Annotated in this window: 152 protein-coding genes, 1 tRNA gene, 1 rRNA gene, 1 other RNA gene and 2 other annotated features; of the genes, 97 read left to right on the top strand and 58 right to left on the bottom strand. The window is 45.1% G+C overall.

All coding sequences use genetic code 11. From position 1 onward, the window contains the following. Positions 1 to 78: 78 nt before the first annotated feature. The 5 genes from R7Z50_RS16990 to rpsU all read right to left on the bottom strand — a co-directional run bounded on the left by R7Z50_RS16990 (position 79) and on the right by rpsU (position 4,874). A tRNA-Ile gene (locus tag R7Z50_RS16990) sits at positions 79 to 154 on the bottom strand. Positions 155 to 309: 155 nt separating this feature from the next. Next, complete coding sequence (gene rpoD, locus R7Z50_RS16985; protein WP_005395986.1) at positions 310 to 2,172, bottom strand: RNA polymerase sigma factor RpoD; 1,863 nt, start codon at positions 2,170 to 2,172, stop codon at positions 310 to 312. Positions 2,173 to 2,271: 99 nt separating this feature from the next. After that, positions 2,272 to 4,038 (bottom strand): DNA primase, encoded by a 1,767-nt coding sequence (dnaG, locus tag R7Z50_RS16980; protein WP_005379719.1) that lies wholly within the window; start codon positions 4,036 to 4,038, stop codon positions 2,272 to 2,274. Between the two features lie 149 nt (positions 4,039 to 4,187). Next, complete coding sequence (locus tag R7Z50_RS16975) at positions 4,188 to 4,631, bottom strand: GatB/YqeY domain-containing protein (protein WP_005379720.1); 444 nt, start codon at positions 4,629 to 4,631, stop codon at positions 4,188 to 4,190. 27 nt (positions 4,632 to 4,658) lie between these two features. Beyond that, positions 4,659 to 4,874, bottom strand: a complete 216-nt coding sequence (gene rpsU, locus R7Z50_RS16970; RefSeq protein WP_001145625.1) for a 30S ribosomal protein S21 — start codon at positions 4,872 to 4,874, stop codon at positions 4,659 to 4,661. Positions 4,875 to 5,104: 230 nt separating this feature from the next. Between rpsU and tsaD the strand changes: the two genes are divergently transcribed. Together tsaD and R7Z50_RS16960 are read left to right on the top strand one after the other, a co-directional pair. Further along, positions 5,105 to 6,121: a tRNA (adenosine(37)-N6)-threonylcarbamoyltransferase complex transferase subunit TsaD gene (tsaD, locus tag R7Z50_RS16965; protein ID WP_005379854.1), complete on the top strand. Its 1,017-nt coding sequence runs from the start codon at positions 5,105 to 5,107 to the stop codon at positions 6,119 to 6,121. A 176-nt stretch (positions 6,122 to 6,297) separates the two neighbouring features. Continuing rightward, entirely contained in the window at positions 6,298 to 7,113 is an 816-nt protein-coding gene (locus tag R7Z50_RS16960; RefSeq protein WP_318149166.1) for an alpha/beta fold hydrolase, read from the top strand. A gap of 34 nt (positions 7,114 to 7,147) precedes the next feature. On the opposite strand, the gene plsY is transcribed toward R7Z50_RS16960, so the two are convergent. Continuing rightward, complete coding sequence (gene plsY, locus R7Z50_RS16955) at positions 7,148 to 7,759, bottom strand: glycerol-3-phosphate 1-O-acyltransferase PlsY (RefSeq protein ID WP_005379857.1); 612 nt, start codon at positions 7,757 to 7,759, stop codon at positions 7,148 to 7,150. A 250-nt stretch (positions 7,760 to 8,009) separates the two neighbouring features. On the opposite strand from plsY, the gene folB reads away from it, so the two are divergent. From folB to R7Z50_RS16940, 3 genes are read left to right on the top strand one after another with little or no spacing between them, the layout of a single operon-like run. Next, positions 8,010 to 8,369: a bifunctional dihydroneopterin aldolase/7,8-dihydroneopterin epimerase gene (gene folB / locus R7Z50_RS16950; RefSeq protein ID WP_005387458.1), complete on the top strand. Its 360-nt coding sequence runs from the start codon at positions 8,010 to 8,012 to the stop codon at positions 8,367 to 8,369. Further along, entirely contained in the window at positions 8,366 to 8,848 is a 483-nt protein-coding gene (folK, locus tag R7Z50_RS16945) for a 2-amino-4-hydroxy-6-hydroxymethyldihydropteridine diphosphokinase (RefSeq protein WP_005387457.1), read from the top strand. The genes folB and folK overlap by 4 nt, the downstream gene beginning before the upstream one ends. A 14-nt stretch (positions 8,849 to 8,862) precedes the next feature. After that, on the top strand, positions 8,863 to 9,666 hold the full coding sequence (locus R7Z50_RS16940) for an undecaprenyl-diphosphate phosphatase (protein WP_053304328.1): 804 nt from the start codon (positions 8,863 to 8,865) through the stop codon (positions 9,664 to 9,666). A gap of 52 nt (positions 9,667 to 9,718) precedes the next feature. Here the strand turns inward: R7Z50_RS16940 and R7Z50_RS16935 are convergent, their stop codons facing one another. Continuing rightward, positions 9,719 to 10,939 carry a multifunctional CCA addition/repair protein gene (locus R7Z50_RS16935; protein WP_318149165.1) on the bottom strand — a complete coding sequence of 407 codons (1,221 nt, stop codon included), beginning with the start codon at positions 10,937 to 10,939 and terminating at the stop codon, positions 9,719 to 9,721. Between the two features lie 138 nt (positions 10,940 to 11,077). Here R7Z50_RS16935 and R7Z50_RS16930 point away from each other — a divergent pair, with 138 nt between their 5' ends. From R7Z50_RS16930 to ggt, 3 genes are all read left to right on the top strand, one after another. Continuing rightward, entirely contained in the window at positions 11,078 to 12,694 is a 1,617-nt protein-coding gene (locus R7Z50_RS16930; protein WP_213903643.1) for an ExeA family protein, read from the top strand. Then, the gene (locus R7Z50_RS16925; RefSeq protein ID WP_005379904.1) at positions 12,694 to 13,380 is read left to right on the top strand and encodes a general secretion pathway protein GspB; all 687 of its coding nucleotides are present in this window, start codon (positions 12,694 to 12,696) and stop codon (positions 13,378 to 13,380) included. The genes R7Z50_RS16930 and R7Z50_RS16925 overlap by 1 nt, the downstream gene beginning before the upstream one ends. A gap of 273 nt (positions 13,381 to 13,653) precedes the next feature. Beyond that, entirely contained in the window at positions 13,654 to 15,384 is a 1,731-nt protein-coding gene (gene ggt, locus R7Z50_RS16920; protein ID WP_318149164.1) for a gamma-glutamyltransferase, read from the top strand. An 88-nt stretch (positions 15,385 to 15,472) separates the two neighbouring features. On the opposite strand, the gene R7Z50_RS16915 is transcribed toward ggt, so the two are convergent. The 3 genes from R7Z50_RS16915 to R7Z50_RS16905 form a co-directional block, all read right to left on the bottom strand. Then, on the bottom strand, positions 15,473 to 16,084 hold the full coding sequence (locus R7Z50_RS16915) for a TIGR04211 family SH3 domain-containing protein (protein ID WP_005379900.1): 612 nt from the start codon (positions 16,082 to 16,084) through the stop codon (positions 15,473 to 15,475). A 178-nt stretch (positions 16,085 to 16,262) separates the two neighbouring features. After that, positions 16,263 to 17,522 carry an inorganic phosphate transporter gene (locus tag R7Z50_RS16910; protein ID WP_005379898.1) on the bottom strand — a complete coding sequence of 420 codons (1,260 nt, stop codon included), beginning with the start codon at positions 17,520 to 17,522 and terminating at the stop codon, positions 16,263 to 16,265. Positions 17,523 to 17,653: 131 nt separating this feature from the next. Then, entirely contained in the window at positions 17,654 to 18,334 is a 681-nt protein-coding gene (locus tag R7Z50_RS16905; protein ID WP_005379896.1) for a TIGR00153 family protein, read from the bottom strand. Between the two features lie 212 nt (positions 18,335 to 18,546). Here R7Z50_RS16905 and R7Z50_RS16900 point away from each other — a divergent pair, with 212 nt between their 5' ends. Beyond that, entirely contained in the window at positions 18,547 to 20,079 is a 1,533-nt protein-coding gene (locus R7Z50_RS16900) for an inorganic triphosphatase (RefSeq protein WP_005379894.1), read from the top strand. A 41-nt stretch (positions 20,080 to 20,120) separates the two neighbouring features. Here the strand turns inward: R7Z50_RS16900 and R7Z50_RS16895 are convergent, their stop codons facing one another. Further along, entirely contained in the window at positions 20,121 to 20,894 is a 774-nt protein-coding gene (locus R7Z50_RS16895; protein ID WP_005387432.1) for a potassium channel family protein, read from the bottom strand. Between the two features lie 105 nt (positions 20,895 to 20,999). On the opposite strand from R7Z50_RS16895, the gene R7Z50_RS16890 reads away from it, so the two are divergent. From R7Z50_RS16890 to hldE, 3 genes are all read left to right on the top strand, one after another. Then, positions 21,000 to 22,256, top strand: coding sequence for a methyl-accepting chemotaxis protein (locus tag R7Z50_RS16890; protein ID WP_005379890.1), 1,257 nt, complete (start codon positions 21,000 to 21,002; stop codon positions 22,254 to 22,256). Positions 22,257 to 22,369: 113 nt separating this feature from the next. Next, positions 22,370 to 25,213, top strand: a complete 2,844-nt coding sequence (glnE, locus tag R7Z50_RS16885) for a bifunctional [glutamate--ammonia ligase]-adenylyl-L-tyrosine phosphorylase/[glutamate--ammonia-ligase] adenylyltransferase (RefSeq protein WP_064368976.1) — start codon at positions 22,370 to 22,372, stop codon at positions 25,211 to 25,213. Positions 25,214 to 25,280: 67 nt separating this feature from the next. Then, positions 25,281 to 26,711 carry a bifunctional D-glycero-beta-D-manno-heptose-7-phosphate kinase/D-glycero-beta-D-manno-heptose 1-phosphate adenylyltransferase HldE gene (gene hldE, locus R7Z50_RS16880; protein ID WP_017633601.1) on the top strand — a complete coding sequence of 477 codons (1,431 nt, stop codon included), beginning with the start codon at positions 25,281 to 25,283 and terminating at the stop codon, positions 26,709 to 26,711. A gap of 177 nt (positions 26,712 to 26,888) precedes the next feature. On the opposite strand, the gene tolC is transcribed toward hldE, so the two are convergent. Next, positions 26,889 to 28,217 carry an outer membrane channel protein TolC gene (gene tolC, locus R7Z50_RS16875; RefSeq protein WP_005379884.1) on the bottom strand — a complete coding sequence of 443 codons (1,329 nt, stop codon included), beginning with the start codon at positions 28,215 to 28,217 and terminating at the stop codon, positions 26,889 to 26,891. Positions 28,218 to 28,446: 229 nt separating this feature from the next. On the opposite strand from tolC, the gene nudF reads away from it, so the two are divergent. From nudF to parC, 6 genes are all read left to right on the top strand, one after another. Next, positions 28,447 to 29,097 carry an ADP-ribose diphosphatase gene (gene nudF, locus R7Z50_RS16870; RefSeq protein WP_017633602.1) on the top strand — a complete coding sequence of 217 codons (651 nt, stop codon included), beginning with the start codon at positions 28,447 to 28,449 and terminating at the stop codon, positions 29,095 to 29,097. After that, positions 29,097 to 29,540, top strand: a complete 444-nt coding sequence (locus R7Z50_RS16865; RefSeq protein ID WP_017633603.1) for a DUF1249 family protein — start codon at positions 29,097 to 29,099, stop codon at positions 29,538 to 29,540. The genes nudF and R7Z50_RS16865 overlap by 1 nt, the downstream gene beginning before the upstream one ends. A gap of 61 nt (positions 29,541 to 29,601) precedes the next feature. Then, entirely contained in the window at positions 29,602 to 30,408 is an 807-nt protein-coding gene (gene cpdA, locus R7Z50_RS16860) for a 3',5'-cyclic-AMP phosphodiesterase (RefSeq protein WP_005379877.1), read from the top strand. 47 nt (positions 30,409 to 30,455) lie between these two features. Beyond that, positions 30,456 to 31,040, top strand: coding sequence for an esterase YqiA (yqiA, locus tag R7Z50_RS16855; RefSeq protein WP_017820245.1), 585 nt, complete (start codon positions 30,456 to 30,458; stop codon positions 31,038 to 31,040). A 249-nt stretch (positions 31,041 to 31,289) separates the two neighbouring features. Next, positions 31,290 to 33,170, top strand: coding sequence for a DNA topoisomerase IV subunit B (parE, locus tag R7Z50_RS16850; RefSeq protein ID WP_005379872.1), 1,881 nt, complete (start codon positions 31,290 to 31,292; stop codon positions 33,168 to 33,170). Positions 33,171 to 33,173: 3 nt separating this feature from the next. Further along, on the top strand, positions 33,174 to 35,459 hold the full coding sequence (gene parC, locus R7Z50_RS16845; RefSeq protein ID WP_005379870.1) for a DNA topoisomerase IV subunit A: 2,286 nt from the start codon (positions 33,174 to 33,176) through the stop codon (positions 35,457 to 35,459). Between the two features lie 37 nt (positions 35,460 to 35,496). Here the strand turns inward: parC and degS are convergent, their stop codons facing one another. The 3 genes from degS to zapG all read right to left on the bottom strand — a co-directional run bounded on the left by degS (position 35,497) and on the right by zapG (position 38,763). Beyond that, positions 35,497 to 36,561, bottom strand: coding sequence for an outer membrane-stress sensor serine endopeptidase DegS (degS, locus tag R7Z50_RS16840; protein ID WP_017633606.1), 1,065 nt, complete (start codon positions 36,559 to 36,561; stop codon positions 35,497 to 35,499). Positions 36,562 to 36,751: 190 nt separating this feature from the next. After that, complete coding sequence (locus R7Z50_RS16835; protein ID WP_025768400.1) at positions 36,752 to 38,119, bottom strand: Do family serine endopeptidase; 1,368 nt, start codon at positions 38,117 to 38,119, stop codon at positions 36,752 to 36,754. A gap of 200 nt (positions 38,120 to 38,319) precedes the next feature. After that, the gene (gene zapG, locus R7Z50_RS16830) at positions 38,320 to 38,763 is read right to left on the bottom strand and encodes a Z-ring associated protein ZapG (protein WP_005379861.1); all 444 of its coding nucleotides are present in this window, start codon (positions 38,761 to 38,763) and stop codon (positions 38,320 to 38,322) included. Positions 38,764 to 38,958: 195 nt separating this feature from the next. On the opposite strand from zapG, the gene zapE reads away from it, so the two are divergent. From zapE to sspB, 8 genes are all read left to right on the top strand, one after another. Beyond that, positions 38,959 to 40,062, top strand: coding sequence for a cell division protein ZapE (gene zapE / locus R7Z50_RS16825; protein WP_005387411.1), 1,104 nt, complete (start codon positions 38,959 to 38,961; stop codon positions 40,060 to 40,062). A gap of 251 nt (positions 40,063 to 40,313) precedes the next feature. Further along, positions 40,314 to 40,742, top strand: a complete 429-nt coding sequence (rplM, locus tag R7Z50_RS16820; RefSeq protein WP_005372872.1) for a 50S ribosomal protein L13 — start codon at positions 40,314 to 40,316, stop codon at positions 40,740 to 40,742. A 15-nt stretch (positions 40,743 to 40,757) separates the two neighbouring features. Beyond that, positions 40,758 to 41,150, top strand: a complete 393-nt coding sequence (gene rpsI, locus R7Z50_RS16815; protein WP_005372876.1) for a 30S ribosomal protein S9 — start codon at positions 40,758 to 40,760, stop codon at positions 41,148 to 41,150. Between the two features lie 694 nt (positions 41,151 to 41,844). Beyond that, the gene (petA, locus tag R7Z50_RS16810; RefSeq protein ID WP_005372877.1) at positions 41,845 to 42,435 is read left to right on the top strand and encodes a ubiquinol-cytochrome c reductase iron-sulfur subunit; all 591 of its coding nucleotides are present in this window, start codon (positions 41,845 to 41,847) and stop codon (positions 42,433 to 42,435) included. Next, a complete protein-coding gene (locus R7Z50_RS16805) occupies positions 42,435 to 43,700 on the top strand; it encodes a cytochrome b (RefSeq protein ID WP_005372880.1) in 1,266 nt (421 codons plus the stop codon). The genes petA and R7Z50_RS16805 overlap by 1 nt, the downstream gene beginning before the upstream one ends. After that, positions 43,697 to 44,434, top strand: coding sequence for a cytochrome c1 (locus R7Z50_RS16800; protein WP_005372881.1), 738 nt, complete (start codon positions 43,697 to 43,699; stop codon positions 44,432 to 44,434). Before R7Z50_RS16805 ends, R7Z50_RS16800 begins: the two co-directional genes overlap by 4 nt. A 96-nt stretch (positions 44,435 to 44,530) precedes the next feature. Then, a complete protein-coding gene (gene sspA / locus R7Z50_RS16795; protein ID WP_005372897.1) occupies positions 44,531 to 45,166 on the top strand; it encodes a stringent starvation protein SspA in 636 nt (211 codons plus the stop codon). A gap of 17 nt (positions 45,167 to 45,183) precedes the next feature. After that, positions 45,184 to 45,669: a ClpXP protease specificity-enhancing factor gene (gene sspB, locus R7Z50_RS16790; protein ID WP_005387408.1), complete on the top strand. Its 486-nt coding sequence runs from the start codon at positions 45,184 to 45,186 to the stop codon at positions 45,667 to 45,669. Between the two features lie 71 nt (positions 45,670 to 45,740). On the opposite strand, the gene R7Z50_RS16785 is transcribed toward sspB, so the two are convergent. Genes R7Z50_RS16785 through R7Z50_RS16770 form a run of 4 tightly spaced genes read right to left on the bottom strand, consistent with a single transcriptional unit; the run spans position 45,741 to position 49,191 of the window. Beyond that, entirely contained in the window at positions 45,741 to 46,409 is a 669-nt protein-coding gene (locus R7Z50_RS16785; RefSeq protein ID WP_025768401.1) for a BON domain-containing protein, read from the bottom strand. A 21-nt stretch (positions 46,410 to 46,430) separates the two neighbouring features. Beyond that, positions 46,431 to 47,021 carry a phosphoheptose isomerase gene (locus R7Z50_RS16780; RefSeq protein WP_005372901.1) on the bottom strand — a complete coding sequence of 197 codons (591 nt, stop codon included), beginning with the start codon at positions 47,019 to 47,021 and terminating at the stop codon, positions 46,431 to 46,433. A gap of 3 nt (positions 47,022 to 47,024) precedes the next feature. Further along, on the bottom strand, positions 47,025 to 47,393 hold the full coding sequence (locus tag R7Z50_RS16775) for a YraN family protein (RefSeq protein WP_005372903.1): 369 nt from the start codon (positions 47,391 to 47,393) through the stop codon (positions 47,025 to 47,027). Beyond that, on the bottom strand, positions 47,380 to 49,191 hold the full coding sequence (locus R7Z50_RS16770) for a penicillin-binding protein activator (RefSeq protein WP_005372905.1): 1,812 nt from the start codon (positions 49,189 to 49,191) through the stop codon (positions 47,380 to 47,382). The genes R7Z50_RS16775 and R7Z50_RS16770 overlap by 14 nt, the downstream gene beginning before the upstream one ends. A 68-nt stretch (positions 49,192 to 49,259) precedes the next feature. Between R7Z50_RS16770 and rsmI the strand changes: the two genes are divergently transcribed. From rsmI to lpxC, 16 genes are all read left to right on the top strand, one after another. Then, positions 49,260 to 50,123 carry a 16S rRNA (cytidine(1402)-2'-O)-methyltransferase gene (gene rsmI / locus R7Z50_RS16765; protein WP_065274174.1) on the top strand — a complete coding sequence of 288 codons (864 nt, stop codon included), beginning with the start codon at positions 49,260 to 49,262 and terminating at the stop codon, positions 50,121 to 50,123. Positions 50,124 to 50,290: 167 nt separating this feature from the next. Continuing rightward, positions 50,291 to 50,721: RNase P RNA component class A (gene rnpB / locus R7Z50_RS16760), an RNA gene on the top strand. Positions 50,722 to 50,896: 175 nt separating this feature from the next. Then, positions 50,897 to 51,847: a 16S rRNA (cytosine(1402)-N(4))-methyltransferase RsmH gene (rsmH, locus tag R7Z50_RS16755; RefSeq protein ID WP_017633610.1), complete on the top strand. Its 951-nt coding sequence runs from the start codon at positions 50,897 to 50,899 to the stop codon at positions 51,845 to 51,847. A gap of 5 nt (positions 51,848 to 51,852) precedes the next feature. After that, a complete protein-coding gene (gene ftsL, locus R7Z50_RS16750) occupies positions 51,853 to 52,170 on the top strand; it encodes a cell division protein FtsL (RefSeq protein WP_005372920.1) in 318 nt (105 codons plus the stop codon). Next, positions 52,167 to 53,960, top strand: a complete 1,794-nt coding sequence (locus R7Z50_RS16745) for a penicillin-binding transpeptidase domain-containing protein (RefSeq protein ID WP_086046525.1) — start codon at positions 52,167 to 52,169, stop codon at positions 53,958 to 53,960. The genes ftsL and R7Z50_RS16745 overlap by 4 nt, the downstream gene beginning before the upstream one ends. 62 nt (positions 53,961 to 54,022) lie before the next feature. Next, on the top strand, positions 54,023 to 55,504 hold the full coding sequence (gene murE / locus R7Z50_RS16740) for a UDP-N-acetylmuramoyl-L-alanyl-D-glutamate--2,6-diaminopimelate ligase (protein ID WP_054578500.1): 1,482 nt from the start codon (positions 54,023 to 54,025) through the stop codon (positions 55,502 to 55,504). Beyond that, entirely contained in the window at positions 55,501 to 56,865 is a 1,365-nt protein-coding gene (locus R7Z50_RS16735; protein ID WP_054574276.1) for a UDP-N-acetylmuramoyl-tripeptide--D-alanyl-D-alanine ligase, read from the top strand. The genes murE and R7Z50_RS16735 overlap by 4 nt, the downstream gene beginning before the upstream one ends. Further along, positions 56,865 to 57,947 carry a phospho-N-acetylmuramoyl-pentapeptide-transferase gene (gene mraY / locus R7Z50_RS16730; protein ID WP_005372931.1) on the top strand — a complete coding sequence of 361 codons (1,083 nt, stop codon included), beginning with the start codon at positions 56,865 to 56,867 and terminating at the stop codon, positions 57,945 to 57,947. Before R7Z50_RS16735 ends, mraY begins: the two co-directional genes overlap by 1 nt. Positions 57,948 to 57,986: 39 nt before the next feature. Continuing rightward, on the top strand, positions 57,987 to 59,300 hold the full coding sequence (gene murD / locus R7Z50_RS16725) for a UDP-N-acetylmuramoyl-L-alanine--D-glutamate ligase (protein WP_186584466.1): 1,314 nt from the start codon (positions 57,987 to 57,989) through the stop codon (positions 59,298 to 59,300). Positions 59,301 to 59,318: 18 nt separating this feature from the next. After that, positions 59,319 to 60,515 (top strand): cell division protein FtsW, encoded by a 1,197-nt coding sequence (gene ftsW / locus R7Z50_RS16720; protein ID WP_005372933.1) that lies wholly within the window; start codon positions 59,319 to 59,321, stop codon positions 60,513 to 60,515. After that, positions 60,502 to 61,569 carry an undecaprenyldiphospho-muramoylpentapeptide beta-N-acetylglucosaminyltransferase gene (gene murG, locus R7Z50_RS16715; protein WP_031781122.1) on the top strand — a complete coding sequence of 356 codons (1,068 nt, stop codon included), beginning with the start codon at positions 60,502 to 60,504 and terminating at the stop codon, positions 61,567 to 61,569. Before ftsW ends, murG begins: the two co-directional genes overlap by 14 nt. Before the next feature lie 23 nt (positions 61,570 to 61,592). Further along, positions 61,593 to 63,050, top strand: coding sequence for a UDP-N-acetylmuramate--L-alanine ligase (gene murC, locus R7Z50_RS16710; protein ID WP_005387395.1), 1,458 nt, complete (start codon positions 61,593 to 61,595; stop codon positions 63,048 to 63,050). Between the two features lie 192 nt (positions 63,051 to 63,242). Then, positions 63,243 to 64,025 carry a cell division protein FtsQ/DivIB gene (locus R7Z50_RS16705; RefSeq protein ID WP_318149163.1) on the top strand — a complete coding sequence of 261 codons (783 nt, stop codon included), beginning with the start codon at positions 63,243 to 63,245 and terminating at the stop codon, positions 64,023 to 64,025. Continuing rightward, positions 64,018 to 65,280, top strand: a complete 1,263-nt coding sequence (gene ftsA / locus R7Z50_RS16700) for a cell division protein FtsA (RefSeq protein ID WP_005372946.1) — start codon at positions 64,018 to 64,020, stop codon at positions 65,278 to 65,280. Before R7Z50_RS16705 ends, ftsA begins: the two co-directional genes overlap by 8 nt. Positions 65,281 to 65,310: 30 nt before the next feature. Next, entirely contained in the window at positions 65,311 to 66,549 is a 1,239-nt protein-coding gene (gene ftsZ, locus R7Z50_RS16695) for a cell division protein FtsZ (protein ID WP_017633617.1), read from the top strand. A 101-nt stretch (positions 66,550 to 66,650) separates the two neighbouring features. Beyond that, a complete protein-coding gene (gene lpxC, locus R7Z50_RS16690) occupies positions 66,651 to 67,568 on the top strand; it encodes a UDP-3-O-acyl-N-acetylglucosamine deacetylase (RefSeq protein ID WP_005381871.1) in 918 nt (305 codons plus the stop codon). A gap of 113 nt (positions 67,569 to 67,681) precedes the next feature. Here lpxC and R7Z50_RS16685 read toward each other — a convergent pair whose 3' ends face one another. Further along, the gene (locus tag R7Z50_RS16685; protein WP_005381869.1) at positions 67,682 to 68,140 is read right to left on the bottom strand and encodes a DUF721 domain-containing protein; all 459 of its coding nucleotides are present in this window, start codon (positions 68,138 to 68,140) and stop codon (positions 67,682 to 67,684) included. Between the two features lie 407 nt (positions 68,141 to 68,547). On the opposite strand from R7Z50_RS16685, the gene secA reads away from it, so the two are divergent. From secA to carB, 5 genes are all read left to right on the top strand, one after another. Beyond that, positions 68,548 to 71,277: a preprotein translocase subunit SecA gene (gene secA / locus R7Z50_RS16680; protein WP_318149162.1), complete on the top strand. Its 2,730-nt coding sequence runs from the start codon at positions 68,548 to 68,550 to the stop codon at positions 71,275 to 71,277. A 155-nt stretch (positions 71,278 to 71,432) separates the two neighbouring features. Continuing rightward, a complete protein-coding gene (gene mutT, locus R7Z50_RS16675) occupies positions 71,433 to 71,831 on the top strand; it encodes an 8-oxo-dGTP diphosphatase MutT (protein ID WP_005387387.1) in 399 nt (132 codons plus the stop codon). A gap of 110 nt (positions 71,832 to 71,941) precedes the next feature. Further along, entirely contained in the window at positions 71,942 to 72,751 is an 810-nt protein-coding gene (dapB, locus tag R7Z50_RS16670) for a 4-hydroxy-tetrahydrodipicolinate reductase (protein WP_065274178.1), read from the top strand. Between the two features lie 481 nt (positions 72,752 to 73,232). Next, entirely contained in the window at positions 73,233 to 74,372 is a 1,140-nt protein-coding gene (gene carA, locus R7Z50_RS16665; RefSeq protein ID WP_017821483.1) for a glutamine-hydrolyzing carbamoyl-phosphate synthase small subunit, read from the top strand. Positions 74,373 to 74,388: 16 nt separating this feature from the next. Then, complete coding sequence (gene carB, locus R7Z50_RS16660; protein WP_005381854.1) at positions 74,389 to 77,622, top strand: carbamoyl-phosphate synthase large subunit; 3,234 nt, start codon at positions 74,389 to 74,391, stop codon at positions 77,620 to 77,622. 323 nt (positions 77,623 to 77,945) lie between these two features. Here the strand turns inward: carB and R7Z50_RS16655 are convergent, their stop codons facing one another. Together R7Z50_RS16655 and R7Z50_RS16650 are read right to left on the bottom strand one after the other, a co-directional pair. Further along, positions 77,946 to 78,371 carry a hypothetical protein gene (locus R7Z50_RS16655; protein WP_017633621.1) on the bottom strand — a complete coding sequence of 142 codons (426 nt, stop codon included), beginning with the start codon at positions 78,369 to 78,371 and terminating at the stop codon, positions 77,946 to 77,948. Continuing rightward, a complete protein-coding gene (locus R7Z50_RS16650; RefSeq protein ID WP_065274179.1) occupies positions 78,368 to 79,237 on the bottom strand; it encodes a hypothetical protein in 870 nt (289 codons plus the stop codon). Before R7Z50_RS16650 ends, R7Z50_RS16655 begins: the two co-directional genes overlap by 4 nt. Before the next feature lie 304 nt (positions 79,238 to 79,541). On the opposite strand from R7Z50_RS16650, the gene R7Z50_RS16645 reads away from it, so the two are divergent. Beyond that, complete coding sequence (locus tag R7Z50_RS16645; RefSeq protein WP_017821480.1) at positions 79,542 to 80,321, top strand: TSUP family transporter; 780 nt, start codon at positions 79,542 to 79,544, stop codon at positions 80,319 to 80,321. On the opposite strand, the gene R7Z50_RS16640 is transcribed toward R7Z50_RS16645, so the two are convergent. The 10 genes from R7Z50_RS16640 to gltB (R7Z50_RS16595) form a co-directional block, all read right to left on the bottom strand. Next, positions 80,263 to 81,117 carry a LysR family transcriptional regulator gene (locus R7Z50_RS16640; RefSeq protein WP_318149161.1) on the bottom strand — a complete coding sequence of 285 codons (855 nt, stop codon included), beginning with the start codon at positions 81,115 to 81,117 and terminating at the stop codon, positions 80,263 to 80,265. The genes R7Z50_RS16645 and R7Z50_RS16640 overlap by 59 nt on opposite strands. A gap of 128 nt (positions 81,118 to 81,245) precedes the next feature. Then, positions 81,246 to 81,866 (bottom strand): TRIC cation channel family protein, encoded by a 621-nt coding sequence (locus R7Z50_RS16635; RefSeq protein ID WP_005387377.1) that lies wholly within the window; start codon positions 81,864 to 81,866, stop codon positions 81,246 to 81,248. 69 nt (positions 81,867 to 81,935) lie between these two features. Then, positions 81,936 to 82,757, bottom strand: coding sequence for a vitamin B12 ABC transporter substrate-binding protein BtuF (gene btuF, locus R7Z50_RS16630; RefSeq protein ID WP_025768416.1), 822 nt, complete (start codon positions 82,755 to 82,757; stop codon positions 81,936 to 81,938). Next, a complete protein-coding gene (locus R7Z50_RS16625; protein ID WP_064353626.1) occupies positions 82,757 to 83,710 on the bottom strand; it encodes a cobalamin biosynthesis family protein in 954 nt (317 codons plus the stop codon). The genes btuF and R7Z50_RS16625 overlap by 1 nt, the downstream gene beginning before the upstream one ends. 11 nt (positions 83,711 to 83,721) lie before the next feature. Beyond that, the gene (gene mtnN / locus R7Z50_RS16620) at positions 83,722 to 84,417 is read right to left on the bottom strand and encodes a 5'-methylthioadenosine/S-adenosylhomocysteine nucleosidase (RefSeq protein ID WP_005381837.1); all 696 of its coding nucleotides are present in this window, start codon (positions 84,415 to 84,417) and stop codon (positions 83,722 to 83,724) included. Positions 84,418 to 84,480: 63 nt separating this feature from the next. Beyond that, positions 84,481 to 84,909: a DUF1499 domain-containing protein gene (locus R7Z50_RS16615; protein ID WP_025768418.1), complete on the bottom strand. Its 429-nt coding sequence runs from the start codon at positions 84,907 to 84,909 to the stop codon at positions 84,481 to 84,483. 91 nt (positions 84,910 to 85,000) lie between these two features. Further along, positions 85,001 to 86,413, bottom strand: a complete 1,413-nt coding sequence (locus R7Z50_RS16610) for an FAD-dependent oxidoreductase (protein WP_005381833.1) — start codon at positions 86,411 to 86,413, stop codon at positions 85,001 to 85,003. Positions 86,414 to 86,433: 20 nt separating this feature from the next. Next, positions 86,434 to 90,897, bottom strand: coding sequence for a glutamate synthase large subunit (gltB, locus tag R7Z50_RS16605; protein WP_213904801.1), 4,464 nt, complete (start codon positions 90,895 to 90,897; stop codon positions 86,434 to 86,436). Between the two features lie 448 nt (positions 90,898 to 91,345). Next, positions 91,346 to 92,815 (bottom strand): glutamate synthase subunit beta, encoded by a 1,470-nt coding sequence (locus R7Z50_RS16600; RefSeq protein ID WP_318149160.1) that lies wholly within the window; start codon positions 92,813 to 92,815, stop codon positions 91,346 to 91,348. Continuing rightward, positions 92,815 to 97,365, bottom strand: coding sequence for a glutamate synthase large subunit (gene gltB, locus R7Z50_RS16595; RefSeq protein ID WP_158159561.1), 4,551 nt, complete (start codon positions 97,363 to 97,365; stop codon positions 92,815 to 92,817). Before gltB (R7Z50_RS16595) ends, R7Z50_RS16600 begins: the two co-directional genes overlap by 1 nt. A gap of 551 nt (positions 97,366 to 97,916) precedes the next feature. On the opposite strand from gltB (R7Z50_RS16595), the gene R7Z50_RS16590 reads away from it, so the two are divergent. The 4 genes from R7Z50_RS16590 to R7Z50_RS16575 all read left to right on the top strand — a co-directional run bounded on the left by R7Z50_RS16590 (position 97,917) and on the right by R7Z50_RS16575 (position 103,700). Next, the gene (locus tag R7Z50_RS16590) at positions 97,917 to 98,876 is read left to right on the top strand and encodes a TIGR01212 family radical SAM protein (RefSeq protein ID WP_062730740.1); all 960 of its coding nucleotides are present in this window, start codon (positions 97,917 to 97,919) and stop codon (positions 98,874 to 98,876) included. 35 nt (positions 98,877 to 98,911) lie between these two features. Next, a complete protein-coding gene (locus R7Z50_RS16585) occupies positions 98,912 to 100,657 on the top strand; it encodes a diguanylate cyclase domain-containing protein (RefSeq protein ID WP_318149159.1) in 1,746 nt (581 codons plus the stop codon). Between the two features lie 237 nt (positions 100,658 to 100,894). Next, positions 100,895 to 103,249 carry an aerobic respiration two-component sensor histidine kinase ArcB gene (arcB, locus tag R7Z50_RS16580; protein WP_213906556.1) on the top strand — a complete coding sequence of 785 codons (2,355 nt, stop codon included), beginning with the start codon at positions 100,895 to 100,897 and terminating at the stop codon, positions 103,247 to 103,249. 1 nt (position 103,250) lies between these two features. Continuing rightward, positions 103,251 to 103,700: a hypothetical protein gene (locus R7Z50_RS16575; protein ID WP_005381825.1), complete on the top strand. Its 450-nt coding sequence runs from the start codon at positions 103,251 to 103,253 to the stop codon at positions 103,698 to 103,700. An 85-nt stretch (positions 103,701 to 103,785) separates the two neighbouring features. Here R7Z50_RS16575 and arcA read toward each other — a convergent pair whose 3' ends face one another. Further along, a complete protein-coding gene (arcA, locus tag R7Z50_RS16570) occupies positions 103,786 to 104,502 on the bottom strand; it encodes a two-component system response regulator ArcA (protein WP_005381824.1) in 717 nt (238 codons plus the stop codon). A 361-nt stretch (positions 104,503 to 104,863) separates the two neighbouring features. On the opposite strand from arcA, the gene R7Z50_RS16565 reads away from it, so the two are divergent. Beyond that, positions 104,864 to 105,271 carry a DUF3293 domain-containing protein gene (locus tag R7Z50_RS16565; RefSeq protein ID WP_065274186.1) on the top strand — a complete coding sequence of 136 codons (408 nt, stop codon included), beginning with the start codon at positions 104,864 to 104,866 and terminating at the stop codon, positions 105,269 to 105,271. A gap of 64 nt (positions 105,272 to 105,335) precedes the next feature. Beyond that, the gene (locus R7Z50_RS16560) at positions 105,336 to 105,818 is read left to right on the top strand and encodes a putative 4-hydroxy-4-methyl-2-oxoglutarate aldolase (protein ID WP_005381822.1); all 483 of its coding nucleotides are present in this window, start codon (positions 105,336 to 105,338) and stop codon (positions 105,816 to 105,818) included. Here the strand turns inward: R7Z50_RS16560 and R7Z50_RS16555 are convergent. After that, on the bottom strand, positions 105,815 to 106,285 hold the full coding sequence (locus R7Z50_RS16555) for a ribonuclease regulator (RefSeq protein WP_065274187.1): 471 nt from the start codon (positions 106,283 to 106,285) through the stop codon (positions 105,815 to 105,817). The genes R7Z50_RS16560 and R7Z50_RS16555 overlap by 4 nt on opposite strands. 423 nt (positions 106,286 to 106,708) lie before the next feature. Here R7Z50_RS16555 and thrL point away from each other — a divergent pair, with 423 nt between their 5' ends. The 5 genes from thrL (at position 106,709) to R7Z50_RS16530 (ending at position 112,407) form a co-directional block, all read left to right on the top strand. Next, positions 106,709 to 106,786 carry a thr operon leader peptide gene (thrL, locus tag R7Z50_RS16550; protein WP_074192076.1) on the top strand — a complete coding sequence of 26 codons (78 nt, stop codon included), beginning with the start codon at positions 106,709 to 106,711 and terminating at the stop codon, positions 106,784 to 106,786. Further along, positions 106,722 to 106,841: a sequence feature (Thr leader region), on the top strand. Its footprint overlaps the gene before it by 65 nt. 53 nt (positions 106,842 to 106,894) lie before the next feature. Next, positions 106,895 to 109,354, top strand: a complete 2,460-nt coding sequence (thrA, locus tag R7Z50_RS16545; RefSeq protein WP_065274188.1) for a bifunctional aspartate kinase/homoserine dehydrogenase I — start codon at positions 106,895 to 106,897, stop codon at positions 109,352 to 109,354. A gap of 20 nt (positions 109,355 to 109,374) precedes the next feature. Next, positions 109,375 to 110,331, top strand: coding sequence for a homoserine kinase (thrB, locus tag R7Z50_RS16540; protein ID WP_017635074.1), 957 nt, complete (start codon positions 109,375 to 109,377; stop codon positions 110,329 to 110,331). Then, on the top strand, positions 110,328 to 111,608 hold the full coding sequence (thrC, locus tag R7Z50_RS16535) for a threonine synthase (protein ID WP_033906104.1): 1,281 nt from the start codon (positions 110,328 to 110,330) through the stop codon (positions 111,606 to 111,608). The genes thrB and thrC overlap by 4 nt, the downstream gene beginning before the upstream one ends. 139 nt (positions 111,609 to 111,747) lie before the next feature. Further along, positions 111,748 to 112,407 (top strand): NADPH-dependent FMN reductase, encoded by a 660-nt coding sequence (locus tag R7Z50_RS16530; protein WP_065274189.1) that lies wholly within the window; start codon positions 111,748 to 111,750, stop codon positions 112,405 to 112,407. A 111-nt stretch (positions 112,408 to 112,518) separates the two neighbouring features. On the opposite strand, the gene grcA is transcribed toward R7Z50_RS16530, so the two are convergent. Next, positions 112,519 to 112,896: an autonomous glycyl radical cofactor GrcA gene (gene grcA, locus R7Z50_RS16525; RefSeq protein WP_005381814.1), complete on the bottom strand. Its 378-nt coding sequence runs from the start codon at positions 112,894 to 112,896 to the stop codon at positions 112,519 to 112,521. Between the two features lie 326 nt (positions 112,897 to 113,222). On the opposite strand from grcA, the gene nfo reads away from it, so the two are divergent. From nfo to R7Z50_RS16510, 3 genes are all read left to right on the top strand, one after another. After that, positions 113,223 to 114,107 carry a deoxyribonuclease IV gene (gene nfo / locus R7Z50_RS16520; protein WP_005382844.1) on the top strand — a complete coding sequence of 295 codons (885 nt, stop codon included), beginning with the start codon at positions 113,223 to 113,225 and terminating at the stop codon, positions 114,105 to 114,107. A 289-nt stretch (positions 114,108 to 114,396) separates the two neighbouring features. Then, complete coding sequence (gene ung / locus R7Z50_RS16515) at positions 114,397 to 115,077, top strand: uracil-DNA glycosylase (RefSeq protein ID WP_005382846.1); 681 nt, start codon at positions 114,397 to 114,399, stop codon at positions 115,075 to 115,077. A 113-nt stretch (positions 115,078 to 115,190) separates the two neighbouring features. Continuing rightward, positions 115,191 to 115,742, top strand: coding sequence for a hemerythrin domain-containing protein (locus tag R7Z50_RS16510; protein WP_005381807.1), 552 nt, complete (start codon positions 115,191 to 115,193; stop codon positions 115,740 to 115,742). Positions 115,743 to 115,978: 236 nt separating this feature from the next. On the opposite strand, the gene R7Z50_RS16505 is transcribed toward R7Z50_RS16510, so the two are convergent. After that, positions 115,979 to 116,164 carry a DUF3545 family protein gene (locus R7Z50_RS16505; protein WP_005381805.1) on the bottom strand — a complete coding sequence of 62 codons (186 nt, stop codon included), beginning with the start codon at positions 116,162 to 116,164 and terminating at the stop codon, positions 115,979 to 115,981. 721 nt (positions 116,165 to 116,885) lie between these two features. On the opposite strand from R7Z50_RS16505, the gene R7Z50_RS16500 reads away from it, so the two are divergent. Further along, on the top strand, positions 116,886 to 118,319 hold the full coding sequence (locus R7Z50_RS16500; RefSeq protein ID WP_005381800.1) for an alanine/glycine:cation symporter family protein: 1,434 nt from the start codon (positions 116,886 to 116,888) through the stop codon (positions 118,317 to 118,319). Positions 118,320 to 118,429: 110 nt separating this feature from the next. Then, complete coding sequence (gene yaaA / locus R7Z50_RS16495) at positions 118,430 to 119,206, top strand: peroxide stress protein YaaA (RefSeq protein WP_062730737.1); 777 nt, start codon at positions 118,430 to 118,432, stop codon at positions 119,204 to 119,206. A 109-nt stretch (positions 119,207 to 119,315) separates the two neighbouring features. Here the strand turns inward: yaaA and srmB are convergent, their stop codons facing one another. After that, positions 119,316 to 120,539, bottom strand: a complete 1,224-nt coding sequence (srmB, locus tag R7Z50_RS16490) for an ATP-dependent RNA helicase SrmB (protein WP_005381797.1) — start codon at positions 120,537 to 120,539, stop codon at positions 119,316 to 119,318. A gap of 107 nt (positions 120,540 to 120,646) precedes the next feature. Further along, a complete protein-coding gene (locus tag R7Z50_RS16485) occupies positions 120,647 to 121,366 on the bottom strand; it encodes a tRNA1(Val) (adenine(37)-N6)-methyltransferase (protein WP_206970473.1) in 720 nt (239 codons plus the stop codon). Positions 121,367 to 121,696: 330 nt separating this feature from the next. Here R7Z50_RS16485 and brnQ point away from each other — a divergent pair, with 330 nt between their 5' ends. Next, entirely contained in the window at positions 121,697 to 123,007 is a 1,311-nt protein-coding gene (gene brnQ / locus R7Z50_RS16480) for a branched-chain amino acid transport system II carrier protein (RefSeq protein ID WP_005381792.1), read from the top strand. Between the two features lie 85 nt (positions 123,008 to 123,092). Here the strand turns inward: brnQ and fldB are convergent, their stop codons facing one another. Continuing rightward, on the bottom strand, positions 123,093 to 123,611 hold the full coding sequence (fldB, locus tag R7Z50_RS16475) for a flavodoxin FldB (protein WP_005381790.1): 519 nt from the start codon (positions 123,609 to 123,611) through the stop codon (positions 123,093 to 123,095). 157 nt (positions 123,612 to 123,768) lie between these two features. Between fldB and xerD the strand changes: the two genes are divergently transcribed. From xerD to R7Z50_RS16440, 7 genes are all read left to right on the top strand, one after another. Continuing rightward, positions 123,769 to 124,686 carry a site-specific tyrosine recombinase XerD gene (gene xerD / locus R7Z50_RS16470; protein ID WP_005381788.1) on the top strand — a complete coding sequence of 306 codons (918 nt, stop codon included), beginning with the start codon at positions 123,769 to 123,771 and terminating at the stop codon, positions 124,684 to 124,686. Between the two features lie 59 nt (positions 124,687 to 124,745). Further along, positions 124,746 to 125,534, top strand: coding sequence for a bifunctional protein-disulfide isomerase/oxidoreductase DsbC (dsbC, locus tag R7Z50_RS16465; RefSeq protein WP_017635069.1), 789 nt, complete (start codon positions 124,746 to 124,748; stop codon positions 125,532 to 125,534). A gap of 43 nt (positions 125,535 to 125,577) precedes the next feature. Further along, positions 125,578 to 127,317, top strand: coding sequence for a single-stranded-DNA-specific exonuclease RecJ (gene recJ, locus R7Z50_RS16460; RefSeq protein ID WP_017635068.1), 1,740 nt, complete (start codon positions 125,578 to 125,580; stop codon positions 127,315 to 127,317). Between the two features lie 173 nt (positions 127,318 to 127,490). Further along, positions 127,491 to 128,589, top strand: a protein-coding gene (prfB, locus tag R7Z50_RS16455) for a peptide chain release factor 2 (protein WP_100068604.1) whose coding sequence is annotated in 2 segments (ribosomal slippage) — positions 127,491 to 127,565 and positions 127,567 to 128,589 — 1,098 coding nt in all. Because the reading frame shifts where the segments join, the coding sequence is not laid out codon by codon here. A gap of 34 nt (positions 128,590 to 128,623) precedes the next feature. Further along, positions 128,624 to 130,141 carry a lysine--tRNA ligase gene (gene lysS, locus R7Z50_RS16450; protein WP_005382861.1) on the top strand — a complete coding sequence of 506 codons (1,518 nt, stop codon included), beginning with the start codon at positions 128,624 to 128,626 and terminating at the stop codon, positions 130,139 to 130,141. Positions 130,142 to 130,385: 244 nt separating this feature from the next. Beyond that, positions 130,386 to 131,720, top strand: coding sequence for a cyclic-di-GMP-binding transcriptional regulator VpsR (gene vpsR, locus R7Z50_RS16445; RefSeq protein WP_318149158.1), 1,335 nt, complete (start codon positions 130,386 to 130,388; stop codon positions 131,718 to 131,720). Positions 131,721 to 132,248: 528 nt separating this feature from the next. Then, a complete protein-coding gene (locus tag R7Z50_RS16440) occupies positions 132,249 to 132,500 on the top strand; it encodes a DUF1127 domain-containing protein (protein ID WP_065274191.1) in 252 nt (83 codons plus the stop codon). A gap of 134 nt (positions 132,501 to 132,634) precedes the next feature. Here the strand turns inward: R7Z50_RS16440 and R7Z50_RS16435 are convergent, their stop codons facing one another. Beyond that, a complete protein-coding gene (locus R7Z50_RS16435) occupies positions 132,635 to 133,669 on the bottom strand; it encodes an NADP(H)-dependent aldo-keto reductase (protein ID WP_318149157.1) in 1,035 nt (344 codons plus the stop codon). A gap of 154 nt (positions 133,670 to 133,823) precedes the next feature. Between R7Z50_RS16435 and R7Z50_RS16430 the strand changes: the two genes are divergently transcribed. Continuing rightward, positions 133,824 to 134,135 (top strand): DUF6482 family protein, encoded by a 312-nt coding sequence (locus tag R7Z50_RS16430; RefSeq protein ID WP_005381772.1) that lies wholly within the window; start codon positions 133,824 to 133,826, stop codon positions 134,133 to 134,135. A 15-nt stretch (positions 134,136 to 134,150) separates the two neighbouring features. On the opposite strand, the gene mutH is transcribed toward R7Z50_RS16430, so the two are convergent. Beyond that, the gene (mutH, locus tag R7Z50_RS16425) at positions 134,151 to 134,831 is read right to left on the bottom strand and encodes a DNA mismatch repair endonuclease MutH (RefSeq protein WP_017821501.1); all 681 of its coding nucleotides are present in this window, start codon (positions 134,829 to 134,831) and stop codon (positions 134,151 to 134,153) included. 619 nt (positions 134,832 to 135,450) lie between these two features. On the opposite strand from mutH, the gene rppH reads away from it, so the two are divergent. The 5 genes from rppH to R7Z50_RS16400 all read left to right on the top strand — a co-directional run bounded on the left by rppH (position 135,451) and on the right by R7Z50_RS16400 (position 140,789). Continuing rightward, positions 135,451 to 135,972, top strand: a complete 522-nt coding sequence (gene rppH, locus R7Z50_RS16420) for an RNA pyrophosphohydrolase (RefSeq protein WP_005381953.1) — start codon at positions 135,451 to 135,453, stop codon at positions 135,970 to 135,972. 2 nt (positions 135,973 to 135,974) lie between these two features. After that, the gene (gene ptsP, locus R7Z50_RS16415) at positions 135,975 to 138,221 is read left to right on the top strand and encodes a phosphoenolpyruvate--protein phosphotransferase (protein WP_005385966.1); all 2,247 of its coding nucleotides are present in this window, start codon (positions 135,975 to 135,977) and stop codon (positions 138,219 to 138,221) included. 6 nt (positions 138,222 to 138,227) lie between these two features. After that, positions 138,228 to 139,019, top strand: coding sequence for a sulfite exporter TauE/SafE family protein (locus R7Z50_RS16410; RefSeq protein WP_005385965.1), 792 nt, complete (start codon positions 138,228 to 138,230; stop codon positions 139,017 to 139,019). Between the two features lie 87 nt (positions 139,020 to 139,106). Continuing rightward, positions 139,107 to 139,928, top strand: a complete 822-nt coding sequence (gene lgt / locus R7Z50_RS16405; RefSeq protein ID WP_005381948.1) for a prolipoprotein diacylglyceryl transferase — start codon at positions 139,107 to 139,109, stop codon at positions 139,926 to 139,928. A gap of 9 nt (positions 139,929 to 139,937) precedes the next feature. After that, on the top strand, positions 139,938 to 140,789 hold the full coding sequence (locus tag R7Z50_RS16400; RefSeq protein ID WP_005381947.1) for a thymidylate synthase: 852 nt from the start codon (positions 139,938 to 139,940) through the stop codon (positions 140,787 to 140,789). Positions 140,790 to 140,859: 70 nt separating this feature from the next. Here R7Z50_RS16400 and R7Z50_RS16395 read toward each other — a convergent pair whose 3' ends face one another. Together R7Z50_RS16395 and R7Z50_RS16390 are read right to left on the bottom strand one after the other, a co-directional pair. Further along, on the bottom strand, positions 140,860 to 142,002 hold the full coding sequence (locus tag R7Z50_RS16395; protein ID WP_053306894.1) for a flavohemoglobin expression-modulating QEGLA motif protein: 1,143 nt from the start codon (positions 142,000 to 142,002) through the stop codon (positions 140,860 to 140,862). A 147-nt stretch (positions 142,003 to 142,149) separates the two neighbouring features. Next, positions 142,150 to 143,295, bottom strand: coding sequence for a Na/Pi symporter (locus R7Z50_RS16390; RefSeq protein ID WP_025768431.1), 1,146 nt, complete (start codon positions 143,293 to 143,295; stop codon positions 142,150 to 142,152). 385 nt (positions 143,296 to 143,680) lie between these two features. Here R7Z50_RS16390 and nhaR point away from each other — a divergent pair, with 385 nt between their 5' ends. Continuing rightward, entirely contained in the window at positions 143,681 to 144,571 is an 891-nt protein-coding gene (gene nhaR, locus R7Z50_RS16385; protein WP_005385959.1) for a transcriptional activator NhaR, read from the top strand. A gap of 288 nt (positions 144,572 to 144,859) precedes the next feature. Then, the gene (locus tag R7Z50_RS16380; RefSeq protein ID WP_005381940.1) at positions 144,860 to 145,168 is read left to right on the top strand and encodes an ArsR/SmtB family transcription factor; all 309 of its coding nucleotides are present in this window, start codon (positions 144,860 to 144,862) and stop codon (positions 145,166 to 145,168) included. Between the two features lie 304 nt (positions 145,169 to 145,472). On the opposite strand, the gene rpsT is transcribed toward R7Z50_RS16380, so the two are convergent. Beyond that, positions 145,473 to 145,733, bottom strand: coding sequence for a 30S ribosomal protein S20 (gene rpsT, locus R7Z50_RS16375; protein WP_005381938.1), 261 nt, complete (start codon positions 145,731 to 145,733; stop codon positions 145,473 to 145,475). Between the two features lie 305 nt (positions 145,734 to 146,038). Between rpsT and murJ the strand changes: the two genes are divergently transcribed. From murJ to ispH, 6 genes are all read left to right on the top strand, one after another. Beyond that, the gene (gene murJ / locus R7Z50_RS16370; RefSeq protein WP_005381936.1) at positions 146,039 to 147,601 is read left to right on the top strand and encodes a murein biosynthesis integral membrane protein MurJ; all 1,563 of its coding nucleotides are present in this window, start codon (positions 146,039 to 146,041) and stop codon (positions 147,599 to 147,601) included. Positions 147,602 to 147,670: 69 nt separating this feature from the next. Then, positions 147,671 to 148,606 carry a bifunctional riboflavin kinase/FAD synthetase gene (gene ribF, locus R7Z50_RS16365; RefSeq protein WP_318149156.1) on the top strand — a complete coding sequence of 312 codons (936 nt, stop codon included), beginning with the start codon at positions 147,671 to 147,673 and terminating at the stop codon, positions 148,604 to 148,606. 64 nt (positions 148,607 to 148,670) lie between these two features. Further along, positions 148,671 to 151,499 carry an isoleucine--tRNA ligase gene (ileS, locus tag R7Z50_RS16360; protein ID WP_017821497.1) on the top strand — a complete coding sequence of 943 codons (2,829 nt, stop codon included), beginning with the start codon at positions 148,671 to 148,673 and terminating at the stop codon, positions 151,497 to 151,499. A 73-nt stretch (positions 151,500 to 151,572) separates the two neighbouring features. Further along, positions 151,573 to 152,079 carry a signal peptidase II gene (gene lspA / locus R7Z50_RS16355; RefSeq protein WP_005385948.1) on the top strand — a complete coding sequence of 169 codons (507 nt, stop codon included), beginning with the start codon at positions 151,573 to 151,575 and terminating at the stop codon, positions 152,077 to 152,079. A 144-nt stretch (positions 152,080 to 152,223) separates the two neighbouring features. Further along, positions 152,224 to 152,655 (top strand): FKBP-type peptidyl-prolyl cis-trans isomerase, encoded by a 432-nt coding sequence (gene fkpB / locus R7Z50_RS16350; protein ID WP_005381922.1) that lies wholly within the window; start codon positions 152,224 to 152,226, stop codon positions 152,653 to 152,655. Positions 152,656 to 152,679: 24 nt separating this feature from the next. Beyond that, positions 152,680 to 153,645 (top strand): 4-hydroxy-3-methylbut-2-enyl diphosphate reductase, encoded by a 966-nt coding sequence (gene ispH, locus R7Z50_RS16345; protein ID WP_005381920.1) that lies wholly within the window; start codon positions 152,680 to 152,682, stop codon positions 153,643 to 153,645. 46 nt (positions 153,646 to 153,691) lie between these two features. On the opposite strand, the gene R7Z50_RS16340 is transcribed toward ispH, so the two are convergent. The 4 genes from R7Z50_RS16340 to R7Z50_RS16325 form a co-directional block, all read right to left on the bottom strand. After that, on the bottom strand, positions 153,692 to 154,165 hold the full coding sequence (locus R7Z50_RS16340; protein ID WP_017636163.1) for a low molecular weight phosphatase family protein: 474 nt from the start codon (positions 154,163 to 154,165) through the stop codon (positions 153,692 to 153,694). Between the two features lie 71 nt (positions 154,166 to 154,236). Beyond that, entirely contained in the window at positions 154,237 to 154,965 is a 729-nt protein-coding gene (btsR, locus tag R7Z50_RS16335) for a two-component system response regulator BtsR (RefSeq protein WP_005381917.1), read from the bottom strand. A 31-nt stretch (positions 154,966 to 154,996) separates the two neighbouring features. Continuing rightward, positions 154,997 to 156,667: a sensor histidine kinase gene (locus tag R7Z50_RS16330; RefSeq protein ID WP_005381915.1), complete on the bottom strand. Its 1,671-nt coding sequence runs from the start codon at positions 156,665 to 156,667 to the stop codon at positions 154,997 to 154,999. A 193-nt stretch (positions 156,668 to 156,860) separates the two neighbouring features. Beyond that, positions 156,861 to 158,345 carry a carbon starvation protein A gene (locus tag R7Z50_RS16325; RefSeq protein WP_005381914.1) on the bottom strand — a complete coding sequence of 495 codons (1,485 nt, stop codon included), beginning with the start codon at positions 158,343 to 158,345 and terminating at the stop codon, positions 156,861 to 156,863. A 280-nt stretch (positions 158,346 to 158,625) separates the two neighbouring features. Between R7Z50_RS16325 and R7Z50_RS16320 the strand changes: the two genes are divergently transcribed. Both R7Z50_RS16320 and R7Z50_RS16315 read left to right on the top strand, forming a co-directional pair. Beyond that, positions 158,626 to 158,967 (top strand): DUF2799 domain-containing protein, encoded by a 342-nt coding sequence (locus R7Z50_RS16320; protein WP_005381912.1) that lies wholly within the window; start codon positions 158,626 to 158,628, stop codon positions 158,965 to 158,967. Positions 158,968 to 159,081: 114 nt separating this feature from the next. Beyond that, positions 159,082 to 159,354, top strand: a complete 273-nt coding sequence (locus tag R7Z50_RS16315; protein ID WP_053306896.1) for a hypothetical protein — start codon at positions 159,082 to 159,084, stop codon at positions 159,352 to 159,354. A gap of 51 nt (positions 159,355 to 159,405) precedes the next feature. Here the strand turns inward: R7Z50_RS16315 and murQ are convergent, their stop codons facing one another. Continuing rightward, positions 159,406 to 160,335 (bottom strand): N-acetylmuramic acid 6-phosphate etherase, encoded by a 930-nt coding sequence (gene murQ, locus R7Z50_RS16310; RefSeq protein ID WP_318149155.1) that lies wholly within the window; start codon positions 160,333 to 160,335, stop codon positions 159,406 to 159,408. 36 nt (positions 160,336 to 160,371) lie between these two features. After that, positions 160,372 to 161,484 (bottom strand): anhydro-N-acetylmuramic acid kinase, encoded by a 1,113-nt coding sequence (locus tag R7Z50_RS16305; RefSeq protein WP_033906112.1) that lies wholly within the window; start codon positions 161,482 to 161,484, stop codon positions 160,372 to 160,374. A gap of 99 nt (positions 161,485 to 161,583) precedes the next feature. Here R7Z50_RS16305 and nagZ point away from each other — a divergent pair, with 99 nt between their 5' ends. The 3 genes from nagZ to tyrA all read left to right on the top strand — a co-directional run bounded on the left by nagZ (position 161,584) and on the right by tyrA (position 165,000). Beyond that, on the top strand, positions 161,584 to 162,567 hold the full coding sequence (gene nagZ, locus R7Z50_RS16300; RefSeq protein ID WP_005381905.1) for a beta-N-acetylhexosaminidase: 984 nt from the start codon (positions 161,584 to 161,586) through the stop codon (positions 162,565 to 162,567). A 207-nt stretch (positions 162,568 to 162,774) separates the two neighbouring features. Continuing rightward, entirely contained in the window at positions 162,775 to 163,851 is a 1,077-nt protein-coding gene (locus R7Z50_RS16295) for a 3-deoxy-7-phosphoheptulonate synthase (protein WP_005381904.1), read from the top strand. 21 nt (positions 163,852 to 163,872) lie between these two features. Beyond that, positions 163,873 to 165,000, top strand: coding sequence for a bifunctional chorismate mutase/prephenate dehydrogenase (tyrA, locus tag R7Z50_RS16290; RefSeq protein ID WP_005381901.1), 1,128 nt, complete (start codon positions 163,873 to 163,875; stop codon positions 164,998 to 165,000). A gap of 77 nt (positions 165,001 to 165,077) precedes the next feature. Here the strand turns inward: tyrA and R7Z50_RS16285 are convergent, their stop codons facing one another. From R7Z50_RS16285 to ettA, 3 genes are all read right to left on the bottom strand, one after another. Continuing rightward, a complete protein-coding gene (locus R7Z50_RS16285) occupies positions 165,078 to 166,079 on the bottom strand; it encodes a M23 family metallopeptidase (RefSeq protein ID WP_005381900.1) in 1,002 nt (333 codons plus the stop codon). Positions 166,080 to 166,118: 39 nt separating this feature from the next. Then, on the bottom strand, positions 166,119 to 166,478 hold the full coding sequence (locus R7Z50_RS16280; protein ID WP_065274196.1) for a PilZ domain-containing protein: 360 nt from the start codon (positions 166,476 to 166,478) through the stop codon (positions 166,119 to 166,121). Positions 166,479 to 166,708: 230 nt separating this feature from the next. Continuing rightward, complete coding sequence (gene ettA, locus R7Z50_RS16275; protein ID WP_005381894.1) at positions 166,709 to 168,376, bottom strand: energy-dependent translational throttle protein EttA; 1,668 nt, start codon at positions 168,374 to 168,376, stop codon at positions 166,709 to 166,711. 364 nt (positions 168,377 to 168,740) lie between these two features. Between ettA and R7Z50_RS16270 the strand changes: the two genes are divergently transcribed. Together R7Z50_RS16270 and trpR are read left to right on the top strand one after the other, a co-directional pair. Continuing rightward, on the top strand, positions 168,741 to 170,687 hold the full coding sequence (locus tag R7Z50_RS16270; protein WP_372434380.1) for a transglycosylase SLT domain-containing protein: 1,947 nt from the start codon (positions 168,741 to 168,743) through the stop codon (positions 170,685 to 170,687). A gap of 13 nt (positions 170,688 to 170,700) precedes the next feature. After that, the gene (gene trpR / locus R7Z50_RS16265) at positions 170,701 to 171,009 is read left to right on the top strand and encodes a trp operon repressor (protein ID WP_005381892.1); all 309 of its coding nucleotides are present in this window, start codon (positions 170,701 to 170,703) and stop codon (positions 171,007 to 171,009) included. 110 nt (positions 171,010 to 171,119) lie between these two features. Here trpR and yjjX read toward each other — a convergent pair whose 3' ends face one another. The 5 genes from yjjX to R7Z50_RS16240 form a co-directional block, all read right to left on the bottom strand. After that, on the bottom strand, positions 171,120 to 171,653 hold the full coding sequence (gene yjjX, locus R7Z50_RS16260; RefSeq protein ID WP_318149154.1) for an inosine/xanthosine triphosphatase: 534 nt from the start codon (positions 171,651 to 171,653) through the stop codon (positions 171,120 to 171,122). Positions 171,654 to 171,677: 24 nt separating this feature from the next. Then, complete coding sequence (gene pheA / locus R7Z50_RS16255; RefSeq protein ID WP_017636154.1) at positions 171,678 to 172,856, bottom strand: prephenate dehydratase; 1,179 nt, start codon at positions 172,854 to 172,856, stop codon at positions 171,678 to 171,680. Between the two features lie 12 nt (positions 172,857 to 172,868). Next, positions 172,869 to 172,990 (bottom strand) — a sequence feature (Phe leader region). A 108-nt stretch (positions 172,991 to 173,098) separates the two neighbouring features. Then, a complete protein-coding gene (gene hpf, locus R7Z50_RS16250) occupies positions 173,099 to 173,425 on the bottom strand; it encodes a ribosome hibernation-promoting factor, HPF/YfiA family (protein WP_005381889.1) in 327 nt (108 codons plus the stop codon). A gap of 325 nt (positions 173,426 to 173,750) precedes the next feature. Continuing rightward, positions 173,751 to 175,232 carry a lytic transglycosylase F gene (locus R7Z50_RS16245; RefSeq protein WP_309473959.1) on the bottom strand — a complete coding sequence of 494 codons (1,482 nt, stop codon included), beginning with the start codon at positions 175,230 to 175,232 and terminating at the stop codon, positions 173,751 to 173,753. Positions 175,233 to 175,380: 148 nt separating this feature from the next. Next, positions 175,381 to 176,109 carry an outer membrane protein assembly factor BamD gene (locus R7Z50_RS16240; protein WP_318149153.1) on the bottom strand — a complete coding sequence of 243 codons (729 nt, stop codon included), beginning with the start codon at positions 176,107 to 176,109 and terminating at the stop codon, positions 175,381 to 175,383. A 136-nt stretch (positions 176,110 to 176,245) separates the two neighbouring features. Here R7Z50_RS16240 and rluD point away from each other — a divergent pair, with 136 nt between their 5' ends. From rluD to R7Z50_RS16220, 4 genes are all read left to right on the top strand, one after another. Next, a complete protein-coding gene (rluD, locus tag R7Z50_RS16235) occupies positions 176,246 to 177,223 on the top strand; it encodes a 23S rRNA pseudouridine(1911/1915/1917) synthase RluD (protein ID WP_005381875.1) in 978 nt (325 codons plus the stop codon). A gap of 1 nt (position 177,224) precedes the next feature. Continuing rightward, complete coding sequence (gene pgeF, locus R7Z50_RS16230; RefSeq protein WP_318149152.1) at positions 177,225 to 177,953, top strand: peptidoglycan editing factor PgeF; 729 nt, start codon at positions 177,225 to 177,227, stop codon at positions 177,951 to 177,953. Between the two features lie 144 nt (positions 177,954 to 178,097). Continuing rightward, positions 178,098 to 180,671, top strand: a complete 2,574-nt coding sequence (gene clpB / locus R7Z50_RS16225; protein ID WP_005381873.1) for an ATP-dependent chaperone ClpB — start codon at positions 178,098 to 178,100, stop codon at positions 180,669 to 180,671. 522 nt (positions 180,672 to 181,193) lie between these two features. Further along, positions 181,194 to 181,268 (top strand): 16S ribosomal RNA (locus tag R7Z50_RS16220); the annotation flags it as partial.

Raw genomic sequence — 181,268 nt, 5'->3', positions numbered from 1 at the left:
AAGTAATCGCGGACCGGATATGGAAAGGACTAGAACGAAAAAAGGCTTACGGATTTCTCCATAAGCCTTATCGGAATATGGTGGCCCCTCGCAGACTTGAACTGCGGACCAATCGATTATGAGTCGACTGCTCTAACCACTGAGCTAAGGGGCCTTGATAGGACAACGATTATAGGGGAAGCGTTGCAAGGTGTCTAGATACCAATTAGGGCAATTGCGCTTAGTTTTTATCCACTTAGAACAGTAGATAATAAAAAAGGTGACCTAAAGTCACCTTTTTTGATTTCTAAAAGCTTATATGCGCTGCGATTATTCGTCTAGGAAGCTGCGCAGAGTCTCTGAGCGGCTTGGGTGACGAAGTTTACGTAGTGCTTTTGCTTCGATCTGACGGATACGTTCACGAGTAACGTCGAACTGCTTACCAACTTCTTCTAGAGTATGGTCAGTGTTCATGTCGATACCAAAGCGCATACGAAGTACTTTCGCTTCACGTGGCGTTAGACCTGCAAGCACGTCTTTTGTTGCCACTTTAAGGCTAGTTGCTGTTGCAGAATCTAGCGGAAGTTCTAGCGTTGTATCTTCGATAAAATCACCTAGATGCGAATCTTCGTCGTCACCGATTGGTGTCTCCATTGAGATAGGCTCTTTAGCGATTTTTAGAACTTTACGAATCTTGTCTTCTGGCATTTGCATGCGCTCTGCCAGTTCTTCCGGTAGTGGCTCGCGACCCATCTCTTGCAACATTTGACGAGAAATACGGTTTAGCTTGTTGATCGTTTCGATCATGTGTACCGGGATACGAATCGTACGTGCTTGGTCCGCGATTGAACGAGTGATTGCCTGACGGATCCACCACGTTGCGTAAGTCGAGAACTTGTAACCACGACGATATTCGAACTTATCTACCGCTTTCATCAGACCGATGTTACCTTCTTGGATCAGATCCAAGAACTGTAGGCCACGGTTGGTGTATTTCTTCGCGATAGAAATTACAAGACGCAAGTTCGCTTCAACCATCTCTTTCTTCGCACGGCGAGCTTTTGCTTCACCGATAGACATACGACGGCTGATGTCTTTAATGTTCTGTACGTTTAGAGAAGTCTCTTCTTCAATCATTTTTAGCTTAGCGATTGAACGACGGATTTCTTCTTCGTTGCGTTTGATCTTTTCAGCGTATGGCTTGTCTGAAGCAAGAACTTCATCCAGCCAAGCTTCACTTGATTCATTACCAGTGAACAGCGCGATGAATGATTTCTTCGGCATTTTGCCGTATTCAACCACTGACTTCATGATCAGACGCTCTTGTGTACGAACGCGATCCATAGCAGTACGCAGTTCATTCACTAGGTGATCAAACTGTTTAGGCGTTAGACGAAACTCGCGGAATACGTCTAGCATCATTTCATTAGCAACGGTTGCTTTCGGGCTGTTATAGCCGTACTCGTTGATTGCTAATTGAAGATTTTGATAGGTGCTGCGTAGTTGGTTGAATTTCTCTAGCGCTAATTCTGGATCGATACCTACATCTTCTTCAGAATCATCTGAATCGTCATCGCTATCTTCGTCGTCATCAACGTCTTCATCGTCTTCTTCTTCTAACTGAGATTCAGTCAGTTCAGAACCGATGTGTGTTGCCGTTGGTGCAGCGGTGTCGTCAGCATCTGGATCTACAAAACCTGAAATTAGGTCTGTAAGACGTAGTTCTTCAGCTTGAACTTTGTCAAATTGCTCAAGAATGTACGGAATTGTGCCTGGGTATTCAGCAACAGACGATTGAACTTGGTTAATACCTTCTTCAATACGTTTTGCGATGTCGATTTCGCCTTCGCGAGTTAGAAGTTCGACAGTACCCATCTCACGCATGTACATACGTACTGGGTCTGTTGTACGACCAATCTCACTCTCTACGCTAGAAAGTGCAGCGGCTGCAGCTTCGGCTGCATCTTCATCGGTAATATTTGTGTCATCGTTCAGTGCTAAATCATCAGCATCAGGAGCAGTTTCTACTACCTTAATGCCCATGTCGTTGATCATCTGAATGATGTCTTCTACCTGTTCTGAATCTACGATTTCAGCAGGTAGGTGGTCATTTACTTCGGCGTAGGTCAGATAGCCTTGTTCCTTGCCTTTAATAACAAGTGACTTTAGCTGTGACTGCGGATTGTGATCCATAGACGGTATCCAACTTCGTAATCTGGTGAAGGAATCAGTATGCGAAATGCAAACCACTTACTATAACAAATTAAATCGTTGCTGACTAATTAAACAGGGTTACGCTTTTAAATCTAGCATAAGTGCTAGCAGCTCCCTTTTCTCTTCGGCTGATAAACCGACACTTCTTGCTTTGGCCTGCAGGTTTTCAATTTGTTTTTCTACGCACTGGGCAATAATTTTATCCAGTGAGTCTAAAAAGATTTCTTCTTGGTTGTCCTCATCGAGTGGAATGTCCCAACTCGCGAGACGAGACAGAAGGGTCTCATTTTGGCTGTTTCGCCAATGCTCTAATAATTGGCCTGTGTTGATATGGGGATGCGCTTGGCATTTATCAAGTACATCAACAAATAAACTTAGACCAGGAATGGGCAAATCTCTAACGCTAGTTAGATCTGGCACCATACTTACGTATTGTGGGTTTTGAATCAGTAACGCGATCACTTCTCGCATCGGCGTTCGCTTGATTTCTTTATGAGGTTGAGGCCTTTTATCCTCTTTACCTTGTTTTGAAATTAGCTGCTGTAGTTGGCGTTCATCAACCAAACCCAAACGGCGGCCAAGCAATTCTCTCAAGTATAGTCTTAAAGTGCCGCCAGGGACTTTATCAATGAGAGGAACCGCAAGAGTACTCAGTTTTGCCATGCCTTCTTTCGTGCTCATATCGACCTGCTGAGTCAATGAGCTGAACATGAATTCAGACAAGGGCATCGCATTAGACACTTGCTGCTCAAATGCTTGTTTTCCGTTTTGTCGGATATAAGAGTCGGGATCTTCTCCGTCCGGCAAAAACATGAATTTTAACTGGCGACCATCCGTTAGGTAAGGCAATGCATTTTCCATGGCACGCCACGCGGCTTCACGGCCTGCGCGGTCACCGTCATAACAACACACGACGGTGCTTGTTTGCCTGAATAACACCTGCAAGTGATCGCCCGTTGTCGAGGTTCCCAATGAGGCAACGGAATAATCTACGCCATATTGAGCAAGCGCGACAACATCCATATAGCCTTCAACCACTAAAATTTGTGGTGGCTCACGATACGCTTGTAGTACTTCATATAGGCCATACAACTCTTTACCTTTATGAAATATCGGGGTTTCGGGTGAGTTGAGATATTTTGGTGTCCCATCACCTAATACTCGACCACCAAAGCCTATTACTCGGCCGCGTCTATCTCGAATAGGAAACATCACTCGACCACGGAATCGGTCGTAGCGGTTGCCTTTATCGTTTTCAATCAACATGCCGCCAGTGACGAGCATGTCTTGGTTTTCTTTATTCTGACCAAAGTTCTTACGAACTAAATCCCATTCATCAGCCACATAGCCGATGCCAAACTTCTGGACGATTTCACCAGACAGGCCGCGATCTTTTAGATACTCAATCGCCACCTTACTTGCTGGCTGTTTGAGTTGGTTACGATAAAATTGAGCAATGCTGCCCATTAAGTCGTATAGGTTACGTTTTTCACTGCTGCTTGCTTGTGGGCCTGATTGAAACGAACCATTACCGCCGCTACGTTGTTCGCGAGGAACATCTAAACCCAAGTATGAAGCGAGTTCTTCAATGGCTTCGACGAATTCTAGTCGGTCGAACTCCATCAAAAAATCGATGGCATTTCCATGCGCGCCACAACCAAAACAATGGTAGAACTGCTTTTCTTGACTGACACTGAATGAGGGTGTCTTTTCGTTGTGGAACGGGCAGCATGCGCCGTAGTTTTTGCCTTTTTTCTTAAGTTTCACACGTGCGTCGATGATATCGACAATATCAAGTCGAGCTAGAAGGTCATCGATAAAACTGCGAGGGATGTGTCCAGCCATAAAACCTAACAAAAAAAGAAGATGATGAGTGGAGTGAATGCCTTAAAAGAATGAGCGTATTGCCCATTGATTTCATTCCATCCATCCAGATACAAACAAGCCGTGCGCTCCAAAGGATAGCACGGCTTGCTGCAATTGGGTGGGGTACCTTAAGCCAATTTAGCGCGAACTAAACCGCTTACTTTACCCATATCTGCACGCCCTTGAATTTGCGGTTTCAGAACGCCCATTACTTTGCCCATGTCTTGCATGCCAGCTGCGCCAGATTCAGCAATCGCGTTCTCGATGAGAGCCGCTACTTCTTCGTCTGTCAGTGGTTGAGGCATAAAGTCCTCAAGAACGGTAATTTCTGCTTGTTCCGCATCAGCAAGATCTTGACGACCCGCTGCTTCAAACTGCGCTACAGAGTCGCGACGTTGTTTAACCATCTTGGTCAATACTGCAAGAATGTCGTCATCGTTCAGAGTAATCTGTTCGTCAACTTCACGTTGCTTGATTGCTGATAGGGCTAAACGAATAGTACCAAGGCGCAATTTGTCCTTGGCTTTCATCGCTAATTTTTGCTCTTCTTTGAGTTGATCAATCAGAGCCATAACTAAATTCCTTTTGGAGCTCAGTTATTAGTACAGGCGAACGCGACGAGCGTTTTCGCGAGCTAGCTTCTTAGCGTGACGCTTTTGAGCCGCTGCTTTAGCGCGTTTGCGAACTGTAGTTGGTTTTTCGTAGTGCTCACGACGACGCACTTCAGAAAGGATACCTGCTTTTTCGCAAGAGCGCTTAAAACGACGTAGAGCAACGTCGAACGGTTCGTTTTCACGTACTTTAACTACTGGCATATGCCTTTCACCTCAGGGGTTATTCGTTAACGCTGGTATTCAACAGACCAAATCACAATTGTTAGGTCTCTTACCAGCTTGATCAAAAATGGTGCGGAATTTTAATCCGATCACAACTACTTTGTAAAGCCTTTTGTCGATTATTGTCTGTACAAAATTTGTTTGCAGCACCAAGGCGAGGTAATATGACGCCCAAATTTCCTCTATACAGAAAGCATACTGAGAAAACCATGCGCATTATTGGTATTGAAACCTCTTGTGACGAGACTGGCATCGCAATTTATGACGATGAAAACGGTCTCTTGTCACACAAGCTATACAGCCAAGTAAAACTGCACGCAGATTACGGCGGTGTGGTGCCTGAGTTGGCTTCACGTGACCACGTAAAGAAAACCATTCCTCTTATTAAAGAGGCACTAAAAGAAGCGAACTTAACTTCAAAAGACATCGATGGTGTCGCGTATACCGCGGGGCCTGGTCTTGTTGGGGCGCTATTAGTGGGCGCGACTATCGGTCGCAGTATTGCTTATGCTTGGGGAGTGCCAGCGGTACCTGTTCATCATATGGAAGGTCACCTATTGGCCCCAATGTTGGAAGATAACCCTCCACCGTTCCCGTTTGTGGCGGTATTAGTATCGGGCGGTCACTCTATGATGGTGGAAGTGAGAGGCATCGGTGAGTACAAAATTCTAGGTGAGTCGATTGATGATGCGGCGGGCGAAGCGTTTGATAAAACAGCGAAGCTAATGGGTTTGGATTACCCAGGCGGTCCACTATTATCTAAACTGGCGGAAAAAGGTACACCGGGCCGCTTTAAGTTCCCGCGCCCAATGACGAATGTGCCAGGTTTGGACATGAGTTTCTCTGGTCTAAAAACCTTTACGGCTAACACGATTGCTGCAAACGGTGATGACGAGCAAACCCGCGCGGACATCGCATTGGCATTTGAAGAGGCTGTGTGTGCTACGTTGGCTATTAAATGTAAGCGCGCGCTTGAGCAAACAGGCATGAAACGCATTGTTATTGCTGGTGGTGTGAGTGCTAACCGTCGTTTGCGAGCTGAGTTAGAGAAGTTAGCGAAGAAAGTTGGCGGCGAAGTTTACTACCCACGTACTGAGTTCTGTACAGATAACGGTGCGATGATCGCTTACGCAGGCATGCAGCGCTTGAAGAATGGCGAAGTGGCTGATATGTCAGTAGAGGCTCGTCCACGTTGGCCAATTGATCAACTAACACCTGTCGCTTAGTCAAATTTATGCGGTAGGTTTGAAACCGGTTCTTTGTAATAAAGGTCTCTGCTCCTCAGAGGCCTTTATTTTTAATTATTCAATGAACCGCCTCGTTTTACATTCTGACTGATGCGATCAGTTCGCGATTGTTTCAGTGCTAGGATGACGTGGAAGAATAAGAAATGGATATAACAATGAATAAGTTTGAAATTGAAGGTCAGCAACTTGCTTATCTAGATAAAGGTGAGGGCCCTGTGCTTCTATTTGGTCATAGTTACCTTTGGGATAGCCAAATGTGGGCGCCACAAGTTGAGGTTTTAAGCCAGTCATTCCGTTGTATTGTGCCAGATCTTTGGGCACATGGTGAATCGGACGCTGCACCTGCATCGACACAGTCATTGGCCGACTATGCACAACATATGTTGGCATTGATGGATCATTTAGATATCGAAGAGCTCTCGATAGTGGGCTTATCTGTTGGCGGCATGTGGGGAGCAGAGCTAACGGCTCAAGCGCCGCAACGTGTTAAGTCACTGGTATTGATGGATACCTTCATTGGCTGGGAGCCAGAGGTTACGTATAAGAAGTATTTTGCAATGCTTGATACCATCAGCCAAGTCCAAGCAGTGCCTGCGCCAATTATTGAAGCCGTTGTGCCGCTGTTCTTTGCCAACAACGTCAATCAGGATAACCCTAAACTTGTCGCTTCATTCAAACGCAGTTTAGAAGACCTGAATGGTGAGCGTGCGGTGGAAGTAGCTCGCATAGGGCGCATGGTGTTTGGTCGCCGGGATGTGATTGAGGATTCGGAAAAATTTGCTCTGCCGACGTTAATTGCAGTGGGCTGTGAAGATAAACCACGTCCAGTTTTTGAATCTTATTTAATGAAAGACTGTATCACAGGCAGTGAGTTGGTGGAGATTCCCCAAGCGGGACATATCAGTTGTTTAGAGCAACCTGAGTTCGTCAACCAGATGTTGTTGAACTTCCTGAATCGAGTTCATGCGTAACCAATACATCCTTCTTTAAACGAAAAACTCGGCATTAAGCCGAGTTTTTTTGTGTCAGTTTTTTCTCGCCGATTTTTGGCTCGTCGCCAGACAAAAGCCGACGAATATTTTGATGATGCTTAAATACGATTAAGCAGCACAGCATAGCAACAGGTAACGTGTATTGCGGTTTAAACATCCAAGTATAAAACGGAGTGACCAAAACCGTGACGAGAGCCGCTAAGGATGAATAGCGGAATAGCGCGGCTACTGACAGCCAAGTTAACATTACCAATCCTGTTAAGTCCAAACCAATCGGAGCGATAGCGCCAAGCGCGGTTGCGACACCTTTTCCGCCTTTAAAGTGGAAAAAGATGGGGTACATGTGGCCAAGACAGGCAGCAATGGCGATGACGCCAAGAATGATAGGGTCGATACCAAGAAAGTATCCGCCCCACACGGGGATAGTGCCTTTGAGCATATCGCACAACAAGACTGAAACAGCGGCTCCTCGTCCGCCAATACGCAATACGTTCGTTGCTCCAGGATTGTTAGATCCCACACTGCGTGGGTCTGGCAGTTTTAAGAGTCGACAGATCAAAACCGCACTGGAAACCGAACCTAATAAATAGGCGGCCATTGTCATTATCAGTGCCAGTGCGTCCATAGAAGTCCTTGATGGATTGGAATTTAATGCTCGGTTCCCGCGTAGTTGCTATCATACCCCGAATTTACATAATGCAGAAATCCTCACTGTGATAGAGCTTGCATTATGTGATTTCTTGTATATAAAGATGCTTTCGCAGTTTATACCTAAGTAACATTGTGATGACCAAAGTAAATGTTACTTAGGTATAGAATACTACGATCAAATTACCCCTCACGGGTATCCGACCTCTGTAATAGAAGGACATAAGATGGCTCTGGATAAAGTTTTTATTGAACAGTTAGAAGTAATCACCACAATTGGCGTGTACGACTGGGAACAACAAATCAAACAAAAGTTGGTTCTAGATATTGAAATGGCACACGATAATAAACCTGCGGGCAAAAGTGATGATGTGCAAGATGCACTGGATTATTCGCAGGTGAGTGAGGCGGTACTTAACCACATTGAAAATGGCCGTTTCTTACTGGTCGAGCGCGTGGCTGAAGAAGTAGCAGAGCTTATCATGCAGCGTTTCTCTGTGCCTTGGGTGAAAATCCGCCTAGCGAAGCCTGGCGCCGTGCCACAAGCACGTGCTGTTGGTGTGGTGATTGAGCGAGGCCGAGCATGATCACCACCTATATCGGTGTTGGGACGAACGTAGAAAGAGAGCAACATGTGCTTGCTGCGTATCAGGAGCTGCAACGGCTTGGAGAAAATCTCCTCGTATCACCGATATATGAATGCGAACCTATTGGTTTTAGCAGCAAGAATTTCTACAACTTTGTCGTTGCAATGCGTACCGAGTTGTCATTAGAAGAGTTGAGCCATCAACTACGCGAGATTGAATTTAAGTGGGGACGCGAAGAAAACGCGCAAAAGTATCAGGATCGAACACTGGATCTCGATATAGTGTTGTTCGGTGAGCGCGTCTCCAAGAAAAAACCTGAGCTACCTCGCAGTGATATCTACAAATATCCTTTTGTCACAAAGCCGCTGTATGATCTCGAACCGCAATTAGTGATCCCAGGCGATGGACGCACAGTCGCAGACATTTGGCATGCTATGCAGCCAGTCGATTCGCTCAAACCCGTTTCCTTTCATTTTTAATTTGAGTTGTTTACATGAGTTATTTTGAAGCCTTTATTTTGGCTCTGATTCAGGGGCTGACAGAGTTTTTGCCTATCTCAAGCTCTGCCCATTTGATCCTGCCTTCCGCTATTTTAGGGTGGGAAGACCAAGGTCTAGCCTTTGATGTTGCTGTTCACGTCGGTACATTAATGGCTGTCGTGATCTATTTTCGTCATGAAGTAATCACTTTGTTTCAAGCGTTATTTGCTTCGATCTTTAAAGGAGATCGCAGTAAAGAAGCTAAATTGGCTTGGATGATCGTGATTGCGACGATTCCAGCTTGTGTGTTCGGTCTATTGATGAAAGACATCATTGAAGTGTATCTACGTAGCGCTTACGTCATCGCGACTACCACGATCGTATTTGGCTTGTTGCTATGGTGGGTAGACAAAAACGCTGAACTCGTTGCCGATGAATACCAAACGGGTTGGAAGAAAGCTGTATTTATCGGTATTGCCCAAGCCTTAGCGATGATTCCTGGAACTTCACGTTCAGGGGCGACCATTACAGCAGCGCTTTACCTTGGCTTTACTCGAGAAGCGGCTGCCCGCTTTTCATTTTTAATGTCGATCCCAATCATTACATTAGCTGGTAGCTACTTAGGTATGAAGTTAGTGACCAGTGGTGAACCTGTCCATGTTGGTTTCTTAATGACTGGCATTATCACATCGTTTATCAGTGCGTACATCTGTATCCATTTCTTCTTGAAGATGATTTCACGCATGGGCATGACACCGTTTGTGATTTACCGTCTGATTTTGGGCGTCGGTTTGTTCGCTTTTCTATTAAGTGCATAATTGATGCTAACGAAAAACGCCCGCGAAATCCGCGGGCGTTTTTGTTTGTTCGTTACTTCTTAAGCGCTGCTTTCACTGCTTCAATACGTCGTTTTTCTTGCTCGTCACGAATCGCAGGGCCTTTAAAGCCTTCTTTGATTATGGTTTGAACGTCAACTGCCGCTGCTGCTTGGTAGGCTTGCCTAAAAATATCCGCCTGTGGATATGGTTGCGTTTCCAGTCCTTTACGACCAGCGTGATCCGCTTGGCAGCAAAGCAAGATATCTTGCAGACGTTCGGGCTTACGCCACACATCGAGCTTATTGAGTATTTTAATTATGGTTTGTGGTTTAAGTTCAGCCGCGCGATGAATATTGGAATGCTGTTCGCACACCATCAAGGCTAAATCACGAAACTCATTTGGTACCCGGACACGTTCGCACAGCTTTTTGATCAGTTTTAATCCTGTATGGCAATGCATTTTGTGGCTTGGCCATTCGCTCTCTGGCGTCACGCCTTTACCCAAGTCATGCACTTGGGCGGCAAACCTGACGGGGAGTGAGTTACTCAATTTTGCGGCTTGCTCTGCCACCATCAAAGTATGGATGCCAGTATCGATTTCTGGATGCCACTTCTCAGGTTGAGGTACGCCAAATAGTGCATCAATTTCAGGTAACACCACGGTTAATGCACCACAGTCTCGTAGAACCGATAAGAAAATATCAGGGCGAGGAGTAGAGAGAGATTTATGCCATTCTTGCCAAACACGCTCGGGAGTCAGTGTACTTAGCTCTCCAGATTCTGCCATGTGACGCATTAACCGCATAGTTTCGTCGGCAACCGTAAAGTTTAGATCAGCAAGCTTTGCAGCGAAGCGAGCGACACGTAAAACGCGTAGAGGGTCTTCAATAAAGGCGTCTGATACATGGCGTAGCAGTTTATCGTTGAGATCTTGCTGGCCACCATATGGGTCATAGATCGTGCCATCACTCTCCATTGCCATCGCGTTAATGGTTAAATCACGACGTATCAAATCTTCTTCTAAGGTGACGTTTTGATCGAAGAAACATTCAAAACCAGTGTAACCAGAACCTGACTTTCTCTCTGTTCGTGCAAGGGCATGTTCTTCTTTACTTTTGGGATGCAGAAATACAGGAAAGTCTTTACCAACGGCGGTGTACCCTTGGGACAACATCATCTCAGGCGTCGCGCCTACGACCACCCAATCGTTGTCATAACTATCAATTCCGAGCAATTTATCTCGAACTGCGCCACCTACTAAATAAACTTGCACGAATTACCTCTTAATTTATGGATATGCCGTTGGACATTGTAGCAAGCAATGGTACTTTTCTTTACTCCCGAGAGTAGATGCGGCTATGTTTATATTATATCTGACTATTCTCAGGTGGTTTTTTAGCTGGAGAGCCTAATGTATAAGGACTTTTTTGGGTTTGTCGAACAACCATTTTCGATTGTTCCAAACTCACGTTATTTGTATTTAAGCCAACGTCACAAAGAGGCAATCACACATCTCCAAGCCGGGCTAGGCGATGGCGGTGGTTTTGCTATGCTTACTGGCGAAGTAGGTACAGGCAAAACGACTGTCGCAAAAGCGATGCTGGCGAATTTGGGTGATAACACCAAAGCGGGTCTTATTCTCAATCCCACGTTTTCGAGTAGAGACTTGCTCGAAGCCATTTGTGATGAGTTCAAAATCACCTATCCACCAGATGCAAACCTCAAACAGCTAAACCAGGTTATCCATCAATATTTGCTGCGTAATTATCGTTCAGGTTGGCAGACATTGCTGGTCATTGATGAGGCTCAACACCTTGCTGCCGACGTTCTAGAGCAGTTGCGCTTGTTGACCAACTTGGAAACCGATACCAGAAAACTGCTCAAAGTGTTGTTGGTCGGGCAGCCTGAATTGCAGCGGTTATTACAAACAACACAACTACGCCAACTTGCCCAGCGTATTACCGGGCGTTATCACCTGTTGCCGTTGGATGAAAAAGAGACAGAAGATTACATCGCATTTCGACTACATACAGCAGGTGGCGACCAGCAACTGTTTAATCGTGCTTCTTGTAAACTTATAGCCAAATACAGTCACGGTATACCGCGGCTCATCAACCTTATCTGTGACAAATCCCTCAACATTAGTTATCACCAGGGTAATGTGGTTGTGGATAAGCAAACCGTTCAGCAGGCCTGTGAAGAGGTGATGCAGTTTCAGGCAGATATTTATCAGCAAGATAAAAAAGAGCGCCGGACTTTCCGTTGGCCTGCTTGGGGCTCTGTCACGGTAGGCCTTATTGCTGCATTAAGTACGGGATGGGCGGTCGTGAATTATATGCCAGCTCAAGCGACGTCAGTGTTGACACAAGTGACGGAGCCAAGAGTAGAGCCAACACCAACCGTCGTCAGCCAACAGTTAACGGATGAGCAGCGTGATTTATTGTTAACACAAAAACAGTCGAACCTCGCTGTAAATGATTTGTATCGTTTGTGGGGATATCAAGCATCGGTTCGCGATAATCTTTGTTTGTCAGAACCGCAGTCGACTATGCGTTGTGAGCGTAAAATGGCGACTTGGCCGCTGTTGATGCAACAAAATCGCCCTGTGATCTTGGAGTTGAATTATCAAGGTGATGTTGGGTATGTCATTCTATATGCCGTCGGTAATGATCAAGCTGAAGTGCTCAATGGTAAGCAGCGTCTCCGTCTGCCAATTTCATGGCTAAAGCCGTTGTGGCAGGGCAATATTATCGAACTGTGGCATGCTCCGCTGAATGAAACATTACGTTTAGACATGGAAGGCCCTGCGATTGAAGTATTAGACCGATTATTAGCAGAAGCGGTGAGTGAGCCACTGCTTGAAACGTCTATTTTTGATGGTGCGATGAAAGAGCGAGTCGAATTATTTCAACGCTGGCAAGGAATTGGTGTCGATGGTATTGCAGGTAAGCGAACGCTAGACCGACTTCAGCAAAATGTTCAGCCAGATGCGCCTCAACTGGCGAGAATAGAGAAGGAGGACGCATAATGTCAGCTGTGAAACATATAGGTCTGTTCTTGCTGCCAATCACTGCTTCTGCTATTGGAGTCGCTTGGTACTTAGATCTCTTTGCACCGAGTGTTGAAGTAGATACAACGTCCCCGATAGAAAAGGTCGAAGTGGTATCACCTTTCAAAGTATTAGACTATCCAGAGAACACCCAGTTGGCCCAATTGCCAAGAGAGTGGCCAAGTGCAGAGCTATCGCGTGATTTTGGTACATTTACCACCCCCGATGAATACACGAGCCATACACCAAGCAGAGATGAAACACGCGACTCAGCATCAACCCAAACGACTTCTGCTGCTGAAGAGGACCTCGGGTTGTCTTTGGATGATCTGGATTTATCCTCATTATCTCCTGATTTAGCTAGGAAGGTCGAAAATGCCTTATCCCGAGATGATGACAATTCGTCATCACAAACGGCACGCGTGAACGATTTAGAGCGCAACGCTCACCAGTGGCAAGGGCGTCTACCTGCGCTTAATTTGCAAACCCATATGTACGCTAGTGATGAAAATCGCCGTTGGGTGAAAATTAACAATGTTGAGTATCATCAGGGGGATGTCGTTGATGATCAGGTCACTCTAAGAGAAATACAACCGCAAGCTGTGATTGTTGAGTTCCAAGGTGAGCAAATTCGTATACCAGCGTTGTATGAGTGGAAAGGGTAACTCGTGTAGAAACACATCAAGCCAGCGAAATCATATCGCTGGCTTTTTATTTTTCAGAGCATCTTTTGCATCTATTCTGGTGATGATTTCTAGATACTCAAACAAGCAAAATATAGCTTTCCTCAGTCGTTTAAACAGCACCAATATCATTCATCTATTGATAGCGCGATTCCAGTCAGCGTTGTGTAAAAAGACACCATCTTCACGAACTTCGGAGTAATGACTTGGTCCACGTTAGACCCCATCACATAATAGGAGTCTAAACAGAGACACATGCGTATTCTGATTTTTTCTTTAAGCATTGTTGCATCGACAAGCTATGCAGCAAAGCCAGACCCATTCCCAGTTACACCAGATAGTCGCGGGCAAGATTTCATGGTCAGTGCGACGAATCCTTACGTGAGCAGTACCGGTTACTCAATATTGAAAGAAGGCGGTAACGCTGTTGATGCTATGGTCGCGATGCAGATGGTGATGTCTGTCGTTGAGCCAGATATGACCGGAATTGGCGGCGGGACTTTCGCGCTGTTTTATCAACATGACGAGAAAAAATTTCTGGCCCTTGATGGTCGAGATGAAGCGCCCTCTAGCGCGAACCCTGAAATGTTTGTTGAGAATGGGGAAGTACTCAGTCGCAACGAAATATTAGGCCCTCGTTCTGTTGCGGTTCCGGGCACATTGCGGTTGCTTTACACCACTCATGAACAATACGGCAAGTTGCCATGGGCAGAGCTGATTAAGCCGGCGATTACATTGGCGAGCAATGGGTACGCGATGAACAGCTACACCTACGACATCGTAGTAAGAGAGCAAAGCCGACTTGAGCAAGATCCGGAAGTGAAAGCCTTGTATTGGCAAGGGGACGATATTAAGCCGACGGGAACCTTGATGAAGAACCCTAAGATGGCTGAGACGCTGAGGAAGATCGCGCAACAAGGCGATCGTTACCTTTATGGTGGTGAGCTTGGTCAGCACATCGTAGAGACGGTTAATAGTCGTATTGACGACCAACACGAGAAGTTGTCTTTAGAAGATTTTAAACATTACCAAGTGAAGCAGCGTGACATCATTGAGAGCGACTACCGTGGGAATAAAATCGTCTCTTTTGGTTACCCAGCTTCGGGCGGTGTGATGGTCGCTCAGAGTCTTGAACTGCTTGCACCCTATGACATTGCCCATATGGCGAAAACGGATGTGGAACCTTGGCGTCTCATGACTGAAGCGATGCGAATTGCAAAAGCCGATCGTATTGCGTATGCCGGAGATCCGGATTATGTGGAAGCGCCAGTTGAACAGTTGTTGTCCAAAGCCTATCTAGATCAGAGACGTGATTTAATCCCCGATAATGGCACTTCAAAAGAGGATCCACAAGCAGGACAGATAACGCAAACTCAGTATGCGCAATATCAAGGCTTCGAGAGCAAAGATACAGGGCATATTTCTATCGTCGATAGAGATGGAAATGCAATAGCGATGACTAGTACGGTAGGAACGGGAATGGGATCTGGTGTCATGGTTGATGGCGTTATCTTGAATGCACAAATGGCGAACTTCTCACCTCAGCCAACGGTTAACGGCAAGCCTACGCAAAACTCAATTGAAGCGGGCAAGCGTCCACGTTCGGCTATTACGCCATTAATGGTGATGGACAGTGATGATAACTTGCGTTTGGTGGTTGGGTCACCAGGTAGTTCACAAATCCCGGGGTATGTACTCAAAACCGTGGTTGGGGTGCTGGATTGGAATTTATCAGCGCAAGAGGCTATTGACTTACCAAACATCCAGTATGGCACTAAGATAGACCGCACCAAGTCTTATGACCCGGCTGGTTTGCTGGTGGAAAAGAAAACGTTCGCAGAAATGTTGGTGCCTGAGTTTATGGAGCTTGGCTACCCAGTGCACGTTATTCCAGTGGTAAGCGGTTTGAATGCAATTGAGCTAAAAGATGGCAAGCTTTATGGCGCAACGGATCGTCGTCGAGCCTCTAGTTCAATGGGGGAGTAGTACTCACTTCTGTCAAACGAAGCAAACTAAAAAGCCAGTCAATATCGACTGGCTTTTGCGTTCTTTTTAAAGATAAAAGCGTAAGGGTTTATGCCCAACCCGCAGGAGAGCGCTTTCTACGAGGCATGACATGCGGAAGAATCAAACCAAATAGTAAACCTAAACCTGCAACACCGCCGCCATAAGTGAAGTACTTAAGCAGCATGTCATCTTTTTGTGTATCCAGTTTTGCGCGTAGCTCGCGGTTTTCTGTTTCAACAGAAGTAAGCTGATCGCTGATCTCAGAGTATTTATTTTCTAGATCTGAAATTTGTTGGTTACGTGTTTCGAGAGAGGTAACAAGACCGGCTTTCTCTGCATCAGAAGTTTGACGAGCATTAGCAAGCTGCTCTTTTACTTCGGCTAGCTCTTTCTCAATGCGAGGAAGGCGAATTGCCATGCTCTCTTGGTTTGTCACAAACTTGCTTTGTACCCAACCAGTGCGACCACGGTCATCACGAACTTGCGTATAGCCAGTATCTCGGTTGGTTTTAATCAGTTGTACTTTAGAACCGGCGTTAACACTACCGATAATACGGTAGGTGTTATTTGGACCTGAGTGCATAAAAGTGAAGAGGTCATCAGAAATATAACGGTCTGCTGCTAGGGCCGCTGGCGCTGCTAGCAAAGTAAACAAAACCGTGATGATTAGTTTTTTCACAGTAAATCCCTTAACGATTTTTCTTGGAGACAGCGTTGGCACCGAATGATTGGAGCCGGAAATAGACGAATAGTATGCAGTTTCAAACCTCGGTGCAACAAAGAAGGGAGGCAAAGCCTCCCTTTCTGTGCGTTTGAGTCAATAATGACAAAGCGCTTACATTCTATTGACGAGTGTCTTAAGCGAACATCGCTTGAAGTCCGTAGAAGAATACTACGGCCAATAACGCACCCGCTGGTAGTGTAACGATCCATGATGCCACGATGTTACGAACTACGCCTAGGTTCAGTGCTGCGATACCACGAGCAAAGCCAACACCGAGAACCGCACCAACCAATGTTTGAGTGGTTGAAATTGGCAGGCCTGTACCAGACGCTAGAACTACCGTACATGCTGTTGCTAGCTGTGCTGCAAAACCGCGGCTAGGCGTTAGCTCAGTGATGCCTGTACCAACGGTTGCCATTACTTTGTGACCTAGTGTTGCAAGACCGACCACGATACCAATACCACCAAGAGGTAGAATCCACCAAGCGATGGTGCTTTTCGTGCTGATTTCGCCCATGTGTTCAACAGTCGATACGACAGCAGACAGTGGACCAATGGCGTTTGCAACGTCGTTTGAACCGTGTGCAAATGCCATCGCACAAGCGGTGATAACCATCAGAACGCTGAAGATACCTTCCACGCCAGAAAAGCTGCGGTCTTCTTCGCGATTAGCGAATTTTTTCTGGATGTATACGTAGCCGCCAATCATCACAAGTGCTGAAACTGCTGCTGCCCACATCCAGGCTTCACCATTGGTCAGGTGAAGACCAACGTGTTTTAGACCTTTTTTGATGGTTACAAGTGCAATCACCATTGTTGTGATGAACATGTAAACAGGTACAAAACGTTTCGCATTAAACAGAGGGTTCTCTGTATCAAAAATCAGGCGTTGTGCGCTGACAAAGATAACGTAAGCAAAGAAACCTGAAATCACTGGCGTAATAATCCAGCTACCAACAATGCCTTGAACGCTGCCCCAGTCAACCGCTTCAGTACCTACTGATACGCATGCAAAACCAATGATTGCACCGATGATTGAGTGAGTCGTTGATACTGGCCAGCCCATGTAAGAAGCAAGAAGCAGCCATGTACCTGCTGCTAAAAGCGCAGACATCATGCCGTAGACAAGAACATCTGGTTGACTAGCAAATAAAGAAGTTTCGATTACACCTTTACGGATAGTGTCGGTTACTTCACCGCCTGCAAGGTAAGCACCTGCAAATTCGAAGATCATCGCAATGATGATAGCTTGTTTTACAGTTAGCGCTTTTGAACCTACAGATGTACCCATCGCATTAGCAACGTCGTTCGCGCCAATACCAATCGCCATCATGAAACCAAAAATCGCTGCAACAATAATCAGGACAGTGCCGTAGTTCGCAAGGATATCCATCGTAATACCTAGTTGTTTTATAACAAGCGGAACAAAATTTTACGCGCGCCAAACCATAAGACGATGAAAATAGTCATCGTCCCTATGACACGTGTTAATTATGCTCTTCGTTATGTCGTTAACTTTATGTTTTAAGATCGAGATAGCATGACTTCCAAACGAGCACCTACGCGCTGCGCTTGGTCGGCAATACCACCTACCCATTCAAGAATCTTGTACAGGAACATGACATCGATAGGGTTCATGTCAGCTTCAATCACCATCAACTGTTGGCGAAGTTCAATCTGCATGGCATCGGTATCATCTTCGATAACGTCTAATTGATGAATCATTTCAGCGACGAGCGTCACTTCACGGCCTTTGAAGCCGGTTTCTAGCAATTCATCAAGTTCATTGATTACCTTTTGCGCCTGATCGGCAGCATCAAGACAACGTTGAACGTAAGCGAGGAAGTTTGGTTGGAGAGCTTCAGGGATGACAAGTTGACGACCATATACACGGCCAGCAATGTCTTTTGCCAGGTTTGCAAGTTTGTCCTGTTGAGTCAAAAGCTCAAGCATGTCAGTACGGTCGACTGGCATGAACAAACCGCGAGGCAGTTTTAGACGGATTTCACGTTTCAGCACATCCGCTTCTTTCTCTAGGTGAGAAATTTGTGCACGGATTTCTGCTGCTTTTTCCCAATCACCCTTTGAAGATACTTCAAAGAATTTCACCAAGTGTGAACAACATTCGTTGACACACACAACGTGGCGTTGCAAAGGCTTAATTGGGGACTTTGCAAATAACCCCATAATTGTATTTACTGGCATGGTCATTCAACCTAATAACTATAACCTTAAAAAAACATACACCATTTCTGAGTGCTTGGCGAAATGTTGAACGATGGCTATAAAGGCGCGCATGGTAACGCATTAAATCGCTCATTAAAACTGTTTTAGATCATCATTCCGGCGATATTTCTCTCTTGCCGTGTGAGAAATTACGCAATATCCTGTTTCTATCTGCTTTGAAAGGTATAGCTATGGAAACCGAAATAGAACTGAAGTTTTTTGTTTCTCCTGAATTTTCAGAAACTTTAAAAGAAAAAATTTCTGAGACAAAAGTACTTCAGCATAGTTGTCGTGACTTGGGTAACACCTATTTTGATACTGCCGATAAATGGCTTAGAAAGCACGACATTGGTTTAAGAATTCGCCGTTTTGATGATGTATTCGTCCAAACCGTAAAGACAGCAGGACGCGTCGTCGCAGGCTTACATCAAAGACCAGAATACAATGCTGAGCACACTAGCGATGAGCCTAATCTGTCGCTTCATCCTCTAGATATTTGGCCTCCAGGTAAAGATGCAGAAACGCTGCAATCCGAGCTTATGCCATTATTCTCGACCAACTTCACACGTGAACAATGGCTGATTGGCATGCCCGATGGCAGTCAGATTGAAGTTGCCTTTGACCAAGGCTTAGTTGTAGCCAAAGGTGAAGACGAAGAAGAGAAGCAAGAGCCAATTTGCGAAGTTGAACTGGAACTTAAGTCTGGCCAAACCGAAGCTTTATTCACACTGGCACGCAGCTTTTGCGAGCAAGGCGGTATGCGCTTGGGTAACTTGAGCAAAGCGGCGAAAGGTTATCGACTTGCAAGCGGTTATGCGGGTGATGAAGTAAAATCATTGGCACTTGTGGACAGTAGTCCGACGGATACCGTTGAATTTTGCTTGATCAACTCTTTAGAGCACGCTTTGTCTCATTGGCATTATCACGAGCAAATTTATGCTGAGCGTGACAGCGTGGAAGCACTGCGTGAAATCAGTAATGCCATTCGTTTCATTCGTCAAACATTGACTATTTTTGGCGGGATTGTCCCTCGTCGCGCGAGCGCGATTCTGCGCCAAGAGCTTAAATGGTTGGAAGAAGAACTGAGTTGGTTGGATGAGCATGCACACCTTGAAGAGCTTTTAGATGACAAAGGCAATGTGCTGCGCAAGTTGGATGCGCGTAAGTTCTTAGTATCTGAGTTGACTCAGCAGTTACAAGAGTTGCCAAGCCGTGAAGAAGTGCTAGGGTTGCTCAATTCCGCGCGTTACACAGGGTTACTGCTGGATCTAAGCCGCTGGATCTTAGCGCGCGGTTGGCAGCCATTTCTTGATGAAAAAGCACGTGAAAAAATGGCAAGTAACATCATGCCGTTTTCAGTTACTCAGCTCGATCGCACTTGGGCTGAGCTAATGGAAGCTTTCCCAGCAGAGCGCGATTTGACGGCGCAAGAGTACGTTGATCAGCGTTATCGCTTATTGCGTAACCTCTATACTGGTATTGGTTTCGCGAGTTTGTATAACTCGGATGAGCGTAACAGCTTCCGTTTACCATGGGCGGATCTAGTGCATGGTATCGATGATCTGCTAATGCTGAACCACTTACTCCCGTTGGTTGATATGCTGGAAGACGCAGAAAAAGAGCAGTTAGAACGCTGGTTGCACCGTCAAGAGCGCTCAATTTTGCATGCAATGGATCAAACCCGAGCGATCAGTGTGGAAGTTCAGCCTTATTGGCGTGAATGATCGTTCTGGTGATAAGAACAAAAAAATAGGACCGCATGGTCCTATTTTTTTGTCTCTGTTTTACGTTGTTGTAGCTCTTTTTCCATGAAATCGAGTCGTTCTAGTATTTGCGCTTGTTGGCTTAGGAGCTGCTCGAGCATACGTTCTTTATTGATTGAACTGTGCGTCTGTTGTTTCGTTGGGGCAGTAAGGATAGAGGTGATAAGACCCGAGATCATACCAAAGATACCCACCCCGCAAACAATGATGATGACAGCCAAAAACTTTCCTATGGAGGTCACTGGATAATGATCGCCGTAACCAACCGTTGAGATTGTTACAAATACCCACCACAAAGCATCGGCGCCAGTACGAATATTCGCTTCTGGGTTTTTCGCTTCGATAAACAGCATTGCACTAGAACCGAGTGTTATGAGGATAACCATCAATAGCAGTATAGAGGCGACCGTGGTTTCGCGGCGGTTTTCTTTGAGCTGATGCAAAATGAACTTTGACGAACGCAGTACTAATACCACTCGCATAATATGAAAAATACGAGCAAAGCGCAGGGGCTCTATCAATGGGATGCTCGCCACGAAATCTATCCAATGACGTTTAAGGAATAACCAGCGATCTGTGGACCGGATCAAATCAATGGTGAGCTGTAGTAGAAAAATACTACAGATTATGAAATCCAGACCGATAAGAACTTGACGGGTTTCGTGATCGATCGGGAAAAACAACAAGCCAGAGATCACAAATAGTGCCATAAAAGACAATATTAGTGACAACAGGCCCATCGGTCGTGTGCTGTCTTTGATATCATTGTTTTTCATACGAAGCTCAAAATAAATCGCGTAACCACGCAAAGCGCGAACATAACTATAAGTAATATAAAGATTATAGATAAAGACTATATAAGACTCGGTGGAGAACTGACAATGGAAAAGCTGGCATTTAAGCCATGGGAAAGGGTCATATCCGACATTCGACTGGTGCCTAAAATGGTCATGTTGATGGTCTTCAGTACTGTCCTGATCGTGGCAAAACAACTGTGGGACGCAAACACTTTTTACGACTCACTTTTAGCGGCGACACAAAACGCGCAAGTTGCCCAACAGCATTATGAAGCATACTTAACGCAAGTTGCTTGGCAAACCGCCTTATTGATAGTGGTTTTTGTCGTGCTCTTATTAGCGGCGGCTAGAGTGATGTTGCGTCAAACACAGTATCTGAGCGACGCGATCAAACTGATGGCGAGCAAGAACCTCTCTGTTCCATTTGGTATGGATTGTAAAGATGAATACGGAGACGTGGCACGTGAATTAGAAAAGACACGTCGACAATTGCACGATGTGATTCAAATGCAAATTAATGCGTCTGATGAATTATCAACGCTCACCGAAGTCATGACACTGAGCATGTCGGAAACTAAGGAATCGGCGCAAGAAGAGTTTAACGAAATTGATCAACTTGCTACGGCGATGAGTGAAATGTCGTCGACGGTCCAAACGGTTGCGGAACATGCCCAGACGGCATCTTCTCTGACAGAGCAAGCTTCCGCACAAGCAATTTCTGGTCAGCAGTTCTTGCAAAGTACAATGGCGAAAATGAGTGAACTTTCGTCGGATATCGCTTCATCGGCACAAGCGGTTAACCAAGTTGAAGAACGTGTTGAAGCCATTGGTAGCGTTGTAGGGACGATTCAAGGCATTTCTGAGCAAACCAACCTGCTTGCACTGAATGCGGCGATTGAAGCGGCGCGAGCTGGCGAGGCTGGGCGGGGTTTTGCTGTGGTTGCAGATGAAGTTCGTAACCTTGCCCAACGTACACAACAAGCGACGGTAGAAATTCAAGAGATGATCGCACAGCTGCAAACCAGTGCTGAATCTGCGGTAGAACTCATGGAAAAAAGCGTTGTGGAAGCGGCAGATGGAAACGAGCTGGTTTCTAATGCTGGATCTGAGCTTGATGGTATTGTTGGGCAAGTGACGCAAATCAATGACATGAACTTCCAGATCGCGACGGCGTCTGGTCAGCAAAGCAGTGTTGCAGAAGAGATGAGCCAAAACCTCACCAATGTACGTGAGTTGGTGGAAGCCTCAGTTGTTGTCGTTACCGAGCTGCTAGAAACCTCTGAAATGATGCAAAATAATGCAGGTGAGCTAGACAAGAAGATCAAATCTTTCCAAGTTTAATATTCGATCCCGAACTTTTGATAAAACGCCCACAAACCTTTTGTGGGCGTTTTTATTTGCTTTCAGTCTGGTATAAAGAATGAGTTACCGTGCTTTTCAAACAAGGAAGAAAAATGCAGCTGCCTTCGCCACTGATTTCTATCGCTGAATCTGCCGTACAGAACGCCCAAGACGCAGGTTATTTTCCCCTTTGGCCCGATGAGGTTGCGCAGCAATTTCGTTATGTGGCGGGCTTAAGCCAATTTATAACCGAAGCCATTCATCGCGATGAAGTCCTAGCCCGTGAGTTGCCAAGTATGTTAGCGCAGCCAAGTCGTCAGGAGTCTTACCGCTCACGCCTTGCTGAACTGTTGGAACAATGTCCTGATGAGATGTCTGGTCATCGCGTGTTGCGTCAGTTTCGCAACCGAGAAATGGTGTACATTGCGTGGAAGGATTTCACGCATGCATGGTCTCTAGAGACGTCTTTAAGCCACTTATCTGAGTTGGCAGAAGCGATGATTTTTGAAACCTATCAATGGCAATATCAAGTGTGTTGTCAGGAGTGGGGCACGCCAACAAGTGAGGACGGTGAAGTGCAGCCGATGTTAATTATCGGCATGGGGAAACTAGGTGGTGGCGAGTTAAACTTTTCTTCCGATATTGATCTAATTTTCACGTATCCAGAGAATGGCGAAACCCAAGGCGCACGCCGCAGCATTGCCAATGCCCAGTTCTTTACTCGTCTTGGTCAACGCATCATCAAAGCGCTCGACCAACAAACCTTCGATGGTTTTTGCTACCGCGTCGACATGCGACTTCGCCCATTTGGAGAAAGTGGCCCCTTGGTAATGAGCTATGCCGCACTTGAAGATTATTACCAAGAACAGGGGCGAGATTGGGAACGTTACGCGATGATCAAAGCTCGGGTGATGGGATGTGAGATGTACCCGCAGTATCAAGAGCTACGCCAAATGCTGCGCCCTTTTGTTTTTCGTCGTTATATTGATTTCAGTGCGATTCAATCTTTGCGACGAATGAAGTCGATGATCAGTAGCGAGGTTCGCCGCCGAGGTTTGAATAACAACATTAAGCTAGGTGCGGGTGGCATCCGAGAAATTGAATTTATCGCTCAAGTTTTTCAATTGATTCGAGGTGGTCGAGAGCCTTCTTTGCGTAATCGAGGGCTGTTGGAAACGCTGCAAGGCATTGAAGAGCTGGCATTGCTTACTCCACAAGAAGTCAGCGATCTAGAAGCCGCATACAAGTACTTGCGTCAATTAGAAAACTTGTTGCAAGCAATGGCGGATAAGCAAACCCAGACGCTGCCTGATTGCGAAACCGAACGCTTAAAGCTCGCCACTGCGATGAAAATGAGCTGTTGGGAGCAATTAATTGAGCAAACCCAGCAGCATATGGCAAATGTTCACCAAGTTTTTGAATCACTAATTGGTGATGATGAAGAAGACGAGGGGACTACTGTTGCTCGTCATTTTCATGAGCTATGGGATATGGCCGACAAACAAGACGTTCTTGAGCATATCTTGCAGCAGGATATTCAGATTGAAGACTTTGCTTCATGCGCGAAAACCATCATCAACTTTAAAACCGATCTGGCCAAAAAAACGTTAGGCCCACGTGGACGCGAAGTGCTCAATCGTTTGATGCCGAAAGTGTTTGATGCGGTCTTTGCCCATCCTGATGCACAGTTTGGTTTATCTCGTGTACTTCACTTGCTACACAACATCTGCACTCGCACAACTTACTTGGAATTATTGGATGAGCATCCAGCGGCTCTGGTGCAGCTCGTACGTTTGTGTACCGCAAGCCCAATGATTTCAGAGCAGCTGTCTCGTTATCCTATCTTGCTTGATGAGTTAATCGACCCTGCGCAGCTATACAATCCCATTCCATTAGACAGTTACCGTACAGAGCTGCGTGATTATTTGGCGCGTATTCCTGAAGATGATATGGAACAGCAAATGGAAGCGTTGCGTCAGTTTAAGCAAATTTGTATTTTGCGTATTGCAGCGGCAGATATTGCTGGCGCATTGCCAGTGATGAAAGTGAGTGACCATTTAACTTATTTAGCGGAAGCTATCGTGGATGCGGTGATCAGTCAGGCTTGGTTGCAAGTGTCTGAAAAGTACGGCGAGCCAACGCATGTGAAAGATCGTGAAGGTAAAGGCTTTGCTGTAATTGGTTATGGTAAAGTCGGAGGGTGGGAGCTCGGCTATAACTCCGATTTGGATATTGTCTTCATGCATGACTGCCCCGTCAATGTCTACACTGACGGCAAGAAAGAGATTGATGGTCGTCAGTTCTACCTTCGTTTAGCACAGCGTATCATTCATATTTTCTCCACTCGCACCGCTTCCGGTATTTTATACGAGGTCGATACCCGATTGCGTCCGTCCGGTGCATCGGGTTTGTTGGTTAGCCCAACAGACGCGTTCGACGACTACCAACATCAAGACGCGTGGACATGGGAACATCAAGCACTTGTCCGCGCGCGCATGATTTATGGTGATGAACCACTGGCAATTGCATTTCACAATACGCGGCATGATGTGTTGTGCAAAGCACGCGATCAAGCTGAACTGAAAAAAGACGTTGTCGAAATGAGAGAAAAAATGCGCGGTCATCTTGGGGGGAAAAAGCCAGGCCGCTTTATGCTCAAGCAAGATGTAGGTGGGATTACCGATATCGAATTTCTCGCTCAGTACCTAGTGCTCAACTATAGTCACGATAAGCCGAAATTGACGCGTTGGTGTGATAATGTGCGCATCTTTGAAACGCTCATTGCGCAAGATGTTATGGACGAAGACCAAGCAATGCAGTTGATACGTGCTTACACGACAATGCGAAACGAAATACACCGCCGAAATCTACTTAATTTAGACGCTGATGTGGTGGAAGATAAGTTTGTTGCCGAAAGGGAGTGGGTAAAACAGGCTTGGAATCAGTGGTTCAGTTAAGACCATATATTTAGCCTCGATAAGGGCTGTGATAAACTCACTTCGATTTAATTTTTGGAGACCAACAATGAAACCAATTCTACCTGATTACAACAGCGCTGGTGTGCTCATCATCGGTGATGTCATGCTAGATCGTTACTGGTATGGCCCAACCGGACGCATTTCTCCTGAAGCGCCGGTTCCTGTTGTAAAAGTAGAAAACAATGAAGAGCGTCCCGGTGGTGCTGCGAACGTTGCGATGAACATCGCATCACTAGGTGGCCATGCTCACATTGTTGGTCTAACTGGGGAAGATGAGCCTGCAAAAGTGCTGACGGAGACGCTGAGCTCACTCAATGTGAAGTGCGATTTCGTTGCACTGCCTGATTACCCAACGATTACGAAGCTTCGCGTAATGAGCCGTGGACAACAGCTTATTCGTCTCGACTTCGAAGACAAGTTTGAAAACACAGATTCTGCGCCAGTGTTATCTCGAATGGATGCCGCACTGCCAAACGTTAAAGCCGTGATTATGTCTGACTACGCAAAAGGTTCGTTAGAGCATGTTCAGGCATACATTCAAAAAGCGCGCGCAGCAAATATTCCGGTTTTCATTGACCCGAAAGGTGCTGATTTTGAACGTTACCGTGGCGCAACACTTCTTACGCCAAACATGAAAGAGTTCGAAGACGTTGTAGGTAAAGTGAAATCTGACCAAGAGCTAGTAGAGAAAGCACTGGCTTTGGTTGAAGAGTTTGAATTTGAAGCGCTTTTAGTGACACGCAGCGAAAACGGAATGACCTTGATTCGTCGTGGCCAGGAACCGTTCCACCTTCCAACTCAAGCGAAAGAAGTGTACGACGTGACAGGTGCGGGCGACACGGTTATCTCTGTATTGGCAGCGTCTGTTGCCGCAGGCAAATCATTTGAAGAAGCGTGTGCATTAGCAAACGCAGCGGCAGGTGTTGTGGTTGGTAAACTAGGCACGTCAACGCTTTCTGAGATTGAATTAGCAGAAGCGGTACATGGCAGCCAAGACACGGATTACGGTGTGATTTCAGAAAAAGCACTGATCGAAGCGGTGAAAAAAGCACGAGCTCGTGGCGAGAAAGTCGTTATGACAAATGGCTGCTTTGATATTCTGCACGCTGGGCATGTGTCTTACTTAAACCATGCTGCTGAACTGGGCGATCGCCTAATCGTTGCGGTAAATACCGATGAGTCAGTAAAACGCCTTAAAGGCCCTGGTCGTCCGGTAAACCCAACCGATCGCCGCATGGCGGTGTTGGCAGGTTTGGGCGCTGTGGATTGGGTTGTACCATTTAGTGAAGATACGCCGCAGCGTTTGATCTCAGAAGTTCTACCAAGCTTGCTAGTAAAAGGCGGTGACTACAAACCAGAAGAGATTGCTGGTGGTAAAGAAGTCATTGCGGCGGGTGGTGAAGTTCGTGTATTGAACTTTGAAGATGGCTGCTCGACCAGTGAGATCATTAATGCAATCAAAGGCGGTAAGGGCTAAGCCTGCTGTTTGTTAGCATTGAAATGCTATTTGCTCATAAAGGTCGCTAAGTGCGGCCTTTTTGATACTTGATGCTCAGAGACACTTTTAGGCTCTGAACTACAAGTAATAAAAAACGCCAGCTGATAACTCAACTGGCGTTTTTATTTATTAAGACCTGAAGTATTCAGTTAGCGGTTATTTTGCCGCTTTCAAACCTGCATCAACGTCCAAGATGTCTTGTTCGCTTAGCGTACCAACTGCTTGGCGTAGCTGAAGAACACTTAAAATGTAGTCGTAACGAGCGTTCGATAGGTTTTTGTTCGCATCGTATAGACGACGAGTCGCGTCCAGTACATCAACGATAGTACGAGTACCTACATCAAAGCCAGCTTCTGTTGCTTCTAGTGCAGAGCGTGCAGAAATAACCGCTTGCTCATACGCACGTAATGCGCCGATAGAGGCGTTAATGTTGTTGTTTTGTGCGCGAACATCTTTGACTACGCTACGGTACTGTGCTTCAAGATCTTCGCTTGCTGCCACGTATGCGTATTCAGCTTGTTTGGTTTGAGAGGTTACGTTACCACCTGTGTATAGCGGTACTGCAAGGTTCACACCAATATTGAAGTTGTCTGTCGTGTTGTCACGAGAGCTATGAGAAGTATCACCGTAGTTGTAACCACCGTCTAGAGAGAGCGTTGGTAGGTGGCCAGAGCTTGCTAGTGAAATATTGTCACGCGCAATGTCTTGAAGAATACGTGAAGATAGCAAGGTCAGGTTTTTGGTTTTTGCTTCATCAATGAGCGATTCAGCAGGTACGGTCGATGGGCTAGCAGTGAAGCGGCCAGTGTCCAAAATGTTGAGATCTTTGTGCTCTTGGCCTGTAATTTCACGCAGTGACTCGTAGCTATTAGTGAGCGCGTTTTCTGCCAACACTTCGTCCGCTAGCACTTGGTCGTACTGAGCTTGTGCGTCATGCACGTCAGTGATTGCAGACAAACCTACTTCAAAACGCTGTTTAGTTTGCTCAAGTTGACGGCCAACCGCGGCTTTTTCTGCACGTACGAAAACAAGATTATCTTGTGCGCGTAGAACTTCAAAATACGCTTGTGACACGCGAAGAATCAGTGCCTGTTGCGTCGCTGCGTAAGTTGCGTCTGCTTGGCGAGCACTTTTCTCAGCAGTATCTAGAGAGATCCAAGATGCGCGGTTGTAAAGTGCTTGTGAAAAGCTAACGCCAGCGGTTAGTGCGTTGCCATCGTTTGATACGTCGCTAATTAGATTTGAATCGTATTCAGTATCACCACGAGTTAAATTGTAACCCGCAGTAAGGTTAATTTGTGGTAATAGAGCACTACGGCTTGAGGTGATTGCTTCGAAAGCTTGGTCACGTTGTGCTGCTACACTGAGCAATTGTGGATCATTTTGTTTTGCCAAGTCGTAGATTTCAGCCAAAGAGTCTGCGAACGCAGACGTACTCATGCTACCTAGCGCTGCACTGATAAATAGTGGAAGCAATTTTTTCATTTTCTATTCCCGCGGTCCATAGATTGGTTAATTCTCAGTAGTTTAACTCAATTTGCACGATATTTACTCTAAAGTTTGCACTTTTTTACACGTAATTATCCACTTGTGCAATAAATTTTTAGCAAAGACTTAAATTAATTTGTAACTATTATACAAAAAGTTGAGCCAAGTCCTTTGAGCAAGCGAATAACAATGAGTAAACTACAGGATTCACTCAGAGAGGTGTTGAATGCAACAGCGTGACAAACAACAACAAGATTTTACTTCGCGAGATGTAAAAGTCATCTCGAAAGAAACCTTATTTGAAGGTTTTTTCAAAATGGTGAAATACCGCTTTCAGCATAGGCTATTTGCTGGTGGTTGGAGTGGAGTTGTCGAACGAGAAATGTTCGAGCGTGGTCACGCAGCAGCGATGCTTCCTTATGATCCAAAGACGGACCAGGTCGTAATCATTGAACAGATTCGTATTGGCGCGTTGGAACATGAACACCCTTGGCAGCTAGAAATTGTCGCCGGTATGATTGACCGCGATGAATCTGCTGAAGCCGTAATTCGTCGAGAGGCTGTCGAAGAAGCGGGGATTCAGGTGGGGCGCGTTGTACCTGTTACTTCCTATTATCCTTCGGCTGGTGGTTGCTCGGAAAAGCTAGACGTCTTTGTTGGTGAAGTGGATGCGTCTAAAGCGCACGGCATTCATGGTTTAGACTATGAGAATGAAGATATCCGCGTTCATGTCATGAGTCGTGAAACGGCGTATCAATGGGTGAAGGACGGAAAATTTGAAAATGGTGCGTCGATTATTGCGTTGCAATGGCTGCAATTACACCATCAAGAGTTAAAGTCAGAATGGGGACTATCCCAAACGGTGGAGAGTGAGTAATGGCACAATTGGCTGAAAAACAACAATATCATGTTGATTTAGCTGGTCTTATGAGAACGTATGAGACCAACTACGCTAAATTGAATGCCTTATTGCCTGCTTCTGCTGAAGTTGGGGATGTACGTTGCTACCAAGCGGCGAACATGGTTTACCAATTGACCGTGAATGAAATCACAAAATACACCACAGTTGTTGAGATATGTCAGAGTGATGAAACGCCAGTGTTTCCTTTACCGACGATGTCTGTCAGGCTTTATCATGATGCGAGAGTAGCCGAAGTATGCTCAAGCGGAGAGTTCTCTCGCATAAAAGCTAAGTATGATTATCCCAATGACCAACTGATGCAGAAAGATGAAAAGCATCAATTAAACACATTCCTCGGTGAATGGCTGACGTTTTGTTTACGAAGTGGTATCAGTAGAACACCACTTGCCTTCAATTGATCGTCACGTCACTAAAGGAAAATAACAAATAACGATATAGTGGACGAATCAGGTTTTCATTTTGCAATCATCTAGTGACAGCATCAAACTTTTACAAATTACGGATACTCATCTGTTTGCTGCCGATGAGGGAAGTTTGCTAAGCGTAAAAACAGTCGATAGCTTCAATGCTGTTGTTGCTGATGTTTTACGCCGCAACGTGGCGTTTGATTACATCTTGGCGACAGGCGATATTTCCCAAGACCATAGTGCAGAATCTTATCAGCGCTTTGCCAACGGCATTGAACCGCTAGAGAAAGACTGCTTTTGGCTACCTGGTAATCATGATTACAAGCCTAATATGGGCAGTGTTTTGCCTTCGCCACAAATCAAAGCCGCAGAGCATGTGTTGCTTGGCGAGCATTGGCAGTTAATTCTTTTAGACTCGCAAGTTGTTGGCGTTCCTCATGGGCGCTTGAGTGATCAGCAATTAACGCTACTCGAAGAAAAGCTAGCCGAACACCCAGAAAGACACACACTTGTTTTGTTGCATCATCACCCGTTACTGGTCGGAAGCGCGTGGCTTGATCAACATACTTTAAAAGATGCCGAAGCGTTTTGGCAGGTTGTCGAGCGTTTTGATAACGTGAAAGGCATTCTCTGTGGTCATGTTCATCAAGATATGAATGTGCTTTACAAGGGCATTCGAGTGATGGCAACACCCTCAACTTGTGTTCAGTTTAAGCCTAACTCGGATGATTTTGCCCTTGATACCACTTCGCCTGGTTGGCGGGAGCTGCAACTACACGCTTGTGGCGATATTACGACCCAAGTAGGTCGGCTTCCTGATGGCCAGTTCCAACCAGACTTCTCTTCTAACGGCTACTAACGCGCCCGAGCTCTCTGTTCGGGCTCGCTTTTTTGTGCGAGATATCTATGAGTAAACCTTCACTTCTTCTCTATATCCATGGCTTTAATAGCTCTCCACTCTCCATGAAAGCGAATGTGATGAGAGCCTACTGCGAGCAACATAGGCCTGATATTAAGGTGATTGTTCCCCAGTTACCTTGTTATCCTCAGCAAGCGGCGAAAATGTTGTTGGATATTATCGAGCAATATAAAGACGACTATAAAATTGGTCTAGTGGGCAGCTCATTAGGCGGTTTTATGTCAACGTGGCTAAATGACAAGTTTGGGTTTAAAGCGGTAGTGGTCAACCCCGCAGTCAAGCCTTATGAGTTGCTAGTAGATTATTTAGGTAAGCAAACTAACCCATATACGCATGAAACCTATACACTTGAAGCTTGTCATATTGACGAGTTAAAAGCTCTTGATGTACAAAGCATCGCGTCGCCACATTCTTTTTGGTTATTGCAACAAACAGAAGATGAGGTTTTAGACTATCGACAAGCGGTAGATAAGTTTGCAGACGCTAAGCAAACAGTAGAACAAGGCGGTGATCACAGTTTTGTAGGCTTTGAGCGTTATCCTGCACAGATTATCGAATTTCTAGAACTGTAATTCGAAAGCGATTGGAAAAGGCTCATAGTTTTTATTGATATATCCAACCGTTTCTTGACATGGGCGGTATGCTTTCCGACTATGTTTTGCCAAAAGATCTTAAGGGTCGAGGACCCTGGCTACTTTGTTATGCATCATGTTTACAAACTCTTAGTGATGTGAACAGGGTGGCTTTTTCGTTTCCTGAGTATGGGTACGCCCATTGGTGATACTCAGGCAACAAGTAAACTTTGAGAATAATTCCGTATTATGACTGAACAATATAATGCTGGTGCCATTGAAGTACTGAATGGCTTAGAGCCAGTACGTCGCCGACCAGGGATGTATACGGATACAGCGCGCCCAAACCATTTGGGCCAAGAAGTTATCGACAACAGTGTCGATGAAGCGCTAGCCGGACATGCCTCAAAAGTACAAGTCATCCTACATGCTGACCAATCACTCGAAGTGATCGATGATGGTCGAGGCATGCCTGTTGATATCCACCCAGAAGAGAAAGTATCAGGCGTAGAGCTAATTCTATGTAAGCTACATGCGGGTGGTAAGTTCTCTAACAAAAACTACCAATTCTCTGGTGGTTTGCACGGGGTAGGTATATCTGTAGTAAACGCGTTGTCAAAACGCGTTGAAGTAACAGTTCGTCGTGATGGTCAAGTGTATGAAATTGCATTTGAACACGGCGAGAAAGTGTCTGATCTGACCGTAACTGGCACATGTGGTCGTCGCAATCGCGGTACCAGCGTACATTTCTGGCCTGATGCGAAGTACTTCGATTCGGCTAACTTCTCTGTGACGCGCTTAGTCAACAACCTGCGCGCAAAAGCGGTTTTGTGTCCGGGCTTAGAAATCACATTAACCGACAAAGTTAATGACAAAGACTATAAGTGGTACTACGAAGATGGTTTGAAAGACTATCTTGCGGAAGGTGTAAAAGGCTACCCAGTTATTCCTGAAGAACCATTTACTGGTGAGTTCTTGGCGGATACCGAAGCGGCAAACTGGGCGGTAATTTGGCAGCCAGAAGGCGGTGAGATGATCACCGAAAGCTACGTTAACCTGATCCCAACCGCTCAAGGTGGTACGCACGTTAATGGTTTACGCCAAGGCTTGTTGGAAGCGATGCGCGAATTCTGTGAGTTCCGTAATCTATTACCTCGTGGTGTGAAGCTAACGGGTGATGATGTTTTCGACCGCTGTTCTTACGTGCTGTCGGTTAAGATTCAAGACCCGCAATTTGCAGGCCAGACCAAGGAACGTCTCTCTTCTCGTCAAACCGCGGCATTTGTCTCTGGCGTAGTCAAAGATGCGTTCAGTCTTTGGTTGAACGAAAAGCCTCAGCTCGCAGAGCAATTGGCAGAAGTCTGTATCGCTAACGCGCACCGTCGTATGCGAGCGGCGAAAAAAGTCGTACGTAAGAAAGTGGCGTCCGGCCCGGCACTGCCAGGCAAGTTGACCGACTGTTCAGCACAGGACTTAAGTCGCACTGAAATCTTCTTTGTGGAGGGTGACTCTGCGGGTGGCTCGGCAAAACAGGCACGTGACCGTGAATTCCAAGCTGTGATGCCACTGCGTGGTAAGATCTTGAACACGTGGGAAGTCTCTGCCGATCAAGTTCTTGCGTCTCAAGAAGTACACGATATCTCTGTTGCTTTGGGTATTGACCCAGATAGCGACAACCTCGAGAGTCTTCGTTACGGTAAGATCTGTATCCTTGCCGATGCGGACTCGGATGGTCTTCACATCGCAACGCTGCTTTGTGCTCTATTTACTCGCCACTTCCGCGCACTAGTGGAAGCGGGTCATATCTATGTGGCGATGCCGCCTCTGTATCGAATCGACTGCGGGAAAGAAGTGTTCTACGCCCTCGATGACGATGAAAAAGATGGCATTTTAGAGCGCTTGTCGAAGAAGAAAGCCAAAATCAACGTGCAACGATTCAAAGGTCTGGGTGAGATGAACCCACTTCAGTTGCGTGAAACCACCATGGATCCGAACACGCGTCGCTTAGTGCAGTTAACCATTGACGACTCTACGGCGACCATGGAAATGATGGACATGCTGCTAGGTAAAAAGCGTGCAGATGACCGTCGTTCTTGGCTACAAAACAACGGCGACTTGGCAGAGGTGTAACGGATGTCTACAGAAATTACCTACGATGGCGTCGAACAATTGCCAATGCGCAAGTTCACTGAAGACGCTTATCTGAACTACTCGATGTACGTAATCATGGACCGCGCCTTGCCATACATTGGTGATGGTTTAAAGCCGGTTCAACGACGCATCATTTATGCGATGTCAGAGCTTGGTCTCTCTGCATCAGCAAAATACAAAAAATCTGCACGTACCGTTGGTGACGTGCTAGGTAAATACCATCCGCACGGTGATTCAGCGTGTTACGAAGCGATGGTATTGATGGCTCAGCCATTCTCTTACCGCTATCCATTAGTGGATGGTCAAGGTAACTGGGGTGCGCCAGATGATCCGAAATCATTTGCGGCAATGCGTTATACCGAAGCAAAACTGTCTAAGTTTGCTGAAGTATTGCTTGGCGAACTTGGCCAGGGCACGGTTGAATGGCAACCTAACTTTGATGGCACAATGAAAGAGCCACAAATGTTGCCAGCACGTCTGCCTCACATCCTGCTTAACGGTGTAACCGGCATTGCCGTTGGTATGGCAACAGACATCCCACCGCACAACGTTCGTGAAATCGCAGATGCGACTATTCATTTGATCGACAACCCGAAAGCAGAACTGCCGGACGTGATGCAGTATGTCAAAGGTCCAGATTACCCAACAGAAGCAGAAATTATCTCGCCGCAAGCGGATATCGAGAAGATTTACCGCAACGGTCGTGGCAGCATCAAAATGCGCGCGGTTTGGCATAAAGAAGGTTCTGATATTGTTATCACTTCTTTGCCTCACCAAGTATCGGGTGCCAAACTGCTTGAGCAAATCGCTAACCAGATGCGTGCGAAGAAGCTGCCAATGGTTGACGATCTTCGTGACGAATCGGATCACGAGAACCCAACGCGTATCGTTGTGGTGCCTAAGTCAAACCGCGTCGATTGTGATTTGTTGATGAACCACTTGTTCGCATCAACGGATCTTGAGCGCAGTTACCGCGTTAACTTGAACATGATTGGTTTGGATAACCGTCCTCAAGTTAAAGGTCTGGTGCAAATTCTGTCTGAGTGGATCGAGTTCCGTCGTACGACTGTGCGTCGTCGTCTACAACATCGCCTAGACAAAGTAATGGCTCGTCTACACATCTTGGAAGGTTTGTTGGTTGCTTACCTCAACCTAGATGAAGTGATTGAGATCATCCGTACTGAAGACGATCCAAAAGCGGTGCTGATGGAACGCTTTGGTATTACCGATATCCAAGCGGATGCAATTTTAGATACCAAACTTCGTCATCTAGCAAAACTAGAAGAGATGAAGATCCGTGGTGAGCAAGACGAGCTAGAGAAAGAGCGTGAGAAGCTAGAACAGCTACTCGGTTCTGAGCGTCGTCTGAACACACTACTGAAAAAAGAAATCAAAGCAGACGCAGAGAAATACGGTGATGATCGTCGCTCTCCAATGGTTGAGCGTGCAGAAGCAAAAGCGCTGACTGAACGTGACCTCGTACCAAGTGAGCCAATCACGGTTGTGCTTTCTGAGAAAGGTTGGATTCGTCACGCGAAAGGCCATGACGTGGATGCCGAAGGCTTAAACTATAAGTCGGGTGATAAGTATTTAGCGCATGCTCGAGGTAAGAGTAATCAGCCTGCGGTATTCCTAGGTAGTGACGGTCGAAGTTACTCTCTGGAATCGCACTCACTGCCTTCTGCTCGTAGTCAAGGTGAGCCGATTACCGGTCGCTTGAATATTACGGCTGGTAGCAGTATTCGCCAAGTCATCATGAGTGAAGAAGAGCAGCTGTGGCTGGTGGGCTCAGATGCAGGTTACGGCTTTGTATGTAAAGGCGCGGACTTGCTGTCTAAAAACCGCAGTGGTAAAGCGCTCGTCACTTTACCTGCCAACTCTGAGATCATGACGCCAAAAGAGATTGAAGATTTAGACTCTGATGAAATCTTAGCAATCACTAACCAAGGTCGCATGCTGCTGTTCCCAATCAAAGACTTGCCACAACTGGCGAAAGGTAAAGGGAATAAGATCATCAACATTCCTGCTGCTAAAGCAAAAGAGCGAGAAGAAGTACTATCTCACTTAATGTCTTTACCAAAAGGTGCATCGTTAACGCTGTACGCGGGTAAGCGAAAGTTGGGTCTTAAACCGTCTGACCTTGATAACTTCCGTGGCGAACGTGGTCGCCGAGGTGGGTTATTACCGAGAGGTTTGCAGCGAGTCACTCGCATTGAAGTTGAGCTGGATGATTCCGATACGACGGAAACACCGAGCGATAGCGAGTAACGCACAAATAAAAATCCCAGCCAATGGCTGGGATTTTTTATGCTTCTTGCTTGTCTTCGGCAATGGTGACTTTCAAGGTCATCTCTTTTCCTTTGCGAATGATACCGACGTCCACGGTGGTGCCAGGACGTAAATCGGTGACGATATCCATAACGCTCTGACGCCCTTGCACTTTATTGCCATCAATACTGATAATGATGTCCTGCTTTTGGAAGCCTGCCGCATTGGCTGGACCATTTGGATCAATACCAAGTACGACAATACCACCTATGTGTTCATTTCCAAGCAGGCGAGCAGTGACCGCATTAATGTCTTGGCCGTCGATTCCAATATAACCACGAATCACGCGGCCATCAGCGATGATTTTCTGCATGATCTTACTGGCTAGCGGCGCAGGGATCGCAAAAGAAATACCGTAAGTTTCTAAGTCTGTCGCTTGCTGAAAAGAGGCGGTGTTAATGCCGACGAGCTCGCCTTGTGTGTTCACTAGGGCTCCACCAGAGTTACCTTCATTGATGGCGGCATCGGTTTGAATGAATGCTTGACGACCATCGCTAATAGATGAACGACCTGTGGCAGAAATAATGCCGAACGTTGTGGTTTGTCCAAGGTTGTATGGGTTACCGATGGCTAGTACTACATCGCCCACTTGTGGTTTGTAATTAGAGTTCAGAGGGATTACGGGCAAATTCGAACCTTCGACACGCAGCACGGCTATATCAGTACGTTTATCTGTCCCTACGAGCTGAGCCGCTGCGGCTCTGCCGTCTTGTAATGCCACAACAATTTGATCAGCTTGAGCAACCACATGATAGTTAGTAATGATGTAGCCTTTCTCACTAACAATGACACCTGACCCCAGACCTTGAGTCGAGAGTTTACTGCGATCATTCTCAACATACTTACGGCTGTAGATGTTTACCACTGCAGGCGCTGCTCTTCGGACCGCTTGATTAAACGTCAACTCGACTGATGCGATATTAACAGGTTGAGGATCAAGCGCGGCAGGAATTACGTTGTTGCGCAAAGATGGAACCGCCAGTAATACCACTGCGGCAGTAGCCAAGCCTAAAAAGACAGAACGTAATAAAAAGCTGAGCATATCCTCTCCATGCGTGAGCGCCAAAATGGCATCGAAGATGAAGAATAGCATTACATTGAAAAATAACAAAAGGGCAGTACGTCATCGCGCTGCCCTTTTCATTAGTTATTGAGCGATAAGGAAAAGTGATCGAGCCTTATCACTCAGTACTATGCATCGAAAACCTTATTTCCTATCACGTTGAAAGTGGTTAACGAATGACAAGATAAATAGTACGTTCACCACGTTGAATATTAAGAGCCAGTACACCTTTGTGTTTCTCTACGATTGTACGAAGCTCGGCAAGGTTTTTCACTCGTTGACGGTTCACACCGATAATAATGTCACCTTGTTGTAATTGATATTGAGCCGCTGGAGAGTTATCTGCAACGCTCGATACTTTAACACCTTGGATTACATCACTTGGTGTTGTATTGCTTAACTCCGCACCTTTGAGTCCCTCATGTAATGTCTCCGCTTTAGCTTTCATATTCGTAGATTCGCCAAGCGTTACATCAAAGGTTTTATTCTTACCATCTCGAACCACACCTAATGTGATTTCTTTACCTGCGCCCAGTGTTGCCACTTTTGCGCGGAGCTCTGAGAAAGTATTAATCGCTTTGCCGTTCACCGATACAATTACGTCACCGGCTTTTAACCCTGCTTTATCGGCTGCGCTGTCCGGTACGACTTGACCAATAAAGGCCCCTTTACTTGACTCGTAACCCAATGCATCAGCTAGCTCAGAGGTTACTTCGCCACCTTGCACACCCAACATGCCGCGTTTGACTTCACCAAACTCTAGAATTTGATCAGTGAGGTTTTTCATCATGTTTGATGGAATCGCAAAGCCAATACCCACATTACCGCCGTTAGGGCCTAAAATCGCAGTATTAATACCGATCAGCTCACCATTAAGGTTGACCAATGCACCACCAGAGTTACCGCTGTTAATTGCGGCATCGGTTTGGATGAAGTTTTCGAAGTTTTCAACGTTTAAGCCACTACGACCAAGGGCTGAAACAATACCCGAAGTCACAGTTTGACCGAGTCCAAATGGGTTACCAATCGCAACCGTAAAGTCACCGACACGCAGTTTGTCGGAATCCGCGACTTTAATCTGCGTTAAGTTTTTCGCTTTCTCTAATTTAAGTAACGCAACATCGGCCATTTCATCACCGCCAACGAGCGTAGCGTCATACTCGCGCCCGTCAAAGAGGCGAACTCGAATCTCATCTGCCCCCTTGATCACGTGGTAGTTAGTGACAATATGGCCTTTCTTCGCATCAATAATGACACCAGACCCTAAACCTCTGAACGGGCGCTCTCGCCTTTGTTCCATAGGAAAGTCTGGGCCAAAGAAAAATTGAAATTGCTCGGGAATGCGGCTGGTTTGTACTTGTTTACCTTCTACAGCAATACTCACAACAGCTGGGGTCACCTTCTCAAGCATTGGTGCCAAGCTAGGTAACTGTTGGCCATCCACATTCAAAGGTAATGCGGCAGTGGCTTGAACTGGGGCAATAATCGAACCCAAACTCAGAGATAGAACGGTGAGCGCAAGCAGTGGTTTTTTCATCCAATAACTCCTCTTGAAACATGTCTGCCAAAAAGAAATATCCGAACGGTTAGTTCACTTTGTTAATAACTAATATAGGGTCTAGTTCGGACAATCAAAAGGGGAGGCAGTGCACACCCAAGTTAGAGCGAAGGTGAGGTGAAAAAGTTCAAAAAAGGGCCGATACAAATGTATCGGCCCTAGATAGAAGTAAGAGAGGATTATGATGCTTTTGCGGTTACCGCTTCGGGAGCATTAATGATTTCTTTCTCTTGATCCTTCAAAAGACCGGTGGCGCCATTAGCGTAGTCTTTTGGTTGTTCGTTAAACTCTGGTTGATCTTCTGCAATGGTTTCAGACGACATTGCCGTTTTCTTATCAAACGGGTTGTCTTGTTCTGGTAAGTTTGGCAAAAGCTCAGAAGAGGTCTTGGCCATATGTTGGTATAGCTTGGTGTAATCTTTACCTAGGGTGTCCAACATTTCTGCGGTTTGTGCAAAGTGATCGACGAGCTCTTGACGTTGTTGCTCTAATTCAAACTTGGCCGCTTCAAGTTCTTTCTGCACAGACTTTTGTTTTTTGTATTCAGGGGTGGTTAGTCTACTAATGACTACGCCTACGATTGTACCGACCAGCAAACCCACAATGGCATAAATCCAAGGCATAACTGCTCCTTATAGTTGTTTTAACAAGTCTTTTACTACTTAGTTACACGCGGTGCTCGTCCATGTTACTATGGCTTGAACAGCCGATAAAGAAAAATAGCAGTATGTCTTCGGGGACTGATAACTACTTCTCTCTATTCTCAAAGTTGACCCCGAGGTAACCCTTTTCTCTATACCTCTATACGACTTAATACGATGACACCACTACAACAATATCAAAAAGACATAGCAGAACACGGGTTTCAGCGTGATGAAGCTCAGTATCAAGCGGTCGTTGCATTAGACAAGCTTTACCATGCTATCGTTGAATTTCAGTCAGCGCCTGTGCCTCAGCTTTCCAAATGGCAAAAGCTAATGGGGAAAAAAATCGACAAGCCTGAACCACCAAAAGGCCTTTACTTTTGGGGGGGCGTAGGTCGCGGTAAAACCTACCTTATGGATGCATTTTTTGATGCTTTACCGACCCAAAGAAAAATGCGCGTCCACTTCCATCGATTTATGTATCGAGTACATGATGAGTTGAAGCTGTTAGGTGATGTCGAAAATCCGCTATCAAAAGTGGCGGATAAATTTAAAGAAGAAGCCGATGTGGTTTGCTTTGATGAATTTTTTGTTTCCGACATTACTGATGCGATGATCCTTGCAACGCTACTTCAAGAAATGTTCAAGCGGCAGATGATCCTAGTCGCGACTTCAAACATTGAGCCGCAGAACTTATATCGTAACGGTTTGCAAAGAGCGCGCTTTTTGCCCGCGATCGATATGATTTTGGCGCGTTGTGAAGTGTTGAATGTCGATAGTGGCGTTGATTATCGCTTAAGAACGTTAGAACAGGCTGAAATATACCATTACCCGCTTGATGAGCAGGCTAGCATAAACCTTAACAAATATTATCAGCAGCTGACTGGAGAGCGTCAGTTTGTTGCTCATCAAATCGAAGTTAACCACCGTCAACTAGCGGTGATTGAAGCAAGCGACGGGGTGCTGCATGCGTCGTTTGCTCAGTTGTGTCAAACTGCTCGCAGTCAAAATGACTACATTGAATTGTCTCGTATTTACCACACGGTATTACTGGCAGATGTTCAACAAATGAACCGAAAAATCGATGATGCGGCGAGACGCTTTATCGCGCTGGTCGATGAGTTTTACGAGCGCAATGTTAAGTTGATTATTTCTGCTGAAGTGCCAATGGCCGACTTATATACTGATGGGCAGTTAGAGTTCGAATTTAAGCGCTGTTTGTCTCGGCTTACTGAGATGCAAAGTCATGAGTATCTCGCGCGTGAACATTTGGCCTAGATCCAATGGGTTCTTAAAAAAGTGAAGAAAAAATTAGTGATTTGGCGCAAAAAAAGGTGATTTTTTCTTCGCTCTTCTCTATAATCCTGCGACCCACCGTTACTGCAGACCTGATTATCGAAGTTATTTCGAAATTGAAGGTCGAGAGTACCAACGACTCGAAGGGGTGATGACTGGGCTCTTAGACAGTGTGGGAGCACTATTGGGTGTTCCTTTAAAGTTTAAAATTTAATTAACGGGTTATTGTTAGCATGAAAACTTTCGTTGCTAAACCAGAAACTGTAAAACGCGACTGGTACGTTGTAGACGCTGAAGGTAAAACTCTTGGCCGTCTAGCAAGTGAAATTGCATCTCGCCTACGTGGCAAACATAAAGCTGAATACACTCCTCACGTTGACACTGGTGATTACATCATCGTTATCAACGCTGAGAAAGTTGCTGTAACTGGTAACAAAGCTAAGAACAAAGTGTACTACCGTCACTCTGAATTCCCAGGTGGTCTAAAATCTATCACTTTTGAAAAGTTGATCGATCGTAAACCTGAGATGGCTCTTGAGCTTGCAGTTAAAGGCATGCTTCCACGTGGTCCTCTAGGCCGTGCTATGTACCGTAAGCTAAAAGTTTACGCGGGCGCTGAGCACAACCATGTTGCTCAACAACCACAAGTACTAGACATCTAATTGGGGATTTCGAAAATGGCAGAGAATCAATACTACGGCACTGGCCGTCGCAAAAGCTCAGCTGCACGTGTTTTCATTAAACCAGGCAGCGGTAACATTGTAGTAAACAAGCGTAACCTTGACGAATACTTCGGTCGTCCAACAGCACGTATGGTTGTACAACAACCTCTAGAGCTAGTTGAACTAACTGAAAAGCTAGACCTTTACGTAACAGTTAAAGGCGGCGGTATTTCTGGTCAAGCTGGTGCTATCCGTCACGGTATCACTCGCGCGCTTATGGAATACGATGAGTCTCTACGTCCTGCTCTACGCGCAGCTGGCTACGTTACTCGTGACGCTCGTTGCGTTGAACGTAAGAAAGTTGGTCTACGTAAAGCACGTCGTCGTCCACAGTTCTCTAAGCGTTAATTTCCTCTTATCGGGAATTATGCTTTTCAGAGTTACTCTGGAAACTGTGTACCAAAAGCTCGGCTCTATGCCGGGCTTTTTTGTATTTAAAGACATCATACTTGTCTTCAAGCAACGAACAGCCTTCACTTATCATCACACTCCGAGCAGACCTTCTTATTCGTCCTCTTCGTCGAAAGGTTGCCAGTGCCGTTTTATATGTGTGCCTTATTTAACCGCGACTCACCACGCTTTCTCTTGCGATGCAGCATAGATGTATTCATCAACAAGAATGTCTTTGTATCTTATTCTTCCTGTAACATGTTTTAAAATGACTTACGTTCCTTTTTGAGCATTCTGCGTGCTACAAAATTGAAAATATAAACACAGTAAGCTGAACGCGTAATACGAAATATTTCTCTGTGTAATTAACTGAAAACTACCAAGATAAAAGGTTTTATCCGCTTTCAGCGGGGCTTCTATGTGGTGCTTTCTTGTTACAAATCACATCAATTTTTTATAATTCTGCCGCTTTTGTGACGACGCGAGCGATTTGCCTCACAAATGTTACAAAAAGGTAGCTTTATCTTGTCAAAAAGTAGGGTTTTCTTTATCATTTCCCTCCAATAAATAGAACTAAATTCATTATTTGTTAGCCATGCTCTTATAAGCGGAATAATAACGATCCAAAGGGAGCAAATGGGAGAATGTTTGGATGAGCAACGCGCCTTTAAATAACGGTCGCAGGCGTTTTCTAACCGCTACAACGGCAGTTGTTGGTGGGTTAGGGGCAGTCGCCGTCGCCGTGCCTTTTATCAAATCATGGAATCCGAGTGCTAAAGCCAAAGCGGCGGGCGCACCGGTTGAAGTGGATATAAGTAAAATTGAACCAGGTCAGCTGGTTCGTGTTGAGTGGCAGGGAAAACCTGTATGGATTGTTCGCCGCACTCAAAGCGTTCTGGATAACTTAAAATCGATCGGTGATAAGCTTCGCGATCCACAATCTGAAATGGAGCAGCAGCCTGAGTACGCTCAGAATGAGTTTCGTTCGATTAAGGAAGAGTTTTTCGTCGCAGTTGGTTTCTGTACCCACTTAGGTTGTTCACCAACCTATCTACCTGACTCTTTCTCAGAGCAGGTGCAGGGCGTAAGATCTGGCTTCTTCTGTCCTTGTCATGGTTCTAAGTTCGACATGGCTGGTCGAGTGTTCCAAGGAGTACCTGCTCCGTTGAACCTTGTCGTTCCTAAGCACATGTATTTGAGCGATACCAAGCTCATTGTGGGTGTTGATGAGGGAGATGCATAATGCAAGCAATGTTAGATTGGGTTGAAAAGCGTATTCCTGCAATGAATGCTTATAAAAAGCATTTGTCTGAATACCCAATGCCTAAGAACTTCAACTTTTGGTACCTTTTCGGTTCTCTGGCGATGCTGGTTCTTGTTAACCAAATCCTAACGGGTATTTGGCTAACGATGAACTATGTTCCTTCAGGTGACGGTGCATTTGCGTCTATCGAATACATTATGCGTGATGTAGAGTACGGTTGGCTTCTGCGTTACATGCATTCCACTGGCGCGTCAGCGTTTTTCGTTGTTGTGTATCTTCACATGTTCCGTGGTTTGATCTACGGTTCATACCAAAAACCTCGTGAACTGTTGTGGATCTTCGGTATGTTGATCTTCCTAGTTCTCATGGCTGAAGCGTTCATGGGTTACCTACTTCCATGGGGTCAGATGTCATACTGGGGTGCGCAGGTAATCATTTCCCTGTTTGGTGCTATTCCTGTTATCGGTGATGACCTAACACTTTGGATTCGTGGTGACTACATCATCTCTGGTGCAACGCTAAACCGTTTCTTCGCACTACACGTTATTGCACTGCCTATCGTTTTGCTTCTTCTTGTTGTTCTGCACGTATTGGCGCTGCACGAAGTAGGCTCAAACAACCCGGATGGTATCGAAACTAAGCTGCCAAAAGGCTCAATGGGCGACGATTACAAAACGCAATTCAAGTTCCACGATTACTACACGAAGAAATATGACATCATTGATTCGATTCCTTTCCATCCGTACGGCACGGTTAAGGACTTGGTCGGTGTCGCTGGTTTCTTGTTCTTCTTCTGTTACGTGCTGTTCTTTAACCCAGAGATGGGTGGGTACTTCCTTGAGCCGCCTAACTTTGAAGCTGCAAACCCACTGAAGACACCAGAGCATATTGCTCCGGTATGGTACTTCACGCCGTTCTACGCAATCTTACGCGCGGTTCCAGACAAACTATTAGGTGTTATCCTAATGGGCGCGTCAATTGCAGTGCTGTTTGTTCTACCTTGGTTGGATCGTTGTAAAGTTCGTTCATACCGTTACCGTAGCAAACTTCATTTATTGAATATTGTACAGTTCACTATCGCCTTTATCGCTCTGGGTATTTTAGGTGCGTTACCTGCTACACCAACGTACACACTACTATCTCAGATCTTTAGCTTGTGTTACTTCATGTTCTTTGTGTTGCTGTTCTTCTACAGCAAAAATGAAGCAACCAAACCATTACCAGAGAGGGTGACATTCAAATGAAGAAGTGGATTGTAATTCTATTTGCTATGTTGCCATCACTAGCGATGGCAGCTGGGGCCAATGTTCCGCTGGATAAAGCGAATGTTGACCTTACGGATAAAGCTTCGCTACAAAACGGCGCGAAGTTGTTCATGAACTACTGTTTTGCTTGTCACTCTACGCAATACCAGCGTTACGAGCGTGTAGCAACAGACTTGGAAATTCCAACAGACTTAATGAAAGAAAACCTGATTTTCAATCCTGAAGCGAAAATCGGTGATCTAATGGTCAATGCTATGCCACCGAAGCAAGCGGCAAACTGGTTTGGTGCTCCACCACCAGATCTTACGTTGGTTGCACGAGTTCGTGGTGCTGATTGGTTATACACTTACTTACGCTCTTTCTATGTTGATCCATCTCGTCCATTCGGCGTGAACAACATCGTATTCCCGAGTGTTGGTATGCCGCATGTACTTGAAGAGCTACAGGGCATCCCGACGCCGATTTACGATACGAAAATCGTAGATGGCGAAGAAGTACAAGTTGTTGTTGGTACTGAAACCGATGGCACGGGTGAGCTGAGTGAAGGCGAATATGACAAAGCGGTTGGCGATCTCGTTAACTTCTTAGTTTATTCAGGTGACCCAGTGCAGCTTGAGCGTCATGCTTTAGGCTGGTGGGTAATGGGCTTCTTAGTGCTTCTAACCATCGTTGTTGTGATGCTCAAGAAAGAGTATTGGCGCGATGTGCATTAATTGTGCTAAAATACCGTGCTAATTCCCAATTTTAATTGATGTACAATGGAGGCTTAGCCTCCATTGTTTTTATTTGTAAGTGTACTGGAGGGCTCCATGGCTGTAGCTGCCAATAAACGTTCTGTGATGACTCTTTTCTCAAGTGCATCAGATTTGTATAGCCATCAGGTTCGCATTGTACTAGCTGAAAAAGGCGTAAGTGTTGAAGTTGAGCTTGTTGACGAAGCAAACCTTCCTGCTGAGCTTGTTGAGCTAAACCCATATAAATCAGTGCCAACTCTTGTTGACCGTGAGCTAGCTCTTTACGATTCAAAAATCATCATGGAGTACTTGGACGAGCGTTTCCCTCATCCACCTCTAATGCCGGTTTACCCTGTTGCTCGTGGCAACAGCCGCTTGATGATGTACCGTATCGAACGCAACTGGTATTCACTCGCTGAAAAAGTGATGAAAGGTAATGCGGAAGAATCAGAAAAAGCACGCACAAAGCTGCGTAATGATCTTCTGACGTTAGCGCCAATTTTTGCTGAATATGAGTACTTCATGAGCGAAGAATTCAGCTTGATCGATTGTTACCTAGCTCCACTATTGTGGCGTTTGCCTCAACTTGGTATCGATCTTGTTGGCCCTGGTTCAAAAGAAATCAAGGTATACATGAACCGCGTATTTGAACGTGATTCGTTCCTTGCTTCTTTGACTGAAGCTGAACGTGAAATGCGCCTAGTTCGCTAAGCGATTTAAAACACGTTATGGATATTGCAAAAATGACTGCTCGCCGCCCGTATATGCTTCGCGCATTTTACGACTGGTTAGTAGACAATGACTTGACTCCTCACTTGGTTGTGGATGCAACAATGCCAGGGGTGCGTGTCCCGGTTGAATTTATTCAAGATGGTCAAATTATTTTGAATATTGCGCCACGTGCAGTGGGTAATCTTGAGTTAGGTAATGATGCGATTACCTTCCATGCTCGCTTTAGCGGTCGTCCGCACTCAGTGATCGTGCCTGTGTATGCTGTTCAAGCTATTTATGCACGTGAGAATGGTGCTGGTACTATGTTTGAACCAGAAGAAGCGTACACTCACATCGAAGAAGAAGCGATGACCGAGGAAGAATCATCCCCATCGTTCACAACGGTTAGCGATGAGCCTTCTGAGTTAGTTTCTGATTCAGATGCCGAAGAGGACGACGCTCCTCGACCAAAAGGCAAACCAAGCTTAAGAGTGATTAAATAATAAAAAAGCAGCGTTACGCTGCTTTTTTCTTTTTAACTTGTTGAAGATGATTTCAAGCCAGACTTTGGAAATTACTCACTAATCGTAAAGACTTCGACGTTCTCTTCATTTTCTGTGCTTGCCTCACTTTCTATTGTTTGTACACCGTCACTCGGTAAGTCCACTTCAACAGGCTCCATTTCGCCGTATTGGAACCCTTTAATGACTTGTTTTACGCCTGAGATATTACGTGCGATTTCTGTCGCTCGATCGCCTTGCTCTGGCGTGACATAACCAAACAGAAAAACGTCGCCATCTTCGGTGATCACTTTAACCTTAACACCATTAAGCTCAGAATCAGTAAGCAAAGCTGACTTTACTTTGGTTGTGATCCAGCTGTCATTGCTAATCTGGGTAACAGTGAGTGGCTCTTTTTGTTTGATTTGATTGTGTATGACTTTTACACCACTAACTTCTCGAGCCCTTCGCTCTAAAGCAAGGATAAGGTCTTGTGTCGGAGCTTGTCCCATAAGGACTACAGTCCCATTATATGAACTGGCAACGACACGAACTTCACCTTTAAACGGTGCTTTATTGCCGATCGCCGCAACTTCGAATTCGATGTTATTGTCCTGCCAGATTTGTTTTGTCGTGCGTGTGTCCGTGACAATATTCGCTGTGGTTGCTGCACCTGCGATAAACAAACCTGCGCAACCACTTAAACTCAATGCTGTTAATAAGATAACAAGGCTACGTATCATAATTCTGACTCTCAGTCTTGGTTACTCTTCGTGAGCAGGGAAAAGCACTTGGTCAATAAGATCACAAAGGCAATGGAGTGTTACCATATGTACTTCGTGAATACGTGCAGTGCGGTGTGATGGAATACGAATTTCGACGTCGTTCTCACCGAGCAGTCCTGCCATCTCTCCGCCATCTTTTCCTGTTAGCGCGATAATCGTCATGTCTCGAGTTACGGCTGCTTCCATCGCTTTGATAATATTTTTACTGTTACCGCTAGTCGACATGGCAAGCAAAATGTCGCCTGGTTGACCAAACGCTCGTACCTGTTTTGAGAAGATTTCCTGGTAGTGGTAATCGTTGGCCACTGCGGTTAGGGTGGTATTATCGGCGGTTAAGGCCATTGCTGGTAGGCTAGGGCGCTCAGTTTCAAAACGGTTTAAAAGACAAGAAACAAATTGTTGAGCGTTTGAAGCACTGCCGCCATTACCACAACATAAAATTTTATTGCCATTAAGCAGGCTCGACACCATCGCTTGAGCTGCATGAGTAATGGCATCAGGCAGCGCCTCTGCTGCTGCGATTTGAATTTGAATACTTTCTGTAAAGCTGTCTTTAATGCTGTCTAGCATCGCTTATCCTTCAGAGATTGCGTTTTCTATCCAGTTGATATCTCGCCCATTATCATGAATGGCGATGACATCAAATCGATAATCGATATTGTGTTTTAAGCGCTTTTGTTGGCTAAGCCAAACTTGTGCTGTTTTGACTAGCTTGCGCATTTTAGCGTGCGTCACCATTTCTGCTGCCGAGCCAAAGTGATTGTTCTTACGGTATTTGACTTCAACAAACACAATAGTTTCACCTTGTTGGAAGATTAAATCAATCTCACCGACCTTAGTCAGAAAATTTTGTTCAATAAAGTTTAAGCCCTGGCGTTGTAAATATTGCTTCGCCAGAGCTTCATATTGATTTCCGATTTGGCGCTTGCTAAAGAGCCCCACGCTCAGCCCAGCTTAGCTCACGCTGTACAACACAATTATTGTCGATACTTAAAATACCGGTTTGGCCGCCAACTGAGTAGCCCGGAACGACCTTCATTTGTGGCAGCTCCCCAATCAATTTATACGCATCCATACCCAGTGCTTTCAAACGTTTTTCCATGTTAGATTGCTCTGACCACAGCTCGTTCATTTCAGCGGTCACGCTAGGGTCTGGGTCAATCAGTAATGGGATATCGCTGTAGATGATGCCTGTTAGATCTTCGTAAGTCGCGCCGCCACTGTTGCTACGCGAGCTAGAGAAAATTTGTGGCGCTTTGGCGTCTGGGTTAATCGCTACCTCAATAAACGGCTTGATCAAAGTCAGTTCCGTGCTTCTAGCAACAATATAAACCGCATCGACATCACGACGGCTACGTGGCTGTGTTTCAAGCTTGATACGCATTAGTGATTGCATCTGAGCAATACGTTGTTTGCTTTCTTGTAGGCCAAATACTTCATTGATGTCTTTTTGAAGTTGGCGCTTGTCGCCAAAATAACTTGCTGCGACTTTATTAGAGCTGTACTTGCGCCATTCTTTGTTGAATGCTTCAGTTACGCGCTCACCAAAGCTGCCCTTTGGTGCCAGAATCAGAGGGAAGTTATAGCCTTCGCTGAACAAGTGTTTCGCTGCCTGTGCGGCTTCTTGTTCTGGTGATAATGCCAAGTAGCAAATATTGCTATCTGGTTGCACATCTTCGGGAATATTTAGCGCAAGGGCTGGAATCGTAGGACCATTTTCTGAGCCATCCATGGTTGTGTGCAATAGCTCAACGTTCTCTTTTTCTAGAGGACCAACAACAAAATCGATGTTTTCATTGATCAAACGTTGTTTAATTTGGTCGGCGTTATACGCATTAGTGTCTATTACCGTGAGGGTAGCGCTTGGATCACGGTTACGATCATTCATCATCGCAAACACAAAACCATCACGAATTAATTGCGCTTGTGGCGAGAATTTACCAGTAAGCGGCAGTAACAAAGCGGTGTTGTTTGGTTTAACTATGTCTAGAGAGAGAATGTTTTGAATCTCTTCTGGTGTGTAGATAGCGGCTGGATGCGATGGGTTCTCGTTTAACCAGCGTTCGAGGGTATTTTTTAGTTGGGATAAGTTGCCCGACAGCGTTTTCGCATAAATAGCGAGTTGTAGCCAACCATCCAAAACATCTTCATTTGGCTCTGTTTCTAATGAGGTCAGTTCGTACTCGGAGTAGCTGCCAAAGTTCATCCAAATACGGCTAGAAATCTCTCTCTGCTCCGCGGACGATGCATATTGGCCAAATGCAACCAGTTGGCGGTTTGCCTCAAACGCTTGGTTAAGACCTTGATAAGCGTCGGCACGCATCAAGTAGTAGTCTTTCCATTGCTCATTTGGCAACTTCCACCAAGGTTTAAAATTCAACAATTGCAGCAATTGAGAGTAATTACCCTGTTTTTGCTGTATGGTCGCACGCGCTAGTTGCCACTCTGCTTGCTGAACTTCGGTTAACTGTTGACGAGCTAGGCGCTTGATCAACATTTCTGCTTGATCAAACTGGTTTGCTTGAATCGCGGCTTTGGTTGCCATGATCAACCAGTCATTTTGTAAACTGCCTTCCGTGCTATCAGCTTGGATCATATAGTTCTGAACAGACTGAGTAGGCTCAAGTGTTACATCAACGCCATCAGGCTGTCTTGGACCTGAAGAACAGGCGGCGAGCGTAATTGCTAGTGCAACAGGAGTAAGTATGCGTGGTACACTGAGTCTCTTATGGTTAATCATTGCCGTGAGTTCTCTATAATTTTGTACAAAATTGTCTCTATATTAATCGTTGAAGTGATGGTAAACAAATGACAGATAAAAATAAGTTGCCGAATGAGGGGCCAACTCTCTATATCGTACCGACTCCAATCGGAAATTTAGCGGATATCACCCAACGTGCTATCGAAATTCTGTCGACTGTGGACATCGTTGCCGCTGAGGATACTCGACATACGGGCAAATTACTGTCTCACTTCAATATTCAAACCAAAACTTTTGCTCTACATGACCACAATGAGCAGCAAAAAGCACAAGTTTTGGTAGAAAAGCTGCTTTCCGGTCAGTCTATCGCATTAGTTTCTGACGCTGGTACGCCACTTATCAGCGACCCAGGATACCATTTGGTGACAAAATGTCGTCAAGCGGGCGTTAGAGTTGTGCCTCTTCCAGGTGCTTGTGCGGTCATTACGGCGTTAAGTGCCTCTGGCTTGCCATCGGATCGCTTTAGCTTCGAAGGTTTTTTACCACCGAAAAGCAAAGGTCGTAAGGATAAATTCCTAGAGATTGCTTCGGTAGAGCGTACGTGTATTTTTTACGAGTCACCGCACCGTATTTTAGACTCTCTACAAGACATGTTAGACGTTCTTGGCCCAGATAGAGAAGTTGTGTTGGCAAGAGAGCTAACAAAAACCTTTGAAACCATTCAAGGCATGCCGTTAGGTGAGCTGATTGAATGGGTGAAAAGTGACGATAACCAACAGCGTGGTGAAATGGTATTGTTGGTACATGGCCATCGTGAAACAACAGACGACTCACTACCTGAAGAGGCTTTACGCACGTTAGGGATTTTGACCAAAGAGCTGCCTTTGAAAAAAGCAGCTGCTTTGGTGGCAGAAATACATAACTTGAAGAAGAATGCGCTATATAAATGGGGCTTAGAAAACTTAGACTAAGTGCCGCTAGCGAGATAAATGGTCAATGAGGGCTGATGTTTAGGCATCGGCCTTTTTATTATCTATTTTTGGCACGTTGACTAAAAAGTCATCACTTAGTGCATTCATTTCATCATATCTGTGATCTAACTAGACTCTGAAGTGAGAACTCTATACAATCCGCCCTCGGAGCTGACTGGGTAGTCGCTGCTTTGTTGATGTCCTTCGGGAGACTGACGTCGAAGTCCCTTTGGGAGACTGACGTTGACGTCCTTCGGGAGACTGACAAAGGGGAGGAAAGTCCGGGCTTCATAGAGCAAGGTGCCAGGTAACGCCTGGGGGGCGCAAGCCTACGACAAGTGCAGCAGAGAGAAGACCGCCGATGGCCCGTAAGGGTACAGGTAAGGGTGAAAGGGTGCGGTAAGAGCGCACCGGACGACTAGCAATAGTTCGTAGCAGGGTAAACTCCACCTGAAGCAAGACCAAATAGGCCTCCACATTGCGTTGCTCGCGTAAGGAGGCGGGTAGGTTGCTCGAGCCAGTGAGTGATTGCTGGCCTAGACGAATGGCTACCGCCGTGCAAGCGGAACAGAACCCGGCTTATGTGTCGGCTCCACCTATTCGAGACCCATCTCTACTTCGGTAGTGATGGGTTTTTTGCATTTAATTGACGCAAACTATGTCATTACCAATAAACTTGGCGTAAATCACGTCTAACTTTAGACTTGTGGTGGCGATGATGTAGGAAATCAGTACACTAAAGAATCGCTTCAAGATCATTCAACGAGAAAGCTATGACCGAAACCTTCCAACATATTTCCGTGTTATTAAATGAATCCATTGATGGCTTAGCTATCAAACCAGACGGCGTCTATATTGATGGAACATTTGGCCGTGGCGGTCACAGCCGGACAATTCTATCTAAACTCGGTGAAAATGGCCGACTGTACAGTATCGACCGTGACCCTCAAGCGATCGCTGAGGCAGGCAAAATCAATGACCCTCGCTTCACCATTATTCATGGTCCATTTTCTGGTATTGCTGAGTATGCTGAAGAGTATGGGCTAGTTGGAAAAGTGGATGGTGTTCTTCTGGATTTAGGCGTTTCTTCTCCTCAGTTAGACGACGCAGAGCGTGGCTTTAGCTTTATGAAAGATGGTCCGCTAGATATGCGTATGGACCCGACATCAGGTATTCCAGTATCTCAATGGTTGATGGAAGCAGACCTCGATGATATCACTTGGGTCATTCGCGAGTTCGGGGAAGATAAACATGCGCGCCGTATTGCAAAAGCGATTGTTGCCTACCGTGAAGATGAAGAAAATGAGCCAATGGTTCGCACTGGTCAGCTGGCAAAATTGATTTCAGATGCCGCACCGAAAAGTTTTAAAGAGAAAAAACACCCTGCGACTCGTGCTTTCCAGGCTTTTCGTATTTACATCAACAGTGAGTTAGAAGAAATTGATACGGCACTTAAAGGCGCGGCGAGCATTCTTGCTCCTGAAGGCCGTTTATCTGTGATTAGCTTCCACTCTCTGGAAGACCGTATGGTCAAACGTTTTATCCGTAAAGAGAGCAAAGGGCCTGAAGTGCCACACGGTATTCCAATGACGGAAGAGCAAATTCGTGCTCTTGGTAGTGCGAATATGAAAGCGGTGAGCAAAGCGATTAAACCAAGCAAACAAGAAATTGAAATGAACCCTCGCTCGCGCAGCTCTGTGTTAAGAATTGCGGAAAAGCTTTAATTATTATGACGAAATCCACTCCTAATCTTGCTAAGTTGATTGCAACAGATCTCCTCACTGTTGGTCGCTGGCCATTACTGTTGTTGCTATTGATCGTGGCATCGGCAATGGGAGTGGTATTTGCTACCCACCATGCGCGTCAAGCGATTACCGAGAAAGACCATACGTTGGTTGAACGAGAACGATTAGATAGCGAATGGCGTAACTTAATGTTGGAAGAAACTGCCCTCGCGGAACACAGTCGTGTTCAAGACCTTGCCAAAAAAGAACTTGAAATGAAACGACCTGATGGCGATAAAGAAGTGGTTGTCACGCTCAAATGATTAGAAAAAAATCCAACACGAAACAAGCCAATAAGCGTAAACCTGTAGCAAAAGAGAAAGCGGCTACGGGGGATAAGAAAACCGATAACAAAGCAGTGAAAGTGGCGGTCGAAGAATCTTTCTTGATTCGTTGGCGCTTCCATCTATTACTGTTTTTTGTTTTTTGTGCATTTGCCCTTTTGGTGGCACGCGTAGCCTACATCCAAATCATTGAGCCAGATAACCTGATTAAACAAGGTGACCTACGTTCGGTTCGTGTTAAATCCATTCCTTCTGCTCGCGGTATTATTTCGGATCGAAATGGTGAGCCGCTTGCTGTCAGTGTACCGGTTGAGGCGGTTTGGGCAGATCCTGCCACGATATTTAAAGAAAACGCGTTAAGCCAGACCAAAAGTTGGCATGCATTAGCGGATGTTCTTGGTATTGACCGACAAGGGTTAATAGACAAAATCAAGCGCAATGAAAAACGCCGCTTTATCTACTTGCAGCGCCAGGTCAGTCCGGCCATGGCGAACTATATTCGTGAGCTAAAGCTGCCAGGTGTTGGCCTTAAGTCGGAATCTCGTCGTTATTATCCTGCAGGTGAGGTTAGTGCTCATTTAGTCGGTGTAACAGGCATTGACGGGCATGGCCTAGAAGGTGTGGAGCGTAGCTACGATGAGTGGCTCACTGGCGCGGCGGGTAAGAAAACTATTCGTAAAGACCGTTATGGTCGTGTTGTGGAAAACATTGCTTGGCAAGACAAGCAAGAAGGTAAATCACTTCAGTTAACCATCGATCAGCGCCTACAGGCGATCGCGTATCGTGCGATTAAGCAAGCCGTTGCGGACCACCGCGCCACTTCAGGTTCCGTTGTCATGTTGGATGTAAAAACGGGCGCCGTATTGGCCATGGTTAATGCTCCTTCTTACAACCCTAACAATCGTAGCGATTGGCAAAGCTATCAAATGCGTAACCGAGTGATCACGGACTCAATGGAGCCTGGTTCGACCATTAAGCCTTTCGTTATTTTAGCCGCCTTAGAAAATGGGATAGCCGATAAAGATACCATCGTAGATACCGGTAATGGTGTCCTACGTTTAGGTGGTAGTCGAGTCAGAGATGTCTCTCGCGTAGGCAAAGCGAGCTTGACCACGATCCTTAAAAAGTCGAGTAATATCGGTGTGACGAAGCTAGCAATGCAAATGCCGGTAGAGGCGCTTCTTGGGCTGTACAGTTCAGTGGGTTTTGGTGAGCTTTCTGGCCTAAACCTAGTTGGGGAAGTGACGGGTATTTTTCCTACACGAACTCGTTGGTCGCCAATTGAACGCGCCACGATTGCGTTTGGTTACGGTCTATCAATTACACCAATCCAGCTAGCCCATGCTTATGCGACGCTTGGAAACCTTGGCAAATACGAGCCTATTCATATTATTGAAAGCAATGATCATGACATGTCACGTCAAGTGGTGAGTGCGAAGTATGCGCGTCAAGTATTAGACATGTTGGAAACCGTAACTCAAAAAGGGGGCTCGGCTCGCAGAGCGGCAGTTCCTGGTTATCGAGTAGGAGCGAAAACGGGTACATCACGTAAAGCTTCTGCCGGTGGGTACAGCGACGAGTACATCACCTACACGGCTGGGCTTGCTCCGGTTAGCGATCCGCGAATTGCTTTAGTAGTGATCGTAAATGAGCCTCAAGGCGATGACTACTATGGTGGTTCGGTAGCGTCTCCTGTCTTCTCTGAAATCATGAAAGGCGCGCTACAAATACTCAATGTTGCACCTGACGAAAACAAATTCCAACAGTAAGCCCTGTGGTTTACTGAGCAAACAAAATTAAGAAAACCTGAGCCAAAGCTCGGAGAACAAATATGACTAAAGCCATCAGTATGGACGTGCTGCTTTCCCCTTGGGTGGATTGCCCTAGCTTATCGTCCGTTCTTGTTTCTGAATTGGAGCTCGACAGCCGAAGAGTTCAACCTGGAACCACGTTTGTAGCAGTGATTGGCCATGTTGTGGATGGGCGTAAATTCATTGCCTCTGCAATTGAGCAAGGTGCAAATGCAGCCCTGGCGCAAGCCTGCGATGTCAAAACACATGGTACGGTGGAAATCATTGATGATGTTCCCGTCATTTACATTGATAGGTTGGACCAACGTTTATCCGCAATTGCTGGAAAGCTTTATGCTTACCCTGATATGGATTTGATTGGTGTCACCGGCACCAACGGCAAAACCACCATTACCCAGTTAATAGCGCAATGGCTAGAACTGCTTGACCATAAAGCGGCGGTAATGGGAACAACAGGAAATGGCTTCCTCAATAACTTGCAACAAGCTGCGAATACAACGGGGAATGCCGTTGAAATTCAGAAAACGCTCTCCTCTCTCGCAAATCAACAAGCCACATACACCGCGCTAGAAGTATCTTCCCATGGCCTGACGCAAGGTCGTGTCAAAGCATTATCATTTGCGGCGGGCGTGTTTACTAACTTAAGTCGTGACCATCTTGATTACCATGGCACGATGGAAGAGTATGCCAATGCAAAGCTTGGGTTGTTCACGCAACACCAATGTGAACGTGCCATTATCAATGTTGATGATGAAGTAGGTCATCAATGGGCGTCGCAGTTAAGTAATGCGGTCGCTGTTTCGCTCAAACCGAACACTGAATTTGAAAGCGCAATTTGGGCGACGGAAGTCAGTTACGCGGAGTCAGGGATTACTATTAAGTTCGATGGTAAATTTGGCTCAGGTGAATTGCACGCGCCATTGATTGGTGAGTTTAATGCAACCAACTTAATGCTCGCTTTTGCGACCTTATTAAGCTTAGGTAAAGAGAAACAAGCGTTACTCGAAACCGCAGGTCAACTGCAACCTGTACTCGGCCGAATGGAGTTATTCCAAACTGAGGATCGTGCCAAAGTCGTGGTCGATTATGCCCATACTCCTGATGCTTTAGAAAAAGCGCTGCAAGCTTTACGAGTTCATTGTGAAGGCCAGCTGTGGGCTATTTTTGGCTGCGGTGGCGATCGCGATGCAGGTAAGCGCCCAATGATGGCGGAAATTGCAGAGCGTCTAGGCGACAGAGTGGTGTTGACTGACGATAACCCACGCAGCGAAGACCCGGTTCAGATTGTGAAAGACATGTTAGCTGGGCTGTCAAAACCTGCTGAAGCGATTGTTCAGCATGACCGCTTCAAAGCACTGTCTTATGCCATTGAAAATGCTTCGCCAAACGACATTATCTTGTTAGCTGGGAAGGGTCATGAAGATTATCAGATTCGTAATGGCGAAACGATTCATTACTCCGACCGCGAGTCCGCAATGCAACTTTTAGGATTGACCTCATGATCAAAGTAACGTTATCTCAAATTGCAGACATCACTCGTGGCGAGCGATTCGGCGACGATCTACTTATCGACGCGGTTTCTACTGATACACGAGCGATTGAGCGTGGGGCTCTATTTGTGGCGTTAGTAGGGGAGCGCTTTGATGCGCACAACTTTTGCCAACAAGCGGTAGATGCAGGTGCCGGTGCTTTACTCGTGGAAAAACGCTTAGATGTGAATGTGCCGCAAATTGTGGTGTCGGATACCAAACTTGCATTGGGTGAGTTTGCTTCTTGGGTGCATCAAGCATGCCAAACACCTACCGTTGCCATCACCGGAAGTTGCGGTAAAACGACCGTAAAAGAAATGGTTGCGAGTATCCTGCAATTGAAAGGCAAAGTGCTATTCACGGCGGGTAACTTCAATAATGATATTGGTGTTCCGTTGACATTATTACGCTCACAGCAGGATGATGATTATGCCGTGATTGAGCTTGGTGCTAACCATATAGGTGAAATTGCTTACACGACTCAGTTAGTAAAACCAGATATCGCGTTAGTGAACAATGTAGCAGCCGCTCACCTTGAAGGCTTTGGTTCTATCGATGGCGTGAAACAAGCCAAAGGTGAAATCTACCAAGGCCTTTCAGCTGGTGGTATTGCGATTGTTAACCTAGACAGCAATGGTGAAGCCAAGTGGGATGAAGTGTTAGCAGATAAGAAAGTCATTACTTTTTCACAAAGTAATACTGATGCAGACTTCTTCGCTTCTAACATCGTATTGAACGCCGCAGGTGAAGCAAGCTTTGACTTACATATCGCAGCAAGCTCACAAGAAATTGAACTGTCTCTGGGTATTATAGGTCAACACAACGTTGCGAATGCGATCGCTGCTTCTATTATTGCGTTACAAATGGGCGCCACATTAGAAGAGGTTCGCGCTGGCCTTAAACATTTGAACAAAGTGAAAGGTCGCGTCGAGGTTGAAGCGCTGAGCGAAAAGATAAAATTGATTGACGACAGCTACAACGCGAGCGTGCCAGCCATGAAAGCGGCAGTTGATTTATTGGCCGCTTTCCCAGGTCAACGCTGGCTGATTTTAGGTAATATGGCGGAATTGGGCGAGGAAAGTCTTGCACTTCATCGTCAAGTCGGGGAACATGCTGCCCCACAAAAATTTGAACATGTTCTCACATATGGTGCAGACGCCAAGGTGATCAGTGATCTTTGCCAAGGCATTCATTTTGAGACGCACCAAGAGATGATTGAATACATCAAGCAGCATCTAGACCAAGCCGTTCCTGAAAACCATACGATATTGGTGAAAGGAGCGAACGGTGCACGTATGTTTGAAGTCGCTGCTGCTTTGAAGGAGTATTATTAATGATTATTTGGCTTGCCGAGCTGCTACAGCCATACCTGTCTTTTTTCCGATTGTTTGAATACTTGTCTTTTCGAGCAATCCTAAGCGTATTAACCGCTCTAGGTCTGTCATTATGGATGGGACCAATCATGATCAAGCGTTTGCAAATGCTGCAAATTGGTCAGGTAGTGCGTAACGAAGGTCCTGAATCTCACTTTAGTAAGCGTGGTACCCCAACAATGGGCGGTATCATGATCTTAGCGGCCATCTCAATCACGATTTTGCTATGGACAGACTTATCCAACCCTTACGTATGGGCGGTGCTGACAGTCTTACTTGGCTACGGTGCGGTCGGATTTGTTGATGATTATCGTAAAGTGGTACGCAAAAATACCGATGGCTTGATCGCGCGTTGGAAGTACTTCTGGCAGTCGTTGATCGCGTTTGTCGTCGCTTTCGCATTGTATGCTTACGGTAAAGACACAGCAGCAACTCAGCTAGTGGTGCCATTCTTTAAAGACATCATGCCGCAGCTTGGTTTGATGTATATCATTCTGACTTACTTTGTCATTGTAGGTACAAGTAACGCGGTTAACCTGACTGATGGTCTAGACGGTTTGGCAATCATGCCAACGGTTCTTGTTGCAGCAGGCTTCGCGGTTATTGCATGGGCGACCGGTAACGTTAACTTCTCTGAATACCTTCATATACCATACTTACCACATGCTTCTGAGTTAGTTGTCGTATGTACAGCAATCGTAGGTGCAGGCCTTGGTTTCTTGTGGTTTAACACTTACCCAGCACAAGTGTTCATGGGCGATGTAGGTTCACTAGCGCTTGGCGGGGCATTGGGCACCATTGCTGTTCTAGTTCGTCAAGAGTTGGTGTTGGTGATCATGGGTGGCGTATTTGTGATGGAAACGCTATCAGTCATCCTACAGGTAGGTTCTTACAAATTACGTGGTCAGCGCATTTTCCGTATGGCACCAATTCACCACCACTACGAATTGAAAGGTTGGCCAGAACCTCGTGTAATCGTGCGCTTCTGGATTATTTCTATGGTTCTTGTTCTGATTGGTCTTGCGACATTGAAAGTGCGTTAATCGCACTTTCCAAGAATAAGATTTACAGTGTGATCAAATATGGAACGTTGGCAAAACATACATAGTGTTGTCGTCGTAGGGCTCGGTATTACCGGGCTCTCTGTCGTTAAACACCTAAGAAAAAATCAGCCACAACTTGTGGTCAAAGTCATTGATACTCGTGTAAACCCTCCAGGTGCAGAGCGCTTGCCGGAAAGTGTTCAACTGCATAGTGGTGGTTGGAATACGGACTGGCTTTCTGACGCGGATCTTATCGTGACCAACCCTGGTATTGCGCTAGCGACACCAGAGATCCAAGCCGTATTAGCAAAAGGTACGGCAGTAGTAGGTGATATCGAGTTATTCGCTTGGGCGGTGCAGAAACCGGTGATTGCGATTACGGGCTCAAACGGTAAGAGCACAGTAACCGACCTCACAGGTGTGATGGCTAAGGCTGCAGGTTTGGATGTTGGCGTTGGTGGTAACATCGGTGTGCCTGCTCTGGACTTGTTAGAACAAGACGCAGACCTATATGTACTCGAACTCTCGAGCTTCCAGTTAGAAACGACGTCAAGCTTAAAGCTCAAAGCCGCTGCGTTTCTGAATCTTTCTGAAGATCATATGGATCGTTATCAAGGCATGTCTGACTATCGACAAGCCAAGTTGCGTATTTTTAACCATGCTGCTCTTGCGGTCGTGAACCGTGATGATCAAGACACCTTCCCAGACGCAGAGATGCCATTGGTGACATTTGGCAGCGACAATCAGGACTTTGGTCTCGAGGTGGATGGCAACCGTACTTGGCTGCTCGATCACGGTCAACGAGTTGTCGCAAGTGATGAGATTAAGTTGGTTGGTAAGCACAACTTATCTAACGCTCTGGTTGCTTTAGCGCTATTAAAAGCTGCGGACGTAAACTATCACAAAGCATTGAATGCACTTAAAAATTACACGGGACTGACACACCGATGCCAGGTGGTTGCGGATAATCAAGGCGTCAAATGGGTGAATGACTCTAAAGCAACTAATATTGCCAGCACTATGGCTGCGCTATCTGGTTTGGAATCGACAGGCAAGCTCTACTTACTCGTTGGTGGTGTTGGCAAAGGTGCTGACTTCTCGCCATTAAAACCGATCTTCGCGACGCTTAACTTGCAACTGTGTTGCTTTGGCGCTGATGGCGATGAATTTATGCCACTGCATGAATCTGCAATACGTTTCGACACTATGGAAGATGTGATTCAACAAGTATCTTCGCAGTTAAAACCAGGTGATATGGTGATGCTGTCTCCTGCATGTGCTAGCTTTGATCAATTCGACAACTTTATGGCAAGAGGTGATGCTTTCGCTGCTCTTGCTCAGAAATATGCATAATTAAAGGTTACACACTTCGTGGGTTTAGGTAACGTTAAACGCAGTATTGGCAATTGGCTCAAGCATCCAGCCCCAGAGGCGATGTTTGATCGCCAGTTAGTGTGGATTGCACTGGGTTTGATGTTGACTGGTTTGGTCATGGTAACCTCTGCATCATTTCCAATCAGCTCTCGATTAACGGAACAGCCGTTCCACTTTATGTTTCGTCATGCGACGTTTCTCGTGCTGGCGTTAGGGACCTCCGCTGTTATTTTGCAAGTGCCTTTGCAAGAGTGGTTTAAGAAGAGCCATTACTTACTTTGGGCTTCTTTCGCACTGTTGATCATCGTGCTCTTGGCGGGTAAGTCGGTTAATGGTGCGTCTCGTTGGATTCCCCTTGGGCTGTTTAACCTTCAGCCAGCGGAAGTCGCGAAGCTATCGCTGTTTATCTTCATGTCTGGTTACTTAGTTCGAAAGCAAGACGAAGTACGACAAACGTTCTTTGGTGGCTTTATGAAGCCAATCATGGTGTTTGCCTTCTTCGCAGTATTACTACTTGGTCAGCCAGACTTGGGGACGGTCGTCGTGATGCTGGTCACGCTGTTTGGCATGCTTTTTATCGCAGGTGCAAAACTAACCCAGTTTCTCGCCTTGATGGTGGCAGGTATCGGCGCTGTGGTAGGTTTGATTCTCGTCGAGCCATACCGTATGCGACGAGTAACCTCCTTCCTTGACCCGTGGGAAGATCCATTTGGCAGTGGCTATCAGTTGACTCAGTCTTTGATGGCGTTTGGTCGTGGTGAATGGTTCGGACAAGGTCTCGGTAATTCAATTCAAAAACTGGAATATCTACCGGAAGCGCATACCGACTTTGTGTTTGCCGTACTTGCTGAAGAGCTTGGTTTCGTAGGCGTAGTGCTGGTCTTAATGCTGATTTTTAGCTTGGTGCTAAAAGCGGTTTACATCGGCAAGCGTGCATTTGAAGAAGGCGAAATGTTCGGAGGTTATCTGGCTTTCGGAATTGGTATTTGGTTTGCGTTTCAAACCTTGGTTAATGTTGGAGCTGCCGCCGGTATTGTTCCAACTAAAGGTTTAACACTTCCACTCATCAGTTATGGTGGTTCTAGTCTAATAATTATGTCCGTCGCAGTGTCCATACTACTGCGTATCGATTACGAATGCCGCTTGAAACGCGAGCAACAACAATCAGAACAACAAGCTAATGAAACAAAATAAACGTTTGATGGTGATGGCTGGTGGTACTGGCGGTCACGTATTCCCAGGTTTGGCGGTAGCAAAACAGCTTCAAGAACAAGGTTGGGAGATCCGTTGGTTAGGTACGGCGGATCGAATGGAAGCGGATTTGGTGCCAAAACATGGCATTGAAATCGACTTTATCAAAGTGAAAGGGTTACGAGGTCAAGGCGTTAAACGTCTTCTTGCAGCACCATTTCAAATTATCAATGCCATTATGCAGGCTCGTGCTCACATGAAACGCTGGCAGCCAGACGCAGTGCTTGGTATGGGCGGTTATGTTAGCGGCCCGGGTGGTATTGCTGCTTGGATGAGTGGTATTCCTGTTGTTCTGCATGAACAAAATGCAGTAGCAGGTTTAACGAACCAATGGTTATCGAAAATCGCTAAGAAGGTTTTTCAGGCTTTCCCAGGCGCTTTTCCAAATGCCGAAGTGGTTGGGAACCCAGTTCGTGAAGACGTGACTCAATTAGCAGCGCCAACTGAGCGCATGCAAGAGCGCCAAGGTCCAATTCGCATTTTGGTGATGGGTGGCAGCCAAGGCGCACGTATTCTTAACCAAACTCTGCCAGAAGTGATGTCGAAATTGGGCGAAGATTACTGTATTCGTCATCAAGCGGGTAAAGGTGCCGCCGAAGAAGTGAATGCAGCATACCAAGCTAATGGTGTGGTAAATGCAGAAGTAATGGAATTCATTGATGACGTTGCAGAAGCTTACGCATGGGCTGACCTTTTAGTTTGTCGCTCTGGAGCGTTAACCGTATCTGAAGTCTCGGCGGCAGGTGTAGGCGCTATTTTTGTTCCATTCATGCACAAAGACCGCCAGCAAGCACTTAATGCAGACCACTTGGTGGATTGCGGCGCGGCGAAAATGATTGAACAACCAGATTTAACCGTTGAGTCTCTGACTCTGCAGATCCAACAATTGGATCGCCAAGCTTTACTTACAATGGCTGAGCAAGCGCGTGGCGCTGCAAAATTGAATGCTGACCGAGTTGTCGCACAAGCCATTGTCGCTTTGACCGAAAAGCGTTAACCGAATTATTGAGAATAGAATTGATGACAATCCAACATACACAAGACTTAGCTCAGATTCGCGCAATGGTGCCAGAGATGCGCCGCGTGAAATCCATCCACTTCATCGGTATTGGTGGTGCGGGCATGAGCGGCATTGCAGAAGTGCTGTTGAACGAAGGCTACCAAATCACAGGTTCTGATCTATCAGAGAACGCTGTGACAGAGCGTTTGGTATCAAAAGGTGCGACGGTATTTATTGGTCATCAAGCCAGTAATGTAGAAAAAGCCAGTGTGGTTGTTGTGTCAACGGCGATCAACGAAGAAAACCCAGAAGTGATGGCGGCACGTGAATTACGCATCCCTATTGTACGCCGCGCAGAGATGTTGGCTGAATTGATGCGATTCCGTCACGGTATTGCCGTTGCGGGTACACACGGTAAAACCACGACGACCGCTCTTGTTACTCAAATCTATTCTGAAGCCGGTCTTGATCCAACGTTTGTGAATGGCGGTTTGGTGAAAAGCGCAGGTACAAATGCGCGTCTAGGCTCGAGTCGTATTCTAATTGCAGAGGCAGATGAAAGTGACGCGTCATTCCTGCACTTGCAACCAATGGTGAGCATTGTTACCAATATCGAAGCCGATCATATGGATACCTATGGTGGTGACTTTGAAACCTTAAAGCAAACCTTCATCGATTTCCTTCATAATCTACCGTTTTACGGCCAAGCAATTGTTTGCATTGACGATCCTGTGGTTCGAGAGTTAATCCCACGTATTAGTCGTCAAGTGATAACTTACGGTTTTTCTGAAGATGCCGACGTACGTATTGAAGATTATCGTCAAGAGGGGCAGCAAGGCAAATTTACGGTAGTACGTAAAGGGCGAGCTAACTTAGATATCACGCTGAATATTCCAGGTCGTCACAATGCATTGAATGCGTCTGCTGCGATTGCGGTTGCTACTGAAGATGACATTGAAGACGATGCGATCCTAAAGGCAATGGCTGGTACGCAAGGTACGGGAAGACGTTTCGATCACCTTGGCGAGTTTGATACTGGCAACGGTCATGCAATGCTTGTTGATGATTACGGCCATCATCCAACAGAAGTGGATGTAACCATTAATGCAGCACGCAGTGGTTGGCAAGACAAGCGTTTGGTGATGATTTTCCAACCGCACCGTTATAGCCGTACTCGTGATTTGTACGATGATTTCGCGAATGTGCTTGAACAGGTGGATGTATTGATCATGCTGGATGTTTACGCAGCGGGTGAAAAGCCGATTGCAGGTGCTGATGGGCGCGCTTTATGTCGCACAATTCGCAGCCGAGGCAAGGTAGATCCGATTTTTGTTCCAGAAATCGAGCAATTACCTTCAGTTTTAGCTAATGTTATACAAGACGGCGACCTAATCTTAACGCAAGGTGCGGGTGATATTGGTAAAGTGGCGAAACAGCTGGCAGGTCTTAAATTGAATATAAACAAGATGCTTGGCTGACACATATTGTTGACGCGAAGGACAGATAAAGACTCAGATCTCGATTTTGCGTCAATATCATTGTGATTTATTGCTATCAGTGTTTGATAGTTTACAAGAGCTCAGTATAATCCCAAGGTTAAAGTCAAGACTTTTACCTCTGCGTAATTATATGGGTAAAAAGTACACGACAAAAGTCAGGAAACGAAGACGTTGTTGAATATTGCACTGAATGACGAGCGACCAAACACGGGTAACAACCGTGGTCGCCAAGAAAAAATCTTGGGTGTGTTATTTTTCGTTGTGGTTGTGACTTTAATTAGTTCTGTTTTGTACGCGGCGATCAGTTGGATGTGGGATGACCAAAGGTTACCTCTCTCCAAAATAGTACTTCAGGGGAAACTGGAGTATGTCCAAGCTGACGATGTGCAGGCTGCATTTAGTCGAATTGATCACATCGGTACATTTATGTCTCAGGATATTGATGTATTACAGCAAAGTGTCGAAGCTCTGCCATGGGTAGCGCATGCCGCAATCCGAAAGCAGTGGCCGGATACAGTAAAAGTTTTTTTGACGGAGCATCAACCAGAAGCCATTTGGAATGGCAACGAACTGTTAGATAAAAACGGGTTCGTTTTTGATGGAGATGTTGCTCTGTTGCAAGAAGAAAAAGTGAAGCTGTACGGACCCAAAGATAGCGGACCGGAAGTCTTACAGACTTACCGTGATTTGAGTCCTAAGTTTCAGCAATTGGGTTTAGCGATATCGTCTCTGGTATTAAACGAGCGACGAGCTTGGCAAATCATCCTTGATAACGGTATTCGATTAGAGCTCGGTAAAGAGTCTCTTCTTGAGCGTATAGAGCGCTTTTTTAAGCTCTATAACAAGCTTGGCAGTGACACGCAAAGAATCAGTTATATCGATCTTAGGTACGATACAGGAGCCGCAGTTGGTTGGTTTCCTGAACAAGAGTTAGAAGAGAGTACAGATGACTAAGGCCGCTGATGACAACATTATTGTTGGTCTTGATATAGGCACTGCAACCGTATCGGCTCTAGTGGGTGAGGTTTTACCAGACGGTCAAATTAATATTATTGGCGCAGGTAGTAGCCCCTCACGCGGCATGGATAAAGGTGGCGTGAATGATTTGGAGTCGGTTGTAAAATCAGTACAACGTGCAATTGATCAAGCTGAATTAATGGCAGAGTGCCAGATCAGCCGAGTCTTCATTTCGTTGTCTGGTAAGCATATCGCAAGCCGAATTGAAAAAGGTATGGGCACGATTTCTGATGAAGAGGTGTCTCAAGAAGACATGGATCGCGCTATCCATACCGCAAAATCGATTAAAATCGGTGATGAACAGCGAATTCTTCATGTGATCCCGCAAGAGTTCACCATTGATTACCAAGAAGGAATCAAAAATCCGCTTGGTTTATCTGGGGTAAGAATGGAAGTGAGTGTCCACCTTATCTCATGCCATAATGACATGGCACGCAACATTATTAAGGCGGTAGAACGCTGCGGCCTTAAAGTAGAACAACTCGTATTTTCTGGGCTTGCTGCTAGTAATGCAGTAATCACCGAGGATGAAAGAGAGCTTGGAGTTTGTGTGGTTGATATTGGCGCCGGCACGATGGATGTGGCCATCTGGACTGGCGGTGCGTTACGTCACACAGAAGTATTTTCGTACGCAGGAAATGCTGTAACCAGTGATATTGCTTTTGCTTTTGGCACGCCAGTGAGCGATGCTGAAGAAATAAAAGTCAAATATGGCTGTGCTTTGAGTGAACTGGTCAGTAAGGATGACACGGTTAATGTACCAAGCGTAGGTGGACGACCATCACGTAGCCTGCAACGTCAAACGTTGTCAGAAGTGATTGAGCCACGCTACTCTGAGCTTATGGGACTGGTTAACCAAACTATCGACTCTGTACAAGCAAAATTGCGCGAAGAGGGTATCAAGCACCATCTGGCTGCGGGAGTTGTACTCACCGGCGGTGCTGCGCAAATGGACGGAGTGGTAGAATGTGCGGAACGCGTATTCCGCAATCAAGTAAGGGTCGGCAAACCGCTCGAAGTCAGCGGATTAACTGACTATGTAAAAGAGCCGTACCATTCTACGGCAGTTGGATTACTTCATTACGCAAGAGACATGCAGTCTAGCGACGATAGCGATTATAATGAACCTAAACGCTCATCTGTAACTGGCTTTTTCGATAAATTGCGTAACTGGATACAAAAAGAGTTTTAACCTGAGTTGCAGGATAAACGGAGACAACACATGTTTGAACCGATGATGGAAATGTCTGACGATGCAGTAATCAAGGTCGTTGGGGTTGGTGGCGGCGGTGGTAACGCCGTTGAACACATGGTGCGTGAATCCATCGAAGGTGTGGAATTCATCAGCGTCAACACTGATGCGCAAGCACTTCGTAAGACAAGCGTTGGCAATGTTATTCAGATCGGTGGTGATATCACTAAAGGTCTGGGTGCAGGTGCTAATCCACAGGTTGGCCGTGACGCAGCTCTCGAAGACAGAGATCGAATTAAAGATTCCCTGACTGGCGCCGATATGGTGTTTATCGCAGCTGGTATGGGTGGCGGTACCGGTACTGGTGCAGCGCCTGTTATTGCTGAAGTGGCTAAAGAGCTTGGCATTCTAACAGTAGCGGTAGTAACTAAACCGTTTAGTTTTGAAGGTAAAAAGCGTTTGGCATTTGCTGAGCAAGGTATCGATGAGCTGTCTAAGCATGTTGACTCTTTGATCACGATTCCAAACGAAAAGCTACTTAAAGTACTTGGTCGTGGTGTAACACTACTAGAAGCTTTTGCAAGCGCTAACGATGTTCTTAAGAATGCCGTTCAAGGTATTGCTGAGCTAATTACTCGCCCTGGCATGATCAACGTCGACTTTGCGGACGTAAGAACTGTAATGTCTGAAATGGGTCACGCAATGATGGGTAGCGGCATCGCCAAAGGTGAAGACCGTGCTGAAGAAGCGGCTGAAATGGCAATTTCTAGCCCACTTCTGGAAGACATCGATCTAGCGGGCGCTCGTGGTGTTCTTGTCAATATTACTGCTGGTCTGGATATGCGTCTTGACGAGTTTGAGACGGTTGGTAATACAGTGAAGGCATTCGCTTCTGACAATGCGACTGTTGTTATCGGTACTTCTCTAGACCCTGATATGACTGACGAAATCCGCGTAACAGTTGTAGCGACAGGTATTGGTAATGAGAAAAAGCCAGATATCACGCTAGTTGCGGGTGGTAAAGCTAAAGTGGCACCGACGCCGCAAGCTCAACCACAGCAACAAGCAGCGGCAACGCAAGCTGAAGAAAAACCGGCACAGACCTTGCAAAATAATCAAGTGCAAGAGAAGCCACAGGTAACTCCTCAGCCGACAAACACTGCTCCTTCTTCTCCAGCTTCGTCGAGCCAAAGTTCTGCGGCTCCAAAGCAAGAAAAGGAAAGTGGTTATTTAGATATACCGGCATTTTTGCGTCGTCAGGCTGATTAATCTTTAACCCATAAATTTGACATGGCTCAAAATTATGGTAGCATTCACGGTCGACGTTACAGACGGCCGTGTTTTGTAGCAAATTTTTGAGAGGCAAGCAGATGATCAGACAACGTACTCTGAAAGAAATAGTGAAAACAACTGGTGTGGGTCTCCACTCTGGTCGTAAAGTCACACTTACTCTGCGCCCGGCTGCTGCAAATACAGGTATCATTTACCGTCGTACAGATGTAAATCCACCTGTAGATTTTCCAGCTGATCCAGCTTCGGTTCGTGACACCATGCTTTGTACTGCATTGGTAAACGATGAAGGTGTGCGTATTTCAACTGTTGAGCACTTGAATGCGGCACTTGCTGGTATGGGCATCGATAACATTGTTGTCGAAGTAGACGCACCTGAAATTCCGATCATGGATGGTAGTGCAAGCCCATTTGTATACTTGCTACAACAAGCAGGTATCGAAACGCAAAATGCGCCAAAACGCTTCATCCGCATCAAAAAGCCAGTTCGTTTTGAAGATGGTGATAAATGGGCAGAATTTGTACCATTTAACGGCTTCCGTATGGACTTCGAAATTGAGTTTAATCACCCAGCGATTGAATCAGACGAGCAACGTTTGCTGTTTGATTTCTCGTCAAAAGGCTTTGTTCGTGAGATTTCTCGAGCACGTACGTTTGGCTTTATGCGTGATATCGAATATCTACAATCTCAAAACCTAGTTTTGGGTGGTAGTTTTGATAATGCTATCGTTTTGGATGATTACCGTATTCTTAATGAAGAAGGTCTACGCTTTGAAAATGAGTTTGTGACTCACAAAGTGTTGGATGCGATTGGTGACCTTTACATGTGTGGCCATCCAATCATTGGTGAATTCCGTGCCTTTAAATCTGGCCACGGTTTAAATAACCAACTGTTACGTGCTGTTCTTGCAGATCAGGAAGCGTGGGAGTGGACTACATTCGAAGAAGAAGTCGGCTCACCAGTAGCATTCGCAGAACCAAATATGGTGCTTGCGTAAATACTTGGCATTAGAATTAATAAAAAACCAGGTTTGTGCCTGGTTTTTTGCTATTTGGCTTTAATCTTCGACTTATCAATAACATTCAAGCTTTCAGCATATTGAAATAACGTTCACTTACGATCTTCCTTTTCTGCCATATCGGCTAATCGTTTTAAACGCTCTTGAATTTTAGGTGGCGCCATGTCGGCAATCGTCATTAATGACTTTGCTGCAGATTCTGTTAGTGGTGGACGCTTAGGTCTGTCGTCTTGTTGAAAGCGGTTTCTATATAGTGAAGGATTGATCCTCACTTCAACGCTCATCAGCTTGGCAAAGCCTTGAGTACGAAGTTTATTTAGGATCATGAGGCGATCGTAATCGATCTTCATTTTGATCGCGGCACTAGAGACATCGATCAATAGATGGCCGTTACGAACATTCGCTACTCGGCAATGATCGGCCGTCCCCATGGGTAAGACCTCTTGCAAAGCTTGGTTAAGCTGTAAGATTTCTCCAGCATGTTCTTGAATCTGCTTGAACTGTGACTCAGCAATAACATCTTCAGTCGAGGTTGGACGGTGATCACGCATAGGTAAAATCTAATTTTGTTGAGATATAGCTATTCTAGAGCAGCTTTCTATCAAGGTATAGTTTACATTAACGTCTTTAGCTTCAGCTTTACAATGTAGCAAGGTAAAAAGCAAAGTTTGCTCTGGATGGATTACACATATTGCGGTATGCAATATCGGCTAATCAGTCACCACTTTAAGTAAAAACTTCAGAGTGCTTCAAACAAATACGTCTATTTATGGTTGTATCGATTAAAAATCCTTACACTAAGCCACATTGTTTCAAAACTTAGCCTTGAAATATGGATGTTTGAACTCAATATCTTTGATAAATGATTTATCTCAGTATTCTTAGTTCCAAACTGGCAGAGACTGAAGGCATTATGAGTAGATCGGGAACGGTCTGAATAAAGAGAGATTCACGAAAAATGATAACTAAGCTACTGACAAAAGTGATTGGCAGTCGCAACGACCGAACACTGCGCCGCCTTAGAAAAATTGTAAAAGAAATTAATAACTATGAGCCAACATTCGATGCTCTAAGTGACGAAGAGTTAAAAGCAAAGACGGTTGAATTCCGTGAGCGCCTAGATAAGGGTGAAACTCTTGATAAACTACTTCCAGAAGCTTTTGCTACGGTTCGTGAAGCATCTAAGCGTGTCTACGGTATGCGCCACTTCGACGTCCAGCTTATCGGTGGTATGGTTCTAAATGCGGGTCAAATCGCTGAAATGCGTACGGGTGAAGGTAAAACGCTGACGGCAACGCTTCCTGCTTACCTAAATGCCCTAGCTGGTAAAGGCGTTCATATTGTAACAGTGAACGATTATCTAGCTAAACGTGATGCAGAGACAAACCGCCCTCTATTTGAATTTTTAGGTATGACTGTTGGCGTAAACGTGCCAAACATGCCCCCTCAAGAGAAAAAAGAAGCGTACCAAGCTGACATCTTGTACGGAACGAACAATGAATTTGGTTTTGACTACCTTCGTGACAATATGGCTTTCCGTAGCGAAGATCGCGTACAACGTGAACGCTTCTTTGCAGTTGTCGATGAGGTGGACTCAATCCTAATTGATGAAGCTCGTACCCCTTTAATCATTTCTGGTCCTGCTGAAGATAGCTCTGAGCTATACACCCGAATCAACCTTTTGATCCCGCATCTTAAAAAGCAAGACAAAGAAGACTCTGAAGAATATCGTGGTGATGGTCACTACACTGTTGATGAGAAATCAAAGCAAGTATACCTCACAGAAACGGGCCAAGAGTACGTTGAAGAACTATTGGTGAAAAATGGTCTTATGGAAGAGGGTGACACACTTTACTCTCCGACTAACATCAGCATGTTACATCACGTGAATGCCGCTTTGCGTGCTCATGTGTTGTTTGAGCGCAACGTTGATTACATCGTTACAGACGAAGGTGAAGTAGTAATTGTTGATGAACATACTGGTCGTACAATGCCAGGTCGTCGTTGGTCTGAAGGTCTTCACCAAGCAGTAGAAGCGAAAGAAGGCGTTAAGATTCAAAACGAAAACCAAACTTTGGCTTCGATTACCTTCCAGAACTACTTCCGCTTATACGAAAAACTGTCTGGTATGACAGGTACTGCGGATACTGAAGCGTTTGAGTTCCAATCTATTTATGGCTTGGAAACGGTGGTTATCCCAACCAACAAACCAATGATTCGTAACGATATGCCGGATGTGGTGTACCGTACCGAAGCTGAGAAGTTTGCTGCAATCATTGAAGATATCAAAGAGCGCGTTGCGAAAGGTCAGCCAACATTGGTTGGTACAGTATCGATTGAAAAATCAGAACTTCTTTCTAACGCATTGAAGAAAGCGAAGATCAAACACAACGTATTGAATGCGAAATTCCATGAAAAGGAAGCGGAAATTGTTGCTGAAGCGGGTATGCCTGGTGCGGTAACTATCGCGACCAACATGGCCGGTCGTGGTACGGACATTGTGCTTGGCGGTAGTTGGCAATCAAAAGTGGAAGCTTTGGAGAACCCAACTCAAGAACAAATCGATGCGATTAAAGCAGAGTGGAAAGTGGTACATGATCAAGTACTAGATGCTGGTGGTCTACACATCATTGGTACTGAGCGCCACGAATCTCGCCGTATTGATAACCAGCTACGTGGTCGTTCTGGTCGTCAAGGAGATGCGGGTTCATCTCGCTTCTACCTATCTATGGAAGACTCTTTGTTACGTATTTTCACTTCTGATCGTATGGCGAGCCTTATCCAAAGTGGTATGGAAGAAGGTGAAGCAATTGAATCGAAAATGCTTTCTCGCTCAATTGAAAAAGCACAGCGTAAAGTGGAAGGTCGTAACTTTGATATCCGTAAGCAGCTACTAGAATACGATGATGTGGCGAACGATCAGCGTAAGGTTGTCTACGAGCTGCGCGACGAATTGATGAACGTTGAAGACATCAGCGGTATGATCGAGCAAAACCGTGAAGATGTGCTAACAGCGGTTATTGATGAGTACATCCCGCCACAATCACTAGAAGATATGTGGGACGTTGAAGGTCTGCAAGAGCGCTTGAAAGCAGACTTCGATCTTGATGCGCCAGTGAAGCAATGGCTTGAAGAAGACGATAAGCTTTACGAAGAGGCGCTACGCGAGAAGATCATCAATCTAGCCGTTGAAGTGTACAAAGAGAAAGAGGAAGTGGTGGGTGCGCAAGTACTTCGTAACTTCGAGAAATCGGTTATGCTTCAAACGTTGGATACGCTTTGGAAAGAGCACTTGGCAGCAATGGATCACTTGCGTCAGGGTATTCACTTACGCGGCTATGCGCAGAAGAACCCGAAACAGGAATACAAGCGTGAATCGTTTGAACTGTTTGAAGGTCTACTAGAAGCGCTGAAAACCGATGTGATTACTGTTCTATCTCGCGTTCGAGTTCAGCAACAAGAAGAAGTTGAACGTATGGAAGAGCAACGTCGTGCGCAAGCTGAAGAGGCCGCTCGTCGTGCTCAAGCGCAACACGCAGCAGCACAAAATCCTCTTTCTGAAGGTGAAGAATCTGAAGAAGGTTCAAGTCAGCCAATGGTACGTGATGAACGTAAAGTAGGTCGCAATGAGCCTTGCCCTTGTGGTAGTGGTAAGAAGTATAAACAGTGTCACGGCAAAATCGACTAACGTATTAGTCAGATAATTTTTTAAAGAGTCGCCTAGGCGGCTCTTTTTTTAAGCAAATTCTGTGGCTGTCGAATTTCATAAGTTTTGATAGCATCGGATAGTTTTAGAGATGCAAAGACCGTTGAAGTGTAACGGCTTGAGAGTTAGGAACCCCTATGAAAAGAATTCACATAGTCGCGGCTATTATTTTTAACCAAGACAAATCAAAAATTTTTATTACAAAGCGTCCAGACGACAAGCATAAAGGCGGGTTTTGGGAGTTTCCCGGCGGGAAAGTCGAGTCAGGAGAAAGTATTGAACATGCTCTAGCAAGAGAACTTGAAGAAGAAGTAGGAATTGAAGTTACTGAGCAAGCCCTTTTCGAGCATTTGGAATATGACTATCCAGACAAATCACTTAAGTTTGATTTTATTACGGTATCTAAGTTCAGTAATGAGCCTTACGGCCGAGAAGGTCAAGAAGGTCGCTGGGTTGAGATAAGAGAATTGGGTAACTATGCCTTTCCTGAAGCGAACGTGCCTATCTTGGAGCGTGTCGTAAAAGAGTTTGCTTAAGCCTGATGAACTTGCTTGTGGTAACCACGGTATGTTGTTAGTTTAAACAGATTAAGCGAAACGAGAGAACGAGAGCAAACCTCGTTATCCAGAGAAGGAGAGAAAGCGCAATGGTTCGTATTGCAATCGCAGGAGCAGCAGGCCGAATGGGCCGTAATTTGGTTAAAGCTTCACACCTTAATCCAGAGGCGACAGTGAGCGCGGGATCAGAACGACCTGAGTCCTCACTTGTCGGTGTCGATATCGGTGAACTTTGTGGTGAAGGCAAATTCGATGTGTTCTTAACGGATGATCTTGCTAAAGACGTCGATAATTTTGATGTAATCATCGATTTTACTGCCCCAGTAAGTACGTTGGCGAATCTTGAACTGTGTAAGAAGCATGGAAAGAGTATTGTGATTGGGACGACTGGTTTCAGTGATGCAGAGCGTGAGCTGATTGACGAAGCCGCTAAGCAAGTGCCTGTTGTCATGGCTCCTAACTACTCTGTTGGTGTGAACCTAGTATTTAAGCTTCTTGAGAAAGCAGCCAAAGTGATGGGCGACTACTGTGATGTTGAGATTGTCGAAGCACATCATCGTCATAAAGTTGATGCTCCTTCTGGTACTGCTATCGGGATGGGCGAAGCCATTGCTGGTGCGATGGGCAACAAGCTGAATGATGTAGCTGTCTATGCGAGAGAAGGTATCACAGGTGAACGTACTAAAGATGAGATCGGCTTTGCTACAATTCGCGCTGGCGATATTGTCGGTGAGCACACAGCCATGTTTGCTGATATCGGGGAACGAGTGGAGATAACGCACAAAGCGACCGATCGTATGACGTTTGCTAATGGCGCCGTCAAGGCCGCTGTTTGGTTGAGTGCCAAACCAGCGGGCTTTTATACCATGACAGATGTTTTGGGATTGAATGATCTCTAAATACATAATTATTCGCCGGCGGTAGCCGGCTTTTTTATATCTATAGAATTGTTTGTAAATGAAATGATTCTAACAGAAAGTATTTTGGTGCTTACTTTTGTTGTTGTTTTGGTTGTTTTGTGGGTGTTTTGGGTTTTGATGTCTAAAAACTAATGTCTTTTTTGTTGAGTGAACGTTTGCGTGAAAAACTCATACTTTTTTGTGATCTCTAAAAAGTTTAAATTTGTAAAATTCATTAAACCTCTATGCCTCTCTATGTAATAGCATGTAAAAGTTATCTTTTTGGGCCTTACTGATTCAAAATGACCTTACTCGCTAGAAATTAATCATTTATTTTTGATTGTAGGTTGACAGGTTTCGACTCCAACTTTAGAATACCGCCAATTTGTCTGAAATACCTATTTATGTAGATTTTATAGGTAAAGGAAGGCATGTTTGCAGTTTGATTTATTTTTTTTGCATTTTTATTCTGGAGGTTGTCTTGGGTAAATTAGCACTGTTGGTCCTAGAAGATGGGACAGTGTTCCGCGGAGTGTCCATAGGGGCAGATGGTCTTTCCGTTGGTGAAGTCGTTTTTAATACCTCGATGACGGGGTATCAAGAAATCCTCACTGATCCTTCCTATTCTCAGCAAATCGTCACTCTCACTTATCCTCACATTGGCAATACCGGAACCACTTCCGAAGATGAAGAATCCTCTTCCATTCATGCACAAGGCCTTGTGATTCGCGATCTTCCTCTAATCGCTTCTAACTTCCGTAACGAACAATCCCTCTCTGATTATCTTAAGTCTCAAAATATCGTTGGCATCGCTGATATCGATACTCGTAAGCTCACTCGTATCCTGCGTGAAAAAGGTGCTCAAAACGGCTGTATTGTTGCGGGCAATAACCTAGACGAAGCTTTGGCACTAGCGAAAGCAAAAGAATTCCCAGGCTTAAAAGGAATGGACCTTGCGAAAGAAGTTACAACAAAAGAAGCGTATCAATGGAAGCAAGGTTCGTGGACGCTTGAAGGTGGACTTCCAGAGGCGAAAGATGACAGCGAGCTGCCATACCACGTTGTCGCTTACGACTTCGGCGCAAAACGCAACATCTTACGAATGTTGGTTGACCGCGGCTGCCGCTTAACGGTTGTACCTGCAGAAACGTCAGCGGAAGAAGTTCTGGCACTAAATCCAGATGGCGTATTCTTATCGAACGGCCCTGGTGACCCAGAACCATGTACTTACGCGATTGAAGCAACCAAAGTGTTCCTAGAAAAAGGCCTGCCAATTTTTGGTATTTGTCTAGGTCACCAAATTCTGGCGCTAGCATCAGGTGCGCAAACGGTGAAAATGAAGTTTGGTCACCACGGTGCAAACCACCCAGTAAAAGATTTAGAGCGTAACGTTGTGATGATCACTTCGCAAAACCACGGCTTTGCGGCAGATGAAGCAACATTACCGGAAAACTTACGTGCTACTCACGTATCGCTATTTGATGGCTCTTTGCAAGGTATCCACCGCACAGACAAGCCAGCATTTAGCTTCCAAGGTCACCCAGAAGCGAGCCCTGGTCCACATGACGCGGCACCTCTATTTGACCACTTTATCGAACTAATCAAAAAACACAGCGCTTAATTCGGAGTAGTAGATAATGCCAAAACGTACTGACATTCAAAGTATTCTAATTCTTGGTGCTGGTCCGATTGTTATCGGTCAGGCATGTGAGTTTGACTACTCTGGCGCACAAGCGTGTAAAGCTCTTCGTGAAGAAGGCTACCGAGTTATCCTAGTTAACTCTAACCCTGCGACCATCATGACTGACCCTGAAATGGCAGATGCGACATACATCGAGCCAATCCAGTGGGAAGTTGTTCGCAAGATCATCGAGAAAGAACGCCCAGACGCGGTACTGCCAACCATGGGTGGTCAGACAGCACTTAACTGTGCGTTAGATTTAGAGAAGCACGGCGTTCTCGCAGAGTTTGGCGTAGAGATGATTGGTGCAACGGCTGATGCAATCGACAAAGCGGAAGACCGTTCTCGTTTTGATAAAGCGATGAAGTCTATCGGCCTTGAGTGTCCTCGCGCAGATACAGCGAAGAGCATGGAAGAAGCTTACAAAGTTTTAGATATGGTTGGCTTCCCTTGTATCATTCGTCCATCGTTCACCATGGGTGGCACTGGTGGTGGTATCGCGTACAACAAAGAAGAGTTCGAAGAAATCTGTCGTCGCGGTCTGGACTTATCTCCGACCAACGAACTTCTTATCGATGAGTCACTCATCGGTTGGAAAGAGTACGAAATGGAAGTCGTTCGTGACAAAGCGGACAACTGTATCATCGTATGTTCAATCGAGAACTTTGACCCAATGGGCATCCATACGGGTGACTCAATCACGGTTGCTCCAGCACAAACACTGACTGACAAAGAATACCAGCTTATGCGTAATGCATCGCTAGCCGTTCTACGTGAGATTGGTGTTGAAACAGGTGGTTCAAACGTACAGTTTGGTATCAACCCGAAAGATGGTCGTATGGTCATCATCGAGATGAACCCGCGTGTATCTCGCTCTTCTGCGCTAGCATCAAAAGCAACAGGCTTCCCAATCGCGAAAATTGCCGCGAAACTGGCTGTTGGCTTTACGCTAGACGAACTACAAAACGACATCACAGGTGGTGCAACACCTGCGTCATTTGAACCAACTATCGACTACGTCGTAACTAAGATCCCTCGCTTTAACTTCGAGAAATTTGCTGGTGCAAACGATCGTCTGACAACTCAGATGAAATCGGTTGGTGAGGTAATGGCGATTGGTCGTAACCAACAAGAATCTCTTCACAAAGCACTGCGTGGCCTAGAAGTTGGCGCAACTGGTTTTGATGAGATGGTCGATCTGGAAGCGCCAGATGCACTGACTAAGATTCGTCACGAACTTAAAGAAGCAGGTGCAGAGCGTATCTGGTACATCGCCGATGCATTCCGAGCGGGTATGTCAGTCGACGGTGTGTTCAACTTGACTCAAATCGACCGCTGGTTCCTGGTTCAAATCGAAGAAATTGTAAAACTCGAAGAACAAGTCAAGGCGGGCGGCTACGCAGGTTTGACCAAAGAAGTGCTTCGTCAGATGAAACGCAAAGGCTTCTCTGATGCTCGCTTGTCTAAATTGCTTGGTGTCGCTGAAAGTGAAATTCGCCGTGCTCGTGAGCAGTTTGATATTCATCCGGTTTACAAACGTGTGGATACATGTGCCGCAGAGTTTTCTTCTGACACGGCTTACATGTACTCATCTTACGATGAAGAATGTGAAGCAAACCCAACAGACAAAGATAAGATCATGGTTCTTGGTGGCGGTCCAAACCGTATCGGCCAAGGTATCGAATTCGATTACTGTTGTGTTCATGCATCACTTGCGCTGCGTGAAGACGGTTACGAAACCATTATGGTTAACTGTAACCCAGAAACGGTATCTACTGACTACGATACGTCTGATCGTCTGTACTTCGAGCCAGTAACTCTGGAAGATGTACTGTCTATCGCTCGCGTTGAAAAACCAAAAGGTGTGATTGTTCAGTACGGTGGTCAAACGCCACTTAAACTGGCTCGTGCTCTAGAAGCGGCTGGTGTGCCAATCATTGGTACTAGCCCAGATGCTATCGACCGTGCGGAAGATCGTGAACGCTTCCAAGCTGCTGTTGACCGTTTAGGTCTACTTCAGCCAGAAAACGCGACAGTAACAACGATGGAGCAAGCGGTTGAGAAATCGAAAGAAATTGGCTTCCCATTAGTTGTTCGTCCATCTTATGTACTCGGTGGTCGTGCGATGGAAATCGTATACGACGAGCAAGACCTGCGTCGCTACTTCAACGAAGCAGTAAGCGTATCGAACGAGTCTCCAGTTCTGCTAGACCGTTTCTTGGATGATGCAACCGAAGTTGATATTGATGCTATCTGTGACGGTGAACGCGTCGTTATCGGCGGTATCATGGAGCACATCGAACAAGCGGGTGTTCACTCTGGTGACTCTGCATGTTCACTGCCTGCATACACGCTAAGTCAGGAAATTCAAGACAAGATGCGTGAGCAAGTTGAGAAGTTAGCATTCGAACTCGGTGTGCGCGGTTTGATGAACACGCAGTTTGCTGTGAAAGATAACGACGTTTATCTAATTGAAGTGAACCCTCGTGCTGCTCGTACGGTACCATTCGTATCGAAAGCGACAGGCGCTCCTCTAGCGAAAATCGCTGCACGTGTAATGGCGGGTCAATCTCTAGAGTCACAAGGCTTTACTAAAGAGATTATCCCTCCTTACTACTCAGTGAAAGAAGTGGTTCTGCCGTTCAACAAATTCCCTGGTGTTGACCCTCTATTGGGCCCTGAAATGCGCTCAACAGGTGAAGTAATGGGTGTGGGTGCAACGTTCGCAGAAGCTTACGCGAAAGCAGAGCTAGGTTGTGGTGCGGTTTATCCTGAAGGTGGTCGTGCGCTACTGTCTGTACGTGAAGGTGATAAAGAGCGTGTTGTTGACCTAGCTTCTAAGTTAGTGAAACTGGGTTACCAGTTGGATGCGACACACGGTACAGCTGTAATTCTGGGCGAAGCGGGTATTAACCCACGATTGGTAAACAAAGTACACGAAGGTCGTCCACACATTCTTGACCGCATCAAGAACAACGAATACACCTACATCGTAAACACGGCTGCTGGTCGTCAAGCGATTGAAGATTCGAAAGTTCTACGCCGTGGTGCACTGGCAGAAAAAGTGAACTACACAACGACACTGAATGCAGCGTTCGCTACATGTATGTCTCATACTGCAGACGCAAAAGCGTCAGTAACTTCGGTTCAAGAGTTACACGCTAAAGTGAAAGCGAGTCTAGACGCGTAACAGATAAAAATCAGTAAGCTCATTAATCAGGGCTTACATGACAACCTCATTGCCCGCTCATTTGAGCGGGCTTTTTTATATCGAGGTTTTTCTAAAATGAAGAGCATTAAAGTGTGCTAGGAACGATTGGTATGCTTCGCTTTTGAAGATCATTAAGCTAATGATGGCAAGCAATGTACCCAAAGATGAAGAAATAGTACTACCATTTGCTACAACAAAATTAATGCTGTAGGACTGAGGTATTAAGCCGACCATAACTCTTTAAGCAGATAGGTAATTAGAAAAAGTTAAAATAAGCACTGTCGAGCTTAAAAACATACTAACTATGGAGTGCTTCGATAGGTTCTTTTTTCTAAGACTAAGTTATAAGTTGATTCTTCAGTATCAAGAGAGTATCCGTTACTTTTTGCAAAAACATCTGCTGCTAGTAGCGAGGGATAAAGAAGAAAAAAACTAGTTACCGATATAGTTAGGAATATCTTACTAGAGCTTTTAAACTCACTTTTAGTTAGGAAATTATTTGATTTTAATGTTTTTACGGACATTCTAGAGCATTCAAATAAGATCAAACTAGAGCCTATAATCAAAATATCAGCCTGATCAAAAGATGAATAACTTTCATTATTATAGATGTTAAGATAAAAGTCTGACAATCCATCAAAACCATATATTAACAGTGATATTGCTGATGCTAATAAAATTATTAAATAAAAAAACACTTGCGTTCGGTCGTAACTCCCTTTTTTCATCGTAACAAACCTCGCTGTATTTCTTGCGAGAAAATCATACTTTGAGTTTTACGTTGAATCTCATTATATTCTTCTTTTGCTCTTCTCTTTGCTTCTATATCTCTTTGCTTTAAGTAAATATCTATAGAGGCTATTAACTTCTGTGTTAAACCTCGTTTATCATTTTCTCTATTCAATAAAAGACCTACAGCCGAGCTTATCAAAATAGCCCCTAATAATGGGCCAGCACTTAAAGTTACAACACTGCCACCCACTGCTGCGGCAAAGTTTACAAATATAGCTGCTGCAGCTGACGATAACCCGATAGTGATTATATCACTAGCTAAAGTACCAAATAGTTTGGCTAAGGTTTGACGGTCATTGAGGAAAAAGTCAATCACTCTGTATGTGGATATTAAGATAATTGTTATTATGCCCCCACTTCTAATGGATTGTAATGCCCCTTCTGGTCCAACAGCGAACTTTGCCACAGTTGGAGTGGGAAGAAATTTTCCTAATCCAGAAAGCTTTGAGTGCATAGCAGGGGAGCCTGTGAGTATGATATGTGGAGATCCAGAATAATTTTTAACGATAACAGAGCTATTATTTCCGTACAAATAGTTTGATAAGTTGGTTATAAAAACTAAGTCCTGTCCTGTAGCATAATAGTTTGCTGTATTTTCAAACATTCCCTTTATCTTTTCCCAACGTTCTAATTTCGCTTTATCTTTTACATTGTTCTTGACAACGATATCGAAGCTCTCGATAGATAAGATAATGGTTTCTTGATTTCGATGTTGATGATTTGATTTATAAAGTGGGTAGGTGCTTATACTACCACTATTTTTTGAGGATTGATGTCGTGATAAAGGGTAGTTGCTAGTCATGTATTTTCCTCAGATATCGGGCCTTGAGAGCTGACAATGTAAACTCTACATGCTGAACAGATCTTTCATATTCGTCTAGTTTTATATTTAAAGGTAAGCGTTTGATCTCATTATCAGGAATAGATTTGTGACAGTGATTCAATTCTTTCTGACAACTAAATTTTATATAAAAGTTTGGAGTCAAGTTTAAGCATTAATTCTATGAAAATTAGGAATAGATTGGTGTCTTGACTTTCCATTGGTAGTTTTGTGAATAAGTGCTACCGTTTCTTCCTCTTTGATACCTCTTCAAAAAGGAAGTGTAGTGGAAATCACGGTTGAGATTTTGTTGGCCTTATTTTTGGTTGCGACTGCCGCAGGCTTTATTGATGCGATGGCTGGTGGGGGAGGGCTCATTACGCTCCCTGCGCTTTTGGCTGCGGGGTTGAGTCCGACTCAAGCTCTAGCAACCAATAAGTTACAAAGTTCGTTTGGCAGTTTCTCTGCTAGCTGGTATTTCGTGCGTAACGGTATTGTCAGCCTAAAGGAAATGCGTTTCGCGATACTCTGTACTTTTATTGGTGCAGCGATCGGTGCCGAGGCTGTGCAGTTTATTGATGCTAGCGTACTCACCAGTTTGATCCCTGTTCTTTTGATAGCCATTTCCCTCTATTTTTTACTCGCGCCAAGTACGAGAAAAATCGATGGAGAACCAAAGTTATCTGAAGCGATGTTTGCGCTATGCATTGGTGGCGGGATTGGCTTCTATGATGGCTTTTTTGGCCCTGGGACTGGATCTATTTTTACTGTTTGTTTTGTTGCACTAGGTCACTTTTCTTTGGTCGAAGCCACAGCTAGAACCAAAATCCTCAATTTCACGTCAAACATTGCGGCACTACTCTTTTTTATCTTAGCTGGGTTGCCAGTGTGGAAGCTTGGCTTAACTATGGCTGTTGGCGGTTTTCTTGGTGCTCAGTTAGGGGCGAAGGTCGTGGTAAGTAAAGGGCAAAAATGGATTCGTCCTCTAGTTATAGTGATGTCGATGCTTATGGCAACGAAGCTTCTTTGGCAACAACATCAGCAATGGATTCTGTCAGTGCTTTAACTCGTTCGCTACGATATGTGCTGTGACGTAAGCAGATATGTATTGGTCGAACTAACTGATCTAGCTCTTCAAAGTCATAGCAGAACTTAGATGTGATATTAAGTGTCGTTAGGATAGATTTAGGGATTAAAGCGGGAGCCATACCTCCCAAAGCCAGTTGTGCTGCCGCAGTATACGAATCCATTTCCATCAAAGGTTCGATTCCGTGTTTGGATAAAATAGCTTGTTGATATGTGTTGGCAGGGTTAGTTAGGTCATTGGTCAAAATAGCTTTAGGTAGTTGTGAAAGTGAATGTCGACTGACAATTGAGAAAGGTTCATCGGCGAGGTGAAGGCTCATTAATCCATGATGAGGTGGTAGATAGCCAGCGCAAAATCCCAATGTTGCTTTGCCTGATTTCACATTCTCAATAATGCGTGGCGTATGATTGGTCGATATTCGTATGTACTGATCATGGGCAAAGTGTTCTGCCATGATCATGCTGAGGTATCCAGCGACTAAGGTTTCAGAGCAGTCTATCTTGATCAAAGAAGTATCTTCTATTTGTTGTTGATCATAGATCTGACCTCTTAACTCATTGAACGTTGGCTCGATTGTGTTTATGAGGGCAAGGCCATCGGAGGTCAGCTTTATGTGCCGACCATTTGGCTCTATCAATTTTTTTCCTAACTTCTTCTCTAGATTTGAAATACGTTTACTCACGGCAGATTGACTAATATAGAGTTGACTGCCTGTGCGGCTCATGGTTTTTTCTTTACTGAGGACAAGTAACGTTTCAATACCTTCAAGCAACATAATGATTAATGAAAGTTAGGAATGGTTGAGATAATTTAGCGAATTGCCCAAGAATTGGCGAATCAAATGAGCATAAATGAGAGGAGCCGACACTTGGTCGACTCCATGGTGAGTGATGTTGTTGGTGTTTAACGGTTAATGGCGAAAGTTGGCAGGGATAGATGCCAACGAATCGCACCGAGACGTATAATGAGCGTTGAGATTACACCAGCGAGTAAAGCCGTTGAGTGGTCATAACCCATGTTTACCGCCATCGTATGGAAGATGCCGCCAATAATACATGCCGTAGCATAGACTTCACTTCTTAATACCATAGGAACTTCGCGAGCCAGCACGTCTCGTATAATGCCACCGCCACAGCCAGTAATAACCCCCATTATCACCGCGACCATCCCAGATGCATTGTAGGCGAGTGCCTTTTCTACTCCTATTCCTACAAATACAGCGAGACCGATGGCATCACAAACGGGTAATACCCACCATGAGAGTCGCTTGGGTCTTCGAATAACAAGCATGGTTAGTAGACACGTAACAAATATCACCCATAAGTAAGTCGTATCTGTTATCCAAAATACGGGAGTGGCACCAAGCGCCATGTCTCGGATTGTTCCGCCACCTATAGCAGTCACACTGCCGAGCACGATAACGCCGAATGGATCCATTTTTAAACGGCCCGCCAGTAATACGCCAGAGATAGCGAAAACAGCGGTACCGAACAAATCGATCATATAAAGCAGCATGGAGTCCATGTTACTTAGTACCTTTAAATAGTGTGAGAAAAAATGGGCGGAAATTGTACGGTATTTGCCACGAAATCGTTAGCGTTTTTGACGAACGCTTTTAAAGTGCTCACACACTTCCTTGATCGCGTTCAATGTGCGTGGTGTCGGACGGTTAATCCAATCAGAGTTTAGGGACCAGATGTGTTTGTTTTTAAGGGCAAGAAGCTCATTACTCCACTCAGCCCACATACCATCGTTACTCATTGCGTGACGAGAAGTAAAAATAACCTCTGGCTGGCGAGTAATGACTTGTTCGATGCTAACTTGAGGATAAGGCGCGCTGGATGCGGCGAAAATGTTCTCACCACCGCAAAAAGTAAAGACTTCACTTGGCCAGTTCTTTCCGGCGACAGTGATGATAGGCTTTTCACTCAACTGATAAAAGTAACGAACTTTCTCGTTCGTGTTGTACTGTTCTTTTAGTGTACTCAGCTGCGTTCTAAAATCTTCAGCGGCCTTTTTTCCTACTTGTGGAGTTTCGCTGTATTGGCTGAGTTGCTCGATATTATTGGCGATATCTTCTAATGAACCTGTAGTGGAGTAATAGATAGGAATACCGAACTGTTTAATTTTCTCCAACTCTTTAGCGGGGTTTCCGGCTGGCCAAGCAATCACTAAGTCCGGTTGAAGAGCAATAATGCGCTCTAATTTAATTCCTTGATAATTTGAGACTCTTTCTAGCTGCTTTGCCTGTTCTGGATAATCGCTCATTTCGCTGACAGCAACAAGCTGGTCTCCTAGCCCTGCAGCAAAGGCAATTTCGGTGGCATGTGGAGCTAAACTTATAATGCGTTGAGCGGGTTGAGCGACGGTCGCTGTCGAAACAAACAGCGTTAATGCGAAGCATAATTTATTCATCATAATCCTTGATAAATTATTCCTAAAAGCAAACTTTGGATTGCGATCCAAGCCAGGACGCGCCAAACGAGCAGCGTATGTATTTGTGAAAGGTGAATAGCCGATGGCGCAATGCGCCCACCGATTTTTGCGCGCTCTGCACGCACACCTTGATAGATAGCAGGGCCGCATAAAGACAGTTGTAGTTTGTGTCCGATAGTACATAACACCCAACTAGGTCCTGGTAAGGGCCAAGACTTCGCTTGCTGTTGTATTCCAGAGAGCACATTACTTGTATTCTTTCCGGCAGCTAAAAGTATGGCAAAGAGACGAAGTGGAATAATATCCAGAGTAGCAACCAGTTGAATCACAGGTTTACCAAAGGGCAAATATTGGCGTCGGCTAGGGGACCACACTCGCGCTAATTCTGTTGTGAGTCGATACATTAACGCACCAATACCACCTGTTAGTGCGTACCAAAATAGCACACCGATCACGTTGCGGCTGTATGCCATAATCAGGGTTTCTGAGCCAGCTTTACCTATGCCAACGAGCGAGAGGCTACCAGTATCGCGATTAAGGTATGGTCTCAGTAATGCTCGACACTGAGCTTTGTCTTCCGAAGACATACTAGTTACGAGCTGTTTCGTTAACGTTTCGCTGTTGCGCCAGTCTAGCGCAAGGATCAATAGAACCAGTTCATATAAAGGGATTTGCCAAACAAATGGCTTTACTGCAATCAGTAATATCAAACAAGGAAACAGTATCAAGCCTAGTGCAAGACTGCCTGAGATTACACTCTGTGAGTAATTGTGATTATTGTTCACTTTGTTGGCTAGCTGTTCTGCTAGCTTTCGCCATAAAGTGATGGGGTGCGCTGAATGGGGGATTGGCACTAGAAGGTGCAAGAGCAGTGCGCCCCACATTATAAGGAGCGCACCGTTGGCATAAAATGACTGAAAAACTTCTTCCATGAATGAGTCGTTTACTTAATGAGTTCCAGCATTTTGAATACCATTTCGGAAGAGCTTTTTGCTGCTAGAGGCAGGAACTCATCAAAGCTCATTGGTGATTCTTTATCAGCGACATCAGAGATTGCACGCACAACAACAAACGGAGTGTTGAATTGATGACAAGTTTGAGCGATAGCAGATGCTTCCATTTCTACAGCGATAACTGACGGGAAGTGTTTACGAATAAACTCTTGACGCTCAGCAGTACAAACAAACGCATCGCCAGTACAAATTAGGCCGCGAACCGCATGAGTGTTTTCCATTTGTGCTAGGGCTTTTTCTGCTAAGTCCATTAGCTTGTCATCCGCTTTGAATGCAGCTGGTTGACCGGCCATTTGGCCAATCTCATAACCAAAAGCGGTTACGTCTGCATCGTGATGACGAACTTCTGTAGAGATAACTACATCGCCAAGGTTTAAGCTTGAATCGAAACCGCCAGCAGAGCCTGTGTTAATCACAACGTCTGGTTGGTATTCATCAAGAAGGATTGTCGTGCCCACCGCCGCTGCAACTTTACCGATGCCCGATTGTAGTACGACGACTTCAACATCGTTAATTTGACCAGAGAAAAACGTACAACCTGCTTTATTTACAGTTTTGCAGTTTGTAATTGCTTGCTTCAGGATGGTCACTTCTTGTTCCATCGCACCGATGATACCAACTTTCATAACACTCTCTTTAAGTAAATATTTTAGTTGGCCGAGAGTATAGCACTCCCCGTTGGCAGTTTTCTATTTGATGAGCTTCGCTTGAGTGAGCTTTTCTCGTAATTGATCGGCGCGCTTTCTGTTTACGCCAAAGTCAGAGTAGCCCACACGAGATTCCGAGCGCACAATCAGTTGGTCTCCTGCTATTTTTAGTTCGAGGTCATCCACGAAGCGCATGATTTTAGATGTGCACTCGATACGAAGGTAGTTGCTTTCTTTCACCGCGGTTTTCGCGCCTGGCAGTTCAAGCGCAACTTGCTCAATAGCGTCGATGTTCGCTGAATCCACTAAGATGAATGGCGTTAGGTTGTATTTTTCTCGCGTGTCTTGGGTGGAGACGCAGTTTGGTTTGTCACCACAAGGTGATTGAGAACGATCCGTCATGGTTGTGACTCCTTGGCTACAAGCGGTTAAGCCGAGCAAAGTAATGGAAAGGAGAGCGGCTTTTTTCATTGTATTTACTCTTATAATTTTGTTTCTAATTATATGGATACAAAAGAAAAAGGATCCAATAACAGGACCCTTTTTGTGAGGTTAGCTGAGATTAAACTTCGAGGTAATCGAGAATGCCTTCTGCCGCTTTTCGTCCTTCATCAATTGCGGTTACGACAAGATCAGAACCTCGTACCGCATCGCCACCCGCGAAGATCTTTTCGTTGCTGGTCTGGAACTGGAACTCTTGCTTCGCTGGGGCTTTGATACGACCCCATTGATCCAAATCGACATCAAACGGTGCTAACCAGTCCATTTTGTGCGGCTGGAAACCAAACGCCATGATAACAACGTCTGCTGGTAGAACGTGCTCGCTGCCTTCAACGGGTTCTGGACGTCGGCGACCCGCTTCATCAGGTTCACCAAGTGCGGTTTTCACCACTTTGACCCCCGAGACTTTGCCTGACGCATCCACTTCCACTCCCAAAGGCTGAAGGTTGAACATGAACTTCACGCCTTCTTCCTTTGCGTTTTTTACCTCGCGACGAGAGCCTGGCATGTTGGCCTCATCACGACGATAAGCACAAACTACGTTGGAGGCACCTTGGCGAATTGAGGTACGAACGCAGTCCATTGCTGTATCACCACCACCCAGTACGACGACTTTCTTTCCTGCCATATCGATAAAGGGTTGGTTACTCTCAAGATCCATGACTTTGTAGGTGTTCGAAACTAAAAATGGCAGCGCGTCATACACACCCGGCGCATCTTCATTATCTAGACCAGCACGCATGTATTTATAGGTGCCAACGCCCAAGAAAACAGCATCGTATTCATCAAGTAGCTCTTGCATTTGGACATCTTTGCCTACTTCCATGTTCATGCGGAACTCGACGCCCATTTCAGTGAACACACGGCGGCGGTTTTCCATCACGCCTTTTTCAAGCTTGAAGGAAGGAATACCGAAGGTCAGAAGGCCTCCAATTTCAGGGTAGCGGTCAAACACGACTGGCTTAACGCCATTGCGCACTAGGATATCCGCGGCAGCCAAGCCAGCTGGGCCTGCTCCAATGATTGCGACCTTTTTATCGGTCCACTCCACCTTGGACATATCTGGCTTCCAGCCCATTTCAAACGCTTTGTCGGTAATGTACTTTTCTATGTTACCGATGGTGACGGCACCAAAGTCATCATTAAGCGTGCATGAACCTTCACATAGGCGGTCTTGAGGACAAACGCGCCCACATACTTCCGGTAGGCTGTTGGTTTGATGCGATAGTTCAACCGCTTCAAGAATACGACCTTCATTGGCAAGTTTTAACCATTGAGGGATGTAGTTGTGGACTGGGCATTTCCATTCACAATATGGGTTGCCACAATCTAAGCAGCGATCCGCTTGTGCAGTCGCCTGTTGTTTAGTGAACGGTTCATAGATTTCAACGAACTCGATCTTACGAACTTTGATAGGCTTTTTCGCAGGATCTACACGCTGCACATCGATAAATTGATAAACGTTCTGGCTCATGATTCAAACATCCTCCATGATTACTGTGCTTGAACACGCAGCTCTGCGGCACTGCGGCTCTGGTGACCAAGTAGCGTGCGAAGATCTGCCGCTTGTGGTTTCACCAAATAGAACTTTGGAATCCATTCATCAAAGTTCGCCAAAATATTTTCAGCATGACTCGACCCTGTTTCTTCAAGGTGTTCCGCAATTAGGCCACGCAAATGTTCTTGGTGGATGTAAAGATCGGACAATGAGATGGCTTCGACAGACTCAGTATTAACTCGACCTTCAAAGCTTTGGTTCTCATCCAGAACATAGGCAAAGCCTCCAGTCATACCCGCGCCAAAGTTCACACCTGTCGCACCAAGAATGGCAACAATACCGCCAGTCATGTACTCACAAGCGTTATCGCCAGCACCTTCAATGACGGCTATCGTACCTGAGTTTCGTACGCCGAAACGCTCACCTGCTTTACCGGCTGCAAATAGTTTACCGCCGGTCGCGCCGTACAGACAGGTGTTACCAATGATGGTTGCTTCATTACACTTAAATGCAGTGCCAAGGTGAGGTTTGATAACCACTTTACCACCCGCCATGCCTTTGCCCACGTAGTCGTTCGCATCGCCCGTGAGGTAAAGCTCTACACCACCTGCGTTCCAAACACCAAAGGACTGGCCTGCGGTGCCGTCAAGATAGATTTTGATAGGGGAAGCCGCCAACCCTTGGTTGCCATAGCGTTTTGCTATTTCGCCAGATAAGCGTGCACCAACAGAACGATCAGTGTTGATGACATTGTAGAAGAAACTTGCCGATTGACTGTTTTCGACCGCATGCATGGCATCATCAACGATCTTTTGGTTGAGCTCAGCTTTATCAAACGGTTTGTTTGGCTCTGTCCAAAATAGCGGATGGCCCTCAGGTGATACTGGAGCTTCTAGAATATTGGATAGATCCAGCTTGGTCTGTTTCGCTGTAAATCCCTCTACTGCCTCAAGTAAATCGGTACGACCAATCAAGTCCGTCAGCTTTTCAACGCCAAGTTCGGCGAGTAATCCGCGCACTTCGTCTGCCAGGCCGATGAAGTAATTCATCACCATTTCTGGTAGACCTTTGAAGTATTCTTTACGCAGTGTCTCGTCTTGAGTCGCAACCCCAGTTGCACAGTTGTTGAGGTGACAAATTCGTAGGAACTTACAACCCATAGCGACCATTGGCGCAGTACCAAAACCGAAGCTTTCTGCACCTAAAATTGCGGCTTTAACTACGTCTAAACCAGTCTTTAGACCACCGTCTACCTGTAGGCGGATCTTATGACGCAGACCATTAGCAACCAGAGCTTGTTGTGTCTCTGCCAACCCCAACTCCCAAGGGCTACCAGCGTATTTTACCGAAGTTAATGGGCTTGCTGCGGTACCACCGTCGTAACCCGAAATGGTAATAAGATCAGCGTAAGCCTTGGCTACACCCGTTGCGATGGTGCCGACACCTGGCTCGGAGACGAGTTTTACCGAAACCAGCGCATTCGGGTTGACTTGTTTAAGGTCGAAGATCAGCTGGGCCAAATCTTCAATCGAATAGATATCGTGATGCGGAGGAGGGGAGATCAGAGTCACGCCTTGTACCGAATAACGCAGTTTTGCGATTTCTGCGGTGACTTTGTGTCCTGGTAGCTGTCCACCTTCACCCGGTTTCGCACCTTGTGCCACCTTGATTTGCAGTACATCCGCATTAGTCAGGTAATGCGGCGTTACACCAAATCGGCCAGAAGCAATCTGTTTGATACGTGAGTTACGCTCAGTACCGAAACGGCGAGGATCTTCACCGCCTTCACCCGAGTTAGAGTAACCACCAAGACGGTTCATCGCCGTTGCAAGTGCTTCATGCGCTTCTGGGCTAAGTGCGCCAATGGACATTGCCGCTGAGTCAAAGCGTTTGAACAGTTCAGTGCGTGGTTCTATTTGCTCAAGTGGCAGCGGTGAGTCTGATTTTTTCAGCGACATTAAGTCACGCAGCATGGCAACAGGGCGTTGGTTTACCTGCTTAGCAAAGCTCTGATAGTCGTTACTTTCGCCAGATTTAACGGCCTGTTGCAGCGTGCCGACAACATCCGGGTTGTAAGCATGATACTCACCTCCATGGACGTACTTTAACAAGCCGCCATGATCAATCGATTTGCGTTTCGCCCATGCTTTACGAGATAAGTTTGTAAGATCTTGCTGGAAGTCGTCAAAATTCGCGCCTTCAATTCGAGTTGTGACGCCTTTAAAACACAGAACGACCACATCTTGGCTCAAGCCAACTGCTTCAAATAGTTGTGAGCAGCGGTAAGAGGCGATAGTTGAGATCCCCATTTTCGACATGATCTTGTACAGGCCTTTGTTGATGCCGTATTGGTAGTTTTGCATCACATCGCGGTAGTCTTTCTCTAGTGCTTTATCATCAATCAGTTTACCTAACGCTTCATAAGCAAGGTATGGGTAAACCGCAGTGGCACCAAAACCAAGCAAGACGGCAAATTGGTGTGGATCACGGGCTGTTGCGGTTTCGACAACAATGTTGGCATCGCAACGTAAGTTCGCGTCAATCAGACGAGTTTGAACGGCGCCGACTGCCATTGCTGCCGGAATTGGTAACTTACCTTTGACCAAGGCTCTGTCCGAAAGAACCACTAAAACCGTGCCTTCACGAACGACTTGCTCTGCTTGCTCACACAGATCATCAATGGCTTGTTTAAGATCTTTTTGTTGTGGATCGTAGTTGATATCGAGAATGGTATTACGGTAATGATCGTCACTCAGCTCTAGTAATTGCTGCATGTCTGAATAGAGCAGTACTGGAGAATCAAAGGTTACACGATGCGCGTGGCCATCGGTTTCACAGAAGACGTTCATCTCCTGGCCGATGCTGGTCGCTAGCGACATGACGTGTTTCTCACGCAGCGGATCGATTGGTGGGTTGGTGACCTGCGCGAACTTCTGACGGAAGTAATCAGTCACCAAGCGCTCTTTCGAAGAAAGAACCGCCATCGGGGTGTCATCACCCATCGAACCGACGGCTTCTTGCCCCATATCACCGAGGACACGCAATACTTGATCGACTTCTTCATTGCTCATGGCAAACTGCTTTTGATAAGTCTTAAGCAAGTCTTCATCAAAGCTGCGCTCACCTACTTGATCTTCAGGTAGCTGAGAGAACGGTGTTAGTTTGCGAACGTTGTTCTCCATCCATTCGCGATAAGGGTGACGAGATTTCAGGTCATTATCGATCTCGCTAGACTGCCAAAGCTTACCTTTACGAGTGTCGATGACGAGCAATTCCCCCGGACCTACACGACCTTTTTTGGCAACTTCATCTGGGGCGTAATTCCAAATCCCTACCTCAGATGCCAGAGTGATCAGCTTGTCTTTGGTAATTACATAACGCGCAGGACGTAGACCGTTTCGGTCTAGGTTACAAGCAGCATAACGACCATCGGACAGTACGATACCTGCTGGGCCATCCCATGGTTCCATGTGTTTGGAGTTGAAATCGTAAAACGCACGCAAATCCGGATCCATGTCAGGGTGGTTTTGCCATGCTGGCGGCACAAGCATACGCATGGCACGGAAGATATCCATGCCGCCAGCTAAAAAGAGATCTAGCATATTATCTAGGCTAGACGAGTCTGAGCCTGTCTCGTTCACAAACGGTGCTGCAGTTTGTAGGTCAGGCAGCAGTGGTGACGAGAACTTGTAAGCACGAGCGCGTGCCCATTGTCGGTTACCTTCAATGGTATTGATCTCACCATTATGAGCAAGGTAGCGGAACGGTTGAGCTAATGGCCAACGCGGTTGAGTGTTGGTAGAAAAACGCTGGTGGAACAGACAGATAGCAGATTCCATACGTAGATCGGCAAGATCAAGATAAAAGCGCGGTAAGTCCGCAGGCATGCATAGGCCTTTGTACACCAAAACTTGAGTCGATAAGCTACAGATGTAGAAATCCGGATCTTCGGTGATTTGTTTCTCGATGCGACGGCGTGCGATGTAGAGACGACGTTCAATGTCGCGTTCGCGCCAACCTGCCGGTGCAGAGACAAAGACTTGCTGAATATTTGGAAGCGAGTTGGCCGCAATTGGACCGAGTACTTCTGAATTAGTTGGTACTTCACGCCAACCAGCCACAGTTAGCGTCTCTTGCGCCAGTTCTTTGTTGACGATGTCTTTAGCGAGTTGAGCTTTGACTGGATCTTGGTTGAAGAAAATCATCCCTACGGCGTATTGCTTGCCAAGGTTGAAACCATTTTCTTCGGCAATAAGACGTAAATAGGAATCGGGCTTTTGTAATAGAAGACCACAACCATCACCAGTTTTACCATCGGCGGCGATACCACCACGGTGAGTCATGCGGTCAAGTGCAGAAATTGCTGTACGTACCAGCTTGTGGCTTTGTTCGCCTTCCATATGCGCGATCAAGCCAAATCCACAGTTGTCTTTCTCAAGACTTGGATCATAAAGAGCCATTGCAATTCTCCCTTTGCTTATCCGTCATCCCGACAGATATATCAACACTGCTTACGTTGATATCGATGACTAACTATGCGTCATCTTTATAGCTTTATGTATAATTATTCAGTAAAAGTTGTGAAATATTTAACATTTTTTGAGTGTTTTATTTTCATCAACTTCACAAGCTATAGCTTATTGTAAAAAAGGTCAAGTTATTAGTGGATCATCACGTGAATATACGATTTACCATTTAATAAGCTAAAATAGTTTAATAATTTCAAATAGATAGAAAATTGATTGTTACAAAAAAGTAACATTTGATTCTGTGGGAGATAAAAAAGACCAGCATAAAATGCTGGTCAAAATAGAAAGATTGGAAGGAATTGTTTTCTTTCTTCACCGATAGCCATCGATATTGCTGATGGCTATTAGGCAATTGAAAGAGAGAAGCATGACTGCTTCGTTAAGCAGAAAGCATCAGTGAATCTGCTTTTGCTTCTAGGTTTGTGCCACCCATTAGGTAATCATCGATAGCACGGGCACATTCGCGGCCTTCATTGATACAACGAACCACCAAAGATTGGCCTGTTCGCATATCACCAGCAGCAAATACGCCTTCTTGGTTAGTAGCAAAATCTTGAGTTGCTACGTTACCGCGATCGTCTAGTGCGATATCCAGTTGAGCAAGTACGCCTGTTGGTTCAGGGTGTAGGAAGCCCATCGCTAGAAATGCCATATCACATGGAATCACACGCTCGCTGCCTTCTACTTCTTTGAAGCTTGGGCGCTCGCCTGGTTTTGCATCTTGCCAAACGATATCAGCAAGACGAAGGCCTGTGACTTCACCTTTGTCATTTCCGATGAACTCTTTGGTCAGGATGTTCCAGTGACGATCGACACCTTCTTCATGAGAGGTCGAAGTACGTAGGATCATTGGGTATTGAGGCCAAGGCATATTGGCTGGGCGCTTCTCTGGTGGAATCGGCATGATTTCCACTTGAGTTACGCTTGCTGCGCCGTGACGGTTTGACGTACCTACACAGTCTGAACCGGTATCGCCACCACCAATGACAACCACATGTTTACCTTTTGCGTGAATCTCTTCCGTTTTCAGGTCCATGTTATTGGCGCGACGGTTGTTTTGACCTAGGAATTCCATCGCGAAGTGAACGCCTTTGAGCTCACGACCCGGAACGGGCAAATCACGTGGAACCGTTGAGCCACCGGTTAGTAGAACCACATCGAACTCTTGACGCAATTGTTGAGCATTTACATCAACACCGACGTGTTGGTTTACTTTAAACTCAATGCCAGCTTCTGCCATTAGATTGATCTTGCGATCAATGACTTCCATGCTCAGTTTAAAGTCTGGGATACCAAAACGTAGTAGACCGCCCACTTTCTCGTCTCGCTCGAATACCGTCACAGTATGACCTGCGCTGTTTAGCTGCTCAGCAGCTGCAAGGCCAGCAGGACCTGAACCAATGATCGCAACGGTTTTGCCAGTGCGAGAGCGTGGTGTTTTTGGTTTGGCGTACCCTTCACGATACGCCGTTTCTACGATGGTTTTTTCGATATTACAGATAGTGATTGGGTCTTGGTTGATACCAAGAACACAAGCACTTTCACATGGAGCAGGGCAAACACGACCAGTAAACTCTGGGAAGTTGTTCGTCGAGCTTAGGATGTTCCAAGCTTCTTCCCATCTATCACGATAAACCGCGTCGTTAAATTCTGGGATGATGTTACCGATAGGGCAGCCGTTATGACAAAACGGCACGCCACAATCCATACAACGAGAAGCTTGAGTATTGATCTTGTCACCAAACTCCTCGTTCAGAACGAACTCTTTGTTGTTCTTGATGCGTTCAGCTGGGTCAATCTTCTGTGGTAGTTCACGACCATGCTCTAAAAATCCAGTAGGCTTACCCATTATACGGCCTCCACTTGAGTTTCGTTTCCTTGAGACAGTGCTTCAGCTTTGCGTTTTTGAAGAACCGCTTTATAGTCACGCGGCATTACCTTAGCCATAGAGGCTAGGCTAGCTTCAAAATTGTCTAGGAAAGACTGAGCGACTTCACTTCCTGTGAATTGAACATGCTTAGTTAGCATGTCGAGTAATAGATCTCTGTCTTCTTGCTCGATTGGATCTAGGTCTACTAGCTCTGGGTTCAGTTTCGACTCAAAGTCACCTGATTTATCCCATACGTATGCCACGCCGCCACTCATACCTGCGGCAAAGTTACGACCTGTTGAACCTAGGATAATTGCTGCACCGCCCGTCATGTATTCACAACCGTGGTCACCGACGCCTTCTACTACTACTTTCGCGCCTGAGTTACGAACACAGAAACGTTCACCAGCCATACCGCGAATGAAAGACTCACCCGAAGTTGCACCGTAGAAACACACGTTACCAACCACGATGTTGTCTTCCGCGACAATACTTGATTTTGCATCTGGGTAAAGTACTAAGGTACCGCCAGATAAGCCTTTACCCCAGTAGTCGTTCGCGTCGCCTTCCACTTCGAACTTCACGCCCTTAGCTAGGAATGCACCGAATGACTGACCCGCAGAACCTTTGAACTTCACGTTCATTGGCTGAGGTAGACCCGCATCTTTGTACACTTTCGAGATTTCGTTCGACAACATGGTACCTGCAGAGCGGTCCGTGTTGACGATAGGGAACTCGGCATTCACCGCTTCGCCTTTCTCTAGTGCAGGAATCGCTGCTTGAATCAGCTTACGGTCTAGCACTTCTTCTAGGTTGTGGTTCTGTTGAGCTTGGTTGAATACACCATCAGCTTCACGTGGTTGCTCAACGTGGAGAACAGGAGACAGATCTAGGTTCTTGTATTTCCAGTGAGAAATGTCTTGGCGGATCTTCAGTTTCTGACCTTGACCGACCATTTCATCGATAGTGCGGAAGCCAAGCTCAGCCATGATTTCACGTAGACCTTGTGCCATGTATTGGAAGAAGGTAACGACGTCTTCTACGCGGCCATCAAAGCGCTCGCGAAGCGTCTTGTTCTGAGTCGCGATACCAACAGGACAAGTGTTCTTATGACACTTACGCATCATGATACAACCTTCAACCACTAATGCTGCGGTTGCTACGCCCCATTCTTCTGCACCAAGTAGTGTTGCCACTGCAAGGTCGCGAGGTGTCTTCATCTGACCATCTGCTTGAACCACGATACGGTTACGTAGACCGTTCTTCAGTAGCGTTTGGTGCGTTTCTGCCAAGCCAAGTTCCCAAGGAAGACCGGTATGGCGGATTGAAGACATTGGTGATGCACCTGTACCGCCGTCGAAACCTGCGATTAGTACAACGTCCGCTTTCGCTTTCGCTACACCAGAAGCGATCGTACCTACGCCTGCTTCTGATACCAGCTTCACGTTTACACGGCCTGCGCGGTTCGCGTTCTTCAAGTCGTAGATAAGCTGAGCCAAATCTTCGATTGAGTAGATATCGTGGTGTGGTGGTGGAGAGATAAGGCCAACGCCCGGAGTCGAGTGACGCGTTGCACCGATCCAGTCATCTACTTTATCGCCTGGTAGCTGACCACCTTCACCTGGCTTCGCACCTTGAGCCATTTTGATTTGCAGCTCTTCAGCGTTAGTTAGGTAGTAAGAGGTTACGCCGAAACGACCTGAAGCCACCTGCTTGATTGCAGAGCGTTCCCAATCGCCGTTCTCTTTGCGCTCGAAACGCATTGGGTCTTCACCACCTTCACCAGAGTTCGATTTCGCGCCAAGACGGTTCATCGCAACAGCTAGTGTGGAGTGTGCTTCGTAAGAAATAGAACCGAATGACATTGCACCGGTCGCGAAGCGTTTCACGATGCTTTCAATTGGCTCGACTTCGTCGATAGAGATAGAACCAGCTGGGTTCTTAATGAACTCAAGTTGGCTACGTAGGGTTACCGCGTTGTCACCTTGCTTATCTACAGCAGTCGCGTATTGCTTGAACTGATCGTAGTTCTTGTTGCGCGTAGACTCTTGCAGTAGAGAAATGGTTTCTGGGTTGAATAGGTGCTTCTCACCACGCTGTTTCCATTGGTAAACACCACCAACATCCAGCATTTGAATTGGGATTTCGCGTTGTGGGTAACCGATGCGGTGACGGATCAGCACTTCTTTGGCGATATCATCAAGGGTAAGACCTTGGATACGAGAAACCGTACCTGTGAAGTATTTGTCGACCACTGACTTGTGGATACCCAACGCTTCGAAGATTTGTGCGCCGTGGTAAGACTGTAGCGTCGAGATACCCATCTTCGAGAAGATCTTCAGAAGACCGCCATTGATCGCTTTACGGTAGTTGTTGAACAGATCACGAGGGTTCGCTTCTGGATCCAACTTCTTCGTACGTTGAAGTTCAATGATGGTTTCAATCACTAGGTAAGGGTTAACCGCATTCGCACCGTAACCAAGTAGCGTTGCAAAGTGGTGCGTTTCACGCGCGTCACCAGTTTCAACCACGATGTCACACTTCGCACGTAGACCTTTACGGATCAAGTGGTGGTGTACTGCGCCAACTGCCAGCATTGCTGGGATCGCCGCGTGGTTTGAATTCACTGCGCGGTCAGTGAGTAGGATGATTGAATAACCATCGATAACCGCGTCTTCTGCGTATTGGCAGATACGTTTTAATGCACGCTCAAGTTTGCCTTGATCTTCACTAGCTTGGAATACGATATCCAACGTTTTCGCTTGTAGGTGCTCGTTATCGATCGCACGCAATTTTTCAAGCTCAGAGTTGGCTAGAACAGGCGATTCCAATTCTACTTTCTGACAGTGAAGTGGTGTTTCAGTCAGAAGGTTTTGGTCTTTACCCAAGTAAGTGTTCAGCGACATAACCATGCGCTCACGGATCGGGTCGATCGGTGGGTTAGTTACTTGTGCAAACAGCTGCTTGAAGTAGTTTGAAAGGTGCTGAGATTGATGAGATAGAACCGCAAGAGGCCAGTCGGCACCCATTGCTGATAATGGTTCTTTCGCGTCATTCGCCATTGGAACGATGATTTCGTTCACTTCTTCAGTGCTTACGCCAAACGCTTGTTGGCGGTGTAGAAGGTGTTCTGGCTTAGGTTGGCTGAACTGGTTGCTCGCATCTGGCAGCTTCTTCAAGCTCAGTAGGTTTTCTTCTACCCACTTCTCGTAAGGCTGTGCCGTTGCGATGGTGTCTTTCACTTCTTCATCAGAGATGATTCGACCTTGTTCTAGGTCTGCAACGAAGATACGACCTGGCTGTAGGCGACCACGGAACTCAACGTTTTCTGGTTCTATATCCACAACACCAGATTCAGATGCCATCACTAGGAAGTTATCTTTGGTCACTGTGTAGCGAGAAGGGCGCAAACCGTTACGGTCTAGTGTCGCACCAACTTGAACACCATCAGTAAAACATACGGAAGCCGGGCCATCCCATGGTTCCATGATGTTCGCATGGTACTGATAGAACGCGCGACGTTTAGGATCCATGTTTTTGTTTTCTTGCCATGCTTCAGGAATCATCATCATCAATGCGTGTGGCAGGCTGCGACCAGACAGAACTAGGAGCTCAAGTGCCATGTCAAAGTTAGATGAATCCGAGCTGCCTTCCTGACAGATTGGAAGAAGCATGTCGATTTCAGCCTGAGTGAACAGGTCTGATTCTAGGATTGCTTCACGGGCTTTCATCCAGTTCAAGTTACCGCGAACTGTATTGATTTCGCCGTTGTGGGCAATGTAACGGAAAGGCTGTGCAAGACGCCATTTCGGGAAGGTGTTGGTAGAGAAACGAGAGTGTACCAGTGCCAGTGCAGTCACCATGGTCGGGTTTTGCAGATCGAGGAAGTACTGAGGTACTTGCTCAGTCGTTAACTGACCTTTGTACACTAATGTCTTGTAAGACATGGAGTTAATGTAGAAGTCGTCACCAATGTTCGAAACGCTTTCTAGGCAAACGCGTACGGTGTAATTACGAAGTACGTACAGTTTGCGTTCTAGCTCTTCAGGCGTGATGCCAGGGCCGCCGGAGATAAACACGTGCTCAAATTGAGGCTCTGTGCTTAGAGGGTCGGCACCAATCATGGAGTTGTCGGTTGGTAATACGCGGTAGCCGATAACTTCAAGGTCTAGACGCTGTGCGTTGCGTTCTAGAATGTCACGGCATTGTTCGCGTTTGTATTCGTCTTTCGGGAAAAGAACGACACCAACACCATACTTTTCAAACGAAGGCAGTTTAATGCCTAGCTTAACGGCTTCTTCTAATAGGAATTCATGAGGTTTTTGTAGCAAGATACCCGCACCGTCACCGCTGCATGGGTCACAACCTTGACCACCACGGTGTTCCATGCGAGCCAGCATATCCAATGCTTGAGTCACTACTTCATGAGATTTACGGTTTTTAAGGTGAGCAACAAAACCGATACCACAAGCGTCATGCTCCAGTTCCGGAGTGTACAGACCCTGTGGATTTTGCTCTCTATCTACCATAGATACATCCTTCCAGTTCAATGTCGACGCAAAAGTACCGGGCTGCAAATACTACCTAGACTATTGATTACGTCTTGTCCTTTATATTTATTATCGCCACCGATCTAGGTTGACCGGTCTTGATTCCTTTCCGTATCTCGCAGGAAAAGTTTTGCGAGAAAAACAATCCTTGGTGGTATCCCTTTATTTATTATCACTATCTAGTGATTTATATAGGTAGGAGTGGGATAACACCGACAAATCCCGCAGTGTGCTTTGTAATAAAAGTCACAAAAATAACGGGGTTGTGTAAGTATCCTACAATTTTGTCACTTCAGAATGCAATGAAAAAGTCGGCGTTGTGACCCAATTTTTTCGTTTAATTATGCATTTTTAGTTTAACATTTACGCAACATGAACGATTTTTGTCTTTAATTATGCAAGTTTATTGATTTTGACCCGCATGATGGGTGTTTGAATTGATTAATATTGTGTGTTTTTTCTTGCAGGGATGTAATTTATTTACACAGATCGTAGTGAGATTGATTACGATTTATTGTTGGTGAGAATTTATGCAGTTACATGAGTTGGTCAATACAATCGGCCAAGATCTTCAGCGTCGATACGGTGAAAAGGTTCATAAGTTAACATTGCACGGTGGATTTAGTTGCCCTAACCGCGATGGCACGATTGGGCGGGGAGGATGTACATTTTGCAATGTGGCTTCGTTTGCAGATGAAGAAGTCCAGATAAAAAGCATTCACGAACAGTTAAAAGATCGCGCAGGTGAAATTCACAGAGCGAAGAAATATCTCGCTTATTTTCAGGCCTACACCAGTACCTATGCCGAGGTACAAGTTCTCAAAAACATGTATGAGGAAGCACTAAAGGCTGCAGACATGGTTGGTCTTTGTGTGGGGACGCGTCCTGATTGCGTCCCTGATGCGGTATTGGATTTACTGTCGGGCTATGTACAGCAAGGTTATGAAATTTGGCTAGAACTAGGTCTTCAAACCGCCAACAATGACACCCTAAAACGTATCAATCGTGGTCATGACTTTGAGTGTTATGCCGAAATCACTAAGCGTGCGCGAACACTTGGAATCAAGGTTTGTACTCACTTAATTGTGGGTTTACCCAAAGAAACCCGCGCCGAAAATATTGAAACGCTGCAAAAAGTGTTGGCCGTGGGAACGGATGGCATCAAGTTACATGGCTTGCATATTGTCGAAGGTAGCACCATGGCGAAAGCTTGGCGTGCTGGAAAGCTAGAAGCCCCTGAATTAGAAGAATATGTTGCGATCGCCAGTGAAATGATTCGTATGACACCACCAGATGTGATTTATCATCGCGTTTCATCAGCAGTCAGGAGGCCCACGTTATTATCGCCTCTGTGGTGTGAAAACCGTTGGCTAGCGATGACGGAAATTGGTCGAGATCTCAGTGCTCATGGTGCTCAAGGGAGTCTTACTGGGAATACCTTTATCTATACTAAACCGGAATTAATAGCAGATCGCTCAATAAATAACTGATATATTTTAACCAGTGTTCTTTGAAGGTTTAAACGATGGATCAGTTACTCAATTGGCTTTGGGGTGGTCAAGGCGGTTATGGCTATGTCGTCTTGTTATTAATCGCAGGCGTGTGCGCGTTAGCACTGATCTATTTGCACTTTCAGACGTCACTTAAGCAACTAGTAACGGATTCTCCCTATCCAGTCATAGTGGTGGACACTAGCCATGCTCAGCTCTTGCTATCTAACCAGGCTGCGATGCAGTTATTAGGCATTCGCTCTTTGGGAACGGGGTATTTGTATCCTGCTTTATTCGATATTCATGAGCTTGAGCAGTTTCTCGATCGCTTCTCTAGTCGTCATTTTCGTCAGCAGGCTTTTGACTGGCGACTATCTGATAGTGAATCTATTAAAGTGGAGCTGTCAGGCAGAAAGAGTTTATTGCGCAATCATCGAGTTTGGATTCTTTATGCTCAGCCATATCAAGCCACTCACCAAGAGCAGCAACAAGAACTTGCCCAATTAATCATCGCACGTTCGGCATTAGACTCACTTTCAGAGCTGATTTGTACCCAAGACCGCCAAGGCAATCTATTAACGACCAATCGAGCATTTGATCAATTCTGGCAAGGGCGAAAGGAAGAAGCTTGCGCATCCAAGGCCTTGGGTGAGATGACCAGAAAAAGCGAACGTAAATGGACAACGGATCCACAAGGTCGAAGTTGCTTATTGGAAGTCAATCAAAACTCTCTTGTTTCGCCGAGTGGTGAGCTTATCGGTACGCTGTCTATTAGTCATGACGTGACTGAATGGCACAAGATGCAACAGAATCTGCGAGATGAAATGGAGCGTCGCAAAGATACTGAGGTGGCGCTAGCGCAAAGAGATACTATCTTACAAACGATTCTGGATGCCAGTCCGGACTCCATTGGTATTTTCAATGAGAACATGGTCTATCAAGCGTGTAATCAGCCTTTTGTTAAGGCGTTAGGCATTTCAAAAATTTCTGATTTGATAGGTAAGCGCCTCCAAGACGTGATTCCTAAAGAGATGTACGCGCGCTTAGCAGACAGTGACTTAGAAGCATTACGCCAGTTAGAGCCAGTTCGATACATAGATAAAGTCGTGAGTAGTGATGGTAAAAGTACGTGGTTTGATGTGGTGAAATCGCCTTTTAAAGATAAAGCATCAGGAACGAATGGTGTGCTGATCATGGCGCGTGATATTTCTGAGCGTTATCTTGCAGAACAAAAGTTGGAAAAAGCCAACCTAGAGTTAGAAAAATTGAGCTTTATGGATAGCTTAACTCAAGTATCGAACCGACGCCGTTTCGACGAACAACTGCAGGTATTGTGGTACCACCACGCTCGAGAAAAGCTGCCGCTCACCATCATGTTATGTGACATCGACTTTTTCAAAGATTACAACGACTGTTACGGTCACCAACAAGGTGATGAAGCGTTAGTCAGTGTCGCTACCGTGTTTACACAAGTCATCAATCGTTCTTCGGATTGTGTTGCGCGTTATGGTGGCGAGGAGTTTGGTTTTATCTTGCCGAATACCACCACGGAAGGTGCGCGCAACGTAGCACAGCGTATTCATGAGAAAATTCTACAGCTTGATATGGAACACGACAGTTCAGAAGCATCTGAACGCCTTACCGTCAGTATCGGTCTGGTCTCTTACATTCCTCAGCATGGTGATGAACCCGAAATGGGCATCGCTATGGCTGACAGTGCGTTATACCAAGCTAAAGCTGATGGACGTAATCGCACCTGTATTCACCCCAGTTCTTGCTAACGCTTTGTGACCGCTTGCTCTAAGTTGATAGCTGATTGTTTAAATCACCGTATTAAACACGTTAAACTTACAGAAGCCTGTGCGCTCGTCGGTTTATCTTTCTATCTCGTGTCACAAGCGCAGATCGCACCGTGTGTTTTTCACTAATCAAACAGACCTAAATTGCGTTAGGTCGAGTGCATTTACCTGTTTTTCATCATCGAATGGCGCTATCTAGCCACCACCATGGAGTAGTTAATGAAACCCATGAAAAACCTCGCCCAGTATTATGTCGACTTGCTAGTCAAACTGGGGATTGTTCGCTTCTCTATTTTGCTAGCCCTTGCGCTGGTGGCATTAGCTGTTGTGGTGCAGGTAGGGATTACTTTAGCTCTCAAAGGGCGAGTAGATGATATCGATATTGTCCGTTCGGTGTTTTTTGGTCTATTGATCACCCCTTGGGCGGTTTATTTCCTCTCTGTGGTTGTCGATCAACTAGAAGAGTCTCGCCAGCGTTTAACTAAGCTGGTGTCCAAACTGAAGGACATGCGTTCGCGAGATCAAGAGCTGAATTACCAACTTCAACAAAACATTGAAAAGCTTAACCAAGAAATTGAAGAGCGTATTAAAGCGGAAGAAGCACGTGAAGAGGCGATGCAAGACCTCGAAAATGAGGTGTTCCAACGCGAACGTACTCAATTAGAGTTGGCAGAACGTACCGCATTACTGCGTTCATTTATTGATGCCTCACCAGACTTAATTTACTACCGCAATGCGGATGGTGTTTTCTCTGGCTGTAACCGCGCGATGGAAGAGCTAACGGGCAAGAAAGAGCACCAGTTAGTCGGATTAAGCCCTTGGGATGTGTATAGCAAAGAAATCGCCGAGCATATCGTTGATACTGACCAAAAGGTTTTTGCCGATAATCAAGCAATTACTTACGAGCAATGGCTCGAATACCCAGATGGTCGCAAGCATTACTTTGAGCTGCGTAAAGTGCCATTTTACAGCAAAGATGGCCGCCACCTTGGTCTCGTTGGGTTCGGTCGTGATATCACTGAACGTAAGCGCCATGAAGAGTCGTTAGAGAAAGCAAGCCGCGACAAAACTACCTTCATCTCAACCATCAGTCATGAGCTGCGAACGCCGCTGAATGGCATTGTAGGCTTAAGTCGTATGCTTCTAGATAGTCCGTTGACAGAAGAGCAGCGTAAACACATGCAGACCATCAATGTGAGTGCGATTACTCTAGGTAACATCTTCAACGATATTATCGATATGGATAAATTTGATCGCCGTAAGTTAGAACTATTACCTGCGCCACTTAACTTCGAAGACTTCGTCGCAGAGATTGAGAGTATCTCAGCTCTGATGGCGGAACAAAAAGGGTTACGCTTTGATTTAGAACGTTTAAGCGACTTGCCAAAAGCAATTGAAGTGGATGCAACCCGTCTACGTCAGGTGATTTGGAACTTGGTCAGCAACGCAATGAAGTTCACCAAGGAAGGTGGCGTTGTGATGACAGTGAGCGCGGATGTCGAAGACGATTTTGCGACCATTATTATGGAAGTGGAAGACACAGGTATTGGTATCCCAGACGAAGAGCTAGATAAGATCTTTGCGATGTACTACCAAGTGAAATCAGGCAAGGACAACCTGCATGCGGTCGGTACAGGTATTGGTTTGGCGGTATCTAAGCAACTGATCAATATGATGGATGGTGACATTACGGTTACCAGTGAGGAAGGCTTTGGTAGCACTTTTACTGTATCGATCCACGTTCCGATTGTTGAACTAGCTGAGCCAGTCATTGATGCGAAACGCGACAATGTGCGCCTCAACATATTTATGGTCGAAGACATCGAGCTTAACGTAACTGTGGCTAAATCGTTACTAGAGAGCCTAGGGCACTCTGTCACCGTGGCAATGACGGGCCAAGAAGCGTTAGTGAACTTTGTGCCAGAAAAATACGACTTAGCGTTGTTGGATATCCAACTGCCTGATATGACGGGCTTTGATGTCGCCAATTATTACCGCAAGCATTATAACAATCTTCCTCCATTGGTCGCCTTAACTGCTAATGTAATGAAAGATCGTCGTGAATACTTAGATAACGGCATGGATGATGCGATCAGTAAGCCGCTGGCAGTGAATGCTATTCAGTCAGTGATTGATAAATTCTTCGCTCACCAGTTAGAACAACCTAAGGAAGTGGTGAGCGGTCCCGAAGCAGTGGAAGAGCCAGTCCCTTCTCCTGTGATTGAGACACATTTGCTCGATATGGATATGTTAGAGTCTTACGTCGACATTGTTGGTGCAAAACCTGTCTACGACAGCATAAAAATGTTTGAAGATATGATGCCAGACTATATTGATGTCTTAGATTCGAACATGACAGCGAAAGATCAAGATGGGATTGTTTCTGAAGCGCATAAAATCAAAGGTGCTGCAGGTTCAATTGGCCTGAAACGTATCCAAAGTGTGGCGCAAAAAGCGCAATCGCCTGATATGCCAGCATGGTGGGAAAACATTTCAGACTGGGTTGAAGAGATCAAAAATGAATACCAAAACGATATTCAAGTCCTCAAAAGTTGGTTGGAACAAAGGAAATAACATGAAAAGAATCGCACCATTGGCATTAGCCATGGCATTGATGGCAGGCTGTAGTTCCGTTCCAAATGTGAATTGGCAACAAAACAGTCAGATTACGATTAATGAGGTTAATGTTGAGCTCAAAAGTAATTTATGGGTGAACCTCATGCCGAATATTGGGGACGTGGAAGAGCAAAGTATTCAAGGTGCACTTTACCTCGAAGGAGATCAGTTACTTCCTGCAAATCTAACGGCAGAAGCTCTTATTATTAAACAGGGGCAAAAAGAGTGGTTGGTGGACAGTGCGTCTTTAGATACTCGAACGCACAGTGAAAGCCGATGGGAGGTGGCGTTCTCGTCTCACATTGATGTGAACACAGAAAAATCGGTTGATATCGCAGTGCTTCTAGACGATGCGGGTAAACAGCGTTGGTTAGTCGAAAAGTACGTGAAGATTAACAAGGTTTATTAACCGCAATGATGTTGCATTAGTCGTTAGACCTAAAACAAAAAGGGCTTGCTCAATGAGCAAGCCCTTCGCATATTAGCGGTTAAATCTAGTCTTCTAGATCGCCACAGAAGCGGTAACCTTCGCCGTGGATAGTGGCGATGATTTCTGGCGTGCCTGAAACAGACTCAAAGTGCTTACGGATACGACGAATCGTTACGTCTACAGTACGGTCGTGTGGCTTAAGTTCACGACCAGTCATCTTCTTAAGAAGATCTGCACGAGTTTGAATCTTACCCGGGTTCTCACAGAAGTGCAGTAGTGCGCGGAACTCAGAGCGAGGTAGCTTGTAGCTATCACCAGCAGGGCTTACTAGAGAGCGGCTGTTGATGTCTAGTACCCAACCGTTGAATTCATACTTTTCTACCGAGCGCTTCTCTTCTTGCACCGCGTTAGAGCTCATTGAGCGACTAAGTAGGTTACGTGCACGAATAGTTAGCTCACGTGGATTGAATGGTTTAGTGATGTAGTCATCTGCACCAATCTCAAGACCTAGGATCTTGTCTACTTCATTGTCACGGCCTGTCAGGAACATTAAAGCAATGTTCGCTTGCTCGCGTAGTTCACGCGCGAGTAGAAGGCCATTCTTGCCTGGAAGATTAATGTCCATAATAACCAAGTTGACTGAGTTATCAGACAACACTTGGTGCATCTCTTCACCGTCACTGGCTTCAAAAACAGCGTATCCCTCTGCTTCAAAAATACTCTTAAGAGTGTTACGAGTTACTTGCTCATCTTCAACGATAAGAATCTGCGGGGTTTGCATTGGCGGTACCTAAATTTGTGACAAAATTGTGCTAATAGAATAAATTCTAGGCAAAAATATAACATACAGGTAATGTGATTTTGATAATAAATCAAGTTGATCAAAAAAACACTTCTTTCAGTTATCCGCCCTCCATGGAATTTTGCCAACTCACCAGTATCCAATGGCGACGTTTATTCTAAAGGGCTTGTTTACCTTTCATTTCCTGCTTTCAGTGGGGCCTGAAACGTAAACACCCTAAGATATTGAGCGGATTTTATATTGTTAACAGCATGCTAACAATGCTCAAATGTTAATTCCATTCAGTTTGTTGATTTATATCAATTGATGAAATGTAACTGTTATTAATCGTTTAAGACTTATGATAGAAAAAAGTAATACGAACATAGACGCATCGTTATGGAATGCTTATTCAGAATCTTTTTTCAGATTCGAAGCCGAGTGGCGTGTTTCAAACTATGCTGTGATAACCGCTTGGAACCCATACAGTAACTTGAGGTCCAAAGAAGATAACAGCATAAACAATCACGCGTTAGAAAAACAGCTACAGCACGTTAATTACGCGCCTGTCACGGTAGGTGATAGCGCTTTTACATGGTATGAGGAAAGCTTTGCTGTCGAGTTGTCGCCAGAGGTAGCCGTTGAATTGGCGAATGACTTTCAACAAAACGCGATTTATTACGTCATTAATGACCAGCTTTATCTAATTGCGTGCTCGCAGCCGAAAGTTTTGCATATGTTAGGCTCCATTAAGCCTCGGCTCGTATAAAAGGTATAGAAAAGGATACTGCTCACTGAAGCAACGCTTGGGTGAGAAAATTCACGGAGGAAATATGAGAGACATTACACCCGATATTTGTGACCAATTTGAAGACCAAGTGAGCTTGCTTACTTTACCATTGCAGAACTTTGGTCAACGTAGCGCTTTTTACGGTGAAATCGTTACGGTGCGCTGCTATCACGATAACTCGAAAGTGCGTGAAGTACTGGGCGAAGATGGAACGGGTAAAGTATTGATTGTTGACGGACATGGATCGTGTCAGAGAGCATTACTCGGCGATCAATTAGCGATACTCGGAATAGAAAATGGGTGGGAAGGCATCATTGTCTATGGTGCAATACGCGATGTAGCACAAATATCTCAAATGGACATTGGCGTTCAAGCTCTTGGCACCAACCCGTTTAAAACAGAGAAACGCGGGATAGGAGAGGTAAACGTAACCTTAACGATGCAAAACCAAATCGTTCAACCTAAGCACTACGTTTACGCGGACTGGAACGGTGTATTGATTTCTAAGCAAAAGCTGGACTTCTAAAAACGAAAGCCTAAACCAACCTCAAAGCCTTGTTGCCAATCTTGGTAATCAAGAGTCGCGTGAAGATCCAGTTTATCGGTAATTTTTACGCGACTTGAGACTTCAGCCGCGAGGCTACTGTCGTCTTGGCGAATACCTTCCACTGTTTCGTTCTTGTAAGAGCGAACTGTACTTTTCAGCGTGACACGATCATTAAAGTGATAGCTGATCCCGCTCAAAAAACCACTTTGATTTTGGGTAGGAGAGTTATTGACTCGCGCACCGACATAAACGTCTACCGAATCAAAAAGCTCGTAAGCGTAGCCCGTATCGATATTCCAAACATCAAAACTGTCAGACTGATAACTGTCGCTGGAAATGAATAGCTTATGAGGAGAAGGGGATGTTTTACCTGGAAGCGGCGGAAGTTCGTTTGCTAGACAAACACCAGGCACAAAAAACAGCAACAGAAAAAGCCATCTTTTCATGTTCACCACTCCTTGTGTCAACTTTTTTATTAGTATGCGCCCAAAGCTTCTCACTATTAAAGCATAGAATATGAAAGCTAGCTCACCTATTTTCTAAATAATTCGATCCTATGAACATAAGTCACAGTTAAGTTGTTGTTATGTGTCACAACCCTCTCGAATTATTTGATCGTACGTTTTATGGCAAAGATTAGACTAGTTATTAGATAAAAAACCGAACTGGTGATGATAGTTAAGTCCTTTACAAAAACTAACTGTAGATTTTCAAATGATCAATAATGTGTAATTAACTATAAATATCAATGACATTGCTTAGCAGAAATCTCTGAAAGATGGAAAAACAAACAATTTTTTGTTGACTATGTATCAGAAACTCGGTAAACGTAGAGTTAAGCAAACACAATTAACGTTGAATATTTATTTATGCCATCTAACAGCCTAGTAGTAATGACCACGACCATTATTATTACCGACACGACACATGTTGGGGCAGGCTGCTGAGCGAAAGAAATTCACAAAAAAGGCCTGTATCCAACAAGATACAGGCCTTTTTTTATGCTTTTTTATCCAGAATTTAGACAAATTTAAGAAGATATACCGGAGGAAGGGATGCGAGTATTGAAGTTTGGCGGATCATCACTAGCTGATGCAGATCGCTTTTTGAGAGCGGCAGACATTATTGCCAATAACGCTCAACAAGAAGAAGTAGCGGTTGTTCTTTCCGCTCCTGGTAAAACAACAAACAAATTGGTTGCGGTCATTGAAGGCGCATTGCGCAATGGTGAAGCAGAACTACAAATCAAAGAGTTGGAGGAGTCGTTTAAAACGCTCTTCACTCAAATCCAAGCAGTACTACCCAATATCGATGGTTCAGCTTTCGATAACCAAGTGAAAACTTCTCTCTCTCAATTACGCCAATTCGTTCATGGCATCAATCTTCTTGGCATGTGCCCAAACAATGTTAATGCACGTATTATTAGCAAAGGCGAACGCGTTTCGATTCAATTGATGAAAGCGGTGCTAGAAGCCAAAGGCCAGCCAGCACATCTTATCGACCCAGTTGAATACCTATACGCAAAAGGTGATCACCTTGAAGCCATGGTTGATGTAGACGTTTCAACGCAAAACTTCCGCCAAAACCCTCTTCCTCTGGGCCATGTGAATATCATGCCTGGCTTTACCGCAGGTAACGAGAAAGGTGAATTGGTAACACTTGGTCGCAATGGCTCTGATTATTCGGCGGCGGTTCTTGCGGCGTGTCTGCGCGCAGATTGTTGTGAGATCTGGACTGACGTAGATGGTGTATACAACTGCGACCCTCGTTTAGTGGAAGATGCTCGCTTACTTAAATCTCTTAGCTACCAAGAAGCAATGGAGCTTTCTTACTTCGGTGCTTCCGTTTTGCATCCGAAGACCATTGCTCCTATCGCGCAGTTCCACATCCCATGTCTGATCAAAAACAGCTTTAACCCACAAGGTGCAGGAACTCTGATTGGGCAAGACACTGGTGAAGACAATCTGGCGATCAAAGGTATCACGACGCTAAACGACCTAACCATGGTTAACGTCTCCGGCCCAGGTATGAAGGGTATGGTTGGCATGGCAAGCCGCGTATTTGGCGCAATGTCTTCCGCTGGTGTGTCTATTGTTCTTATTACTCAGTCTTCTTCTGAGTACAGCATTAGCTTCTGTATTGAGGCAGAAGATAAAGCAAAAGCGCAACAAGTACTGGCCGATGCGTTTGAGTTGGAACTGAAAGATAGCTTATTAGAGCCGGTCGAGTTTATTGATAATGTTTCAATCATAACGTTGGTTGGTGACGGCATGCGTACATCGCGCGGTGTTGCATCTCGCTTCTTCTCATCTCTTGCTGAAGTGAACGTAAACATTGTAGCCATCGCACAGGGCTCATCTGAGCGTGCTATCTCAGCCGTGATTCCTGAAGATAAAATCTCTGAAGCGATCAAAGCGTGTCACGAAAACCTATTCAACTCTAAGCACTTCTTAGACGTATTCGTGGTTGGTATTGGTGGCGTTGGTGGTGAGCTGGTGGATCAGATCGAGCGTCAACAGGCGAAGCTTGCGGAAAAAGGCATCGTGATCCGCGTGTGTGGCTTGGCAAACAGCAAAGGTCTTCTGCTTGATAGTGAAGGTCTTCCACTCGATCATTGGCGTGATCGTATGTCGGCAGCGACAGAAGAGTTCAGCCTAGCGCGTTTGATTTCTTTGGTTCAACGTAACCACATCATCAACCCAGTATTGGTTGACTGTACATCAAGTGAAGATATCGCGAATCAATACGCTGATTTCTTAGCTGCTGGTTTCCATGTCGTTACACCAAATAAAAAAGCAAACACAGCAAGCATGGCTTACTACCATCAGCTTCGCGATGTTGCGCGCAGCTCTCGTCGCAAGCTGATGTACGAAACAACTGTGGGGGCGGGTCTACCGGTAATCGAAAACCTGCAAAACCTAATCTCAGCGGGTGATGAGCTAGAGCGCTTTAGCGGTATTCTTTCTGGCTCTCTGTCATACATCTTCGGTAAGTTAGATGAAGGTATGAGCCTAAGTGAAGCAACTAATATCGCAAAAGAAAATGGTTTTACTGAACCGGATCCTCGTGATGATCTTTCTGGTATGGATGTCGCGCGTAAGCTTCTGATCCTAGCTCGTGAAGCAGGCATGTCTCTAGAACTAGAAGACGTTGTGGTTGATCAAGCACTGCCACCAGGTTTTGATGATTCTGGTAGCGTTGATGAATTTATGGCGCGTTTACCTGAAGCAGACGCCTACTTTAAAGAATTATCTGCAAAGGCAGCGGAAGAGGGCAAAGTACTGCGCTACGTTGGTGAAATTAATGAGGGCAAGTGCACAGTAAGCATCGCAGCGGTGGATGAAAACGATCCAATGTATAAAATCAAGGACGGTGAAAACGCACTGGCATTTTACAGCCGTTACTATCAGCCAATCCCACTAGTGTTACGTGGCTATGGTGCAGGCACCGAAGTAACGGCTGCGGGTGTATTTTCTGACGTGATGCGTACTTTAGGTTGGAAACTAGGGGTATAACAATAATGAGTTCAAGTGATATGGATGTAGTGGTTTATGCCCCAGCATCAATTGGTAATGTAAGCGTTGGCTTTGATGTGCTGGGGGCTGCCGTGTCTCCAGTGGATGGCACACTATTGGGTGACCGTGTATTGGTGAAATCTGGGGCTGATCCGTTCAGCCTTAAAACGGCGGGTGATTTTGTTGAGAAATTGCCAACTGAACCAAAAGAGAACATCGTCTACGACTGTTGGCTCGTGTTTGCTCGTGAGTTAGACAAAAAAGGCGTTGAGCTAAAACCACTTGAGATGACGCTAGAAAAGAACATGCCAATTGGCTCTGGTTTAGGCTCAAGTGCATGTTCTATCGTCGCTGCATTAGATGCATTGAACCGATTCCATGGACAGCCACTTAACGAGACAGAATTATTGGCGCTGATGGGAGAGATGGAAGGCAAGATCTCTGGTGGTATTCACTACGACAACGTTGCGCCATGTTACCTTGGTGGTGTGCAACTGATGCTTGAAGAGTTGGGTATCATCAGTCAAGAAGTGCCTTGCTTTGATGATTGGTACTGGGTGATGGCGTATCCGGGTATCAAGGTATCAACGGCGGAAGCGCGTGAGATCCTACCATCTCAATACCGCCGACAAGATATCATCGCTCATGGTCGCCACCTTGCGGGCTTTATTCATGCGTGTCATTCTGGTCAGCCAGAACTTGCTGCAAAAATGATCAAAGACGTGATCGCAGAACCGTATCGTGAGAAACTGCTTCCAGGTTTTGCGAATGCACGTCAATACGCAGCGTCTGCGGGTGCATTGGCAACCGGTATTTCTGGCAGTGGTCCGACACTGTTCAGTATTTGCAAAGAGAAAGATGTCGCTGAGCGAGTTGCTCGCTGGTTAGAACAAAACTACGTACAAAACGAAGAAGGATTCGTCCACGTTTGTCGTCTAGATAAGCAGGGTTCGAAAGTAACAGGAAGTGAGCTATGAAGCTTTACAATATAAAAGAAAATGATGAACAAGTTTCCTTTGGCCAAGCCGTTCGCCAAGGGTTAGGTCGCAATCAAGGCCTATTTTTCCCATCGGAATTACCAAAATTTGAAGATATCGATGCGCTGCTTGCAGAAGACTTTGTCTCTCGTAGCACTAAGATTCTATCGGCGTTAATTGGAGATGAACTTGCAGAAGAGCAGGTGAATGCTCTTGTTGATGCTGCATTCCAATTCCCTGCGCCAATTAATCAGGTCAAAGACGGTGTTTACGCTCTGGAACTGTTCCATGGTCCAACGCTTGCATTTAAAGATTTTGGTGGTCGCTTTATGGCGCAATCTCTTGCAGCCGTTTCGGACGGTGGCAAGATCACCATTCTGACTGCAACTTCTGGCGATACTGGCGCAGCCGTTGCGCATGCTTTCTACGGTATGGAAGACATCAACGTTGTGATTCTTTATCCAAAAGGCAAGATCAGCCCACTGCAAGAGAAGCTATTCTGTACGCTTGGTAAAAACATTCACACTGTCGCGATCGATGGAGACTTCGATGCGTGTCAGGCACTGGTTAAGCAAGCTTTTGATGATTCTGCACTGCGTGAAGAGATCGGTCTGAACTCTGCAAACTCAATCAACATCAGCCGTTTGATGGCGCAAATCTGTTACTACTTTGAAGCAGCTGCGCAAATGAGCAAACAAGAGCGTGAAAACCTTGTTGTGTCTGTACCAAGTGGTAACTTTGGTAACCTAACTGCTGGTCTATTGGCAAAAGCGTTGGGCTTGCCTATCAAACGCTTTATCGCTGCAACTAATGCCAATGACACGGTTCCTCGCTACCTAGAAACAGGTAAGTGGGAGCCAAAACCAACAGTCGCAACAACATCGAACGCGATGGACGTGAGCCAACCAAACAATTGGCCTCGTATTGAAGAGCTGTGCCGCGTGAAAGAGTGGGGCTTGGAGACGTTAGGTAAAGGCGCAGTATCTGATGAGCAAAGCGCACAGTCAGTGAAAGATTTACATGCTCTAGGCTACCTATGCGAACCGCATGGTGCGATTGCTTACCGAGTGCTTGAAGAACAATTGCAAGACGGTGAAACCGGTCTGTTCCTATGTACTGCTCACCCTGCGAAGTTCAAAGAAGTGGTGGATGATATTCTAGAATCCGATATCGACCTTCCTGCGCCACTAGCGAAGCACGCTGCGATGGAGCTGCTATCGGAAGAGCTCGACGCAGACTTTGACGCATTGAAACAAGTACTGCGCCGCGTGCAGTAAGCTTCAAAGTATAGTAAGTATCAAAAACAGAAATAACGAGAGGTGAATGAGTAATCATTCACCTTTTTTATTGTCGGTAAGTTGTGACTCTCTTTATGATTGAGAAACGAACTTAACTAAATGAGATAGAAAGAGAAGCATGCATTTTTTGATTTTTCTTGGCTCAGTGAGAAACAGCACGCCACCACGACCAGCCCGTTTAGGAATGCGAGTCAGTAAAGCGTGTGAAAAACTCATCGCGAGTCAACATTCGCAACATATGGTCGAAATCATCGACCCTTTGAATTACGACTTTGGCGATGTGTTTAAGCCCGAGTTTGCTTATCACCGCTCTAAAGTTCCGCAGCACCTAAGTGAGCTGGCAGACAAAATCAAACATGCGGATGGGTATGTGATGGTTAGCCCGGAATATAACCATTCGATGAGTCCTGCTTTGGCGAACATGCTTAACCATTTCGGCAGTTCGCTGTTTTCTTACAAGCCGAGTGCTATCGTGACCTATTCTGCCGGACAATGGGGTGGTGTTAGAGCTGCCGTTTCTATGCGTACCTTCTTATCTGAACTTGGATGTTTACCTGTCTCTGCGATGATCCACATTCCGAAAGCGCAAGAAGTGTTTGATGAACAGGGCGTTGCTGAGGATGAGTCGGAGCAGACGCAGTGGGACAACTATATGAATCGCACTATGCATCAATTGATTTGGTGGGCAGAAGGGGCGTCACTGCAAAGAGATAGGCGTGATCCAACCTCTTTAGCGCAAGCGTTTCAGAAAGATCCTTCGCAAAGAAATGCACCTTAGAGGCGAGTTGCTTTCCATTATAGAAAGGGTTTAGAAGGATTCTGAAACAAAAAAAGCTTGGTCATTGCTGACCAAGCTTTTTAAATTCTAGCGAGCTAGTTTACTGAGAGATTATAGAGTCTCAGTAAAAGTACGAGCGATTACATCACGTTGTTGCTCTGGAGTTAGCGAGTTAAAACGTACTGCGTAACCAGAAACACGAATAGTTAGTTGTGGGTATTTCTCTGGGTGTGCAACTGCATCTTCTAGTGTTTCGCGTTTAAGCACGTTCACGTTTAGGTGTTGGCCGCCTTCGATACGAGGAGCAGTTTCGATTGCAACTTCACGGCTTTCGTATTCACCTAGGTCGCTGATTGCGATAACTTGGTCTGCTTCGTAGCCAGCAGTTGCAGCAACACAACGAGCTTCATTTTTTTCGCTATCTAATAGCCAGATAGAGTTTAGTAGGTCGTCGTTTGCCGCTTTTGTAATTTGGATACCTTGGATCATCACTATCTCCTAGACCACTTACGTGGTGATTATTGGTGTTAATTTTCGAATTTTCGTTGAGCTGAGTATTATATAGCTAATATCCACTATTTTAATATTGATTTAAGTCAAAAAACAACCAAAAACATTATTTTTATTAAGGTAATTTTATTGAGTTAAATCAATAAAACCTTTGAAAACAAACTAATTACAATTTATTTGATAATATAAAAAATATTTAATAACTAATTTTGTTGTAAATTTACTACAAATTGAGATTAAAGTTTAAACTGGTTAACGCAACTATCTGTATTTAGGTAGCAATACTGAAAGTCTAAAGTGATTAAATGACAAACATGAAAAACAAGCTTGGGAATAAACTCATTGGTGCACATGTCTCTGCTGCTGGTGGGGTCGATCAAGCTCCGTTGAGAGCTCGTGAAATTGGCGCGAATGCATTCGCACTATTTACAAAAAACCAACGCCAGTGGGTGGCGAAGCCTTTAGAAGCAAAAACCATCAGTGCGTTTAAAGCGAACTGTAAAATGCTGGGTTTCGGAGCAGAACATATTCTTCCCCATGATTCTTATCTGATTAACTTGGGTGCGCCGGAAGAAGAAAAGCTGAATAAATCCCGCGCGGCATTTATTGATGAAATGGAGCGTTGTAATCAGTTAGGGCTGACTTTGCTTAACTTCCACCCGGGTAGTCACCTAAAGAAAGTCTCTGAACAGGAGTGCCTCGCAACGATCGCCGAGTCGATCAATCTTGCGCATAAAGCGGTGCCGAATGTGATCGCTGTTATCGAGAATACGGCAGGTCAAGGCACTAACTTAGGCTGGAAGTTTGAGCACCTTGCTGAAATCATCGAGCAAGTGGAAGATAAAGATCGTGTCGGCGTTTGTATTGATACCTGCCATACCTTTACGGCTGGTTATGACTTACGTACAAAAGAAGATTGCGAGCGCACCTTTGCAGAGTTCGACCGTATCGTAGGTATGCACTATTTAAGAGCAATGCATCTAAATGATTCAAAAGTAGAGTTTGCCAGCAAAGTAGATCGCCACCATTCGCTAGGTAAAGGAGAGATCGGGTGGGATTGCTTTGAGTACATCGCGAAAGACCCTCGTTTTGATGGTATCCCTCTGATTTTGGAAACAATTGATCCAGATATTTGGCAGCAAGAGATCAACACATTGCGTCAATTCCATTTAGCGGCCATTGCCAGTTAATGGCGTAACCACAAAGTTGGCACCTTTCTTTCTTAGTCATTGAACATCAATCTCTGAATTAGCAAAGAAGGATGCCAACATGTCTCGACCACTCTCTTTTACTCCTTATGCTTTCACTCGTCGCGTGCTTCGCTTACCGATGCCTAATCGTCACATTACCGGACAGGGGCATTTTCGAACGCCACAGAAGCATTAGTCTTTTATTACTTGTCTCAAGTTCGTGGTAAGTTTTTGTTTGTTTGAGTTTCGCTCGTTAGAATAGAAGCAAAATTTAGGACAGGAACTTTCCATGAATCAGTCACCCACTTGGCACGATGTGATCGGCGAAGAGAAAAAGCAGAGCTACTTTGTAGACACCTTGAATTTTGTTGAAGCCGAACGCGCCGCAGGCAAAGCTATTTTTCCTCCCGCAAAAGATGTCTTTAACGCGTTTCGTTTTACCGAGTTCAAAGACGTTAAGGTCGTGATTCTAGGACAAGACCCATACCACGGCCCAAATCAGGCGCATGGCCTGTGTTTCTCTGTACTTCCTGGCATTAAAACGCCACCGTCACTGGTTAATATGTATAAAGAGCTGGCGCAAGATATTGAAGGTTTCCAAATCCCTCAGCATGGTTTTTTGCAAAGCTGGGCTGAACAAGGCGTATTGTTACTCAATACGGTATTAACGGTGGAGCAAGGTAAAGCGCATTCACATTCAAAGACAGGTTGGGAAACGTTTACTGATCGAGTGATTGAAGCCATTAATCAGCATCAAGAAGGTGTAGTGTTCTTGCTGTGGGGGTCACACGCGCAGAAGAAAGGTCGTTTTATCGATCGCAATAAGCACCATGTGTTAGCTGCCCCACACCCATCGCCACTTTCTGCACATCGAGGCTTTTTCGGTTGTAAGCATTTCTCTCAAGCAAACCAGTTGCTTACATCACAAGAAAAAGCACCAATTAACTGGCATTTGCCATTAACGGTATAAATGAAGAGACAGCGATCATGGATGGTATGATCGCTGTTTTTTTGAGCACGCTCGAGGCTGATAGTAAATTTCTCATGTACACTTACTAAAAGTAGGTGTTAAGGAGAGACGCTATGATGATCGAAAGAATTCGACGCGAACATGGTTATATGGTTCGTCTGTTGGCGATACTGCGCCATAAGCTTAATGAGATAAAAAAAGAACGTGTAATCAACTATGCGTTAGTAAGCGAGATTGTTGATTACCTCTCTAATCATTCGGAGAAAGTACACCACCCGAAAGAAGATATCCTCTATCACCACTTTCTTGAACACTATGGTAAGCAACAAACCATGGAAAATTTAGAGAAAGAACATCTAGAGTTAGCGAGTAAAACCAGAGAGTTTTCATCCGTGATAGAGATGATCCTTCAGGATGCTGTTGTGCCACAAGACATGTTTGTCGCTCACCTAGAAGATTTCATAGAATCGCAAAGGCACCACTTGGAGCTAGAAGAGCGAAAAATTTTGCCTCTCATTGAAGAGTTATTTACCACAGAAGATTGGCAGCATGTCGAGAGCTTATGGAGCGTCAGTGAGGATGATCCTGTGTTTGGTGACACGATTGCTGATCGTTATAAGCAGTTGGCCGAACGTGTTCGTCAAAGTGATACTGAGTATGTTTAAGACTGAATGATGAAATCTGAGCGAGCGAAAGCCGTCTCTCGGGTTTGTGAGATACATTTCTTATTTATTGGGAATCAACCGAAAATTTAGTGTGCATATTTCTCGGCAAAAAGTACGGAAGATTCTCATTGAGTAATAATGGTATTCATACTTAAACCTTGGTACATAAACTCACGGTGTTTACGGTGACCGTAAACAAAAAACAAAAGGCACCTGTAAGGTGCCTTTTGTTTGAATTAGAGTTTAATGTCTTCCAAGTTATAATCGGTACAGACATCAAGTTCGCGCAGCTCTTTAAGCAAATTGCGTCTGTCGTTCATCTCTTCTATTTCACGCCACTTTCGCTTTACTGGTTTGGCACGAGATTTGGTTGTTGAGGTAGTATCCAGATTAAAAATGTCATCTAGTTGAAAGCCTTCCATAAGCCACCTTTACCTTTCTTAAGCTAAACTGTTGTAACCAGTCCTTGTGGAGTTTTTTAAGTACCACAATAGCCGTGAGAATAACCATGATATATTTCGCATTTGTGTCGGTAGCATGACATTTTCGTGCAAAAATATTCTCAAAATCACACTTTTTATTGCAACGATGTGGATAAAAAATGCACAAACGATCTCAAGAAAACGATTAAATAGAGAGATTTTCTATGTTAATTCGATTTGATGAATGGGTGCACTGCGCAAAGGTTAAAGTTGCATAAAATCAGTTTGATGAAATAGTGTTCAATTAGATGGTAAGTCACTAGCGTAAATTTATGTAACACCTTGTGAATACTAGCTTGTTCTTGTTTATACAGTTTACCATTCCATTTAATGAAGAATAATTATTTATGTTGGTGTTTGGTAATTGAAATGTTGCGCAGTTTGAGTGTTAAGTCTTCTATTTATGTTATTTTTTGGTGACTTTATAGTGAAAAATAACAATGTTATTCTTATTGTTGCATATTGATTTTTGCGCTCCTAGGTTGCATTATCCGCCCGTCAAAAAATACGCTGGTACGTAAAATGGATGCATGAAGCGACGTTTACGATTCTAGATTGCCCATAAACATTACTTAAAAAGCTAAGCACACTTTGACACTTAGCAGGCAATTTGGTGGATGGCTAGGACGCATAGACTGGCGCAACTCACTTTGAGGTACACATGACAGACTTAATCAATTTGATGAACGATCTCCTCTGGGGCTCGATTCTGGTTTATCTTCTTGTTGGTGTTGGTATTTACTTCACCGTTCGATTAGGGTTCATTCAGTTCCGCCATTTCGGCCACATGTTCTCTGTTCTTAAGAACAGCCGTAAAGCAGACAAAGCTGGTATTTCCTCTTTCCAAGCGCTTTGTACTAGTCTTGCTGCACGTGTTGGTACAGGTAACATGGCGGGCGTTGCAGTTGCATTGACTGCGGGTGGTCCTGGTGCGATCTTCTGGATGTGGCTGATTGCAATGCTTGGTATGGCAACATCGTTTGCTGAGAGCACACTGGCGCAGCTATACAAAACCAAAGATGATGATGGCAACTACCGTGGTGGCCCTGCCTACTACATGGAAAAAGGCCTGGGCATGCGTTGGATGGGCGTGTTGTTCTCAGTTTTCCTAATCATCGCTTTTGGTTTGGTATTCAACGCCGTACAAGCTAACTCAATTGCCAATGCAATGAGCAACGCATTTGGTTGGAATAACCTGTATGTCGGTATTGCCGTTGTTTTACTGTCTGCAATTGTTATTTTCGGTGGCATCAAGCGTATCGCAAGAGTTGCTGAGATGATCGTTCCGATCATGGCACTACTTTATCTAGCCCTAGCGCTGTTCATCATGTTCTCTAACCTAGAGAAATTACCTGATGTATTGATGCTTATCTTTAAGAGTGCATTTGGTCTGCAAGAAGCAGCAGCAGGTGGTCTTGGCTACGCAATTGCACAGGCAATGATTAACGGTATCAAGCGCGGTCTATTCTCGAATGAAGCAGGTATGGGTTCTGCACCTAACGCGGCAGCTTCAGCAACACCTTACCCACCACACCCAGCGTCTCAAGGTTACGTACAGATGCTAGGCGTGTTCATGGATACGATCGTTATCTGTTCTGCAACAGTGGCTATCATCCTGATGTCTGGTGAGTATGTCGGTCAAGCAACAGAAGTGACGGGTATCGAGCTAACTCAGCGTGCATTGAGCTCACAAGTTGGCGATTGGGGCGGCATTTTTGTTGCTGTGGCAATCTTCTTCTTTGCGTTTACTTCAATCATTGCAAACTACTCGTACGCTGAAACGAACTTAATCTTCCTAGAGCACAATCACAAAGCGGGCTTAAGCATTTTCCGCGTTATTGTTCTTGGTATGGTGATGTTTGGTGCACTAGCTTCGTTACCAGTCGTATGGTCGCTTGCTGACGTCTCTATGGGTCTGATGGCGATAGTCAACTTGGTGGCGATCATCTTGCTATCTGGCATCGTGATTAAACTGGCAAAAGATTACAACCGCCAGCTTGGTGAAGGCAAAGTGCCAACATTTGATGCGAATGACTTCCCTGAGCTGAAATCTCAGCTTGAAGAAGGCATTTGGTACAACGATAAAAAAGACTAAGTGAGCTATCACTCATAGTTGAAAGCTATTAGTACGATGTAAAAAGCCATGCAGACAATGCATGGCTTTTTTTGTACCCTATTAAAAACAAAATTAGAGAAGGGAAAGTCATGCTTATCGTAGTTTCTCCAGCGAAGACTCTTGATTACGAGTCTCCGTTAGCGACAGAAAAATTTACTCAACCTGAGTTGGTCGAATACTCAAAAGAGCTTATTGATGTTTGCCGCAAACTGACTCCTGCTGATGTTGCCTCTTTAATGAAAGTGAGCGACAAGATTGCCGATTTAAATGTGGGCCGATTCCAAGAGTGGAGTGAAACGTTTACCACGGAAAACTCACGACAAGCCATTCTTGCATTTAAAGGTGACGTTTACACAGGGCTAGACGCCGAAAGTTTATCTGAAGCGGACTTCAAATATGCTCAAGATCATCTGCGTATGCTATCGGGCCTTTATGGTTTACTAAAACCACTTGATTTGATGCAGCCATACCGTCTTGAAATGGGTACCAAGCTTGCAAACGACAAGGGTACGAACTTGTACCAGTTTTGGGGCAATGTAATTACGGACAAGCTTAACGAAGCGATTTCTGCTCAAGGTGATAATGTCCTTATCAACCTTGCATCAAATGAATACTTTAAAGCGGTTAAGCCAAAGAATTTAGATGCGCAAGTGATCACGCCAGTATTCAAAGATTGTAAGAATGGTCAATACAAGGTCATCAGTTTTTACGCGAAGAAAGCGCGCGGTATGATGGCGCGTTACATCATTGAAAACCGTGTTGAGAGCGTGGCAGACCTGACTAAGTTTGATACGGCGGGTTACTACTTTGTGGAAGATGAATCGACGCCAACAGAGTTAGTATTTAAACGTGAAGAGCAAAAATAAAGCTGATTGAGACGTAATCGACGTTAATCTCTATCAGCACAAACGAAAAAGGGTTGGCATTGCCAACCCTTTGTTATTTTCTAGCTTGAGCTACTTGGCTCCAACAAGATTACTTCTTCTTAGCGGTTTTCTTTTTCGCTACTTTTTTCTTGTCGTCTTTTTTCTTTTTCTTCTTAAACACAGGCTTTTTGTGTTTAGGACGCATCTCTTTCACGAAACGCTCTTTGATGTCTTCTTTCACGTAGCGCGCAACGCGATCCATCATTGGTTGGTCGTGTGCTTCTACGATTGAGATAGCGTTACCTTTCTTACCTGCGCGAGCCGTACGGCCAATACGGTGAAGGTAAACATCAGCCGTGCGCGGCATGTCGTAGTTGATAACGTGTGATACATCCGGAAGATCGATACCACGCGCAGCAACGTCCGTCGCTAGCAGCACGTTCACAGTACCATCGCGGAAGCGAGAAATCGCATTGTTACGACGATCTTGCGGCATTTCACCTTGAATCCAAGAACATGGAATCTGTGCACTTTCAAGCTGCGCTCGTAGCTCAGCCAAACGCTCACGAGTCTTTAAAAAGACGATAGTGCGCTCAGCTTGCTGAGTAATAATGTGTTTTAGTAATTCCAGTTTGTGTTCAGCATCATCAGCTCGGTGATACCACTGAGCAATTTTCTTACGCTCACGCAGCGGTGATTTTGCATCAATTTCTGCTGGGTCATTCAACAGATCAGCGGTAAAGCCTTCTACGCCTTTCCCTTCTAACGTTGCTGAGAACAGAAGGGTTTGCTTACGCCAGCGACATTCGTTAGATAGGCGATCGACAGTAGGAGCAAAACCCATATCTAGCATACGGTCTGCTTCATCAAGGATTAACCATTCGATTGCACGACAATCAAAACGTTCTGCATCAATGTATTCTTTTAAACGGCCAGGTGTCGCAACCACAATGTCTTGCGTTGTTGCAAGGATGTCGGCGTGCTCTTGGTACTGAACACCACCAGTGATGGTGAAAATGTTGAGTTTGGTATTTTTTGCCAAAGCACGTGCTTGATCGGCAATTTGCATCGCCAGTTCGCGAGTAGGCGTTAGGATCAAAATACGCGCAGGCCCAGGCTTACGACGAGGGAAGTCTTGCAAGTATTGCAATGCTGGCAGGACGAAGGCGGCCGTTTTACCAGTTCCTGTTGGCGCTGACGCTAGAATGTCACGACCGTCCAACGCTTGTGGAATCGCTTCTGCCTGAATTTTTGTTGGGCGTTCGTAACCCATCTCTTCAATGGCTTCAAGTAGGTTTTGGTCTAGATCAAGTTCAGCAAAGGTTCTGATCACAATGAGTTCTCCACAAGCAAAGCTTGGTTAATGGTTCGCCACAACAGCATAGAATACAAAAAGGTCGCACATTATAAAGTGATTGGTGATAAGGATCACATGTTATTTCACATCTTAAGATAAAACTCGCGGGTTAACTGGATGAAATCATCACTATAGCCGTCATTTGAACGGATAATTAAATGTGACGTCTGCAAATCGCAAGGTCGTTTTGACAGTTCAAATAACAGTCGGTGTACTGGTTTCTTTTCTGATGGTTGCACACGACAGATCCTCGATAGATACCAACCTTGGTTTAATGCTAGCTCAATGAACTGCTCGCCTTCGGTGATTGGCAACACAAAACTAGCTCTCCCTTCGTCATCAAGCAAATGATAGCAACGCTGTAGCAATGCGTTATGGCCTAGCGTATCAGTGTGCCTCGCGGTTGCACGTTGACTGTGTTTCGATTGCTCGCCGCTGTTGAAGTAGGGCGGGTTACAAATGATGCGTTGGAATGAATGTGTCGGCGTAAAGTGCAGTATGTCGGTGTGATGCACACTTACACGATCTGACCAAGGAGACTGGACCATATTTTTTTGCGCGGCAGCAACGGCTGTTAATTCGATATCGACCGCGGTTATTTGAGCTTCCGTAAAGCGTTGAGCACACATCAGGGCAAGCAGGCCAGTGCCAGTGCCAATATCGAGAATTTTAGCGTCGTTAGGGCTTTGAATCCAAGCACCAAGCATTACCCCATCTGTGCTGACTGGCATACCACTCTCGCCGCCCTCAATACAAAATTGCTTAAAATTGAAACCTTTAGTTTTCAGTTTTTTGTTCTTCATGATTGTTTTATATTTGCTCAATAATTAAGTGGATTACTCTATTGTTTATTAATTGTATAGATTGTTGTTTTGTTGGTTATTAAATTGTATTGTTAATTGATCGAGATAAAGAACTGGTCTGTTATTTGGATCTGGTTATATCCACTGCTTTTAAGTTTGAAAACTAAATTAATATGGTGTTTTTTTCTTAAAGGTTGCCAAATGATGAGTCTTTCGTCATTATGCGGCGAAAATTTTATAGATTGAACCACGTGTACTTATTGACTTTAGGTATACAAAAAGTGGTCTAAGCATACACAACATTCATTAATTAAAAGACAAGGGTTATCTGTGAAGCAGACGTTAAAACTAACAGATATTATCGCAGTAGGCTTTATGCTATTTGCGTTCTTTTTAGGTGCGGGCAATATTATCTTTCCACCTCTAGCGGGTCAGTTAGCGGGTGAAAACTTAATGCCAGCTATGTTTGGTTTCTTGCTAACAGCGGTAGGTCTACCTCTTATTACTATCGTTGCTATTGCTGTTGCTGGTGGTTCTTGGGATCACTTGACGCAAGATCTTCCGAAAAAAGCGGCAGTTCTTATGGCTGCACTGATTTTCATCATCATTGGTCCTGCGTTTGCAGCGCCTCGTACTGGCCTAGTGGCTTACGAGATGGCGGTGAAACCTTTCTTCCTTGAGGCGTCACAAACGCATCTGACAGCGTTCTCAGTGATCTTCTTTATCGCAGCAATGATGTTCTCATGGTTCCAAGGCCGTTTGATCGATCTCATCGGTAAAGTACTGACACCAGCATTGTTCGTTGGTTTGATCATTCTTGCTGTCGCTGTCTTCCTTGATCCTCAGGGCGATATGATTGGCGCGCACGGTGAATACCTAACGCAGCCTCTGACCAAAGGCTTCTTAGAAGGCTACAACACAATGGATACGTTCGCGTCATTGATGTTTGGCATGCTGATGGTTGATGCACTGCGCGGTAAAGGCATTACTGAGCGCTCTGCAACTACTAAATATCTGATCTATGCAGGTTGTATTGCTGCTGCTGGTCTTGCGTTTGTTTACATCTCACTATTTTACTTAGGTGCGACGAGTGCAACGGTTGCTGCTGGTGCTGATAATGGTGGCCTAGTGCTTAGCCAATACGTTCAAGCGTTGTTTGGTCCATACGGTCAAATCGTTCTGTCTGTCATCGTATTGCTAGCGTGTCTGACAACCGCGATTGGCTTGATTTCTGCGTGTTCAGATTTCTTCAGCTCGAAAACACCACTGTCATACAAGCAATGGGTACTGATTAATGGTTCTGTTTGTGCATTGGTTGCAAACGTTGGTCTTGCGCAGCTGATTTCTCTGTCAGTGCCAGTATTGTTTGCGCTGTACCCTGTGGCGATTGCGTTGGTTGCACTAACATTTGTGCGCAGCAAACTGCCGAATCCACGCTTTGCTTACCGTGCAGTACTGCTTGTATCTCTGCTGTTTGCGTTGGTTGATGCGGCAAAAGTATCGGGTATTGATGTTTCTGCGTTTAACATGTTGCCATTATTCGAAGTCGGCATGGGTTGGGTGCTTCCAACATTTGCGGCTATCGTGTGCATGTTCTTCATCGCGAAACCTCGCCCAGAGCTAGCACAAGAAACCGCGTAATCACTTCGCGTTATCAAGATAATAAAAAGCCCGATGAATTACTTCATCGGGCTTTTTACTTTTTAATGATGACGTGTTTGCGCTATTAAAGCGTGTCGTGGAATTCCACAAGAACTTGTTCACACCATTTTTCGATGCGTTCATCACTCAGTTCGTACTGTGAGTCTTCATCTAACGCAAGTCCAACAAACTTGCTGCCATCTTCGATCAATGCTTTCGATGCTTCAAATTCGTAGCCTTCATTTGGCCAGTAACCGATAAAGGTTGCGCCTGTGGCTTGCAATTCATCGTGAAGTAAGCCCATCGCATCTAAATACCACTCTCCGTAACCTTCTTGGTCACCCAGACCAAACAGCGCTACAACTTTGCCTTTCAGTGGTGTGGTCGCGATGTCTTGCCAAATCGCGTTCCAATCTTCTTGAATTTCACCAAAATCCCAAGTTGAGATGCCAAGGAGTAATAAGTCGTAGTCCGCCATTAGTGATAACGGTGTCTCTTTCACATTGTGAATGTCGACAAGGTCTTCACCAATAAGGGTACGAATTTTCTCTGCTGCCATTTCGGTGTAGCAGGTCGTTGAGCCGTAAAAGAGTCCGATTTTCATTATATTCGTCGTTATTTGTGTTGCTGTTGTGGAAGATTCTAACCATAAATTGAGGAAGATTGCAGCGAATATCCTATGTGGGATGATTTTTTATGGTATTGGATTGGCAGGTGCTTTAATCTAAATACTGTAAATATAAACAGATAAGGAAGCATTCATGACGGCACAACAGCCTGTCAATCAACAAGATTTTTCGCTTGTTGAGCAATTCTTAGATGCGATGTGGATGGAGCGTGGTCTATCAGAGAACACGTTGGCTTCCTACCGAAACGATTTAATGAAGCTGCTCGTGTGGATGGAAAAACATCGATACCGTCTTGATTTTATCAGTTTGTCTGGCTTGCAAGAATATCAAAGCCACCTTGTAGACTTAGATTACAAACAGACGTCCCGTGCGCGTATGTTGTCGGCTATTCGTCGTTTATTTCAATACCTGCATCGTGAGAAGGTGCGCGCTGATGACCCGAGTGCGCTCTTGGTTAGCCCTAAACTGCCACAACGTTTACCCAAAGATATTAGTGAAGAGCAAGTGGACGCGTTGCTCGAAGCGCCAGACCCGAATGACCCTATAGAATTGCGCGATAAAGCGATGCTAGAGCTACTCTACGCGACAGGGTTGCGTGTGACAGAGCTCGTCAGTTTGACCATGGAAAATGTTAGCTTGCGCCAAGGGGTGGTGCGCGTGACTGGTAAAGGTGGTAAAGAACGCCTGGTTCCTATGGGGGAAAACGCGGTCGATTGGATCGAGACGTTCATTCAACAAGGGCGCCCTGCGTTACTTGGTGATACATCATCTGATATTGTTTTTCCTAGTAAACGCGCAAGACAGATGACTCGTCAGACGTTTTGGCACCGTATTAAATACTATGCTTTGATAGCAGGGATTGATACTGATCAGCTGTCGCCGCACGTACTGCGTCATGCCTTTGCCACGCATTTATTGAACTATGGCGCAGATCTCAGGGTCGTACAGATGCTTTTAGGACATAGTGACTTATCGACCACGCAAATTTATACTCACGTGGCGACTGAACGATTGAAGCAGATCCACAGTCAACACCACCCAAGAGCATAACAATGGTTAGATTCATCCATGTCCTCTTGGAAAAACGATTTTACATTAAGGTGAATTTCATGAGCGTATTACGCCGACTAACTCTGCTGACTTTACCATTTTTTGTTACCGCTTGTGGTGCAGAAGAAAGTCAGGCTCAAACGGAGACTCCTGCGCAACAAGTGGCGCCAGCTGCACAAAGCGGCTTTGATGAAGCAGCATTAAAAACTAAGTTCTCAAAGCTTGGTTTATCTATCGTTGATATTCAACCATCAGACGTCGCTGGCTTATTGGAAATTCAAACCAATGGCGGGATCCTGTTTGCTTCAAATGATGGTAGCCATTTTATCGCCGGTACGCTTTATGCCATTAATGATGATGGCAGTTACAAAGATGTCATAGCAGAGCGTCAAGCGCCGCTTAACGCCGAGAAAATTGCGCAGTTCTCCGATAGCATGATCGAATACAAAGCCGACGATGAAAAGTACGTTGTGACCGTATTCACCGATATCACATGTGGTTACTGTGTGCGTCTGCATAGCCAAATGCAAGGCTATAATGAGCTAGGTATTACAGTGCGTTACATGGCTTACCCTCGCCAAGGTGCAACTGGCCCTGTGGCAGAACAAATGGCAACGATTTGGTGTGCTGAAGATCCGGCGTCGGCAATGCACAACGCGAAAGTGAATCGTACATTTGATAACCCTGCGAAAGACCTGAAACAGTGTAAAGAAACCATCCAGGCGCATTACAATCTAGGTCGCCAATTGGGTATTTCTGGTACGCCAGCAATCTTCTTACCGAATGGCGAAATGGTTGGTGGCTACCTACCACCTGCAGAGCTATTGAAACGTTTAAAGCAACTATAATCCATTAGGAGCAGAGTCGGCAAAGTTGTCGGCTCTTTTAAGCATGATAGAAATTCAACGACGTCCTGAACCTGATCTTTCCCTTCTTCCTGATTCCATTCCTCCGATTCTTAAACGTATCTACATCAACCGTGGGATAACGGATCTTTCACAATTAGAAACGTCGGCCCGTGGGTTGCATTCATATCAAAAACTCGGGGGGATTGAGCAAGCTGTCGATCTTTTGTTTCAGGGGATAAAAGAACAAAAACGCATCATCGTTGTCGGTGATTTTGACGCTGATGGTGCGACAAGCTCAGCATTATCAGTACTCGCGCTGCGTATGCTTGGTAGTCACAATGTGGATTACCTAGTGCCAAATCGTTTTGAAGACGGTTATGGGTTAAGTCCAGAAGTCGTTGACCAAGCCTTAGAGCTTGGCGCTGAGATGATCATGACGGTGGATAACGGCGTCTCATCAATCGAAGGCGTGCGTTACGCAAAAGAAAATGGCATTACTGTGCTTGTTACCGATCACCACTTGCCAGGACAAGTGTTGCCTGATGTGGATGCAATGGTGAACCCAAACCTTGAGAGCTGTAGCTTTCCATCTAAAGCGCTTGCGGGTGTGGGGGTCGCGTTTTATCTCATGATGGCACTATGCGTTCATATGCGAAAACACAATTGGTTTGCAGAACAGGGGATGCAAGAGCCCAAGTTGATGGAACTGATTGACCTTGTTGCACTGGGTACCGTCGCCGACGTCGTTCCATTGGATGAAAACAACCGCATTCTTGTACACCAAGGTTTGCAACGTATTCGTGCGGGCAAAGCGCGTCCCGGCATCCAAGCGTTAATTGAGGTCGCGAAGCGCGATGCGCGTCGTTTAGTTGCGTCCGATTTTGGCTTTGCTTTAGGTCCACGTATTAATGCTGCAGGTCGTCTTGATGACATGTCTTTCGGTGTTGAACTGCTGATGTGTAACAACATCCACGCTGCTCGTCGCATGGCAAGTGAATTGGATGGCTTGAACCAAACACGTAAAGAGATTGAAGAAGGCATGAAGCAAGAAGCGATGGCTTTCTGTGAGCGCCTTCAGTTTGGTGAAGGCAATGAGCTTCCTTATGGCCTAGCCTTGTTCCAACGTGATTGGCATCAAGGTGTGATTGGTATTTTGGCTTCGCGTATTAAAGAGAAGTTTCACCGTCCAGTCATTGCATTTGCTGATGGCGGAGAAGGGACGATTAAAGGCTCGTGTCGTTCTATTCCGGGGCTACACATGCGCGATGCGTTGGATTTCATCGACACGCAAAACCCGGGTTTGATCATCAAGTTTGGTGGACACGCCATGGCAGCAGGCTTAACGATTAAAGAGCAGGATTTTGAGCGTTTCAGTCGTTTGTTTGATGAAGTGGTAAAAAAGGAACTCGATGAAGCGGCGCTAAAAGGCGTGATCATGTCAGATGGTGAACTTAAGCCGGAAGAGTTCTCTATGCATGTTGCTGAACAGCTGCGATCGGGTGGCCCTTTTGGACAAGCTTTCCCAGAGCCAATCTTTGATGGTGAGTTTAAAGTACTGCATCAAAAGCTGGTGGGTGAGAAGCATCTTAAATTGATGTTAGAGCCGCTTTATAAAGGTCACCCTACCAATGTGATGATCGACGGCATTGCATTCAATGTTGATCTACGCCGATGGCCAGATGCATCGGTTAAAACAGTACGTCTCGCGTATAAGCTGGATGTGAATGAATTTCGTGGTAATCAATCATTGCAATTGATGATCGATCATATCGAAGCTAAGTAATACCTAGATTAACCTTTCTTATAGAGTACGGTTGCCCCGAAGTGGGTGTAAAATTTTATGACCGTGCTCTCTCTCACCGCAATCTGATTTCTCATCCGAAATTTTCCTGTATCTCGGTCACATTTTTCAGTAGAATTTCTCGGTTAAATTCTATTCTAAAATGTTGAGTAAACATGTTTGAAATCAATCCAATTAAAAACCGTCTGCAGGACGTGTCTCAGCGCACAAATGTCCTGAGGGGGTATCTTTGACTATGACGCGAAGAAAGAGCGTCTAGAAGAAGTCAACGCAGAACTTGAACAACCAGATGTATGGAACGAACCTGAGCGTGCGCAAGCACTGGGTAAAGAGCGTGCATCACTAGAAGCGGTTGTTGAAACCATTGATCAACTAGAGCAAGGTGTGGAAGATGTAGAAGGTCTTCTTGAGCTGGCTGTAGAAGAAGAAGATCAAGAAACATTTGACGAAATTGAACCAGAACTTGCTGAGTTGGAAGAGAAGCTAGAAAAGCTTGAATTCCGTCGTATGTTCTCTGGCGACCACGATAGCTCTGATTGTTACATCGATTTGCAAGCTGGCTCTGGTGGTACAGAAGCACAAGACTGGACTAACATGCTGCTGCGTATGTACCTACGTTGGGCAGAAGCGAAGGGCTTCAAAGCTGAAGTGATTGAAGTCTCTGAAGGTGAAGTCGCGGGTCTTAAGTCGGCAACAGTTCGCATCTCTGGTGAGTATGCGTACGGTTGGTTACGCACTGAAACGGGCGTTCATCGTCTTGTTCGTAAATCTCCGTTCGATTCAGGCGGTCGTCGCCATACGTCATTTGCTTCTGCGTTCATCTATCCAGAGATTGATGAAAACATCGACATCGACATTAATCCTTCCGACCTACGCATTGACGTTTACCGTGCGTCAGGCGCAGGTGGTCAGCACGTAAACACCACAGAATCTGCGGTACGTATTACGCACGTACCTACGAACACAGTGGTTCAGTGTCAGAATGACCGTTCTCAACATAAGAACAAAGATCAGGCAATGAAACAGCTTCGAGCGAAGCTATTTGAGCTTGAATTGCAAAAGCAAAATGCGGAAAAACAAGCTAATGAAGACGCTAAGTCTGACATTGGCTGGGGTAGCCAGATCCGTTCTTACGTATTGGATGACTCACGTATTAAGGACCTCCGTACGGGCATTGAAAACCGTAATACTCAAGCGGTTCTTGATGGCGATCTGGACAAATTTATTGAAGCTAGCCTGAAATCAGGTCTATAAAGCTTTTCACCGACAAAAACAGGATACATCGAAAATGACTGATGCTGTTCAAAACGAAACTGTACTAGAAGAAAATAAGCTGATTGCTGAACGCCGCGCTAAACTGGATGCAATCCGAAAGAGCTGCAAAGCGAACGGCCATCCAAACGACTTCCGTCGTGACGCACTAGCGGGCGACCTTCAGAAAGAGTTCGGTGAAAAGACGAAGGAAGAGCTAGAAGAGCTTAACCACGTAGTAGCAATCGCTGGCCGTATCATGGCTAAACGTGGTCCATTCTTGGTAATTCAAGAAACTTCTGGCCGTATCCAAGCTTATGCTGACAAAGCGGTTCAAAAAGTACTTAAAGAAAAATACCAAGGTCTAGATATCGGTGACATCATCGGTGTTAAAGGTGCACTTCATAAGTCTGGTAAGGGTGACCTATACGTGAACATGGAAGAGTACGAGTTGCTAACCAAAGCACTACGTCCACTTCCAGAAAAGTTCCACGGTCTAACTGACCAAGAGATGCGTTACCGCCAACGTTACGTTGACCTGATCGTTAACGAAGACTCTCGTCAAGCGTTCGTAGTACGTTCTAAAGTAATGTCTGCAATCCGCAACTTCATGATCTCTAAGCAGTTCATGGAAGTTGAAACGCCAATGATGCACGTTATCCCTGGCGGTGCGAGTGCGCGTCCATTCATCACGCACCACAACGCACTAGACATGCCAATGTACCTACGTATCGCGCCAGAGCTATACCTGAAGCGTCTAGTTGTTGGTGGTTTTGATCGCGTATTCGAAATCAACCGTAACTTCCGTAACGAAGGCCTTTCTCCACGCCACAACCCAGAATTCACAATGATGGAATTCTACATGGCGTACGCAGACTACAAAGATCTGATGGACCTAACTGAAGAACTACTAAGCTCAGTGGCGCAAGAAGTTCTAGGTTCAACGTCAATGCCTTACGGTGATGAAACGGTTGAGTTTGGTGGTACTTACACTCGTATGAGCATGTTCGAAGCAATCAAGCACTACAACCCAGACCACGCGCAAATCCAAGCGCTAACAGAAGAAGACCTACAAAACCGTGATCTAATGGTTTCTATCGCGAAATCTGTTCACGTTGAAGTAGAACCTTTCTGGACATGCGGTCAGCTTCTTGAAGAGATCTTTGGTGAAACAGCAGAACCTAAGCTAATGCAGCCTACGTTCATCACTGGTTACCCAGCAGATATTTCTCCGTTGGCTCGTCGTAGCGATGATAACCCGTTCTTTACAGACCGCTTTGAGTTCTTTATCGGTGGCCGTGAAGTAGCGAACGGTTTCTCAGAGCTTAACGATGCTGAAGACCAAGATGCACGCTTTAAAGCACAGGTTGAAGCGAAAGAGTCTGGTGACGACGAAGCAATGTTCTACGATGCAGACTACATCACTGCTCTAGAGCACGGCCTACCGCCAACAGCAGGCCAAGGTATCGGTATCGACCGTTTGGTTATGCTACTGACTAACACGCACACTATCCGTGACGTGATCTTATTCCCTGCAATGCGCCCGCAAGCGTAATTCGATAGGATGAGTAAAAAAACCACCTTCGGGTGGTTTTTTTTTGCCTTTTAGTTAAGGTAATTCAAGTTGTTGCACTTGCCTTTTAATGGGATATGCAAATAAACATTCGCCAAATCTCAATCTATTGCATAGTCTTAATACTGAGACAGACGTGAGGGGGCGGAGTCTCGATAATGTTACCCGCTCGCAAAGATAAGTTTGTGGCACAAAATTTCTATTAACAATGAAAAAGGGTTAGAGAATGGCTGGGCAGTTTAAGATGGATTCCATCCCGGGATCGCTTGTGGTAGTTGGCGGTACTTATGAGCCTTGGTTATCGGTACTGGAGCAAGTGGGCTGGAAGTGTCATCAAGTAGGTGACTTACGCAAAGCTAATACGCTGTTAGAAGATATTGGTCCATGTATCGGTATTGTTGATCTCAGCCATGACGAGTTCAGCTTGAATGGTTTGGCGAACTTAGTCAGCTCTCACAAACACGTACGTTGGTTAGCGTTTATTCGTGAATCTCAGCTTGGCACTGACACCATATGCCAGTTCATTGTTAACTTTTGTATCGATTTTTTCACAGCGCCGATCCCAGATGCACAGTTATTAAGCACAATAGGTCACCAGCTTGGCATGCTTAAATTGGAGAAAAAAGTTTGGCCTAGTTTTGGTAGCAGTTTAGATATGGGTTTGATCGGTGAATCTATCCCGATGAAACGTTTACGCGATCAAGTGAAGCGCATTGGTCCAACGGACGTCAGCATTCTGATTTCTGGGGAAAGTGGGACTGGTAAAGAGGCGGTTGCTAGGGCCATCCATAAAGTCTCTTCACGCTCTCATAAACCGTTTATGGCAATTAACTGTCGCGCACTCAATGAACAACGTTTCCAAGCTGAAGTATTTGGTATTAACGCCGATGAAGATATGGAAGCATGCCTGCTTGAACAAGCAGATGGCGGCACCGTGTTATTTAACGACATTCTTACCATTTCAAAAGAGCAGCAAATGAATCTGCTTAGATTCTTGCAAGAAGGCACCATTGATACCAAAGATGGCGTAAAAGCGGTTAACGTGCGTATTCTTGCTGCTAACTCGTCAGATGTTGAAAAAGCTTTGATTGACGGTGACTTCAATGAAGAGCTTTACCATTACATCAACGTTCTGCGCATCAATGTCCCTAGCTTGAAAGAACGTGCGAGTGACATCGCATTGCTGGCTCGTTTCTACTTACAAGAGTTCTCAAAAGAGTACAACTCGCAAGCAAAAAGCTTTTCTGAGGATGCATTCAAGGCACTGACACGTTATTTCTGGCCTGGAAATGTGCGTGAGCTGATGAACCAAGTGAAGCGAGCGGTATTAATGTCCGACAGCGTAATAATTGAAGAGCATCACTTAGATTTACCTCAACGTAATGACTCAAAGCACAGCTTGAAATCAATCCGTGAGAAGAGTGAGCGTGATGCGTTGCTGGTTGTTTTGGAATCTCATTCTGGTCAAGTTTCAAATGCGGCGAAAGAGCTCGGAGTTTCGCGTGCAACCATGTATCGACTACTTAATAAACATAACTTGATTTCCGAACAAGCCATGTAGTTGGCCTTTCCCTGTGTTAAATAGGCGAATAAATACAATAAAAGAGAGTGGCCACAGAGCCGCTCTTTTTATTTTTTGTTTGGTTTGATTTATAAAATCCGCAAATTTATATATTCCTCAGGTGAATATGTTATACATAAAAGTATATGAAACTAAATTGCGGTGTATTGATTTGTTTTTAATCAAAAAGGCAAAAAATGTTTGATATATATTCATCAAAGCTTACAATTTAACCGTAACTCAATGAGTTATACCTTTCATAAACGGATTAATTTTTAGCTAGGAGGCGCAAGATGAAACATTACGTTGTTAACACCACTGCTTGCGCTGATCGTATGCCTATCGCTCCGATAACCCTTAAATCGGATGATACCAATACCACTGGCTCACAAGATAAAAATTAATCCGTAACCTAATTTATGTTTACTAGGCTGCGGAAAAGTAGCGGCTTAGTATCAACAGAATATTTCTGTTCATTTTACGCACTATTTTTCCCAGTCGAATACATCGATAATCGGAGAAAATATTATGCGTCACTCTATTTACCTACAATTGGCCACTTTGCTATTGAAAGCAGACCTTAAACGCGAAGAAAAGCAATGGCAGCGCACCATACGCCGAACTGCTCATGATATTCCATGGACGAATGTTCATCTATTGAGAGATATTGGTTTAGATCGCGATGGTCGTTCTACACGTGCCAATGTTCCGGATACAGTTAAAGTTGAACGTCGAGTTCGTCACCTTCGTCGAGTTTTAACGTCGCGAATAATGACGTAATCGTTAGCGTGTTGGACTGACTGAGTTGCTAACGAGTCATTCAACACGCTTAACTTTTTATATGAAGTATGACTTCATTGGATAAACAGCTGATCTTGAAGATCAGCTGTTTTCGTTTGAAGGGAGCTTTACTGTTAAGGGCAAGGATTCGAGTAAGTTGTACCTATTGCTTGAATTTCAGTAAGTAGTTCGTCGCTAAGTTGCAAATCAATACTGTCGATATTGGCTTTTAATTGGTCTAGGATTGTTGCTCCGATAATGTTAGAAGCAACAAATGGACGCTGATTGACAAACGCGAGCGTCATTTGTGCAGGGTTTAGACCATGCTCTTGAGCTAAATTGACGTAAGCTTCGGTCGCTTTAACACCTTGTGGAGTGAAGTAGCGCGCAAAACGCTCCCACTTAGTACATCGAGCGCCTTCAGGTTTTGCCCCGTTTAGGTATTTACCACTCAGGCAGCCAAATGCCAAAGGAGAGTAGGCAAGTAACTGAACGCCTTCGTAATGGCTGATTTCAGACAAGCCAACTTCGAAGCTGCGGTTCAATAAGTTATATGGGTTTTGAATGGAGACAATTCTTGGCAAATCGTGTTTTTCTGCCAAACGCAGTAGCGACATTACACCCCAAGGCGTCTCGTTGGATACGCCGATATAGCGCACTTTACCTGCATTCACTAATTCAGTAAGCGCTTCCAACGTTTCAATTAACGTGACTTCTTCTTGTTTGTCAGGGTATGGGTAGTTGAGTTGACCAAAGCAGTTGGTTTGACGCTGCGGCCAATGTAGTTGGTACAAATCGACATAATCGGTTTGTAGACGATTAAGGCTGTCATCAATTGCTGTATGGATGTGGCGACGATTAAGGCTCATGTTGTCTCTAATGTGAGGAACATTGCGAGGGCCTGCCACTTTTGTTGCCAGTACTACTTTTTCTCTTTTGCCGCTTTTTGCCAACCAATTACCGATGTATTGCTCGGTGAGCCCTTGTGTTTCCGAGTTTGGCGGTACAGGGTACATCTCTGCGGTATCGATGAAGTTCACCCCATGATCGAGGGCAAAGTCGAGCTGTTCAAAGGCGTCCTTTTCTGTGTTTTGCTCGCCAAACGTCATAGTGCCGAGGCAGATTTTACTGATCTCAAGTGATGAGTGCGGTAGTTTTGTGTATTGCATATCACGTCCTTGAAGAGTTACCGACTAAATAAGTGACTCCAATATAGGGGATTTTTAGCCGCAATCGCAAATGATTTACGTATAAAGGAAGAGCAAACTCGAAAGCTACAGTTAGCCTAACTACACTTAAATGATCGTGTGAAGGAGGTATGTTATGCAGAAGCATCAATTGGACATGTGGCTACATGGTCCACATAAAGATACTTATAAAACTCCCAAAGTATTTGTGATTGGGTGTTCTGATGTCTCTGACTATCTTTTAGCTGTGGAGTACAAGCATCAACTTGAGCCGATTAAAGACGGTGAAGACCCGATACATTTTGGCTCTCTAGACTTAGTAAAAGAAGAACTATTGAGGCTAGGGGTCGATAAAGCGTATTTAAGGCTGCGCAATGCGTATGACGAATGTGGCACTGAAGAGGCAGCCTCGTACTGCGATATTGAGTTATCGCTCGTGACGCACTAAATAGCTGATATGGTTTTATTCTGGTTGAGTGTTAATGTAGTGCTTGAGTAAGATCTGTTCAGTAAACTGTGTTCTAAGGTAAAAGCCTCGGGGCAGAGTTTTCATCGGCTTACCATTTGAGTTGTATGCTTCGGTGAGCGCTTTTGCATTTGCGGCTTTAGGGCGAAGATGCAGCGCTTCTCCGTGTCTGGCGGAAATTTGATCAAATCTTCCCAAGACGATCATCTCCATTAACTCTTCCCAGTCATTTCGCAAAATCCGCTCTTCTTCTTCATCTGGTGACCAAATGAGTGGACTGCCCACACGTCTTTCAGCGAGTGGGATTTCTCGTTCTCCTTCTACGGGTACCCAAAGCACACGAGATAGCTTGTTTCGAACATGACTTGTTTCCCATGTAAGACCATGAACACCAGTGAGGGGAGCCACAGAAACAAAGGTTGTTTCTAAAGGTTTGCCAGAATAACTGATCGGAATACTTTTCAACTCGATCCCTAGTTTTGCGAAATCTTGTTGAGGTTTACTGCCAGCTGGAGCGCCCAAGTGCCATTCGAGTAATTGACCCACCCAACCTTTATCACGTTTTAAGTTTTCAGGAACAATCATATTCGCTTCGGCGGCCAACTCAGCAAAACTGAGTCCTGCCATATCATGCGCTCGTTCCAATAGCTCTGCTTCTGTTTGTGGTTCTGGTTTCATAGTTACAAGGTGGTATTACAAAAAATATAGTTTATCAAACTCCGACCAAATCTACTGTTTAAGATTTCACCGAGGCGGTGTAAGAACGATCAATTCATAACTTATCCACAGGTGGAGGAGGTATTGATAAGATCCTGACGGGGTCTGTATGAATAAACAGGGGTTAAAATGCATTTTTGGGGTTGATTTTGTTGTAATCATCTAAACGAATAGCAGGTAAGTGTGGATAAATAGCCTGTTGGTGGATCTTTGACCGATCTGAGTTTGGTGAAAAGATCATCAAGAAATTGAAGATCGAATTATCGTTATTTTTAAAAATAAATACTTTTTTATCAATGTTTTATGTTTGTTTTTTTGTTTGTTCATTTGTTTTTCATTTGATGGGATTGAACTGAATTACTCATTTGAATTGAATTCTTCACAAAGTTATTCACAGAAAAGGTGAATAAATGTGGTCAATGTCTCACTCTTGTGTTGATAAGGTATGGTTTGATTAAAAGATATCCAAAAATGGTGAAAAGGTAATAAATCTTGCTCATATCACATCAGTAAGTTTGCTAGTAATGGGGATATGTGGAAAAATCACGGTAATAAAAAATTTATTCATAGAGGTTAGCCAGTGATAGATGGCGATGGTTACCGACTTAATGTTGGTATTGTGATATGTAATAACCATGGTCAGGTCTTCTGGGCTAAACGATACGGGCAACACTCATGGCAATTTCCACAAGGTGGGATTGACGAAGGTGAAACCCCTGAACAAGCCATGTTCAGGGAGTTATATGAAGAAGTCGGTTTAACGAAAAAAGACGTTAAGATCATTGCAACAAGTCGTCATTGGTTAAGATATAAGCTACCAAAGCGATTGGTGCGTTGGGACTCCAAGCCTGTTTGTATCGGCCAAAAACAGAAATGGTTTCTGCTGAGATTAGAATGCGATGAATCTCGCATTAATATGCAACGCGGAAAATCCCCTGAATTTGATGGTTGGCGCTGGGTAAGTTACTGGTATCCAGTTAGGCAAGTTGTTTCTTTCAAGCGAGATGTTTATCGACGAGCGATGAAAGAATTTGCATCCTTAGCCATGCCTTTTCGAGAGAGAAAAGCGAAAGGGAAAAGAAAAAAGCAACGTAGAGGATAATCATGCTCAGTCAGCTAAGGGAAATAGTTGAGAAAGTCTCCAGGGTCGATGATGTGCATCTGGCACTCGATATATTGGTGAAAGAGACTTGTGCTGCCCTTAGTACTGAGTGCTGTACTATCTATCTTGCTAATGAAGAAATGCAGCGCCTTGAGTTAATGGCAACTCAAGGCCTTATTTTTGAAGGTGATAGTATTCATATCAACTTCAATGAAGGCTTGGTTGGGTTGGTAAAACGAAGCGCTGAACCCCTTAACCTTGCCGAAGCCTCAAAACACCCCGAGTTCAAATTCTTTCCTCAACTCGGCGAACAGATTTACCACTCTTTTTTAGCTACTCCAATCATTCATCGTAAACAAGTTTTAGGTGTGTTGGTGATCCAACAAAAAACGCCGCGCTTGTTTAGTGAAATGGAAGAATCGTTTCTTGTTACCTTATCCGCTCAGTTAGCGGTGCTCATTGCACATGCGCAGAATCTTGGGCATTGGCAGTTAGCATCTAAACCCACGGTATTAAAAGGTTTGCCTGCGTCTACTGGTGTCGCGATTGGAGAGTTTTGGTTCGACAATACCCAGCCGAGTTTATCGGATGTTTTCCCTTCGTCCACGTTAGATAAGGAACGCGAGCACGAGACACTACTGGTGGCCATAGAGCGAGCGTTAAATGACTTTCGCCGTATGCGGAAAAAACTGGACAGTGAAATCAACAAAGATGCGCTGGCGATCTTCGATCTGTTTACTCACTTACTGAATGATCCGATGCTTCGCGGTGATTTGAAGAAGCAGATTGAAAAAGGAGATAGGGCAGACTGGGCGTTACGCCAAGTTGTAGAGTCATACTCGAATCGATTTGCCAGAATGTCGGATGTATACATGCGTGAAAGAGCGCAAGATATCCGAGAGTTAGGGCAAAGGCTGCTCTATTTTCTGCACAACAGCGAGCAAGAAAATTCTGCAATTGATCGTCCCATTATTTTGGTGGCGAATGAACTCACTGCCACCTTGCTCGCTTCTGTACCTAAAGAGTTTTTGTTAGCTGTCGTATCATTAGAGGGAGGCGCAAACTCTCACGCTGCCATTTTATCTCGAGCTCTTGGGGTCCCTGCGGTCATGGGCGCCAACATTAATCCGGATGTGGTGAATGGCAAACTCGGGATAGTCGACGGCTATACGGGTGAGATCTTCTTAGAGCCAAACCGCCAGTTGTTGCGAGAGTATCGCAGCTTAGTAAGCGAAGAGTCTGAATTGTTTGCCATGGTAAACAAGGACCTCGCACTCCCTGCGGTTACGCAAGATAATCACCATATCGAAATTATGCTGAATGCGGGACTCAGTGCAGACAGTAATATTGCCATCAACACAGGTGTTGATGGTGTTGGGTTGTACCGAACTGAGATTGCATTTTTACTTCAGCATCACTTTCCTTCGGAAGATGAGCAGTATCATCAATACCAAGCAATACTTAACAGCTATCCGAATCAACGAGTAGTGATGCGTACTTTGGATATTGGTGGTGACAAACCTTTGCCGTATTTGCCCATCGAAGAAGATAATCCGTTTCTAGGCTGGCGTGGCATTCGTTTTACATTGGATCATCCAGACATTTTCTTGATCCAGCTGCGTGCAATGTTAAGAGCGAGTGCAGAAAGCGGAAACTTAAGTATCTTATTGCCAATGGTGTCAGGGGTAAAAGAGCTAGACGATGCCATTAGCTTGATTAATCAAGCTCACAGCGAAGCCGTTTTGCTTGATGATAGAATTCAATTCCCACAAATTGGGGTCATGATTGAAGTACCATCGATGGTGTATCTGTTGCCAACGATTGCTCACCGTGTTGATTTTGTTTCTGTCGGGACAAACGATTTAACTCAGTATTTATTAGCGGTAGATAGGAACAATTCGCGCGTAGCGGATGTCTATGAATCTATGCATCCTGCGGTACTGTTAGCGCTTAAGCAAATCCATGAGGTGTGTGATAAATATCAGGTGCCCGTGTGTATTTGTGGTGAGCTAGCGGGTGATCCATTTGGCGCTCTTCTCTTACTTGGGTTAGGGTATACCAGTTTGAGTATGAACACCTCCAACGTGGCTAAGGTGAAATATTTGATTCGTCATAGTCAACAAGAAGAATTAGAAAAATTAGCGGAGCAAGCAATGACAAAATCCTATGGGGAGGACATTCATCAAATGATGCATGACTTCTTCATTCAACAGGGCTTTGCGGGCTTTATCCGTGCAGGTAAAAAGTAGGAAATCGTGACCGTCTCTTTATTTTTGTTATTGTTGGCGCTAGGCGCTTTTGTGGGTGTGATGGCGGGGTTACTCGGTATCGGTGGTGGTTTGATTGTTGTTCCTGCCTTGTTGTATTTGCTTCCTCTTGCTGGGATCTCTCCAGAAATGAGTATGCACATGGCCTTAGCCACTTCGTTAGCGAGTATTATTGTCACGTCTGGCTCATCGGCGATGAATCACCTTAAGCTCGGCAATGTCGATATGTTTGTCGTAAAATGGTTGATGCCTGGTGTGGTCATTGGTGGCTTTGTTGGTGCCAATATTGCTGAGTGGATCCCTACACACTATTTGCCGAAAGTGTTTGGTGTCATTGTTCTTTGCCTGTCAGTACAAATGTTTCGTTCCATTAAAGTTACGAGCAGTAAACCTATGCCGAGCAGCCCTGTGACTGTAGTTTACGGCACGGGAATTGGTGTCGTATCAAGCCTTGCTGGTATTGGTGGTGGCTCACTGTCGGTACCATTTTTAAATAAACATGGGATAGAGATGCGTAAAGCGGTGGGCTCATCCTCCGTTTGTGGTTGCGTGATTGCTATTTCTGGTATGATCGGCTTCATCTTACATGGCTATAAAGTGGAAGGCTTACCTTCATACAGTATTGGCTATGTTTATCTTCCCGCTTTATTAGCGATTGCTATGGCCTCGATGCTCACAACAAAAGTGGGTGCGAAGCTCGCCACTAACCTTCCAACTGCGGTATTAAAAAAGATATTCGCGGTGTTCTTAATGTTTGTTGCAGCGACCATGCTGCTCTAAGTTTGTACCCAAGTCATTCTCGCTGAACCAAGCATCTAGAGGTTACTTGGGTATATTTATTTTGTTGTGATAAGAAGAGAATGATTTATGTCTCAGGGATATATTGAATTTCCCAATATTGATCCGGTTTTAATCTCTATTGGTCCTGTTTCGGTTCGTTGGTACGGTTTGATGTACCTTGTTGGCTTTATGTTTGCTCTATGGTTAGCGAACCGACGTGCGGATAAGCCTGGAAGTGGTTGGACACGAGAGCAGGTTTCTGATTTGTTGTTCGCAGGCTTCCTTGGCGTGGTGATTGGTGGCCGTGTAGGCTACGTGCTTTTCTACAATTTTGAGCTCTTCCTGGCTGACCCTTTGTATCTATTTAAAGTGTGGACCGGTGGTATGTCTTTCCACGGGGGCTTACTGGGTGTGATTACTGCGATGTTCTGGTATGCACACAAAAACGGGCGAACTTTCTTCGGTGTTGCTGACTTTATCGCGCCGCTTGTGCCATTTGGTTTGGGTATGGGGCGTTTAGGTAACTTCATGAACAGCGAGTTGTGGGGCCGAGTAACGGATGTGCCTTGGGCGATCGTTTTCCCAAATGGCGGTCCACTGCCACGTCATCCATCACAGCTTTATGAAATGGCGCTTGAAGGTATCGTCCTTTTCTTCATTTTGAATTGGTTCATCAAGAAACCTCGTCCTCTAGGTTCTGTTTCAGGACTCTTTCTTGCGGGTTACGGAACCTTCCGTTTCCTAGTAGAATACGTGCGCGAACCAGACGCTCATTTGGGGTTATTCGGTGGCTTTATTTCCATGGGACAGATTTTATCCCTGCCAATGGTGGTTATCGGTGTCCTCATGATGGTTTGGGCATACAAACGTGGTCATTACAAAGACGAATTACCACAAAAGACGAAGTAAGGTATTGGTGTGAAACAGTATTTAGATTTGTGTCAACGCATCGTTGACCAAGGTGTTTGGGTTGAAAATGAGCGTACAGGCAAGCGCTGCCTGACCGTAATCAACGCGGATTTAACCTACGATGTTGCGAACAATCAATTTCCGTTGGTCACCACACGTAAAAGTTTTTGGAAAGCGGCCGTTGCAGAGCTATTAGGGTATATTCGTGGTTACGATAATGCGGAAGATTTTCGTAAGCTGGGCACGAAAACCTGGGATGCCAATGCCAACCTAAATGATGCCTGGTTGAATAACCCATACCGTAAAGGCGAAGACGACATGGGCCGTGTCTATGGGGTTCAAGGGCGCGCCTGGGCGAAACCTGATGGTGGTCATGTTGACCAACTACGTAAGATAGTGGATGACTTAACGCGTGGTGTTGATGATCGCGGTGAAATCTTGAACTTCTACAACCCGGGTGAGTTCCACATGGGGTGCTTGCGTCCTTGTATGTACAGTCACCATTTTTCATTGCTGGATGATACGCTTTACCTGAATAGTACTCAGCGTTCGTGTGATGTACCGCTTGGCTTAAACTTCAATATGGTTCAAGTTTACGTGTTCTTGGCGATTATGGCGCAAATTACGGGCAAGAAACCTGGTCAGGCATTTCATAAGATTGTGAATGCTCACATTTATGAAGATCAGCTTGAACTGATGCGCGATGTTCAGTTGAAGCGTGAGCCATTAAAAGCGCCGACGTTCCATATCAACCCAGAGATTAAATCTCTAGAAGATTTGGAAACATGGGTCACACTGGATGACTTTTGGGTTGAAGGGTACGAGCATCACGATCCTATTCGTTACCCATTCTCAGTGTAACGAGTATCGTTCTTCAAGATATAGAAAAAGCTCCGAATGGAGCTTTTTTCTTTTTTGTACTTAGAAGGTATTATTTTAGTGCACTGACAATATAACGGTGAATTGGGTTGGTCTGCATCGGTGTGGACAGTGCCGGGCTAATAAACTTAGGTTGAGTGAATATTTCTTTACTCACTAATGAACGGATAAGCTCAAAGTACTTCAGCTCTGTTTTCCCGCACAACAATAGTGAAAAGTCATCGCCCAATTTATCATAGGCATTGAGCACCTCTCGGAATCCTCTAAGATACAAGTAATCCTTCGTTAAACCTCCACCTCGATAGACTCGGGCAGTCGTTGTAAATGCTTGAAGATCAGAAGCTTTATACTGTTCTTTTAATAGCATGAACGTATGGCGGAAATCGCGATCCTTGATCATCGACTCTACTGCCAGAACTCGTAAGGCTAAGGTTCTTAGGCGCTTGATACTGAAATGTCCTGACAGATACTCACATAATATAGCCAGCCCTTCTTGAGTGTTGGTATTGGCAGGACAACCTAAGCTCAGGACTTTTAGCGGTTGTTGACGACCGTTAAGCGTAGTCAGGAGATGTACTCCCATTTCATGATGTGCAAGAGCCTCCAGCTCATCAGTGGTGATGTACGCCGCGTGGTTAATTTTGACTCGAGATCCTGAAACTAGTGCGTTTGCTAACATCCCGTCCAACACCTGTATTTCACATTCATACCCATTGCGTTGAGCAAAATTTTGCATGAAACGTGCTATTGCACGGCTATCGTGCTGAGGTTCTTTTTCTTCTTCTGTAGGAAGGTGCAATATGAAATGGGCGTTGGCAATATCTTTGGCGCTCGGTTCCCCATAATAGCGTAAGGAGTTATAAAGAAACTCTTGCGTGCCTATGGTATTCACCTGATCCAGTTTATCTGCATAAGACTGAATTACATCTGCGTACAGCCTCTGCAATTGGGTGTCTTGAATGTTTTCTAGAGGTAGCTCATATAGACGTCGCTTTGCGCTGTGAGTATCTACATTAGTAATTGAATATTGAAAATTAGGCTCTTGAGAATATTTGTTTTTAATGAAACGTTCTCTTTCTTGAGCATAATTAAGAGGATTCACGCTACTGAGGATATCAATATCAGCAACCAGTTGGGTTAGGTTTTCGTCTATTGCGAGTAGCTGATCAGAAATAGCGTCATTAAGCTGCGTCATGTTGTCGACTCCAAATGAGATAGCTCAGCATAAGCATGCTGATGTGGCTCAAATTATCACCGGACAATCGATTTGAACAGTTTAATTATCATAAAAAAGGCTCCACGATGTGGAGCCTAAACAATAAGCGATGGTATGTCGTTGTTGTTACGTTGTTAGGGCTAGAATCGCACCTGGTAGAATAACGAATACTGACATTAGGTAGCCACCAACAACAGCTTTATTCTTAATAGCCATTTCAGAAATCATCTCAGCGCCTTTAACCGGAATCTCACGTAGGAATGGAATTCCAAAGATAAACAGCGTCGCCATGATGTTAAATACTAAGTGGACTAGAGCGATTTGAAGTGCGAATACTGCGAACTCTCCAGATACCGCTGTCGCTGCTAGTAGTGCCGTAATACAAGTACCAATGTTAGCACCCAGAGTGAAAGGGTAGATATCTCGTACTTTCAACACGCCAGTACCAACCAACGGAACCATTAAACTTGTCGTGGTTGAGGAAGATTGTACTAGAACGGTCACGATTGAGCCTGATACGATGCCGTGAATAGGACCACGACCGATGGCGTTTTTCAAAATTTCACGTGCGCGACCAACCATTAGGCTCTTCATTAATTTACCCATCACTGTGATTGCAACGAAGATAGTCGCAATACCCAAAGCAATAAGCATGACGCCGCCAACAGTATCACCGAAGGTAGAAAGTGGCTCTTTAATTGCGCCTACGACTGGCTTTGTAATTGGTTTAATAAAGTTGAAGCCTTTAATGCTCATATCACCAGTAGCAAGCAGTGGAGAAACAAGCCAGTGAGAAACTTTCTCTAAAATGCCGAACATCATTTCCAACGGAAGGAAAATAGCGACAGCAAGCAAGTTGAAGAAGTCGTGAATGGTTGCACTTGCAAATGCACGTTTGAACTCTTCTTTACAGCGCACGTGGCCAAGAGATACAAGCGTATTGGTCACTGTGGTACCAATGTTAGCACCCATCACCATAGGGATAGCGGTTTCTACAGGTAAGCCACCTGCAACCAAGCCTACAATAATAGACGTTACAGTACTTGAAGACTGAATTAAGGCTGTTGCCACCAAGCCGATCATTAGACCTGCAACTGGGTGTGCGGCAAATTCAAATAGCACTTTAGCTTGATCGCCAGTTGCCCATTTAAAGCCACTACCAACCATAGATACTGCTAGAAGAAGCAGATATAACATGAATGCCAAGTTAGCCCAGCGTAACCAACGAGCTGTGCTCGAAATTGGTGCCACTGTTGAAGTAGCTTGGTTCATCATAATTTTCTCCGTTGACCTTTCAGTTCATTTTTCGGTCTGTAGTTGAATCTGCGGGCGATGTTAGAGAACAAATATTTCAGTAATATTACAGATTTCTTGCTGTGAGAGATTTTTATTGTTCTTTTTGATAATGGCGTAAAAGAAGAAGAAAATTAATTTTTAACTTGTTGATTTTAGTGGTTAAATTTTGGTTTCGTTTTGTTTGGTTTTTGCGTTTTTTTGTAGAGAAAATGCGCCTCAGTTCAACTTTTATGACAGTATTGACTTTATACTTTCGGTAAAACTTATGCTTTTGTAAGGTATTGTATGGTTTTGTCGAGTTTATTGTTTGTCTCTGTCACATTTGGTATAAAAAGTATCACTTTCTTTTCGGGACTCGATCATGTCACATCTAAACTACAACCATCTCTATTATTTCTGGATGGTGTGCAAACAGGGCTCTGTAACTAAGGCGGCTGACGCGCTCTTCCTGACACCGCAAACCGTGACAGGACAGATTAAAGCGCTTGAAGAGCGCATGAAAGGAAAGTTAACCAAGCGCAATGGTCGTACAGTTGAGCCCACTGAGTTAGGTCAGCTTGTGTTTAAGTACGCCGACCGGATGTTCGGTTTGAGCTATGAGATGTTAGATATCGTCAATTACAGCCAGCACTCGAACATTCTATTTGAAGTTGGTGTAGCCGATGCATTATCTAAACGCTTGGTCAGTAAAGTACTGATGACGACCGTCCCGGAAGATAACAGTATTCATTTACGCTGTTATGAATCAACCCACGAACTGCTACTTGAACGCCTTTCTCAGCACAAGCTAGATATGATCCTTTCGGATTGTCCCGTTGATTCTACTCAAAGTCCTGGCCTTTATAGCAAAAAGTTAGGTGAAAGTAGCATGAGCTTTTTTGCTTCTTCTGAAATTGAAAATGTGCGATTTCCTGAGATCTTGGAACAAAAAAAACTTCTGATTCCCGCGAGCCGAACGGCTATGGGGCGTAAAGTTATTCAATGGTTTGATCGTCAAGGCCTTCAAGCCAATGTGCTGGGGGAGTTTGATGATGTTGCGTTGATGAAAGCTTTTGCTCGGTACCACGACGATGTGATTTTCTTGGCACCGACCGTATACATGTCGGAGATTGAAGACGACCGAAATTTACAGCTAATTGGCCATGTCGATGGGCTAAAAGAAGAGTACTACGTGATTTTTGCGGAACGAATGATCCAACACCCCGCGGTAAAAAATGTTTGTGATGCTGATTTCAGTCAAATGTTTGAGTAAACCCGTATCGTTGCGTAAATAAATAGATTACTATCAATAAAAATATAATTCTAAATAATATCTAAGTAAGCAAGATACTTGTTTTAGTGAGCAAAACTATTAATTATTGATGGCGCACCAATTAAAATCCTTGGTGGATAATATTGGTGTATCACTAACAACTAAATTAGAGGCTCTAATAATGAAGACTCTGGGAGTGTATCTTGATTTTCTTAGATATATAAATCAGTGCAACACAACAAGCTGGCCAGGGTTGGAATAAGTAAGTTGTAGCTAGAGGTCCAACACATGAATCTACAAGAAATGGAGCAGAACTCCGCAAAAGCCGTCGTGTTGCTCAAAGCGATGGCAAACGAGAGACGCCTACAAATCCTTTGTATGCTGCATAACCAAGAGCTGTCCGTGGGAGAGCTGTGTGCAAAGTTAGAGCTAAGCCAGTCGGCATTATCTCAGCATCTTGCTTGGCTTCGTCGTGATGAGTTAGTCACGACAAGGAAAGAAGCACAAACGGTGTACTACACATTAAAGAGTGATGAAGTGAAAGCGTTAATAAAAACACTGCATAGTCTTTATTGTGCTGAGAGTGCTCAACATTAATTAAATAGTCCTAATATACTGCTCATCTTAGAGTGTGAATCTAACTTGTTGGAATATTTGAGAGTGGCGTTAAACTTTTGATGATAGGGTACTACTCATCGACCAATTTGCTTTGTTCTCAAGTGTTTTATTAGTGCTTTCTAGTTTGAGCGTTATATGGGTAATGAATAAGCTGATGTCTTTAAATGGGACATTCAGAAAAAGAAAAGCTGGCATTGCCAGCTTTTTTTATTAAGAAAACTTTGTAGATATAAAAAAACCGACACAAGGTCGGTTTTTTCTTCACTGTAAAATCAGGACTCTATTAAAGAGCTTTGATTTGTGCAGCGAAACGAGACTTATGGCGAGCTGCTTTATTCTTGTGAATAAGGCCTTTAGTTGCCATGCGGTCTAGGATAGGTGTAACTACAGCGAATGCAGCAGTTGCAGCTTCTTTGTCGCCTGCTTCGATAGCAGCAACAGTTTTCTTCATGTAAGTACGCATCATTGAGCGACGGCTAGCATTGTGCTGACGACGTTTCTCAGCTTGGATAGCGCGCTTCTTAGCAGATTTACTATTTGCCAAGGGTCTAACTCCCAAAAACTTAGTTCTGTGACAATTTAAGGGCGAGGAATATCCCTCATTTGCGCTTAAATGTCAAATGATTTGTGCAAAAACCGATCTAAGCCAAAACAAATTTTGGTAAGAGAGGTTATCGCGGTTAAGATGGCGGGGATTCTAACAGCATTTTTATACCAATGCTAATAATTATCCGCGAAAGGCACACTTATTCCTTACAACCCGCGGATAGATTTTTGACGTCTATTTGCAGCACCTGTCAGAGAAACAGTATAGGGTTAGCTGTCTTATGGTGATATTCCGAGGTTACAGTGAGTAAACGACTACTCAAGTCTGGCATGATCGTCAGTGCTATGACATTTATTTCCCGCGTTCTTGGCCTAGTTCGTGATGTTGTAGTGGCAAATTTAATGGGGGCAGGAGCAAGCGCAGACGTCTTTTTCTTCGCCAATAAAATTCCTAATTTTTTACGACGTTTGTTTGCTGAAGGTGCTTTTTCCCAAGCGTTTGTACCTGTTTTAACGGAAAGCCATGCTCAAGGCGACATGGATAAAACTCGGGAGCTCATTGCTCGTGCGGCGGGTACATTAGGGGTGATAGTCTCAATTGTTACCATCTTAGGTGTTCTAGGTTCCGGAGTGGTGACTGCACTGTTTGGTTTTGGTTGGTTCCTAGACTGGATGCATGGTGGTCCCGCGGCTGAGAAGTTCGAACTTGCTAGCGTGATGCTCAAGATTACCTTTCCTTATTTATGGTTCATCACTTTTGTTGCCCTATCGGGAGCCATTCTCAATACACTAGGTAAGTTTGCGGTTTCTTCGTTTACTCCCGTCTTCCTCAACGTAATGATCATTTTGGCAGCATGGTTTATCTCGCCGCAGATGTCACAGCCAGAGATTGGCCTTGCCATCGGTGTTTTCCTTGGTGGTTTGGTTCAGTTCTTATTTCAAATCCCTTTCCTTATTAAAGCGGGGGTTATGGTTAAGCCGAAATGGGGCTGGCGCGATCCGGGCGTGGTGAAGATCCGAACCTTAATGATTCCTGCTTTGTTCGGTGTGTCGGTAAGCCAAATCAACTTGTTGTTTGATACTTTTATTGCCAGCTTTCTGCAAACCGGTTCGATAAGTTGGTTGTACTATTCAGATCGCTTGTTGGAATTCCCGTTAGGTCTGTTTGGTATTGCTATTGCAACGGTGATTTTACCAGCATTATCACGCAAACATGTTGACGCACAAAATGAAGGATTCGCACAAACCATGGACTGGGGGGTGCGCATGGTGATCTTACTTGGCCTTCCTGCAATGCTTGGTTTGATGGTACTGGCAAAACCTATGTTGATGGTGTTATTCATGCGAGGTGAGTTTTCGCCACAAGACGTACATCAAGCATCATTGTCACTCTTTGCTTACGCTTCAGGCTTGTTGAACTTTATGCTGATTAAAGTGCTCGCTCCGGGTTATTACTCGCGTCAAGACACTAAAACGCCAGTGAAATACGGCATCATTGCGATGGTGACCAACATGGTATTTAATGCAATTTTTGCGTACTTCTATGGCTACGTTGGCTTGGCTATCGCGACGGCACTATCGGCATTTGTGAATATGGCACTGCTGTATCGTGGCCTGCACATCGCAGAGGTATACCAAATCACTAAGCGAACCGTCTTCTTTATTATACGTTTAGCTATTGCTGGCGCGGCGATGGTGGCGGCAATCTTATGGCAACTGGAAGATATGTCAGTATGGCTGGGCTGGAGCTTTGCTCACCGAAGCGCGGTGCTAGGGATGTTGATCGGTTTAGGAGCCGTAGTTTACCTAGTGGTTCTATTTTTAACTGGTGCGCGTTTAAAAGACCTAAAAGCTGGGACAGACTGAGGGTGATTAGTATATAATCCGTCAGTTTCACACAGTGTAAAGTAAAACAGAGGCAGAAAGCAGTATCCAATGGAACTGATTAGAGGCATTCACAATATCAACCCGCGACATCATGGTTGTGTGCTGACTATTGGCAATTTCGATGGTGTCCATAAAGGCCATCAACAAGTATTGCAGCAAGTGTCTGAGCAAGCGGACAGGCTATCCTTGCCTTCTGTTGTGATGACCTTTGAACCTCAGCCGATGGAGCTGTTTGCCAAAGACAAGGCACCTGCAAGGTTGACGCGATTACGCAATAAGTTCGTGCAATTGAGTAAGCTCGATATTGACCGCTTACTGTGTGTCAATTTCAATCGCCATTTTGCAAGTTTAACCGCGGAAGAGTTTATCCGTGACTTGTTGGTCGAGCGTTTGGGTGTTAAGTTTCTTGTCGTTGGTGATGATTTCTGCTTTGGCAAAGGCCGTACAGGTAACTTTGCAATGCTGCAGGAAGCAGGGGAAAAATACGGCTTTGATGTCGTAAGTACCCAGAGCTTTTGTTTACAACAATTACGTGTCAGCAGTACGGCTATCCGTCAAGCGCTGGCGCGTGACGATTTGCATTCCGCGCAACAGATGCTGGGAAGAAACTACAGCATCAGCGGTCGTGTTTCTCACGGAAGAAAGCTAGGTCGAACCATTGGGTTCCCTACTGCAAATATTCCTTTGAAACGCTGTGTTTCTCCGGTTTCCGGAGTCTATGTTGTTCAAGCGCTTGGCTTAGGAAATAAGCCAGTTGGTGGTGTTGCTAATATTGGTCAAAGACCAACCGTCAATGGTGTTCGCCAACAGTTAGAAGTGCACTTATTCGACTTTCATGCCAATTTATATGGCAAGCAACTAGAAGTGGAACTTTTGCATAAACTTCGAGATGAGCAAAAGTTTGAGTCGTTTGAAGCACTTAAACAACAAATCGAATTGGATGCTGAAGCAGCAAGGGTGTGGCTGCGTCAGCTTAAGCGTTGAGCGGTTTATTCCACCGTTCAACATAATGTCTAATTTTCGCCCAATATAACGGAATTAAGAATCGATGAGTGAGTATAAAGATACCCTGAACTTACCTGAAACAGGGTTTCCAATGCGCGGCAACCTGGCCAATCGTGAGCCAGAAATGCTTAAGCGTTGGTACAAAGAAGATCTTTACGGTGAAATCCGTAAAGCTAAGAAAGGCAAAAAGTCATTCGTATTGCACGATGGCCCTCCTTACGCAAATGGTGACATTCATATTGGTCACGCACTAAACAAGATTCTTAAAGACATTATTATTAAATCCAAAACACTTTCAGGTTTTGACGCACCTTACATCCCAGGCTGGGACTGCCACGGTCTACCAATCGAATTAATGGTAGAGAAGAAAGTAGGTAAGCCAGGCCAAAAAGTGACAGCAGCGGAATTCCGCGAGAAATGTCGTGAATACGCAGCAGGTCAGGTTGAAGGTCAGAAAGAGAGCTTCAAACGCCTTGGTATCATGGGTGAGTGGGACAAGCCATACCGCACTATGGATTTCGCAACTGAAGCGAACATTATTCGTGCTCTTGGTAAGATCGCAAGCAATGGTCACCTGCTAAAAGGTTTCAAACCTGTTCACTGGTGTACAGACTGTGGTTCTGCTCTTGCTGAAGCGGAAGTAGAATACAAAGATAAAGTATCGCCATCTATCGACGTTCGTTTTAAAGCGGCTGACGAAGCGGCACTGCTATCTAAATTTGAACTGACAGAAGGTCATGAAGGTCACGGTGACGTATCTATCGTTATCTGGACAACAACACCTTGGACACTGCCAGCAAACCGCGCAGTATGTCTACGTGATGATCTAGAGTACGTACTTATCCAAACAGAAGGCGACAACGCCGAGCGTATCATCGTTGCTGCTGAGCTGGCGAAAGACGTAATGGACCGTGCGGGTATCGAGCACTTCCACAACCTTGGCTTTGCTAAAGGTGCGGACCTAGAGCTTTCTCAATTCCAACACCCATTCTACGATTTCACTGTACCGGCGATCCTTGGTGATCACGTTACGACTGATTCAGGTACTGGTGTTGTTCACACTGCTCCTGGTCACGGTCAAGAAGACTTCGCGGTTGGTAACAAGTACAACCTAGAAGTAGCAAACCCAGTTGGCTCAAACGGTGTTTACCTACCAGATACAGAGCTATTTGCTGGTCAGCACGTATTTAAAGCGAACGATGCAGTAGTAGAAGTACTAAAAGAAAAAGGTGCACTACTACACCACCACGCTTACGAGCACAGCTACCCACACTGTTGGCGTCATAAGACCCCAATCATCTTCCGTGCTACACCTCAATGGTTCGTTTCTATGGACCAAGCTGGCCTACGTGCTAAAGCATTAGAGTCAATCAAGAATGTAGAGTGGATGCCTGAGTGGGGTCAAAGCCGCATCGAAGGTATGATCGAAGGTCGCCCTGAGTGGTGTATCTCTCGTCAACGTACTTGGGGTGTGCCAATTGCTCTGTTTGTTCATAAAGAAACAGCAGAACTTCATCCAAACACGCTAGAGCTGATCGAGAAAGTCGCTAAGCTGGTTGAAGAGAAAGGCATCCAAGCATGGTGGGATGTAGATGCCGCTGAACTACTAGGTGCTGACGCTGACCAATACGAAAAAGTGCTAGATACGCTAGACGTATGGTTCGATTCAGGTGTCACTCACTTCTCTGTTGTTGATGCTCGTGAAGAGTACAACGGCAACAGTGCAGACCTATACCTAGAAGGTTCTGACCAACACCGCGGTTGGTTCCAATCTTCTTTAATTTCATCTATTGCGATGAAAGACGAAGCACCTTACAAACAAGTACTGACACACGGTTTCGTGGTTGACGGTCAGGGTCGTAAGATGTCTAAATCTATCGGTAACGTGGTTGCGCCAAAAGACGTAACCAACAAGCTAGGTGCTGACATTCTTCGTCTATGGGTTGCTTCTACAGACTACACTGGTGAAGTTGCGGTTTCTGATGAAATCCTAAAACGCAGCGCAGATGCGTACCGTCGTATCCGTAACACAGCGCGTTTCTTCCTAGCTAACTTGAGCGGCTTCAACCCTGAAACAGACATCGTTCCTGTTGAAGAGATGGTTGCGCTAGATCGCTGGGCGGTTGGTCGTGCACTAGCAGCACAAGAAGAGATTGTTAAAGCATACGAAGAGTACAACACACACGGTGTAACTCAGCGTCTAATGCAATTCTGTTCAATCGAAATGGGCTCTTTCTACTTAGACGTAATTAAAGACCGTCAGTACACAGCAAAACGTGGCGGCAACGCTCAACGTAGCTGTCAGACTGCACTTTACTACATCGTAGAAGCGCTAGTTCGTTGGATGGCGCCAATCATGTCGTTCACTGCAGATGAAATCTGGAACGAAATGCCAGGTCAACGCGACAAGTTCGTATTCACTGGTGAGTGGTTCGACGGTCTATTCGGTCTTGCTGAAGGTGAAGAGCTGAACAACGAATTCTGGTCTGAGATCCAAGCGGTTCGTGGTGCGGTAAACAAACTTCTAGAAGATGCGCGTAAAGAGAAAACCATTGGTGGTGCACTACAAGCTGAAGTGACTCTGTTTGCTGATGACGCACTAGCGGCGAAGATCAACAAACTTGAAGATGAACTGCGCTTTGTTCTACTAACCTCTGCGGCGAAAGTTAAGCCTCTAGGTGAGAAGACGGATGCAGCACAAGCCACAGATATCGAAGGCTTGTTTGTAGAAGTAGCAGCAGCTGAAGGCGAGAAGTGTGACCGTTGTTGGCACCACACGCCAGACGTAGGCACAATTGAAGGTCACGAGAAGATCTGTGGTCGTTGTGTGTCTAACGTAGACGGCGAAGGTGAAGTACGTAAATTCGCGTAATTGCCTAGAACGACTGAACTTTTTTTAAAATTAACAGCCCCAGTATTTACTGGGGCTGTTTGTAGGTAAAGTAATGAGTGAAAAAGCACTGACGTTAAAGCAATCTGGAGTTCGCTGGCTGTGGTTAGCAATTCTGGTATTTATTGCAGATATTGGCATCAAATTGGTGGTGATGGACAACATGGGCTACGGATGGGCAAACCGAATTGAGGTGTTGCCATTCTTCAACCTACTTTATGTTCATAACTACGGTGCTGCATTCAGTTTCTTGAGCGATCAAGCCGGTTGGCAGCGTTGGTTATTTACAGGTATCGCGTTTGTTGTGACGGGTCTTTTGACCTACTGGATGAGCAAGCTTCCAGCAAAAGAAAAATGGAACAACATTGCTTATGCACTGATTATTGGTGGTGCAGTGGGCAACGTGTTTGACCGCGTCGTTCATGGCTTTGTTGTTGATTACCTAGACTTCTTCTGGGGTAACTACCACTGGCCAGCATTCAACCTTGCTGACATGGCGATCTGTATTGGTGCGGCAATGATTATTCTGGATGGCTTCCGTAAAAAAGACGCTGACAAGTAATCTTTTGCGGTATATCGAATAACCCTAAGCGTCGTCCGTTGATTCGAGCGACGCTTTTTATTATGTTGGAGCGCCAATCAGCATATCAATGTATAAAAAGACCAAGCTGACAGCGTAATAACCCAAGAACAAGGAAGCATTAACGTGACAACAATAACCAATGAATCGGTAGTAACCCTTCACTTTACGATTAAAATGAAAGACGGATCGGTTGCAGATAGTACTCATAACATGGGTAAACCAGCGAAATTTGTTATGGGTGATGGCAGCTTGAGTGAAAACTTTGAGCAGTGCTTGATAGGCCTCGAAACAGGCGCACAAAAAGCGATTGAGCTAAAGGCAGAAGACGCGTTTGGTATGCCAAACCCTGATCATATTCACTATATGGATCGCACTAAATTTGTAGGTGATGCAGAAGTGGAAGTTGGTACAATCATGGCCTTCAGTGGCCCTGATGGCATGGAAATCCCGGGCATTATTACAGAGATTGCAGGCGATTCAGTCACTGTGGACTTCAACCATCCTCTAGCGGGACAAGACGTGACTTTCGAAGTTGAAATTTTGTCAGTAGAATAGCGAACCAAATAAAAGATAACTTCCATGAGCAATGAAATGAAAATCCTGTTAGCTAACCCACGTGGTTTCTGTGCTGGTGTTGACCGCGCGATTAGCATCGTAGAGCGTGCGCTAGAGATGTATCAGCCACCGATTTATGTGCGTCATGAAGTGGTGCATAACCGTTTTGTGGTTGAAGGTCTAAAACAGCGTGGTGCTATCTTCGTTGAAGAACTGCACGAAGTGCCAGACAACAACATTGTGATTTTCTCCGCTCATGGTGTATCGCAGGCAGTTCGTCAGGAAGCCAAGCAGCGTGATTTGACCGTATTTGACGCAACGTGTCCTTTAGTAACCAAAGTGCATATGGAAGTGGCGCGTGCGAGCCGTCGTAATATGGAAGTGGTTCTGATTGGTCACGCAGGTCACCCTGAAGTCGAAGGTACGATGGGGCAATACGCCAGTGAAACCGGTGGTATGTACTTGGTTGAAACTCCAGCCGATGTTGAGAAACTGAAGGCGATTGTGAAAGATCCATCCGATCTTCATTACGTAAGCCAAACGACGCTTTCTGTCGATGAAACTGCCGATGTTATCGAAGAGCTACGCCGCGTGTTCCCAGATATCCAAGGTCCACGTAAAGACGATATCTGTTATGCGACACAAAACCGCCAAGATGCCGTACGTGAATTAGCTGGTGACGTAGATGTGATGGTTGTGGTGGGTTCTAAAAACTCATCAAACTCTACACGTCTTAAAGAGCTAGCTGAAAAGCTAGGGACACCTGGCTACTTAACCGACTGTCCGGAAGATATCAAACCTGAGTGGTTCGAAGGCAAAACAAAGGTCGGCGTGACTGCGGGAGCATCTGCTCCGGAAGAGCTCGTTAATCAGATTCTAGAGCGAATCAAAGAACTCGTCGGTGCCGAAGCGGTTGATGAAGTACTTGGCCGTGAAGAGAATATGTTCTTTGAAGTACCTAAAGAACTGCAAATCAAGCAAGTGGATTAGTCTCCATTTATCGAATATTCAAAAGGCGACCTGTGGGTCGCCTTTTTTACATCTCTCTTAACTCATTTAGGTAATCACGAATTTGGTCTTTTCCTAAACCATCGATAATCATATCAGACATCTTCGTGATTCTTCGCTCAAGCGATTGAGCAACCTTTTCGCAATGTGCGTACATGTCTTCATCAGAACCATCGGTCGGAAAAGCATCAACTTGCCAGTTTACTCGAACACCACCTGCAAGCCACTGAGGAGCGGTTTCTTGATGTAAAGAATCACAGAGAATAATAACGATGTCGGGAAGAAACTGAGTTCGCTCCTCCCATGAATGCGTGTGGATATGCGGAATGGGGAGTTGGTGGTCATCTAAATATTTTTGCACCACTGGGTGCACCTTGCCTGTGGGATGTGAGCCTCCACTGGTGACACTAAAATCTGCTGGCAGGATATTGGTTGCGATTGACTCCGCGAGGACGCTTCGTCCAGCGTTGTGCTTACATATGAATAAAACTTTATACATCATCGCCTCGTCTTTTCAGAGCGTCCTATTTATACGCTAGCGGAAACTTAGCGATGATGTGTGAAGTTTTTGTGTTAGTGGCTAATGCCGAGCATCTCTTTGAGCACCTTTAAGTAGCGGCGGCTTACTGGTATCTCAAAGCCTGTTTTGGTGATGATTTCCGCTAACCCATTTTCCAGTAACTTGATTTCGCTAATCGCTTTAATACTGACTAAGTATTGACGATGGCAGCGGACTAGAGGGGTTTTCTCTTCCAACGTTTTTAATGTCAGTTGGGTGCTCGCGGTCTGGCTGGTGGAGCGTACATGTACGCCGCTGATATCACTGTAAGCACATTCCACCGTGTCGGTGGCCATGATAACGATGCGGTTGTGTCCGATGCACGGTATCTGATCTAAAGTGTCAGGCGTAATAGCAGACAGTTGTTGCGTTAGGGCGGATTGGCTAATGACTTTGTTTAGTCGTTTGACCGTTTTAGTTAACCGGCATGGGTCGACAGGTTTGAGCAAGTAATCAAAGGCATTGTCTTCAAATGCTTGAATCGCATACTGATCATAAGCCGTGACAAAAACCACATAAGGCATGGTTTCTGGATCAAGCATCCCAAGTAGTTCAATCCCCGTGACTTGAGGCATTTGGATATCGAGAAACACCACATCAGGCTTAAGTTCATTGATTTTTTTTAGGCCAAGGATTGCGTTTGAGGCATCGCCCACGACCTCAACTTGGCCTGTTTCATCCAGTAACTCTGCTAGCTCTTCACGAGCAAACTGTTCATCATCAATGACGAGTGCGGTTAACATCCAACATTACCTTTATTGCTTCAGCGTGCTTTTATGATTTTGGGGGAATGATAAAGCTCATTTTAGTAAATTGATGTGGCTCGCACGTAATTTTTAGCGCTGCATCACGTCCAAATTGATTAGTGAGACGTTTGTCGACAATTTCTAAACCTAGCCCTGAGTGGTTTTCTTTTGGCGGTTCAAAACTGCCTGCGTTGTCTTCGACGGTAATCAAGTGACCTTGTGGGTGTGCTTCGCTGTATATATGAACTTTACCACCTTCAAGCATGTTTGAAATGCCATGCTTAATGGCGTTCTCAACCAAAGGCTGGAGTGTAAAGCTTGGTAATTTGATGTCCAGCAATTCAGGTTGAATATCGATTTCAACCTCTAAGCGGTCCGTAAAACGCGCTTTTTCGATGCTCAAGTACGAGTTCACATGTGCAAGCTCTTCCTTTAGCGTCACGGTATTAATGTTCTGCTTTAAATTGCTGCGGAAGAAGTGCGATAAATTTTGGATTAGCTCGCGCGCTTTGTCAGGGTCACGACGAGTAATCGCACTAATAGTATTGAGTGCATTAAACAAAAAGTGTGGATTCACCTGAGCGTGAAGCAATTTTATTTCTGCTTGGGCGAGTAAGGCTTGTTGTTGTTGGTAATCGCCATAAAGGATTTGGCTAGATAGAAGCTGGGCTATTCCTTCCGCCATCGACATGTTGGCCGTCGAGAACAATTTACGCTTCGGTTCATACAGCTTTATGGTACCAATGACCTCTTTCCCTGCACGCAGTGGGATGATCAGCGCAGATCCGAGCTTGCAATCTTTTGCAATGGAGCATTGGTATGGACGCTCCGCACCATCAAGATAAATGATGTCGTTTTTCTCCATGGAGTCTAATGTGCTTTGCGATGAAATCGGCGTGTTCGGTTTATGGTGATCATCGCCAATGCCCACAAACGCCAAGATCTTTTCTTGGTCAGTAATCGCGACAGCGCCCACTTTGGTTTCTTCGTAAATAATACGTGCGATTTTCTCTGCGTTTTCGGTGTTGAAGCCGTTGCTTAGAATTCCCACTGAGCGATCTGCAATGGTGAGCGCTCGACGCGAAAACGTCGCAGAAAACTTTTCAAAGATTGCTTTTCTGTCTTGCAGGATACTCATGAACAACGCTGCACCAAATGAGTTCGCGATGATCATAGGCGCTGCAATAGCGGACACCAGTTCATAGGCTTGATCAAAAGGTTTCGCGACGGCGAGCAGCAAAATCATTTGCACCACTTCTGCAACAAACGTGACGCTGAATACGACGCTTGGATTAAACAGCAATGCGCCTTTATTTCGCTTGATAAGGTAAACGTGGAGCAAGCCACCAATTACGCCCTCGGCGGTGGTTGAAATTGCGCAGGCTAGGTCAGTAAAGCCACCAAGAGAGTATCGATGGATGCCACCAGTAAATCCGACGGCGAAACCTACAACAGGTCCACCAAACAGCCCGCCCATAACTGCGCCGATCGCACGAGTATTGGCAATAGCATCGTTGATGTGCAGACCGAAATAGGTGCCGAGAATACAAAAGCCAGAGAAGAGTACGTAACAAATTAGGCGGTGGCTTAAGCGCGAAGAAATACTCAGCAAAGGTAAGATGATTGGCGTTTTACTTAGCATGTAAGCCAAAACTAAGTACACACACATCTGTTGTAAAAGGGAGATGACCAGTTCCATAGTGAACCTAACCTAGAATCAATGTTGTTATTGTATACCTAAGTAACCTCAAGATGCTTGGCTCAGATAGATAAGAACAGCTAAGTAAATGATGCTGCGCTGTGCTTTCTGAGTCTTAAAGTGACTTGGGTATAAAACAAAAAGAGCCTGCAATTGGCAGGCTCCTATCTTAGTCACTCAGATGTGACGAGTATTACGCTGTTTCTGATACGGCTTGTGGTTTCTCTTCGTCAGCCAGTTCAGTTTCACCTTTACCCTTAGAGGTTTTGATAACGTAACCTGTCACAGCTAGGGCAAACACAATACCTACGATAGTTGATAGTTGCATTGGCAGACCAAAACCTAGCGAGCTGTTGTTTAAGATGAACGTGACACATACCGTGGTCATGAAGATAGCTGGGATAGTGGTAATCCAGTGCAGCTTGTTGTGACGCAGTAGGTAAGCGGACGCAGTCCAAAGCATCATTACCGCTGTTGTTTGGTTTGCAAAACCGAAGTAGCGCCAGATAATGCCGAAGTCTACTTGAGTTAAGATACCGCCGATAACGAACAGTGGAAGTGCCATCAGTAGACGGTTACGTAGCGTTTTTTGTTCCATGTTGAAGTATTCAGCAAGGATCAAGCGGCTTGAACGGAACGCTGTATCGCCAGACGTAATTGGTAGGATAACCACACCCAGGAACGCAAGGATACCACCGAACACACCTAGCAGACCAAATGATGCGCTGTATACCACGTTACCAGGGCCACCGTTTTTCACAGCTTCTGATAGAGCGTCTAGAGAGCCGAAGAAAGACAGAGCGATAGCACACCAAATTAGCGCGATAACACCTTCACCAATCATTGCACCGTAGAATACGAAGCGACCGTTTTTCTCATTTTCCATACAACGCGCCATCAGTGGAGACTGAGTTGCGTGGAAGCCAGAGATAGCGCCACATGCGATAGTGATGAACAATGCAGGCCATAACGGCATGTCATTTGGGTTGAGGTTAGAGAACATGTCCGAAACTTGGAAGTCACCCATTACTGTGTGTTCGCTAGAGAAAGCAACGGCTGTCATTAGGCCAACAGACATAAAGATAAGTAGGGCGCCAAACAGTGGGTAGAAACGACCAATGATTTTATCGACAGGAACAATCGTCGCAATGATGTAGTAAGCAAAAATAGCAATAACCATTGTAGTCATGCTTACGCTCAAGCTTGTTTGATCATTGATGAGGTTAGTAATCATGCCAGCAGGGGCTGAAACGAACACTACGCCAACTAGAAGCAATAGGACAATGGCAAAAATATTCATAAAGTGTTTTGCGCCATTACCTAGGTAGCGACCTGTAATGGTAGGTACAGATGCACCGCCGTTACGCACTGAAAGCATGCCTGAGAAGTAATCGTGTACTGCACCAGCAAAAATACAACCGACTACAATCCAAAGCATCGCCGCAGGACCGTATAGTGCCCCCATGATCGGGCCAAAAATTGGACCAACACCTGCGATGTTAAGTAGTTGAACTAGGTAAACTTTCTTTGTTGACATTGGAACGAAGTCAACACCGTCCGATTTGGTGTGAGCTGGCGTTTGGCGTTTTTCATTGATGCCGAAAATCTTCTCGACGAAAGCGCCGTAGATGAAGTATCCGCCGATTAGGGCTGCGACACAGGTTAGAAACCACATCATAGCAATTGTCCTTGGTCTTAGTTGGGTAGGGTAATTTTTTAATCTCAGGATGCATGTTATGCGTCACTTGTGTTAAATGCATTCGGTTAGTAGATGAGTGGTCGAATAGAGCACTGAGTGGTCGATATGCTGCTTGAGCGGTTTTTAAAAATGGCGAAAGGTTGATGACAGTCTTGAGCGGCTGATTTGAGTCATCAGTGGTTAAATCTGCAAGCTCAGCGGCAAGCGCCAATAATTAGTGGTAAGCTTATTTTTGAAAACAATTACTTAAGGAAGAACCATGAAAAAGGTAACGGTAGGTCTGGCACTGGCTTTACTTGCAGGATGCACAGCAACGACAGCAGATCTTGCCAAGTCGGGAGATTGGCATCAGATCGGATATCAAGATGGCATAACCGGACACACATCGCGCACGATGAGCGAGCTTCGTGAGTTGGGTAGTGTTAAGCAAAGTGACTACGACCAAGGTTATTTAGAAGGTTTACGTGAGTACTGTAATCCTGCTTTTGCGTATCAAATGGGGTTATCTGGTCAGTATTACGAAGGGGTTTGTGAAGGTACTGAGCAAGCGCAAAAATTCCGCATGGAATGGCAACGTGGTTGGAATGAATACTCAAATTAATAGTCAATAAAGCCGTTGTTACACTGTCTGCATCACATAAATGTGGCAAAATCTTCCTTATTAAACTGTGCTCATATTTCTTGATAGTGAGCACAGAAAAAAAGGAATCACATTATGTCAACGCAAATGGCTGGTGGCTGGAGTCCATTTCATGAACTCACAGCAGAGAATAAAGAAGTATTTGCTAAAGGTATCGAGGGGTTTGTCTGTGTCAAATACTCCCCTTTGGTTGTGGCTACTCAAGTCGTAGCCGGACAAAACTATGCGTTTTTCTGTAATGCAGAAGTTGTCTACCCTGGAGCACAACCATACCCAGCAATGGTTCATATGTTCAGTGACCTTGAAGGTAAAGTCGGTATTACTCACATTGAACGATTGAACTACTAAATTAAGCCATAAAAGGCGCCTGACTTTTAAATAAGTGAGGCGCTTTATTGATTAAGATTGATTAGTTTGCGCGATCACGACTTTTCTTAAATATCCTTGCTTGGCGTTCAGTTGCTCAGTCGCGCTTTCTCTATCCAGCCCGGTTAAAATCATCAAAATCGCTAACTTGGCGTCGTAGTCCGTTTCTTTGAGCGCCGTTTTAGCCTCTTGGTTAGTACAATCTGTTGCTTGCATAACAATACGAGCCGCTCTTGCAACTAGCTTTGCATTCGTCGCTTTCACATCTACCATTAAGTTCTGATAACTTTTGCCCAGGCGAATCATGCTTGCGGTAGTGAGCATGTTCATTACGAGTTTTTGTGCTGTCCCTGATTTTAAGCGAGTGGATCCCGTTAACGCTTCAGGTCCAACAACGGGGCTAATCGCAATATCAGCAATATCTGCAATCGGAGAGTCAGGGTTACAAGATAGTGCTACAGTGGTGGCACCAAGCTCGTTCGCATACTCTAAGCCACCAATCACGTAAGGTGTTCGTCCACTTGCCGCAATACCAACGACGACATCGCGTTGTGTTAGCGTATTCTCTTTAAGATCTTGCTCGCCTAATGTAGGGTCGTCCTCCGCCCCTTCTTTTGCACGGAACATTGCCTCTTTTCCACCGGCAATAATACCAACGACCATCTCTGGATCTGTGCCAAAAGTTGGTGGGCATTCTGAAGCGTCCAAAACGCCAAGTCGACCACTGGTACCCGCACCGATGTAAAACAACCGACCTCCGACCTTAAATGCTTCCGTGATCTTATCAACGGCTTCAGCGATCTCAGGCAACACTTTTTCAACGGCAAGAGGAACGAGTTTGTCCTGTTGGTTGATGCGTTGAACAATATCGAGAGAAGGCAGCAAGTCGATGTCCATGGTGTCTGGGTTTCGCCCTTCAGATACCAGATGGGATAAAGCTGCGATAAGTGCATCGTTCGTCATAATGAATTAAGCCTTTTTGTTTAGGATCTATTGCCCTTAATTTTTTGAATAGAGTACACCCAGTGAAGCGAGACGACTTGCCCCCGTAACTTCCGGTAAGTTGCTAGGGAGGCCGTGAATATGGCGCTGCGCAAGCCAAGCAAACGCCATTGCTTCCATGTAGTCGCCATCAACGCCTTTTTCTGCCGTTGTCGCAACGCTCCATTGTGGCAATAACTTAGCTAGTCGCTGCATCAAAAGTGGGTTTCTTGCTCCACCGCCACAGACCAATAGTTGAGGTGTGATGCCATGAGAAAACTTGTCGACTTCGTTGGCAATGGTAATTGCAGAATACTCGCAAAGTGTACGTTGTACGTCTTCGATTGGTAAATTGTGATGGGCCAGTTGTTGATGCAGCCAGTCAATATTGAACAGTTCTCGCCCGGTACTTTTAGGGGCAGGCATGGCGAGGTAAGCTTCTTTGAGTAATTGAGTCAACAAAGTAGCGTTTACCGTTCCTTTAAGTGCAAATTGTGCATCTTCGTCGAAGCTTTGCCCAGTATGCAGCGCACACCATGCGTCCATCAACATATTGCCCGGGCCTGTGTCATAGCCAATGACTGGTTGTTCTGGATGCAGTACCGAGATATTGGCAATGCCTCCAATGTTAAGCACCACAATTGTGGAATCCTGCATCGCAAAAATGCTTTTATGGAAAGCAGGGACGAGTGGGGCACCTTGTCCACCTAGCGCCATGTCTTTACGACGAAAATCCGCTACCGTATCAATGCCTGTCTTGACTGCGATAATGTTTGCATCGCCCAATTGAGTGGTAAACGGCAAGTTTCCGGTAGGCTGATGGAACACTGTTTGACCGTGATTACCAATCGCACGAATTTGCTCTGCGACGTAGCCAGACTTATTGAGTAGCTGTAACACAGCATCTGCAAATAGGTGGCCGAGCTGGTGGTCAAGTTCACCTATGGTTTTTAAATTTGTTGCTTGACCGGTACAAACAGATAACAGCATGTCTTTTAGCGCTGCGGGCATTGGGTAGTCGTCGTGCGCAATCAGACGAACATGCTCATCGCTTATTTCAACTAGAGCGGTATCAACGCCATCCATACTCGTTCCAGACATCACACCAATGTACAGTTCGTTAAATTTCATAGCCGATCTCGTCAATTCTTCATTCACTTATTGTAAAGCAAATCTGAAGCGAATAACCTCATCGAATACGAGATATTCAGCCGATTTTGAGGAGAAAACATGGGACCGTTATGGGTTGACGTTGCGGGGTATGAACTGACCGCTGAAGACAAAGAAATCTTGGAGCATCCTACGGTTGGTGGCTTAATTCTATTTGCTCGCAACTATCATGATAGCGAACAGCTTCAAGCACTTACTCAATCCATCCGAAAGGCGGCTAAGCGCCCGTTTTTGATCGGTGTGGATCAAGAAGGCGGCCGAGTGCAGCGCTTTCGTGAAGGTTTCTCATTAATTCCTGCTGCTGATGAGTACGCTAAACATCAAAATGGTGAAGAGCTTGCTCGTATGGGCGGTTGGTTAATGGCAGCAGAGCTGATTGCCCATGATATTGATTTAAGCTTTGCCCCGGTACTTGACCAAGGCCATCAATGTAAAGCGATCGGTAACCGCGCATTCGGTGAAGATGCCGACACCATTCTTCGCTATAGCACTGCATATATGCAGGGAATGAAGAGTGTTGGCATGGCAACGACAGGCAAGCACTTCCCTGGACATGGTGGCGTGATTGCAGACTCACATCTAGAAACACCATACGACGAGCGCAGTGATATTTTTGAACAAGATATGGCGATCTTCAAAGCGCAAATTGATGCCGGTATTTTAGATGCCATGATGCCTGCTCACGTGATTTTCCCACATTATGATGCTCAACCAGCCAGCGGTTCTGAATACTGGTTAAAACAGGTCCTGCGTCAGCAATTGGGTTTTAAAGGTTTGGTTTTTTCGGATGATTTGACCATGGAAGGCGCTGCGATTATGGGCAGCCCAGCCGAGCGAGGTGCTCAAGCATTGAGAGCTGGTTGCGATATGTTGTTAATGTGTAATAAACGAGAAGCGCACGTTGAGGTATTAGACAACTTACCGGTTTCAACCGTGCCACTCGCGGATGGATTACTGAAAAAACAGTCATTTTCTCCAAGCGAACTTAAGCTATCTCAAGAGTGGAAAGCGGCGAGTGAAGCGATGAAACGCTTGACTAGCTAAACCTCTTGTAAAAGATTCAAAACAGCGATGAGAAGCCAAAGTTAATTATACTTTGGCTTTTCATTTGACTGTAAGCTTAAATTTACACTAAATGTTTTTTATTCTGTACGCTTGTTTTTCTTTTTTAGACTGTTATCTTGTCGTTAAAGCTTAGTTGTCTCACCAAAGGTTTGGTTGGGTGTAAAAATAAATATACAGGTTAGAGTTATGCAGAAAAGTGAGTTGAGCAATATTAATATTATCGAAGAACAGGTTCTTATTACTCCGGAGGAACTAAAAACCAAGCTTCCTTTGAGTGAAAAAGCACGTCGCTTTATTCAAGAGTCTCGTCAAACTATCGCTAATATTATTCACAAGAAGGATCACCGCCTGCTTGTTGTATGCGGTCCATGTTCTATCCACGACGTAGAAGCGGCGAAGGATTACGCAAAGCGACTTAAAGCACTCTCTGAACAACTAAGTGACCAACTGTATATTGTTATGCGTGTTTACTTTGAGAAGCCGCGCACCACGGTCGGCTGGAAAGGCCTGATCAATGACCCACACCTAGACGGCAGTTTCGATATTGAACACGGTCTGCATGTTGGACGCGAACTTCTGGTGGAGTTGGCAGAGATGGAAATCCCGCTCGCGACTGAGGCTCTAGACCCAATTAGCCCACAATACTTGGCGGATACTTTTAGCTGGGCAGCCATCGGTGCTCGTACGACGGAGTCACAAACTCACCGTGAAATGGCAAGCGGCCTGTCTATGCCAATCGGTTTTAAGAATGGCACCGATGGCAGTTTGGCAACCGCAATTAACGCGATGCAAGCTGCGTCCTCTAGCCACCGTTTTATGGGAATTAACCGTGAGGGACAAGTCGCACTGTTGACCACCCAGGGCAATGCTAATGGACATGTGATCTTACGTGGCGGCAAGCAAACTAACTACGATTCGGTATCAGTCACTGAGTGTGAGCAAGAGATGGCGAAATCTGGTCTTGATGCTTCATTAATGGTGGATTGCAGTCACGCCAACTCACGTAAAGATTACCGTCGCCAGCCATTAGTCGCGGAGGATGTGATTCATCAAATCCGTGAAGGCAATAAATCTATTATCGGTCTTATGATTGAAAGCCATATCAATGAAGGAAATCAATCTTCTGACTTAGCTCTTGAAGAGATGAAATACGGTGTATCTATCACTGACGCATGTATCAATTGGGATTCAACTGAGGCACTATTACGTCATGCACATGAAGAGCTAGTGCCTTTCTTAGAAAATCGTCTAAAGGCTAATTAATACAGGATTTAAGGAACATCAATGGCAGTTGAACTTAACGCATTACGCGATCAGATTGATGCAGTCGACAAGCAAATGTTGGAGCTATTGGCTCAGCGTTTAGCGCTCGTAGAGAAAGTTGGGGAAGTAAAAAGCGAACATGGTTTGCCAATTTATGCTCCAGACCGCGAAGCGGCGATGTTAGCTTCTCGTCGCGCTGAAGCTGAAAAAATGGGAATTCCTCCACAGCTTATTGAAGATATTCTGCGTCGAACAATGCGTGAGTCTTATGCCAGCGAGAAAGATTCCGGTTTTAAGTGTTTGAACCCTGATTTACGCTCAGTTGTTATTATTGGTGGTAATGGTCAATTGGGTGGCCTGTTTGGGCGTATGTTCAAATTGTCGGGCTACCAGGTCAAAGTTCTCGGCAGTAAAGACTGGGATCATGCGGATGAGATTCTAGACAACGCGGGTTTAGTCGTGGTCACGGTGCCGATTCATCTAACGGAAGGGGTGATCGAAAAACTGGGGAACTTGCCGCAAGACTGCATTCTGTGTGACCTGACTTCTATCAAGTCGAAGCCTCTGCAAGCAATGTTGAATGTGCACCAAGGTCCTGTAGTTGGTTTACACCCAATGTTTGGCCCAGATGTTCCGAGCCTTGCCAAGCAGGTTATTGTGTACTGTGATGGTCGTGGTCACGAGCATTACCAATGGCTATTGCAACAGTTTGGAATTTGGGGCGCAAGCTTGTGCCAAATCGATGCACAAGAGCATGATCATGGCATGACGTTGATTCAGGCGTTGCGCCACTTCACTTCGTTTGCTTACGGTATGCACCTTAGCAAAGAGAACCCGAACATCGATCAGTTGTTGAAGTTAAGCTCGCCAATCTACCGCCTTGAATTGGCGATGGTGGGACGACTGTTTGGTCAGGATCCGAACTTGTACGGTGATATCATTTTCTCTTCTCAAGAGAATATCGATATGATCAAGCGATTCCATCAGCGTTTAGGTGATGCGGTAGCGATTCTGGATAGCAGAGACAAAGCGCGATTCATCGAAAGCTTTAAGCAGGTGAGTGATTGGTTTGGTACTTATTCTCAACAATTTATGAATGAGAGCCAAAACTTACTCAAACAGGCGAATGATAATATTCATCGCGGCTAATCACGGGTCATTTAGCCGTGCAGAGTCCGAAACAAAAAGAGCAGCGTAAGCTGCTCTTTTTCGTGTTGATGGACAAATCAGTTCGTCGCAGTATTACTCGTATCTTCACTTGATACTGTGTTGATACTGGTATCGCGATAGGGTGAATTGGTTAAATTGACTTGTAGGCGTACAACGTTATCAATCAATTGAACCAAAGGTCCCCATTTCACTTTTTTCTCTTTTTCAAAGACGTCATTGAAGTTTTCTGGTGTCCACTCCATTAAGTATTGAGGGTTGAGTGCTCGTCCGAGGAAGCGTACTTCATAGTGCAAGTGTGGCCCTGTGGAGTTGCCAGAGTTACCGCATTGAGCAATGATGTCGCCTTTACTAACAAACTGACCGCTTTTCACTTTGAAGCGTTGTAGATGAGCAAAGGAGCTCATAAAGCCAAATGAGTGACGAATGGTGACATAGTTACCATAACCACGATTGCTCGGGCGAACGGTTTCCACCACACCGTCAGCCGGTGCCAGGATCTCTTCTCCTCTTTTACAAGTCAGATCGATACCAGTATGAACATGCCTCTTACCTGAAATCGGATTAATACGACTGCCGTAAGAAGAAGAAATACGTTGGTATGTGACTGGACTGTCATTTGGTATCAAACGGAACATCGTCGCGCGAACAGCAGAATCGATAGCGGCTGCGTCAATTCGCTCCTCTAACCCCATGCTGTTCTCATCGATCATCAACTCTTCGTCTGCGAGACCTAAAACCGATTCAACGTCGAATACCCGTTTGCCCAATAGCTGAATTTGATTGTTTTTGTCCGTCAAAGATTGGGAAAGCGAATGATTGGTATCAAGCTGCTCTTCGTAAAGAGCCGTCACTTCGGCCTTTTCACTTTCCAGTTTGGCGATGATTTGTGTTAGTTCGTCTTTATTGTGCATCTGCTGCTGATTAAGGTACCACGCGCCACCAACGACGGCGGGTAATGCCAATACTGAAGCAAATACTGCTAGGACCGAACTGCGGCCCAAATAGAACTGCTGATCGCCGTCTTTCGTCGGGATCTGCATGATGATTTTTTTAGACATAGTTATTGTTACTTAAATAGGCGTTCATTTATTTTTCTCCTAAAAACCAGAGAGGTGCTCTAACTCTCGATTCAGAAGGTCGTTATTGCCTACATTCAATTCTATAAATCGTTTTAGTTGGCTAATGCTTTCGATGTCTATCTTAGCGATCTTCAACCTAACCTCACACTTAGAGACATTCACAATTTGCGCTTTTAACGTAATCACTTGTTCGGATTGATCAAATGAAAAAGTCACATGGACTGGAAGGGTTGGATCCAAAGCCTCAGTCTCTTCCACTTTCATGAGTAAACCATGCAAGGAAAGATCTTGAATCCTAGCTTCAATTGCCAAGTCACGTTGTTCTATCTTAGCTGGAGCTTGATGGAGAATACGTGAAAAGCGTCGTCTCTCTGTCATATGAATATTCTCGTCAGGTCGTCAAACAGAATTGAATAGTATATCAATACGAACAAAAAATGTTCGATTGTTGTTTGAAAAGTGTCGAAGTCGCTACAGAGTGACGTAAGTGCAATGTCATGTTCTTAACGAACGAGACGGGCTAATGAGCTCTTTTTATAACAAAGAAAACAAAGGCCGCTATGATAGCGGCCTTTGTACAAATTACAATCAAACTTTGTGGGTTGCGATTACTTCGCAATACGCTTGTATTTGATACGGTGTGGTTCTGCGGCTTCAGGACCCAATGTTTTCTTCAACCAATCCATGTACTCTGTGTAGTTACCTTCGTAGAAGTTAACTTGGCCTTCGTCACGGTAGTCAATGATGTGGGTTGCGATACGGTCAAGGAACCAACGGTCGTGCGAGATAACCATTGCACAACCAGGGAACTCTAGTAATGCTTCTTCTAGAGCACGCAGTGTTTCAACGTCAAGGTCGTTGGTTGGTTCGTCGAGTAGCAACACGTTACCGCCCGCTTTAAGCAGCTTCGCAAGGTGGACACGGTTACGCTCACCACCCGATAGTTCACCAATAATCTTCTGTTGGTCACTGCCTTTAAAGTTAAAGCGTGAACAGTATGCGCGAGCTGGGATTTCGAAGTTGTTGATCTTAATGATATCAGCACCTTCAGAGATCTCTTGGAATACGGTTTTAGAATCGTCCATGCTGTCACGGAACTGATCGACCGATGCCAGTTTTACTGTATCGCCCATCTCAATTGTGCCCGAGTCTGGTTGTTCAGTACCACTTAACATCTTGAATAGCGTCGATTTACCTGCGCCGTTCGCACCGATGATACCAACAATCGCACCTTTAGGGATGCTGAATGACAGGTCATCAATCAGAACACGACCGTCAAATGACTTAGTTAGGTTCTTCACTTCAATAACCTTATCACCTAGACGCTCACCAGGTGGGATAAACAGTTCGTTGGTTTCATTACGTTTTTGGTGATCAGAGCTTTGTAGCTCTTCAAAGCGAGCCATACGTGCTTTTGACTTCGCTTGACGACCTTTAGGGTTTTTACGTACCCACTCAAGCTCTTTCTCGATAGTCTTTTGGCGAGCACTCTCTTGGGAGGCTTCTTGTTGTAGACGAGCGTCTTTTTGCTCCAGCCATGAGGTGTAGTTGCCTTCCCATGGGATACCTTCACCACGGTCCAGTTCTAAGATCCAGCCCGCAGCGTTATCTAGGAAGTAACGGTCGTGGGTGATGGCTACTACGGTACCTGTGTAATCCACTAAGAAGCGCTCTAGCCAAGCAACTGATTCTGCATCTAGGTGGTTGGTAGGTTCATCAAGCAATAGCATGTCTGGCTTAGAAAGTAGCAAGCGACAAATAGCCACACGGCGGCGTTCACCACCTGATAGGTGCGCAATTTTTTGGTCCCATTCAGGTAAACGTAGTGCGTTTGCTGCACGCTCAAGCGCATTTTCTAGGTTATGACCATCTTTCGCTTGGATAAGGGCTTCTAGCTCGCCTTGCTCTTTTGCAAGTGCGTCGAAGTCTGCATCTGGTTCAGCGTATGCTGCGTAGACTGCGTCCAAACGTTTCAGAGCGTCAGCAACGTCAGCAACCGCTTCTTCAACAACTTCACGAACGGTTTTTGATTCGTCTAATACTGGTTCCTGAGGTAGGTAACCTACGTTTAGACCAGGTTGTGGACGCGCTTCACCGTCGATATCCGTGTCGATACCTGCCATGATACGTAGCAGTGTGGATTTACCTGCACCGTTCAGACCTAAAACACCGATTTTCGCACCAGGGAAGAAGCTCAGAGAGATGTCTTTAAGAATTTGACGCTTAGGTGGCACAATTTTGCTCACCCGCGACATGGTATATACGTATTCAGCCATTGCCGATCGTTCCTAAATTAACTGTCATTCAAACCCATCATTTTATACCAAGTGCTTTGTTTTTGTTACCGCATTGCAAGAATTTCCCTAACGAATGGATTTCTTATTTTGAGCTGACCGGAAACTTACACGGTTAGGGTATACACTTTTGTTATTCGTTAAGAATGACGAAGTGTTTTCTATGCGAGTTAGAAACGCTTTGTCTCCATCGTCTTAAAAGTTTGACGAGTACAATTTTTAATACACTAAGTTGCTTTACATGGACATCTGCATTCTGTGTAAATAGATGCATGTGTGAAAATTGCCTTAACATCACATGAACTCTAACAAAACTAGGCTTTAGGGCAGTATATGTCTGGGGAAAATGACACAAATGAGATTCAACGTATCTGAATTGGCTAAAAACGTATGCTGCGCCGCCGCGTTGTGTGCTATGAGTTTGAGTGCTAATGCCGCGCTGAGTTTGGAAAAGCAGCGCGAAGTATATGAGCAAGCTCAAGATTTATTAGATAAAAATGACATCGATGGATACCTTTCAATTCGTCCTAAAATTTCTAACTATCCACTAACGCCTTATGTGGATTACCGCACTTTTATTAGACAGTTACCGGAAAAGTCACCACAACAGGTAAACGAGTTTATTTCTGAGCACGAGTCTTTTCCATTTTCTCGTCGAGTTCGCGCTCCATACCTCAATCATCTTTATAAGCAAAAAGATTGGAAAACTATTACTGAGTTTCAAAAAGTCATTCCTAGTGGTGAGCGTTACCAATGTATTTTCTACGTTGCTCAGTTAAAGCAAGGCAAGAAAGTCGCGGCGTTTAAAGGGGCTGAACATATGTGGTTACGTGGCATCAGCATTGCTGATGAGTGTGACCCATTATTTGCGGCATGGGACAAGGCGGGTGAGCGTACCGATGAACTGATTTTACAGCGTATGTTACTGGCGTTTGATGCTCGTAATGGCGGTTTGATGAGTTACTTGCTCAAACTGCCTAAATCTGCGCAGGCAAAGCAACAAGCCAAAGAAATGAAAGCGTTGTTTGATAATCCTGCAAGTGTTGCGGAATTCGCGAAGAAAAAACCTGCGAATGATTTTAATCGAGCGCAAAGTGAATATGCGTTAGAAAAGTTGGCTCGTATGAACACTAGCCAAGCACAAGGTGCGTACGATGCCGTCATTAAAGGACAGAAGTTTTCTCCAGAAAAAGCGCAAGAACTTGCCGACTATATTGCATTTCGATTGACTCGTACGGAGTCTGAGTCATTAGCTAAATGGCGCGATGATAAAACGAAAACCAGTCAGTACTTACCGTTGATTGAAACGCGCATCCGCTTAGCGATTCAAAATGCAGATTGGAAAGGCGTACAAGAGTGGATTGCTGTTCTAAATAAAGAAGAACAAGCCACGCTACGCTGGCAATATTGGCTTGGAAGAAGTGAAATAGCGTTAGGTGATGACATCGCGGGGAAACAGCGTTTAGCAACTCTGCTTGGGCAACGAAACTTCTACAGTGTGGCTGCCGCCAATGCAATCGGACAATCAATCAAATACCCAACGCATACGGTTAAGTTGGATAAGAAAGTTGTTCAACCCTATCAAGACTCGTTAGCTCGTATCGAAGAGTTGATCGCGACGGATAAAATCGCAGCAGCGAAGAGTGAATGGGCACACTTACTGCGCCGCGTAGGAAAAGATGAAAAGGCGATGTTGGCGGCTTATGCATCATTTAAACGTTGGCATCACCTAACGGTGACCGCGAGTATTCAAGCGCAGATGTGGGATAATATCGAACTTAGGTTCCCAATAGCACACCGCTGGTGGTTTAACTTTTATGCGAAAAAGCACAACATTGATCCCGTCACGATGATGTCTCTCGCTCGACAGGAAAGTGCGTTAGATGTTGAAGCCCGCTCTCCAGTTGGCGCTCGTGGTCTTATGCAGATCATGCCTGCGACGGCGAAGTACACGGCACGTAAATATAAGTTGAGTTATCAAGGTACGCAGGATCTCTACAATGTAGGAAAAAATATCGAAATTGGTAGCCATTATTTGCAAGGTTTATTAGAGGATTACGATAATAATCGTATTTTTGCTCTTGCTGCTTATAATGCAGGTCCTAACAGAGTAAAAACGTGGCGAGAGCGTACCCAAGGAAAAGTGGATGCTTATGCCTTTATTGAGGCAATTCCATTTAAAGAGACGCGCGGTTATGTACAAAACATCTTGATGTTTGAAACATACTATCGTGATCTTTTGGGTATCGATGGCGCGTTCTTGAATCAACATGAGATCAATACCAAGTATTGAGTGAGGTAACTTGATGTCGCACGAACCCGAGTACAAAGACTGGCAACAGATTATTGAGCTAATTCGAACAAGTATGGGCACCCAGCAAGATGACATGCTGTTAACTATGCTGATGTCACGTGATGAGAGAGAGTCATTAATATCACGCGTTAATATAATTAACGAACTTCTTAAAGGAGAATTATCTCAACGTCAGATCAGTCAGATGCTTGGTGTGGGCATTGCCACCATTACTCGTGGCTCTAACGAACTAAAGTCGAAATCTGATGAAGAAAAAGACAAGTTGAAAGTCTTGTTAGAACAAGTTGCGGTATCTAAGTAGACAGTATATCCAATTTGCTTTTAGGCCTTGGTGTTACAAGTGACTAAGATAACGTATTACAAAGGGCGGAAATATCCGCCCTTTTGCGTATCTAGAGACTAGGCTGAGTGTTATAAATTTGAAGGAAAATGCTCAGGGTTTGTGAATGGAATTAAAGCCAGAATCAAGGCTTGGTGATAGACTGAGCTTCGAGTTAGCTGGTTTTGGGTTAGCAGGCTAATAGCGCCACCTTTCTGTTTGATATTATCAGTACCAAACACTTCGTCCATTACATCTCCCAATTCATTCGCATCCTTGAGTTTTTCCAAGACTTTTGGCGGCAACATTAAGCTTGCAGAACGAGATTCACCGCGGTGAGTCTCTGATTCAACCACCATCCAAGCAAACGTCACGTTTGCTTCAATTCCCGCTTCGAGACCGACATAGTAATCCGCGTTTGGCATCTCTACTTTTGCGTTTTTAATGCGGTTTAGCGCACCACGATGAGTTTCTTCATTCGTCATGGGCTGATCTGCGACCTCACTCGGTACACTGATGCCAACGAAGTTGAATTCTTGATGCGGAAATGCATTACGAAATGCACTTTGAACTGCATTAATTTTGGCTGGGTTTAGCGATGCGATTACGACTTTTTGGGTTGCCATGATCTTTTTACTCACTGGTGTCTATTAACTCAATTTTACTTGCGTAGGCTTTACGTTCTCACTCGGGTAACAGCCTAATACTTTCAAGTGCTTAGTGATTTTTGTTAGCTCTTCAAGTGCCTGTTGCATTTCTGTCGAAGCAAGATGTGATGTCAAGTCTACGTAGAACATCTCTTCCCACGGGTTCCCCATAATTGGGCGTGATTCTAGCTTGGTCATATTGATGCCGTAACGTTGCAGCACTAATAGTGTTTCAACCAATGAACCTGCCTCTTGGGAGGTCGACATGATCAATGTGGTTTTTGCTGGAATCTGAGTAGAAACTTCAACCGGTTTACGAGCAACCACGATAAAGCGAGTATGGTTTTCGGTTTGGTTTGCGATGTTGCCTTGAATTGCTTGCAAGCCATATAGCTTACCGCTTGATGCATTACCAATTGCAGCTACATCATCACGATCCATCTCTTGGACTTTCTGCATTGCATCTGCTGTGCTCGCGCAGGACTCCAGCTTTACTCCTTTCATACGGCTTAAAAACTCACTGCACTGTTGGTGTGGCTGAGGGTGAGAATACAGCGTTTTAATATCTTCCAGACGAATGTCTTTTTTCGCAACCAAGCAGTGTTCGATTGGTTGAGTTAGCTCTCCAACGATGTAAAGCGTCGTGTGTTGTAGTAAGTCATACACTTCATTAATAGAGCCTGAGCTGGTGTTTTCGATTGGCAGAACGCCATAATCAGCATGGCCAGATTCAACCGTTTGAGTCACTTCTTTAAAGTGCTCGCAGTTGAGCTCGATAAGCTCCGTATTTTTACGACTGAAGTATTCGCGACTTGCCAAGTGCGAATAAGAGCCTTTGGCTCCTAAAAATGCGACGCGAGCAAGTGGCTTACGGCTTTGCTGTGGGTTAACGAGATTTTGCAGATAACTTTGTTGAAGCAGAACTGAGTCTTCAATGATGGTATGGAAAAGTTTGGTGATGTACTGCGCGTCAAGTTCGTATTTATCTTGGCCATTAGAAATCAGCTTGACCAATAATTGCTGTTCACGGACGGCGTCGCGAACAGGCTTTGAGGTTTGTACTTTGCTTTTGGCTACTTCAATGCTGAGTTTACGGCGCTCAGACAATAAGCTGAGAAGTTGGTCATCCAACTCATTCAAGCGTAAACGAATTTCTTCGAGGGAAATAGGTTGGTCAGTCATCAATTCTTTCCTTATAAAAAAGCCTCCCGATTTGGGAGGCTTTCTGTTTGTTTTTGACTTTTCTTTCACAAACGAGTTTGCCCCTCCAACTATGGGAGGAAAAAGAAGTCAAAAATAAACAGTGAGGTTAAATGCATAAATAGTGCTTAATTTATGAGTGTTTAAACACAATAAGCAAGGCTGGGGGGAGCGTCAAGCAAAAAAATAGCGCCTTTCGGCGCTATTTCCTCAATCTGTTCAGTTTACTCTTCTTCTTCCACTAGCTCAGGCTTACTTGCACGTCGAGCTTCAGGTTTGTGGGTCAGCTTGTTCAATTGTCGTTCTAGTTTTTGCTCCACTTCGTTGATAGCTGCGTAAAGATCTTCGTGAGTTGCTGAGGCAATGAGCTGGCCTTTAGGAACTTTGATAACCGCTTCGAATTTCTTCTGTTTGTTTGGTTCCTCACTGAAAGTTGCTTGGCAACCAATTAGGTCTACTTGCCATTTCTCCAGTTTTTTAAATTTGCTCTCAATATGAGCTCGGATTGCAGAGGTGATTTCGATGTTTTTGCCAGTGATATTCATTGTCATAAGTGTTTTTCCTCTGTTGCATCCCTCGTGGGTTGAGTTCAGATTACCGCTTTAAACATAAAAAAATGTGATTCAGATCATTATTTTGCTCGGGTTTTTTATGATGAAAAATGAATGTGATCTCACTCAAGAACTTCTGAGATTTATCGTGAAATTGCTTGTTATCGGTTAGTAAATCCGTAGATTGGATAGAGTACTCAGCTGAAAACGGCCTCGTTTTTAGGGAAGTTTTACGGCCTAATATTTGAGGTGGTTAAAATTTAACTACACGTAAGGTGTGATGACGATCACTGAGTCTCTCCAATGAATCCATTTAAAAAGCCGCTTACTGTACAAGCGGCTTTTTACTGTCTGGCATTTGGCTGACTTTTCGTAGCGGTATCATGAAAATGGGGTCTTTTGGGGCTAGTGAAACCCTTTCTAGACTTTTGACTTGGTCCAAACTTTCTAGTTGTTTGTATATTATGTAGTAGCGATTAATGCTTGTGACGTACCCAACCGTTGAGCTTAAACTTTTCCGCATAACGACTTCCACGTTATTAAACCAAACATTAGGATCGTAACCTTGTTGGGCTGCACGCTTACGAATACGCTCTACATTGCCGGGGCCCGCATTGTAAGCCGCCAATGTAAAGTAGAGTTTATTTTGTGCAGTAATATCAGGATCACTGAAGTACTGCTTACGCAAAAAAGCTAAGTATTTCACTCCAGCATGAATGTTGTTTTCTAATTGTCGAACATTTTTGATATTGATATTCGGATCTTGAGCGGTGCTGGGTAGGACTTGCATTATACCAACGGCACCTCGACTTCCAACTAGGTCGTTATTAAATCCTGATTCCTTGTAAGCGATTGCTGCGATCAGTAAATAGTCGATATCGTATTTCTCACCATAGCGTGAAAATAGCGCCGCGAGTTTTTCTAGTTGAGCAATTTTCTTAGGGTTAAGAGCTCTGTTCAACCATCCCGTGTTATCGATGTATTTACCGTAAATAACGTTACCGAGTAGTGTCCCAGAGCGAGACTTCTGGATGAACTTATTCACGACGGCTTTTAATTTGGGACTATTTTCTCGCATTGCCCAAGCAATTTTGCCATTTTTGCGGATAGGGATTTTTTTGTGCACCCGAATATCATCCATCACTTTCAGCCAAAGCTTGGCTTTATGGCTATCGAGAACAATGGCTTTGACGTAACCATTGTTGAGCATTCCGACCAGCTCATAATCTTGAAGTGTTTCTTCAATAAAGTGCACGATAACAGGCGGTAAGCCTTTTTTGTTTAGTTTCTTATTTAGTGTCTGAATGCTTTCAAAGTAGCTAGAACTGGCGCGCACCCAAATCTCTTTGCCGCTCAGTTGTTCGATTTTCGTCATCGTTGGTGTGCTTTTGTTTGTCACTACCCACTCTTGAATGTCAGTGAGAATGGGTGAACTGAACTCCACTTTCTGTTTGCGCGTGTCGGTAATAGTCAGGTTGGCGACAACTAAGTCACCTGAACCGTTTTCTAAGGCTGGCAGTAGCTGGTCGCGGGCAACAGGAATAATTTGTACGTTAAGCTTTGGTTTGAGTTTACGAAGGTCTTTTTCGAAATGCGCCAGCAATTCCGCGCCTATGCCTTTTGGTGTGCCGCCCTCAATGTAGTAAAAGCCTAAATCAGCAGAAACTAAGACGCGCAGTACATTCTTCTCCTTGATGACATCGAGGTCTCCGGTATAAGGAGGCTGTTTGAGCGGCGAGATTTGCAGTGCGCAAACGGAAGCAGACAATAGGAGCAGCATAACTGCGCAAAGCTTAGATATCGTCACGTTCACATCCTTTTTATAAAGGGGGGAGGAGAACTTTAAGCATATGTGGAGCTAGGAAGATCATCAAGAAAGGGCTGAATACACTATTGAGAGTAATAAAAAACCGCCACGGTAAAAACGGTGGCGGTTCAGTTTAAAGCAAGTTCAATTACTTCACAGGGTTGAGCTCGATAAGCTTTTCAGTTCTTGCTACGGCGTCTTCCAAACCAAGTTGCTTGTAGGCCTCTAGCTGGATAGTCAGTGACTTACGTGCAGCTTCTGTGTCTGGATACGCTTTTTGTAGCTCTTGGCTGCGATTAATAGCAGCGACCCAAGCTTCACGGCGAAGGTAGAAGTCAGCAGTCGCTAAATCATAGTTCGCTAGACGGTTTTTCAGCGCAACCATACGTTTTTGTGAATCTTGTGCATATGGGCTATTCGGGTAGCGTTGAAGTAGTTTTTTGAAGTCATCAAACGCTTTTTTTACCGGTTCAGGATCGCGATCGCTTCGATCTACGCTGAATAAATCATGCATAAAGTTACGATCTTGCGCCATGTGGCTTAGACCTCGCATGTACAGCACCCAGTCCATCTTTTCATGGGTTGGGTTTAAACGCATAAAGCGAGAAATGGTTGCCAAGCCCAAAGCAAGGTCGTCGTTTTTGTAGTACGCATAGATTAGGTCAAGCTGCACCTGTTCTGAGTAGGCACCGAATGGGTAACGTGAGTCTAATGCTTCCAGTTTCTCAATTGCAGAAAGCCAATTACCACTTTGAAGAGAAATCTGTGCGTCTGCATACAGTTCCGAAGGCGGCACATCAGGAACGATTTCTTCTTTGCTTGTACATCCAAACAGAAGGGATACCGCTAAAAGGCCTGTTAAAGTCTGACGTTTCATATCAGGAGTCTGTTCCTTGAATCTAAATATTTCTTAAGCTGCCGTTACTTTCTTTCCAGTAACAGATACAATGACGTAATAGTCTATTTTTTCACAGTCGTGAGCATTAGTCTCACAGTTTTTAAAAAAGTTCGATATGGCTCAGCAGATTGTATTAACAAATACCGTAAAAGATAGCCAGTTAGGTCAACGTTTAGACCAAGCTATCGCCGAATTATTCGCGGACTTCTCTCGCTCGCGCCTAAAAGAGTGGCTGCTTGATGGGAAAGTTCAAGTTGATGGTGAAGTTGTCACTAAACCTCGTACCAAAGTAATGGGTGGCGAGGAAATTACATTGCAAGCCGAGTTAGAAGATGAAGAACGCTGGGAAGCGCAAGATATCCCGCTAGATATCGTCTATGAAGATGAAGATATTATCGTTATCAACAAACCTCGTGACTTTGTGGTTCATCCGGGCGCTGGTACGCCTGATGGCACTGTGCTTAATGCGTTGTTGCATCATTACCCTGATATTGCAGAAGTACCTCGTGCAGGTATCGTGCACCGTTTGGATAAAGACACCACGGGTTTGATGGTGGTGGCGAAAACCGTTCCTGCACAAACTCGTCTGGTTCGCGCACTGCAAAAACGTAATATTACTCGTGAGTACGAAGCGATCGCTATTGGTCGTATGACTGCGGGCGGTAAAGTGGATCAACCTATTGGTCGTCACTCTACTAAGCGCACGCTTATGGCGGTGGCACCAATGGGCAAACCAGCCGTAACGCACTACCGTGTTGCTGAACGCTTCCGCGAACACACGCGTATTCGCTTGCGTCTAGAAACGGGTCGTACGCACCAGATTCGTGTGCACATGTCTTACCTTCAGCATCCGCTGCTCGGTGATATTGCATATGGTGGACGTGCTCGCATCCCGACAGGTGCGTCTGAAGAGCTAACGGCAATGATCCGGGGTTTCGATCGCCAAGCATTGCACGCAGTAATGCTGCGCTTTGAGCACCCAATTACGGGCGAAGTTCTTGAGTTTCATGCTCCAGTGCCTGATGACATGGTTGTGATGACTGAAGCGCTTCGTCAAGATACAGAAGAGCACGGCTTACCGGAAGAATTCTAATATGAAGACGATCATTCCGAATTGGCCAGCGCCTAAAAATGTCAAAGCTTTCGCCTCAACACGCATAGGCGGCTTTTCGACAGGCCCTTACCAAGGGCTAAATTTAGGTACTCACGTTGGGGATGATCTGTCTTTAGTAGAGAAGAACCGAGTTTGGTTGGCGCAACAGGCAAACATGCCAAATGCGCCAGTCTGGTTAAACCAAACGCATTCAACCATTGTGGCTCAAGCAAATGAACCAACAACACAGGTGCTTGATGCGGATGGTGTATTTACTTCTTCAAGCCATGTTGTTTGTTCAGCGATGACCGCCGATTGTTTACCTGTATTATTGACTAATACACAAGGTACGCAAGTAGCCGCTGTTCACGCAGGTTGGCGCGGCTTAGCAAATGGCATTGTCGAAAATGCGTTAGCGTTGTTTTCTGGTGAAGTGATAGCGTGGCTTGGCCCCGCCATTGGCCCTCAAGCCTTCGAAGTGGGTGAAGATGTTCTGCAAGCTTTTTTTGATTTTGATTCACAGGCGAATCAAGCATTTGCTCCACGCGATATCGACGGTAAATGGTTTGCTGACATGTCGGTGCTGGCAACGCAACGTCTAAACCGGGCTGGTGTGACACAAGTGTTTGATTCTGGACTTTGTACTTACCAAGATAAAGCCTCTTTTTACTCTTATCGCCGTGATGGTAAGACTGGTCGACAAGCAACCTTTATTTGGATCGAAGACTAGCTATAAGCACCAAAGTGCTAAGATGCATACTACTATTTTTGCAAAGCTATCTTTATTCATTCACTCCCTTGAAATTCCCCACCCGAGTATCCATCTTTCTAACTGTCAAAAGAATTTCCTTTAGTTGAGGTTAGGAAGGTAGATATGCGTCTTGATCGATTCACAAGTAAGTTTCAAATCGCTATCTCTGATGCTCAATCACTAGCGTTAGGGCGCGATCATCAATATATCGAGCCAGTTCACCTCATGGTGGCTTTGCTTGATCAAAATGGCAGTCCAATTCGTCCATTGCTTACTATGCTGGATGTGGACGTAACGCATTTACGCTCTAAATTGAGTGAAATGTTAGATCGATTACCAAAAGTCAGTGGCATCGGTGGGGATGTTCAGCTCTCTAGCTCGATGGGCACATTGTTTAACCTGTGTGACAAAGTGGCGCAAAAGCGTCAAGACTCCTATATCTCGTCTGAAGTCTTCCTGCTTGCCGCTTTAGAAGATCGCGGACCATTGGGGCAATTGCTCAAAGAGATCGGCTTAACAGAGCAAAAAGTCAGCCAGGCAATCGAAAAGATCAGAGGTGGTCAAAAGGTCAATGATCCGAATGCAGAAGAGCTTCGTCAAGCATTGGAAAAGTTCACCATAGACCTTACCGAACGTGCAGAGCAAGGTAAATTGGATCCGGTTATCGGCCGTGATGATGAAATCCGTCGTACTATCCAGGTATTGCAGCGTCGTACTAAAAACAACCCTGTGATTATCGGTGAACCAGGCGTAGGTAAGACAGCAATTGTTGAAGGCTTAGCGCAGCGCATAGTTAACAATGAAGTACCTGAAGGTCTGCGTGGTCGCCGTGTGCTATCACTGGATATGGGCGCACTGGTTGCTGGCGCGAAATACCGTGGGGAATTTGAAGAGCGTTTAAAATCAGTATTGAATGAACTTGCTAAAGAAGAAGGCAACGTCATCCTCTTCATTGATGAACTACACACTATGGTCGGTGCTGGTAAAGGTGAAGGCTCAATGGATGCGGGCAACATGCTAAAACCGGCATTAGCTCGTGGTGAGCTGCACTGTGTTGGCGCAACAACATTGGATGAATATCGTCAGTACATCGAAAAAGATGCAGCATTAGAACGTCGTTTCCAAAAAGTGCTGGTGGATGAGCCGACCGTTGAGGATACCGTGGCGATTTTACGTGGCTTGAAGGAGCGTTATGAGCTTCATCATCACGTCGAAATTACCGACCCAGCGATTGTTGCTGCGGCGAGTTTGTCACATCGCTATGTCTCCGACCGTCAGTTGCCGGATAAAGCGATTGACTTGATTGACGAAGCGGCTTCAAGCATTCGTTTACAAATTGACTCTAAGCCAGAGTCCTTGGATAAGCTTGAGCGTAAAATCATCCAACTCAAAATTGAGCAACAAGCACTAAGTAACGAGCACGATGAAGCGAGTGAAAAGCGTTTGAAAGCGCTTAATGAAGAACTCAATGAAAAAGAACGTGAGTACGCTGAACTAGAAGAGGTTTGGAATACAGAAAAAGCAGCTCTTTCTGGCACTCAACATATTAAGTCTGAGCTTGAACAAGCTCGTATGGACATGGAGTTTGCTCGCCGTGCTGGCGATCTAAACCGTATGTCGGAGCTTCAATATGGTCGTATTCCTGAACTTGAGAAGCAGTTAGATCTTGCAACCCAAGCTGAAATGCAGGAAATGACGCTATTGCGTAATAAAGTAACCGACAACGAGATTGCAGAAGTACTTTCTAAGCAAACCGGCATTCCGGTATCCAAGATGCTAGAAGCGGAAAAAGAGAAACTACTTCGTATGGAAGACGTGCTGCATAATCGTGTGGTAGGGCAAAGCGAAGCGGTCTCTGTTGTATCGAATGCCATTCGTCGTAGTCGAGCTGGGCTTTCTGATCCAAACCGACCAATTGGCTCCTTCTTATTCTTAGGTCCAACTGGTGTGGGTAAAACAGAGCTTTGTAAGACACTTGCGAGCTTTATGTTCGACAGTGAAGATGCGATGGTCCGTATCGATATGTCTGAGTTCATGGAGAAACACTCAGTGGCAAGATTGGTGGGTGCGCCTCCAGGCTATGTCGGATATGAAGAGGGTGGTTACTTAACTGAAGCGGTTCGTCGCAAGCCGTATTCGGTAATTTTGTTAGACGAAGTAGAGAAAGCGCATCCGGATGTATTTAACATTCTGCTGCAAGTTCTCGATGATGGGCGTTTAACGGATGGTCAAGGTCGTACTGTTGACTTCCGTAATACGGTTGTGATCATGACATCTAACTTGGGTTCATCTCGTATCCAAGAGAATTTCGCAACATTAGACTATCAAGGTATCAAGAGTGAAGTGATGGATGTGGTTAGCAAACACTTCCGCCCAGAGTTCTTGAACCGTGTTGACGAAATCGTGGTGTTCCATCCACTTGGTCAAGAGCACATTAAGTCCATTGCTTCTATTCAATTGGAACGTTTGGCGAAACGACTAGAGGAGAAAGGCTATCAACTAGAAGTTTCCGACAAAGCACTCGACTTGATCGCTCAAGTTGGTTTCGATCCTGTGTATGGTGCGCGTCCTTTAAAACGTGCAATTCAGCAGAATGTCGAGAACCCGTTAGCCAAATCAATTCTTTCTGGTGAAATCGTTCCAGACAAGACAGTGCAGCTAATTGTTACTAATGACCAAATTTGTGCTCATCAATAATTGTATGGATACAGTAAAATTGAGATAAAAATCACACTAAAGGGGCCGTTTGGCCCCTTTTCTATAGTTTTTTAGAGTCTTTTGTCTGTTTTCTATACGAATAAACTAAAAAGGTGAGTTTTTTTAAAAAATGCACTTGTGTTCTTTAATGAACTCCCTATAATGCGCCTCCGTTGTCACGGGAAAGCAAGTGAAGCGGAACCTAAACAACTACGGTTAGTGAGTTAAAATTAACTCGCAGATAAATAACTTAAAAAAGTGTTTGACACGATAAGTTATCTAGCTAAAATAGCCGTCCGCTTTGAAGAGAACTTCGAAGTGTGCTCTTTAAAAATATAGACCTATCAATCTGTGTGGGCACTCGTTGATGATAATCCAATTAGAAGCTTAGGCTTCAAATTAGGTTTCAATGATACGAAGTGACCATTGAATCGAAAGATTCAGCACAGTCAATTCAAACATTACTTCTGCTATTTATTAGCGAAAGGAATGTTCAGTATTCATTGAGCCGAACAAAATCTTAAATTGAAGAGTTTGATCATGGCTCAGATTGAACGCTGGCGGCAGGCCTAACACATGCAAGTCGAGCGGAAACGA

Source organism: Vibrio sp. 1249-1 (genome assembly GCF_033340495.1).
Note: the sequence above shows the minus strand (reverse complement) of the source record. Positions and strands in the feature narration are given on the sequence as shown.

Bases quoted from the DNA above. Each gene is read 5' to 3' on its own strand.
- R7Z50_RS16485 (WP_206970473.1), bottom strand. From the start codon at position 121,366: ATGAAGAACAAAAAACTGAAAACTAAAGGTTTCAATTTTAAGCAATTT.
- ung (WP_005382846.1), top strand. From the start codon at position 114,397: ATGAATCAGTCACCCACTTGGCACGATGTGATCGGCGAAGAGAAAAAG.
- R7Z50_RS16785 (WP_025768401.1), bottom strand. From the start codon at position 46,409: ATGATACGTAGCCTTGTTATCTTATTAACAGCATTGAGTTTAAGTGGT.
- R7Z50_RS16435 (WP_318149157.1), bottom strand. From the start codon at position 133,669: ATGCAATACACAAAACTACCGCACTCATCACTTGAGATCAGTAAAATC.
- arcA (WP_005381824.1), bottom strand. From the start codon at position 104,502: ATGCAAACCCCGCAGATTCTTATCGTTGAAGATGAGCAAGTAACTCGT.
- R7Z50_RS16800 (WP_005372881.1), top strand. From the start codon at position 43,697: ATGAAGAAGTGGATTGTAATTCTATTTGCTATGTTGCCATCACTAGCG.
- R7Z50_RS16745 (WP_086046525.1), top strand. From the start codon at position 52,167: ATGATTAGAAAAAAATCCAACACGAAACAAGCCAATAAGCGTAAACCT.
- R7Z50_RS16600 (WP_318149160.1), bottom strand. From the start codon at position 92,815: ATGGGTAAGCCTACTGGATTTTTAGAGCATGGTCGTGAACTACCACAG.
- R7Z50_RS16610 (WP_005381833.1), bottom strand. From the start codon at position 86,413: ATGAGCCAGAACGTTTATCAATTTATCGATGTGCAGCGTGTAGATCCT.
- R7Z50_RS16510 (WP_005381807.1), top strand. From the start codon at position 115,191: ATGATGATCGAAAGAATTCGACGCGAACATGGTTATATGGTTCGTCTG.
- R7Z50_RS16900 (WP_005379894.1), top strand. From the start codon at position 18,547: ATGGAAACCGAAATAGAACTGAAGTTTTTTGTTTCTCCTGAATTTTCA.
- rluD (WP_005381875.1), top strand. From the start codon at position 176,246: ATGGCTCAGCAGATTGTATTAACAAATACCGTAAAAGATAGCCAGTTA.
- murD (WP_186584466.1), top strand. From the start codon at position 57,987: ATGGAACGTTGGCAAAACATACATAGTGTTGTCGTCGTAGGGCTCGGT.
- folK (WP_005387457.1), top strand. From the start codon at position 8,366: ATGATCACCACCTATATCGGTGTTGGGACGAACGTAGAAAGAGAGCAA.
- nagZ (WP_005381905.1), top strand. From the start codon at position 161,584: ATGGGACCGTTATGGGTTGACGTTGCGGGGTATGAACTGACCGCTGAA.
- yaaA (WP_062730737.1), top strand. From the start codon at position 118,430: ATGCTTATCGTAGTTTCTCCAGCGAAGACTCTTGATTACGAGTCTCCG.
- petA (WP_005372877.1), top strand. From the start codon at position 41,845: ATGAGCAACGCGCCTTTAAATAACGGTCGCAGGCGTTTTCTAACCGCT.
- pheA (WP_017636154.1), bottom strand. From the start codon at position 172,856: ATGACTGACCAACCTATTTCCCTCGAAGAAATTCGTTTACGCTTGAAT.
- degS (WP_017633606.1), bottom strand. From the start codon at position 36,561: ATGCTCAGCTTTTTATTACGTTCTGTCTTTTTAGGCTTGGCTACTGCC.
- mutH (WP_017821501.1), bottom strand. From the start codon at position 134,831: ATGAAACCAGAACCACAAACAGAAGCAGAGCTATTGGAACGAGCGCAT.
- R7Z50_RS16555 (WP_065274187.1), bottom strand. From the start codon at position 106,285: ATGAAAAGATGGCTTTTTCTGTTGCTGTTTTTTGTGCCTGGTGTTTGT.
- R7Z50_RS16380 (WP_005381940.1), top strand. From the start codon at position 144,860: ATGAATCTACAAGAAATGGAGCAGAACTCCGCAAAAGCCGTCGTGTTG.
- R7Z50_RS16905 (WP_005379896.1), bottom strand. From the start codon at position 18,334: ATGCCAGTAAATACAATTATGGGGTTATTTGCAAAGTCCCCAATTAAG.
- R7Z50_RS16560 (WP_005381822.1), top strand. From the start codon at position 105,336: ATGAGAGACATTACACCCGATATTTGTGACCAATTTGAAGACCAAGTG.
- R7Z50_RS16655 (WP_017633621.1), bottom strand. From the start codon at position 78,371: ATGAAAAAAGGGAGTTACGACCGAACGCAAGTGTTTTTTTATTTAATA.
- nhaR (WP_005385959.1), top strand. From the start codon at position 143,681: ATGTCACATCTAAACTACAACCATCTCTATTATTTCTGGATGGTGTGC.
- murE (WP_054578500.1), top strand. From the start codon at position 54,023: ATGACTAAAGCCATCAGTATGGACGTGCTGCTTTCCCCTTGGGTGGAT.
- R7Z50_RS16735 (WP_054574276.1), top strand. From the start codon at position 55,501: ATGATCAAAGTAACGTTATCTCAAATTGCAGACATCACTCGTGGCGAG.
- secA (WP_318149162.1), top strand. From the start codon at position 68,548: ATGATAACTAAGCTACTGACAAAAGTGATTGGCAGTCGCAACGACCGA.
- R7Z50_RS16640 (WP_318149161.1), bottom strand. From the start codon at position 81,117: ATGTTGCTTGAAGGTATTGAAACGTTACTTGTCCTCAGTAAAGAAAAA.
- R7Z50_RS16895 (WP_005387432.1), bottom strand. From the start codon at position 20,894: ATGAAAAACAATGATATCAAAGACAGCACACGACCGATGGGCCTGTTG.
- thrA (WP_065274188.1), top strand. From the start codon at position 106,895: ATGCGAGTATTGAAGTTTGGCGGATCATCACTAGCTGATGCAGATCGC.
- nfo (WP_005382844.1), top strand. From the start codon at position 113,223: ATGACAAACATGAAAAACAAGCTTGGGAATAAACTCATTGGTGCACAT.
- R7Z50_RS16635 (WP_005387377.1), bottom strand. From the start codon at position 81,866: ATGGACTCCATGCTGCTTTATATGATCGATTTGTTCGGTACCGCTGTT.
- R7Z50_RS16320 (WP_005381912.1), top strand. From the start codon at position 158,626: ATGAAAAAGGTAACGGTAGGTCTGGCACTGGCTTTACTTGCAGGATGC.
- R7Z50_RS16270 (WP_372434380.1), top strand. From the start codon at position 168,741: ATGACACAAATGAGATTCAACGTATCTGAATTGGCTAAAAACGTATGC.
- R7Z50_RS16910 (WP_005379898.1), bottom strand. From the start codon at position 17,522: ATGGATATCCTTGCGAACTACGGCACTGTCCTGATTATTGTTGCAGCG.
- xerD (WP_005381788.1), top strand. From the start codon at position 123,769: ATGACGGCACAACAGCCTGTCAATCAACAAGATTTTTCGCTTGTTGAG.
- zapG (WP_005379861.1), bottom strand. From the start codon at position 38,763: ATGCCTTGGATTTATGCCATTGTGGGTTTGCTGGTCGGTACAATCGTA.
- R7Z50_RS16440 (WP_065274191.1), top strand. From the start codon at position 132,249: ATGCGTCACTCTATTTACCTACAATTGGCCACTTTGCTATTGAAAGCA.
- R7Z50_RS16590 (WP_062730740.1), top strand. From the start codon at position 97,917: ATGCAGTTACATGAGTTGGTCAATACAATCGGCCAAGATCTTCAGCGT.
- trpR (WP_005381892.1), top strand. From the start codon at position 170,701: ATGTCGCACGAACCCGAGTACAAAGACTGGCAACAGATTATTGAGCTA.
- R7Z50_RS16340 (WP_017636163.1), bottom strand. From the start codon at position 154,165: ATGATGTATAAAGTTTTATTCATATGTAAGCACAACGCTGGACGAAGC.
- ribF (WP_318149156.1), top strand. From the start codon at position 147,671: ATGGAACTGATTAGAGGCATTCACAATATCAACCCGCGACATCATGGT.
- lpxC (WP_005381871.1), top strand. From the start codon at position 66,651: ATGATCAGACAACGTACTCTGAAAGAAATAGTGAAAACAACTGGTGTG.
- tolC (WP_005379884.1), bottom strand. From the start codon at position 28,217: ATGAAAAAATTGCTTCCACTATTTATCAGTGCAGCGCTAGGTAGCATG.
- R7Z50_RS16890 (WP_005379890.1), top strand. From the start codon at position 21,000: ATGGAAAAGCTGGCATTTAAGCCATGGGAAAGGGTCATATCCGACATT.
- R7Z50_RS16780 (WP_005372901.1), bottom strand. From the start codon at position 47,021: ATGCTAGACAGCATTAAAGACAGCTTTACAGAAAGTATTCAAATTCAA.
- rsmH (WP_017633610.1), top strand. From the start codon at position 50,897: ATGACCGAAACCTTCCAACATATTTCCGTGTTATTAAATGAATCCATT.
- ptsP (WP_005385966.1), top strand. From the start codon at position 135,975: ATGCTCAGTCAGCTAAGGGAAATAGTTGAGAAAGTCTCCAGGGTCGAT.
- arcB (WP_213906556.1), top strand. From the start codon at position 100,895: ATGAAACCCATGAAAAACCTCGCCCAGTATTATGTCGACTTGCTAGTC.
- btuF (WP_025768416.1), bottom strand. From the start codon at position 82,757: ATGAATAAATTATGCTTCGCATTAACGCTGTTTGTTTCGACAGCGACC.
- vpsR (WP_318149158.1), top strand. From the start codon at position 130,386: ATGGCTGGGCAGTTTAAGATGGATTCCATCCCGGGATCGCTTGTGGTA.
- rsmI (WP_065274174.1), top strand. From the start codon at position 49,260: ATGACAGATAAAAATAAGTTGCCGAATGAGGGGCCAACTCTCTATATC.
- dapB (WP_065274178.1), top strand. From the start codon at position 71,942: ATGGTTCGTATTGCAATCGCAGGAGCAGCAGGCCGAATGGGCCGTAAT.
- thrC (WP_033906104.1), top strand. From the start codon at position 110,328: ATGAAGCTTTACAATATAAAAGAAAATGATGAACAAGTTTCCTTTGGC.
- mraY (WP_005372931.1), top strand. From the start codon at position 56,865: ATGATTATTTGGCTTGCCGAGCTGCTACAGCCATACCTGTCTTTTTTC.
- R7Z50_RS16865 (WP_017633603.1), top strand. From the start codon at position 29,097: ATGGCACAATTGGCTGAAAAACAACAATATCATGTTGATTTAGCTGGT.
- R7Z50_RS16975 (WP_005379720.1), bottom strand. From the start codon at position 4,631: ATGGCTCTGATTGATCAACTCAAAGAAGAGCAAAAATTAGCGATGAAA.
- R7Z50_RS16565 (WP_065274186.1), top strand. From the start codon at position 104,864: ATGATAGAAAAAAGTAATACGAACATAGACGCATCGTTATGGAATGCT.
- ggt (WP_318149164.1), top strand. From the start codon at position 13,654: ATGCGTATTCTGATTTTTTCTTTAAGCATTGTTGCATCGACAAGCTAT.
- R7Z50_RS16500 (WP_005381800.1), top strand. From the start codon at position 116,886: ATGACAGACTTAATCAATTTGATGAACGATCTCCTCTGGGGCTCGATT.
- R7Z50_RS16390 (WP_025768431.1), bottom strand. From the start codon at position 143,295: ATGAACCAAGCTACTTCAACAGTGGCACCAATTTCGAGCACAGCTCGT.
- gltB (WP_213904801.1), bottom strand. From the start codon at position 90,897: ATGGCTCTTTATGATCCAAGTCTTGAGAAAGACAACTGTGGATTTGGC.
- yqiA (WP_017820245.1), top strand. From the start codon at position 30,456: ATGAGTAAACCTTCACTTCTTCTCTATATCCATGGCTTTAATAGCTCT.
- ftsA (WP_005372946.1), top strand. From the start codon at position 64,018: ATGACTAAGGCCGCTGATGACAACATTATTGTTGGTCTTGATATAGGC.
- R7Z50_RS16805 (WP_005372880.1), top strand. From the start codon at position 42,435: ATGCAAGCAATGTTAGATTGGGTTGAAAAGCGTATTCCTGCAATGAAT.
- R7Z50_RS16770 (WP_005372905.1), bottom strand. From the start codon at position 49,191: ATGATTAACCATAAGAGACTCAGTGTACCACGCATACTTACTCCTGTT.
- R7Z50_RS16835 (WP_025768400.1), bottom strand. From the start codon at position 38,119: ATGAAAAAACCACTGCTTGCGCTCACCGTTCTATCTCTGAGTTTGGGT.
- glnE (WP_064368976.1), top strand. From the start codon at position 22,370: ATGCAGCTGCCTTCGCCACTGATTTCTATCGCTGAATCTGCCGTACAG.
- hldE (WP_017633601.1), top strand. From the start codon at position 25,281: ATGAAACCAATTCTACCTGATTACAACAGCGCTGGTGTGCTCATCATC.
- R7Z50_RS16685 (WP_005381869.1), bottom strand. From the start codon at position 68,140: ATGCGTGATCACCGTCCAACCTCGACTGAAGATGTTATTGCTGAGTCA.
- R7Z50_RS16330 (WP_005381915.1), bottom strand. From the start codon at position 156,667: ATGGAACTGGTCATCTCCCTTTTACAACAGATGTGTGTGTACTTAGTT.
- mtnN (WP_005381837.1), bottom strand. From the start codon at position 84,417: ATGAAAGTTGGTATCATCGGTGCGATGGAACAAGAAGTGACCATCCTG.
- R7Z50_RS16325 (WP_005381914.1), bottom strand. From the start codon at position 158,345: ATGATGTGGTTTCTAACCTGTGTCGCAGCCCTAATCGGCGGATACTTC.
- rplM (WP_005372872.1), top strand. From the start codon at position 40,314: ATGAAAACTTTCGTTGCTAAACCAGAAACTGTAAAACGCGACTGGTAC.
- thrB (WP_017635074.1), top strand. From the start codon at position 109,375: ATGGATGTAGTGGTTTATGCCCCAGCATCAATTGGTAATGTAAGCGTT.
- mutT (WP_005387387.1), top strand. From the start codon at position 71,433: ATGAAAAGAATTCACATAGTCGCGGCTATTATTTTTAACCAAGACAAA.
- R7Z50_RS16960 (WP_318149166.1), top strand. From the start codon at position 6,298: ATGAATAAGTTTGAAATTGAAGGTCAGCAACTTGCTTATCTAGATAAA.
- sspB (WP_005387408.1), top strand. From the start codon at position 45,184: ATGGATATTGCAAAAATGACTGCTCGCCGCCCGTATATGCTTCGCGCA.
- R7Z50_RS16585 (WP_318149159.1), top strand. From the start codon at position 98,912: ATGGATCAGTTACTCAATTGGCTTTGGGGTGGTCAAGGCGGTTATGGC.
- R7Z50_RS16930 (WP_213903643.1), top strand. From the start codon at position 11,078: ATGTATAAGGACTTTTTTGGGTTTGTCGAACAACCATTTTCGATTGTT.
- R7Z50_RS16430 (WP_005381772.1), top strand. From the start codon at position 133,824: ATGCAGAAGCATCAATTGGACATGTGGCTACATGGTCCACATAAAGAT.
- murG (WP_031781122.1), top strand. From the start codon at position 60,502: ATGAAACAAAATAAACGTTTGATGGTGATGGCTGGTGGTACTGGCGGT.
- R7Z50_RS16280 (WP_065274196.1), bottom strand. From the start codon at position 166,478: ATGACAGAGAGACGACGCTTTTCACGTATTCTCCATCAAGCTCCAGCT.
- dnaG (WP_005379719.1), bottom strand. From the start codon at position 4,038: ATGGCTGGACACATCCCTCGCAGTTTTATCGATGACCTTCTAGCTCGA.
- gltB (WP_158159561.1), bottom strand. From the start codon at position 97,365: ATGGTAGATAGAGAGCAAAATCCACAGGGTCTGTACACTCCGGAACTG.
- ftsL (WP_005372920.1), top strand. From the start codon at position 51,853: ATGACGAAATCCACTCCTAATCTTGCTAAGTTGATTGCAACAGATCTC.
- zapE (WP_005387411.1), top strand. From the start codon at position 38,959: ATGACACCACTACAACAATATCAAAAAGACATAGCAGAACACGGGTTT.
- R7Z50_RS16925 (WP_005379904.1), top strand. From the start codon at position 12,694: ATGTCAGCTGTGAAACATATAGGTCTGTTCTTGCTGCCAATCACTGCT.
- R7Z50_RS16505 (WP_005381805.1), bottom strand. From the start codon at position 116,164: ATGGAAGGCTTTCAACTAGATGACATTTTTAATCTGGATACTACCTCA.
- R7Z50_RS16575 (WP_005381825.1), top strand. From the start codon at position 103,251: ATGAAAAGAATCGCACCATTGGCATTAGCCATGGCATTGATGGCAGGC.
- rpoD (WP_005395986.1), bottom strand. From the start codon at position 2,172: ATGGATCACAATCCGCAGTCACAGCTAAAGTCACTTGTTATTAAAGGC.
- thrL (WP_074192076.1), top strand. From the start codon at position 106,709: ATGCCATCTAACAGCCTAGTAGTAATGACCACGACCATTATTATTACC.
- ftsZ (WP_017633617.1), top strand. From the start codon at position 65,311: ATGTTTGAACCGATGATGGAAATGTCTGACGATGCAGTAATCAAGGTC.
- hpf (WP_005381889.1), bottom strand. From the start codon at position 173,425: ATGACAATGAATATCACTGGCAAAAACATCGAAATCACCTCTGCAATC.
- ispH (WP_005381920.1), top strand. From the start codon at position 152,680: ATGAGCAATGAAATGAAAATCCTGTTAGCTAACCCACGTGGTTTCTGT.
- yjjX (WP_318149154.1), bottom strand. From the start codon at position 171,653: ATGGCAACCCAAAAAGTCGTAATCGCATCGCTAAACCCAGCCAAAATT.
- ileS (WP_017821497.1), top strand. From the start codon at position 148,671: ATGAGTGAGTATAAAGATACCCTGAACTTACCTGAAACAGGGTTTCCA.
- murQ (WP_318149155.1), bottom strand. From the start codon at position 160,335: ATGACGAACGATGCACTTATCGCAGCTTTATCCCATCTGGTATCTGAA.
- R7Z50_RS16615 (WP_025768418.1), bottom strand. From the start codon at position 84,909: ATGAAAAAAGCCGCTCTCCTTTCCATTACTTTGCTCGGCTTAACCGCT.
- parC (WP_005379870.1), top strand. From the start codon at position 33,174: ATGTCTACAGAAATTACCTACGATGGCGTCGAACAATTGCCAATGCGC.
- rpsU (WP_001145625.1), bottom strand. From the start codon at position 4,874: ATGCCAGTAGTTAAAGTACGTGAAAACGAACCGTTCGACGTTGCTCTA.
- tyrA (WP_005381901.1), top strand. From the start codon at position 163,873: ATGGCAGTTGAACTTAACGCATTACGCGATCAGATTGATGCAGTCGAC.
- fldB (WP_005381790.1), bottom strand. From the start codon at position 123,611: ATGAAAATCGGACTCTTTTACGGCTCAACGACCTGCTACACCGAAATG.
- R7Z50_RS16305 (WP_033906112.1), bottom strand. From the start codon at position 161,484: ATGAAATTTAACGAACTGTACATTGGTGTGATGTCTGGAACGAGTATG.
- R7Z50_RS16285 (WP_005381900.1), bottom strand. From the start codon at position 166,079: ATGTCTAAAAAAATCATCATGCAGATCCCGACGAAAGACGGCGATCAG.
- nudF (WP_017633602.1), top strand. From the start codon at position 28,447: ATGCAACAGCGTGACAAACAACAACAAGATTTTACTTCGCGAGATGTA.
- grcA (WP_005381814.1), bottom strand. From the start codon at position 112,896: ATGATCCAAGGTATCCAAATTACAAAAGCGGCAAACGACGACCTACTA.
- R7Z50_RS16940 (WP_053304328.1), top strand. From the start codon at position 8,863: ATGAGTTATTTTGAAGCCTTTATTTTGGCTCTGATTCAGGGGCTGACA.
- R7Z50_RS16240 (WP_318149153.1), bottom strand. From the start codon at position 176,109: ATGAAACGTCAGACTTTAACAGGCCTTTTAGCGGTATCCCTTCTGTTT.
- R7Z50_RS16395 (WP_053306894.1), bottom strand. From the start codon at position 142,002: ATGACGCAGCTTAATGACGCTATTTCTGATCAGCTACTCGCAATAGAC.
- parE (WP_005379872.1), top strand. From the start codon at position 31,290: ATGACTGAACAATATAATGCTGGTGCCATTGAAGTACTGAATGGCTTA.
- R7Z50_RS16530 (WP_065274189.1), top strand. From the start codon at position 111,748: ATGCATTTTTTGATTTTTCTTGGCTCAGTGAGAAACAGCACGCCACCA.
- clpB (WP_005381873.1), top strand. From the start codon at position 178,098: ATGCGTCTTGATCGATTCACAAGTAAGTTTCAAATCGCTATCTCTGAT.
- lgt (WP_005381948.1), top strand. From the start codon at position 139,107: ATGTCTCAGGGATATATTGAATTTCCCAATATTGATCCGGTTTTAATC.
- plsY (WP_005379857.1), bottom strand. From the start codon at position 7,759: ATGGACGCACTGGCACTGATAATGACAATGGCCGCCTATTTATTAGGT.
- lysS (WP_005382861.1), top strand. From the start codon at position 128,624: ATGACTGATGCTGTTCAAAACGAAACTGTACTAGAAGAAAATAAGCTG.
- ettA (WP_005381894.1), bottom strand. From the start codon at position 168,376: ATGGCTGAATACGTATATACCATGTCGCGGGTGAGCAAAATTGTGCCA.
- R7Z50_RS16625 (WP_064353626.1), bottom strand. From the start codon at position 83,710: ATGGAAGAAGTTTTTCAGTCATTTTATGCCAACGGTGCGCTCCTTATA.
- carB (WP_005381854.1), top strand. From the start codon at position 74,389: ATGCCAAAACGTACTGACATTCAAAGTATTCTAATTCTTGGTGCTGGT.
- dsbC (WP_017635069.1), top strand. From the start codon at position 124,746: ATGAGCGTATTACGCCGACTAACTCTGCTGACTTTACCATTTTTTGTT.
- R7Z50_RS16295 (WP_005381904.1), top strand. From the start codon at position 162,775: ATGCAGAAAAGTGAGTTGAGCAATATTAATATTATCGAAGAACAGGTT.
- btsR (WP_005381917.1), bottom strand. From the start codon at position 154,965: ATGTTAACCGCACTCGTCATTGATGATGAACAGTTTGCTCGTGAAGAG.
- R7Z50_RS16650 (WP_065274179.1), bottom strand. From the start codon at position 79,237: ATGACTAGCAACTACCCTTTATCACGACATCAATCCTCAAAAAATAGT.
- sspA (WP_005372897.1), top strand. From the start codon at position 44,531: ATGGCTGTAGCTGCCAATAAACGTTCTGTGATGACTCTTTTCTCAAGT.
- tsaD (WP_005379854.1), top strand. From the start codon at position 5,105: ATGCGCATTATTGGTATTGAAACCTCTTGTGACGAGACTGGCATCGCA.
- folB (WP_005387458.1), top strand. From the start codon at position 8,010: ATGGCTCTGGATAAAGTTTTTATTGAACAGTTAGAAGTAATCACCACA.
- pgeF (WP_318149152.1), top strand. From the start codon at position 177,225: ATGAAGACGATCATTCCGAATTGGCCAGCGCCTAAAAATGTCAAAGCT.
- murC (WP_005387395.1), top strand. From the start codon at position 61,593: ATGACAATCCAACATACACAAGACTTAGCTCAGATTCGCGCAATGGTG.
- recJ (WP_017635068.1), top strand. From the start codon at position 125,578: ATGATAGAAATTCAACGACGTCCTGAACCTGATCTTTCCCTTCTTCCT.
- rpsI (WP_005372876.1), top strand. From the start codon at position 40,758: ATGGCAGAGAATCAATACTACGGCACTGGCCGTCGCAAAAGCTCAGCT.
- R7Z50_RS16315 (WP_053306896.1), top strand. From the start codon at position 159,082: ATGTCAACGCAAATGGCTGGTGGCTGGAGTCCATTTCATGAACTCACA.
- lspA (WP_005385948.1), top strand. From the start codon at position 151,573: ATGAGTGAAAAAGCACTGACGTTAAAGCAATCTGGAGTTCGCTGGCTG.